The organism is Streptomyces sp. WMMB303 (genome assembly GCF_029351045.1).
Lineage (GTDB): Bacteria > Actinomycetota > Actinomycetes > Streptomycetales > Streptomycetaceae > Streptomyces.
Map to the genome: position 1 here is coordinate 5,115,001 of NZ_JARKIN010000001.1, position 230,686 is coordinate 5,345,686.

The 230,686-nt window shown below is 72.1% G+C and carries 192 protein-coding genes, 3 tRNA genes, 2 pseudogenes and 1 riboswitch (2 of these 198 running past the window's edge); of the genes and pseudogenes, 51 read left to right on the forward strand and 146 right to left on the reverse strand.

Translation table 11 applies throughout. The features are described from left to right. From P2424_RS22445 to thyX, 3 genes are all read right to left on the reverse strand, one after another. Positions 1–900: the 5' portion of a ribonuclease J gene (locus P2424_RS22445; protein WP_276477546.1), read on the reverse strand. It extends 786 nt beyond the left edge of the window; only the first 900 of its 1,686 coding nucleotides appear in the window; it begins with the start codon at positions 898–900; its stop codon lies off the left edge, out of view. A 180-nt stretch (positions 901–1,080) separates the two neighbouring features. Continuing rightward, entirely contained in the window at positions 1,081–1,980 is a 900-nt protein-coding gene (gene dapA, locus P2424_RS22450) for a 4-hydroxy-tetrahydrodipicolinate synthase (RefSeq protein WP_276477547.1), read from the reverse strand. 281 nt (positions 1,981–2,261) lie between these two features. After that, entirely contained in the window at positions 2,262–2,999 is a 738-nt protein-coding gene (thyX, locus tag P2424_RS22455; protein WP_276477548.1) for an FAD-dependent thymidylate synthase, read from the reverse strand. Positions 3,000–3,266: 267 nt separating this feature from the next. On the opposite strand from thyX, the gene P2424_RS22460 reads away from it, so the two are divergent. Both P2424_RS22460 and P2424_RS22465 read left to right on the forward strand, forming a co-directional pair. Next, positions 3,267–3,503 carry a hypothetical protein gene (locus P2424_RS22460; protein ID WP_276477549.1) on the forward strand — a complete coding sequence of 79 codons (237 nt, stop codon included), beginning with the start codon at positions 3,267–3,269 and terminating at the stop codon, positions 3,501–3,503. A gap of 135 nt (positions 3,504–3,638) precedes the next feature. Continuing rightward, on the forward strand, positions 3,639–4,211 hold the full coding sequence (locus P2424_RS22465; protein ID WP_276477550.1) for a hypothetical protein: 573 nt from the start codon (positions 3,639–3,641) through the stop codon (positions 4,209–4,211). Positions 4,212–4,251: 40 nt separating this feature from the next. Here the strand turns inward: P2424_RS22465 and P2424_RS22470 are convergent, their stop codons facing one another. The 6 genes from P2424_RS22470 to eccD form a co-directional block, all read right to left on the reverse strand. After that, a complete protein-coding gene (locus P2424_RS22470) occupies positions 4,252–4,701 on the reverse strand; it encodes a hypothetical protein (RefSeq protein ID WP_276477551.1) in 450 nt (149 codons plus the stop codon). Positions 4,702–4,723: 22 nt separating this feature from the next. After that, a complete protein-coding gene (dapB, locus tag P2424_RS22475; RefSeq protein WP_276477553.1) occupies positions 4,724–5,476 on the reverse strand; it encodes a 4-hydroxy-tetrahydrodipicolinate reductase in 753 nt (250 codons plus the stop codon). A gap of 71 nt (positions 5,477–5,547) precedes the next feature. Next, a complete protein-coding gene (locus P2424_RS22480; RefSeq protein ID WP_276477554.1) occupies positions 5,548–6,942 on the reverse strand; it encodes a pitrilysin family protein in 1,395 nt (464 codons plus the stop codon). After that, positions 6,939–9,173: a polyribonucleotide nucleotidyltransferase gene (locus P2424_RS22485; protein WP_276477555.1), complete on the reverse strand. Its 2,235-nt coding sequence runs from the start codon at positions 9,171–9,173 to the stop codon at positions 6,939–6,941. Before P2424_RS22485 ends, P2424_RS22480 begins: the two co-directional genes overlap by 4 nt. 333 nt (positions 9,174–9,506) lie before the next feature. Continuing rightward, positions 9,507–9,797 (reverse strand): 30S ribosomal protein S15, encoded by a 291-nt coding sequence (gene rpsO, locus P2424_RS22490; protein WP_016470189.1) that lies wholly within the window; start codon positions 9,795–9,797, stop codon positions 9,507–9,509. Between the two features lie 93 nt (positions 9,798–9,890). Beyond that, entirely contained in the window at positions 9,891–11,417 is a 1,527-nt protein-coding gene (gene eccD, locus P2424_RS22495) for a type VII secretion integral membrane protein EccD (RefSeq protein ID WP_276477556.1), read from the reverse strand. 279 nt (positions 11,418–11,696) lie between these two features. Here eccD and eccCa point away from each other — a divergent pair, with 279 nt between their 5' ends. Together eccCa and P2424_RS22505 are read left to right on the forward strand one after the other, a co-directional pair. Continuing rightward, complete coding sequence (gene eccCa, locus P2424_RS22500) at positions 11,697–15,671, forward strand: type VII secretion protein EccCa (protein WP_276477557.1); 3,975 nt, start codon at positions 11,697–11,699, stop codon at positions 15,669–15,671. Between the two features lie 112 nt (positions 15,672–15,783). Beyond that, the gene (locus P2424_RS22505) at positions 15,784–16,050 is read left to right on the forward strand and encodes a DUF397 domain-containing protein (protein ID WP_276477558.1); all 267 of its coding nucleotides are present in this window, start codon (positions 15,784–15,786) and stop codon (positions 16,048–16,050) included. A gap of 288 nt (positions 16,051–16,338) precedes the next feature. Here the strand turns inward: P2424_RS22505 and P2424_RS22510 are convergent, their stop codons facing one another. From P2424_RS22510 to eccB, 6 genes are all read right to left on the reverse strand, one after another. Beyond that, positions 16,339–16,659 carry a WXG100 family type VII secretion target gene (locus P2424_RS22510; protein WP_276477559.1) on the reverse strand — a complete coding sequence of 107 codons (321 nt, stop codon included), beginning with the start codon at positions 16,657–16,659 and terminating at the stop codon, positions 16,339–16,341. 111 nt (positions 16,660–16,770) lie between these two features. Beyond that, positions 16,771–17,163: a WXG100 family type VII secretion target gene (locus tag P2424_RS22515; RefSeq protein ID WP_276477560.1), complete on the reverse strand. Its 393-nt coding sequence runs from the start codon at positions 17,161–17,163 to the stop codon at positions 16,771–16,773. 72 nt (positions 17,164–17,235) lie between these two features. Beyond that, complete coding sequence (locus P2424_RS22520; RefSeq protein ID WP_276477561.1) at positions 17,236–18,474, reverse strand: S8 family serine peptidase; 1,239 nt, start codon at positions 18,472–18,474, stop codon at positions 17,236–17,238. Positions 18,475–20,404: 1,930 nt separating this feature from the next. Continuing rightward, positions 20,405–20,938 carry a hypothetical protein gene (locus P2424_RS22525; RefSeq protein ID WP_276477562.1) on the reverse strand — a complete coding sequence of 178 codons (534 nt, stop codon included), beginning with the start codon at positions 20,936–20,938 and terminating at the stop codon, positions 20,405–20,407. A gap of 242 nt (positions 20,939–21,180) precedes the next feature. After that, on the reverse strand, positions 21,181–22,518 hold the full coding sequence (mycP, locus tag P2424_RS22530; protein WP_276477563.1) for a type VII secretion-associated serine protease mycosin: 1,338 nt from the start codon (positions 22,516–22,518) through the stop codon (positions 21,181–21,183). A gap of 17 nt (positions 22,519–22,535) precedes the next feature. Then, positions 22,536–24,056: a type VII secretion protein EccB gene (gene eccB / locus P2424_RS22535; protein WP_276477564.1), complete on the reverse strand. Its 1,521-nt coding sequence runs from the start codon at positions 24,054–24,056 to the stop codon at positions 22,536–22,538. A gap of 248 nt (positions 24,057–24,304) precedes the next feature. Between eccB and eccE the strand changes: the two genes are divergently transcribed. From eccE to P2424_RS22550, 3 genes are all read left to right on the forward strand, one after another. Beyond that, positions 24,305–25,690, forward strand: coding sequence for a type VII secretion protein EccE (eccE, locus tag P2424_RS22540; RefSeq protein WP_276477565.1), 1,386 nt, complete (start codon positions 24,305–24,307; stop codon positions 25,688–25,690). After that, positions 25,690–26,394, forward strand: a complete 705-nt coding sequence (locus P2424_RS22545; protein WP_276477566.1) for a hypothetical protein — start codon at positions 25,690–25,692, stop codon at positions 26,392–26,394. The genes eccE and P2424_RS22545 overlap by 1 nt, the downstream gene beginning before the upstream one ends. A 113-nt stretch (positions 26,395–26,507) precedes the next feature. Beyond that, on the forward strand, positions 26,508–29,882 hold the full coding sequence (locus tag P2424_RS22550) for an SCO5717 family growth-regulating ATPase (RefSeq protein ID WP_276477567.1): 3,375 nt from the start codon (positions 26,508–26,510) through the stop codon (positions 29,880–29,882). A 157-nt stretch (positions 29,883–30,039) separates the two neighbouring features. Here P2424_RS22550 and P2424_RS22555 read toward each other — a convergent pair whose 3' ends face one another. From P2424_RS22555 to rimP, 8 genes are all read right to left on the reverse strand, one after another. Further along, positions 30,040–30,984, reverse strand: a complete 945-nt coding sequence (locus tag P2424_RS22555; protein WP_276477568.1) for a bifunctional riboflavin kinase/FAD synthetase — start codon at positions 30,982–30,984, stop codon at positions 30,040–30,042. A gap of 244 nt (positions 30,985–31,228) precedes the next feature. Then, positions 31,229–32,149: a tRNA pseudouridine(55) synthase TruB gene (truB, locus tag P2424_RS22560; protein ID WP_276477569.1), complete on the reverse strand. Its 921-nt coding sequence runs from the start codon at positions 32,147–32,149 to the stop codon at positions 31,229–31,231. A gap of 3 nt (positions 32,150–32,152) precedes the next feature. Beyond that, a complete protein-coding gene (rbfA, locus tag P2424_RS22565; protein ID WP_276477570.1) occupies positions 32,153–32,626 on the reverse strand; it encodes a 30S ribosome-binding factor RbfA in 474 nt (157 codons plus the stop codon). Between the two features lie 117 nt (positions 32,627–32,743). Beyond that, positions 32,744–33,037, reverse strand: coding sequence for a DUF503 domain-containing protein (locus P2424_RS22570; protein ID WP_075002555.1), 294 nt, complete (start codon positions 33,035–33,037; stop codon positions 32,744–32,746). Positions 33,038–33,234: 197 nt separating this feature from the next. After that, complete coding sequence (gene infB / locus P2424_RS22575; RefSeq protein WP_276477571.1) at positions 33,235–36,306, reverse strand: translation initiation factor IF-2; 3,072 nt, start codon at positions 36,304–36,306, stop codon at positions 33,235–33,237. 152 nt (positions 36,307–36,458) lie between these two features. Beyond that, positions 36,459–36,746, reverse strand: coding sequence for a YlxR family protein (locus P2424_RS22580; protein WP_276477572.1), 288 nt, complete (start codon positions 36,744–36,746; stop codon positions 36,459–36,461). 117 nt (positions 36,747–36,863) lie between these two features. Next, a complete protein-coding gene (gene nusA / locus P2424_RS22585; RefSeq protein WP_276477573.1) occupies positions 36,864–37,886 on the reverse strand; it encodes a transcription termination factor NusA in 1,023 nt (340 codons plus the stop codon). A 2-nt stretch (positions 37,887–37,888) separates the two neighbouring features. After that, positions 37,889–38,446 (reverse strand): ribosome maturation factor RimP, encoded by a 558-nt coding sequence (gene rimP, locus P2424_RS22590; RefSeq protein ID WP_276477574.1) that lies wholly within the window; start codon positions 38,444–38,446, stop codon positions 37,889–37,891. A 312-nt stretch (positions 38,447–38,758) separates the two neighbouring features. On the opposite strand from rimP, the gene P2424_RS22595 reads away from it, so the two are divergent. The 3 genes from P2424_RS22595 to P2424_RS22605 all read left to right on the forward strand — a co-directional run bounded on the left by P2424_RS22595 (position 38,759) and on the right by P2424_RS22605 (position 40,984). Continuing rightward, a complete protein-coding gene (locus tag P2424_RS22595) occupies positions 38,759–39,484 on the forward strand; it encodes a hypothetical protein (RefSeq protein WP_276477575.1) in 726 nt (241 codons plus the stop codon). Beyond that, positions 39,481–39,960, forward strand: a complete 480-nt coding sequence (locus tag P2424_RS22600) for a ferritin-like domain-containing protein (protein WP_276477576.1) — start codon at positions 39,481–39,483, stop codon at positions 39,958–39,960. The genes P2424_RS22595 and P2424_RS22600 overlap by 4 nt, the downstream gene beginning before the upstream one ends. 73 nt (positions 39,961–40,033) lie before the next feature. After that, positions 40,034–40,984: an aminoglycoside phosphotransferase family protein gene (locus P2424_RS22605; protein WP_276477577.1), complete on the forward strand. Its 951-nt coding sequence runs from the start codon at positions 40,034–40,036 to the stop codon at positions 40,982–40,984. 64 nt (positions 40,985–41,048) lie between these two features. Here P2424_RS22605 and P2424_RS22610 read toward each other — a convergent pair whose 3' ends face one another. The 16 genes from P2424_RS22610 to P2424_RS22685 form a co-directional block, all read right to left on the reverse strand. After that, complete coding sequence (locus P2424_RS22610; protein WP_276477578.1) at positions 41,049–42,758, reverse strand: proline--tRNA ligase; 1,710 nt, start codon at positions 42,756–42,758, stop codon at positions 41,049–41,051. Positions 42,759–42,880: 122 nt separating this feature from the next. Beyond that, positions 42,881–43,450: a GNAT family N-acetyltransferase gene (locus tag P2424_RS22615; RefSeq protein WP_276477579.1), complete on the reverse strand. Its 570-nt coding sequence runs from the start codon at positions 43,448–43,450 to the stop codon at positions 42,881–42,883. 72 nt (positions 43,451–43,522) lie between these two features. Further along, positions 43,523–44,368 carry a GNAT family N-acetyltransferase gene (locus P2424_RS22620; RefSeq protein WP_276477580.1) on the reverse strand — a complete coding sequence of 282 codons (846 nt, stop codon included), beginning with the start codon at positions 44,366–44,368 and terminating at the stop codon, positions 43,523–43,525. A 192-nt stretch (positions 44,369–44,560) separates the two neighbouring features. Next, entirely contained in the window at positions 44,561–45,718 is a 1,158-nt protein-coding gene (gene ispG, locus P2424_RS22625) for a flavodoxin-dependent (E)-4-hydroxy-3-methylbut-2-enyl-diphosphate synthase (RefSeq protein ID WP_276477581.1), read from the reverse strand. Positions 45,719–45,886: 168 nt separating this feature from the next. Then, a complete protein-coding gene (locus P2424_RS22630; protein WP_276477582.1) occupies positions 45,887–47,191 on the reverse strand; it encodes a site-2 protease family protein in 1,305 nt (434 codons plus the stop codon). Next, on the reverse strand, positions 47,188–48,474 hold the full coding sequence (gene dxr / locus P2424_RS22635) for a 1-deoxy-D-xylulose-5-phosphate reductoisomerase (protein ID WP_276477583.1): 1,287 nt from the start codon (positions 48,472–48,474) through the stop codon (positions 47,188–47,190). Before dxr ends, P2424_RS22630 begins: the two co-directional genes overlap by 4 nt. A 156-nt stretch (positions 48,475–48,630) precedes the next feature. After that, the gene (locus P2424_RS22640; protein WP_276479081.1) at positions 48,631–50,556 is read right to left on the reverse strand and encodes an acyl-CoA dehydrogenase family protein; all 1,926 of its coding nucleotides are present in this window, start codon (positions 50,554–50,556) and stop codon (positions 48,631–48,633) included. A 204-nt stretch (positions 50,557–50,760) separates the two neighbouring features. Further along, entirely contained in the window at positions 50,761–51,453 is a 693-nt protein-coding gene (locus P2424_RS22645; RefSeq protein ID WP_276477584.1) for a response regulator transcription factor, read from the reverse strand. A 21-nt stretch (positions 51,454–51,474) separates the two neighbouring features. Then, on the reverse strand, positions 51,475–52,731 hold the full coding sequence (locus P2424_RS22650; RefSeq protein WP_276477585.1) for a histidine kinase: 1,257 nt from the start codon (positions 52,729–52,731) through the stop codon (positions 51,475–51,477). 255 nt (positions 52,732–52,986) lie between these two features. Then, entirely contained in the window at positions 52,987–53,142 is a 156-nt protein-coding gene (locus tag P2424_RS22655; RefSeq protein WP_276477586.1) for a hypothetical protein, read from the reverse strand. 152 nt (positions 53,143–53,294) lie between these two features. After that, the gene (locus tag P2424_RS22660) at positions 53,295–54,059 is read right to left on the reverse strand and encodes a metallophosphoesterase (protein ID WP_276477587.1); all 765 of its coding nucleotides are present in this window, start codon (positions 54,057–54,059) and stop codon (positions 53,295–53,297) included. A 143-nt stretch (positions 54,060–54,202) separates the two neighbouring features. Further along, complete coding sequence (locus P2424_RS22665; protein ID WP_276477588.1) at positions 54,203–55,168, reverse strand: phosphotriesterase; 966 nt, start codon at positions 55,166–55,168, stop codon at positions 54,203–54,205. Beyond that, positions 55,165–55,770, reverse strand: a complete 606-nt coding sequence (locus tag P2424_RS22670; protein WP_276477589.1) for a TetR/AcrR family transcriptional regulator — start codon at positions 55,768–55,770, stop codon at positions 55,165–55,167. The genes P2424_RS22665 and P2424_RS22670 overlap by 4 nt, the downstream gene beginning before the upstream one ends. Before the next feature lie 139 nt (positions 55,771–55,909). Beyond that, positions 55,910–57,361, reverse strand: coding sequence for an aldehyde dehydrogenase family protein (locus P2424_RS22675; RefSeq protein ID WP_276477590.1), 1,452 nt, complete (start codon positions 57,359–57,361; stop codon positions 55,910–55,912). 325 nt (positions 57,362–57,686) lie between these two features. Continuing rightward, on the reverse strand, positions 57,687–59,714 hold the full coding sequence (locus P2424_RS22680; RefSeq protein WP_276477591.1) for a PucR family transcriptional regulator ligand-binding domain-containing protein: 2,028 nt from the start codon (positions 59,712–59,714) through the stop codon (positions 57,687–57,689). Between the two features lie 72 nt (positions 59,715–59,786). Next, positions 59,787–61,838, reverse strand: a complete 2,052-nt coding sequence (locus P2424_RS22685; RefSeq protein WP_276477592.1) for an ATP-binding protein — start codon at positions 61,836–61,838, stop codon at positions 59,787–59,789. 511 nt (positions 61,839–62,349) lie between these two features. Between P2424_RS22685 and gabT the strand changes: the two genes are divergently transcribed. After that, positions 62,350–63,708 (forward strand): 4-aminobutyrate--2-oxoglutarate transaminase, encoded by a 1,359-nt coding sequence (gene gabT, locus P2424_RS22690; RefSeq protein WP_276477593.1) that lies wholly within the window; start codon positions 62,350–62,352, stop codon positions 63,706–63,708. 517 nt (positions 63,709–64,225) lie between these two features. After that, entirely contained in the window at positions 64,226–64,909 is a 684-nt protein-coding gene (locus P2424_RS22695; RefSeq protein WP_276477594.1) for a phosphatase PAP2 family protein, read from the forward strand. Between the two features lie 46 nt (positions 64,910–64,955). On the opposite strand, the gene P2424_RS22700 is transcribed toward P2424_RS22695, so the two are convergent. The 7 genes from P2424_RS22700 to P2424_RS22730 form a co-directional block, all read right to left on the reverse strand. Then, positions 64,956–66,386, reverse strand: a complete 1,431-nt coding sequence (locus P2424_RS22700) for an FAD-dependent oxidoreductase (RefSeq protein ID WP_276477595.1) — start codon at positions 66,384–66,386, stop codon at positions 64,956–64,958. Between the two features lie 176 nt (positions 66,387–66,562). Next, positions 66,563–67,351 (reverse strand): ABC transporter permease, encoded by a 789-nt coding sequence (locus P2424_RS22705; protein ID WP_276479082.1) that lies wholly within the window; start codon positions 67,349–67,351, stop codon positions 66,563–66,565. Between the two features lie 71 nt (positions 67,352–67,422). Next, positions 67,423–68,391 carry an ABC transporter permease gene (locus P2424_RS22710; protein WP_276477596.1) on the reverse strand — a complete coding sequence of 323 codons (969 nt, stop codon included), beginning with the start codon at positions 68,389–68,391 and terminating at the stop codon, positions 67,423–67,425. After that, a complete protein-coding gene (locus P2424_RS22715) occupies positions 68,388–69,590 on the reverse strand; it encodes an ABC transporter ATP-binding protein (protein WP_276477597.1) in 1,203 nt (400 codons plus the stop codon). The genes P2424_RS22710 and P2424_RS22715 overlap by 4 nt, the downstream gene beginning before the upstream one ends. A 48-nt stretch (positions 69,591–69,638) precedes the next feature. After that, positions 69,639–70,880 carry a spermidine/putrescine ABC transporter substrate-binding protein gene (locus tag P2424_RS22720; protein WP_276477598.1) on the reverse strand — a complete coding sequence of 414 codons (1,242 nt, stop codon included), beginning with the start codon at positions 70,878–70,880 and terminating at the stop codon, positions 69,639–69,641. A 112-nt stretch (positions 70,881–70,992) separates the two neighbouring features. Next, positions 70,993–72,516: a gamma-aminobutyraldehyde dehydrogenase gene (locus P2424_RS22725; RefSeq protein WP_276477599.1), complete on the reverse strand. Its 1,524-nt coding sequence runs from the start codon at positions 72,514–72,516 to the stop codon at positions 70,993–70,995. A 320-nt stretch (positions 72,517–72,836) separates the two neighbouring features. Next, positions 72,837–73,496: a DUF4190 domain-containing protein gene (locus P2424_RS22730; RefSeq protein ID WP_276477600.1), complete on the reverse strand. Its 660-nt coding sequence runs from the start codon at positions 73,494–73,496 to the stop codon at positions 72,837–72,839. 118 nt (positions 73,497–73,614) lie between these two features. Between P2424_RS22730 and P2424_RS22735 the strand changes: the two genes are divergently transcribed. The 3 genes from P2424_RS22735 (at position 73,615) to P2424_RS22745 (ending at position 75,824) form a co-directional block, all read left to right on the forward strand. Continuing rightward, entirely contained in the window at positions 73,615–74,652 is a 1,038-nt protein-coding gene (locus P2424_RS22735; protein ID WP_276477601.1) for an adenosine deaminase, read from the forward strand. Beyond that, the gene (locus P2424_RS22740) at positions 74,649–75,401 is read left to right on the forward strand and encodes a glycerophosphodiester phosphodiesterase (RefSeq protein WP_276477602.1); all 753 of its coding nucleotides are present in this window, start codon (positions 74,649–74,651) and stop codon (positions 75,399–75,401) included. The genes P2424_RS22735 and P2424_RS22740 overlap by 4 nt, the downstream gene beginning before the upstream one ends. Positions 75,402–75,473: 72 nt before the next feature. Next, positions 75,474–75,824 (forward strand): zinc-ribbon domain-containing protein, encoded by a 351-nt coding sequence (locus P2424_RS22745; RefSeq protein WP_276477603.1) that lies wholly within the window; start codon positions 75,474–75,476, stop codon positions 75,822–75,824. A 135-nt stretch (positions 75,825–75,959) separates the two neighbouring features. Here the strand turns inward: P2424_RS22745 and P2424_RS22750 are convergent, their stop codons facing one another. Continuing rightward, on the reverse strand, positions 75,960–77,393 hold the full coding sequence (locus tag P2424_RS22750) for a gamma-aminobutyraldehyde dehydrogenase (protein WP_276477604.1): 1,434 nt from the start codon (positions 77,391–77,393) through the stop codon (positions 75,960–75,962). 171 nt (positions 77,394–77,564) lie between these two features. Here P2424_RS22750 and P2424_RS22755 point away from each other — a divergent pair, with 171 nt between their 5' ends. The 4 genes from P2424_RS22755 to P2424_RS22770 all read left to right on the forward strand — a co-directional run bounded on the left by P2424_RS22755 (position 77,565) and on the right by P2424_RS22770 (position 81,561). Continuing rightward, positions 77,565–78,053 (forward strand): Lrp/AsnC family transcriptional regulator, encoded by a 489-nt coding sequence (locus tag P2424_RS22755; protein WP_276477605.1) that lies wholly within the window; start codon positions 77,565–77,567, stop codon positions 78,051–78,053. 2 nt (positions 78,054–78,055) lie between these two features. Then, the gene (locus P2424_RS22760) at positions 78,056–79,417 is read left to right on the forward strand and encodes an aspartate aminotransferase family protein (protein WP_276477606.1); all 1,362 of its coding nucleotides are present in this window, start codon (positions 78,056–78,058) and stop codon (positions 79,415–79,417) included. Positions 79,418–79,561: 144 nt separating this feature from the next. Continuing rightward, on the forward strand, positions 79,562–80,341 hold the full coding sequence (locus tag P2424_RS22765) for an ATP-binding cassette domain-containing protein (RefSeq protein WP_276477607.1): 780 nt from the start codon (positions 79,562–79,564) through the stop codon (positions 80,339–80,341). Continuing rightward, positions 80,323–81,561 carry a hypothetical protein gene (locus P2424_RS22770; protein WP_276477608.1) on the forward strand — a complete coding sequence of 413 codons (1,239 nt, stop codon included), beginning with the start codon at positions 80,323–80,325 and terminating at the stop codon, positions 81,559–81,561. Before P2424_RS22765 ends, P2424_RS22770 begins: the two co-directional genes overlap by 19 nt. 9 nt (positions 81,562–81,570) lie before the next feature. Here the strand turns inward: P2424_RS22770 and P2424_RS22775 are convergent, their stop codons facing one another. The 9 genes from P2424_RS22775 to rpsB form a co-directional block, all read right to left on the reverse strand. Continuing rightward, the gene (locus P2424_RS22775) at positions 81,571–82,677 is read right to left on the reverse strand and encodes an ABC transporter ATP-binding protein (protein ID WP_276477609.1); all 1,107 of its coding nucleotides are present in this window, start codon (positions 82,675–82,677) and stop codon (positions 81,571–81,573) included. Then, on the reverse strand, positions 82,678–84,288 hold the full coding sequence (locus P2424_RS22780) for an iron ABC transporter permease (RefSeq protein WP_276479083.1): 1,611 nt from the start codon (positions 84,286–84,288) through the stop codon (positions 82,678–82,680). A gap of 149 nt (positions 84,289–84,437) precedes the next feature. Next, positions 84,438–85,514: a thiamine ABC transporter substrate-binding protein gene (locus P2424_RS22785; RefSeq protein WP_276477610.1), complete on the reverse strand. Its 1,077-nt coding sequence runs from the start codon at positions 85,512–85,514 to the stop codon at positions 84,438–84,440. After that, a riboswitch (TPP riboswitch) is annotated at positions 85,510–85,626 on the reverse strand. Its footprint overlaps the gene before it by 5 nt. 51 nt (positions 85,627–85,677) lie before the next feature. Next, entirely contained in the window at positions 85,678–86,784 is a 1,107-nt protein-coding gene (gene rlmN, locus P2424_RS22790; protein WP_276477611.1) for a 23S rRNA (adenine(2503)-C(2))-methyltransferase RlmN, read from the reverse strand. A gap of 130 nt (positions 86,785–86,914) precedes the next feature. Beyond that, positions 86,915–88,093, reverse strand: a complete 1,179-nt coding sequence (locus P2424_RS22795) for a phosphatidate cytidylyltransferase (protein WP_276477612.1) — start codon at positions 88,091–88,093, stop codon at positions 86,915–86,917. A gap of 39 nt (positions 88,094–88,132) precedes the next feature. Then, the gene (frr, locus tag P2424_RS22800; protein WP_276477613.1) at positions 88,133–88,690 is read right to left on the reverse strand and encodes a ribosome recycling factor; all 558 of its coding nucleotides are present in this window, start codon (positions 88,688–88,690) and stop codon (positions 88,133–88,135) included. 271 nt (positions 88,691–88,961) lie between these two features. Continuing rightward, a complete protein-coding gene (gene pyrH / locus P2424_RS22805) occupies positions 88,962–89,717 on the reverse strand; it encodes a UMP kinase (RefSeq protein ID WP_026004505.1) in 756 nt (251 codons plus the stop codon). Positions 89,718–89,916: 199 nt separating this feature from the next. Continuing rightward, on the reverse strand, positions 89,917–90,753 hold the full coding sequence (gene tsf, locus P2424_RS22810; RefSeq protein WP_276477614.1) for a translation elongation factor Ts: 837 nt from the start codon (positions 90,751–90,753) through the stop codon (positions 89,917–89,919). A gap of 147 nt (positions 90,754–90,900) precedes the next feature. Beyond that, positions 90,901–91,809: a 30S ribosomal protein S2 gene (gene rpsB / locus P2424_RS22815; protein WP_276477615.1), complete on the reverse strand. Its 909-nt coding sequence runs from the start codon at positions 91,807–91,809 to the stop codon at positions 90,901–90,903. A gap of 703 nt (positions 91,810–92,512) precedes the next feature. Here rpsB and P2424_RS22820 point away from each other — a divergent pair. Continuing rightward, positions 92,513–93,106 (forward strand): annotated as a pseudogene (locus tag P2424_RS22820) (M23 family metallopeptidase); the annotation flags it as partial. A gap of 250 nt (positions 93,107–93,356) precedes the next feature. On the opposite strand, the gene P2424_RS22825 reads toward P2424_RS22820, so the two are convergent. From P2424_RS22825 to P2424_RS22930, 22 genes are all read right to left on the reverse strand, one after another. Beyond that, positions 93,357–93,896 carry a TetR/AcrR family transcriptional regulator gene (locus P2424_RS22825; protein ID WP_276479084.1) on the reverse strand — a complete coding sequence of 180 codons (540 nt, stop codon included), beginning with the start codon at positions 93,894–93,896 and terminating at the stop codon, positions 93,357–93,359. Positions 93,897–93,996: 100 nt separating this feature from the next. After that, positions 93,997–94,851 carry an RNA polymerase sigma factor WhiG gene (gene whiG / locus P2424_RS22830; protein WP_276477616.1) on the reverse strand — a complete coding sequence of 285 codons (855 nt, stop codon included), beginning with the start codon at positions 94,849–94,851 and terminating at the stop codon, positions 93,997–93,999. Between the two features lie 295 nt (positions 94,852–95,146). Continuing rightward, on the reverse strand, positions 95,147–96,439 hold the full coding sequence (gene dprA, locus P2424_RS22835; RefSeq protein WP_276477617.1) for a DNA-processing protein DprA: 1,293 nt from the start codon (positions 96,437–96,439) through the stop codon (positions 95,147–95,149). Further along, positions 96,436–98,049 (reverse strand): YifB family Mg chelatase-like AAA ATPase, encoded by a 1,614-nt coding sequence (locus P2424_RS22840; protein ID WP_276477618.1) that lies wholly within the window; start codon positions 98,047–98,049, stop codon positions 96,436–96,438. The genes dprA and P2424_RS22840 overlap by 4 nt, the downstream gene beginning before the upstream one ends. Further along, the gene (locus tag P2424_RS22845) at positions 98,049–98,405 is read right to left on the reverse strand and encodes a YraN family protein (RefSeq protein WP_276479085.1); all 357 of its coding nucleotides are present in this window, start codon (positions 98,403–98,405) and stop codon (positions 98,049–98,051) included. The genes P2424_RS22840 and P2424_RS22845 overlap by 1 nt, the downstream gene beginning before the upstream one ends. A gap of 396 nt (positions 98,406–98,801) precedes the next feature. Continuing rightward, a complete protein-coding gene (locus P2424_RS22850) occupies positions 98,802–99,125 on the reverse strand; it encodes a DUF2469 domain-containing protein (RefSeq protein ID WP_019355837.1) in 324 nt (107 codons plus the stop codon). A 39-nt stretch (positions 99,126–99,164) separates the two neighbouring features. Further along, entirely contained in the window at positions 99,165–99,902 is a 738-nt protein-coding gene (gene lepB / locus P2424_RS22855) for a signal peptidase I (protein ID WP_276477619.1), read from the reverse strand. A gap of 85 nt (positions 99,903–99,987) precedes the next feature. Next, entirely contained in the window at positions 99,988–100,941 is a 954-nt protein-coding gene (lepB, locus tag P2424_RS22860) for a signal peptidase I (protein ID WP_276477620.1), read from the reverse strand. Between the two features lie 4 nt (positions 100,942–100,945). Next, positions 100,946–102,394: a signal peptidase I gene (lepB, locus tag P2424_RS22865; RefSeq protein WP_346660112.1), complete on the reverse strand. Its 1,449-nt coding sequence runs from the start codon at positions 102,392–102,394 to the stop codon at positions 100,946–100,948. After that, positions 102,387–103,103 carry a signal peptidase I gene (lepB, locus tag P2424_RS22870; RefSeq protein ID WP_276477621.1) on the reverse strand — a complete coding sequence of 239 codons (717 nt, stop codon included), beginning with the start codon at positions 103,101–103,103 and terminating at the stop codon, positions 102,387–102,389. Before lepB (P2424_RS22870) ends, lepB (P2424_RS22865) begins: the two co-directional genes overlap by 8 nt. Positions 103,104–103,147: 44 nt before the next feature. Next, positions 103,148–103,498, reverse strand: coding sequence for a 50S ribosomal protein L19 (gene rplS / locus P2424_RS22875; protein WP_075002508.1), 351 nt, complete (start codon positions 103,496–103,498; stop codon positions 103,148–103,150). A gap of 221 nt (positions 103,499–103,719) precedes the next feature. Further along, a complete protein-coding gene (trmD, locus tag P2424_RS22880; protein WP_276477622.1) occupies positions 103,720–104,619 on the reverse strand; it encodes a tRNA (guanosine(37)-N1)-methyltransferase TrmD in 900 nt (299 codons plus the stop codon). Continuing rightward, positions 104,616–105,239, reverse strand: a complete 624-nt coding sequence (rimM, locus tag P2424_RS22885) for a ribosome maturation factor RimM (protein WP_276477623.1) — start codon at positions 105,237–105,239, stop codon at positions 104,616–104,618. The genes trmD and rimM overlap by 4 nt, the downstream gene beginning before the upstream one ends. Before the next feature lie 142 nt (positions 105,240–105,381). Beyond that, positions 105,382–105,621 carry an RNA-binding protein gene (locus P2424_RS22890; RefSeq protein ID WP_276477624.1) on the reverse strand — a complete coding sequence of 80 codons (240 nt, stop codon included), beginning with the start codon at positions 105,619–105,621 and terminating at the stop codon, positions 105,382–105,384. 2 nt (positions 105,622–105,623) lie between these two features. Beyond that, positions 105,624–106,076, reverse strand: coding sequence for a 30S ribosomal protein S16 (gene rpsP / locus P2424_RS22895; protein WP_075002504.1), 453 nt, complete (start codon positions 106,074–106,076; stop codon positions 105,624–105,626). A 244-nt stretch (positions 106,077–106,320) separates the two neighbouring features. Then, on the reverse strand, positions 106,321–106,989 hold the full coding sequence (locus tag P2424_RS22900) for a hypothetical protein (protein WP_276477625.1): 669 nt from the start codon (positions 106,987–106,989) through the stop codon (positions 106,321–106,323). A gap of 174 nt (positions 106,990–107,163) precedes the next feature. Further along, positions 107,164–107,685 (reverse strand): GNAT family N-acetyltransferase, encoded by a 522-nt coding sequence (locus P2424_RS22905; protein WP_239502222.1) that lies wholly within the window; start codon positions 107,683–107,685, stop codon positions 107,164–107,166. Positions 107,686–107,717: 32 nt separating this feature from the next. Continuing rightward, on the reverse strand, positions 107,718–109,277 hold the full coding sequence (ffh, locus tag P2424_RS22910) for a signal recognition particle protein (protein ID WP_276477626.1): 1,560 nt from the start codon (positions 109,275–109,277) through the stop codon (positions 107,718–107,720). 124 nt (positions 109,278–109,401) lie between these two features. After that, complete coding sequence (locus tag P2424_RS22915; RefSeq protein WP_276477627.1) at positions 109,402–112,128, reverse strand: [protein-PII] uridylyltransferase; 2,727 nt, start codon at positions 112,126–112,128, stop codon at positions 109,402–109,404. Next, complete coding sequence (locus P2424_RS22920; RefSeq protein ID WP_276477628.1) at positions 112,125–112,463, reverse strand: P-II family nitrogen regulator; 339 nt, start codon at positions 112,461–112,463, stop codon at positions 112,125–112,127. Before P2424_RS22920 ends, P2424_RS22915 begins: the two co-directional genes overlap by 4 nt. Then, a complete protein-coding gene (locus P2424_RS22925) occupies positions 112,460–113,785 on the reverse strand; it encodes an ammonium transporter (RefSeq protein WP_276477629.1) in 1,326 nt (441 codons plus the stop codon). Before P2424_RS22925 ends, P2424_RS22920 begins: the two co-directional genes overlap by 4 nt. 259 nt (positions 113,786–114,044) lie before the next feature. Next, positions 114,045–115,607: a hypothetical protein gene (locus P2424_RS22930; RefSeq protein WP_276477630.1), complete on the reverse strand. Its 1,563-nt coding sequence runs from the start codon at positions 115,605–115,607 to the stop codon at positions 114,045–114,047. A gap of 382 nt (positions 115,608–115,989) precedes the next feature. Between P2424_RS22930 and P2424_RS22935 the strand changes: the two genes are divergently transcribed. Continuing rightward, positions 115,990–116,721 (forward strand): bifunctional DNA primase/polymerase, encoded by a 732-nt coding sequence (locus P2424_RS22935; RefSeq protein WP_276477631.1) that lies wholly within the window; start codon positions 115,990–115,992, stop codon positions 116,719–116,721. Positions 116,722–116,859: 138 nt separating this feature from the next. On the opposite strand, the gene ftsY is transcribed toward P2424_RS22935, so the two are convergent. From ftsY to P2424_RS22960, 5 genes are all read right to left on the reverse strand, one after another. Then, positions 116,860–118,089 carry a signal recognition particle-docking protein FtsY gene (ftsY, locus tag P2424_RS22940; protein ID WP_276477632.1) on the reverse strand — a complete coding sequence of 410 codons (1,230 nt, stop codon included), beginning with the start codon at positions 118,087–118,089 and terminating at the stop codon, positions 116,860–116,862. A gap of 398 nt (positions 118,090–118,487) precedes the next feature. Next, on the reverse strand, positions 118,488–119,927 hold the full coding sequence (locus P2424_RS22945; protein WP_276477633.1) for a sugar porter family MFS transporter: 1,440 nt from the start codon (positions 119,925–119,927) through the stop codon (positions 118,488–118,490). Positions 119,928–120,163: 236 nt separating this feature from the next. Then, positions 120,164–123,742: a chromosome segregation protein SMC gene (smc, locus tag P2424_RS22950; RefSeq protein WP_276477634.1), complete on the reverse strand. Its 3,579-nt coding sequence runs from the start codon at positions 123,740–123,742 to the stop codon at positions 120,164–120,166. Between the two features lie 253 nt (positions 123,743–123,995). After that, on the reverse strand, positions 123,996–124,202 hold the full coding sequence (locus P2424_RS22955; protein ID WP_019355816.1) for a hypothetical protein: 207 nt from the start codon (positions 124,200–124,202) through the stop codon (positions 123,996–123,998). 312 nt (positions 124,203–124,514) lie between these two features. Beyond that, positions 124,515–124,847 carry an acylphosphatase gene (locus P2424_RS22960; RefSeq protein ID WP_276479087.1) on the reverse strand — a complete coding sequence of 111 codons (333 nt, stop codon included), beginning with the start codon at positions 124,845–124,847 and terminating at the stop codon, positions 124,515–124,517. A 222-nt stretch (positions 124,848–125,069) separates the two neighbouring features. Here P2424_RS22960 and P2424_RS22965 point away from each other — a divergent pair, with 222 nt between their 5' ends. Continuing rightward, positions 125,070–125,954 carry a CAP domain-containing protein gene (locus P2424_RS22965; RefSeq protein WP_276477635.1) on the forward strand — a complete coding sequence of 295 codons (885 nt, stop codon included), beginning with the start codon at positions 125,070–125,072 and terminating at the stop codon, positions 125,952–125,954. A 69-nt stretch (positions 125,955–126,023) separates the two neighbouring features. Here the strand turns inward: P2424_RS22965 and mutM are convergent, their stop codons facing one another. The 9 genes from mutM to P2424_RS23010 form a co-directional block, all read right to left on the reverse strand. Next, a complete protein-coding gene (mutM, locus tag P2424_RS22970) occupies positions 126,024–126,911 on the reverse strand; it encodes a bifunctional DNA-formamidopyrimidine glycosylase/DNA-(apurinic or apyrimidinic site) lyase (RefSeq protein WP_276477636.1) in 888 nt (295 codons plus the stop codon). A gap of 99 nt (positions 126,912–127,010) precedes the next feature. After that, positions 127,011–127,898 carry a ribonuclease III gene (gene rnc / locus P2424_RS22975; RefSeq protein ID WP_276477637.1) on the reverse strand — a complete coding sequence of 296 codons (888 nt, stop codon included), beginning with the start codon at positions 127,896–127,898 and terminating at the stop codon, positions 127,011–127,013. 19 nt (positions 127,899–127,917) lie between these two features. Further along, positions 127,918–128,091 (reverse strand): 50S ribosomal protein L32, encoded by a 174-nt coding sequence (gene rpmF, locus P2424_RS22980; protein WP_016470089.1) that lies wholly within the window; start codon positions 128,089–128,091, stop codon positions 127,918–127,920. Positions 128,092–128,093: 2 nt separating this feature from the next. After that, positions 128,094–128,651: a DUF177 domain-containing protein gene (locus tag P2424_RS22985; protein ID WP_276477638.1), complete on the reverse strand. Its 558-nt coding sequence runs from the start codon at positions 128,649–128,651 to the stop codon at positions 128,094–128,096. A gap of 202 nt (positions 128,652–128,853) precedes the next feature. Further along, complete coding sequence (locus P2424_RS22990) at positions 128,854–129,942, reverse strand: cell division initiation protein (protein ID WP_276477639.1); 1,089 nt, start codon at positions 129,940–129,942, stop codon at positions 128,854–128,856. 145 nt (positions 129,943–130,087) lie between these two features. Continuing rightward, the gene (gene coaD / locus P2424_RS22995; protein ID WP_276477640.1) at positions 130,088–130,567 is read right to left on the reverse strand and encodes a pantetheine-phosphate adenylyltransferase; all 480 of its coding nucleotides are present in this window, start codon (positions 130,565–130,567) and stop codon (positions 130,088–130,090) included. Positions 130,568–130,620: 53 nt separating this feature from the next. Beyond that, complete coding sequence (gene rsmD / locus P2424_RS23000) at positions 130,621–131,220, reverse strand: 16S rRNA (guanine(966)-N(2))-methyltransferase RsmD (protein ID WP_276477641.1); 600 nt, start codon at positions 131,218–131,220, stop codon at positions 130,621–130,623. Between the two features lie 75 nt (positions 131,221–131,295). Then, the gene (gene recG / locus P2424_RS23005; RefSeq protein WP_276477642.1) at positions 131,296–133,581 is read right to left on the reverse strand and encodes an ATP-dependent DNA helicase RecG; all 2,286 of its coding nucleotides are present in this window, start codon (positions 133,579–133,581) and stop codon (positions 131,296–131,298) included. Between the two features lie 66 nt (positions 133,582–133,647). Then, positions 133,648–135,402, reverse strand: a complete 1,755-nt coding sequence (locus P2424_RS23010; RefSeq protein WP_276477643.1) for a DAK2 domain-containing protein — start codon at positions 135,400–135,402, stop codon at positions 133,648–133,650. A 303-nt stretch (positions 135,403–135,705) separates the two neighbouring features. Here P2424_RS23010 and rpmB point away from each other — a divergent pair, with 303 nt between their 5' ends. Further along, on the forward strand, positions 135,706–135,891 hold the full coding sequence (gene rpmB, locus P2424_RS23015; protein WP_016470082.1) for a 50S ribosomal protein L28: 186 nt from the start codon (positions 135,706–135,708) through the stop codon (positions 135,889–135,891). A 249-nt stretch (positions 135,892–136,140) separates the two neighbouring features. On the opposite strand, the gene thiD is transcribed toward rpmB, so the two are convergent. Both thiD and P2424_RS23025 read right to left on the reverse strand, forming a co-directional pair. Then, on the reverse strand, positions 136,141–136,959 hold the full coding sequence (thiD, locus tag P2424_RS23020) for a bifunctional hydroxymethylpyrimidine kinase/phosphomethylpyrimidine kinase (RefSeq protein WP_276477644.1): 819 nt from the start codon (positions 136,957–136,959) through the stop codon (positions 136,141–136,143). Between the two features lie 13 nt (positions 136,960–136,972). After that, positions 136,973–137,941, reverse strand: coding sequence for a thiamine-phosphate kinase (locus tag P2424_RS23025; protein WP_276479088.1), 969 nt, complete (start codon positions 137,939–137,941; stop codon positions 136,973–136,975). Between the two features lie 314 nt (positions 137,942–138,255). Between P2424_RS23025 and P2424_RS23030 the strand changes: the two genes are divergently transcribed. Both P2424_RS23030 and P2424_RS23035 read left to right on the forward strand, forming a co-directional pair. Beyond that, entirely contained in the window at positions 138,256–138,489 is a 234-nt protein-coding gene (locus P2424_RS23030; protein ID WP_019355801.1) for an Lrp/AsnC ligand binding domain-containing protein, read from the forward strand. Positions 138,490–138,513: 24 nt separating this feature from the next. Then, positions 138,514–139,044 (forward strand): DUF3515 domain-containing protein, encoded by a 531-nt coding sequence (locus P2424_RS23035; protein WP_276479089.1) that lies wholly within the window; start codon positions 138,514–138,516, stop codon positions 139,042–139,044. 127 nt (positions 139,045–139,171) lie between these two features. Here P2424_RS23035 and P2424_RS23040 read toward each other — a convergent pair whose 3' ends face one another. The 3 genes from P2424_RS23040 to P2424_RS23050 all read right to left on the reverse strand — a co-directional run bounded on the left by P2424_RS23040 (position 139,172) and on the right by P2424_RS23050 (position 142,287). Continuing rightward, positions 139,172–140,308 carry a D-alanine--D-alanine ligase family protein gene (locus tag P2424_RS23040; RefSeq protein ID WP_276477645.1) on the reverse strand — a complete coding sequence of 379 codons (1,137 nt, stop codon included), beginning with the start codon at positions 140,306–140,308 and terminating at the stop codon, positions 139,172–139,174. A 93-nt stretch (positions 140,309–140,401) separates the two neighbouring features. Next, positions 140,402–141,436, reverse strand: a complete 1,035-nt coding sequence (locus tag P2424_RS23045; RefSeq protein WP_276477646.1) for an NAD(P)H-dependent glycerol-3-phosphate dehydrogenase — start codon at positions 141,434–141,436, stop codon at positions 140,402–140,404. Next, the gene (locus tag P2424_RS23050; RefSeq protein WP_276477647.1) at positions 141,433–142,287 is read right to left on the reverse strand and encodes a lysophospholipid acyltransferase family protein; all 855 of its coding nucleotides are present in this window, start codon (positions 142,285–142,287) and stop codon (positions 141,433–141,435) included. Before P2424_RS23050 ends, P2424_RS23045 begins: the two co-directional genes overlap by 4 nt. 250 nt (positions 142,288–142,537) lie before the next feature. Between P2424_RS23050 and cofC the strand changes: the two genes are divergently transcribed. Together cofC and P2424_RS23060 are read left to right on the forward strand one after the other, a co-directional pair. Then, the gene (gene cofC, locus P2424_RS23055; RefSeq protein ID WP_276477648.1) at positions 142,538–143,209 is read left to right on the forward strand and encodes a 2-phospho-L-lactate guanylyltransferase; all 672 of its coding nucleotides are present in this window, start codon (positions 142,538–142,540) and stop codon (positions 143,207–143,209) included. 9 nt (positions 143,210–143,218) lie between these two features. After that, entirely contained in the window at positions 143,219–143,422 is a 204-nt protein-coding gene (locus tag P2424_RS23060; RefSeq protein ID WP_075002479.1) for a hypothetical protein, read from the forward strand. A 349-nt stretch (positions 143,423–143,771) separates the two neighbouring features. Here the strand turns inward: P2424_RS23060 and P2424_RS23065 are convergent, their stop codons facing one another. The 4 genes from P2424_RS23065 to leuC form a co-directional block, all read right to left on the reverse strand. Beyond that, positions 143,772–144,419, reverse strand: coding sequence for an HU family DNA-binding protein (locus P2424_RS23065; RefSeq protein ID WP_075002478.1), 648 nt, complete (start codon positions 144,417–144,419; stop codon positions 143,772–143,774). 124 nt (positions 144,420–144,543) lie between these two features. Continuing rightward, on the reverse strand, positions 144,544–144,798 hold the full coding sequence (locus tag P2424_RS23070; RefSeq protein ID WP_276477649.1) for a hypothetical protein: 255 nt from the start codon (positions 144,796–144,798) through the stop codon (positions 144,544–144,546). Between the two features lie 408 nt (positions 144,799–145,206). Next, entirely contained in the window at positions 145,207–145,800 is a 594-nt protein-coding gene (gene leuD, locus P2424_RS23075; RefSeq protein WP_276477650.1) for a 3-isopropylmalate dehydratase small subunit, read from the reverse strand. Between the two features lie 30 nt (positions 145,801–145,830). Beyond that, positions 145,831–147,255 carry a 3-isopropylmalate dehydratase large subunit gene (gene leuC, locus P2424_RS23080; protein ID WP_276477651.1) on the reverse strand — a complete coding sequence of 475 codons (1,425 nt, stop codon included), beginning with the start codon at positions 147,253–147,255 and terminating at the stop codon, positions 145,831–145,833. A gap of 166 nt (positions 147,256–147,421) precedes the next feature. On the opposite strand from leuC, the gene ndgR reads away from it, so the two are divergent. After that, positions 147,422–148,144, forward strand: a complete 723-nt coding sequence (ndgR, locus tag P2424_RS23085; protein WP_019355790.1) for an IclR family transcriptional regulator NdgR — start codon at positions 147,422–147,424, stop codon at positions 148,142–148,144. A gap of 240 nt (positions 148,145–148,384) precedes the next feature. Then, positions 148,385–148,789, forward strand: a complete 405-nt coding sequence (locus P2424_RS23090) for a hypothetical protein (protein ID WP_276477652.1) — start codon at positions 148,385–148,387, stop codon at positions 148,787–148,789. Between the two features lie 5 nt (positions 148,790–148,794). Here the strand turns inward: P2424_RS23090 and P2424_RS23095 are convergent. The 13 genes from P2424_RS23095 to P2424_RS23155 form a co-directional block, all read right to left on the reverse strand. Beyond that, a tRNA-Glu gene (locus tag P2424_RS23095) sits at positions 148,795–148,867 on the reverse strand. A gap of 46 nt (positions 148,868–148,913) precedes the next feature. Next, positions 148,914–148,986 (reverse strand) — tRNA-Glu (locus P2424_RS23100). A gap of 47 nt (positions 148,987–149,033) precedes the next feature. After that, positions 149,034–149,105, reverse strand: a tRNA-Gln gene (locus tag P2424_RS23105). 163 nt (positions 149,106–149,268) lie between these two features. Then, complete coding sequence (gene gltX / locus P2424_RS23110; RefSeq protein WP_276477653.1) at positions 149,269–150,756, reverse strand: glutamate--tRNA ligase; 1,488 nt, start codon at positions 150,754–150,756, stop codon at positions 149,269–149,271. Continuing rightward, positions 150,749–151,531, reverse strand: a complete 783-nt coding sequence (locus P2424_RS23115) for a fumarylacetoacetate hydrolase family protein (protein ID WP_276477654.1) — start codon at positions 151,529–151,531, stop codon at positions 150,749–150,751. Before P2424_RS23115 ends, gltX begins: the two co-directional genes overlap by 8 nt. Positions 151,532–151,748: 217 nt before the next feature. Further along, positions 151,749–152,345 (reverse strand): ATP/GTP-binding protein, encoded by a 597-nt coding sequence (locus tag P2424_RS23120; RefSeq protein ID WP_026004493.1) that lies wholly within the window; start codon positions 152,343–152,345, stop codon positions 151,749–151,751. Further along, positions 152,326–153,045 (reverse strand): DUF742 domain-containing protein, encoded by a 720-nt coding sequence (locus P2424_RS23125; RefSeq protein ID WP_276477655.1) that lies wholly within the window; start codon positions 153,043–153,045, stop codon positions 152,326–152,328. Before P2424_RS23125 ends, P2424_RS23120 begins: the two co-directional genes overlap by 20 nt. 94 nt (positions 153,046–153,139) lie before the next feature. Beyond that, complete coding sequence (locus P2424_RS23130) at positions 153,140–153,553, reverse strand: roadblock/LC7 domain-containing protein (RefSeq protein WP_180289953.1); 414 nt, start codon at positions 153,551–153,553, stop codon at positions 153,140–153,142. Positions 153,554–153,563: 10 nt separating this feature from the next. Then, positions 153,564–156,506 (reverse strand): nitrate- and nitrite sensing domain-containing protein, encoded by a 2,943-nt coding sequence (locus P2424_RS23135; RefSeq protein ID WP_276479090.1) that lies wholly within the window; start codon positions 156,504–156,506, stop codon positions 153,564–153,566. Between the two features lie 587 nt (positions 156,507–157,093). After that, on the reverse strand, positions 157,094–157,687 hold the full coding sequence (locus tag P2424_RS23140; protein WP_276477656.1) for an ATP/GTP-binding protein: 594 nt from the start codon (positions 157,685–157,687) through the stop codon (positions 157,094–157,096). Between the two features lie 58 nt (positions 157,688–157,745). Further along, entirely contained in the window at positions 157,746–158,159 is a 414-nt protein-coding gene (locus P2424_RS23145; RefSeq protein WP_019355780.1) for a DUF742 domain-containing protein, read from the reverse strand. Positions 158,160–158,226: 67 nt separating this feature from the next. Then, positions 158,227–158,640 carry a roadblock/LC7 domain-containing protein gene (locus P2424_RS23150; protein ID WP_026004490.1) on the reverse strand — a complete coding sequence of 138 codons (414 nt, stop codon included), beginning with the start codon at positions 158,638–158,640 and terminating at the stop codon, positions 158,227–158,229. 9 nt (positions 158,641–158,649) lie between these two features. After that, on the reverse strand, positions 158,650–162,621 hold the full coding sequence (locus tag P2424_RS23155) for a nitrate- and nitrite sensing domain-containing protein (RefSeq protein WP_276477657.1): 3,972 nt from the start codon (positions 162,619–162,621) through the stop codon (positions 158,650–158,652). Positions 162,622–163,186: 565 nt separating this feature from the next. On the opposite strand from P2424_RS23155, the gene P2424_RS23160 reads away from it, so the two are divergent. Continuing rightward, entirely contained in the window at positions 163,187–163,408 is a 222-nt protein-coding gene (locus tag P2424_RS23160; protein ID WP_276477658.1) for a hypothetical protein, read from the forward strand. A 138-nt stretch (positions 163,409–163,546) separates the two neighbouring features. Here P2424_RS23160 and P2424_RS23165 read toward each other — a convergent pair whose 3' ends face one another. The 3 genes from P2424_RS23165 to P2424_RS23175 form a co-directional block, all read right to left on the reverse strand. Then, a complete protein-coding gene (locus P2424_RS23165) occupies positions 163,547–163,801 on the reverse strand; it encodes an acyl-CoA carboxylase epsilon subunit (protein WP_019355778.1) in 255 nt (84 codons plus the stop codon). A gap of 74 nt (positions 163,802–163,875) precedes the next feature. After that, positions 163,876–165,498 (reverse strand): acyl-CoA carboxylase subunit beta, encoded by a 1,623-nt coding sequence (locus tag P2424_RS23170; RefSeq protein WP_276477659.1) that lies wholly within the window; start codon positions 165,496–165,498, stop codon positions 163,876–163,878. 238 nt (positions 165,499–165,736) lie between these two features. Continuing rightward, positions 165,737–167,215 carry a cytosine permease gene (locus P2424_RS23175; RefSeq protein WP_276477660.1) on the reverse strand — a complete coding sequence of 493 codons (1,479 nt, stop codon included), beginning with the start codon at positions 167,213–167,215 and terminating at the stop codon, positions 165,737–165,739. Positions 167,216–167,399: 184 nt separating this feature from the next. On the opposite strand from P2424_RS23175, the gene ureA reads away from it, so the two are divergent. From ureA to P2424_RS23195, 4 genes are all read left to right on the forward strand, one after another. Then, positions 167,400–168,194, forward strand: a complete 795-nt coding sequence (gene ureA / locus P2424_RS23180; RefSeq protein ID WP_276477661.1) for an urease subunit gamma — start codon at positions 167,400–167,402, stop codon at positions 168,192–168,194. Beyond that, on the forward strand, positions 168,191–169,912 hold the full coding sequence (locus tag P2424_RS23185) for an urease subunit alpha (RefSeq protein WP_276477662.1): 1,722 nt from the start codon (positions 168,191–168,193) through the stop codon (positions 169,910–169,912). The genes ureA and P2424_RS23185 overlap by 4 nt, the downstream gene beginning before the upstream one ends. Before the next feature lie 105 nt (positions 169,913–170,017). Then, positions 170,018–171,055 (forward strand): agmatine deiminase family protein, encoded by a 1,038-nt coding sequence (locus P2424_RS23190; protein WP_276477663.1) that lies wholly within the window; start codon positions 170,018–170,020, stop codon positions 171,053–171,055. Between the two features lie 133 nt (positions 171,056–171,188). Beyond that, complete coding sequence (locus tag P2424_RS23195) at positions 171,189–171,827, forward strand: TetR/AcrR family transcriptional regulator (RefSeq protein WP_276477664.1); 639 nt, start codon at positions 171,189–171,191, stop codon at positions 171,825–171,827. 15 nt (positions 171,828–171,842) lie between these two features. On the opposite strand, the gene cimA is transcribed toward P2424_RS23195, so the two are convergent. The 4 genes from cimA to P2424_RS23215 form a co-directional block, all read right to left on the reverse strand. Beyond that, a complete protein-coding gene (gene cimA, locus P2424_RS23200) occupies positions 171,843–173,501 on the reverse strand; it encodes a citramalate synthase (protein WP_276477665.1) in 1,659 nt (552 codons plus the stop codon). A gap of 330 nt (positions 173,502–173,831) precedes the next feature. Then, positions 173,832–175,478, reverse strand: coding sequence for an alkaline phosphatase D family protein (locus P2424_RS23205; RefSeq protein ID WP_276477666.1), 1,647 nt, complete (start codon positions 175,476–175,478; stop codon positions 173,832–173,834). 165 nt (positions 175,479–175,643) lie between these two features. Beyond that, the gene (locus P2424_RS23210) at positions 175,644–176,750 is read right to left on the reverse strand and encodes a branched-chain amino acid aminotransferase (RefSeq protein ID WP_276477667.1); all 1,107 of its coding nucleotides are present in this window, start codon (positions 176,748–176,750) and stop codon (positions 175,644–175,646) included. A gap of 352 nt (positions 176,751–177,102) precedes the next feature. Next, complete coding sequence (locus P2424_RS23215) at positions 177,103–178,170, reverse strand: 3-isopropylmalate dehydrogenase (RefSeq protein ID WP_276477668.1); 1,068 nt, start codon at positions 178,168–178,170, stop codon at positions 177,103–177,105. A gap of 150 nt (positions 178,171–178,320) precedes the next feature. On the opposite strand from P2424_RS23215, the gene P2424_RS23220 reads away from it, so the two are divergent. Next, on the forward strand, positions 178,321–179,946 hold the full coding sequence (locus P2424_RS23220) for a metallophosphoesterase family protein (protein WP_276477669.1): 1,626 nt from the start codon (positions 178,321–178,323) through the stop codon (positions 179,944–179,946). Between the two features lie 132 nt (positions 179,947–180,078). On the opposite strand, the gene P2424_RS23225 is transcribed toward P2424_RS23220, so the two are convergent. The 3 genes from P2424_RS23225 to P2424_RS23235 form a co-directional block, all read right to left on the reverse strand. Continuing rightward, a complete protein-coding gene (locus tag P2424_RS23225; RefSeq protein ID WP_019355765.1) occupies positions 180,079–180,207 on the reverse strand; it encodes a hypothetical protein in 129 nt (42 codons plus the stop codon). Positions 180,208–180,565: 358 nt separating this feature from the next. After that, entirely contained in the window at positions 180,566–182,197 is a 1,632-nt protein-coding gene (gene pruA, locus P2424_RS23230) for an L-glutamate gamma-semialdehyde dehydrogenase (RefSeq protein ID WP_276477670.1), read from the reverse strand. 68 nt (positions 182,198–182,265) lie between these two features. Next, entirely contained in the window at positions 182,266–183,192 is a 927-nt protein-coding gene (locus P2424_RS23235; RefSeq protein WP_276477671.1) for a proline dehydrogenase family protein, read from the reverse strand. 252 nt (positions 183,193–183,444) lie between these two features. On the opposite strand from P2424_RS23235, the gene P2424_RS23240 reads away from it, so the two are divergent. Continuing rightward, a complete protein-coding gene (locus P2424_RS23240) occupies positions 183,445–184,677 on the forward strand; it encodes a helix-turn-helix domain-containing protein (RefSeq protein WP_276477672.1) in 1,233 nt (410 codons plus the stop codon). 154 nt (positions 184,678–184,831) lie between these two features. On the opposite strand, the gene serA is transcribed toward P2424_RS23240, so the two are convergent. From serA to P2424_RS23270, 6 genes are all read right to left on the reverse strand, one after another. Then, positions 184,832–186,421: a phosphoglycerate dehydrogenase gene (serA, locus tag P2424_RS23245; RefSeq protein WP_276477673.1), complete on the reverse strand. Its 1,590-nt coding sequence runs from the start codon at positions 186,419–186,421 to the stop codon at positions 184,832–184,834. A gap of 395 nt (positions 186,422–186,816) precedes the next feature. Then, positions 186,817–187,815, reverse strand: a complete 999-nt coding sequence (ilvC, locus tag P2424_RS23250; protein ID WP_276477674.1) for a ketol-acid reductoisomerase — start codon at positions 187,813–187,815, stop codon at positions 186,817–186,819. A gap of 78 nt (positions 187,816–187,893) precedes the next feature. Beyond that, entirely contained in the window at positions 187,894–188,418 is a 525-nt protein-coding gene (gene ilvN, locus P2424_RS23255; RefSeq protein ID WP_019355759.1) for an acetolactate synthase small subunit, read from the reverse strand. A 27-nt stretch (positions 188,419–188,445) separates the two neighbouring features. Then, entirely contained in the window at positions 188,446–190,308 is a 1,863-nt protein-coding gene (locus P2424_RS23260) for an acetolactate synthase large subunit (RefSeq protein WP_276477675.1), read from the reverse strand. Positions 190,309–190,572: 264 nt separating this feature from the next. After that, on the reverse strand, positions 190,573–193,590 hold the full coding sequence (locus tag P2424_RS23265; protein ID WP_276479091.1) for an EAL domain-containing protein: 3,018 nt from the start codon (positions 193,588–193,590) through the stop codon (positions 190,573–190,575). Between the two features lie 633 nt (positions 193,591–194,223). Next, positions 194,224–195,201 carry a 2-hydroxyacid dehydrogenase gene (locus P2424_RS23270; RefSeq protein ID WP_276477676.1) on the reverse strand — a complete coding sequence of 326 codons (978 nt, stop codon included), beginning with the start codon at positions 195,199–195,201 and terminating at the stop codon, positions 194,224–194,226. 208 nt (positions 195,202–195,409) lie between these two features. Between P2424_RS23270 and P2424_RS23275 the strand changes: the two genes are divergently transcribed. The 3 genes and pseudogenes from P2424_RS23275 to P2424_RS31040 form a co-directional block, all read left to right on the forward strand. Beyond that, on the forward strand, positions 195,410–196,405 hold the full coding sequence (locus P2424_RS23275; protein WP_276477677.1) for an aldo/keto reductase: 996 nt from the start codon (positions 195,410–195,412) through the stop codon (positions 196,403–196,405). A 121-nt stretch (positions 196,406–196,526) separates the two neighbouring features. Next, positions 196,527–197,684 (forward strand): PQQ-dependent sugar dehydrogenase, encoded by a 1,158-nt coding sequence (locus P2424_RS23280; protein WP_276477678.1) that lies wholly within the window; start codon positions 196,527–196,529, stop codon positions 197,682–197,684. Positions 197,685–197,706: 22 nt separating this feature from the next. Next, positions 197,707–197,781 (forward strand): annotated as a pseudogene (locus P2424_RS31040) (hypothetical protein); the annotation flags it as partial. Between the two features lie 55 nt (positions 197,782–197,836). Here P2424_RS31040 and P2424_RS23290 read toward each other — a convergent pair. From P2424_RS23290 to P2424_RS23305, 4 genes are all read right to left on the reverse strand, one after another. Next, a complete protein-coding gene (locus tag P2424_RS23290; protein ID WP_276477679.1) occupies positions 197,837–201,082 on the reverse strand; it encodes a helix-turn-helix transcriptional regulator in 3,246 nt (1,081 codons plus the stop codon). Positions 201,083–201,200: 118 nt separating this feature from the next. Further along, the gene (locus tag P2424_RS23295) at positions 201,201–201,401 is read right to left on the reverse strand and encodes a hypothetical protein (RefSeq protein WP_276477680.1); all 201 of its coding nucleotides are present in this window, start codon (positions 201,399–201,401) and stop codon (positions 201,201–201,203) included. 297 nt (positions 201,402–201,698) lie between these two features. Continuing rightward, positions 201,699–202,499, reverse strand: a complete 801-nt coding sequence (locus tag P2424_RS23300; RefSeq protein ID WP_276477681.1) for a hypothetical protein — start codon at positions 202,497–202,499, stop codon at positions 201,699–201,701. Next, a complete protein-coding gene (locus tag P2424_RS23305; protein WP_276477682.1) occupies positions 202,456–204,744 on the reverse strand; it encodes an MMPL family transporter in 2,289 nt (762 codons plus the stop codon). The genes P2424_RS23300 and P2424_RS23305 overlap by 44 nt, the downstream gene beginning before the upstream one ends. Positions 204,745–205,320: 576 nt before the next feature. Here P2424_RS23305 and P2424_RS23310 point away from each other — a divergent pair. The 3 genes from P2424_RS23310 to P2424_RS23320 are packed head-to-tail and all read left to right on the forward strand — an operon-like array spanning position 205,321 to position 208,539. Further along, complete coding sequence (locus P2424_RS23310) at positions 205,321–207,069, forward strand: TerD family protein (protein ID WP_276477683.1); 1,749 nt, start codon at positions 205,321–205,323, stop codon at positions 207,067–207,069. A 12-nt stretch (positions 207,070–207,081) separates the two neighbouring features. Further along, positions 207,082–207,768, forward strand: coding sequence for an AIM24 family protein (locus tag P2424_RS23315; protein ID WP_276477684.1), 687 nt, complete (start codon positions 207,082–207,084; stop codon positions 207,766–207,768). Between the two features lie 18 nt (positions 207,769–207,786). Further along, positions 207,787–208,539 carry an AIM24 family protein gene (locus tag P2424_RS23320; protein WP_276477685.1) on the forward strand — a complete coding sequence of 251 codons (753 nt, stop codon included), beginning with the start codon at positions 207,787–207,789 and terminating at the stop codon, positions 208,537–208,539. Positions 208,540–208,693: 154 nt separating this feature from the next. On the opposite strand, the gene P2424_RS23325 is transcribed toward P2424_RS23320, so the two are convergent. Then, the gene (locus tag P2424_RS23325; protein WP_276477686.1) at positions 208,694–209,134 is read right to left on the reverse strand and encodes a DoxX family protein; all 441 of its coding nucleotides are present in this window, start codon (positions 209,132–209,134) and stop codon (positions 208,694–208,696) included. A 220-nt stretch (positions 209,135–209,354) separates the two neighbouring features. Here P2424_RS23325 and P2424_RS23330 point away from each other — a divergent pair, with 220 nt between their 5' ends. Next, positions 209,355–210,326 (forward strand): MBL fold metallo-hydrolase, encoded by a 972-nt coding sequence (locus P2424_RS23330; RefSeq protein WP_276477687.1) that lies wholly within the window; start codon positions 209,355–209,357, stop codon positions 210,324–210,326. A gap of 103 nt (positions 210,327–210,429) precedes the next feature. Here P2424_RS23330 and gatB read toward each other — a convergent pair whose 3' ends face one another. From gatB to gatC, 4 genes are read right to left on the reverse strand one after another with little or no spacing between them, the layout of a single operon-like run. Continuing rightward, positions 210,430–211,938, reverse strand: coding sequence for an Asp-tRNA(Asn)/Glu-tRNA(Gln) amidotransferase subunit GatB (gene gatB, locus P2424_RS23335; protein WP_276477688.1), 1,509 nt, complete (start codon positions 211,936–211,938; stop codon positions 210,430–210,432). Positions 211,939–211,963: 25 nt separating this feature from the next. Next, entirely contained in the window at positions 211,964–212,206 is a 243-nt protein-coding gene (locus tag P2424_RS23340) for a hypothetical protein (RefSeq protein WP_276477689.1), read from the reverse strand. After that, positions 212,203–213,699 carry an Asp-tRNA(Asn)/Glu-tRNA(Gln) amidotransferase subunit GatA gene (gene gatA, locus P2424_RS23345; protein ID WP_276477690.1) on the reverse strand — a complete coding sequence of 499 codons (1,497 nt, stop codon included), beginning with the start codon at positions 213,697–213,699 and terminating at the stop codon, positions 212,203–212,205. Before gatA ends, P2424_RS23340 begins: the two co-directional genes overlap by 4 nt. Positions 213,700–213,704: 5 nt before the next feature. Further along, positions 213,705–214,001, reverse strand: coding sequence for an Asp-tRNA(Asn)/Glu-tRNA(Gln) amidotransferase subunit GatC (gene gatC, locus P2424_RS23350; protein ID WP_019355978.1), 297 nt, complete (start codon positions 213,999–214,001; stop codon positions 213,705–213,707). A 238-nt stretch (positions 214,002–214,239) separates the two neighbouring features. On the opposite strand from gatC, the gene P2424_RS23355 reads away from it, so the two are divergent. Genes P2424_RS23355 through P2424_RS23375 form a run of 5 tightly spaced genes read left to right on the forward strand, consistent with a single transcriptional unit; the run spans position 214,240 to position 218,114 of the window. Continuing rightward, positions 214,240–214,425, forward strand: coding sequence for a hypothetical protein (locus P2424_RS23355; RefSeq protein ID WP_026004529.1), 186 nt, complete (start codon positions 214,240–214,242; stop codon positions 214,423–214,425). Positions 214,426–214,442: 17 nt separating this feature from the next. Beyond that, positions 214,443–215,147, forward strand: a complete 705-nt coding sequence (locus P2424_RS23360) for a hypothetical protein (RefSeq protein ID WP_276477691.1) — start codon at positions 214,443–214,445, stop codon at positions 215,145–215,147. After that, on the forward strand, positions 215,144–216,097 hold the full coding sequence (locus P2424_RS23365) for a hypothetical protein (RefSeq protein WP_276477692.1): 954 nt from the start codon (positions 215,144–215,146) through the stop codon (positions 216,095–216,097). The genes P2424_RS23360 and P2424_RS23365 overlap by 4 nt, the downstream gene beginning before the upstream one ends. Further along, the gene (locus P2424_RS23370; RefSeq protein WP_276477693.1) at positions 216,094–217,029 is read left to right on the forward strand and encodes a hypothetical protein; all 936 of its coding nucleotides are present in this window, start codon (positions 216,094–216,096) and stop codon (positions 217,027–217,029) included. The genes P2424_RS23365 and P2424_RS23370 overlap by 4 nt, the downstream gene beginning before the upstream one ends. After that, positions 217,026–218,114: a serine hydrolase domain-containing protein gene (locus P2424_RS23375; protein ID WP_276477694.1), complete on the forward strand. Its 1,089-nt coding sequence runs from the start codon at positions 217,026–217,028 to the stop codon at positions 218,112–218,114. The genes P2424_RS23370 and P2424_RS23375 overlap by 4 nt, the downstream gene beginning before the upstream one ends. 19 nt (positions 218,115–218,133) lie before the next feature. Here P2424_RS23375 and P2424_RS23380 read toward each other — a convergent pair whose 3' ends face one another. The 5 genes from P2424_RS23380 to P2424_RS23400 all read right to left on the reverse strand — a co-directional run bounded on the left by P2424_RS23380 (position 218,134) and on the right by P2424_RS23400 (position 225,777). Next, positions 218,134–220,371 (reverse strand): bifunctional diguanylate cyclase/phosphodiesterase, encoded by a 2,238-nt coding sequence (locus P2424_RS23380; protein ID WP_276477695.1) that lies wholly within the window; start codon positions 220,369–220,371, stop codon positions 218,134–218,136. A gap of 294 nt (positions 220,372–220,665) precedes the next feature. Beyond that, positions 220,666–222,873 (reverse strand): NAD-dependent DNA ligase LigA, encoded by a 2,208-nt coding sequence (gene ligA, locus P2424_RS23385; RefSeq protein WP_276477696.1) that lies wholly within the window; start codon positions 222,871–222,873, stop codon positions 220,666–220,668. Positions 222,874–222,887: 14 nt separating this feature from the next. Then, the gene (locus tag P2424_RS23390; protein WP_276479092.1) at positions 222,888–223,874 is read right to left on the reverse strand and encodes a methionine synthase; all 987 of its coding nucleotides are present in this window, start codon (positions 223,872–223,874) and stop codon (positions 222,888–222,890) included. A 76-nt stretch (positions 223,875–223,950) separates the two neighbouring features. Beyond that, on the reverse strand, positions 223,951–224,640 hold the full coding sequence (locus tag P2424_RS23395) for an SDR family oxidoreductase (protein WP_276477697.1): 690 nt from the start codon (positions 224,638–224,640) through the stop codon (positions 223,951–223,953). Between the two features lie 105 nt (positions 224,641–224,745). Next, the gene (locus P2424_RS23400; RefSeq protein WP_276477698.1) at positions 224,746–225,777 is read right to left on the reverse strand and encodes a rod shape-determining protein; all 1,032 of its coding nucleotides are present in this window, start codon (positions 225,775–225,777) and stop codon (positions 224,746–224,748) included. Positions 225,778–226,267: 490 nt separating this feature from the next. On the opposite strand from P2424_RS23400, the gene P2424_RS23405 reads away from it, so the two are divergent. After that, positions 226,268–227,779 carry a class I SAM-dependent methyltransferase gene (locus tag P2424_RS23405; protein WP_276479093.1) on the forward strand — a complete coding sequence of 504 codons (1,512 nt, stop codon included), beginning with the start codon at positions 226,268–226,270 and terminating at the stop codon, positions 227,777–227,779. 93 nt (positions 227,780–227,872) lie between these two features. Here P2424_RS23405 and P2424_RS23410 read toward each other — a convergent pair whose 3' ends face one another. Then, entirely contained in the window at positions 227,873–228,271 is a 399-nt protein-coding gene (locus P2424_RS23410; protein WP_276477699.1) for a hypothetical protein, read from the reverse strand. A 197-nt stretch (positions 228,272–228,468) separates the two neighbouring features. Here P2424_RS23410 and P2424_RS23415 point away from each other — a divergent pair, with 197 nt between their 5' ends. Next, complete coding sequence (locus P2424_RS23415; protein ID WP_276479094.1) at positions 228,469–228,993, forward strand: TIGR00730 family Rossman fold protein; 525 nt, start codon at positions 228,469–228,471, stop codon at positions 228,991–228,993. Between the two features lie 187 nt (positions 228,994–229,180). Here P2424_RS23415 and mnmA read toward each other — a convergent pair whose 3' ends face one another. Then, positions 229,181–230,323, reverse strand: coding sequence for a tRNA 2-thiouridine(34) synthase MnmA (gene mnmA / locus P2424_RS23420; RefSeq protein ID WP_276477700.1), 1,143 nt, complete (start codon positions 230,321–230,323; stop codon positions 229,181–229,183). 55 nt (positions 230,324–230,378) lie between these two features. Here mnmA and P2424_RS23425 point away from each other — a divergent pair, with 55 nt between their 5' ends. Next, positions 230,379–230,686, forward strand: the beginning of a protein-coding gene (locus P2424_RS23425) for a peptidoglycan recognition family protein (RefSeq protein ID WP_276477701.1). It continues 493 nt past the right edge of the window; 308 of the gene's 801 nt are visible here — the first part of the coding sequence; it begins with the start codon at positions 230,379–230,381; its stop codon lies beyond the right edge, outside the window.

Below are 230,686 nucleotides of genomic sequence, written 5' to 3' on the forward strand. Positions count from 1 at the left end.
GTCCGGCAGGTCGTCGAGGGTCTTGACGTCGACGACGAGGCCGGCGGGAACCCGCAGATAGCCCAGGTCCCTGGCGATGCCCATGTTGCGGACCATGGAACGGCCCACGAAGGCGACCCGGCGGCCGTGCTCGTGCGCGGCGTCCAGGATCTGCTGGATGCGGTGTACGTGGCTGGCGAAGCTGGCCACGATGATCCGCTTCTGGGCGCTGGAGAAGACCTGACGCAGCACCGAGGAGATGTCGCGCTCCGGCGGCACGAAGCCCGGAACCTCGGCGTTGGTCGAGTCGCTCAACAGCAGGTCGATGCCCTCTTCTCCGAGACGGGCGAAAGCCCGCAGATCGGTGAGGCGTCCGTCCATCGGCAGCTGGTCCATCTTGAAGTCGCCCGTGTGGACGACCATGCCCGCGGGGGTGCGGATCGCGACGGCCAGCGCATCCGGGATGGAGTGGTTGACCGGGAGGAACTCGCAGTCGAAGGGACCGACGCGCTCCCGGTGACCCTCCTCGACCTCGAGGGTGTAGGGCCGAATGCGGTGCTCCTGGAGCTTGGCCTCGATCAGGGCGAGGGTCAGCTTGGAGCCGATCAGCGGGATGTCCGCCTTCTCCCGCAAGAGGTAGGGGACGCCGCCGATGTGGTCCTCGTGGCCGTGGGTGAGGACGATGCCGTCGATGTCGTCGAGCCGGTCCCGCAGGGAGGTGAAATCCGGGAGGATCAGGTCGATACCCGGCTGCTCCTCCTCCGGGAAGAGGACGCCGCAGTCGACGACCAGGAGCCTGCCGCCGTACTCGAAGACGGTCATGTTGCGGCCGATCTCGCCGAGCCCACCCAATGGGGTGACGCGCAGGCCCCCCTTGGGGAGCTTCGGCGGTGGGCCCAGCTCAGGGTGCGGATGACTCAAAAGACTCTCCTTACCACGCGCGCCACGCACCCGCCTGGGTACGTGGCGCGCGATATTCATGATGCGCACGCAGCGGCACATGTCGTTCGTGCGTGTCGTGCTTGTTCGGTGAGGCTGCGGCACGGTCCGTCGTGCACGGCAGCCGGTGTCCGGCGATATGCAGTTGTTGAAGTCTGAGATCTACAGATGTACCCCGCCGTGGGCGAGATCGTGCTTGAGCTGCTCCAGCTCCTCCGGGGACAGCTCGACCAGCGGAAGGCGCAGCGGTCCGGCCGGGAGGCCCAGGCGGTCAAGCGCGGCCTTTGTCGTGATCACGCCCTGGGTGCGGAACATGCCGGTGAAGACGGGGAGCAGCTTCTGGTGGATCTCGGTGGCCTTGGCGACATCGCCGCTGAGGTGCGCCTCCAGCAGGGCACGCAGCTCCGGTGTGACGACGTGGCCGACCACGGAGACGAATCCGACAGCGCCCACGGACAGCAGCGGCAGGTTGAGCATGTCGTCCCCGCTGTACCAGGCCAGCCCGCTGGTGGCGACGGCCCAGCTCGCGCGGCCGAGGTCGCCCTTGGCGTCCTTGTTGGCCACGATGCGCGGGTGCTCGGCGAGCCGGACGATGGTCTCGGTGTTGATCGGCACACCGCTGCGGCCCGGGATGTCGTAGAGCATCACCGGGAGCTCCGTGGCGTCGGCGATCGCCGTGAAGTGCCGGTAGAGACCCTCCTGCGGAGGCTTGCTGTAGTAGGGCGTCACGGCCAGAAGGCCGTGTGCACCCGCCTTCTCGGCAGCGCGGGCCAGTTCGAGGCTGTGCGCCGTGTCGTTGGTGCCGGCTCCGGCGACCACGTGCGCGCGCTCCCCCACGGCCTCCACGACCGCCTGGACGAGCTGGGCTTTCTCCGCATCAGTGGTGGTCGGGGACTCTCCGGTGGTGCCGTTCACGACGAGGCCGTCGTTGCCGGCGTCCACCAGGTGGGCGGCGAGCTGCTGCGCGCCGTCGAGGTCGAGCGCGCCGTCCGCGGTGAACGGCGTGACCATCGCGGTCAGGACCCGCCCGAAGGGCGTCTGCGGTGTGGAGGTCGGAGCCATAGGGTCCACGCTACTCGCAGCGCACCCCGCGATGCTCCCTCGGGGCTGTCGAGGCGGCGGCAGTCCGGCGGGGAAACGGTGGGGGTCCGGCGCGGGTGGTGTGCGAAGAGGGGCCCCGGCACTGCCTGCTCGGGGGTTCAGGCAGTGCCGGGACCGCACAATCACCCTAGATGAACTTCTTCAAACGTCGCAATACGGACACTTTCCGGACCCCGCCGACCGGCGGTAGGCAGCCCGGGGCGGGGCCGCACCGGAAGACCCCGGGCAGGGCGTGGCCGGCGTCAGGGGGCGACTCGGCCGTTGGCGTTGAAGGCGGCGTGCGTCAGCGGCATCAGCTTGGCCCACTGCTCCTCCATCAGCTCACCCACCATCTCGATCTCACGCTGCGGGAAGCTGGGCACCTTGGCCTGTTCGTGCTGGGTGCGCAGACCGAGGAAGTGCATCAGGGACCGGGCGTTGCAGGTGGCGTACATCGACGAGTAGAGACCCACCGGCAGGACCGCGCGGGCGACCTCGCGGGCGACGCCGGCCGCCAGCATCTCCTCATAGGTCTCGTACGCCTTCCGGTAGACGTCCGCCATGGAGCGGCTCGTGAGCTCGTGCTGCTCCTCGGTCCCGGGGACGAACTCGTACTTCCCCGGACGGCCCTGCTGGACGAGCTTGCGGTCGGTGTCGGGGACGTAGAAGACCGGCTGGAGCCGGCGGTAGCGGCCGGATTCCTCGTTGTAGGACCAGCCGACGCGGTGCCGGTGGAACTCCCGGAAGACGAAGAGCGGGGCGCTGATGAAGAACGTCAGGGAGTTGTGCTCGAACGGGCTGCCGTGGCGGTCCCGCATCAGGAAGTTGATCAGCCCCTTGGAGCGCTCCGGGTCCTTGTTCAGCTCGTCCAGGGACTGCTCGCCCGCGGTGGAGACCCGGGCCGCCCAGAGCACATCGGTGTCGGACGCGCTGTGCTTCACCAGCTCTACCGTCATGTCGCTGCGGAAACTGGGGGCGGGCGGGGCGGGGGTTTCGGTCACCGGCTGGTCCTTCCACGTACGTATGCCAGAGCGGAGCCAGCCTAAGGGGAGGGACCGACAGCCGGGTCACGACGGATCCGGCTGTCCGCTTTGACCGCTATTAGCAGGACAAACGGCTCTCATACTGAAGAAACGCGATCACGGTGACATAACTCGCCGTGCCGGTTGATATCTTTCACATACGTCCCGCGGCGACGGGCACTTCCGAGCCCGCCGGGACGTTGTCCTCGTAACCGACCAGAACGATCACGCAGGGAGCACACCGTCATGTCCCGCCGCGGAGAGTCCGTCCCGTTCGCCTTCATAGCCGAGGCAGACCGGTTCCGCAGCAATGTCACTCCCCCGCCCGCAGCACGGCGCAGCTTCCGGGAGGTCGCCGGCAGCGCCCTGGTGGGGCTGACCGTCGTCGCCGGGCTCGTGGGCTCGGTTCTGCTCGGCCTTCCGGCCCTCAGCGAGGACCAGAGCCCCTCGAACGAGCCGCCGGCTGCGGCCGAGGGCCGCTGACCGCGGTGCGGTCACCTCCGGGAACGCCACCCGGGGGTGACCGCACCGACCGGGTCTCGCTAATGTCACCGCTCACACCACTGCGGCGAGCAGCCGCTGGACAACACCCTGTCGTGAGCGAGCGAGGACTGTGCCGTGCCCCTGCCCTTTGTGACAGCCGACCGCGAGGATCACCTTCTCGCGGCCCAGTCGGTGACCCTCGCCGAGGCCGACCGTGATCTGTGGCGGCGTCCCTACCGCCCCGGCCCCTATCGGGTCGGTGGCGGCGCGCTGCTGCTGCTGCTCGCCTCCTACGTGCTGTTCTCCGCCCTGATCATCTCCCTGGCCGAGGGGCTGCTGCCCAGCGGGGCGATATGCGCGGGCTGCGGTCTGCTGCTGGTCGTCCTCGCGGTGCGGCTGCTGCGCGCGGGCGTGTGGGTGAGCTCCTACGGGCTGCGCCATGTCGGTCTGCTGCGGACCACCACACTGCGCTGGTCGGAGGCTGGGAGGCTGCGCACGGTGCAGCGCCCCGTGCGGTGGCTGGGGATGCCGCGCACGGTACAGGGCGAGGCCCTGGTGCTGGCCCGCTCCCGCTCCTCCCGGTCCGTGGACGCGGCGCAGGACAACAGGACGCTGCTCACCAGCCATAACGCCGACTTCATCACCCGGCAGCGGGCCTTCATCCGGGCCGCCGACGTCATAGAGAGCTGGGCTGCCGAGTCCCGGTAGCACCCGGGTCGGCGCCCGCCGCCCGCAGGCCGGAACCCGCTCAGGCTCGGGGGGCTGCCTCGTGCAGAGCGATCGCGTGCTGCATCGCCTTGCGGGCGCGAGGGGTGTCCCGGGCGTCGTGGTAGGCGACGGCGAGCCGGAACCAGGAGCGCCAGTCGTCCGGCTGCTCCTCTGTCTCCGCCCGGCGCTTGGCGAAGACCTCGTCCGCCGAGGCGCGGTCGATCCGCCCCGAGGGCGTGCGCGCGAGTTCGTCGACCGGGAGGCCTCCCTCGGCCTCCAGCACCCGCGCCAGCCGTCCGGCACGCCGCGCGAAACGGGTGGTGTGCCACAGGAACCAGGCGCCGATGAAGGGCAGCACCAGGACCGCTGAACCGAAAGCGACGGTGACGGCAGTGCCCTGCTGGATCAGCAGCACACCCCGGCTGCCGACCAGGACGAAGTAGACGACCAGGACGGCGGCCAGGAGGAAATAGGTGATCTTCGCGCGCATGCTGCTGAGCTCCGTCGTCCGGTCAGTCCAGGTCGAGGAAATGCTCGAGCCCGAAGGTGAGCCCCGGGGAAGCGGGGACCTTGCGGACGCCCAGCAGCACGCCCGGCATGAAGGAGCTGCGGTGCAGGGAGTCGTGCCGGATGGTGAGGGTCTCGGCCTCGTCACCGAAGAGGACCTCTTGGTGCGCGACCAGGCCGCGCAGCCGCACCGCGTGCACGGGCACGCCGTCCACGTCGGCGCCGCGGGCTCCCTCCAGCGCGGTCGTGGTGGCGTCGGGCTGCGCCGGAAGTCCGGCGGCACCGCGGGCCTCGGCGACGAGTTGCGCGGTGCGCACGGCGGTGCCGCTGGGGGCGTCGGCCTTGCCGGGGTGGTGCAGTTCGACGACCTCGACGGACTCGAAGAAGCGGGCCGCCTGCTGTGCGAAGCGCATCGTCAGCACCGCCCCGATGCCGAAGTTCGGGGCGATGAGCACGCCGGTGCCGGCGGCGGCGGCGAGCTGGGCCCGTACCGTCGCCAGCCGGTCCTCCGTCCAGCCGGTGGTGCCGACGACGGCGTGGATGCCGTGGGCGAGGCAGAACTCCAGGTTGCCCATGACGGCGTCCGGACGGGTGAGGTCGACGGCGACCTCGGCGCCCGCGTCGGTCAGCGTCCGGAGCGGATCGCCGCTGCCCAGGGCCGCGACCAGCTCCATGTCCTCGGCGCCCTCGACAGCCCGTACGGCCTCGGAGCCCATCCGGCCCTTGGCGCCGAGGACAGCGACCCGCAGCTTGCTCATTGTGCTGGTTCCTTACGTGTGAAAGGGACGGTGGGACGGCCGGACCAGGCCTCAGGCCCGGCGGATCGGTCTCAGGCCACGGCCTCGTGCAGATGGGCTTCCTGGCGGTCGGTGAGCCGCCCGATGGCGGACACCGAGGGGCGGCGGTCCAGTACCTGGCGGGCGACCGCACGGATGTCGTCGGGGGTCACTGCGGTGATCTTGGCGAGCATCGCGTCGGTGGACATCTGTTCCCCCCAGCACAGCTCGCTCTTGCCGGCCCGGTGCATCAGGGCCCCGGTGTCCTCCAGCCCGAGCACCGTGGAGCCGGCGAGCTGCCCGACGGCGCGCCGCACCTCGTCGTCCTCCAGTCCGTGCCGGGCGACGTTCTCCAGCTCCTCGCGGCAGATCTTGAGCACGTCGGGCACCTGGCTGGGACGGCAGCCCACATAGACCCCGAAGAGGCCGCAGTCGGCGTATCCGGAGGTGTAGGCGTAGGTGCTGTAGGCCAGGCCCCTCCGCTCGCGGATCTCCTGGAAGAGGCGGGAGCTCATACCGCCGCCGAGCGCCGTGCTGAGCACCGCGAGCGGCCAGCGGCGCTCGTCGTGCCGGGAGACGCCGGGCATCCCGAGGACCAGGTGCGCCTGTTCGGTCGGCCGGTCCAAGAAGTCGACCCGGCCGCCGGCGCGCAGGGTGCGGGTGCCCGAGCGGGGCGCGACGGGGTCGGCGCCCTCGGTGCGCTGCAGCGCGCCCGCACGGTCGAACGCGGCCCGGACCCGGTTGACGACCTCGGTGTGCGAGAGGTTTCCGGCGGCGGCGACCACCAGCCGGGTGGGGTCGTAGTGCTTCTTGTAGAAGCGGGCCACCTGGTCCCTGGTGAGCGCATTGACGGTGTCCACGGTGCCCAGCACGGGACGGCCCAGCGGGGTGTCGCCGAACATGGTGTGCGCGAACAGGTCGTGGACGCAGTCACCCGCGTCGTCCTCGGTCATCGCGATCTCTTCGAGGATGACGCCGCGCTCGGCCTCGACCTCCGCCGAGTCGATGACGGAGCTGGTGAGCATGTCGGAGACGACGTCGATGGCCAGCGGCAGGTCCGCGTCCAGGACCCGCGCGTAGTAGCAGGTGAACTCCTTGGTGGTGAACGCGTTCATCTCACCGCCCACCTCGTCGACCGCCGCGGAGATCTCCAGTGCGCTGCGCCGCTCGGTCCCCTTGAAGAGCAGATGCTCCAGGTAGTGGGTGGCGCCGCTCAGCGTGGGCGTCTCGTCGCGGGAGCCGACATGCGCCCAGATGCCGAAGGTCGCGGAGCGTACCGTCGGCAGCGTCTCGGTGATCACCCGGAGTCCGCCGGGCAGCACGCTCCTGCGCACGGTGCCCGCACCGTTCTGCCCCGGGATCAGGGTCCGGGTGCGGGTCTTGGGACGGGCGACGGCCCGCCCTGCCGGAGCGGCGGGGCGGGCCGTCGTACGGAACGTACGCGTCACTTCGCGGTCTCGTCCTCGGAGCCAGCGGAGGCCTCGGACTCGCCGCTCTCCTCCTCGTCCAGGACGGGGATCAGGGACAGCTTGCCGCGCTGGTCGATCTCGGCGATCTCGACCTGGACCTTCTGGCCCACGCCGACGACGTCCTCGACGTTCTCCACCCGCTTGCCGCCGGCCAGCTTGCGGATCTGCGAGATGTGCAGCAGACCGTCCTTGCCGGGAAGCAGCGAGACGAAGGCACCGAAGGTTGTCGTCTTGACGACGGTGCCCAGGTAGCGCTCGCCGACCTCGGGCATCGTCGGGTTGGCGATGCCGTTGATGGTCGAGCGGGCCGCCTCGGCCGCGGGACCGTCGGCGGCACCGATGTAGATGGTGCCGTCGTCCTCGATGGTGATGTCGGCGCCGGTGTCCTCCTGGATCTGGTTGATCATCTTGCCCTTCGGGCCGATGACCTCACCGATCTTGTCCACCGGGATCTTCACGGTGATGATCCGCGGCGCGTTCGGGGACATCTCGTCCGGAACGTCGATCGCCTCGGTCATCACGTCGAGGATGTGCATCCGCGCGTCGCGGGCCTGCTTGAGCGCCGCGGCCAGCACGGACGCCGGGATGCCGTCCAGCTTGGTGTCGAGCTGGAGGGCGGTCACGAACTGCTTGGTGCCGGCGACCTTGAAGTCCATGTCACCGAAGGCGTCCTCGGCGCCGAGGATGTCGGTGAGGGTGACGTAGTGCGTCTCCCCCTCGACGTCCTGGGAGATCAGGCCCATGGCGATGCCGGCGACCGGGGCCTTGAGCGGCACACCGGCGTTCAGCAGCGACATCGTGGAGGCGCAGACCGAACCCATGGACGTCGAGCCGTTGGAGCCCAGCGCCTCGGAGACCTGCCGGATCGCGTACGGGAACTCCTCGCGGGTCGGCAGCACCGGCATCAGCGCACGCTCGGCGAGCGCGCCGTGGCCGATCTCGCGGCGCTTGGGGGAGCCGACACGGCCCGTCTCACCCGTGGAGTAGGGCGGGAAGTTGTAGTTGTGCATGTAGCGCTTGCGCGTCACCGGCGAGAGGGTGTCCAGCTGCTGCTCCATGCGGAGCATGTTCAGCGTGGTGACGCCCAGGATCTGCGTCTCGCCGCGCTCGAAGAGCGCCGAGCCGTGCACCCGCGGGATGGCCTCGACCTCGGCGGCCAGCGTACGGATGTCCGTGACGCCGCGGCCGTCGATGCGCTTCTTCTCCTTGATGACGCGCTCGCGCACCAGGGTCTTGGTCAGCGACCGGTAGGCCGCGGAGATCTCCTTCTCGCGGCCCTCGAACTGCGGGAGCAGCTTCTCGGCGGCCAGCGCCTTGACGCGGTCCAGCTCGCTCTCGCGCTCCTGCTTGCCCGCGATGGTCAGCGCCTGGGCGAGCTCGTCACGGACGGCCGCGGTGAGGGCCTCCAGGACGTCGTCCTGGTGGTCCAGGAAGATCGGGAACTCGCCGGTGGGCTTGGCGGCCTTCGCGGCGAGATCGGCCTGCGCCTTGCACAGCACCTTGATGAACGGCTTCGCGGCCTCCAGACCGGCGGCGACGACCTCCTCGGTCGGCGCCTCGGCACCGCCCTTGACCAGCTCGATGGTCTTCTCGGTGGCCTCGGCCTCGACCATCATCACGGCGACGTCGCCGTCGGGCAGCACCCGGCCTGCGACGACCATGTCGAAGACGGCGTCCTCCAGCTCGGAGTGGGTCGGGAAGGCGACCCACTGGCCGTTGATCAGGGCGACGCGGGTGCCGCCGATCGGGCCGGAGAAGGGGAGCCCCGCGAGCTGCGTGGAGCAGGAGGCGGCATTGATGGCGACCACGTCGTAGAGGTGCTCGGGGTTGAGCGCCATGATCGTCTCGACGATCTGGATCTCGTTGCGCAGGCCCTTCTTGAACGAGGGGCGCAGCGGGCGGTCGATCAGCCGGCAGGTGAGGATCGCGTCCTCGGACGGGCGGCCCTCACGGCGGAAGAAGGAGCCGGGGATCTTGCCGGCCGAGTACATCCGCTCCTCGACGTCGACCGTCAGAGGGAAGAAGTCGAGCTGGTCCTTGGGCTGCTTCGAGGCGGTGGTCGCCGACAGCACCATGGTGTCGTCGTCCAGGTAGGCCACGGCCGAGCCGGCGGCCTGCTTGGCCAGCCGGCCGGTCTCGAAACGGATCGTGCGGGTGCCGAAGGCGCCGTTGTCGATGACGGCCTCGGCGTAGTGGGTCTCGTTCTCCACCAGGAATATCTCCTCGTCTGCGTCCGCCGCTCGTCCGCGGCGGACTGTGTACTCAGGAGCGCTCCCGGTGCGGGCCGGTCTTCGATCGAAGCTCCCGGCGGTCCCGCGGGTTCGCCGCGGGTCCCGGGGGCCACTACCGAGGACCGGCGTCTCGGGTGCGCTCCTTGTCCATACTGTCAGTGATGTCTTTTCGGCTTCGTCTCGCTGTGGACAAGACTACAAAGCTTCCACGCTCCACGAGAGGCCGTCGTACTGCGTTACGGCGAGCTGCCGTACTGCGATACGGCGAAGGGAGCGGCCCCCGGGTCCGGGAACCGCTCCCTTCGTCATGTGCTAGCGGGCGCCCGCCGCGCCGCGGCGGATGCCGAGGCGCTCGACCAGCGCACGGAAGCGCTGGATGTCCTTCTTGGCCAGGTACTGCAGCAGGCGGCGACGCTGGCCGACGAGCAGCAGCAGACCACGGCGCGAGTGGTGGTCGTGCTTGTGGGTCTTCAGGTGCTCGGTCAGGTCGCTGATGCGACGGGAGAGCAGCGCCACCTGGACCTCGGGGGAGCCGGTGTCACCCTCCTTGGTGGCGAACTCGGAGATGATCTGCTTCTTCGTCGCGGCGTCGAGAGACGACACTCGTACTCCTCAGGATTCCAGCCGCCGAGCGCCCCTGGTCTGCTTCACAGGGGAGACTTCGATACTCGGGAGGCCGGTACAGGATACCAGTGGCTAGCTGGTGAGACTGCGGGCCGCCGAATAGACCTGCATCACGGCCAGGCACAGCGGGATCAGGGTGAGCAGGACGAACGTCTCCAGGATCTCCAGGAACCGGCCCCAGAACGGTGTCACACCCTTGCGGGGGACGGCGAGGCCGACGGCGACGGCCAGCACGGCCGTCATCGCGAGCGCGGCGCTCAGCCACACGGTGCGCAGCGCGTCGCCCTCGGTGGGGAAGTCTCCCGCCAGCCCGACGCCGAGCAGCAGCAGTGCCCCCAGTCCGGCCACCAGCGCACTGCTGACCTGGGAGGTGTAGCGGAAGAGACGGGCCCGCAGCAGCATCGCCAGGCCCGTCGCGAGGGCGAGGAGCTGCCCCCAGCCAGAGGCGGAGAAGCTGAGTACGGCGGTGGAGACGACGGCCACGGCGGCGCAGCCGCCGACCAGGCCGACCAGCAGTTCGTGGCCGCGCCGGGCCTGAGCCGCGATCCGCTCGCCGTCGATCGGGCCCTGGGTCTCGGGGGCGGCGTCCGGGTCGGCGTCGTAGTCGCTCATCCGGGTGCGGGTGGCCTCGAAGCCGATGGGCAGCCGGGCGAAACGGGTCGAGAGGCTCGGCAGGAAGGCGAGGACGCCGACGGCGACGGGTGCGCAGAGAGCGGCCGTCTCCGTCGGTGGCAGATCGGCGACGATCGCGATGAAGGTGATCAGGGTGCCGAGGGTCGCGGTGAAGGCGGCGGCGACGAACGGGCCGTCTCCATCTGGGGTGAGCGCGATCAGCAGGGTGGCGGCCAGCAGGACGCTCACACAGCCGAGGAGGAACTGCAGCTTGCCGATACCGATCCCGTCCTCCAGGGGCAGCAGGCCGCTGCCCGCCACCATGAGGTGCGGCATGGCCGTCAGTCCCAGGGTGATCGAGGTGGGCCGGTCCTCGTAGACGCGGGCGCGCACCGCGGACAGCGCCACCAGCAGCACTCCGGTGACGGCCGCCAGGACGCCGGCCAGCCCGTGCATGTCGTGGCCGACCGGGTCGGAGAACCACAGCACGACCGCCATCAGCGAGAGCAGCACCCCGGCGCCGATCAGACCGGCGGCGCGCATCATGTCGTCGCCCCACAGCCGCCGGTCGCGGGTGACGGCCGAGGCGACGGCGTCGGAGACGTCGTCGAAGACGGCGGGCGGCAGCGACTCCGCGAACGGGCGCAGGCTCAGCACCTCGCCGTCCAGGATGCGCTGGGCGGCGAACGACCGGGAGCTGTCCAGGACCGTCCCGTCGCGGCGCACCAGGTGGTAGCCGACGGGCGCGCCCGCGGCGGGGGTCTGGCCGGAGAGCCGCAGGATCTCGGGGTAGAGGTCGGCGACCGGGATGTCCTCGGGCAGTGCGACGTCGATCCGACTGTCGGGGGCGACGATGGTCACCCGGCTGAAACCGGTGTCCAGTGCCGATCCGGCCGCCCGGCCGGACGCACCGGCCGCACCTCGGGCACCGCCGGAACCCGGCTGCCCGCCGGAACCGGTGGCGGCGGCGGAAGCCGTCGTGCTCACCTGTGTGTCCCCCTCGAAGTTCCTGCCGGCCTGCTCGACAATGGGCTCTGCAACCGTCTGCCGGGCGTCGGCCGTACCATCCGCCGACCTGCCGTCTCGGCCGACGCGGCAGCGCGCGTCACCCTACCGCTCCCGGTCAACTCACTGTGCCACTAGGATCGCCAGCCGCGGAGGGGGACCGTCAGGAACGAGCGTCACCACGGGGTGCCGGCACCGTACCGCCCCTTCCGCACCAGGGATGCAGGAACGCAAGGGAACGCAAGGGAAATTGGTGCGCGAGTGACCCAGATCGTCGTCAAGCGACCGCCTCGGGCGTTGCCTCCCGATGTGCCCGCCGAGGAGCTGCAGCTGCAGCCGCCGCCGGAACTGCCCAAGAACAAGCAGGAGGGCATGTGGATGCAGCTCCTGCCCATGCTCGGCATGGGCGGGTCCAGCGTGTACTTCCTCATGCCCGGCATGAACTCGCACCCGATGATGAAGATCATGGGCGTCCTGATGCTGTTCTCGACGCTCACCATGGTCATCGCCATGGTGATCCGGATGCGCCGGGGCACGCAGGGTGAGATGGCGCAGACCCGCCGCGACTACCTCAAGTACCTGGCGCAGACGCGGCGCACGGTGCGCAGGACGGCGGTCAAGCAGCGGGACGCCCAGTTCTATCTGCACCCCGCACCCGACCAGTTGTGGTCCCTGGTGGCCGAGGGCAGCAGGGTGTGGGAGCGGCGCCCCTCGGATCTGGACTTCGGGCAGGTCCGCGTCGGACTGGGCGTGCAGCAACTGGCCACACCGCTGGTCAGTCCGGACACAGCGCCGGTGGACGAACTGGAGCCGCTGACGGCCGGTGCCATGCACCAGTTCATCAACACCCACGCCACCCTCGACGGGCTGCCGATGGCCATCTCGCTGCGGGCGTTCTACCACATGACCGTCAGCGGCGACCCCGATGCCGTGTACGCCTCGGCACGCGCCCTGCTCTGCTCGCTGTGCGCGATGCACTCCCCAGAGGACTTGGTGGTCGCAGTCGCGGCGGGCCGCGAGTCCTACGCCGGCTGGGACTGGGCGAAGTGGCTGCCCCACGCCCAGGCCAGGGGCGAGACCGACGGCGCGGGCTCCCGGCGGCTGATCGTGCGCGACACCCTCGAACTGGAGGAGCTCCTGGCCGCCCGGCTGGAGGGACGCCCCCGGTTCAACGGCGCAGCCGAACCGGCACCGGACCAGCCGCACCTCGTCGTCGTACTGGACGGCACCTCGGTACTGCCCAACTCGCTGCTGTCCGCGCCCGAGGGCCTGCAGGGCGTCACCATCGTCGAGATCGTCCCCGGCGACAGCGACATGTCCCGCGGCACGCTGTCCGTGGTGGTCGGCTCGCGCAGCCTGCGCCTGGAGTCCGGGCACGGCCTGGTCTACGAGGGGACGCCGGACGCCCTCTCCTACCCGGCCGCCGAGGCCGTGGCGCGGCAGCTCGCGCCGCTGCGGGTGGGCTCCGGCGACGACGGGGACGAGCCGCTGCTGGCCAAGCTGGAGTTCACCGACCTGCTCAACCTGGGCGACGCCGCGTCCGTCGACGTCTCCCGCACCTGGCGACCCCGCTCGCAGGCCGAACGGCTGCGGGTACCCATCGGCGTGGGCGAGGACGGCCAGCCGGTCATGCTCGACCTGAAGGAAGCAGCGCAGGACGGCATGGGCCCGCACGGGCTGTGCGTGGGCGCGACCGGTTCCGGCAAGTCGGAACTGCTGCGCACCCTGGTGCTCGGGCTGGCCGTCACACACTCCTCCGAGACCCTCAACTTCGTCCTCGCGGACTTCAAAGGCGGCGCCACCTTCGCCGGGATGGCGCACATGCCGCACGTAGCCGCCGTGATCACCAACCTCGCCGACGACCTGACCCTCGTCGACCGGATGGGCGACTCGATCCGCGGCGAACTCAACCGTCGCCAGGAGATGCTGCGCGACGCGGGGAACTACGCGAACATCCACGACTACGAGAAGGCCCGCGCGGCCGGCGCCCCGCTCTCCGCCATCCCCTCGCTGGTGCTGGTCATCGACGAGTTCAGCGAGCTGCTGACAGCGAAGCCGGACTTCATCGACATGTTCATCCAGATCGGCCGGATCGGCCGATCGCTGGGTGTGCACCTGCTGCTGGCCTCACAGCGCCTGGAGGAAGGCCGGCTGCGGGGGCTGGAGACCTACCTCTCCTACCGGATCGGCCTGCGGACCTTCTCCTCCGCCGAGTCCCGCGCCGCGCTCGGTGTCCCCGACGCCTACCATCTCCCCTCGGTGCCCGGCTCGGGCTATCTGAAGTTCGGCACCGACGAGATGACCCGCTTCAAGGCCGCCTACGTCTCCGGCGTCCACCGCACCGGAGGTGACGAGCTTCCCGCCGGTCCGCTGGCGCCGAACCGGAGGCCCGTCCTGTTCACCGCGGCCGAGGTCGCCGTGCAGCGCCCCGATCCGGACACCGTGCCGGTACCCGCGCAGCCCACCCCCGCCTCGACGGACGACGACGCGCTCGCCGACACCGTGCTGGACGTGGTCGTACGGCGCCTGGAAGGCCAGGGCACCCCGGCCCACCAGGTGTGGCTGCCGCCGCTGGACAACGCCTCGCCGCTGGACGAACTGCTGCCGCCGCTCGCCCCGGTGGAGGGGCGCGGACTGGCCGCCACCGACTATCCGCGGCAGGGCCAGCTCGTGGTACCGGTCGGTCTGGTCGACAAACCGTTCGAGCAGCGCCGCGACCCGCTGTATCTGGACTTCTCCGGAGCCGCCGGACACATGCTGGTCGTGGGCGGCCCCCAGTCCGGCAAGTCCACCCTGATGCGGACCCTGATCTCGTCGTTCGCGCTCACCCACACCCCCGCCGAAGTGCAGTTCTACGGACTCGACTTCGGTGGCGGCAGCATGTCGGCCGTCTCCGGCCTCCCGCACGTGGGCGGCACCGCCTCCCGCCTCGACCCCGAACGGGTACGCCGCACCGTCGCCGAGGTGTACGGCATCCTCAACCGCCGCGAGGAGTACTTCCGGGCCAACAGCATCGACTCCATCTCGACCTACCGCAGGCGCCGCGCGCGCGGCCAGATCACCGACCAGCCATGGGGCGACGTCTTCCTGGTCATCGACGGCTGGGGCAACTTCCGCAACGAGTACGAAGGCCTCACCGAAGTCGTCAACGACATCGCGGGCCGCGGTCTCGGCTACGGCGTCCACCTGGTCATCACCGCCTCCCGCAACATGGAGGTGCGGGCGGCCCTGAAGGACCTGCTGATGAACCGGCTGGAGCTGCGGCTCGGCGACACCATGGACTCCGAGTTCAACCGCAAGGTCGCCGCCAACGTCCCGCCCGGAGTCCCCGGCCGCGGCCAGACCATGGACGCGCTGCACTTCATGGCAGGTGTCCCCCGCATCGACGGCGTCGGCTCCGACGACGAACTCGCCGACGCCAGCGCCGGGATGTGCACCGCGGTCGCCTCCCAGTGGCCGGGCGAACCCGCACCGCAGGTACGACTGCTCCCCCGGGAGCTGCCGGCCGTCCGGCTGCCCGGCGGCGCGGAGCACCCCGAACGCGGCGTCGCCTTCGCCATCGACGAGAACAACCTGGAACCGGTCTTCGTCGACTTCGAGACGGACCCCTTCTTCCTCGTCTTCGGCGAGAGCGAGTCCGGCAAGACGGCGCTGCTGCGGCTGCTCGTCAAGCAGATCAGCGAACGGTACTCGGGCGACGAGGCGAAGATCGTCGTGGGCGACTACCGGCGCGCGCTGCTCGGCGCCATCCCGGACAGCCACCTGCTGGAGTACGCGCCGATGTCCAACACCATGGAGACGCACATGAACGCGCTCCGCGATCTGATGGACCGGCGCGCACCCTCCTCCGACGTCACCCCGCAGCAGTTGCGCGACCGGAGCTGGTGGACCGGCCCGCAGATCTTCATCGTGGTCGATGACTACGAACTGGTCGCCACCTCCAGCGGCAATCCGATGGCCGCCCTCACCGAGCACCTGCCCTTCTCCCGGGACGTCGGAGTCCGGTTCATCATCGCCCGCAGCGCCGCAGGCGCCTCCCGGTCGATGTTCGAGTCGTTCATGACCCGCATCAAGGAACTGGGCGCCCAGGGCGTCCTGCTCTCCGGCGATCCGAGCGAGGGCGACCTCCTGGGCAATGTCCGCCCCCGCCCGATGCCCCCCGGCCGCGGCTTCTTCGTCTCCCGCAAGCGGGGTACGCCGCTGGTGCAGCTGGGCTGGCTGCCGGACGAGACGTGAGCGCGCCCCCGCCTGTGGGACGCGGCTGACGGGCTGACGGGAAAGCGCTGTTGGCGGGCTCCGGCACACGTACGCTGGAGCCCGCACGCACGCCCCGAAGGGAGAGCCACAGGTGGGGACTCAGCAGGAGAAGGACGAGCTGTACGCGATGGACATCTCCGACGCCGTCTGGGAGAGCGCCCCGGGCAGTCCGGAGGAAGAGCGCGTGGAGATCGCCCACCTGGCCGGCGGCGCCGTCGCCATGCGCAACTCGAAAGAGCCGGACGTGGTACTGCGCTACACGGCAGCGGAGTGGGAGGCGTTCGTGCTGGGCGCTCGGGACGGGGAGTTCGATCTGGAGCCGGGTGGGCGCGAGGGCGGGGGGACGACGGGGGCTTAGCGGGCGAAGGCTCGCGGTGCGCGTCAGAAGGCAGACAGCGCCGGTCAGCTCGTCTCCGCGCAATACGGAGACGAGCCGACCGCAACCGTCAGTGCCCAACTTTCCCGCGGGGTCTGCTGCATTCGGAGCGCGTCATCTCACCGTCTCTCGTCGAGATATAAGTGGCAACAGTGACCCGCTGGAGGTGAGCACGATGTTCACCGGGTTGACATGACGATGCAGAAGGTGGGCGCCTCCCGCACGCGCCCACCTTCTGCTCGTTCAACAGCCCGGGTTCCGCTGAGACGGTTACCCGCGGCTGTTGAACTGGTCGAACATCGCCGCTGCTCGCTTGTCACCTGCGAGGTAGGTGCCACTGGCCTGACGGACTTCAGCCGCGATCGCCAGGAGTCGGTTCTGGATGTCGTCGGCCTTCTGGTCCCAGCCGTGCTGAGCCTGCTGGTAGGCCCGCTGTCCCTCGCCTTCCCAGATCTCGGAGACGGAGCGAACCTTCTGCTGCACCCGTTCCATGTCGGCGCGAAGCTGTTTCGCTTCCTTCATGATGGCCTCGGCGGCGGCGTCCAGACTGCTGTATGTGACCTTGAGGTGATCGCCGTTGTTGTACCCCATGTGATTCCCCTACATCTCGGCTCGCGGCCTGAAAGGAGCACGGCCGTGCTGCCGCGCTGCGCTGCTTGTATTACCTGGGCTCGCTTCTGAACGGACGTCGCGGCGCGACCGTCACATCTGGCTGAGCTTGGAGGAGTAGGCCCCGGCCAGGGAACCCTGCGTGGTGTCGGGCCCGGTCGCCGAGAAATGCTGAGGGTTCTCACCGCTCCCGAGCTTGTTCATGCTCTGGACGATGTCGTCCTCGTTCGAGTCCTTGATGCCGAGGTTCCCATGGATCGACCCGACGAAGCCTTCCATGATCCTGCGCTGGACCCGGAGGTCGTCGTTCATACCTCGCTGGACCCGGTCGAAGGCCCCCTTGGCGATACCCTGCCAAGCACCTTCGAGGTTGTCGATGAGCTGGTTCAGCCGCGTGACTCGCCCGGTGATGGCCCCCATCATTTCCTCGAGCTCATTCGCCAGCGACTTGAGAGTCTTGTCATCTACATTCTGCTTGTCACCCATTGCGCCTCCCTACGGATCGTTGCGCCTTCGGCGCATCGGTTGAACGGTGATGTGGTGGTTGGTCATAGTCGGTCATCCGCGGCTAGCCCGCCGGATCGCGAGAGCAGCTCCCCCGCCGATGACAAGCACCGCTGCGCCGGCCCCAACAGCCCACCAGAGCTGCGCGTTGCCACTGTCTTCGCGCTCTGAGTCTGCCACCTCGACCTTGTCGGGGGCAGCCCCTTTGTCCGAGTCTTCCTTGCCGGAGCCCTTGGCGTCCGAGTTCTGGCCGGAGTCCTTCGGCTTTGTGTGCAGCGTCCGCTCCCAGGTGAGCGGGCTGATATCTGGGTCGCCGGGATCGCCTTTGCCTTCAAGGAGGTTCATGCGAGGGCGCACCTCTCCAAAGCCCAGGTACTTGCTGGGTTCATCGCCTTTCAGGCCAGCGGTTTTGATCATGACCCGGAGTACCTGATTCGACGTCCAGTCCGGATGGTGGGACCAGATCAGGGCTGCGGAGGCCGAGACAATCGCGGTGGCAGAACTGGTACCCCCTCCGGGGCAGTAGCTCTGCTTCTTGCCGTCACACCATGCGGGAAGTCCTTCACTTGCCCCGGCTAGAATCGTGTGCCCACCGTAGTTGGAATAGTCGGCAACCTTACCCGCCTTGTTGGTCGCCGCCACGGCTGCTACGTCTCGATACTCCGCAGGCCAGTTCTCTTCATTGCCTTTCTGGGCGTCATTCCCGGTACTCGCGAACAGAAGCTTGCCCTTCTTAGCCGCATACTCCACCGCTTCCTGAATGGAAGGATGAGGAGCTCTCCCCCCAAGAGACATATTGATGATGCGGGCGTCGCTGTCGGCCGCCGCCCTGATGGCTTCCCCGAGGTGCTCTTTCTTTTTGTCAGCACCCTTCATGCCATTAAGGTTGGTGCGGATCGGAATGATCTTCGCGCCCGGGGCAAGCCCTTTCAGGGTTCCGCCCTTCCCGGAGCCTGCGATGAGTTCGGCCATCGTCGTGCCGTGGCCCACGTCATCCCGAGTTTCGTCACCGGGAGCACCGGAGACATCTCTGCCTGGAAGTACTCGGCCTTGGAGGGACTCCGTGGTCGGATCGACGCCGGTGTCGATGACGGCCACCTTGATCCCTTCACCGGTACTGACCTTCCATATCTTCTCGGCCTGCATCGCCTTGAGATGCCACTCCTGGGCCTGGACGTCCTCCGCGCCCGCATTCGTGGCGAGTCCGACGAAACAGGCCGTCCACGCCCCGACTGCGGCGACTCCGGCAAGGATGCGGCGCCTATTTCGATACTCTCGTGTTCCTGCTGCCATGAACGCTCTCACCGGGTCACTCGATTACCGGCGGCACGCTGCCACGCCGCTCGGTCGGCCTCTGCGGTTCCTCTCCCGTCGACGTGTCCGAGCGCCGCTTCTCCCGACGCCGCTCATTCTTCGACGACGGCTGCCCTGCTCCCATCACCAGACCAGCGCCTCCGGGCATGGCAACCCGCGCGTCCAGCGGCTGTCCGGAATCGTCGTCGCGGGGTTCCCCGACGACGCCCTCACGACCGGTCGCCTTCTTGCTGCCGGGCCCACTTCGCCCGCCGGTCGCGCCGGAGGCTCCGCCCGAGCCCACAGCGTTGACGGGCGGGGTCACCCCCATGGGCCGCCGCGCGGCCGGAGCCCCCTGCCCGTCGATGACTGTTCCACGCTGCCTCGACGAGCTTGCGGGAGTCCCACCGGTACCGGAGCGGCTCGGTGTACCGCCCACAACGCCGCCGCGCTGCGATGCGCGAGCGGAGCCGGAGTCCGTTCCACGGCCTCCTGCGTTCGGGCCCGCCGTGCCCGGCGGCACACCCATCGGTCCGGGACGTCCGAGCCCCCGGGGTCCCGTTCGGCCAGCGTCCCGATTTGTGGGTGCTGAAGTGCCCGGACTCACAGGCCCTGGCCGCATCGGAGCCTGGCGTCCGGGAGCAGTGGGGCTCGTCTGCCCGGACCGTCCGGCGTTGGTCGGCGGCGGCACGTAGGGGCGTTGCGGTCCCGAGGTGCCGGGGCCCACTCGGCCAGGAGACTGAGGTGTCACCCGGCCGGTCGGCGGAACCATCCGCCCCACACGCGGCGGGCTACCTGGCGGAACGACAGGGCCGGGGCTCGGAGGCCCACTGGGCGGGACATTGGGCTGGCCGGTAGTCGGAGGCAGGTGGGGCGGAGTGCCAGGCTCCATCGGCTTCGCGATGGGCGCGGGAGGGGCGCTGTCGATGTCCGTCGCGACAGACATCCCAGGGTGGGCGGGCTCTTCGGGACGGTAGTGGGGAGTAAAAGGGGCGATCCTGCTGATTCCCTCGTCGCCGTGAGGCACAAATGCCGCCGCCGCGTGATCCGACGTGCCCGGAGAGCTTCCGGCATGATAAGGGGCCGCTGCTACTGCCCCTGGCCCGCCTCCCCCACCAGGACCGCCCGTGTGGTCTGGGTCAAAGCCCGGAGGCGTCGGCACTCCCACCTTAGGCATCGCGAATGTCGGCTTGCTCTTTTCCGCAGCCTTGATGCTCGTGAGCGCCACCGTGTAGTAGGAACTCAGCTTGTTCGCCAACTGGATGGCCTCTTGGCGGTTCTTCTCCCGCTCGCGCAGCTCAGGCGTGGACTTGCCGGTGATCTTGGGAGGGACGTAGGGCCCGAAGATCTTGTCCTCCTTCGGGTCCCGGTCCGGCATGGACGACTGGACCATGGACAGTCCGAAGCCGGCCGCCTTGAGCTGCGTACCGGCAGCACCCGCGTACTCGCTGAGCTTGAGGGTGTCCCGGTGAAGCCTCGTGGCCCACGGAGAGAATTGATCCTTCGCCTCCCCCTTCCACCCGGAATCCACTCCGTCGAAGTAGGTCTTCAGCTCCTCCGCGGCCTTCCTGATGGCGCGGGCAGCGTCCCAGAGAGCGTCGCCGACATTCTCCAGCTCCTCGGGGGCGGCGTCCTGGACGAGGTCCACGATCTGGTTGAGGCGGTAGGGCTCGAAGTCCGTGCCTCCACCCGATCCGACAGCCGGTGGAGCCAAGGGGCCGGCGCCAGGAGCACGGAAGAGCTCAGGCTTCTGCGTGGTCGGCGGCTTCCGCATGGTCGGCGGGTTGAGGAAAGGGCTGAATTCCGCCGGGAGTACCGGGTCCTCCGGCATCTCATCGGCCGTGTACCCCTTCCCTGTGAAAGGGTCGACCGATTCGTTGTTCCCCTTGCCGCCCATGCATCCTCCTGTTCCCGGGCGTAAGCCTGCCGATCACCGTTCGGCGTCGTCGGCGTCTCCTTCGAACTTCTTGTCCGCAGGCGCCTCGCCGCCCTTGTCCCGCCCTTCTTCGCCCCGGTCCCCCTCACCGTCCGGATGCTTCAGCTTCTTCTCCGCGGCCTGCGCCCGGGCCTGGATCTGCCAGAAGCGATGCTTCTCCTCCTCGTCCAGGGCGTCGAAGCCTTGGTCACAGCCCTTGATGGCGATACCCGTCGCGTCGATCTGCTCCCGGAGAGTGGAGGAGAGGAGCGTGAGGGTTTCGTGTACCTCGCCGCACTTGGCGAAGAGGTCGTTGGCTTCGACGTAGTGGATGCTCTCTCCGCTGAGCGATTCCCGGGTGACGCGCATGCTGGAGACTTTGTGCTTCGCGGCGGGTGAGGTGTCCAACTCCGCGATGACGCCATCGATCCGCTTCTTCAGCTTCTTCAGCGCTTCAGCGCGTCGTTCCAGCTCCTGGCCCCCCTGTGAGGGAGACGGCGCCTTCACCGGCGGCGGCCTCTCCTTGCCGTCCGGACCCAACTCCCCCATGGCTCCCCCCTTCTGCCAGGTCCTCTGCACGTTCTCGGCGGTTCGGCTCGGCGCCCCGCGGAGAACAGCGTTCACATCACTGTAGTAGGCGAGTCCAGCACATTCCAACTGCAAACAGGATGCCAGCAGTTGGTGTAGCAGGACCGTGACGTGTGGCACGCGAGCGGCACACTGCTCACATTCTCTCAGCCACCTCCGACAGTGACGGGTCGACCGGTCGCCCGGCGCATGCGGGCCGGCGGTCAGCGGCCCGCCGAGGCGCCCTTGCGGCGCCGGTCGCGGAGTACGACCGAAGTGCCCGCGACCACCGCGACGAGGGTGCCGCCGCCGACAAGGACGTAGGTTCCCAGCCTCTCGTTCCGTTCCTGCTCGGTTTCGCCGAGCTGGAGCTTGGCGGGTGTCGGCTTCTTGCCGGTTTCGACGCCCTCTTCGGCTTGGGGGCGCTCAAGGCGCTTGCTGTCCTCGGTCAGGGCGGCCACCGGGTCGACGACGCCCCAGCCGACGAGGCGGTCGTGGCCCGGGATGGAGCGCTCCGCGGTCTGCTCGATCTGCGCGACGATGTTCTGCTGGGACCACTTGTCGGCGCCCTTGTCGTGCTTCGCGCGCAGCAGTGCGGCGACGCCGGCCACGTAGGGCGCGGAGAAGCTGGTGCCGTTGTCGACGCAGTGGCCGCCCTTGGGGACGGTCGAGACCATGTCGACGCCGGGGGCCGCCACGTCCACGAAGTCGCCGGCCTGCGAGAAGGGTGCGCGCTCGTTGTTGCGGTCCGAGGAGGCGACGGCGAGGACGCCGGGATAGGAGGCCGGGTAGGTCGCCTTGTTCTTGCCGCCCAGTCCGTCGTTGCCCGCGGAGGCCACGACGACGATGTCCGCGCGGACGGCGCGCTGCACGGCGCGCTCGAGCGAGGAGTCCGGCTTCAGGGCCTCGGCGGTGTCCTGGGAGATGTTGATGACGTCGGCACCGGCCTTCACCGCGTAGTCGATCGAGTCGGCGAGGGAGAGCGCGGTGCCGCTGCCGTTGGCGTCGTTCTGTTTGATCGGGATGATCGTCGCCTTGGGCGCGAGGCCGACGAAGCCGGTGTCGTCGTCCGGGCGCGCGGCGATGATTCCCGCGACCTTGGTGCCGTGGCCGACCTCGTCCGAGGTGCCGTCGGCCTTGCCGCGCGGGGTGGCGCGTCCGGTTTCCTTGTCCTTCTTCGGCTTCTTGGGGAGCAGGTTCTTCCCCGCATCGGCGTCGACAGCATCTGTGAGCTGCTTGTTCTCGATGTCGACGCCCGTGTCGATGACCGCGACCCGGACGCCCGCGCCCTTGTCGGTGTCCCGCCACAGCTCGTTGAGGAGGACCCGCTGCAGCGACCAGGGACGGCCCTTGAACGGCTTCGCGGGGAAGGTGCACTGAGTGCTGACGTCCGCCGCGGCGGGAGGCGCGGCGGTGACCACCAGTGTGGAGGCCGTGACCGCCGTGGCAGCCGCTGTCGCCGCCGCTCGGCGCAGGGCACGCCGGGTGCGCTGCCGCAGCAGTGGCGGGCGGACACCGCGCCGGGCGTCCGGGGCCGGGGGTGTCGTCTCGCTGCTGTGCATCGTCCTCGTCACCCCGCTCAGGAGCCCTGCGGCTGTTGTGCGTCACCTGTGGACAGGCGCGGGCCCATGGGCAGGAAGGCGGCCCATTCGGCGGGCACGGGCGCGGGCTTGACCTTCTCGTATCCGAGCCTGCGCTGCGCGTTCTGGCTCTCTGCCTGCTGCTTCTTCTGCTTGGACTTCCTGCTGTCCTCACCGATGCCCGACTCGCCCTGCTCGCTGTCGGTGTTGCTCTGCATCGCATAGCGCAGCCCGGTGTCGGTGACCAGGAAGATCCCGCCGACACCCGGACTGCGGCCCTTGAACTGCCGCAGCAGCTGGCCGGTTCCGGGCGTGACATAGGCGCTGGAGGTACCGGTGGGGAGCTGCTCGGGGAACTCCTTGCCGAGCCAGGTGGAGAGCGTGGTGGCGCCGCTCTTGCCGTCGACCTTGCGCAGCACGTTGCAGGCCACGTTGCGGCTGCCGGAACGGGTGCTGGCGGAGTTGACCGCGTAGCTCTTCTCCTCGGGCCAGCGGAGCTTGTCGCCGTAGCTGCCGGAGGGCGAGAAGGCGCTGGCGCTGACCGTGGTGGCCTCGCCGTTCTGTTTGAGGGGCAGCAGCTGCTCGGAGGCGAGCAGGAGCTGCGCCATGAAGTCGCTGATCTTCAGAACTTTGCCGGACAGCACGAGGTACTGCTGCATGTGGTTGCCGGAGGTCGACCGGATGACGGTGCCCACCCGATTGGTGTTCGGGTCGAGGCCGGAGACGCCGGCCTCCTCGCCCACCTGGCCGCGGATCTGGGGGAAGGAGATGTTGTCGCCGGTGTGCAGCGTGGCCAGCCACTCCCGGGAGACGCGCTGGGGACGGCGGTCTCCGACAAGGACGCGCAGCAGGGTCTCGTCGCGCGCGACGCGGTATTTGTTGCCGGACCGGTCCACGACGTAGAGCCGGTCGTCCGGTCCCTGGACGTAGATGAGCTCCCCGCCGTGCAGCCGGTCGGCGCCCTCGACCGCGTCCTTGTCGCGGTCGGCGAGGACGAAGGCCGCTTTCTGTACGGCCCGCTCCCCCTGGCTGGGCCGCTCGCAGACCGCCCAGCGCTTCTTCTCACCGGCCTCCTTGCCCTCGGGGAGCCGGTCGGGTGCGTAGGGGATGCCGAGAGTGGCGCCATGCGGGATGTCGCCCTTGTCGAGGACTTTCTCGTCGACCTTGACGACTTCGCCCTTGCCCGGGTCGAGCAGCAGTTTGGCCGATGCCAGATTGAGCACCGGATGGAGCTGCGCCTTGCCGTCGGTCTCGAGGACGACGTAGCGGGTGGTCGACTCCGAGCCGATGATGACTTTCTCCTTCGGAGTGTCCCAGCCCTCGGGTGCCTTCGGCTTGAACATCCCCCAGGCGCCGAATCCGGCGAGGATCAGGGCGCCGACGACGACTCCGGGCAGGATCCCGCGCAGCGGGCGGGGGGCACCTTCCTCGGTGCCTGTCGGTGACGGTTGGAGGAACGCCGCCACCAACCGCTTTTTCGCGAAGGTGTAGGCATTGAGCTCGTCGCGCCGTGATGCCATGAGTGAAAGACGCTCCCCTGAAGTCCCTGCTGTCCCCCGCAGCCGCCGGGCCCGGGGCCCGGGCGGCGGTGGCCGGTCCGGAACGGTACCGCCCACCGGCCCGGTCGGCGCCCGCGGGCGCTGCCGATTGTCGGGCCGGGCCCCTACTATGCCGGTTGGGGATTGCCTTGTGCCGCTCCGGTATCGTGATCGCCCGCCCAACACCCCGGACGAGGGGGGCGAATTCGGACATGAGGGGGCCTTCTCGGATGGGATCTGCGACGCGGGCGCGGGGTGCGGCAGGCACCGCGAGCCGCTCGGGGCCGGGCGCCCCCCGGCGCCCGGAGGGCACCGCGTCCGCTTCCCGGACGCCCCGGCCCGGATCCCGGGTGCCCGTGCCCGCCTCGACGACCCTGCGCACCGAGTCGCGCACCCGTCGGCTCGGACCGTTTCAGTTGCAACAACTTGTGCTGGTGGAGCTGGCCGTGGCGGTGCTGCTGATCGCGGCGGCGGTGGATCGCCTGCTGCTGGTCCCGGCCGTGGTGGTCGCCGCCGTACTGGTGGCGCTGGCGGTGATGCGCAGGCATCAGCGCTCGGTCCACGACTGGATCGGCACCCTGCTGGCGTTGCGAGCCCGACGGCGGGCGGCGGCGCAGCCGCTGACGCCCGCGATGGTGCTCGACGAGGAGGGCGAGCGGATCGACGCCAGCCTGCTGCCTCTGGTGGAGTGTGCTCCGGCACTGCGCACATACGCGTACGTCGACAAGAAGCGCCGCACCACAGGCATGCTGGGCGACGGGACGTTCCTCACCGCGCTGGTACGGATCGAGGCCGCACCCAGTGCGCTGCGTCCGGCCTTCGGGGCCCGCGCCCTGCCACTGGAGCTGATGCAGGACGCGCTCGAGGTGGACGGGATCGCCCTGGAGTCCGTGCAGATCGTGCAGCACGTCCAGCCGGCGCCCGCCCCCCATCTGCCGGAGCAGTCGGTCGCCCGGCGCAGCTACGGGCCGCTGCAGGAGCAGACGGGCTCGCCCGCGATGCGGCTGACCTGGGTGGCGCTGAAGTTCGATCCGGAGCTGTGCCCCGACGCGGTCGAGGCTCGCGGCGGCGGGCTGGAGGGCGCTCAGCGCTGCCTGATACGCGCCGCCGACCACTTGGCCAGCCGGGTGACGGGGGCCGGTTTCGTCGCCACGGTGCTCAACGAGCAGGATCTGACGGCCGCGGTGGCGACCTCCGCGTGTGTGAGCCCGGCGGCGACGGCCAGGGCGAGTCGGCCCGATGCGGCCCCCGCCCGGCGCACCAGCGAGTCGACGCGAGCCTGGCGGTGCGACGACCGGTGGCACACCACCTACGGGATCGGCCGCTGGCCCGAGTTGGGCCGGGCCGCCACTCCGCTCCCCCGGCTGGTCGCGCTGCTGACCTCGGCGCCGACACTGACGACGACCTTCAGCCTGACGCTGAGCCGCTCGACGCGCCGTGGCACGGTCACGGTGAGCGGGCACGTGCGGGTGACTGCCCGTTCGGACAACGAGCTGGCCGCTGCCCGGCAGCATCTGGAGCGCGGCGCGCGGTCGGCGCGAGTCGGCCTGGTGCGGCTGGACCGGGAGCAGCTCCCGGGTGCCTTCGCGACGCTGCCGCTGGGAGGTGTGCACTGATGGCCGACCGCTGGACGCGCGGGCTGATGGGTCCGCGCCGCACGGAGCACGGGGTGCCCGCGGAGCAGTTGGCCGCGCTGTCCCTCCCCATCGGGGACGACGGCGTGGTGGTCGGCAACGACGCGGAAGGGCGGCCCCAAGTGGTCGGCTTCCACCACCCGTCTCCTTACGACGTGGTGCTCATCGGTGGTCTGTGGACGGCTCAGGTGCTGGCGCTGCGGCTGGCAGGTGCGGGCGCGCGGGTCGCGGTGGAGACGGGCCGCGCGCCGGTGTGGACGAACCTGGTGCAGGCAGCGGGCGCCGGCCAGGAGTGCATCTCGCTCTACGACGTGGGGCGGGTGCCACCCATGGGGCCCACGGTGAGCAGCCCCGTACTGGTCGTCCGGGACTGCGGGATGCGGCCTCCGCGCGGGCGGGTGGCGTCGATGCCGTGGCAGTCGGTGCTGACGCTGCTGCCCTATCTGAGCCCGGTGGCACCCCGGTTGCTGCGGGGCGCGTCGCTGGTCGGAGTCCAGCGGGTCTCGCCGGATGAGGCACAGCAGATCGGGCGCATCATGCAACTGCCGCCGCAGGAAGCGCAGGCGCTCTCCACGCTGGGCGACGGCGTCACCCTGTGGTGCACGCGACGGGAGAGGCAGTACGCGCTGACGCAGCCGACCGACGCGGAGTCGGGGCTGCTGGGATCTCCGCGCCGACTGGACTGACGCAGGGCACACGACCGCGGTGCCCGAACGACAGTTGCGATGATTAGGCTGGACTTACGCGCGTGGGCGGACGCGCGGCAAAACCGGGGTGAATGACCACAGCAGGAGGCATTGTGAGCAGCGACCGGGACGAGATCCGCGTCCGCGGGACCATGCCCGGCTCCGACCAGCTCGACGCGGAAGCGGATGCCGAGGGCGAAACGGAGTCGACGGGCCAGTTCACCATCGACTACACGCCGCCTGCCTGGTACACGCAGGACGCGGCCAGCAGGCCGGAGCCCCCGCAGGCGGCGCCCGCCGCACCGCCCGCTCCGCCGTCCGGTACGCCCGGTGCGGTCGGGCCGGGCCACGGCGGTGCACGGTACGACGGTGACTGGTGGGCGGGTTCGCCGGACGTCACGGCCCCGGCCCCACCGGAGGCCCCGCCGCAGGCGGACCACCAGGACCCGGGTGACACCACCGCCCCCGAAGGGGCCGGGGAGGCCACCGGTCCGTACGGCGGTTCCGCTGCCGAACCCGCGGCGGACTTGCCCGCCTTCCCCTCGCTGACGCCATTGAGCGAGCAGGGGGCCGGTGCGGCGACGCCCCCGGCCGAGGCGGAACCGGGCGCCGCGGAACCCGAACACGCCCCGCAGGAGCGCCCCGAGCAGCACTCGGCGCCCGCTCCGACCGGCGAGGGCGATCCGGACAGCGGGACGGACCCCGCGATCGCCGGACCGGACGCGGCCGCCGAGTCCCAGGACATGGCTGAAGCAGCTGACGCGCTCGGGCCCGATTCCTTCGGCGCCGAGGCCGACCGGGCGGAGCAGGACACGGGGGACGCGTCGCGGGACACCGCCACGCCGAGCTGGCGCGCGCCCTCCACGGCCGCGTCCGTGCCGGACACCGCGCCGGAGCCCGGTCAGCTGACCGAGGCCGGTCTCGGGTCCGAGCCGGAGGCAGCACCCGAGTCCGCGCCCGAGCCGGAGGCAGCACAGCAGGCACCGGTCGCCTCGGCGGCAGCGGAGGTCCCCGGCGCGATCGAGGACGGCGCCACCATGCGCTTCTCCGCCACGGCGCTGCGACGCGAGATCGCCGCACGCGCCGAGCAGGAGCACGCCGACGACGTCTCCGGCACCGAATCACCGCAGGGCGGCGACGGCACGACGGGCCACCCGGCGCGCCTGGGGGCCGATGCGGCGGATGCCGAGCACAGCGGAACCGCTCCGGTACCGGAGGCCGGGGCCGACGACTATCCGGCCGACGATGCAGGAGCGGCGGAGCCGGAGGACTCGATCCCGGCCTCGTACGACTTCGCTCTGGAGGCGCCCTCCAGCGAGCGGTTCGTGGACGCCCCGCCTCCGCGGGTGACACCGCGGCCGCAGGGCGACGAGCCGCAGGACGCGATGCCACCGCACCCGCTGCGGCGGGAGAACGGCCCGCCCGCCGAAGGCAGCGGCAGCACGATGGGGGACGGGCAGGGACTGCCTCCGCTGCCGCCGGACTTCCAGCCCGCCGCGGCCGCACCGGCTGCCGGCAGCGGTTGGCCGGACGGCGGCGCCGGAGCACCCGCGGCAGGCGTGCCGCAGGATGACAACGCCGGCATCGCGCCGGAGGGTTGGCGCCCGGGCGAAGCACCCTCCGTACCCTCGCAGCAGACCGGTGACGCGCCGGGCCCTGATCCAGCGCTCGGCACACCTCAGGGGCAGGCTTCGTGGGTCCCGGACCCGCAGGCACCGCCCGGCACACCGCAGGCAGCGGCGCCGCCGCATGCTCCGCCGAATCCGCAACTCCCGCAGCAGCCACAGCAGGTACCGGGGCAGCAGCAGGGGAGCCACTACGGCTACCCGCAGGCAGAGCAGCAGCAGGCCGGGCCTCCGGTTCCGGGGCAGATGCAGCCTGGCCAGCCGTACCCACCCGGGCCGGGCGGACCTGTGCCGCCGGAGAGCCCTCAGCAGCCCGGCCAGATCCAGCCGGGCCAGGCACATCCCGGTCAACGCCTGCCCGGTCAGGAGCAGTTCCCGGCACAGCCGGAGGCCGGCCCGCCAGGCGCGGCCGGCCATACACCCGGGTACCCGCCCGCCACGGCGGCTCAGGCACCCACCCCGCAGCAGGCACCGCACCCGCAGCCCGCACCGGGCCAGCAGCCGCCCGCGCAGGCTCCGCACCCGCAGGCACCGCATCCCGGTCACGCTCAACCGCCGGGGCAGGGGCAGCCGCCCGCGCAGGCTCCGCACCCCGGTCAAGCCCAGCCGGCCGCGCAGGGGCAGCCGCCGCTCCAGCCGCATCCCGGCGCCGTCGACCCGCGCCGGGTGGACCAGTCCGGCTCGCCGCTGGGCTACACGGCGGCGGTCGAGCTGTCCTCGGACCGGCTGATCAACAACAAGAAGAAGCCGCGCCCCCAGTCGGGCAACAAGAGTTCGCGGTTCAAGTTGGGCGGCAAGAAGGAGGAAGCGGAGCGGCGGCGCAAGCTGGACGTGATCCGTACGCCCGTGCTGTCCTGCTATCGGATCGCCGTGATCAGTCTCAAGGGCGGTGTCGGGAAGACGACCACCACCACGGCGCTGGGCTCGACACTGGCCACCGAGCGCCAGGACAAGGTGATCGCCATCGACGCCAATCCGGACGCGGGCACGCTCGGCCGCCGGGTGCGGCGCGAGACCGGTGCCACCATCCGCGACCTGGTCACCGCGATCCCGTATCTGAACAGCTACATGGACATCCGCCGGTTCACCTCCCAGGCATCGTCCGGGCTGGAGATCCTGGCCAACGACGTCGACCCGGCCATCTCGACCACGTTCAACGACGACGACTACCGTCGCGTCATCGACGTGCTGGGCAGGCAGTACCCGATCATCCTGACCGACTCGGGCACGGGCCTGCTGTACTCCGCCATGCGGGGCGTACTCGACCTGGCCGATCAGCTCATCATCATCTCCACGCCGTCGGTGGACGGCGCGAGCAGCGCCAGCACGACGCTCGACTGGCTGGCCGCGCACGGCTACTCGGAGTTGGTGCAGCGAAGCATCACCGTCATCTCCGGGGTCCGCGAGGTGGGGAAGATGATCCGGGTCGAGGACATCGTGGCGCACTTCGAGACCCGGTGCCGCGGTGTGATCACCGTCCCCTTCGACGAGCATCTCTCCGCCGGAGCCGAACTGAACCTCGACATGATGCGGCCGAGGACACGCGAGGCGTACTTCAACCTGTCCGCCATGGTGGCCGAGGACTTCGCCCGGGCCCAGCAGCAGCAGGGGCTGTGGACGGCGGACGGGAACCCGCCGCCGCAGCTGGCTCCTCCGATGCCGGGCCAGGGCGGGGTACCGGGGCAAGCCGCTCAGCCGGGGCACCCGGGCGGCGTGCCCGGCGGTCCGCCGCCCGCGCAGCAGCCGCCGTACGGGGCGGACGGCAGCGGCTACGGCTATCCGGGGCCCGCGCAGCAGCAGGGCCACCCGGGCGGTCCCGGACAGCCGGGGCAGCCTCAGCCCGGCAGCGGCTGGCAGCAGTAGCGGCAGCGGAGGCTTCGGGGCACGGCAGCGCCCCGTGGCCACCGCTCTCCGGAAGCGGGAAAGCAGCGAGGGGCGGTCGGACCACGTCCGACCGCCCCTCGCTGCTGCCACCCGATCCGGGCCGGGCCCCCTGCCGGGCCGGTGTCCCGGGCGCGGCTCAGTCCTCCGCCGCGGCCACCAGCCGGCGGGACTCCTCGACGTCCTGGGCCATCCGGGCCTTCAGCGCCTCGAGTGTCTCGAACTTCTCCTGGCCCCGGATGTACTCCAGGAAGTCCACCGCCGCGTGCAGCTCATAGAGGTCAAGGTCCACCCGGTCGATGGCGTACGCCTCCACCGTGCGCTCGACGCCGTCGAACTGGGGATTCGTGCCGACCGAGAGCGCCGCGGGCATCGCCTCGCCGTTCACCGTCAGCCAGCCGGCGTACACACCGTCGGCCGGGATGGCCGTGTGCGGAAGGGTCTCCACGTTCGCCGTGGGATAGCCGAGTTCGCGGCCCCGCTGCGCACCGCGCACCACCACGCCCTCGACGCGGTGCGGACGGCCCAGCACCTGGGCGGCGCCGCGCACGTCGCCCTCGGCCACCAGCCGGCGCGCCATCGTGGAGGAGAACGCCTCGCCGCCGTCCGTACGCTCGAAGAGGTCTACGACGATCACGTCGTAGTCGTAGGTTCCGCCGAGTTCGGCCAGGGATGTGACGGTGCCGGCCGCCTTGTGTCCGAAGCGGAAGTTCGGGCCCTCCACGACGCTGCGCGCGTGCAGCTTGTCCACGAGAACCTTGACCACGAAGTCGGCGGGCGACAGCTGGGAGAACGCGGAGGTGAAGGGGAGCACGAGGACGGCGTCCACCCCCAGTTCACCCATGAGTTCCGCCCGCCGGTGATGCGGTGCGAGCAGCGGGGGGTGGCTGCCCGGTCGGACGACCTCGCTGGGGTGCGGGTCGAACGTGACGACGACGGCGGGGACGCCCAGTTCCCCGGCACGCTCCACGGTCCTGCCGATGATGAGCTGGTGCCCCCGGTGCACCCCGTCGTACGAGCCGATGGTGACGACGCTGCGCCCCCAGCCCTCGGGGATGTCCTCCAAGCCACGCCAGCGCTGCACGTCTGCTCCTCGTCGCTACCTAGTTCGCCAGTGCCTGTGCCGTTGGTGATGACGGCGGGTTCCGCCGCCGATCCAAGGGTGCCATGCCGCACCGGCGCGCCCCGCAGGGACCCACCTCGGGACGGGCCCGATGGCGAGGCAGGCGCCCGCGCCGGACTCCGGGCGCCGGGCCCTGCCCGGCCTGTTCCCGCCCTGCGTGTCGCGGCCGCCGCACGGGCATGTGCCCGGCCGACGCGGGTGGGCCTCAGACGAAGACGGCCAGACTCTTGGCCCGGCCCTCGCGCTCCTCCACCAGTGCGACGAACTGCCCGCCGGGGCCGAACACCGCGACGGGGCCCGGTCCGCTGCGGGGCATCCGCAACTGCACGCCGTTACCGATACGGCGCGCCTGCTCCTCGTCGATGTCCCAGCGTGCGAACGCCGCCGCCGCCGCGTCACCCAGCGGCAGCACGGGCAGCGGCTCCTCGGCGTCCACGAACTGCTGCAGCTGCTCCATGGTGTGCGCGCCGTCCAAGCCGTAGGGGCCGACCCGAGTACGCCGCAGCGCCGTCAGATGGCCGCCCGTGCCCAGTTCCGCGCCCACGTCGCGGGCGAGCGCACGCACATAGGTGCCGGAGGAGCACACGACCGACACCAGTACGTCCGTGACAGGTGTGCCGTCCTCGGCGGTGTCCGCGCTCACATCGTGCACCCGGAACGAGGAGACGGTGACCGGGCGGGCGGCCAACTCCACCTCCTCGCCCTCCCGGACCCGGGCGTAGGCGCGCTTGCCGTCCACCTTCACCGCGCTGACCGCGGAGGGCACCTGTGAGATGGGGCCGGTCTGGGCGCCGACAGCGGCCTCCAGCCGCTGCCGGTCGACGGTCTCGGCGCCGCGCGCGGCGGTGATCTCCCCTTCGGCGTCCTCCGTCACGGTCTCCTGCCCGAGCCGGAGGGTCGCCACGTACTCCTTCTGCGTCAGGGCGAGATGGCCGAGCAGCCGGGTGGCCCGCTCGGTGCCGATGACCAGCACGCCGGTGGCCATCGGGTCGAGTGTTCCCGCGTGGCCGACTCGCCGGGTGCGAGCCATACCGCGCACCTTGGCCACGATGTCGTGCGAGGTGAACCCGGCCGGCTTGTCGACGACGAGCAGCCCGCCGGGGCCGTTGTCTCTCCTGCGTGCCATGGATCAGGCGCTCTCGTCCTCGCCGCTCTCGCCGTCCCCGCCGGCCAGGTCGGACTCGCCCGGCTTGCGGTAGGGGTCGGCCTCACCGGCATAGGAGGCGCCGGAGGACGCCTTGCGGACCTCCTCGTCGGCGGCCCGTGCGCGGGCGAGGGCCTCGTCGATCGTCTTGGCGTTCTCCGGGAGCGCGTCCGCGACGAACGTCAGACTCGGGGTGTGCTTGATGCCCGCCGCCGAGCCGACGGCGGAGCGGAGCACGCCCTTGGCGCTCTCCAGCCCGGCCGCGGCCGCCTTGCGGTCCTCCTCGTCGCCGTACACGGTGTAGAAGACCGTCGCCTCCCTCAGGTCGCCGGTGACCCGGGTGTCCGTGACGGTCACCTGGGTACCGAGCCGGGGGTCTTTGATCCCGCGGTGCAGCTTCTCGGCGACCACCTCACGGATGAGGTCCGCCAGCCTCTTCGCCCGCGCATTGTCGGCCACTGATCCGTCTCCTTGCTCTGCGCAGCGCGCTCACGCGCTGCTGCGTTCTCTCTGCGTCTGCTGCATCTGCTGACGTGCTGCGTTCCCGCCGCGACGGCTGCCGCGGCGGGCGTGGTGCTAGGCGTCGTCGCCGTGGAACTGCCGCCGCACGGAGAGCAGTTCCACCTCGGGGCGCCCGGCGACCAGCCGCTCGCAGCGGTCCAGCAGGTCGCTGAGGTGCCCCGCGTCGCCGGACACCGCCGCCAGTCCGATGTGGGCTCTGCGGTAGAGGTCCTGCTCACCCGTCTCGGCGACGCTGACCGCGTACTTGCGCTGCAGTTCGGCGACGATGGGGCGGACGACGGAGCGCTTCTCCTTGAGCGACCGCACGTCGCCGAGAAGCAGGTCGAAGGACAGCGTCCCTACGTACATACAGTCCGGGTCAAGCCACCCGTGGGGCCTTTGGGGTGCCACCCAGCGGTGGCTGGGGGCGTGGAATGCACTGGCACCGTACACGCAACGGCCGGGGCCGATCGACGGAAATACTCCGCCGGTCGGCCCCGGTCCCGTACATCGCCCGATCACCACTCGCGGTGAACGGTGCTCCGCACGGGTTGCCTCCGTCGGGATCAGCCGCGCGGCTTCTCCCGCATCTCGTACGTCGCGATGACGTCGTCGATCTTGATGTCGTTGAAGTTCCCGAGGTTGATACCGCCCTCGAAGCCTTCCCGGATCTCGGTGACATCGTCCTTGAAGCGGCGCAGGCCCTCGATGTTGAGGTTCTCCGCCACGACCTTGCCGTCCCGGATGACGCGGGCCTTGGTGTTCCTGCGCACCTCGCCGGAGCGGATGAGAACACCGGCGATGTTGCCCAGCTTGGACGAACGGAAGATCTCGCGGATCTCCGCCGTGCCCAGCTCGACCTCTTCGTACTCGGGCTTGAGCATGCCCTTGAGCGCCGCCTCGATCTCCTCGATGACCTGGTAGATCACCGAGTAGTAGCGGACGTCCACACCCTCGCGCTCGGCCAGCTGGGTCGCACGCCCCTCGGCGCGGACGTTGAAGCCGATCACGATGGCGTCGGAGCCGGTCGCCAGGTCGATGTCGGTCTCGGTGACCGCACCCACCCCGCGGTGCAGGATGCGCAGGTCCACCTCTTCGCCGACGTCGAGCTGGAGCAGCGAGGACTCCAGGGCCTCCACCGAACCGGACGCGTCGCCCTTGATGATGAGGTTGAGCTGCTGCACCTCGCCCGCCTTGAGCACCTTGTCCAGGTCCTCCAGGGAGACGCGGCGGGTCCGCTTGGCGAAGGCCGCGTTACGCTCGCGCGCCGCGCGCTTCTCGGCGATCTGCCGTGCCGTGCGGTCCTCGTCCACCACCAGGAAGTTGTCGCCGGCGCCCGGGACGTTGGTGAGACCGAGCACCAGGACGGGGGTCGAGGGACCCGCTTCCTTGATGTTCTCGCCCTTGTCGTCGAGCATCGCGCGCACCCGGCCGTAGGCGTCGCCCACGACCATGGTGTCGCCGACCCGCAGCGTGCCGCGCTGGACCAGGACGGTCGCCACGGCACCGCGGCCGCGGTCGAGGTGGGCCTCGATGGCGATACCCTGCGCGTCCTGTTCGGGGTTGGCCCGCAGGTCGAGCGAGGCGTCCGCGGTCAGGACCACGGCCTCGAGGAGCTCCTCGATGTTCAGTCCCTGGCGCGCGGAGATGTCGACGAACATCGTGTCGCCGCCGTACTCCTCGGCCACCAGCCCGTACTCGGTCAGCTGGCCGCGGACCTTGGTGGGGTCGGCGCCCTCGACGTCGATCTTGTTGACCGCGACGACGATCGGCACCTCGGCCGCCTTGGCGTGGTTGAGCGCCTCGATCGTCTGCGGCATCACGCCGTCGTTGGCCGCGACCACGAGGATCGCGATGTCGGTCGACTTGGCACCGCGGGCACGCATGGCGGTGAACGCCTCGTGACCGGGGGTGTCGATGAAGGTGATCTTGCGTTCTTCGTCGTTCACCTCGGTCGACGCCTGGTAGGCACCGATGTGCTGGGTGATGCCGCCGGCTTCGCCCTCGATGACGTTGGTCTTCCGGATCGCGTCCAGCAGCCTCGTCTTACCGTGGTCGACGTGACCCATGACGGTCACCACCGGCGGACGGGGCATCAGCGCCGTCTCACCACCCTCGTCCTCGCCGAACTCGATGTCGAAGGACTCGAGAAGCTCGCGGTCCTCCTCCTCCGGGCTGACGATCTGGACGACGTAGTTCATCTCCTCGCCGAGGAGGTTCAGCGTCTCGTCGGAGACGGACTGGGTCGCGGTGACCATCTCGCCCAGATTGAACATCACCTGGACCAGCGACGCCGGGTTGGCGTTGATCTTCTCCGCGAAGTCCGTGAGCGAGGCACCGCGCGACAGCCGGACGATCTCGCCCTTGCCGCGCGGCAGCATCACGCCGCCGACCGACGGCGCCTGCATCTGCTCGTACTCCTGGCGCCGCTGACGCTTCGACTTGCGGCCGCGACGGGCCGGGCCGCCGGGGCGGCCGAACGCGCCCTGGGTGCCACCGCGGCCCCCGGGGCCACCGGGTCGGCCACCGAAACCAGGACGGCCACCGCCACCACCGGGACGGCCGGCGAAACCGCCGCCGCCACCCGGACGGCCACCGCCACCACCGGGACGGCCGGCGAAACCGCCGCCACCGCCCGGACGGCCACCGCCACCACCCGGACGGCCACCGCCGCCGGGGCCGCCGCGGCCGGGGCCGGGACGCGGACCGGCAGCGGGACGCTGCGGCATCATGCCCGGGTTCGGACGGTTGCCGCCGGCGCCGCCGGGACGCGGGCCGCCGCCCTGCGGGGCCTGCGGACGCGGCATGTTGCCCGGGGTGGCGCGACCGCCACCCGGAGCCTGCGGACGCGGGCCGGACTGGCCGGCTCCACCCTGGCCCTGGCCCTGGCCGGGCTTGGGGGCACCGGGCTTCGGAGCGCCCGGCTTGGGGGCACCGCCGGAGCGCGGCGACTGGGGACGCGCCATACCGGTGGAGCCACCGGAGGTGAAGGGATTGTTGCCCGGACGCGGCCCGGAGGAGCGTCCGCCCGGCTTGGGAGCCTGGCCCGGCTTCGGTGCCTGACCACCCTGCGGACGGCCCTGGCCGCCCGGCTTGGGTGCCTGACCCGGCTTGGGGGCCTGGCCCGGCTTCGGCGCCTGACCCGGCTTGGGGGCTCCCGGCGCGGCCGGCGGCGCCTGGAAGTCCGGCTTCGCGGGCGCGGCGGGCTGTGCGGGACCCGGCTTGGGCGCACCGGGCTTCGGGGCGCCGGGCTTGGGTGCCTCGGCAGCCTCCGTCTCACCCTGTGCGGGGCTCGGGGCAGGAGTCACCGGAGCCGCGGGGCCCGGCTTGGGGGCGCCGGGCTTCGGCGCGCCCGGCTTGGGTGCGCCCGGCTTGGGTGCGCCCGGCTTGGGTGCGCCCGGCTTGGGCGCGGGGGTCGGGGCGGCGGCCTTCTTCGGCGCCGCAGGCTTCGCCGCGGACTTCTTGGCACCTGAGCCAGAGCCCGCGTCGAACGCGTCTGTCAATTTGCGGACTACCGGCGCCTCGATCGTCGAGGACGCCGAACGGACGAATTCACCGAGTTCCTGGAGCTTGGCCATGACGACCTTGCTCTCGACTCCAAGTTCCTTGGCGAGTTCGTATACCCGGACCTTAGCCACTTCGCTCCTTACGGCCCGGGGGGTCGTCCGCCGGACCTTCGCTACTGATGCATGGGCGTACTCATCGCGTACTCATCGAGTGCTCATCGCAATCTCGACCTACTTCCCACTCGCGAGGTACCTCTCCCGGTACGGAGGTTCCGTACGGGTTCCTACGGTGCTTGCTGTGCTTTCCGCTCCACGTGCTCCCGCAGATCTGCGAGGTCGAACGGACCCGGACCCCGGAAGGCCCGGTTGAATGCCCGGCGCCGGACCGCCTGCTCGAGACAGGACGGCACAGAGTGCACATACGCACCCCGACCGGGCAGCCTACCGCGAAGATCGGGGATCAGGCTGCCCCCGATCAGCACCACCCGCAGCAGACCTTGCTTGTCGGTGCGCTCCCGGCAACCCACACAGGTCCGCTGAGGGCACGCCCGACCACGCGTCCGGCCAGACACTGGTTAAGTCTACCTCCCCGATGCCCCGGAACCCGCTGGGGGGTAAGGGCGCCGTTACTCGTCCGCCACCCGTTCCGCATCCACCCGACCGCGCGGGGTGACCGGAGCGGTCCTGGTTCAGCCGTGCTCGGCGGAACGCTCCGGAGCCGGTTCGCCCCCTGCCGCGTCGGCGGTGTCCGGGCGGATGTCGATGCGCCAGCCCGTGAGGCGCGCGGCGAGCCGGGCGTTCTGCCCTTCCTTGCCGATCGCCAGCGAGAGCTGGTAGTCGGGCACGGTGACGCGCGCTGACCGCGCCGCCAGATCGAGGATCTCGACCTTGCTCACCCGCGCCGGGGAGAGGGCGTTGGCCACCAGTTCGGCCGGGTCCTCGGACCAGTCCACGATGTCGATCTTCTCACCGTGCAGCTCCGCCATCACGTTGCGCACCCGGCCGCCCATCGGGCCGATGCAGGCGCCCTTGGCGTTGAGCCCGGAGCGGGCCGACCGCACGGCGATCTTGGTTCGGTGGCCCGCCTCGCGGGCGATGGCCGAGATCTCCACCGAGCCGTCCGCGATCTCCGGGACCTCCAGCTCGAAGAGCTTCTTGACCAGGTTGGGGTGGGTACGCGACAACGTCACGGAGGGGCCGCGCACGCCCTTGACCACCCGGACCACGTAGGTCCGCAGCCGGGTGCCGTGCCCGTACTCCTCACCGGGCACCTGCTCCTGCGGCGGCAGGATGGCCTCCAGCTTGCCGATGTCCACCAGCACGCTCTTGGGGTCCTTGCCCTGCTGGACGACGCCCGCCACGACGTCGCCCTCGCGACCGGCGTACTCGCCGAAGGTGACCTCCTCCTCGGCGTCCCGCAGTCGCTGCAGGATGACCTGCTTGGCCGTCGTCGCGGCGATCCGGCCGAACCCGGTGGGAGTGTCGTCGAACTCCCGCGGTTCCGCGCCCTCTTCGAGTTCCTCGGCGCTCTCCTTGGCCCACACCGTGACGTGGCCCGTCTTGCGGTTCAGCTCGACGCGTGCGTCGCGCCTGCTGCCCTCCGTGCGGTGGTACGCGATGAGGAGGGCCGACTCGATCGCCTCGACCAGCAGGTCCAGCGAGATCTCCTTCTCCCGGACCAGCCCGCGCAGGGCACTCATGTCGATGTCCACGGCTACGCCTCCTCCTCGTTCTCGTTCCCGGCGGCTTCGGCGTCGCCGTCCGCGGACATGCGCCGCTGCTGCGCGGCCTTGGGGTTGAACTCGATCTCGACCCGCGCCTTGGCGAGCTCGTCGAAGGCGAGTCTGCGGGCGGTGGGCTTGCGTCCCTTGACTCCGGGCACCTCCAGGTCGAGGCCCTCGTCGTCGACAGCGGTGAGGCGGGCGGTCAGCTCCCCGCCGCCGGCGGCCTCGGTGAGCTGCGCCTTGATCAGCCGCCCGACGGCGCGGCGGTAGTGCCGCAGCTCGCTCAGCGGCCGGTCGGCCCCGGGAGAGGTGACCTCCAGCACGTACGGGGCGCCGCCCATCGCGTCGCTCTCGTCGAGCACTTCGGAGCAGGCGCGGCTCAGTTCCGCACAGGTGTCGAGCTGGACCCCGTCGTCAGCGTCCACCACGACACGCAGGACGCGCCGCTTTCCGGCCGGGGTCACCTCGATCTCTTCGAGATCCAACCCCCTCTTGCTGACGAGCGGTTCCAGCAGTCCGCGCAGCCTCTCGCTCTGGGTGGTGCTCATCCGGGTGACTCCTCGGCCGCGTGTGCTGTTGTAGGGGGGCCTTGTGACAAGGGCGTGTCGCCGCCCAAGCCTATCGTCTGTGGCGCGCTGCGCCGACCCGGTGCACAAAGCACGGCTGTGCGCAGCCTCACCGCCCCGCGCCGTGTGCGGCGTCCGGGTACTGCCCCCGCCCGGCAGGGGTGGCCGCGGACAGCCGCGGGAAGGACCCCGGGTACCCTCGCGGGGCGTGACCGGCGCCCCACCCCGGTCACGGGCCCGGGCGAGGCCCGCAGTCCGTCTGGCCGTCCGTTCGCCCACATCCAGGGAGTGCACATGTCGCTGATGCCGTCGCCGGCGGCGCGACCGCGCCGCAGAGCGTTGCTGACCGGCGCCCTGGGCGCCACCGGAGCGGCGTTCGGCCTGCCGCTCGTCGCGGCCTGCACGGGCGGGGAGGCGGCGGGAGACGCCGACGGGGCTGGTACCGACGCGGCACGGCGGCTGCGCAGCGGCACGGCACGCGACAGCGAACACCTGCTGGCCCGCTACGACGGCACGGCCAAGGTGCACCCGGCACTGGCCGCACCGCTGCGCCCGCTGCGCGAGGAGATCGTCCGCCACGTGCGGGTACTGCGCGGCGGAGAGTCCGCCACCCGGTCTCCCTCCCCCGGCGCGCGCGGCTCGCGCAGCCCCTCCGGCGCGCCCGGAAACGACCGCTCCGCGCAGCCCGGCGAGCGGGGGAGCACCTCCGAAGGTCCGCCCAGCCCGGACACCGCCTCCGTACCGGAGAGCCCCGCAGCGGCGCTCGCGGCGCTGGCCCGGGCGGAGCGGAAGCTGGCCGGCACCCGCACCGAGGCGCTGGCCGGCGCGCCACCCGAGCTGGCCCGGCTGCTCGCCTCGGTGGCCGCCTGCGGCTCGGCACACGGGTACCTCCTCGACCAGCAGGGCAAGGACGCCGGCAGCGCCGACGACGGGAAGAGCACCGCAGACGACGGCGGGAGCGCGGCCGACGGCATGGCCGACGAGGCCGGTCCGCGCCGGGAGGGGGCGGCCGAAGAATGACGGAACTGGCCGCTGTGCAAGCGGCGTTGCGCGCCGAACACGCCGCCGTATACGGCTACGGCGTCGTCGGCGGCCGGATCGACGAGGACCGCGAGGGCGAGGCCCGGGAGTGCTACGAGGCACACCGGGCGCGCCGGGACGCGCTGCGCCGGACCGTCCGGGCGCTGGGCGGCGAACCGGAACCGGCCGCCGCCGCCTACGCGCTGCCCTTCGCCGTGCCCGACGGCGCGGCGGCCGTGCGGCTCGCCGCCCAGTTGGAGGACCGGGTGGCCGGGGTGTACGCGGACCTGGTGCGGGCAAGCGAGGGGGCACGGCGGCGCACGGCTGCCGACGCACTGCGCGAGGCGGCGGTCCGCTCGGTCCGCTGGAAGGGCGGCGGGGTGGCCTTCCCGGGCCTGACCGAACTGGGCGCCGGCGATTCGCCGGCCTCCCCCTCGGGGGCACCGGACCGCTCCGCCGTGCCCGGCGCGCTGTGATCCCGCCGTGCGCGCGGCCCGTGCGCGCTCCCCGAGAATGCTCCCGAGAGTCCTGACGAAAGGCCCGTCCGGAATGGCTTCCGTGCTGCCCCTCGAACCCCCCCAGCGGCTGTCGCGCGCGCTGGCCGCCCAGCAGGGCGCGTCGGCGGCGGCCGCGGCGGACTGGCTGCGGGAGCTGCCCGCGCTGCTGGAGCGGTGGCTCCGGGAGTGGGAGCTGGAGGCCGTCCGGGTGGTGACCCCGGGCGGGCGCAGCAGCGTGGTGGTGCTGGTGCGGCAGGCCGACGGCACCCCGGCGGCCCTCAAGCTGCCCGCGCCCGACGGTGCGCCCGCACAGGTGCGGACCGCGCGCGAGTACGCGGCACTGACCGCGTGGCACGGGCTCGGTGCCGTGAAGGTGCTGCGGGCCGCGCCGGAGGAGGGCGTGCTGCTGCTGGAGCGGCTGCGCTGCGAAGTGTCGCTGCGGTCGCTGGCGGAGGCCAAGGCGACGCTGGAGGCGGTCTCGGTGGTGCGGCGGCTGTGGGTGCCGCCGGCCGCGGGGCACGTGCTGGAGACGGTCGCCGAGCACACCGCGCAGGAGGCGGCACAGATGCGCTCCTCGGTGCCCCCGGACGCCGAACCGCTGGTGGCCGCCGCGCTGGAGGCCCGCGCGGCGATGCTGTCCGACCCCGCCGACGGCGAGCAGGTGCTGCTGCACGGGGACTTCCGCCAGGGCGCGGTGCTGGCCTCCTCCGGCTCCGGCGAGCGGGCGCGCTGGCTGACCGTGGGCCCCGATCCCCTGGTCGGCGAGCCCGCCTACGACCTGGCGCGGCTGGTGCGCGACCGGCTGCACGACCTGATGGCCTCCAGCGGGGCCCCGGCCGCCACCCGGCGCCGGGTCAACAAGCTCGCCGACTCGCTGGACGTGCCCCGCGAACGGGTACGCAACTGGACGCTCTACCGCGCGGTCGAGTCCGCGTGCCGGCAGTACGCGGCCGGCAACGCAACGGACGCGGAGATACTGCTGGAGTTCGCGGCCTGGCTGTGACGCGTCCGGTCCGGTGCGGGGATCCCGCACCGGACCGGACCCGGTCGATGCCCGCGGAGCGCGGTCAGCCCTGGGTGAGCCGCGCGAGGGCCTCTTCGACGGGAAGCTCCTCGCGTTCGCCGGTGCGCCGGTCCTTGAGCTCGACACGGCCGTCCTTGATGCCCCGCCCGGCGATCAGGATGGTCGGCACCCCGATCAGCTCCGCGTCGGTGAACTTCACCCCCGGGGAGACGCTCGTGCGGTCGTCCACCAGCACCCGCACGCCCGCGGCGCCGAGCCGGTCGGCGATCTCCAGCGCGGCCTCGGTCTGCTGGGCCTTGCCCGCCGCGACCACGTGCACATCGGCGGGCGCCACCTCGCGCGGCCAGTACAGGCCGTGCTCGTCGGCGTGCTGCTCGGCCAGTGCGGCCACAGCCCGCGAGACGCCGATGCCGTAGGAACCCATCGTGACGCGGACCGGCTTGCCGTCCTGGCCGAGCACGTCGAGTTCGAACGCGTCGGCGTACTTGCGGCCGAGCTGGAAGATGTGGCCGATCTCGATGGCGCGGTCCAGTTCGATGCCGGCGCCGCAGTTCGGGCAGGGGTCGCCCGGCTCGACCACGACGACGTCGAGGTACTGGTCGACCTCGAAGTCCCGTCCGCAGACCACGTTGCGGGCGTGCTTGCCCTCCTCGTTGGCACCCGTGACCCAGGAGGTGCCGGGGGCCACCCGCGGATCGGCGAGGTAGCGGAACGCCTTGCCGGCCATGCCGCCCTGCGGTCCCACGTAGCCGCGGACCAGGTCCTGGCGGCCCTCGAAGTCCTCCGCGGTGACCAGCTCGACGGTGGCGGGTGCGAGCTGCTCGCCGAGCTTGCCCAGATCCACCTCGCGGTCGCCGGGGACACCGACCGCGGTGATCTCGCCGTCCACCTTGACCAGCAGGTTCTTCAGCGTCGCCGAGGCGGGCACGCCCAGGTGCTCGGCGAGCGTCTCGATGGTGGGCGTGTCGGGGGTGTCCAGCTTCTCGACCGGGCCGTGGCCCTCGGTCGAGGAGGGCTGCTGCGTGACCGAGACGGCCTCGGTGTTGGCCGCGTAGCCGCATTGCGGGCACTGCACGAAGGTGTCCTCACCGGCCGCGGCCGGCGCCAGGAACTCCTCCGAGGCGGAACCGCCCATGGCCCCGGAGACGGCCGAGACGATGCGGTAGTCCAGGCCCAGGCGTTCGAAGATGCGCCGGTAGGCGACGCGGTGGGCGGCGTAGGACTCGGCCAGGCCCTCGTCGGAGACGTCGAAGGAGTAGGAGTCCTTCATGGTGAACTCGCGCCCGCGCAGGATGCCGGAGCGGGGGCGGGCCTCGTCGCGGTACTTGGTCTGGATCTGGTAGACCGTGACCGGCAGGTCCTTGTACGAGGTGCACTGGTCCTTGACGACCTGGGTGAAGATCTCCTCGTGCGTCGGGCCGAGCAGATAGTCGCCGCCCTTCCGGTCCTTGAGACGGAAGAGCAGATCGCCGTACTCCTCGTACCGGCCGGAGACCTCGTAGGGCTCCTTGGGCAGCAGCGCCGGGAGCAGCACCTCCTGGCCGCCGATGGCGTCCATCTCCTCCCGTACGACGCGGGTGACGTTCTCCAGCACCTGCTTGCCCAGCGGGAGCCACGTCCAGATCCCGGCTGCGGTGCGGCGCACGAATCCGGCGCGGACCAGCAGCTTGTGGCTGAGTGTCTCCGCGTCGGCCGGGTCGTCACGCAGCGTCTTCAGCATCGACCTGGACAAACGCTGGACACGGGCTGCCATGGGGACTCCTGCTCGGGGCTGTACTCGCGATGAGTGACGGAACACGTCGATGCGGAGCCTATCGGCCCGGACGGGCAGCACGGAAACGAGATGCCGCGACGGCGGCCGCCCGGCCGGTCCGTTCAGTCCCGTGCCAGCGGCAGCCACGCGCCCATGACCGCGTAGGGCTGCGGGGCGCTGGGGAACTGCACCCGGCGGGCCAGGTCGCGGTACCCCAGGCTGCGGTAGAGGGCGCGGGCCGGACTGTCGAGATCGAGGGCCGACAGCAGGGACCGCGGTTCGGTGGCGGCGTCGGTGAGCCGGGTGATCAGCTCGCGTCCGATGCCGCGGTGCTGGAAGGCCGGGTGCACATGCAGTTCCGTGATCACGAAGGTGTCGTCCAGCCAGTCCTGGCAGCCGTGCTGGGCCAGGTAGGGCTCCACCACCGTCGACCACCACTGGGAGCGGTCGTTCGGCATCCCGTAGACGAAGCCGACCAGCCGGCCTTCCTCGGTGGCGGCGCCCAGCGCCCGCGCACCCGGCGAGGTCATGTGCCGCAGCACGATGTGTCTGCGGACGCCGATCTCGTCGTCGGTCAGTCCGAAGGCGACGGCCTGGACGGCCAGCGCCTCGTCGACGCGGACGGCGAGGTCGAGCGGGCCGGTGACCACGCTCCGGGGGTCCGGGAGCGATCTCCCGGCTGTGTGCGGCATGGCCGGGAGGCTACTTCCTCGGCCGGGCCCGCGCGAAGAGGCCGCGCAGCGCGGCCGCACCGGGGCGCGGGCTCAGAACAGGATGCTCATGAACGCGCCGACCTCGCGGAAGCCGACGCGGCGGTAGGCGGCGCGGGCGGGCGTGTTGAAGTCGTTGACGTAGAGGCTCACGAGCGGGGAGACGTCGCGCAGCGCGTGGTCGACGACGGCGGCCATGCCGGTCTCCGAGAGGCCCTCGCCGCGCCGGTCCGGTGCCACCCAGACGCCCTGGATCTGGCAGGCGTAGGGGGTGACGGCGCCGATCTCGGCCTTGAAGACGACCCGGCCGTCCTCGATACGGGCGAAGGAGCGCCCGGTGCCGACGAGCTCGGCGACCCGTGCCTGGTAGACGAGTCCTCCGTCGCCGGCGAGCGGGGAGACGCCGACCTCCTCGGTGAACATGGCCACGCAGGCGGGCAGCACGAGGTCCATCTCGTCCTTGGCGACGCGGCGCACCAGCGGATCGGGCGGGATGTCGGGCGGCACCCGGTCGGTGACCAGCAGCGGCTGGTGGGCCCGCACCTCGCGGGCCGGGCCCCAGTGCGGCTCCAGCCAGGACCACAGGGCGGCGGTCGGGCCGGCGGGGCCGACGATGGACGAGCAGCGGCGGCCCTGGCGGCGCGCCCGCTCGGCGAACGCGCGGACGGCTTCGGGGCCGGCGCACAGCGGAACCAGGTTGGCGCCGTTGTAGCAGAGGGCCTCCAGGGTGCCGTCCCGGTACCAGCCCCACATCTCACCGCCCAGCCGCCAGGGGTCGAGCCCGGCGGCCTGCACGCGGGCGGTGACGAACGCGTTGTTGACCGGCTCCCGGCGCAGGACGGCGAGCGCGTCCTGCAGTTCGGCCGGTTCGACGACCTTGGTGGAGGTGGTGGTCAACAACGGTCTCGGTGCCTCACCGTGCGGCCCGCAGGCGTGAAGGACGATCTGCTGGCACTGTACCCGGGCGCTCAGCGCCGCGCCGCCGCACGGCTGTGTCCGGCCGCGCGGCGCCTGCGACGCTGTGGTGGCGGGTTGCGACGCTGCGTGCGGCAAGGGTCCGGGGCCCGTCGGCGGAGGGCCCCGGGGCCGGGGTCAGCCCGCCGTGGTGACCACGGGCTCGCCGGAGGTGATGCCGTCCTTCTCCATCTGCTCGGCGATCTTCATGGCCTCGTCGATGAGCGTCTCGACGATCTTGGACTCGGGGACGGTCTTGATGACCTCGCCCTTGACGAAGATCTGCCCCTTGCCGTTGCCGGAGGCGACGCCGAGGTCGGCCTCCCGGGCCTCGCCGGGGCCGTTGACGACGCAGCCCATGACGGCGACGCGCAGCGGCACGTCCATGCCCTCGAGGCCCGCGGTGACCTCGTCGGCGAGCTTGTAGACGTCCACCTGGGCGCGGCCGCAGGAGGGGCAGGAGACGATCTCCAGGCCGCGCTGGCGCAGCCCGAGGGACTCCAGGATCTGGATGCCGACCTTGACCTCCTCGGCGGGCGGCGCCGAGAGGGAGACCCGGATCGTGTCGCCGATGCCCTCGCTGAGCAGGGCGCCGAAGGCCACGGCCGACTTGATGGTGCCCTGGAAAGCGGGGCCGGCCTCGGTGACGCCGAGGTGCAGCGGGTAGTCGCAGCGCTGCGCCAGCAGCCGGTAGGCGTTGACCATCACGACCGGGTCGTTGTGCTTGACCGAGATCTTGATGTCGCGGAAGCCGTGCTCCTCGAAGAGCGAGCACTCCCACAGCGCGGACTCGACCAGGGCCTCGGGGGTGGCCTTGCCGTACTTCTCCAGCTGCCGCTTGTCCAGGGAGCCCGCGTTGACACCGATCCGGATGGGGGTGCCCGCGGCGGAGGCGGCGGTGGCGATCTCCTTGACCTTGTCGTCGAACTGCTTGATGTTGCCGGGGTTCACCCGGACGGCCGCGCAGCCGGCGTCGATGGCCTGGAAGACGTACTTCGGCTGGAAGTGGATGTCGGCGATGACCGGGATCTGCGACTTGCGGGCGATCGTGGCGAGCGCGTCGGCGTCGTCCTGGGTGGGGCACGCCACTCGGACGATCTGGCAGCCGGACGCCGTCAGCTCCGCGATCTGCTGCAGCGTCGGGCCGATGTCCGCGGTGCGGGTCGTGGTCATGGACTGCACGGACACGGGCGCGTCCCCACCCACCGCGACCGGTCCTACCTGGATCTTCCGGCTCACCCTGCGGTCGGCGAGCTTGGCCGGGACGTCCGGCATTCCGAGCGAAATCGCTGTCATCAGCGTGCAACCCCAACGGTGTCGTTCAAGTCCCGGGTTCAGCGGGCTCCGGCCCCCCGAGATTACGGCACTGCCGTCGCACCGGGCACATCGTCGGGGAAAAATGCCGCATTCCATGACGCCCATGCAGGAATCGCATGGGCGTCCGCGTGTCGGACCGGGGTCCGGTCAGCCGGTGAGTCTGACCGGATTGACCACATCCGCCACCAGCACCAGCAGGGTGAAGCACAGGAAGATCCCGGCCACCACGTAGGCGATGGGCATCAGCTTGGCGACGTCGAAGGGGCCGGGGTCGGGCCGCCGGAAGACCTTGGCCAGATTCCGCCGGAGCGACTCCCACACAGCCCCCGCGATGTGTCCGCCGTCCAGCGGCAGCAGCGGCAGCATGTTGAACAGGAACAGGCTCAGATTGAACCCGGCCACCAGGAAGAGCATCGTCGCGACCCGCTGGCTCGGCGGGATGTCGAGCGAGAAGACCTCACCGCCGACCCGCGCCGCGCCCACCACGCCCATCGGTGAGTCCTGCTTGCGCTCGGCACCGTCGAAGGCCGCGTTCCACAGGTCGGGCACCTTGCCCGGCAGAGCGACCAGCGCTTCCACGCCGTTGACCATCATGTCGCCCATCCGGTCCGTGGCCTGCGGGAACGACTGCTGCACGATGCCGCTGGCCGGGGTGAAGCCGAGGAACCCGGCGGAGACGTACTCGTCGGGCACGTAGCTGCCGTGGCCGTCGGACTTGGCGACCTTGTTCTCGATCAGGTCGGCGTGCAGCGTCCGCCGTGCGCCGTCCCGCTCGACGGTCAGGGTCGCGGGACCGGTGGTGTCGCGGATGCTCCGCTGGAGTGCGCCCCAGTCCTCGACGCGCTTCCCGTCGAAGGAGACGATCTTGTCACCCGGCTGCAGTCCGGCGGCCTTGGCCGGGGAGTCCTCGGCGCCCTCGGGACACTTGTCGGTCTGCGCCGAGGCGGGGATCACGCACTCCGAGACCGTGGAGACAGTGGTGGTCTGGGTGTTGACGCCGAAGGTCATCAGCACCAGCAGGAAGATCACCACGGCCAGCACCAGGTTCATGAACGGCCCGGCGAACATCACGACGACGCGCTTCCACGGCTTGCGGGTGTAGAGCATCCGGTGCTCGTCCCCCGGCTTGAGCTCCTCGTACGCAGCCGAACGGGCGTCCTCGATCATGCCGCGGAACGGCGAGGAGGAGCGCTGCCGCACGGCCCCGTCGTCCCCCGGCGGGAACATGCCGATCATGCGGATGTAGCCGCCGAGCGGCACGGCCTTGATCCCGTACTCGGTCTCGCCCTTGTGCTTGGACCACAGGGTGGGGCCGAAGCCGACCATGAACTGCGGCACCCGGACGCCGAACATCTTGGCCGTGGAGAAGTGGCCCAACTCGTGCCAGGCGATGGAGAACAGCAGGCCGACGACGAAGACGACTATGCCGAGGATGGTCATGAGCGCCGTCATGCGCGGGCCTCCGCTGTTGCTGTGGCGGAACGTGCCGCCAGGTCACGGGCGCGGGCACGCGCCCACTTCTCTGCGGCGAGGACATCGGAAAGGGTCAGCCCGGTTCCGTCCGGCGTGCCGTGCTCCTCGACCACAGCGGCCACCGTATCCACGATGCCCGTGAACGGCAGCCTTCCGGCCAGAAACGCCTCGACGCACTCCTCGTTCGCGGCGTTGAAGACCGCGGGGGCCGTTCCGCCCAGCGCGCCCACCCGGCACGCCAGCGGCACGGCGGGGAACGCTTCCTCGTCCAGCGGGTAGAAGTCCCAGGACATCGCCTCGGTCCAGGAGAAGACCGGCCCGGCGTCCGGCACCCGCTCGGGCCAGCCGAGGCCGAGCGCGATCGGCAGCCGCATGTCGGGAGGTCCGCACTGGGCGAGGGTGGAGCCGTCCGTGAACTCCACCATCGAGTGGACCGCGGACTGCGGATGGACCACCACCTGGATGCGCTCGAACGGGATGTCGTACAGCAGGTGGGCCTCGATCACCTCCAGACCCTTGTTGACCAGGGTGGCCGAGTTGACGGTGATGACCGGGCCCATCTCCCAGGTCGGGTGGGCCATCGCCTCGCTGGGGGTCACCTCGGCCAGCTCGGACCTGCTGCGCCCCCGGAACGGCCCGCCCGAGGCGGTGACCAGGAGCTTCCGCACCTCGGCACGGGTACCACCGAGCAGCGCCTGGAACAGCGCGGAGTGCTCCGAGTCGACGGGCACGATCTGGCCCGGCCGCGCCAGCGCCCTGACCAGCGGTCCGCCGACGATGAGGGATTCCTTGTTGGCCAGCGCCAGCACCCGGCCGGCCTCCAGCGCCGCCAGAGTGGGCGCCAGGCCGATGGAACCGGTGATGCCGTTGAGCACCGTGTGGCACGGCGAGCCGGCCAGCTCCGTCGCCGCGTCCGGCCCCGCCAGCACCTCGGGCAGCGGCTCTCCGCTGCCGTAGGCCGCGCGCAGGGCCGTACGCAGGTCGGGAACCGCCTCCGTACGGGCCACGGCGACCGTGCCCACCCGCAGCAGCCGCGCCTGCTCGGCGAGCAGGTCCACGCGGCCGCCCGAGGCCGCCAGCGCGGTCACCCGGAACCGGCCGGGGTTCTTCAGCACGACGTCGACGGCCTGCGTGCCGATCGAGCCCGTCGAGCCGAGGATCACGATGTCGCGCGGTGCGCCCGCCGGTGACGCTGCCGTGCCGTTGCCGGACGGCTCGGTGCCGGGATGGCGCAGATGCGGGTCAGCGAGGGAGTCGGTCATGCCCCTATTGTGTCCGCTCCCCGGACGGGACCGGACAGCGCACCGGGGCGGAGCCGGGTGCGCGCCGGAATCCGGTACGCGCGCGGGGACGCGCGGCGCCCCGGGACGGCCGGACTCGACCGCTCCGGGGGCCCGGGGCGCCCGGAAGGCGACAGGTCACGGGACGCGGCGGTGCACGTTCTCCTTCTCCGCGGGCCCGGGCGCGGCGTCGGCGATCCAGGGCCCCTCGGTGGACGCGTCGACGACGCCTTCCTCCAGCCAGGCGTAGGCCCCGTCCAGGACCTGGCGGACGACCGTGCCGTCCAGATCGTCGGTGTTGTTCCACAGGCGTCCGAAGAGCTCCTCGACCCGGAGGCGGGACTGTCGGCAGAACGCGTCGGCCAGTTGGTGCGCGGCCTGCCCGTCGGTGCCGTCGCGCCGCAGCTTCTCGGCCCGTACGCAGGCGGCGCTCATCGCGAACAGTTCGGCGCCGATGTCGACGACGCGGCCGAGGAACCCCTGCTTCGTCTCCATCCGGCCCTGCCACCTGGACATGGCGTAGAAGGTGCAGCGGGCCAGCTTGCGGGCGGCGCGCTCGACGTAGCGCAGATGCCCCGCCAGGACGGCGAACTCGCCGTAGGCGCCCGGCATCCGGCCGGGCCCGGCGACCAGCCCGGGCAGCCATTTCGCGTAGAACGCGCCCGCGCCGACCGCCGCCCTGCCCTTGTCGGCGAGTGTCTTGTCCGGGTCGATCAGGTCCCCGGCCACGGACAGATGCGCGTCCACGGCCTCCCGCGCGATCAGCAGGTGCATGATCTCGGTCGAGCCCTCGAAGATCCGGTTGATCCGCAGATCGCGCAACAACTGCTCGGCCGGGACGCCGCGTTCGCCGCGGGCTGCCAGCGACTCGGCGGTCTCGTAGCCCCGACCGCCGCGGATCTGCACCAGTTCGTCCGCCATCCGCCAGGCCATCTCACTGCCGTAGAGCTTGGCGAGGGCGGCCTCGATCCGGATGTCGTTGCGGTCCTCGTCGGCCATCTGCGAGGACAGGTCCAGGACCGCCTCCAGGGCGAAAGTCGTCGCCGCGATGAAGGAGATCTTGCTGCCGACGGCCTCGTGCTCGGCGACCGGCCTGCCCCACTGGACGCGTTCCCGGGACCACTCGCGGGCGATTTTCAGACACCATTTCCCGCTGCCCGCGCAGGTGGCGGGCAGCGACAGCCGGCCCGTGTTCAGGGTGGTCAGCGCGATTTTGAGCCCGGCACCCTCGGGGCCGATCCGGTTGGCGGCCGGCACCCGCACCCGATGAAAGCGGGTGACGCCGTTCTCGATGCCGCGCAGCCCCATGAAGGCGTTGCGGTTCTCCACGGTGATGCCCTCGGAGCCGGCCTCGACGACGAAGGCCGAGATGCCGCCCCGGTGTCCTTCGGCGCGCCGCGGATCGTCGGCGTCCGGTTCGGGGACCCGGGCCATGACCACCAGCAGGTCGGCGACCACCCCGTTGGTCGTCCACAGCTTCACGCCGTCGAGGACGTAGTCGTCCCCGTCCGGGACGGCCGTCGTCGCCAGCCGGGCCGGGTCGGAGCCCACGTCGGGCTCGGTCAGCAGGAAGGCGGAGATGTCGGTGCGCGCGCAGCGCGGCAGGTAGGCGTCCTTCTGCTGCCGGTTGCCGAACAGCTTGACCGGCTGCGGCACGCCGATGGACTGGTGCGCGGAGAGCAGGGCCCCGACCGCGGGACTGGCGGAGCTGACCAGCGCGAGCGCCTTGTTGTAGTACACCTGGGTGAGTCCCAGGCCCCCGTACTCGGTGCCGATCTTCATGCCGAGCGCACCGAGTTCCTTGAGTCCGCCGAGCACCTCGTCCGGGATCCGGGACTCGCGCTCGATCAGCGCCCCGTCGATCTTCGTGGTGGCGAACTCGCGCAGCCGTGCCAGGAATTCCTCACCCCTTGCGGCGTCCTCGGCCGCCGGTTCCGGGTGCGGGTGGATGAGGTCGAGGCGGAAGCGGCCGAGGAACAACTCCTTGGCGAAGCTGGGCTTGCGCCAGTCCTTCTCCCGGGCTGCCTCGGCGACTTCGCGTGCTTCACGCTCGGAGACGGTCATCTCGCTCACCTCGAAACGGTGTGGAGGCGGACACGCGGTGCGGGACGGTACCGACGGGAGCCGGCCGCACTGCCGGAACCGCCCGGACCACCGCGGGGTGCTACTCGGTCGTATGTACCCGATTCGCCCCGGGCCCACCAGACGCCGCGCAGGAGAAGCTCCTCCGCACCGCCCGACGGGCGGTCCGCCGAGCGGACAGGCGCACTATCCGTCGCCCGGCTCCCGCAGCCCGCCACCGCCCGGGACGACCAGCCCGGTCTCGTAGGCGAGCACGACGGCCTGGGCGCGGGAGCCGATGCCCAGCTTGGCCATCGTCCGGTTGAGGTGTGTCTTGACGGTCGACTCGCTGATCACCAGCGCCTGGGCGATCCCGGGGTTGGACAGTCCCCCCGCCACCAGGCGGAGGACGTCCAGCTCCCGCCCGGTGAGCTGATCGAGTCTCCCGGCGGGCGCGGCCGGCCGTTCCGCCCGCGGCGCGTATGCCTCGACGAGCCGCCGGGTGACGCTCGGTGCGAAGAGGGTGTCGCCCTCCGCGACGGCGGCGACGGCGGCCAGCAGCCGCTGCGGCCCGGTGTCCTTGAGCAGGAAGCCGCTGGCTCCCGCGCGCAGCGCCGCGTAGACGTATTCGTCCAGGTCGAAGGTGGTCAGCACCAGGATGCGGGGGCGCGGCTCGGTGCTATGGGCGAGGATCCGCTCGGTCGCGGTGATGCCGCTGGTGCCGGGCATCCGGATGTCCATGAGGACGACGTCGGGCCGCTGCTGCGCGGTGAGCCGGACCGCCTCGTCGCCGTCCTGCGCCTCGCCGACCACCTCCGTGCCCGGTGCGGCGCGCAGCAGCGCGGCGACCCCGGCCCTGATGAGCACCTGATCGTCGACGACGAGCACTCTGGTCGCCACCGCCTGTGTCCCTTCGCCCCGTCAGGCGGGGAGGATCAGCCGCACCTCGAATCCGCCGCTCGCCCGTGGCCCGGCGTACAGCCGGCCCCCGTAGATCCTGGCGCGCTCGCGCATCCCGATCAAGCCGTGCCCGCCCGGTTGGCGGGAGCCCCCCGCAGGCGGAAGCGAAATCCGGCCATCCTCCGCGCCCGCGCTCCCCGGGCCGTCGTCGACGACCGCCACGGTGAGCTGCCGGGGCCCGTAGGCGAGGGTGACATCGACGCGGGCGGTACCGGCGTGCTTGAGCACGTTCGTCAGCGCCTCCTGGACCACGCGGTAGGCGCACTGCCCCGCGCCGGGCGCCGGCGAGCGCGGCTCGCCGGTGACGGTGAACCGCACGGGCACACCCGCACCGCGTACCCGCTCGACCAGGTCCGGCAGCCGGCCGAGGCCGGGGGCCGGGCCGAACTCCGGCCGGTCGTCGTCTCCCCCGCCGACGCACCGACCACCGTCCTCCGGCCGGCCGCGGTCCTCCACACGCAACACGGCCAGCAGCCGACGGAGTTCGGCCAGTGCCTCACCGGAGGTGTCGGCTATGGTGCCCAGCGCACCGCGCGCCGTGCGCGGATCGCTGTCGAAGACATAGCCCGCCAGGCCCGCCTGCACGGATATCACCGACATATGGTGCGCGACGACATCGTGCAGATCGCGGGCGATGTGGACCCGCTCCTCGGCGACGGCACGCCGCTCGGCCCCCGCCCGCTCGCTCCACAACTGGTCGGTCAGCCGGTCCAGTTCCACGTTGCGCCGGGCCGCGTTGCGGGCGAGGTGACCGAATCCGCACAGGACAGCGGGGTAGAGCACGCTCTGCCCCAGGACGGTGGCCCAGGAGCTCTCCGCGCCCGTCGTACCGGCGAGGTTCCACACCGCCGCGAGGAGCAGGGCGCACGGCACCGCCTGGCGCATCGGGCGCAGGGCCGCGACGGTGTAGAGCGCGAGGAGCGGCCCCAGGGAGTTGACGACCGGCCAGTAGTCCAGCGCCACGTACACCGACCAGCAGGCCAGGACCAGCAGGCACAGCGTGCTCGGAAACCGGCGGCGGGCGGCGAGCGGCAGGTTCACCGCGCAGGTCAGCGCGACGCCCGGCGGATCGAGGCCCGACCAGCCCTCCGGGACGCGGTCGTTGCCCAGCAGCAGGCTGACCGCCGTGATGGCGAGGGCGATCACCCCGTCGTACACCCCCGCCGGCACCCGCTCAGCCCCGAGACGCACCCGGGCCCAGACCGTCGCACTCCGCATCGCCGCAGCGTAGCGACACCCCGGCAGGGTGCTCATCCACCGGGCGCGCCGCCCGTGGCAGTCGCGCACTACCGCCCTGGTACGAGGCCGGGCCCCGGCTACCGCAGCGGGCCGACCTTCCCCCATCCGCGATTACCGCCGAACGGTGACGACCGGCACCGGCACCCGGCGTACCGTCGGAGGCCAGGGAGAGCGCCACGCCACGGGCACGGGGGACGGGCCACGGGCCGGGGGAATCCGCGGCCACCGAGGGCCTCAGGGCGTGGCGCTGCTCCCGCTGCTCCCGGCGGCCGGATGGCCGCCGAGCGTCAGTACGACGGTGACGATCAGCAGCAGCAGCGCCACAGCCGCCACGGCGACGGTCAGGACGCGGCAGATCCGCCGGCGCCGCCACTCCTTGCCCGAACGCATGGCCCCCACCCCTCCTGCGGACTCCCGACTCCGCACCTCGCACACGAGTGTCCCGGAATCACGTTCCCCGGAGCACTGTAGTGCGGCCGGCCGACGTGCAGCGGCGGGTTGCGGCAGCCGCCCGCCCTCCCGGTCCCGGGACCGGCCGCGGCTCAGGGCACGACCCGGAAGTGAGTGGTCAGCCTGCCCTCGTCGTCGAGGACGTGGAAGGCGATCACCGGGGGCAGCGTGTAGTCGACCGGCCCACCCTCCTCGCCCTCCCAGGGCATCTTCAGCGTGGAGACCACACCGGGTGCGGCGACCAGTGGCACCCCCGCGAAGGTGGTCACGGCCGGGGTGTGGCTGTGCCCGCACAGCAGCCCCGCCACGGTGCCGTGCCTTCCGACGACCTCGGCCAGCCGTTCCTCCCCGAACTGCCGGATCGGATCGACGTACTGGCCGTACAGCGGTACGGGCGGATGGTGGAAGCACACGAACGCGGGCACGTCCGGGGTCCCGGCGAGTTCCCGGTCGAGCCAGTCGAGCGTGGCGTCGTCGAGGCGGCCGTGTCCCTTCCCGGGCACGCTGGAGTCGCACATCAGAAAGGTGGCTCCGGGCAGCCGGTGCACCTCGTCGACGGGCGAGGCGTCGGCGGCTTCGCCGTGCAGCAGCACCGCGCGGTAGGCGCCGCGCGCATCGTGGTTGCCGGGGCAGATCAGCGGCTGCACGCCGTGGTCGGCGAACAGCTTCGCCGCCAGCGTGTACTCGTCCTCCCGACCGTGGTCGGCGATGTCCCCCGTGAGCAGGACGGCGTCGAGCCCGTCGAGCACCCCCGAGAGGCAGGCCAGCACGCGCTCGGTGCGTTCGCGGGCGCGTGCGCCGCCGTCGCCCCGGTCCTGGCCGAGATGGATGTCGCTGAACTGCGCGAAGGTGAACATGAGTGGATCCTCGCTCGGCTCGGTCCAGGTTGCGTACTGGCCTCGGTTCAGACCGGATTCGGTTCGGGTCGGGTCGCACTCGGCTCGGTTCGGGCTCGGTTCGGGCTCGGTGCTTGCCTTCGGGTCGTGCCGGGTACGGCTGCTCAGCCCTTCCAACGGACGGCGAAAGCACGCCGAGGGTTGACCTCGAAGATCTGCCGCGCAGCGGCGGCGCCCAACTCGTCGGCGACACGGGGACGCAGTGTGCGCGCCACATACGGCACCCCCGTCTCCGCGCGGGCCGTCGCCGTGACGGTGTCCCCGCCCATCAGCAGCCGGTCTCCGTACCCGCGCTCCAGCAGCTCGGCGAGGCTGTCGAAGAGGCGCCAGTCCGTCGCGTGATGGGTGCGCGACGGCGCGTCGAAGACCAGCCAGGCACCGGAGGCGGCGGCCGCCCGCTGCATGCGCCGGTCCGGGCACCGCCCCAAGTGGCCCAACAACACGCCGGAGGGCGGCACCCCGTGCTGCCCGCACAGGTGGTCCAGCACCTCGGCTGCGCCGGTGCCCAGCTCGAGGTGCACCGCGATCGGCGCCCCCGTCACCCGGTGCGCCTCGGCCGCGGCCGCCATTGTCCACCGTGCGTACCGGCCGAGCCCGTGGAAGTCGCCGGCGACCTTGATCAGACCGGCGCGCGGCGCTTCGCCGCACACCCCGCCGCGCATCCCGCGGGTCAACTCCTGCACGAACAGGGCCGCCGGATCGGGCGGCAGCTCCCCGGTGTAGTGCTGGGCCTGATGCAGTCCGGTCGCGGCGACGAGCCGCACTCCGGTGCGCCGGGCGAGGTCGGCCAGCGCACCGGAGTGACGGCCCATCCCGTGCGGCGTCCACTGCACGAGGCTGCGGCCACCGTGCTCGGCGAAGGCGCGCAACTGCCGCTCCGCGGCGTCCGGATCGGCCAGCTCCTGCCCCGGCAGCCGCGGGCTGCGCAGGAAGAGGTGGTCGTGGGCGTCGCAGACGCCCAGCTCCGCTCCGGGGAGATCGCCTTCGACGGTGCGGACCGCCGGACCGGGCCCGGGCGGGCCGCTCGCGGCGTGCGGTGCGGCCGCGGCCCTGGTCTCCTCGCCGGTCACGAGCGGGCGTCCGGCTCGGCGGTGTGTGCCTCCAGGAGCCGCAGCAGACCGTCGACAGCCTCGTGGAACGGTCCGGGGTGCCCTGCCGAACGGGCGAGCACAAAGCCTCCCTGGACGACGGCGACGGCGGTGGCCGCCGTGCCCGCCGGGTCGAGATCCGGCCGGAACTCCCCGTCGGCACGGCCTTCTTCGAGCACTTCCGCCAGGCGTACGCGGAGCCGGTCGAAGGTCTCCTGCACCGGGACCCGCAGTCCGGGGTCGGCGACCACGTCCGGGTCCTGGGCGAGTCCGCCGATCCGGCAGCCGCGCAGCACCGCGCGCTCGCGGGTGAGGTAGGTACGCACTCGCTCCAGCGCGCCGCCCGCGCCGGAGAGGTCCGCCTCGGCCCGGGTCCGCACCTCCTCCGCGCTCCTGTGCACCGCGGCCCGGGCCAGATCGGGCTTGCCGCCGAAGTGGTGGTACATGCTGCCCTGTCCCGCTCCGGCACGCCGCTGGATGGCGCGCGGGCTCGTGCCCACGTATCCGCGCTCCCACAGGAGTTCCTGGGTGGCCCCGATCAGCCTGTCCGCCGTGTTCTCACCGTCCACACCCGCAGTGTACATACCAGTAGGTACAGAGAGGTACAGAGATCGGCGGCCTCTGGCACCACGGACAGCGGCGCCCGCCCCGACGCACCGCTGCCGGGCGCCACCGCGCTTCCGCGGCAGCGCCCGGCAGCATGCGACGCCGGGAAGGGACGGCTCAGAGGTCGAGACCGGTGAGCACCATGACGCGCTCGTAGGTGTAGTCCTCCATCGCGAACCGCACACCCTCGCGGCCCACGCCGGAATCCTTGACGCCGCCGTAGGGCATCTGGTCGGCCCGGTAGGACGGCACGTCGCCGACGACGACCCCGCCGACCTCCAGCGCGCGGTGCGCGCGGAAGGCGGCCTGCACGTCGTGGGTGAACAGACCTGCCTGCAGGCCGTACTTGGAGTCGTTGACGGTCTCGAACGCCTCCTGCTCGCCGTCCACCTTCACGAACGACATGACGGGCCCGAAGACCTCTTCGCAGCCGATCTGCGTGTCGGCGGGCACGTTCTCCAGCACCGTCGGCTCCACGGACGCACCGTCCCGCTTTCCGCCCGTGAGCACCTTGGCGCCACGCGAGACGGCCTCGCCGATCCACGACTCGACCCGGCGTGCGGCATCCTCGCTCACCAGCGGGCCCACGTCGGTCGCCTCGTCCGAGGGGTCACCGGTGGTGAGCGCCTCGACGGCCGCCACGACCTTGGGGACCAGCCGGTCGTAGACCGAGGCGTCGGCGACGACCCGCTGGACCGAGATGCAGGACTGGCCCGCCTGATAGTTGGAGAACGTCGCGATGCGCTGGGCCGCCCAGTCCAGGTCCGCCTCGGAGGCGTAGTCGGCCAGCACGACCGCCGCACCGTTGCCACCCAGCTCCAGGGTGACCCGCTTGCGCGGTGCGGAGTCCAGGATCGACCAGCCGACCGGCGCCGAACCCGTGAAGGAGATGATCGGCAGCCGCTCGTCCTGCACCAGGCCCGGCATCTGGTCGTTCGGCACCGGCAGCACCGACCAGGAACCCGCGGGCAGGTCCGTCTCGGCCAGCAGCTCGCCGAGGATCAGCCCGGACAGCGGGGTGGCGGGCGCCGGCTTGAGGATGATCGGGGTGCCGACGGCGAGCGCCGGGGCGACCTTGTGGGCGCACAGGTTGAGGGGAAAGTTGAACGGAGCGATCCCCAGGACCGGGCCGTAGGGGAAGCGGCGGGTGAAGGCCAGCCGGCCCGTACCGCCCGCGTCCGAGTCCAGGCGCTGGGCCTCGCCCCCGTTGAAGCGGCGCGCCTCCTCCGCCGCCCAGCGGAAGACGGAGATGCAGCGGCCCACCTCGCCGCGCGCCCACTTCATCGGCTTGCCGTTCTCCGCGGAGATCAGCTCGGCGATCTCGTCCGTGCGCTCCACGAGGCGGCGGGTGATGTGGTCCAGCGCGGCGGCGCGGACATGCGCGGGGGTGGCGGAGAACTCACCGGCCACCGCGGCGGCGGCGGCCACGGCCTCCTCCACCTGCGCGGAGGTGGGGATGCTGACAGTGCCGACGTGCCTGCCGTCCCAGGGCGAGGTGACATCGAGCGTGGTGTCGCCGGTGGCCTTGCGGCCGGCGAGCCAGAATGCGTGAGGAGAAGTCGCTGTCACTGCGGATCGCCTTCCGGATGCGGGAGAGTGCCTCGGTTCCAGCGTCCACGGTAGGGCGTCGCAGCCCGTCCGCTTCTTCGCCGGGGTGGAGTACTTCGGCGGTGCCGTCATACGGATTGGCACTGTACGCGGCGCGCTCCGGTCCGGGCGGGTTGTCCCCGTACGCCCCGGTACCCGACGCGAACCCCCGGACGGCGACCGCCGGCGGCCCCACCGGTCGGCTCCGCGGCAGCCGCACCGGCGGCGGGACCGGCGACGCACCCGCAGACGTGCCCGCCGGACGTCACGTCGGCGTCGCGCCGGGCGGAGCAGCCGATGCCCGGAGTCAGCCGGTGGCCTTGAGAGCCAGCCAGAGCTCCATGCGGACGTCCGGGTCGTCGAGGGAACGGCCCAGGATCTCCTCCACCCGGCGCATGCGGTACCGCAGCGTGTGGCGGTGCACCCCGAGTTCGGCGGCCGCGGCGTCCCACTGCCCGTGCCGGGACAGCCAGGCGCGCAGCGACGCCACCAGATCGCCCCTGCCGTTCGCGTCATGTTCCCGCAGCGCGCGCAGCAGCCCGTCGGCGAAGGCGCGGACGGCGTCGTCGGCCAGCAGCGGCAGCACCGACCCCGCCGCGACGTCCTCGTGCTCCACCAGCGCCACCCCGCGCCGCCGCGCGACCGACAGCGCCTGATCGGCCTGCTTGAAGGCGACCGCGGCCGCGGCCAGACCGACCGGGGCCGAGACGCCGATGGCCAGCCCCTCCTCGCCGCCCCCGCCGGACCGCCCTCCGGGCTGCGCGGCGGACGCCGTCCCGGCGAACTCCGCGCACCCGGCCACCGCGGCGCCGCCGTCCGACGCCAGCACGACCAGTCGCGCCCCGTCCGGCACCACCAGCACCGCCTCCCCGTTGCGCGCCGCCGCGGTCTCGACCGCGTCCGCGAGCTCCTCGAGCGGCCAGACGATGCGGCTCAGCCGCCCCGTGTCCGACGGGTCGGCCTGCGGGCCGCCCGTGCCGACCACCACACCGGAGGCGGCGGAAACCCCCGTCCCGGCGGCCGCGCCTGCCGAGCCGCCCCGCCCACCGGTGACCGGCGGCTTCCCGGCGGCCTGCTTCGAAGCAGTCGACGGCGTCGACGGCCGGGCGGCGGACGACTGCGCGGACTGCTTGGCGGACGCCCTGGCGGACGCCTTCACGCCGCCGGGCCGCGCCACCTCCGACGCGGCAGGCACCACCCTGGGGGTGCCGGCCGCGGCCGCCAGGTCGGTCAGCCCGCACAGCTCACCCGCCCGCGCCAGATATCCGGCAGGCGCGGGAGACGACGGCCGGACCGCAGACGCGGTGGGCACCGGAGGCGGCCCGGCGGACTGGGCCGACTGCACCGCCGCGATGCCCTCCTGCGCGAACCGCGCGGCAGCGGCCGATGCCGGCTCCGCGACGATCACCCGCATCGGGGCGTCCAGCAGACCACCGTAGAGCTGCCCGGCCACCGCACGGGCATGCTCGCCCTCGCCGACGAGCAGCATCTTGAGCACCGCGGCACCCAGCCGCTGCTCCGCCTCCTGCAGCGCCCGGGACCGCTCCATGGTCAGGGTCAGCAGCGCGATGGCCGAGTTCACGGCGTAGCGCTCGGCTGTCCCCAGCGGCGCCGCCGTCCCGACGGCCAGTACCGCCTTGGCACGGCGCCCGCTGCCGATCGACTGGAGTTCGACCCGGTCATCCCCGCCGTCCCCCTCGCTGACCACCGCACTGGCGGGCGCGGGACGGTCCCGCAGCCGCTCGGCGTCGCCGACGAAGCGGGTCGCCCGGCGCACCGCCCAGGCCGGAGCCGTCGCGACGACCGACCCGGAGGCGTCGTAGAGCGCCGCCCAGCCGTCGACCTGCGAAGCCAGCCGCGCGAGCAGCGCGGAGGGACCCTCCCGGGAGAGCGCGGCGCGGGTCATCTCCCGCTGCGCGTCGAACCCGGCGCTCACCGCACGGTACTGCTCGGCCGCGATGTCCGCCGACACCGCTTTGCTGATCGCGATGAACGGGGTACGCCTGGGCACCTCGAGCAGCGGAAGGTCCGCGCCGCGGCAGGCGTCGACCAAGGCCTGCGGCACCCCCTCGTAGTTGACACCCGCCGCGAAACCGAGCCCGACCACACCCTTGCCGACCAGCTTGTCGACGTAGGCGCGCATCGCACCGCGATCGTCCGCGTCGAGCTTGAGCCCCGTGAAGAGGATGAGCTCCCCGCCGTCCATGTACGGGGTCGGATCGGCCAGCTCACTGGAGTGCGCCCACCGCACGGTGGCGTCCAACCCACTGTGCCCCGCGAGCACGGAGAGGCGGAGCGCGGAGTTCTGGACGAGCGCGGCAAGAGTCGGTGGCATAACGCACTTCACCGTACAGCCGCCGGCCCCCATTCGGTCCCCCCGATGTACGGCCCGGGGACGGGACGCGCGTCACTCCCCCAGCTTCGTCAGGATCGGTGGCGTACGTTCCCCGCGGACCGTGGTCACGGAGAGCACGGCGTGCTCCGGCTGCAACTCGTTGGCCAGGTCGGAGGCGGACCAGCGCTCCCGCTGCTCACTGCGCACGGTGACCGACTCGGCCGTCACGTGCTTGCCGGTCGCCAGCCGCCGCACCGCGTGCAGGACCCGGGTGACGGGCTCGTCCGAGACCAGCTGCCGATTGGTGACCGTACGGGTCTGCACCCACTCGGTACCCCACACCTCGGCGAACCGCTCGGCATCCCACGGCGTGACTCCCGCACACACCATCCGGCACCCCACGGCACCGAGCAGCGGCCCGCGGAGCGGTTCGGGCACATCGTCCAGCGCCCGCAGCGTCAGCAGGACGCCCGCGTGCACCGAGCGCAGCCGCTGCAGACCCCGCAGCGCCTGCGGGGTGACGGTCTGCGCCGCGTCGTCCAGCACCAGGCAGGCGAAGAGCGACTGGTCGCCGCGCGCCACCGCGCACTCGGTGAACTGCGCCAGGAGCAGCCGGGCCAGGATCCGCGACGCCTCCGCGTGCCCCCGCTCGGGCAGATCCACCCGGACCCGCAGCGGATGCTCCAGCGCACGCAGTGAGAACGGGCGCCGGCCCGCCGCCTGCGGGCTGCCCTCGGGCAGGAAGAAGTCGGCGAAGGCGGGCCGGTCCAGCAGCGCGATCCGGTCCGCCAGCAGCGCGGCGATGTCCCCCGCCCGCCCGGACTGCCGCTCGAAGGCATCCAGCTCCCGAAGCTGCCCGCCCTGCCCCTCGGCCCGCAGCGCCTCCCGCAGCGCTTCGAGCGCGCCCGGCCCGCCGTCCAGCAGTTCACGCAGCTCGGGGACGGTGGGAAACCGGCCGTGCACCGCCGCGAACGGACCGATGAGCTGGGCCAGGGAGGTCGCGGCACGGCGGCTGTCGCCCCCCGGCAGCGAGGCAGCCAGATCCCCCACCAGCCCCTCGGCGAGCATTCCCGCGGCCTCGTCCGGATCCGTGGCCCCGCCGTACAGGTCCAGGTCGTGCGTCGAGCCCGGGTGCCCGAGCCGGATGACGAGGTCGAACGCGTCGTCGCGCACGAACTGCGAACCCGCCGGACTCACCGCGATCACCGCCGCCTGCCCGGCCAGCGCCTGCAGACAGAGCGACTCCACCACCGGGCGGGCCAGCCTGCTCGTCTTGCCGGTACCGGGCGGGCCGACGGCCAGCGCCGACGTGCCCAGCAGCGAGGGGTCCAGCGCGATGCCGGCCCCGCGGTACTCGTGCGGATTGCGCTCGGAGTCGGCGGCCCGCCCGATGCGGACCTGGCGCAGCGACAGATCGTGCCGGGCCGCCCGCACCGACAGGTCCCGGGCCCCCGACGGGTGCGCGCACGCCTCCGCGCCCCGCGCGAGCACACTCTCGACGAACGCCTCGAGCCGCTGCGGCCGCGCCCGTACGGTCTGCCACGCGCGCTCCAGCCGGGCATGGTCGACATCCGTCATCCGGCCGGCGTCCAGCTCCCCGGCCAGCACCTCCGCCGCCCGCCCGGCCCCCCCGGCCCGCAGCTCCGGCCACTGGGCGGGGTCGAGGTGCGGTGGGGGGGCGGGGGCGTGTTCCGTCCGGCCGTCCGGCACGACGCCTCCCGGGCCGGGTCCGTGTCGGCCCTTCAGCCGGGTCAAGCTCCGGCGGGCCAGCTCGTCCCAGCGACCGATACGGCCGAAGAAGAAGAGGAGAGCGACAGCGACCAGCGCGTAGTAGCTGTAGGCGAGGAACTTACGCCCCGATCCGACGGCGTCGGGCGTCATGGCGAAGAGAGGCCAGAGCCAGAATTTCCCCAGATACCCGTTCCACAGCAGCGACCACAGCAGCCACCCCATGAGGAAGGAGATGAGGGCGCCGCTGACGAGCTGGCGGGCGGGGGTGCGGTCGGGGTCTTCCGGTGGGCGCTGTTCGTAGCCGCAGCGCCATACGCCCGGGGCCGCCTCCGGGCGGGGCAGGCGCAGCCAGTCGGCGAGCGGGGGGCCGCCCTGGGGGGCGCCGGAGGGCATGGGCGGGGGGCCCGCTTCCACGCCCGAGGTCGGGGGGGCGGCGCTCGTGTCGGAGTGCGCGGGGGGCGGCGCGGACGGTTGGGGCGGGACCGCGGGGTGTCCGGTGGGGGTGGGGGCAGTGTGGTGCGTGCTGCCTGTGCCCTGCTTCCGGTGGGGAAGCCCCATGTCCATGTGCTGCCTCAGCTCCCTGACGACCCCGACGCGCCGGTCCGCTACGCGGCCGGCGCCCTCATGCCCCCCAATCTAGCGGCTGACCATGTCAGTTGGCCCGGACCCGTCGGGGGGATCGCCGGGGTCGCGGCGCACACGCGCACGCGGGCGGCCGGGCGGGGGTGGACACGGCGCCCTCGCGGAGGCGGAGAACGCGGCCGGCGCGGCCCGCAGCCTGCGCACCTATGTCCGTCGTGGCCAACACGCGGTCCGCACTTCTCCGGAGCGGTGCATGTGTCCTCCGTCCGCGTGCCCCTAGCCTGCGAAGTGCCAGACACCCGTTCCTCCCGAGGAGTGCGCTATGACCGGAAAGACGGAACTGTCCGGAGGGCCTTCCCTCCCCCAGGAGCGGCGTGTGGTCACCGCTGTCCCCGGGCCTGTGTCGCAGGAGCTGATGGCCCGCAAGCAGGCCTCGGTCGCCAACGGCATCGGGACGGTGCTGCCGGTCTTCGCGCGCCGCGCCGGCGGCGGCGTCCTGGAGGACGTGGACGGCAACTCCTTCATCGACTTCGGCTCCGGTATCGCCGTGACCTCGGTCGGCAACAGCGCGGAAGCGGTCGTGCGCCGGGCGACGGAGCAGCTCAACGACTTCACCCACACCTGTGCGATGGTCGTTCCCTACGAGCCCTACGTGCGGGTCTGCGAGGAACTGGCCGCGGTCACCCCGGGCGACCACGCCAAGAAGAGCGCGCTGTTCAACTCCGGCGCCGAGGCGGTGGAGAACGCCGTCAAGATCGCCCGTGCGCACACCGGCCGCCAGGCCGTCGTGGTGTTCGACCACGGCTACCACGGCCGTACCAATCTGACGATGGCGCTCACCTCGAAGAACATGCCGTACAAGCACAGCTTCGGCCCGTTCGCGCCCGAGGTCTACCGCGTTCCGGTCGCCTACCCCTACCGCTGGCTGACCGGCCCGGAGAACTGCGCCGAGGAGGCCGCCGCCCAGGCGATCGACCAGATCACCAAGCAGATCGGCCCGGACAACGTCGCGGCGATCATCATCGAACCGGTGCTGGGCGAGGGCGGCTTCATCGTCCCGGCCAAGGGCTTCCTGCCGCGCATCCAGCAGTTCGCACGGGACAACGGCATCGTCTTCGTCGCGGACGAGATCCAGTCCGGCTTCTGCCGCACCGGCCAGTGGTTCGCCTGCGAGGACGAGGGCCTCGTGCCGGACCTGATCACCACCGCGAAGGGCATCGCGGGCGGTATGCCGCTCGCCGCGGTCACCGGTCGGGCCGACATCATGGACGCCGCGCACAGCGGCGGTCTGGGCGGCACCTACGGCGGCAACCCGGTGGCGTGCGCGGCCGCGCTCGGGTCCATCGAGACGATGCGCGAGCTCGACCTTCCCGCCAAGGCCCGGCGCATCGAGGAGATCATGAAGCCGCGGCTGGAGAAGCTGGCGGAGAGCTCCGAGATCATCGGCGATGTCCGCGGCCGGGGTGCCATGCTCGCCCTCGAACTGGTGAAGCCGGGCGGCAAGGAGCCCAACCCGGAGGCCACCGCCGCGCTGGCGAAGGCATGCCACCAGCAGGGCCTGCTCGTGCTGACGACCGGCACCTACGGCAACGTCGTGCGCTTCCTGCCGCCGCTGGTCATCGGCGAGGACCTGCTCAACGAGGGCCTGGACGTCCTGGAGGAGGCAGTCGCCGGCCTGTGAGGGCCCGAGGGTTCCCGGAGTCCTCCTGAGCGAGCCGTCGGCCGGTTCTTCCCCCCGGCCGACGGCTCGCGGCGTTTCGGCCGGCCTCCCCGCGGTCGCGTTCGGGGGCCGGTAACGTGGTGCGGTACGCGCGCGTTCCGGCGCCGCGTACCACCGCAGCGGGCGGTGACCAGCAGGGGAGCAGCACCGGTGAAGAATGTGTGCGGGGCCGATGTCCGGTGCGTAATGCGCCTGTCGGGGCCCGAGCCGCTGCCGTACCGTTTCTGGAGTCGCCGGGAGGCGCGGAGGGCCACCTCCGGGTTCCCGGTCCGAGCCGGTCGCTTCCCAAGACAGGCCCGGTCGTGCCCTCGCGCACGTTCCTCACCGATCGGACAGCCGTTTGTCCCACACCCCCCGGGACCGGCGGGAACCCGGTCGACACGGCCGCCCTGGAACTGTCCCCCCGGTTCCCGGGCGGCCGGCCACGCCCACACCCGCTCCGGGCCGCGGAGCCCCGCTCCGCCGTCGTCCGCTGCCGGTGTCGGCCTGCGGCCTGTGCGCGCTCCTGCTGCTCCTGGGCACCTGGCAGGTGCTGGTGGAGGGTGCGCTGGCCCGCCGGGACGAGGAGCTGGGCGCGGCCGTGCGCCGGATGGCCCCGCCGGAGATGCCGGCCGAGGCGCTCTCGGACCTGGGCAACCTGGAGGTGGCGCTGCCGCTGCTCGCCGTCGCGATGACGCTGTCGCTGCTGCGTCCGGGAGGCCGCCGCTGGTGGCCGGTGGCCTGCTACGGGGCGGCCGTGGTGCTGATGGTTCCCCTTGTGCTGGGCTTGAAGGTGTGGACGGATCGCGCCGGCCCGTCCGGCGGTGCCGGCTTCTATCCCTCCGGACACGCCGCCACCACGGCGGCGGTGCTCGGCGGCGCGCTGCTCCTGCTGAGCGGCGGGCTCTCCCGGACCGCGCGCCGCGCGGCGCGCGCTCTGGTCGTCATCCTGGTGGTCGGTAACGGGCTCGGGCTGGTGTGGCGGGGGTACCACTGGCCGCTGGATGTGCTGGCCGGCTGGTGTCTGAGCGTGCTGCTGCTGTGTGCGGCCTTCGCGGCCGCGCGCCACCGGGGCCCCGGCGCCCGCCTGCCGCGCACCGACCGGATCCGGCCACACGACGGCCGGATGCCGGCCGACCCGGATCCGCCGCGCACCCGCCGTACGCCGTCGGCCGGGAGCTGAGGCACGGCGGTCGCGAGCCCTTCCGTAGGAGACGGGGGCGGTGCCGTCAGCTGTCGAATCCCATACCCACCTTGTCCATGGCCTTCAGCCACAGGTTGCGCCGTCCGGCCTGTGCGTCTGAGCGGGCCAGCGACCACTGGGTGAGGCCGATCCCGGCCCAGCGCACCGGCTCGGGCGGAAACGGGAGCGGTTTCCTGCGCACCATCCGCAGCGCGGTGCGCTCGGTGCGCTCGCCCGCGAGCAGGTCGAGCATGACCTCGGCACCGAAGCGGGTGGCACCGACGCCGAGCCCCGTGAAGCCCGCGGCGTAGCCGACGCGGCCGTCGGCGGCGGTGCCGAAGAACGGGGAGAAGCGCGAGCAGGTGTCGATGACGCCGCCCCAGCTGTGCGTGAAGCGCAGCCCCTCGAGCTGCGGGAAGCAGCGGAAGAAATGCCGGGCGAGTTTGGCGAAGGTCTCGGGACGCTGGTGGTAGTCGCGGGAGATCCGGCTGCCGTAGTGGTAGAGGACGTCGTAGCCGCCCCACAGGATGCGGTTGTCCGTGGTGATGCGGAAGTAGTGGAAGTGGTTGGCGCTGTCGCTGAGGCCCTGGCGGTTGTGCCAGTTGATCGCCGCCCGCTGTTCCCGGTCGAGCGGTTCGGTCATCAGCGCGTAGTCGTAGACAGGAGCGATGTAGGGCCGCACCCGGCGCAGCAGGGAGGGGAAGGCGTTGGTGCCCAGGGCGACGCTGCGGGCGTGCACCCGGCCGTAGGGAGTGCCGACGACGAGCTCGGCGCCGCGGGTGTCCAGCCGGGTCGCGGGGGTGTGCTCGTGGATACGGACCCCGGCCTGTTCGCAGGCGCGTTTGAGTCCCCAGGCGAGCCGCGCGGGGTTGACCATGGCGACTCCGGTGCGGTCCCAGAGTCCGGCCAGGAAGGTCGGCGAGTCGGCCTCGGCGCGCACCGCGTCCCGGTCGAGCAGGGTCAGACCGTCGCCCACGCCGAGTGCCTCGGCCTGCTGCGCCCATTCCTGCAGTTCGGCGACCTGGTAGGGCTCGGTGGCCAGGGCGATTTCACCGGTGCGTTCGAAGTCGCAGTCGATGGCGTAGCGCAGGACGGCTTCCTCGATGGCGTCCAGGTTGCGCCGCCCCAGCCGTTCGAGCTCGGCGATCTCCTCGGGCCAGCGGGCGAGGCCGTTGCCGAAACCGTGGGTGAGCGAGGCGGCGCAGAAGCCGCCGTTGCGTCCGGAGGCGGCCCAGCCGACCTCCTCGCCCTCGACGAGCACCACGTCGCGGGCGGGGTCCCGCTCCTTGGCGAGCAGTGCGGTCCACAGGCCGCTGTAGCCGCCTCCGACCACCAGCAGATCGCAGTGCTCGTCGCCGACGAGTGCCGGGCGGCGCTCGGGGCGGTGGGCCGGGTCGTCCAGCCAGAAGGGGGTGGGTCGGGCGTCGGCGAGGGAGCGGAGGGCAGCAGGAGAGGCTGCATCGTCACTCACGGTCATCGACTCCTCGTCGTACGCAGGTGTGCGGTCCCGGTGTCGTTCATGGTCGTCCTTCTTCCTGGGTGCTCGGCGCGGCGCGCGGCCGGGGCGGCGCCGCGGCGTATGTCCGGCGCGGCCGGACAGGGTGCTGTTCGGGGGCCGGCGCCGGGGCGCGGGAGGTTCACCGGGGGCGACGGTCAGGGCTTTCCGCGGCGGCCGGTCACGAGCTGTCCTGCCAGGACGATCACCAGCGCCAGCCCGAACATCGCCGAGCCGATCACGTTGACCTGTACCGGGACTCCGCGCTGTGCCGCGCCCCAGACGAACATGGGGAAGGTGACCGTCGAGGGACCCGCGTTGAACTGGGTGATGATGAAGTCGTCGAAGGACAGGGCGAAGCTGAGCATCGCGCCGGAGGCGATTCCGGGTGCGGCGAGCGGCAGGGTGACGCGCCAGAAAGTCTGGAAGGGGCCCGCGTAGAGGTCGCGGGCGGCCTCCTCCAGGCGGGGGTCCATGCTCATCACCCGGGCCTTGACGGCGACCACGACGAAGCTCAGGCAGAACATGACATGCGCGATCAGAATCGTCATGAACCCGAACTCGACGCGGGTGTTGAGGAAGAGGGTGCCGAGAGAGGCACCCATCACGACTTCGGGCATGGCCATCGGCAGGAAGATCAGCGCGTTGGTGGTGCTCTTGCCCCGGAAGCGGTAACGCGCCAGCGCGAAGGCGGCGAATGTGCCGAAGGCCGTGGCGATCAGCGTGGCCAGCGCCGCGATCCGCAGGCTGAGCCCGAGCGCGTTGCACATCCCGGCGACGCTGCAGGGGTCGGTCCACGCGTCGGTGGAAAAGGTACGCCAGGTGTAGTTGAAGCGGCCGGCCGGCTTGTTGAAGGAGAACAGCAGGACGACCAGGTTGGGCACCAGCAGATAGGCCAGCGCCGCGCATCCCACCAGGACGACGGCGTTCCGGCGCAGCAGCCGCAGTGCGGTGGCGAGCGGCCCGGGTCGGGCGGCCGCGGCACGCGGTGCGGGGGCCGAAACAGGGGTCGGGGGCATCAGACCAGTTCCTCCGTTCCCGCCTTGCGCAGGTAGCCGCTGACCATGATCAGGATGAGGGCCATCAGGAGGAAGGACATCGCTGCCGCCGTCGGGTAGTCGAGAACGTTCAGGAACTGCTTCTGGATCGCGTTGCCGACCATCTGCTCGTTGGGCGATCCCAGGAGCTGGGCGTTGATGTAGTCGCCGGATGCCGGGATGAAGGTGAGCAGCGTGCCCGCGACCACACCCGGGAGGGAGAGGGGGAAGGTCACCTTCCGGAAGGTCGTCGCCGGTGTGGCGTACAGGTCCCGGGCCGCTTCGAGCAGCGAGGTGTCCATCCGCTCCAGGGAGCTGTAGAGCGGCAGGATCATGAACGGCAGGAAGTTGTACGTCAGCCCGCAGACCACGGCGAGCGGGGTGGCCAGGACGCGGTCGTCACCGGTCAGCCCCAGCCAACCGGTCACATCCAGGATGTGCAGGGAGCTCAGGGCGGCCACGACCGGGCCGCCGTCGGAGAGGATCGTCTTCCAGGCCAGGGTGCGGATGAGGAAGCTGGTGAAGAACGGCGCGATCACCAGGACCAGGAGCAGATTGCGCCAGCGCCCGGCCCGGACGGCGATCATGTACGCCAGCGGATAGCCGATGAGCAGGCACAGTGCCGTCGCGACGGCCGCGTAGCCGAACGAGCGGAGGAAGTGCTCGCCATAGGTGCCCAGCGCGTCGGTGTAGTTCGAGAACTGCCAGGTGACGCGGAAGCCTTCTTCCAGCGAGCCGCTCTGCACCGAGGTGGACGCCTGGTAGAAGAGCGGGGCGACGAAGAAGACCGCGAGCCAGAGCCCGGCGGGCAGCAGCAGCCAGTACGGGGTCAGCCCGCGCCGCGACCGCCGGCCGCCGCTCTCGGAGCCGGCGGTGCCGGGCTCCCGGCCGGTGTCCGGCGGCGCATCTGACGCGGGGCCGCCGGGCGGAGGTGCGGCCACGGCGGTCACAGGGCCTCCTCTCCCGCGCGCACGTCCTGGTCCGCGTCCAGCGCGAAGGTGTGCGCGGGCCGCCAGTGCAGTACGACGTGCGCGCCCGGCGCGAGCCGGCTGTCGCGCTCCACGTTCTGCTCGTAGACGGTGAGTTCGCAGGTCGGGGTCTCGACGAGGTACTGCCAGGAGACGCCCAGGTAGCTCGCTTCCCGGATCCGGCCGGTGAGCCGGTTGCGGTCGTCGGGAACCTCCGGCGGGACCGTGCCCGCCTCGTCGGTGCGGGCGAGGGAGATCTTCTCCGGCCGCACACCGACCAGCACCCTGCCGCCAGGGTGCAGACCCTCGGCCGAACAGCGGGCCGCCGGCAGCCGGAGCGGGTCGCCGGTGTCCACCACCTTGACCCGCACCTCGGCGCCGTCTCCGGCCCCGTCCGGGGAACCGTTCCCGGCTTTCGCCGCCGGCCGCTCGTCGGCGGGCGCGGCGGCGCCGGAGAGCAGTTCGGCCTCGATCAGGTTGGAGGTGCCCAGGAAGTTGGCGACGAAGGTGGAGCGTGGGTTCTCGTACAGCTCGGCGGGCGGTCCGAGTTGGACGACGCGTCCGCCGTGCATCACGGCCACGCCGTCGGCCATGGTCATGGCCTCTTCCTGGTCGTGGGTGACGTGCACGAAGGTGATGCCGACCTCGGTCTGGATGCGCTTGAGCTCGAGTTGCATCTGGCGGCGCAGCTTCAGGTCCAGGGCGCCCAGCGGCTCGTCCAGGAGCAGGACCTGAGGGCGGTTGATCAGGGCCCGGGCGAGGGCGACGCGCTGCTGCTGTCCACCGGAGAGCTGCCGGGGTCTGCGGCGGGCCATGCCACCGAGCTGGACGAGGTCGAGCATCTCGGCGACCTGTTTGCGTACCGACTTCACTCCGCGGCGGCGCAGTCCGAAGGCGATGTTCTCGGCGACGTCCAGGTGCGGGAAAAGCGCGTAGTTCTGGAAGACGGTGTTGACGGGGCGCTTGTGGGGTGGGAGACGGGTGATGTCCTCCTCGCCCAGCAGGATGCTGCCGGAAGTCGGCTCCTCCAGGCCCGCGATCATGCGCAGTGTGGTGGTCTTGCCGCAGCCGGAGGCGCCCAGCAGGGCGAAGAACGTCCCCTCCGGAACGGTGAGGTCGAGCGGCTGGACGGCGGTGACGTCGCCGAAGGTCTTGCTGATACCGGAAAGGGTGATGGTCATGGCCGGTCCTCGGGGATGCGGGCTGGCGCGGGCAGGGACGCGGGCGGTTCAGGCCCCGATGAGCTTGGAGAACTTCTCCTCGTAGCGGGCTTCTTCCTTGGCGCTCATCGGGCGGAAGTTCTTGCCCTTGGCGATCATTCGCGCGTCGGGGAAGATCAGCGGAGCGTCGGCCAGCTCTTTGTCGATCTTCTCCATCTCGGCCTGGGCGCCGGTGACCGGACAGATGTAGTTGACCCAGGCGGCCAGCTCGGCGGCCTCCCTGGGCTGGTAGTAGTAGTCGATCAGTGCCTCGGCGTTGCTGCGGTGCCGGGCCTTGGCAGGAACGAGCAGGTCGTCCGTGCCGAAGAGGTATCCCTTGTCGGGGACGGCGAACTCCACGTCCGGGTTGTCGAGCTGGAGCTGCACGATGTCGCCGGCCCACGCCAGGCAGGCGGCGATGTCACCGGAGTTGAGTTCGTCCATGTAGTCGTTGCCGCTGAAGCGCCGCAGCTGTCTGCGGTCGACGGCCTTCTGGATGCGGGCGACGGCGGCGTCGAAGTCGTCCGCCGAGAAGTGCTCGGAGTCGACACCCATGTCGAGCATGGTCAGCCCGATGGTGTCGGTCATCTCCGTCAGCATGGATATCCGGCCCTTGAGGGAATCGTCCTCCAGCAGTTGGGTGACGCTGGTGACCTTCTTCCCCTTGGTGGCCTTCTTGTTGTACGCGACGACGCAGGCCGTGCCCGCCCACGGGTAGCTGTACTGCCGCCCGGGGTCGTGGGCGGCCGCGCGGAAACGATCCTCCAGGTTGGTGACGGCATGCGGCAGGTTCGCCGGGTCCAGGCGCTGCGCCCAGCCCTGCCGGATGATGCGGCCGGCCATCCAGTCGGTGAGGCACACCAGGTCGCGGCCGGTGTCCTGGCCCGCCGCGAGCTGCGGCTTGATCTTGCCGTAGAACTCGTTGTTGTCGTTGATGTCCTCGATGTACTTCACCTTGATCCCGCTCTCGCGCTCGAAGCGGTCGAGGGTGGGACGCCTCTTCTTGTTCTTCTCGTCGACATCGATGTACAGGGGCCAGTTGGCGAAGTTGAGGACCTTCTCCTCGCGGGAGTGGTCGGGGGCGTCCCCGGCCGCGTTGCCGCTCTTGTTGCCCGCCGCGGGCGGGATTCCGCACGCGGCGAGGGTGGAGCCGGCCGCGGCGAGCGAGGCGGCGCGCAACAGGCGGCGCCGGGACATCGCTGCGCGGCCACTGGTCAGACTGCGTTCCCACGCCTTGGCGACGGGCTCCGGCAGTCCTTCGAACAGGTCCATGGGGGAGCGCCTTCCTGGGAGGGGGCGGGGCGGGATCGGGGCGGGCGCCGGGGGCGGCGGGGCGCTCCGGGGGCGGGGGCGCCCGGGGGCGCTGTCCGCACATCGTCGTTCGTCAGCGGTCGCCGAAGACCGTACGGTGCCAGTCTTTGCGCACGGTGCCGGTCGTCTCGGCCATCACGTGCTTGATCTGGGTGTACTCCTCGAACGAGAAGGCGGACATGTCCTTGCCGTAGCCGGACGCCTTGTAGCCGCCGTGCGGCATCTCGCTGATGATCGGAATGTGGTCGTTGAGCCACACGCAGCCGGCCTGGAGCTCTCGCGCGGCGCGCCCGGTGCGGAAGACCGAGCGGCTCCAGGCGGAGGCGGCGAGCCCGTAGGGGGTGTCGTTGGCCAACGCGATCCCCTCGTCGTCGGTGTCGAAGGGCAGCACCACGAGCACCGGGCCGAAGATCTCCTGCTGGACGGCCTCGCTGTCCTGCGGCGCGTCGGTAAGGAGCGTCGGACGGTAGTAGGCGCCCCGGGCGAGCTCTCCGCCCGGCGCCTCGCCCCCGGTGACGACAGTGGCGTAGGAGCGGGCCCGGTCCACGAAACCGGCCACCCGGTCGCGTTGCGCATGGGAGATCAGCGGGCCCAGGTCCGTGCCCGCCGCGAACGGATCGCCGACGCGCACCTCGTTCATCAGTTCCGCGACAGCACCCACGAAGGCGTCGTAGAGCGGGCGCTGGACATAGGCGCGGGTTGCCGCCGTGCAGTCCTGCCCGCTGTTGATCAGGGCGCCCGCGACCGCGCCCTGCGCCGCCGCGGCCAGGTCGGCGTCGTCGAACACCAGGAACGGCGCCTTGCCGCCGAGCTCGAGGTGCAGGCGCTTGGCGGGACGGGAGGCCGTGGTGGCGATCTCAGCCACCCGTCGGCCGACGGCGGTGGAGCCGGTGAAGGAGGTCATGGCCACCCCGGGGTGGGCGACGAGCGCCTCGCCCGCGTCCGGCCCGGCGCCGGTGACGATGTTGATCACCCCGGCCGGGACCCCCGCCTCTTCCGCTGCCTGCGCGAACATCACGGAGGTGAGCGGGGTGAGCTCGGAGGGCTTGAGGACGACGGTGTTGCCCGCCGCGACAGCCGGGGGGATCTTCCAGGCCGCCATCTGCAGCGGGTAGTTCCACGGAGCGATGGAGCCGATGACGCCCAACGGTTCCCGCCGCACGGAGGAGGTGTGCTCCCCGCTGTACTCGGCGGCCGCCGCACCGGTGAGGTGGCGGGCGGCGCCCGCGAAGAAGGCGACGTTGTCGAAGGAGCCCGGGACGTCGAACTCGGCGGAGAGCTTGAGCGGTTTGCCGCACTGCAGCGACTCGGCGTACACGAACTCGTCGGTCAGTTCGGCGAGCCGGGCCGCCCAGCGGTGCATGGCCTCCGAGCGCTCGGCGGGAGTGGCGCCCGACCAGCCTGGCAGGGCCGCGCGGGCGGCGCGGACCGCCGCGTCGATGTCGGCCACACCGGCCAGTTCGAACCTGTGGACCTCCTCGCCGGTCGCCGGGTCCACGAGGGCGTGCGAGCGGCCCGAAGAGCCGGGGCGGAGCCTTCCGGCGACGTACTGGGCGCCCGCGGCGAACCGCTCGGACACATCGAAGCGCTGGACCATCGGGACTCCTGACCACTGCGGGGTGCGGCGTGCTCCGGGGGCTCCTCGGCACGGTTCGCATGATGCGGCACCGTGGCCCAGGCCGCCGTTGGCAGCCGATCCTGGCAGGGCTTCGAGTATCCAACAAGGGATTCCGTAGTTATCTTTTGATTACGCCACGGAATCGATACTCCCGCCCGACCTCACACTCTCGCTGAGGCGCCACGCGACCACCCGGCACCGCACGGCGGTGCCGGGCAGGACAGGCCAGGACAGGACAGGGGGCGGCCTTCCGCACCCCGCGGAAGGCCGCCCCCTGTCCTGCTGCTCGGGAAGTCCGCTCAGCGCACCGCCGCGACCGGCGCACGGGCGCCCCGCGCGTCGAAGGAGTCGCCGTCGCCACCCCCCGGCCCGCCACCGAAATCGTCCGACCAGACCGTCAGACCGAGGATCAGGAACGTGCTGACGATCACCGCCAGCGCCAGTCCGACGATACCGAGGACGAACCCGGCCGTCGCCTGCCCGCTTCCGCCCTGTTCCCCCCGGGCCACCGCGCGCCGCGCGCTGACGCCCAGGACGAGCGCGACCGGGGAGGAGAGGACGGCGAGGAAACTGCCCCAGCAGGTGAGGACCAGCACCACGCTGCCGATACCGACCACCATGGCGGCCACGGACTTGCCGACCGGCGGCGGCGGTCCGTACCAGCCGTACGGTGCGTACGTTCCTGAGCCGTAGCCGGCGCCGGGCTGAGCTCCGTAGCCCGGATATCCGCCCGCCGCGCCGTACCCCGGTGCCCCGCCGCCGTAGCCGCCCTGCGGCCCCGGCGCCGCGGGCCCGCCCTGTGGGTACCCCGCCGCGGGCGGTACGCCGTAGGAGCGGCCCGGACCGTCCGGCGCCGGGGGAATCGGAGGCGGCTTCCCGCTCCCCTGACCGTCGTCATTCCCCCCGCTCGGCTGCCCGGGCGCTCCGGCAGGCGGCAGCGGCCCCGCCCCCTTGTCCATCGCGTCCCCCCTCCTTCCACATGGTCCCTTCACCTCATGCTATGCGGCAGCTCGGACACCACGTCCGGCACCGGGGCGCCTACGATGACCGGACCCGCAACGGAGCCGGAGGCACCCCTTGTCCGAATCCTCAGATCTGGCCGCCTTCATCGCAGGGCTGCCCAAGGCAGAGCTGCATGTGCACCATGTCGGCTCCGCCTCGCCGCGGATCGTGGCCGAACTCGCGGCCCGTCATCCGGAGGCGGGCGTGCCGGTGGACCCCGAGGCCCTCGCCGACTACTTCACGTTCACCGACTTCGCGCACTTCATCCAGGTCTACCTCTCGGTCGTGGACCTGGTCCGGGACGCCGAGGACGTACGCCTGCTGACCTACGAGATCGCCCGCGACATGGCACGGCAGTCGATCCGGTACGCGGAGCTGACCGTGACGCCCTACAGCTCCGTGAGCCGCGGCATCCCCGACGGCGCCTTCCTCGAGGCCATCGAGGACGCCCGCCGCTCCGCCGAGCGGGAACTGGGCGTGGTGCTGCGCTGGACCTTCGACATCCCGGGCGAGGCGGGCCTGGAGGCGGCCGAGGAGACGGCACGGATCGCCACCGCGATGGCCCCGGACGGGCTGGTCTCCTTCGGGCTCGGCGGTCCGGAGATCGGCGTGCCCCGCCCGCAGTTCAAGCCCTACTTCGACCGGGCACTGGCCACCGGGCTGCACAGCGTCCCGCACGCGGGCGAGACGACGGGCCCGGGCACGATCTGGGACGCGCTCACCTCGCTGCGGGCCGAACGCATCGGCCACGGCACCAGCGCCGTCCAGGACCCCCGGCTGCTGGAGCACCTGGCCGAGCGCGGCATTCCGCTGGAGGTCTGTCCGACCTCGAACATCGCGACCCGCGCGGTGGAGTCCCTGGCCGACCACCCTCTCGCGGAGATGGTCAAGGCCGGCGTACTGGTCACGATCAACAGTGACGACCCCCCGATGTTCGGCACCGACCTCAACACCGAGTACGGCATCGCGGCGAAGCTGCTGGGCCTGGACGCGGCGGGAGTGGCCGCGCTGGCCAGGAACGCGGTGCGGGTCTCCTTCCTGGACGAGGGCGGCAAGGCCCGGCTGCACGAGGAGATCGACGCCCACCTGGCAGCCTGGCAGCGTTCGGGGTGACCGGAGAGCCGGCCGGAGCGGACCGGCCCGCGGCCCCTTCCGGCCGCCGGCCGGCCGCGGTGGCACACCGGGGCGCGCCCTGGGCTGCGCGGGAGAACACCCTGCCGTCCTTTCGCGCCGCCGTTGCCGCAGGGGCCGACGCCGTGGAGCTGGACGTGCGGCTCACCCGGGACGGGGTGCCCGTGGTGCTGCACGACCGCACCCTGGAGCGACTGTGGGGGCTCGACGCCGCCGTGGCCGCGGCCACCCGCGAACGGCTGACAACGGTGGCTCCCGGCGTCCCTTCGCTCACCGACGCGCTCGCCGTCACCCGCGGGGTCCGCACCCTGGTCGATCTGCCCGACCCGGGCGCGGCGGCGGCCGCTGTCGCGGCTGTGCGGGCCGCGGACGCAGCGGACCGGGTCTACTACTGCGGTGGCCCGGAGGCGATGCGTCGGGTGCGCTCCGTGTCGCCGGGCGCCGAGCTGGCGCTCACCTGGGAGCGCGCGGCGCCGGTGCGGCCGACGCTGCTCGCGGAGCTGCGGCCGCGCTGGCTCAACTACCGCTTCGGGCTGCTCTCCCCGGAACTGGTCGCCCGCGCGCATGCGGACGGGCGGCTGGTCTCCGCGTGGACGGCCGACCGGGTACGCACCATGCGCCGGCTCGCCGCGCTGGGGGTCGACGGGATCACCACCAACCACGTCGCGCGGCTGGTGCGCGCGTTGGACAGCCCGCGGCGCGCACGGAGTTGGCGCACGCCTGTTACATGAACCGGCTTCCGGTGGGTGTCGGCGGGTGATTGGCTCATAACCGCTCGCTACGCACTCGTGAATGGAACCACCGTGATCATCTTCGGTACCAGCAGCAAGCTGATGCAGCTCGCCATGCTCAATCTGCTCTGCGGGTTCTGCGGCAACCCGGCCGCGCATGCGCTGCGCAAGCGGGTGACGAAGTTCTCGCTCTTCTTCATCCCGCTGTTCCCGATCGCACCGGCGAAGCACTCCCTCCAGTGCACCTTCTGCGGCGCGCACACCGAGATCTCCAAGGAGAGCGCCGAGCAGATGCTGGGCCAGGCCCAGGGCGCGGCTCCGGCCGCGGCTCCGCAGGCCGGGGCCGGTGTGCCGCCGCAGCCGGGCGGGCAGGGCCAGAACCCTTTCGCGGACCGCGGGCCGCAGAACCCGTACCAGTCCTGAAGCCCTGACTCCCGGGCCCGCTCGGCACCGCGGAGTCCGCAGGCGGCAGGCCCGCACCCCGGCCGGGGTGCGGGCCTGCCGCGGGTGCGCTCGCGGCTCGCGGCAGCGCGGGCTGCCTGCCCCCGCGGGGTCAGCTCACAGCGCCGTCATGACGTGCTTGACCCGCGTGTAGTCCTCCAGACCGTACATGGACAGGTCCTTGCCGTAGCCGGACTTCTTGAAGCCGCCGTGCGGCATCTCGGCGACGAGCGGGATGTGGGTGTTGATCCACACGCAGCCGAAGTCCAGGACCCGGGACATCCGCATGGCGGTGCCGTGGTCGGTGGTCCACACCGACGACGCAAGCGCGTACTCCACATCGTTGGCCCACTGGACCGCCTGCGCCTCGTCGGTGAACTTCTGGACGGTGATCACCGGTCCGAAGACCTCGTTCTGGATGATCTCGTCGTCCTGCTTGAGGCCGGAGACGACGGTGGGGGCGTAGAAGTAGCCCCTGTCGCCGACTCGCTCGCCGCCCGCCTCGACTTTGGCGTGCGCGGGGAGGCGGTCGATGAAGCCCGCCACCTTCTCCAGGTGGGTCGGGTTGTTCAGCGGGCCGTAGAAGCAGTCCTCGTCGCTCAGGTCGCCGGTCTTCACCTCGGCGGCGGCCTTGGCCAGCGCCTGCACGAACTCGTCGTGGACGCCTTCCTGGACGAGCACTCGCGTGGCCGCGGTGCAGTCCTGGCCGGCGTTGAAGAAACCGCCGTCCCGGATGCCCTCGACGGCCGCCGGGATGTCCGCGTCGTCGAAGACGACGCAGGGTGCCTTGCCGCCCAGCTCCAGGTGGACGCGCTTGAGGTCCTTCGCGCCGCTGGCGGCGACCTCCATGCCCGCCCGCACCGAGCCGGTGATGGAGGCCATCGCCGGTGTCCTGTGCTCGACCAGCAGTCGTCCGGTGTCCCGGTCGCCGCACACGACGTTGAAGACGCCCTTGGGCAGGATGGCGCCCATCACCTCGGCCAGGAAGACCGTCGAGGCCGGGGTGGTGTCCGAGGGCTTGAGCACGACCGTGTTGCCCGCCGCGAGAGCCGGGGCGAACTTCCACACGGCCATCATCGCGGGGTAGTTCCACGGGGCGACCTGGGCGCACACGCCGATCGGCTCGCGCCGCACGAACGAGGTCAGGCCCTCCATGTACTCGCCTGCGGCCTTGCCGTCGAGCATCCGGGCCGCGCCCGCGAAGAAGCGGATCTGGTCGAGCATCATCGGCAGCTCCTCCTGCCGGGTCAGCTCCAGCGGTTTGCCGCAGTTCTCGCACTCGACGGCGAGGAACTCGTCGGCGCGCGCCTCCAGCGCGTCGGCGATCTTGAGGATGGCCTGCTGGCGGGTGCCGGGTGTGGCGTCCCGCCAGGTGGGGAAGGCGGCCTCGGCAGCGGCCACCGCGGCGTCGACGTCGGCGGCGCCGGACAGCGGCGCCGTGGCGTACGCCTCACCCGTCGCCGGGTTGACCACCTCGGTGGTCCGGCCGTCCGCGGCGTCTCTGAACTCCCCGTCGATGTAGTTGCGCAGTCGACGCAGCTCGGTGGTCACTTCGCACCCCTCCTGCTCCGTTGTCCAATGGGTGAGACCGCCACCCTAACCGGCCGGGCAACGTTTTCGATACGCCCACCGTCGCTGAACAACGGAATCAGTGTTCAGTCAGTCGATTGGCTGCGGATTACATCGCTCAAGGGTTGCGGGACGGCGGATGTCTCATGCACAGTGGCACCCGTGGCTCGCGACTCGAAGAAGACAGCAGGCTCCTCGTCCCTGGATGCCGTGTCCCTGGCAATCATCGAACAGCTCCAGGAGGACGGACGGCGCCCGTACGCCGCCATCGGCAAAGCCGTCGGGCTTTCCGAGGCGGCCGTGCGGCAGCGCGTCCAGAAGCTCCAGGAGCAGGGCGTCATGCAGATCGTCGCCGTGACCGATCCGCTCACCGTCGGCTTCATGCGCCAGGCGATGCTGGGCGTCACGGTCGACGGGGACGTCGAACCGGTCGCCGACGCCCTCGCCGGGATCGACGAAGTCGACTACGTCGTGATCGCGGCGGGCTCGTTCGACCTGCTCGTCGAGATCGTGTGCCACGACGACGACCATCTCCTCGAACTGATCAACAAACGCATCCGGACCCTGCCGGGCGTGCGGTCGACGGAGAGCTTCGTCTACCTCAAGCTGCGCAAGCAGACCTACACCTGGGGAACGCGATAACAGTGAGCAAGGACCTCTCCCGCACCGCCAACGACCACCTGTGGATGCACTTCACCCGCATGTCGTCGTACCAGAACGCGCCGGTTCCGACGATCGCCCGCGGCGAGGGCGTCTACATCTACGACACCGACGGCAAGCGCTACCTCGACGGCTTGGCGGGCCTGTTCGTCGTCCAGGCGGGGCACGGCCGCACCGAGCTGGCCGAGGCCGCCACCAAGCAGGCCCAGGACCTCGCCTTCTTCCCGATCTGGTCCTATGCGCACCCCAAGGCCGTCGAACTGGCCGAGCGCCTCGCGCAGCACGCCCCGGGCGACCTGAACAAGGTCTTCTTCACCACCGGCGGCGGCGAAGCCGTCGAGACGGCGTGGAAGCTGGCCAAGCAGTACCACAAGCTGACCGGCAACCCGCTCAAGCACAAGGTCATCTCCCGCGCCGTCGCCTACCACGGCACCCCGCAGGGCGCCCTCGCCATCACCGGGCTGCCCGCGCTCAAGGCCCCCTACGAGCCGCTGGTCCCCGGCGCGCACAAGGTCCCCAACACCAACATCTACCGGGCCCCCATCCACGGCGACGACCCCGAGGCGTTCGGCCGCTGGGCCGCCGACCAGATCGAGCAGCAGATCCTCTTCGAGGGCCCGGAGACCGTGGCCGCGGTCTTCCTGGAGCCGGTGCAGAACGCGGGCGGCTGCTTCCCGCCGCCGCCCGGATACTTCCAGCGGGTCCGGGAGATCTGCGACCAGTACGACGTGCTGCTCGTCTCGGACGAGGTGATCTGCGCCTTCGGACGACTGGGCACCGTCTTCGCCTGCGACAAGTTCGGCTATGTGCCCGACATCATCACCTGCGCCAAGGGCATGACCTCCGGCTACTCGCCGATAGGGGCCGCGGTCATCTCCAACCGCATCGCCGAGCCCTTCTACCGAGGCGACAGCACGTTCCTGCACGGGTACACCTTCGGCGGCCACCCCGTCTCGGCCGCCGTCGCGCTGGCCAACCTCGACATCTTCGAGCGCGAAGGCCTCAACCAGCACGTGCTCGACAACGAGGCCGGCTTCTTCAGCACCCTGCAGAAGCTGCACGACCTGCCCATAGTCGGCGACGTGCGCGGCAACGGGTTCTTCTACGGCATCGAACTCGTCAAGGACAAGGCCACCAAGGAGACGTTCACCGAGGAGGAGTCCGAGCGCGTCCTGTACGGCTTCCTGTCCAAGGCGCTGTTCGAGAACGGCCTCTACTGCCGCGCCGACGACCGGGGCGACCCGGTCGTCCAACTCGCCCCGCCGCTGATCTCCGACCAGAAGGTCTTCGACGAGGCGGAGCAGATCCTCCGCACCGTCCTCACGGAGGCGTGGACGAAACTCTGATCCGCACCGCGGCACAGCCACCTGCGGGAGCACCGCACAGGGCCGCACGAGGGGCGGGGGCATCGATCCAGTGACCGATGCCCCCGCCCCTCGTTTCACCCTCCAGAGGGAATGACGGCTCGCGATGTTGAGTGGAGGTGCCCCATGGCCGCCCCGCCGGACGACGTGCTCTGGGCGCGAGGACTGCACTACGCCTACGACGGCTCACCCGCGCTGCAGGGCGTCTCGCTCGGCGTCCGGGAAGGCGAGATCCTCGCCGTCACAGGGCCCCGGGGCAGCGGCAAGACCACACTGCTGCGCTGCATGTCCGGGCAGGTGCTGCCGGACCAGGGCGAGGTGTGGTTCAACAGCGCCCCCGTCCACACCCTCGGCCGGGCAGCGCGCGAACGGCTGCGGCTGCACCGCTTCGGCTGGATCGACAGCACCCCGCGCCTCGTCCCCGAACTGACCGCATGGGAGAACGCCGCGCTCCCTCTCCTGCTGCAGGGCGACGGATACCGCACGGCCCGCCGCACGGCATGCTCCTGGCTGGAGCGGCTGGACGTCGGGGACTGCGCCGGAACGCGGCCGCCCGCACTCCGGCAGGCCCAGCGCCAGCGCATCGCCGTGGCCCGGGCCCTGGTCCACTCCCCCACCGTGCTCTTCGCCGACGAGCCCACGGCACCGCTGCACCAGACCGACCGCGCCCAGGTGCTGCGGGCGCTCAGCGCCGCGGCCCGCTCGCAGGGCATCACGGTCCTCCTCGCCGGACACGACTTCGCACTCGACCAGGCGGCACGCACCGCGGAGGCGACCGGTGCCGCGCTCGCCGACCGCATCGTCGACCTCACCGACGGCCGCCGGACCCGCACCCCCGCGCCCGGCAGTCCGGCCGCGGTGTCCGCAGGACCGGAAGGCGCGGCAGCGTGCTCACTCTCCGTCTGACACTCACGGCGACACCTGCGGCGCTGCTGCTCCGCCTGCTGCTGCTGTGCGCCTCCGCCGGCGGCGGCCTGCTGCTGCTCGCCGCCCTCTCCTACGCCCTGGAACACCCCGGCCACCGGGCGGCCGTCCTGGTGCGGCTGCTGTGGTGCCTGGTCCCGCTCGCCGCCACCGCACACCTGGCCGCGGTCCTCGGGCGCACCGAGCCGCGGGCCGAGACCCGGCTCGGCCTGCACGCGGCCGGGCTGGGGCCCGCCCGGCTGCCGCTGCTGGCCGCACGCACCGCGGCGGTACCCGGTCTGATGGGCAGCGCGCTGACGCTGCTGCTGACCGTACGGGGAGGCGTCGAGAGCGCGGGCGGCTCGCTGTCGGTCCTGAACCTGCCCCGCCCGTCGGCCGTGCTGACGTTGCAGGGCCCCCCGCTCCCCGTCCCGGCCGCCGTGACGCTGCTGAGCGCGCTCCCGGCGGTGGCCGCCCTCGCGGCCGCCCGGGGTGCCCGGTCCGGCGCCACAGCACCGGCGCCGCGGGCCTCCTGGCGCCTGGCGGACAGCCGCCGGACGGTGGACTCCCGGCGGCGGGACGGTACGGAGATCCCGCGCCACGCCGCGCTGCGGAGCGCCCTACGGGCGGCCTCCGGCCTGCTGACCGGAACGGCGGGCCTGCTGCTGGAGGCGCATGCGGCGCACAGCACCGGCCGCGGCGCCTGGAAGCCGGCGGAACACCCCGGGGACGTGGCGGGCTCGCAGTTCGCCGCCGGGTGGACGCTCATCGGAGTGGGCCTGGTGGTGGCCGGGCCCGGACTGGTGGCGCTGAGCGGACATCTGCTGGGCGCCGCACGACCGGGCCCGGTGCGGCTGCTGGCCGGGCGCTCACTCGTCCGCGAAGCGTCCTCCCTCGGGCGTCCGCTGGGCGCGCTGAGTGCGATGGCCGCGGCGCTGCTGTCGGTCTTCCGGGCCCACCTGACCGGGGCGTGGGGGCCCGCGCCGAGTCCACTGGTGGGACTCGCCGCAGCTCTGACCGGATGCTGCGCGGCCGCCGCCGCGCTGGCGGCACTCGCCCGGGTCCGGCGCGCCCGTACCCCCGTGCGGGACCTGCTGGACCGCCTGGGGGCGCCGCGGCAACTGGGCCGGGGCGTGGCGCTGCTGCGGGCCGCTGCCACCGCGGCAGTGTGCACGTCGCTCGCGGCGGCTGCCGGTCTGTTCACGGCGCTGCCTTCGGGCTGACTCCTGCGGCTACCGGGCCCGGTCCGAGCCGGACGAAGGGCCCTGGCCGACTCCGGCCTTCCGAGGTGCGGGAGCATGGGGTGCCTCCGGTGCACCCAGCACGACCACCTCCCGCGGGTCGAAGGCGACCCCCACCTCGGCTCCCTCCTGCGGTGCGTCCCGCAAGGTGCAGGCCGCCTGCAGGGGCGGTCCCGCGTCCGGGCGCAGCAGCACAGTGACCGTGGAGGCGTCCCCGCCGCGGAACGTGCGTGCCTCCACCGTGCAGCGCAGCCCCTCCCGAGCCTCCCGCAGCTGCACGCCGCCGGGGCGCACGAGCAGGTGGCCGCCGCCCTGCGGGGTGCTGTCCGGCACGGGCAGCTTCCCCCAGGCCGTGTCCGCGGTCGTGCCCTCGACGGTGGCCGGGGTGATGTTGTCGAACCCCAGGAAGCGGGCGACGAACTCGGAGGCGGGGCGCTGCCAGACCTCCAGCGGGGTGCCCGCCTGGGCGATGCGTCCGCGCTCCATCACCACGACCCGGTCGGCGAGCGCGAACGCCTCCCCATGGTCGTGGGTGACGGCGAGCACCGTCGTACCCAGCCTCCGGAACAGGCCGCGCAGTTCGACGACGAGGCGCTCGCGCAGTCCGCGGTCGAGCTGGCCCAGCGGCTCGTCCAGCATCAGCAGTCTCGGCTCCGGGGCCAGCGCGCGGGCCAGCGCGACACGCTGCTGCTCGCCGCCGGACAGCGCGGTCACCGCCCGCCGCCCCGCGCCCGGCAGCCCCACCAGGTCCAGCAGCTCGGCGACCCGGCGGTCGGTCTCGGCGCGGCCCATGCGGTGCATTCGCGGCCCGAAGCCGACGTTCCCGGCGACGTCGCGCTGCGGGAAGAGCTGGTGGTCCTGGAACATCAGGCCGACGCCCCGGCGGTGCGGCGGCACACCGGTCTGGTCCTGCCCCGACAGCAGCACCCGGCCGCTGCGGACCTCCTGCAGCCCTGCGACGACGCGCAGGAGGGTGGATTTGCCGCTTCCGCTGGGCCCCAGGACGCAGACCGTCTCGTGCGCGGCCACCTCCAGGTCGACCGCGTCCAGCGCGGTCCGCTCGCCGAAGCTCACGGTCACTTCGTCCAGCCGCAGCATCTACAACTCCCTCCGGCCGTCGGTTCGCACCCGCTCCAGCGCGAGCAGTACCCCCGCACAGACGAGCATGAGAAGAGTGCTCAGGGCCATGGCCTGCCCGTAGTGCGCTTCCCCGGCCCGTCCCAGCATCCGGGCCACCGCGACCGGCAGGGTGGGTGCGTCGGGCCGGGCGATGAACACGGTCGCGCCGAACTCGCCCAGCGAGACGGTGAAGGCGAACCCGGCGGCCACCAGCAGCGCGCGGCGCACCAGCGGGAAGTCGACTTCCCGCCAGGCCCGCAGCGGGGAGGCGCCCAGCACGGCCGCGGTCTCCCGCAGCCTCACGTCCACGGCACGCAGCACCGGCAGCATGGTGCGGATGACGAACGGGACGCCGACCAGCGCCTGGGCCAGCGGCACCAGGATCCAGCTCGACCGCAGATCCAGCGGTGGCTCGTCCAGCGCGACGAGGAAGCCGAAGCCGACGGTAACGGCCGAGGTGCCCAGCGGGAGCATCAGCAGCGCGTCGAATCCCCGGACCAGCCGCCCGGCCCGACGGGTGAGGGCGGCCGCGGCCAGCCCGCCCACCACCAGGGCGATGGCCGTCGCCACGGCGGCGTAGGCCAGTGAGTTGCCGATGGCCTCGATGGGCGCGACGACGAAGGTCGCACTGTCGGAGCGGGCACCCAGCGCGCGGAAGAAGGCGAGACCGTATCCGTCCGGTCCCTCCAGTGCCCGCAGGACCAGCACGAGGAGCGGGACGACCGTCAGCACGAGCATCACGCCCAGCACGGTGCCCACCGTCGTCCACTGGCCGGGCCCTGCCGGGCGGCGGGCGGCGTGGTCCGCGGGTACCAGGCTGAGTGCGCTCTCCCGCTTGCGCAGTGCCCAGGCGTGCACGACGAGCAGTGCGGCGACGGCGGCGAGTTGGGTGAGCGTCAGCACGGCGGCGGTCGGCAGGTCCAGCAGGGTGGCCGTCTGCCGGTAGATCTCGACCTCCAGCGTGGCGTACCTCGGCCCGCCCAGGACCTGGATGACGCCGAAGCTGGTGAAGGTGAACAGGAAGACGATCAGCGCGGCGGCCGCCACGGACGGCGCCAGCGCGGGCAGAGTGACCCGCCGCCAGGCGGCGAACCGGCCGGCGCCCAGGACGCGTGCGGCTTCCTCCTGGCGCGGATCGAGCTGGGACCACAGGCTGCCGACGGTGCGCACGACAACCGCGTAGTTGAAGAAGACGTGCGCCAGCAGGATCGCCCACACGCTGGTGTCCAGTCGTACCCCGAACCAGACGTCCAGCGCTCCCTCACGCCCGGCCAGCGCGAGGAAGGCCGAGCCGACGACGACTGTCGGCAGCACGAACGGCACCGTCACCACGGCGCGCAGCAGCCGCTTGCCCGGAAAGTCGAACCTGGCGAACACGTAGGCGCCGGGAAGGGCCAACGCGAGAGTGAGCGCGGTGGAGGCCGCGGCCTGCCACAGCGTGAACCAGAGCACCTGGAGGATGTCGGGATCGCCGAGCACCCGGGCGGTCCGGCCGAAGTGCCAATCGCCGCCCTCGTGCAGCCCCCGGAAGACGATCGCGGCCACCGGGTAGCCGAAGAAGAGCGCGAAGAACGCCGCCGGGACGGCCATCAGCGCGAGCCGCACGCCGGTGCCACCGCCGCCGCGGCGGTCCGCGGCGGCGGACGGTCGCGCGGGCGCGGCGGGGCCGTCCGGGACGCCGGGCGGCACCGGCCCTTCCGGAGAGTCCGGCAGGTCCCGGGCCGCGGCGTCGCGGGCGACTACTTCACGGCGAGCGACGTCCACGTCTTGATCCACTGCTCACGGTGTTCCGCGATCTTCCGCGGGGCGACGGTGGCGGGGTCGTCCACGGTCTCGCCGTACTTGGTGAACAGCTCCGGCAGCCGGGCGTCCTCGCGGACCGGGTTGACGAACATCTTCAGCGGCAGGTCCTCCTGGAACCGCTTGCTGAGCAGGAAGTCCAGCAGCGCCTGCCCGCCCTCGGTGTTCTTCGCGCCGCGGAGCAGCCCGGCGTACTCGGTCTGCCGGAAGCAGGTTCCCTCGGCCACGCCGGTCGGCGCCTGCTCGGGCGGGTTCTTCTCGCCCATGACCTCGGCAGGCGGGCTGGAGGCGTAGGAGACGACCAGCGGTTTGTCGCCCTTGCCCTTGCCCTCGCGGGAGCCGCTGAAGCGGTCGTTGTAGGCCTGCTCCCAGCTTCCTGCGACCTCGGCCCCGTTGGCGCGCAGCTTCTTCCAGTAGTCCTGCCAGCCGTCCTCGCCGAACTCGGCGACGCTCGCCAGCAGGAACGCCAGGCCGGGAGAGGAGGTGGCGGCGTCCTCGGTCACCAGCAGGTCCTTGTAGCGGGGCTTCGCCAAGTCCTGCAGAGTACGCGGCGGGTCGAGCTTCTTGTCGGCGAACCACCGGCGGTCGTAGTTGACGCACACGTCGCCCGTGTCCACCGGGGTGACCCGGTGCTTCTCCGGGTCCGCCTGCAGCCGCTCCGGCACCTTCGCCAGGCCCTCGGCCTCGTAGGGGGCGAAGACGTCCTTGTCCAGCGGGCGGGAGAGGAGCGTGTTGTCGACGCCGAAGAAGACGTCGCCCTGCGGGTTGCCCTTGTTGAGGACCGCCTGGTTCACGGCGGCACCCGCGTCGCCGCCGCGCAGCACCTCGACCTGGTAGCCGCTGCGCTTCTCGAAGTCCTCGAGCACGGACTTCGAGACGGCGAACGAGTCGTGGGTGACGAGGGTGACGGTCTTGGAATCGGCGTTGTCGTCCGCGCCTCCGCAGGCGGTGGCCAGCAGTGCGAGGCTGAGGACAGCGGTGGTTGCGGCGGCAGCCCGCCGCGCGTGCTTCTTCATCAGTGCATCGACTTCCTACCCGGCATGACCCGGGCGAGGTTCGAGGGTCTGCGGCACGTACGGGCGTACGGGCCACACTCTCAGCGCTGTGAGCGCTCCCCTGTCGGCTGTTCGGTTGTACGGGCCGCACCGGGCGGCCCGTTCGAACACTACCAGTCAGGCGTCAGCGTTCGGTCGCCGCGAGCTGGCCGCACGCACCGTCGATCTCCTGACCCCGGGTGTCCCGTACGGTCACGGGCACACCGTGCGACTCCAGCGTCCGCACGAATGCGGCCTCGTCCTCGGGACGGGAAGCGGTCCACTTGGAACCGGGCGTCGGATTGAGCGGGATGAGGTTGACGTGCACCCGCTTGCCCTTGAGCAGCCGGCCCAGCAGATCGGCACGCCACGCCTGGTCGTTGATGTCCTTGATCAACGCGTACTCGATGGAGACCCGGCGTCCGGACCTGGCCGCGTACTCCCATGCGGCGTCGAGCACCTCCCGCACCTTCCACCGGGTGTTGACCGGCACCAGGGTGTCCCGCAGTTCGTCGTCGGGCGCGTGCAGGGAGAGCGCCAGCCGGCATTTGAAGCCCTCGTCGGAGAAGCGCAGCATCGCGGGTACGAGACCGACCGTGGAGACGGTGATGCCGCGCTGGGACAGCCCGAGACCGTCCGGCTCGGGATCGGTCAGCCTCCGGATGGCGCCGACCACCCGCTTGTAGTTGGCCAGCGGCTCGCCCATCCCCATGAAGACGATGTTCGACAGCCGTGCCGGCCCGCCGGGCACCTCGCCGTCCCGCAGGGCGCGCATCTCGTCGACGATCTGGTGGACGATCTCCGCGGTGCTCAGGTTCCGGTCCAGGCCGGCCTGGCCCGTGGCGCAGAACGGACAGTTCATCCCGCAGCCGGCCTGCGAGCTGATGCACATGGTGACCCGGTCCGGGTACCGCATCAGGACGGACTCCACGAGCGTCCCGTCGTGCAGCCGCCACAGCGTTTTGCGCGTGGCGTCGTCGTCGCAGCTGATGTGCCGCACCACGCTCATCAGGTCGGGCAGCAGCCCGGACGCCAGCTTCTCGCGGGCGGCGGCAGGGATGTCGGTCCACTGTTGCGGGTCGTGCGCCAGCCGCGCGAAGTAGTGCTGCGAGAGCTGCTTGGCGCGGAAGGGCTTCTCGCCGAGCTCCGCGACCGCCGCACGGCGGTCCTCGGGAGCGAGATCGGCAAGGTGGCGGGGCGGCTTCTTGGCGCCGCGCGGGGCGACGAACGTGAGTTCTCCGGGTGCAGGCATAGCCGTACCAGTGTCGCAGATCATTTTGGCGGGCCGCTGGTCAGCGGGGCAGGGCGGCAGTCCCCGGTCAATCGGCCCCGCCGGGCCCCGGGGCCCTGCCGTCGCGCGGTCCTGATCGGTCGAGGCGGGCTCAGCCCGCGCCGACGAAGACGACCAGCAGCAGCCAGACAACCGGCGCGGTCGGCAGCAGCGAGTCGAGCCGGTCCATGATGCCGCCGTGCCCGGGCAGCAGGGTCCCCATGTCCTTGATGCCCAGGTCCCGCTTCATCATCGACTCGCCCAGATCGCCCAGGGTGGCGCTGACCGCTACCGCGAGGCCCAGCAGCAGGCCCTGCCACCAGCGACCGTCGTCGATCAGGAACTGCGTGCACAGGGCGCCCGCCGCCATGGCGAAGGCCACCGCGCCGACCAGCCCCTCCCGGGTCTTGCCGGGGCTGATCCGGGGGGCCAGCTTGTGTCGCCCGAACCGCCAGCCCACCGCGTAGGCGCCGGTGTCGCTGACCACGGTGAGGATCAGGAACGTCAGTACCCGCCAGGGTCCGTCGTCCGCCGCCAGCATCAGGGCGACGAAGGTGGCGAGGAAGGGCACGTAGAAGGCGGCGAAGAGGGCCGCCGTCACATCCCGCAGGTAGTCGGCCGCAGGCTGCGTCATGCGCCAGGCCAGCACCGTCAGAGCTGTGAGCGCCATGGCGATCCAGGCACCCTCCGCGCCCCGCAGATAGCCGGCGATCGTCATGGCCGCGCCGCCGAGCGCCAGCGGCACCAGCGGGACCTGGATCCCCTTGCGCTCCCGCAGCCGCGAGGTCAGTTCCCAGAGCCCGACGACGACCGCCAGCACGATGACGCCGAGAAAGGCCGGCTTGTAGAAGAACAGCGCAGCCAGGATGACGACGCCGAGGCCCAGACCGACCCCTATCGCCGCGGGCAGGTCCCGCCCGGCGCGCTTCCTGCCCCCCTCTGCAGCTGCGGTCGTTTCGGGCTGCCGAGGGGTGTGGGGCGGTTCCGGTCCGTCCTGGCCGTGCCGCGCGCCGGAGGGACCGGCGGGATCTGTGGGGCCGGGGCCGTCGGGGCCGCGCCGGCGGGCACGGCCGTCTTCAGCGTCACCGGGGCTCCCGGGGTCGGGTGCAATGGGCATACGCCGAGTCTGCGACGCGTCGCCGCCCACATCGTGCACGGGGACGCTCACGTCGTGGGCGGACACCGGACCATCGCCCGGGCGGGGCATCGCCGCGGGTGCGGCGGAGCCCTGCTCGGGAGGGCCCCAGTAGCCCGCGTCCGGTTGCGGCGCTCCCCAGGAAGAGTCGTTCACAGATAGCAGCCTTCGACCTCGGACCTTGGGACGGTGGGCTCAGACTTCGAGCAGCTCGGACTCCTTGTGCTTGAGCAGCTCGTCCACCTGTGCGACGTACTTGGAGGTGGTGTCGTCGAGTTCCTTCTCGCCCCTGCGGCCCTCGTCCTCACCGACCTCGCCGTCCTTGATGGCCTTGTCCATGGTCTCCTTGGCCTTGCGCCGAATGCTCCGGATGGAGATCTTGGCGTCCTCGCCCTTGGCCTTGGCGACCTTGATGTACTCCCGGCGGCGTTCCTCGGTCAGCTCGGGGAACGTCACCCGGATGATATGGCCGTCGTTCGACGGGTTGACGCCCAGATCCGAGTCGCGGATGGCCTGTTCGATGTTGCGCAGCGAGCTCTTGTCGAACGGGGTGACCACCGCCATCCGGGGCTCCGGTACGGAGAACGACGCGAGCTGGTTGATCGGCGTCATCGTGCCGTAGTACTCGGCCACGATCTTGTTGAACATCGCCGGGTGCGCACGGCCGGTGCGGATAGCGGCGAAGTCCTCCTTGGCGACGACGACCGCCTTCTCCATCTTTTCCTCGGCTTCGAGGAGGGTCTCTTCGATCACCACGTGCTCCTGGTTCGATGAATGAGCCTGACTGCTTCATCCGGGGCTGTGAGCTGACGGCCGCCCCGCGGGCCGCCCCGGCCCCCGCGATGCCCTGCTGCCTGCACGGTGTCCGACCGGCAGGCTGTTGTCCATCCCCGTACCGGGCCGTTCCGGCGCCACGGTGTTGCCGTCGGCGCCTGCCGACCGGTGGCCGGCAGCCCGGCCGGATCCGCGGATCCGCCGACCGGGCCGCTGCCGGGTCCGGGTTCGGAGCCGGATTGGGGGCCGGTCAGGGCCGGGTGCCCTGGTTGCTGACCAGGGTGCCGATCTTCTCACCCTTGACGGCGCGGCCGATATTGCCCTCGGCCAGCAGCTCGAAGACGAGAATCGGCAACTTGTTGTCCCTGCAGAGCGTGATCGCGGTCATGTCGGCGACCTTGAGATCGCGGGTGATGACCTCGCCGTACTCGAGCGCGTCGAACTTCACCGCCGCGGGGTTGCGCGCCGGGTCGGAGTCGTAGACGCCGTCCACACCGTTCTTGCCCATGAGCATCACCTCGGCGTTGATCTCCAGAGCACGCTGGGCGGCCGTGGTGTCGGTGGAGAAATAGGGCATCCCCATACCCGCACCGAAGATGACGACGCGGCCCTTCTCCAGGTGGCGGATCGCACGGAGCGGGATGTACGGCTCGGCGACCTGCCCCATCGTGATGGCGGTCTGCACTCGCGAGTCGATGCCCTCCTTCTCCAGGAAGTCCTGGAGTGCCAGGCAGTTCATCACGGTGCCGAGCATGCCCATGTAGTCCGAGCGCGCGCGGTCCATACCGCGCTGCTGGAGCTCGGCCCCCCGGAAGAAGTTGCCGCCGCCGATGACGACAGCCATCTCGGCCCCGTCCTGGACGACCGAGGCGATCTCCCGGGCCATCTTGTGCACGACGTCGGGGTCGACACCGAGTCCGCCGCCACCGGCGAACGCCTCGCCGGAGAGCTTCAGCAGGAAGCGCCGTCGGCCGTCGCTGTCGTTGTCGGTGTCATTGCTGCTCATGGAGATCTCCTCGTGCACATACGAAAGAGGCCATTGCCGTCGGATCCTCGCGGTTCCCTCTGCGGCAATGGCCTCCTCGTCACAACTGCCCTGTGCCCGACCTTATCGGGCCCGGGCCGGTTCCGGGCGCGCTACCCGGTGTGCTCCACCTCCGAGCGAGCGGAACCGGCCTGCGCGGGATGCGTCGGGAACGGGGTCCTCAGGCACCGACGCGGAAGCGGGCGAAGCGCTTCAGCGACACACCGGCCTCGTCCAGGACCTTCTGCACGGACTTCTTGTTGTCCTTGGCGAAGGGCTGGTCCAGGAGGGTGTTCTCCTTGAAGAAGCCGTTGACCCGGCCCTCGATGATCTTCGGCAGGGCGGCCTCGGGCTTGCCCTCCTCGCGGGCCGTCTCCTCGGCGATGCGGCGCTCGTTGGCGACCGTCTCCTCCGGGATGTCCTCGCGGGTCAGGTACGCCGGGGCGAAGGCGGCGATGTGCTGCGCGACGTCCTTGGCGATCTCCTCGTTCGCGGCGTCCAGCTCGACGAGCACACCGACCTGCGGGGGCAGGTCCGGGCTGGTGCGGTGCAGGTAGGAGCCCACGAAGGCGCCGGAGAACTGCGCGAAGCGGTCCAGCACGATCTTCTCGCCGAGGCTGGCGTTGGCCTCGTCGACGTACGCCTGCACGGTCTTGCCGGACTCGATCTCGGAAGCGAGCAGCGCGTCGATGTCGGCCGGCGAGGTGGCCTCGATGTGCGCCGCGATGGCCTCGGCGGCGGCGAGGAACTTCTCACCCTTGGCGACGAAGTCCGTCTCGCACTTGAGCTCGACCAGCACACCGGTGGCGTTGTCGGCGGCGATGCGGGTGATGACCGCGCCGTTCTCGGCGGTGCGGCTCTCGCGCTTGGCCACGCCCTTCTGGCCCTTGACGCGCAGGACCTCGACGGCCTTGTCGACGTTGCCCTCGGCCTCGTCCAGCGCCTTCTTGCAGTCCATCATGCCGGCGCCGGTCAGCTCCCGGAGCTTCTTGACGTCGGCGGCGGTGTAGTTCGCCATGGTCTGTGAATCTCTTCTCGGAAAGTCGGTGAGGTTGGTTCGGAGTCACACGGGACCGGCTCAGCTCACGGCTGGACGGCGGGGGCACCCGGCCCCCGCCGTCCCACCGCGGACCTGTGGGCCCACGTGATCCACGTGACCCGTGGGTCAGCCCTGCTGCTCGGCGGGGGCCGCCGCCTGCTCGTCCTCGGCAGCGGTACCGGCGGCCTCAGCGGCGGGCTGAGCCTCGGCCTCGGCCTCGGCGGGCTTCTCCGCCTCGGCAGCCGGCTTCTCGGCGGCCTTCTCGCCCTCGAGGAGGTCACGCTCCCACTCGGCCAGCGGCTCACCGGCGGCCTTCTCGCCCTTGCTCTCGCCGGAGCCCCCGGACGAACGGGCGATGAGGCCCTCCGCCACGGCGTCCGCGATCACGCGGGTCAGCAGAGTGACGGAGCGGATCGCGTCGTCGTTGCCCGGGATCTTGTAGTCGACCTCGTCGGGGTCGCAGTTGGTGTCGAGGATCGCCACCACCGGGATGTTGAGCTTGCGCGCCTCGCCGACGGCGATGTGCTCCTTCTTGGTGTCCACGATCCAGACGGCGCTGGGCACCTTCTGCATCTCGCGGATACCACCGAGGGTCTTCTCCAGCTTGGCCTTCTCGCGGGAGAGGACCAGCAGCTCCTTCTTGGTGAGGCCGGAGGCGGCCACGTCCTCGAAGTCGATCTGCTCCAGCTCCTTGAGGCGCTGCAGCCGCTTGTAGACCGTCGAGAAGTTGGTGAGCATGCCGCCGAGCCAGCGCTGGTTCACGTAGGGCATACCCACGCGGGTGGCCTGCTCGGCGATGGCCTCCTGGGCCTGCTTCTTGGTGCCGACGAACATGATGGAGCCGCCGTGGGCGACGGTCTCCTTGACGAACTCGTAGGCGCGGTCGATGTACGACAGCGACTGGAGCAGGTCGATGATGTAGATGCCGTTGCGCTCGGTGAAGATGAAGCGCTTCATCTTCGGGTTCCAGCGACGGGTCTGGTGCCCGAAGTGGACGCCGCTCTCCAGCAGCTCCCGCATCGTGACGACGGCCATGGCCGTTCTCCTTGGTGTACTCGGTTGTCGTCAGCGGAGGCCGGACGCCCCCGCTTGCCTGACGCCCCGACGCGCCGCCCGGAGGGTTCCGGCGTGGAGACCGGGACCGTTCCTGGGACCGAGATGCGCGGCCACCGGGTGAGGGTGGCGGGGCGTGCGAAGTCAGCCCGGTCACCCGGGCCGCACCAGCAGTGTACGGGACCGCGGAGGGGCGCCGCGCCCGCCGGGGGCCGGGCGCCGTACCGCGGGCGTCGGGCACCGAAGGTCCGCGGGGGACCGGGGCGCGGAGTCGGTTCCGGGGCCGGACGCCGCCCGGCGCGGGCCCCTCGCACGGATGACGAGCGCGGAAGGCCAGCAGCCGCTCCCCGTGCCGCCCGGCGCCCTCACCTCCGGCGCCACACCCCGATCCCCTCATCGGGGTGACGGAGCTGTCCACAATCGGCCGGTTGTCCACAGCCCCGGACCATGATCCCCGCGCAACGGCGAACCGGGTCACCGTTCTGCCATGGAACAGCCTCCCTTCCCCGGCGACGACTCGGGCCGCGCCCTCCCGGTCTCGCGGCCTTCCCGTTCCCGCGCTCCGCACCGACGGGGAGCGCGACGGGGAGCGGCCCGCGCCGCCGGGCACGCGGCGCGGGCCGTTCTCCTGCTGGGGCTGCTGGGGCTGCTGGTCCTGCTGAGCTCCCTTCCCGATGTGAGCACGATGACCGCACCCGCCGCGGCCCGCGCGGTGGAGCCGTCCGCCGCCACGGATGCCCGCGAGGCCGTGAGAGCGGGGGGCGGGCCGAGCCACGCGTCCGGAGACCGCGATCCCCCGGGCCGGGAAGCGGACCTCCCGGTGGCCGGGCGGGCCTGGCCGGTCCGGGGAAGAGGCGGTGCCGGGAGGCCGCTGGTGCTGCGCGGCTGGGATCCACCGCCCGAACCGTGGTCGGCGGGCCACCGCGGGGTCGACCTCGCCTCCGGCGCCGGGCAGCCCGTACGCGCGGTGGCGGCGGGCCGGGTCTCGTTCGCCGGACGGGTCGCGGGGCGGTGGGCGGTCTCCATCGAGCTCAGCGGCTCGGGACGGCCTCCGCTGCGGACGACGTACCAGCCGGTGCGGCCCTCCGTGCACAAGGGCGAGCAGGTGCGGGCCGGTCAGCGGGTGGGCACACTCCTGCGCGGCACTCACTGTCCGCGCACGTGCCTGCACTGGGGGCTGCTGCGGGGCAAGCGCTATCTCGACCCGCTCTCCCTGCTGCCCGCCGCGCTCCTTGGCGGACCCTCCCGGCTGCTGCCCGTCCGCGGAGTGCCGGTACCGGACGAGGGCAGCGCCCCGGGGCGGCGGGAATCGGCGGACAGCGGACCGGGCCGGGTGCCGCAGGCCGCTGCCACCGACAGAGACAGCCCGGCCGCCGGCCTGGGCGCCTCGGCTCTCGCGCTGGGCGCGCTGTGGGCGCACCGGCGGCTGAACGGCAGGTCCGGGGCAAGGCCGCGGGCCGCGGGCGGTGGCCGATCGGCCGGATGCCGGGAGGCGGAAGGACCGCCTCCCACCGACCGCCTGTCCGCGGTCAGCCGCGGACGCCGTTCAGCGCCATGGAGACGGCGGCCTCGGCGATCTGCTCCGGGTCCTCGGCGGCTCCCAGCTCGATACGACGCACCCCCGCGTCCACGACGCCCTGCAGCAGCACGGCGACGAGACGGGGCCGGGCGTGGCCGAGCTCGCCGAGCGCCTCGACGACCATCGAGATCAGCCCGCCATGTGCGGCGCGGATCCGCTCGCGCGCCCCTCCATCCAGTTCACCCGCGGAGATCGCGACGACGGCGCGGTGGCGGCGGTCCCCGACCAGGGCCAACTGCCTGCGGACGTATGCCTCGACCTTGCCCCCGGGTGTCGGTGCGGCCCGCATGGCCGACTCGACCTCGGCTGCCCACACCGGGAAGTCGGCAGCGCACAGCTCTTCGACGACCGCGGCACGGGAGCGGAAGTACTCGTAGACGGAGGAGCGCGCCAAGCCGGTGCGCTGCGCGAGGGCGGGGAAGGTCAGGGCTTCCGTACCGCCCTCGGACAGCAGTGACCTGGCGGCGTCCAGCAGGGCCGCGCGCTGCATCGTCCGGTGCTCGGCCACGGAGGCCGCTCGAATCCTGGGCACGACCCCAGCTTAAGGAGGGACGGTCGAAAGTTGCACGGGTCCCGTGCGACCGGCTGGGTCAGCGTCCCGCGTCGGCGAGCTTGGCCCGCAGTTGCAGAACCGATTTGGTGTGGATCTGGCTGACCCTGCTCTCCGTGACCCCGAGCACCTGACCGATCTCGGCGAGGGTGAGACCTTCGTAGTAGTAGAGGGTGACCACCGTCTTCTCCCGTTCGGGGAGGGTGTTGATGGCCCGTGCCAGCAGCCGCCGCAGCTCCCGGTCCTCGGCAACCTCGACGGGGTTGTCGGCTGCGGTGTCCTCCAGCGTGTCCACCAGAGACAGCCGGTCGCCGCCGTCCCCTCCGACGTGCAGCAGTTCCTCCAGAGCCACCACGTTGGCCAGGGACAACTGGCTGAAGACGCCGTGCAGTTCCTCCGTCTCGATGCCCATCTCCTCGGCGACTTCCGACTCGGAGGGGCTCCGCCTGAGCCGGGCCTCGAGGGTGGCGTAGGCACGCTCCACGGCGCGGGCCTTCTGCCGTACCGACCGGGGGATCCAGTCCAGCGCCCGCAGTTCGTCGATCATCGCGCCCCGGATGCGGGTGATGGCGTAGGTCTCGAACTTGATGGAGCGGGAGGGGTCGAACTTCTCGATGGCGTCGATGAGTCCGAAGATCCCCGAGGAGACGAAGTCGGCCTGCTCGACATTGGACGGCAGGCCGACGCTCACCCGGCCCGCGACGTACTTGACCAGCGGCGAATAGTGCAGGATGAGCTGTTCGCGCAGCCCGCTGTCCGCTGTGGCCTTGTAGGACCGCCAGAGTTCATCCAGCGAGCTGGGCGCAGTCCTGGGCGTATCGTCGTCGACCACGAGGCGCGCGGCTGCGGCGGCCGCTGCGGCGGTGCGGTCGGGCCCGGAGATGTGCTGAGGCATACGTCGCCTTGAGCCGTTCTGCTGGGTAGTGGTGGTCTGTCGGTGCGGAAGCGTGAGTCTGATTGCGAGATGGTGTGAGCGTAGCGTGACCGCGACGTCGCGGTAAGCGACGTCCTGGTTCCTTCCCGGCGTCGGCATGCTCCTTTCCGCGGTTGTTCGGCGGCACGGGAGGCGGACGCGGCGCGGATGACCGGGCACGGGGCCGGGGTGACCTGCCCCGCGGGACCCGCGCCGCCCCGGTGAGCGCGCACGGCTCACCCTTTCACCCGATAGCCCCAGGTCAAGGACCGCCTCATCACCCGATGGGGTGCCCCTTGCCCAGTGCGGTCAACTGCCATCCCTCACCGTCGCGTTCGACGAAGCCGAGCGCCCGCAGTTCGTGGAGGCGTGCGAGGACTTCGCGCGGCGGCACACCCGCGGAAGACGCGATGCGGGAGAGCTCGCCCGTTCCCCGGCCGGGGAGCGCTTCCAGTACCCGCGTCGCACCGGGGCTCAACGCGTCCCTCGGCACCGCCGGTGCCCGGCGCTCGGGAGCCAGCTCACCGACCATCCCCACCTGTTCGATCACTTCGTCGGCATCGGTGACCACTGTGGCCTCGCCCCGCAGGAGTTCGTGGACACCCTGGGAGAGTCCGGAGGTGACCGGACCGGGCAGGCCCATCAGTTGCCGCCCCAGCGCCAGGGCGCGGCGCGCCGTGACCAGCGCTCCGCTGCGCAGGGCCGCCTCCACCACGACCGTTCCCCGGGTGAGCGCGGCGATCACCCGGTTCCGCAGCACGAATCTGCTGCGGGTGGGGTGGTCACCGGGCGGCAGCTCCGCGATCAGCAGGCCGCGCTCTCCCATCGCTCGGATCAGCTCCTGGTTGCCCGGTGGATAGGCGACGTCGGCACCGCAGGCCAGAACCCCCGCGGTCGGCCCCCGGACGGCCAGAGCCCCGCGATGGGCAGCGGCGTCGATGCCGTAGGCGGCGCCCGACACCACGGTCCATCCGCGTTCGGCGAGCCCCGCACCGAGCGCGGCGGCGGAGTGCGCACCGTACTCGGTACACGCGCGGGCGCCGACGACGGCCACCGAGCGCAGCGCCCACAACCGGAGGGAGGGCTCACCCTTCAACCACAGCCCGAACGGTGCGGCGTGGCCCAAGTCGTCCAGCTGACGGGGCCATTCGGAGTCCCCCGGGCAGACGAAACGGCCGCCGCTCGCGGCGATGGCTTCCAGGTCCGCATGCGGCCGCGCCCGTGCGGCCCGCAGCTTCAGTCCCGCCCACCGCCGCTCTCTCCTGCCGCTGAGCGGTCGACCACTCCCGCTCAGCGCCGCCACCACCGCGCATGCGCCGTGCGCGGCCAGCCACCTTCCGACGAGTTCGTCGCCCGGCTCCGCGATACGGGTGAGGGCCGCCCGTGCGAGGCGCTCGGACTCCTCGGGAGCCTGCCCCGGCCGGACCGGGCCCGGCAGCCCGGCGGCCGTGGGGGGCGCCGCTCGGGCACCCGGCTCCGCAGCGGGCGGCCCGTGCTCCGGGGCGGCCGGGGGCGGGGAGGTATCGGGGCCGGCACGCTCTGCCCCCGGCCGCGGGTGCCCGGCGGTCATACGGGAACCTCCGCGGTCGGGGAGCCCCGGCGAATGCCGGTCCTCAACTCCAGGGCGGCGTGGACGTCGTCACGGGTGGGCCGAGGGTGTCCCGCCAGGTCGGCGACGGTCCAGGCGACCCGCAGCACCCGGTCGAGGCCGCGCGCGGTGAGCAGTCCGCGCTCCAGGTCTTCCTCGGCGTCGGCGAGCGCTCCGGGGACCGCTGGATGGCGGGTGCGCAGTTCGTGCCCGGGGACCTCGCTGTTGGTCTCCCACGGCGTCTCGGCGTACCGCACCGCGGCGCGCTCCCGCGCCTCCTGGACCCGGGCGGCCACCACACGGGTGGACTCCACGCGGCCGTCCACCGCGGCCAGCTCGGAGCGGGCCGGCGGCGCCACGGTGACCCGCAGGTCGACACGGTCCAGCAGGGGCCCGGAGAGCCGCGCCCGGTAGCGGCGTACCGCGGAGGGCCTGCACTCGCACCCGCCACCGACGCTGCCGTGCCGTCCGCAGGGACACGGGTTGGCGGCCAGCGCCAGCAGGAAGCGGGCCGGCATCCGCATCATTCCGGCGGCCCGCGCCACCAGGACGTGCCCCGACTCCAGCGGCTGCCGCAGCGCGTCCAGGACCTGCGCACCACATTCGGCTGCTTCGTCCAGAAAGAGCACTCCATTATGGGCCAGGGAGACCGCGCCGGGGCGGGGCAGGCCGGAGCCGCCGCCGACGAGTGCGGCCATGGTGGCCGAGTGGTGCGGGGCGCAGTAGGGCGGCCTGGCGACCAGCGGCTGTCCGCCGGGCAGGGCGCCCGCAACCGAGTGCACGGCGGTGGCCTCGAGCGACTCTTTTCTGCTGAGCGGGGGCAGCAGCCCGGGCAGTCGTTCTGCCAGCATCGTCTTACCCGCGCCGGGTGGCCCCTTGAAGTAGAGGTGATGCCGACCCGCGGCGGAGATCTCCAGGGCGTGCCGGGCGCTGTGCTGCCCCGCCACGTCGGCGAGGTCCACGGGACGCTCTTCGCCGAGCAGGCCGGTGAGACCCGGTGCCGCGGGGGGCCCGGTGAGCCCGGCGCGGGCGGCGCCGGGCAGTACTCCGTCGGTGCCCTCGGGTTCCTCGGGAACCGGTTCGTCGGCCAGCACGGCGATGAGTCGGCGCAGGCTGCGCACCCCGAGCACGGAGACGTCGGGGACCAGCGCGGCCTCCGCCGCGTTCTGCTCGGCGACGACCACCTGCCGGTATCCCGCGTCGGCTGCGGCCAGCACGGCGGGGAGGACTCCGCGGACCGGCAGCACCCGGCCGTCAAGACCCAGCTCCCCGATCATCACCACCTCGGCGGTCTGCCGCGGGTCGAGGCGTTCGGCCGCGGCGAGGACGGCGCAGGCGACGGCGATGTCGAAGCCGCTGCCGCCCTTGGGCACCGAGGCGGGGCTGAGGCCGACGGTGAGCTTCTTCTGCGGCCAGGGCACTCCGGAGTTCACCACCGCGGCCCGGACCCGGTCCCGGCTCTCGGTGAGGCTCTTGTCGGGCAGCCCCACCAGGGTGAAGGCCGCGACACCCGGTTCCAGGTCGGCCTGGACCTCGACCAGCACGCCTTCGACCCCGACGAGTGCGACGGCGCAGGTGCGGGCGAAGGCCATCAGCCGATCCCCCGGACATGCTCCACGACGGGCGCGCCTCGGCCGGGCAGGACGATGCCGACCAGGTCGATGCGCACTCCACCGGTGGGCGGGCGGCCGTAGCGCGCGATCCAGCGCTCGGAGAGCCAGCGCCCCGCCAGCCGCCGCAGCCGGGCCGTCCGCGCCGGCGGCAGGCTGCCCATAGGGGTCTGGAACGGTACGGCCCTGCGGGTCTTGACCTCGCAGATCACAATCGCATCGGCGTCCCGCGCGACGATGTCGATCTCGCCCTCGGCGCAGCGCCAGTTGCGTTCCAGGACCGCCATGCCCGCTTCGCGCAACCGGCGCGCCGCCAGGTCCTCTCCGTACCGGCCCAGGGCGCCCCTCGCGCAGGCGGGCCTGCGCCGGTCCTCACGCCGACCCGGGTCCGGGCCGCCCCGCGGGCTCCGGCCGCCCGGGCGTTCCCCTGCCGGCTGCGGGGTGCGGGGACGTGCGGTGTCAGCTCCGTTGTGTGTTTCGCCGGTGTTCATCACGGCACCACCTCCGGACACCGACTGTGACGGCGCCTGAGGCAGTTCGGGGATCTTGCTCGTTTTCTGTGGAGAACCCGGCAAATGTGGATATCCCCGTCACCTTCACGAGTGAGTGCTCAGCGGAGCCCTCAGCAAAGCGTCCCCGTGGCACCGGACCCGTTGCCGGGTCGCGTGCCACGGGGACGCCATGGGACGCGGGGACGCGTCGCCGGGCCGGATGCCGCAAGGGCACGGAGCGGTTCAGCTCTTGAACCCGGAGTCCTCCGGCAGATCGAGTTCGCTCTTGTTGAGCTCCTCGATGTTGACGTCCTTGAACGTCAGGACGCGTACCTGCTTGACGAAGCGGGCCGGTCTGTACATGTCCCAGACCCAGGCGTCCGCCATCGACACCTCGAAGAAGACCTCCCCCTGCACCGAGTGGACCTGCATCTCGTAGTCGTTGGTGAGGTAGAAGCGCCGGTCGGTCTCGATCACGTATTTGAACAGTCCGACGACGTCTCTGTACTCCCTGTAGAGCTTGAGCTCCATCTCGGTCTCGTACTTCTCGAGGTCCTCGGCGCTCATGGCATGTTCCCCTTCAGCCGTGCGTCCCCCCATTGTGCGTCACCCCGAGCGGCGTCGGGCCGAAGTCGCGCGGCGCCGCGCAAGTGGTCCGTACGCCGCCCCGCCCAGCACCAGGACGGCCCCCACAAGCACGGCGGTCAGTGCCAGCGGAAGCGGACCACGATCGGAGGTGCCCCCGGGCATGTCGGCGAAGCCGCTCGGCTCCGGAAGCATTCCGGCCGCGCTCCCGGGCCAGGCTATGGCGGCGACCCGGGCCTGGACGGCGGAGCGTGGCACGGCACCGTGGTCGGCGTCCTCAAGGTGCACCCGCGAGTCGAGGGATGCCTGCCTGTTGTCCCCCAGCAGGAAGAGTTTTCCCTCAGGCACCCGGGTGGGTTCGAACGCCCGCTGGGAGTCGTCACCCCGGGTATGCAGATACGACTCGTCGACGGGCCGGCCGTTGACGGTGAGCCGGCCCTCCCGGTCGCAGCACGCGACCTTGTCCCCGCCGACGCCCACGACGCGCTTGACCATGGGCACCGTGCCCCAGACCGAGTCCTGGAAGACGACGACGTCCCCCCGCCGCACCTCGTCGCCGTCCACCCGCTCGGCGAGCACCCGGGCACCGGCCTGCACCGTGGGGTCCATGGAGTCGGTGGGCACCGTGTAGGGCTTGTAGAGGACGGCGCCCCAGACGAAGCCGCCGAGGAAGAGCACACACCCGAGGGCCACAGCCGCTCCGGAGATTCGGTCACCCAGGCGGCCGCGGCCCTCGTCGGCACGTTCTGCCTTGCTCACTTCCGTACTCCCGGCTCTTGCGCAACGGACCCGACAGCCTGCATCGGCGCAGACCGCTGACCCTACCGGGCGGTACTCGAGGTCGTCAGCCCTCGCGGGATGCGGACTGCGCGACAGGGCGCGCATGCCGCAGTTGCGTCCGCCGACGCCGCCAGAGCACCAGCGGAACAGCGCCCGCGAGGCCGACAGCGCCCGGCGCGGCGCTCAGCGCGCGCGACTGCACGCCCTTCTGGTCGTAGGTCTCGGGGACCGGCAGCGTGCCCCAGCGGTTGATCGGCCACGCCTTGACGATGGCCCGTCCCACCACCTGCTTCTCGGGGACGAAGCCGTCTCCTGGCTGGTTCTGGTGGTAGCGGGAGTCGAGGGAGTCCTGGCGGTGGTCGCCCATCACCCACAGCTTGCCCTTCGGGACCTTCAGCGGCCCGAACGGCTTGTCGTCGCACGGGGTGTTGCCCGGGTAGACGTACGAGGACTCGTCCAGCGCCGTGCCGTTGACCCGGATCTTGCCGCCCTTCTTGCACTCCACCGTGTCCCCGCCGACCGCGATGACCCGCTTGATCAGGTCCTTCTCGTTGGCCGAGGGCATCAGGCCGATGAAGCTGAGCGCGGTCTGCAGGAAGTTCTCCTCGACGTGCGCCTCGGGGAGCCAGCCGCCCGGGTCGTGGAAGACGACGACCTCGCCGCGCTCCGGGGTCGCTCCGAACCACGGCGTCAGCTTGTCCACCAGCACCCGGTCACCGCGCTGAAGCGTGTCCTGCATCGAGTCGGAGGGGATGGAGAACGCTTGGACCAGGAATGTCTTGATGATCAGGGCGAGGATGAGCGCGATACCGATGAGCATCGGCAGCTCTTTCCAGAACGGGCGCTGCTTCTTCGCGGCCTTCTTGTCGTCCGGCTCCCCGGCTTCTCCGGACGGGTCCGCCGCCTCGGCCGTTCCGTCCGGGTCCGGTGCCTCGTGCTGCGGCTTCGCCCCGGAGGTCCACGGGCCGTCCCCGTCCGCCCCTGAGCCGGCCGCCGTCCCGTCGGTCTCCGCCGTCACGCTGTCACTCCCTCTTTCCACGGCCGGTGCTTCTGCGTCGCCCGTCCTGCCGTCCGCACCCGGACCTCCGTCCTCCGGGTACCCGGATCCGGACCGCGTACCGACCGCCAAATCCCCCACATCCACTCCTCACGCCGCGCATTCGCCTGTCCCGCCAGCGGTACAGGCCCACCATTCCCATAACGAGCGGAAGTTCCGCGGAGAACGGCAGTTGCGCCACCCGATTGTCCCGGTTCATCTGCAGGGAGACGGCTCCGCCACCGGGGTCGGGGACGGAGGCGTACACTCCGGGCTCTTCCAACCGTCTCCAGTGGTCGAACGGCCACGCGATGACGACAGCCTTACCAACGATTCGGTCTTCTCCGATCGTTCCTCGATTCGAATCCTTCAGGTGATAACGCGAGTCGGCGGAGTTGGCGCGATGGTCACCCATCACGAAGACACGTCCTGCGGGGACGTTGACCGTGAACTTCATCCGGGAGGGCTTGTTGCCCGGGTGAAGATAGGGCTCGTTCAGCGGCGTGCCGTTGACGGTGACGCGCCCCTGCTTGTCGCAGCAACGCACCGTGTCCCCACCGACGGCGACGACCCGTTTGATCAGATCCTGCTCGTCGTCCGAGGGCAGCAGTCCGATGAACGTGAGCAGTTCCTTGCCCTGCTTGATCCCGACTGGCGCGCCATCCGGCTTCTTCTTCTCGTTCTCCAGCCAGCCGCCCGGGTCCTGGAACACGACCACGTCCCCACGGTGCGGCTCGGCACCGAACCACGGTGTGAACTTGTCCACCAGCACCCGGTCCCCGATCCGGATGGTCTGCTCCATGGAACCCGACGGGATCACGAACGCCTGCACGAGAAAGGTCTTCAGCACCCACGCGATCAGCAGCGCGACGCAGACGAGGAGCGGGAATTCCTTGGTCGCGGAGAGCCTGCGCCGACGCTGGATGCGCTTGGCGGCGCGCCTGCGATCGGCCCTGCCCTGACCGGGGCGGCGTAGCGGCGGCGCCTCGGAGGCCGGATCCGCCGGCTCGGCGGCGTGAGCGGGCTCTTCGCGGAGTGTGGCGTCAGCGAGTCCCTCGGCATCGGCGGCCCCGGCGTTCCGGGGCCCGGGCGCCGGTTCACCGGGCAGGCCCTGACCGGCCGGGGGCGGGGGCGGGGCGGGGCCCGGGGCGCCGAACGGCTGGGAGCGGCCCCAGGGCTCCGCCCGGGCGTCGGGGCCCGTGTAGTCGTAGGGCTCCGTGTACGGGTAGTCGGCGCCGGGCGGCGACGCGCCGCCGATGGCACCGGGCCCCGGGCCGTGCGGTCGGCCGGGCCTCCCGCCGGGTCCGCCGTACGCACCGTGACCGGCGGGCGCGCCATGGCCGCCGTGCTGGTCGCAGGCCCCGTCGGCGCCACGCGCTCCGGCGCCCGGCGCACCGAATCCGGCGTCGCCCGGGGAGCCCTCGGGATCAGTCATGGCCACTGCCCGTGCCGGACGGCACCGATCCGATGCGGCTCGGCGGCCAGCCGAGCCAGTCGGCCCGCCCGATCACGCGCTCGACCGGAACCGTGCCGCCACCGGGTTCGCCGAGGTGGTCGCGGGAGTCGCTGGAGCGGGAACGGTAGTCCCCCATCACCCACAGGCGCCCCTCGGGCACCCGGATGTCGAAGGGTACGGCGGAAGGGGCGTTTCCGGAGTGCAGATACTCCTCGTCCACGGGCCGGCCGTTCACCTCGATCCTCCCCCGCCTGTCGCAGCAGCGCACCCGATCGCCGCCGACCCCGATCACCCGCTTCACGTAGTCCGTCTCGGCGGGCCGTGCCAGTCCGGTCGCAGCGCCCGCCTCGCGCAGTGCGGCCACCACCGGGTTCGCGTCGGGATCGGCCTCCCTCGAGAAGGAGCCGGTGCCGTCGAAGACCACGACGTCCCCGCGTCGTGGACCGTCTCCGAAACGATAGACCAGCTTGTTCACCAGTACCCGGTCCCCGACGCGCAGGGTCGGATCCATCGAGGAACTCGGGATCAGAAAAGGTTGCACGATGAATGCACTTGTCAGCAAGAGCACCGCCGGCACCGATGCCGCGGCCAGGCCCAGACGCACGGAGCGCGACCTGCCCTTCGTCCCCTGCTCGGGAACCGAAGAGCGGCCGCGCTCCGGTGGTTCGTGCTGTTCCTCGGTCTCCATCGAGCGGAAGCCTAACCGGCCCGCCGGGCGCCGAGGACGCGCGCTCAGCTCGCGCGCTTCTCCTTGATCTTGGCGGCCTTGCCGCGCAGCTCGCGCAGGTAGTACAGCTTGGCGCGGCGGACGTCACCGCGGGTCACGACCTCGATCTTCTCGACGATCGGGGTGTGCACCGGGAAGGTGCGCTCGACGCCGACACTGAAGCTGACCTTGCGGACGGTGAAGGTCTCCCGCACGCCCGAGCCCTGGCGGCGGATGCAGACGCCCTTGAACTGCTGGACACGGGAGCGGTTGCCCTCGATGACGCGGACGTGCACGTTGACCGTGTCGCCGGGGCGGAAGGCCGGTACGTCCGTACGCAGGGAGGCGGAGTCGACGCTGTCGAGGAGGTGGGACATGTCCGTCTGCTTTCTTCGCCGATGCCACAGGTCATCAGCGGAATCGTGGTGATGGTCCGAAGGCCGCGTCCTCGGCGGGCGTCGGTCCCCCTGTGGCAGGGTCGCGCGCCGGAGACGAAGCGGGAGATCCCAGCCCGAGGCCGGGGTCGGCCCATTCTTCCACGGGCTCCCCACCCGGCCCAAATCGGCGCCCGCTCCGCACCCGGCGGCTACGGCCCGGGCTACGACCCGGTCCCGTCCTGCTCGAGGCCGTGCTGCCGGTCGGGGGCCACTTGCTCCTCGGCGCCGCGCTGCCCGACTCCGTCGTGCGGCGCCGCCCCGGGGCCCGGCCGCCAGTGGCCGTCCGCGCCCGGCTCCCAGCCCAGAGCCGCCAGGGCGGCTCTGTCGTGCTTGTCGAGAGCTTCGGGGGCGCAGCGTTCGACCAGGTCGGGGCGGTTGCCGACCGTCCGTTCGAAGGCCTGGTCGCGGCGCCAGCGCGCGATCCTGCCGTGGTGACCGCTCAGCAGCACCTCCGGAATGCCCCGTCCGCGCCACTCGGGCGGCTTGGTGTAGACGGGTCCCTCCAGCAGATTCGCCATCGTGCCGGGTGCGAAGGAGTCGTCCTGGTGGGAGGCGGCGTTGCCGAGCACACCGGGCAGCAGCCGCGCGACCGCTTCGACCATGACGAGGACGGGTGCCTCGCCACCGGCGAGGACGTAGTCCCCGATGGAGACCTCGCGCACGTCGAACCGTTCCGCGTACTCCTCGATGACGCGGCGGTCGATGCCCTCGTACCGCGCGGGCGTGAAGACGAGCCAGGGCTTGCCCGCCAGCTCGACCGCCAGCTCCTGGGTGAACGGCTGCCCGCTGGGGGTGGGGACGACGAGCACCGGGGAGTCCTGGTCCGGCCGGCCTGTGGCCAGCACCTCGTCCAGTGCCTCGCCCCAGGGCTCGGGCTTCATGACCATGCCGGGGCCGCCGCCGTACGGGGTGTCGTCGACGGTGTGGTGCCGGTCGTGCGTCCAGGCGCGCAGGTCGTGGACGCGCACGTCCAGCACTCCGCGCGCCCGCGCCTTGCCGACCAGGGAGACGTTCAGCGGCTCCAGGTACTCGGGGAAGATCGTGACGACGTCGAGCCTCACCGGGTGCTCCCCTGGCCGGGGTCCTCGGCGTCCGGCGCCGAGGGGGTGGCCGGACCCCCGGACGGCTCCCCGGACGCGGGTTCCCCCTTCTCCGGCTCCGCGTCCGCGGGCTCCTCGCCGAGCAGCCCGGGAGGCGGGTCGACGAGCGCGCGCTGGGCCTCCAGGTCGATCTCCGGGACGATCTCGGAGACGAACGGGATCAGGGCCTCACCGCCGTCCGCGCGCCGCACCACGAGCAGGTCCTGGGCCGGCAGATGCGCGACGCTCTCGATCCGCCCGACGACCGTCCCGTCCCCGGTGACGACCTCCAGGTCGACCAACTGGTGGTCGTAGAACTCCTCCGGGTCCTCGGGGGTCTCGTCCGGGTCGACCTCGGCGACGAGCAGCGTGTTGCGCAGGGCCTCGGCGGCGGTGCGGTCCCCCACGCCCTCGAAGCGCAGCAGCAGCCGTCCGCTGTGCACCCGCCCGGTGGCCACGGTGAGCGGCCCGACGGCGGCCGGTTCGGTGGCCAGCACCGCGCCGGGGCCGAGCCGCAGTTCCGGCTCGTCGGTCCTGACCTCGACCGTGACCTCGCCCTTGATGCCGTGGGCGCGGCCGATCCGCGCGACGACTAGCTGCACTGTGCTTCTCCGTGCTCGGTTCGGTACTCGGTGGGTGTCCGCGGTCCCGGGGCGGTGTGTGGACCGGGGGTCCGGGCGCGACAACGGGCCGGGGACGGCTTGGCTGCCGTCCCCGGCCCGTGCCGGTGCTGCATGCTGCGCTTCAGTGGACCTGGTCCACGTCGACGAGGTCGACGCGGATGCCCCGGCCGCCGAGCGCTCCCACGACGGTGCGCAGAGCACGCGCGGTGCGGCCGTTGCGGCCGATCACCTTGCCGAGATCGTCGGGGTGCACCCGGACCTCGAGCACACGTCCGCGACGGAGGTTGCGGGACGCGATCTGCACCTCGTCGGGGTGGTCGACGATGCCCTTCACCAGGTGCTCGAGGGCCTCCTCGAGCATCCTCAGGCCTCGGTCGACTCGGTGGCGGTGGCCGAAGCGTCGGCCCCGTCCGCCTTCTTGTCGGCCTTGTCAGCCTTCTTGGCCTTGGGGGTGATGGCCTCACCCTTGGGCTCGTCGGCGGACTCCTTGGCGGCGGCCTCGAACAGGGCGCGCTTGTCGGCCTTGGGCTCGGCGACCTTCATCGGCTCCGGGGCGGGCAGCCCCTTGAACTTCTGCCAGTCGCCGGTGACCTTGAGGATGGCCTCGACGGGCTCGGTCGGCTGGGCGCCGACGCTGAGCCAGTACTGCGCACGCTCCGAGTCGACCTCGATGCGCGAGGGGTTCTGCACCGGGTGGTACAGGCCGATCTCCTCGATGGCCCGGCCGTCGCGGCGGGTGCGGGAGTCGGCGACGATGATGCGGTAGTGAGGCGAACGGATCTTGCCCAGACGCTTCAGCTTGATCTTGACTGCCACGGGTGTGGTGTCTCCTGGTCTTGACGTGGGTGGACACGGCGGACTGCCACGTGGGGTTGTAGCGCCGGGTGCCCGAATGGACGCGTCAGCCGGAGGAGAGAGGGGTCCTGTGCGACTGTCGAGTTCAGCCGACCATGATGCCACACCGCGGAGCCCGGCAGAAACCGCCCCCTTCCCGGCCGCGGCCCGCCCCCTGGGCCCGCGGCCGGGAAGGGGGCGGTGTGGCGCGCGGCACCGCGGGCGGTCAGCCCACGGCCGCCATCGGTTCCGGCTCCGGGACCGGGGCCGTATCGACGGGGATGCGGAACTGCTTGCCGCAGGCCCCGCACATGATCGGGGCCTGCGCCAGCACGGAGGGGACGACCCGGACGTTGCGCCCGCAGTCACAGACGGCCTTGACACGGACCCCGCCTCCGGAGGAGCCGTGCCGGGCCGCCGGGCCGCGGAAGCTGCGCCCGGTGTCCGTCTCGGTGGCCGCGCTGTACGCCTTCAGTGCCCGCTGCAGGCGGTCGGCGGTGGGGCGGTAGCGCCGTCGTGTCTCGGGCGTGAGTACCACGAGGGAGAAGCCGCTGCTGGGATGCGGTTCCTCGGGGTGGTCGAGACCGAGCTCCACGGCGATCGCCAGGAAGCGGCGGTTGTGGTAGCGGCCGGCCCGCGAGGTGTCCCGGACACCGCGGGCCGCCGCGATGCCGTGGACCGCCTCGTGGAGCAGCCGTTCGAAGGAGAGCCCGGTACCGCAGGCGGACGAGGACTCTCCGATGAGTGATTCGGGCGCGGCCAGATCCGGCAGCTCGGGGTGGTGCCGTTGAATGTCGGCCCAGGCGGCTGCCAGTTCGGCGGCGAGAACTGGTGGTGTCGTGCTCACGTCGTGCCCAACGAGCGGGAGTGCCCCGGTGTTCCGATTACGGGGCATCGCAAATATTTTGCACGTACCAGTCAGTTCTCGGTGATGCCCGGGGAGATGGGTGCGGGTGCGCAGATGTACCCCCAAGCCGCACACCCCCCGCAAGCCGGACGTATCACCGGCGATCCGCGTGCGACCGCCGCCCGCCCGGGTCGTCCCGGTGGGGGCGCTCCCGCGGCGGGCTCAGCCCTCCAGGCCGGGCCACTCCTCGACGGTGAGCGCGAAGCGCTCGTGGTCCCGCCAGGCGTCGTCGATGTAGAGCATCCGCGGCGAGAAGCCCTCGTGCCGGAAGCCGAGCCGCTTGGCCAGGGCCAGGGAGCGGTCGTTCTCCGGCTGGACGTTGATCTCCAGCCGGTGCAGCCCGAGCCCGTCGGGACCCGACTGGAAGCAGCGGTCCACGACCAGCCGCATGCCCTCGGTCATCCGGCCGGTACCCGCGTAGGGGACGTAACTGTCGTAGCCGAGGGAGCCGTTGCGGAAGCGCGCGCGGACGATGTTGGCCACGTTCACCCGGCCGACGAGCCCCTCGTCCTCGCGGTCGAGGATGAGGAAGGTGCGCAGCGCGGGCCCCTGGCGGCGGAGCAGATCGGGGAAGCCGTCCGGCTCGACGGGATTCCACGGGTGGAGGTGGTCTGCCGAGCGGACGACGGCCTCGCTGTAGAGCTGCTCGTCGGCGGGCCGCGGGGGGCGGATGTATACGCGCATGGACGACATCATCCGCCTTTGCCGCGGCACCCTCACTTCGGGGGCAGCATGTCCTTGAACTCCTGCGGGAGCTCGAAGTCGCCGGGGTCCTGGCCGGGGCCCGGGATGCCGAGGGCGTCGCCCTGGCCGCCCTGGGCCCGGCGCGCGGCGGCGGCCTGCTCCTCCTGCCGGCGCTTCATCGGGTTGCCCGACTGACGCTTGCCCTTGGCCTTCTTCTGCTTGCCCTTCTTCTTGCTCCCGCCGCCACCGGGCATGCCCGGCATACCCGGCATCCCGGGCATGCCGCCGCCCTGGGCCATGCGGGACATCATCTTGCGAGCGTCGAAGAAGCGCTCCACCAGGCCCTTGACCGCGCTGACGTCCACTCCGGAGCCGCGTGCGATACGGGCACGCCGCGAGCCGTTGATGATCGTCGGCTCGGCCCGCTCCGCCGGGGTCATCGACTTGATGATGGCGGCGGTGCGGTCCACCTCGCGCTCGTCCAGGTTGTTGATCTGGTCCTTCATCTGGCCCATGCCCGGCATCATGCCGAGCAGCTTGGAGATCGAGCCCATCTTGCGGACCTGTTCCATCTGGGCCAGGAAGTCGTCGAGCGTGAACTCCTTGGGCCCCTTCGCCAGCTTGGCGGCCATCTTCTCGGCCTCTTGCTGGCTGAAGGTCTGCTCCGCCTTCTCGATCAGCGTGAGCATGTCGCCCATGCCGAGGATGCGGGAGGCCATCCGGTCGGGATGGAAGGCGTCGAAGTCGTCGAGCTTCTCGCCGTTCGAGGCGAACATGATCTGTTTGCCGGTGACCTGGGCGACCGAGAGGGCCGCACCGCCGCGCGCGTCGCCGTCGAGCTTGGAGAGCACGACGCCGTCGAAGCCGACACCCTCCTGGAACGCCTCCGCCGTGGTGACCGCGTCCTGACCGATCATGGCGTCGACGACGAAGAGGACCTCGTCCGGGCTGACCGCGTCCCGGATGTCGGCCGCCTGCTGCATCAGTTCCTGGTCGATGCCCAGGCGTCCGGCGGTGTCCACGATGACCACGTCGTGCTGCTTGTCACGCGCGTAGGTGATCGAGTCGTCGGCGACCTTGACCGGGTCCCCGACGCCGTTGCCCGGCTCGGGCGCGAAGACGGCCACGCCCGCGCGTTCGGCGACGACGGAGAGCTGGTTGACCGCGTTGGGGCGCTGGAGGTCGGCCGCGACGAGCATCGGCGTGTGCCCCTGCTGCTGCAGCCAGCGGCCCAGCTTGCCCGCCAGGGTGGTCTTGCCCGCGCCCTGGAGACCGGCGAGCATGATGACGGTCGGTGGATTCTTGGCGAACCTGAGCCGACGCGTCTCGCCGCCGAGGATGCCGATCAGCTCCTCGTTGACGATCTTGATGACCTGCTGGGCGGGATTCAGCGCCTGGGAGACCTCGGCCCCCAGCGCGCGCTCCTTGACCTGCTTGATGAAGGCGCGCACCACGGTGAGCGCGACATCCGCCTCGAGCAGGGCGATACGGATCTCGCGGGCGGTGGCGTCGATGTCCGCCTCGCTGAGGCGCCCTTTGCCCCGGAGGTTCTTGAACGTCGCACTCAGGCGGTCGGAAAGAGTATCGAACACAGCGCTCGTCGGTCCTCGGGTCGGTGGCGGAGGCAATCTCTGCCAAGGGTAGCCGCCTCGCGGGCGGGACCGGCCCGCCTGTCCGGATCCGGGACTCCTCCCGGCCCGCGCCGGGCACTCGGGCTCAGCGCAGCTCGGCCTCCAGCCGCCGGGCGAGCCGGGCGGCCGCGACCTCGGAGAGCGGGGATCCGGCGGCGTCCGTCACATAGAACGCGTCGACGGCATTGGCGCCCAGGGTGCTCACATGGGCGCTGCGGACCAGCACCCCGGCATCCTCCAATGCCCTGCCGATGCGGTGCAACAGGCCGGGGGCGTCCTGGGCCCGCACCTCCAGGACGGTCGCGGCCGCGGAGTCGGCCGGGGCGACAGTGGCGCGCGGCGGGGGCTGCACGGCGGCGCTGCGGCGCGGCAGGTAGGCGGCCTCCCGCTCGGCCAGCCGGGCGGCCAGCCGCAGAGAGCCGCCGAGCGCGCGCACCAGATCCTCGCGCAGCCTGGCCGGCTGCGGCAGCGAGCCGTACTGCACGGCGACGCGCCAGGTGAGCAGCAGCACCCGCGGGGTCTCCCCGGATGCCGTCCCACCGGCCGGGGCCGTCCCGCCACCCCCGTCCGGGCCGTCGCCTCCTCGGCCCGGGTCTTCCGGGGCGTCACCGCCCGGACCGTCCGCGCGGCCGTCCGGTGCGCTCCCGGCCAGGGCCGCCAGCTCCACCAGCCGCAGATCGGCGGCCCGGACGGTCAGCTTGTGCAGCGCCAGCACCCCGGCGACCGCGGGCAGCACCCCGGGCTGCTCGGGCAGCGCCACACGCAGCTCCACGCCGACGGGTTCGGGTCCGGCGCCGGCGGACGCCGCTTCCCCGTCCGTACGGGATTCCGCCGCCGCCCGGCCGCCGCCGGGGCCGGCCCCCTGCTGGGGCCGCAGGGCGAGGACGGGACCGCCGGTGCGCCAGGCCTCCATCGCCAGGCGCTCCCCCTCCGCCGTCAGCTCCTGCCCGCCGGTCTGTTCGGCGACGGCGGCGCCGGAGAGCACCGCCGCCACCCGGGAGACCAGGTCGTCGACGAGCGCAGCGCGCCAGGCCGACCAGGCGGCCGGGCCGCTGGCCAGCGCGTCGGCCTCCGTCAGGGCGCGCAGCAGCTCCAGGGTGCCGTGGGAGCCCACCGCGTCGGCGACGGACCGGATGGTGGCGGGGTCGTCCAGGTTGCGCCGGGTCGCCGTCTCGACCAGCAGCAGGTGGTGGCGTACCAGGTCGGCCAGCGTCCGGGCGTCGGCGGCGTCGAAGCCGATGCGGGCCGCCAGGTCGCGGGTGATGGTCTCGCCGGTGAGCGAGTGGTCACCGGGCCATCCCTTGCCGATGTCGTGCAGCAGCGCACCGGTCAGCAGCAGGTCGGGGCGGTGCACGCGGCGGGTGAGCGCCGCCGCCCGTACGGCGGTCTCGACCAGATGCCGGTCGACCGTGTAGCGGTGCACGGGATTGCGCTGGGGGCGGCAGCGGACCCGCTCCCAGTCGGGCAGCAGGCGGGCGATCAGACCGGCCGCGTCCATGGCCTCCCACACCGGAACGGTGGCCCCCCCGGCGCCGAGCAGGGTGACGAACGCCTCGCGGGCCTCGGCGGGCCACGGCACGGGAAGGTCCGGTGCGGTGCGCGCGAGCTTGCGGACGGCGGGCAGCGCCAGCGGGAGACCGGCCTGGGCTGCCGCCGCGGCGGCGCGCAGCGGCAGCACGGGGTCGCGGTCGGGCCGGGCGTGCAGGGCCAGTGCCGCCTCGCCCTCGTGCTCCACGACGCCCTCGGCCAGCGGGGTCCGCTCCGGCGCGGGTTGACCCGAGGGGCGCACCGCGGAGCGCCTGCCGCCGCCCAGCAGGCCGCGCAGCCGCGCACCGCGCGGGGCCGCGGTGCGCGGCCGCAGGACGCGCTCGACCTCGCGCCAGGTGACGTCGCCGGCGTAGGAGACCGCGCCGGCCGCCTCGTAGACGCGGCGCAGCAGCGTGTCGGCGTCCAGCAGGCCGAGCGCGTCGGCCACCTGGTCCTGGTCCTGGAGCGCGAGCCGGTCGGTGGCGCGCCCGGTGGTCAGATGCAGCGCGTCGCGCGCGTCGAGGAGGGTGTCCCGGGCCTGCTGGAGCCCCTCCCGAGGGGCGTCGGCGAGCCAGGAGGCGGCCACGGCGCGCAGTGCGGTCAGGTCGCGCAGTCCGCCGCGGGCCTCCTTCAGGTCGGGCTCCAGCAGGAATCGCAGCTCGCCGTGGCGCCGGGCCCGCTCGGTGGCGTAGTCACGCAGCTCCGGCAGCCTGGTGCGGGCCTGGGCACGCCACCTGCCGAGCGCGGCGGTGCGCAACTGCGCCGTGAGGTCCGCGTCCCCGGCCAGGTGGCGGGCCTCCAGCAGTCCGAGCTGCACCTTGAGGTCGTCGGCCGCGGCGGTGCGCGCCTGATCCGGGGTGCGGACGGAGTGGTCGAGGGCGAGGCCGAGGTCCCAGACGGGGTACCAGAGGCGGTCGGCGAGGGCGGCCAGGGCGGCGGCGTCGGTGCTGCCGTCGTGCAGCAGGAGCAGATCGAGGTCGCTGCGCGGGGAGAGTTCGCCGTGCCCGTATCCGCCGACGGCCACCAGTGAGGTCCCGGCGGGCGCGTCGGAGCCGAAGAGCTCGGCGAGCCACTGGTCGGTCAGTGCGGACAGGGCGCGGCGCCGCTCGGGGCCGGAGAGTTCGGTGTCCTGCAGGAGCCGCACCCGGGCTGCCGCGTAGCCCTCGTCCGCGTCGCGGGGGTCCGCTCCCGGGCACGCGCGCGTGCCCGGGAGGCCGCCCCCCGCGGACCGTCCGGTGCCGTCCGGTACCGGTGCTCCCGCAGGGGCCGTCGCCGCGTCCCTCACAGCGCGTCCGGTCCCCGCTCGCCCGTGCGCACCCGGACGGCGGTCTCGACGGGGACGGTCCACACCTTCCCGTCGCCGATCTTTCCGGTGCGTGCGGCCTTGACGACGAGCTCCAGGAGCTGTTCGGCGTCCTCGTCCTCGGCCAGCACCTCGATGCGGATCTTGGGGACGAGGTCGACGGTGTACTCGGCGCCCCGGTAGACCTCGGTGTGCCCGCGCTGCCGCCCGTAGCCGCTGGCCTCGGTGACGGTGAGGCCCTGGACGCCGAAGGCCCGCAGCGCCTCCTTCACCTCGTCGAGCTGGTAGGGCTTGATCACGGCGGTGATGAGCTTCATGCGTCCACCTTGCTGTCGTGGCTGTCGTGACGGGCGCTGTCCGCCCGCGGGCCCTGCGCGGCCGTGGTCCCACCGGCGGCGGATCCGGCGGCCGCGGGGCCGCTCCGGTCGCGGACCGAGGAGCCGCCGACGGCGCTGAAGTCGTACGCCGTCTCGGCGTGGAACGCCTGGTCGACCCCGGCCGCCTCGTCGTCCGGGTCGGCGCGGAAGCCCATCGTGGCGTGCACGAGCTTGGCCAGCAGCCAGGAGACCACGAAGGAGAAGGCCATCACCGAGCCGGCGCCGAGCGCCTGCTTGCCGAACTGGGTGAGGCCGCCCACGCCGTCCACGGCCAGGAAGCCGACCAGCAGGGTGCCGATGACGCCGCCGACCAGGTGCACGCCGACCACGTCCAGCGAGTCGTCGAAGCCGAGCTTGTACTTGAGGCTGACCGCCCACGAGCAGACCGCGCCCGCGACGACGCCGATCAGCAGCGCGCCCATGGCGTTGACCGCGGCGCCGGAGGGGGTGATCGCCACCAGCCCGGCCACGGCACCGGAGGCGGCGCCCAGCGTGGTGAACGCGCCGTGCTTCACCCGCTCGTAGACCAGCCAGCCGAGCATGGCGGCCGCGGTGGCGAGCTGGGTGTTGAGCGCCATGTTGGCGGCGGTGCCGTCGGCGGCGAGCTCCGAACCGGCGTTGAAGCCGAACCAGCCGAACCACAGCAGTGCGGCACCGAGCATCACCAGGGGCAGGCTGTGCGGACGCATCGGGTCCTTCTTGAAGCCGATGCGCCTGCCGACGACGAGCACGGCGGCCAGCGCGCCGACACCGGCGTTGATGTGCACGGCGGTACCGCCCGCGAAGTCGATGACCTCGAGGTCGTAGAGCCAGCCGCCCTCGGCCCACACCCAGTGCGCGACGGGGAAGTAGACGACCGTCACCCAGAGGGTGAGGAACACCGCCCAGGCGCTGAATTTCACCCGATCGGCGAGGGCACCGCTCATCAGTGCGGGCGTGATGATCGCGAACATCATCTGGAAGAGGACGAAGGCGAAGACAGGAATGCCGCCTTTCCCGGTGAGGGAGTCGGCTGAGATGCCCTTGAGGCCGACGAAGTCCAGATTGCCGACGACTCCGCCGGTGTCCGGGCCGAAAGCCAGCGAATAGCCGTAGAGCACCCACAGCACGCTGACGATCGCCAGCGAGATGAAGGACATCATCAGCATGTTCAGGGCGCTTTTCACCCGGACCATGCCGCCGTAGAAGAAGGCGAGGCCAGGCGTCATGACCATCACCAAGAACGCACTGACCAAGACGAAAGTGGTATCCGCGCCGTTCACTGTGGGCGTCTCCTCGGGGTCGCGGTCCTGCCGGGGGCCGGATCGTAGGGGCGCCTCCCGGCCGAAGAAGGAGGGAGGGCGGACTGAATGCCAGGTTTCCGAAGCCCGGTTTCCGCCGTCGCCCCCGAGTGTTTCCAGGCCGTGAAAACCGGCCCGCCGCTGTTACGAGGAGATGAAGCGCGGCTTTCCGCGCGGGAACGCGTCTACGCTGCGCTGCCCGATGGCTGTCCGCCGTGGATGCTGTCGCCGCTCGGGAGGGTCAGCCCGCGGCGGCCTCGCTCTCTGCCAGCTCCGCCTGGAGCCGCTCGCTGAGCTGTACCACGTCCGCGAGTTCCCCGAACTCCCGGACGGCCCCGGCCGTGGTGCGGCGCAACCGGTTGTTGACCCGCTCGGAGCGCAGCCGCTTGGCGACGCCGAGGGCCTCACTGGCCCGGGCCACACACCCTTCGGGCTCCCGCTGGAGCAGGTGCACGCTGGCCATGCCGATCAGGTTGAGCGCGAAGGAGCGCCGGTGGCCGCCGCCCTGCGTCTCCCGGGCCTCCCTGGCGAACAGCTCGACGGCCCGCTCCATCGCGGGGCGTGCGAGCGAGGCGTAGGTGGGGCTGCGGCCGGAGGAGTAGGCCAGATCCCGGAAGGAGTGCGCGGTCTCCGCACACAACTCGGCCTCGGAGAAGAACCGGATCCAGTCGGGGTCCGGGTCCGAGCGGTCGATGTCCGTGAACGTTTCTTCCGCCATCCGGACCGCGCGCTTGCACTTCCCGGGCTGCCCCATGTTCGCGTAGGCGCGGGCCTCCATGGCGTGCAGCATGGCCTGGGTGCGTGCAGTGGCACCCTCCCGGCTGCCGTACTGCGCGAGGTGCACCAGCTCCAGGGCGTCCGCGGGGCGGCCCAGATGGATCATCTGGCGGCTCATCTTGCTCAGGACATACGACCCCAGGGGCCGGTCGCCGGCCTCCTTGGCCGCGTGCAGCGCCAGCACGAAGTACTTCTGCGCGGTGGGCTGGAGCCCGACGTCGTAGCTCATCCAGCCGGCGAGCTCGGAGAGTTCGGCGGTGACCCGGAAGAGCCGGCGGCGGACGGGTTCGGAGTGCCGCTCCTGGAGCAGGTCGGTGACCTCGTGGAGCTGGCCGACGACGGCCTTGCGGCGCAGCCCTCCTCCGCACTGGGCGTCCCAGCCGCGGAACATCTCGGTCGTCTGCTCCAGCAGCTCCAGTTCGGGTGCGGACAGCTGCGGCCCGCGTCGCGTGCCGTCCTCGCCGTCGTCGGCCCGGCGGCGCTGCCCGTCGCGGGGCGCGGGGACGGTGAGCCCGGGGACCGTCGGCTCCCCCGGCGGTCCGGCCTCGGCTCCGGTGCCCGGCACCAGCCAGCGCTGCATGGGCTCGATCAGCGCGGGGCCCGCGGACACGGAGAGTGAGGCACCGAGGAAGCCGCGGTGGGCCAGCATCAGGTCGCTGCGGGTGAAGTCGCTGATCAGCGCCACGGTCTGCGGTCCGGCCCAGGGCAGGTCCACGCCGGAGGCGGCGGGGGACTGCCGGGCGGGGCGCAGCCCGAGGTCCTCGATGGCGACGACGCAGCCGAACCGCTCGGAGAACAGTTCGGAGAGGATGCGGGGGATGGGCTCCCGGGGCTGCTCGCCGTCCAGCCACCGGCGCACCCGTGAGGTGTCGGTGCTGATGTGGTGCGCGCCCATCCGCCGTGCGCGGCGGTTGACCTGCCGTGCCAGTTCGCCCTTGGACCAGCCACTGCGCATGAACCACGAGCCCAGCCGCTCGTTCGGGCTCTTGCCCGTCTGGCCTCGCTCAGCCACTGGTAACGCCCCCATCCCGCTTCGGTGACGCGCTCCCGACCGGACCGGTCCGCGCTCCTCCGCACCCGCCGCGCCCTCGGCCCCCGATGCCTCCGGCATAGTCGGTCGCCGCGCTCGCTCTCCACTGTGTGTACCGAAAGTAATCCTACGATCACGAACGAGGCGAGTGTAATTGCAGAATCGCCACCATTCGCCACCCCTTCGAATGAACCCGGAGGCGCACGGAGGCGCTTGACTTGACACCGGGGAAACAACTCCACGGGGAAGCCGCCCCCACCGCGCCCTGCTCTCACCCCTGAAGACCCCCAGGAGCCCCACAGGAGCTTCACAGGAGTTCCACCATCACTGTACGCAGTGAACTCGTAACCATAAGCATTCAGGATCCGTTGGAGTGAGCATGGGCTTCACGATCGGTGCCATCAGCGGTCTCAGCGGCATCCGCGAGATCCGCGAACTGCGGCCCGGCGCACGCAGGCGTGAACGCGCCCAGGTGTGCACCCGTGTCGCGGAGTACACGAGCCTGTGGGGCTGGGACCTGGTCCCCGGCGCCCGCGCCACCCGCTCGGGCGGCCGGGTCGCCTGTTCCTGCGGCGCGCGGGCCTGCCCCTCCCCAGGCGACCATCCGCTCGACGCCTCGCTGGAGGTACCGGCGGGCGCCACCGTGGAGGAGGCGTCCCGCGCCTGGGCGGCGGTTCCGGGCGCCGCCATGCTGCTGCCGACGGGCCGTTCCTTCGACGTGATCGAGGTCGCCGAGCATGCCGCGCTGTGCGCACTGGCGCGGCTGGAGCGGATGGGCGTCCCGCTGGGTCCGGTGGCCGCGACCCCGGCCGGACGTGCCTGGTTCCTGGTCGCGCCGGGCGCGGCTGCCGAACTGCCCGAACTCCTCTACCGGATGGGCTGGGACGACGCCGATCTCGACCTGCGCGGCAGAGGGGAGGGCCAGCACATCACGGCACCGCCCTCCGATCTGGCCGGCCGCGGCCCCGTCCGCTGGCTCCGGCCGCCCACGCTGGAACGCGCCGGCCGCCCGCCGCAGGCGCGTCTGCTGCTGGGCACGCTCGCCTACGTCTGCCACCGCTCATCCGTGGTGCGGCCGCGCACCCCGGACGGGGCCGCGGCAGTGCGGTAGCCCCCTCCGCTCGCGACGCACCACCGCGGCGCACGGCGCCCGATCGTCCCCCGGGATGCGAGCGGCTCCGCCGCGACGCCTCGGGGGACGCCGCGGCGGAGCCGCTCGGTCGACGGTACGCACGCTGATACCGGCCCGTCAGCCCTCCTGGACCAGGGCGTCCACGAACGCCTCCGGCTCGAAGGGCGCCAGGTCGTCGGCGCCCTCACCGAGGCCGACGAGCTTGACCGGGACGCCGAGCTCGCGCTGGACGGCCACCACGATGCCGCCCTTGGCCGTACCGTCCAGCTTGGTGAGGACGATGCCGGTGATGTCCACGACCTCGGCGAACACCCGCGCCTGTACCAGGCCGTTCTGGCCCGTCGTGGCGTCCAGCACCAGCAGCACCTCGTCCACCGGGGCCTGCTTCTCCACGACGCGCTTGACCTTGCCGAGTTCGTCCATGAGCCCGGTCTTGGTGTGCAGTCGGCCCGCCGTGTCGATCAGCACCACATCGGCGCTCGCCTCGGTGCCCTGCTTGACCGCGTCGAACGCGACCGAGGCGGGATCGCCGCTCTCCGGGCCCCGGACGGTACGGGCACCCACCCGGGTGCCCCAGGTCTCGAGCTGGTCGGCCGCGGCGGCGCGGAAGGTGTCGGCCGCGCCGAGCACAACGGACTTGCCGTCCGCCACCAGCACCCGGGCGAGCTTGCCGGTGGTGGTGGTCTTGCCGGTGCCGTTGACGCCGACGACGAGCACCACGCCCGGGCGGTCGACGGCGCCCTCCACCTCCGTGTGCACCGTGCGGTCCAGGTCGGTGCCGACCAGCGTGAGGAGCTCCTCACGCAGCAGGCCGCGCAGTTCCTCGGGGGTGCGGGTGCCGAGCACCTTGACGCGTTCCCGCAGCCGCTCCACCAGCTCCTGGGTGGGGCCGACCCCGACATCGGCGGTCAGCAGGGTGTCCTCGACCTCCTCCCAGGTGTCCTCGTCCAGATGCTCCCGGGACAGCAGGGTCAGCAGCCCCTTGCCGAGGGAGTTCTGGGAGCGGGAGAGCCGGTCGCGCAGCCGCACCAGCCGTCCGGCCGTCGGGGCCGGGGTCTCGACCTCGAGCGGAGCGGCGGCCTCCGCGGCGGTGGCGGGCGCCTCGGCCGCCTCCTCGGCCTCGGGAAGACCGACCTCTTCGACGGTGCGGCGGGCGCCTTCGGGCGGGGCCTCCGCCTCCTCTCCGACCTTGGGTTCGGCTGTGCGGGCGGGGGTCCGGGTGGTGCTCCCGGCGGTGTCGGGCTGCTGGGCCTCGGCCGCCTTCTTCTTCCGGCCGCTGACCACGAGCCCGCTGACCGCGGCGAGCGCGACCACGGCGATGACTACTACAAGGATGACGATTTCCATAGCGGCTCCAGTATCGACCACCGGCAAGGCTGCACGGCCATTCCCTCTTCGCGCGTGCTCCACCACGGTCCAGCACGCGCATCGCCGTCCACCGGGTGGGGGTACCCCGTGGTCGTCGGGGAGCACCACGGCTCGCGGCGGCCGGCTCCCGGTGCCCTTCTCCCCCGGCGGGCGCGCTATCGGCGCTGACACGGCACCCGCTGGTGACGGCCTGCGCGATTCCGGCGCCGCTGTACGACCCGCTGCGGCTACTGGTGGCAGAGGTCATGCCCCGGCTGCCGGAGAGCGGGAGCTGAGGGTCTGCCGGGGTGGCGGGCAGCGGCCCCGGACAGCCCGCTGCCCCGGCTCCTGGCGAAGGAACCGGGGCAGCGCCGTGCGAGGAGTGGGCGGCGGGGGGGCTAGCCCATCTCCTCCAACGCCTTGCCCTTCGGCTCCGGCACCCACTTGAGGATGAACGGGATCGAGAGCAGGGCGAAGACCGTGTAGCCGACGTAGGTGGCGGACAGGTTCCACTCCGAGAGGCTCGGGAAGCTCGCGGTGATGGCCCAGTTGGCCACCCACTGCGCGGACGCTGCGATACCGAGCCCGGCGGCGCGGATCTTGTTCGGGAAGATCTCGCCGAGCAGCACCCAGACGACCACGCCCCAGGAGAGGGCGAAGAACAGCGTGAAGGTGTGTGCGCCGACCAGCGCGACGACGCCCTGCGCGTCCGGCAGCGAGACGTTGTCACCGGAGCCGGTCTTGGCGGAGAACGCCCAGGCGACCGAGCCCAGCGAGAGGGCCATGCCGACGGAGCCGATCAGCGCGAGCGGCTTCCGGCCGATCCGGTCGACGAAGACCATGGCGATGGCGGTGCCGACGATGTTCACGATCGAGGTCGTGAAGGAGTAGAAGAACGAGCTCTCCGGGTTGATGCCGACCGACTGCCACAGCGTCGAGGAGTAGTAGAAGACGACATTGATGCCGACGAGCTGCTGGAAGACGGAGAGTCCGATACCGACCCAGACGATGGGCAGCAGGCCGAAGCGCCCGCCGAGCAGGTCCCGGAAGGTGGACTTGTGCTCGCTGCGCATCGCGGTCTCGATCTCGCCGATCCGGGTGTCGAGGCTGCCGTGCTCGCCCTCGACGCCGGCCAGCACCTCACGGGCCTTGTCCCGGCGGCCGACGGAGATCAGGAAGCGCGGGGACTCCGGGATGGCGAAGGAGAGCAGGAAGTAGCCGACGGCGGGGATCACCATGATGCCGAGCATCCACTGCCAGGCTTCCAGCCCGGCGACGTCCCCGCGCTGCTTGCCGTCGGCGAGGTTGAGGATGCCCCAGTTGACGAGCTGCGACACGGCGATGCCGAGCACGATCGCGCCCTGCTGGAAGGAGGCGAGGCGGCCGCGGTAGGCGGGCGGGGAGACCTCGGCGATGTAGGCCGGGCCGATGACGGAGGCCATACCGATGGCGATACCGCCCAGCACCCGCCACATGGCCAGGTCCCACAGGGCGAAGGGCAGCGCCGAGCCGACGGCGCTGACGACGAAGAGGACGGCGGCCAGCCGCATGACCTTGATGCGGCCTATTCGGTCGGCGGTCCGTCCGGCGACGGCGGCGCCGATCGCGCTGCCGATCAGGGCGGCGGCGATGACCTGCGCGAGCATCGCGGAGCCGACGTCGAAGCGGCCGCGGATCGCCTCCACCGCCCCGTTGATCACTGAGCTGTCGTAGCCGAAGAGGAAGCCGCCCATGGCGGCTGCTGCGGTGATGAAGACGACACGGCCGAGGGGCGCGGTGTGCGCTCCGGTGCCTGGCCGCGGCTGTGGCGTCTGCGCTTCCTGCGCTGTGCTGGTCACGTTCTTCTCCTGAGGTTCCCCGGCGCCGGTGCCGGGTGGGGATGCCACCGTGCAAGGAACGAAGACGGGCCTGCGCGGGGGATCGCGCCGGCCTCCGGCTAACGGCGGCTTCTCAGACTGTAAATGTTCAATTCATGAAGTCAATAGGTCAGCTTCTGCGAATCAGAGCACACGAAGCGAGATCATCGTTCGACTTATGAAGAGAAGAAGTCGCCTCCGATCAGCTCAGCGTCCGCTCAGGACAGCCGCTGACTGATCACCTTGGAGACGCCGTCACCCTGCATGGAAACCCCGTAGAGCGCGTCGGCGACCTCCATCGTGCGCTTCTGATGGGTGATCACGATCAGCTGGGAGCTGTCCTTGAGCTCTTCCATGATCCGGATCAGCCGCTGCAGATTGGTGTCGTCCAGCGCCGCCTCGACCTCGTCCATCACATAGAACGGGCTGGGCCGGGCCTTGAAGATCGAGACCAGCAGCGCGACCGCCGTCAGGGACCGCTCGCCACCCGAGAGCAGCGAGAGCCGCTTGACCTTCTTGCCCGGCGGCCGGGCCTCCACGTCCACGCCCGTGGACAGCATGTCGCCCGGGTCGGTGAGCACCAGCCGGCCCTCGCCGCCGGGAAACAGCCGCGCGAAGACACCCTCGAACTCGCGCGCGGTGTCATGGTAAGCCTCCGTGAAGACCTGCTCGACCCGCTCGTCCACCTCCTTGACGACCTGCAGCAGGTCGGCGCGGGTCTTCTTCAGGTCCTCCAGCTGCTCACTCAGAAACTGGTGCCGCTCCTCGAGCGCCGCGAACTCCTCCAGCGCCAGCGGGTTGACCTTCCCCAGCTTCTGGTAGGCCCGCTCGGCCGCCTTGAGCCGCTTCTCCTGCTCGGCCCGGACGAACGGCACCGGCGTGTTCCGCGGATGCTCCGGGTCCTCGGGCAGCTCCTCGCCCTCCGCGGGCGGGGAGGGCGGCACCGGCTGGTCGGGGCCGTAGTCGCGGACCAGCCCCGCAGGCTCGACGCCCAGCTCCTCCAGCGCCTTGGTCTCCAACTGCTCGATGCGCATCCGCTTCTCGGCGCCGAGCACCTCGCCGCGGTGCACCGAGTCGGTGAGCTTGTCCAGCTCCTCCTTGAGCCCCCGGCCCCGGCCCCGCTCATCGGCCAGCGTACGTTCGCGCTCCGCCTTGGTCCGCTCGACGTCCTCGCGCTCCTGTCCGGCCCGCTCCAGCGACGCCTCGACATGGGCGAGCAACTGCCGGGCGCCGTCCGCGACGGCCCGTGCGACCTCCGCCTCGTGGCGCAGCCGCGCCCGACGCTCCTCGGCCCGGGCCCGGGCCTCACGTTCGGCGCGGGCGCCCCGGTCCAGGGAGTCGGCCCGGCCGGCGATCGCCTTGACCCGCTCCTCGTGTGTACGGACCTGGAGCCGGGCCTCCATCTCGGTCTGCCGCGCGTTGGCGCCGTCGGCCGCGAGCCGGTCGCGGACCGAGGTGTCGGGGTCCTCGGCGCCCTCCGCCTCCTGCGCCTCCTCGGCCGAGGCCAGGCTCTCGGCCAGTTCCTCGGCCTCCTGCCGGGCCGCGGCCAGCGCCTCCTGCGCCTTGGCCACCGCGGCCGCGGCGCGCTCGGCCTCGCCCTGAGCCGCCCTGGCCTGCCCCGCGAGGGTGCCCACCCGGCCGGCGACCCGCGCCTTCTCCCGCTCCGCGCTGCTCCTGCGCGCTGCGATCTCCTCCAGTTCCGCCGCGCGCCTCCGGCGCTCCACGGCAGCCCTGTCCTGCTCTTGGGCGAGCCGCTCGCAGCGCTCCTCGAGCTCGGTGAGCTGTGCGGCCGCCTCGTCCACCGCGGCCTGGGCCTCCAGCAGGGAGGGCGCTCCCTCCGATCCGCCGCCGGCGCGGTGGGCGGAGAGGAGGTCTCCCTGCGCGGTGACGGCGGTGTGGTCCGGGTGCGCTCTGACGACCGCCTCCGCCGCCTCCAGGGTGTCGACCACGACGGTGCGGTCGAGGAGTCGCTCCACGGCCGGGCGGAGCCGCTCCGGTGCCGTCACCAGGGAGACGGCCGGGATGCCCACGGAGCGGGTGCCGGGATGTCCCCGGGTGCCGTCGGTGCCCGGCGCCCGGTCGTCGGCCACCAGCAGCGACGCGCGTCCGGCGTCCTCCTTGCGCAGCAGCCGCAAGGCCTCGGCCGCCGTCGACACGTCCGCCACGGCCACGGCGTCGGCGGCCGCGCCGAGGGCGGCCGCTATGGGCAACTCGTGACCCGCGGTCACGGCCAGCAGCTCGGCCGCCGGACCCAGCAGGCCGGTGAGCCGGTCCTTGGCGGCCAGGAGCGCCGCGGTGCCGTCCTTGCGGCGCAGATTCAGCGCGAGCGTGTCGTGGCGGGCGGCGGTCGCCGCGCGTTCGCGCTCCGCCGTGGTCAGCGCGTCGCGGGCCGCGCCGAGGGCCCGCTCGGCCTCGGCCAGCGCGCGCTTGGCCTCCTCGTGCCGGTCCGTCAGCTGCACGTCACCCTCATCGAGGCCGTCGGCCTCGCCACGCAGCTCCTCGTACTCGGTCCGGGCCTGCTCGGCGCGGTGGAGGGCCTCGTCGCGCGCGGCGGCCAGGCGCTCGATCTCGGACTCGGCCGAGGCGGCGCGGCTGCGCGCGGCCCCCGCCTTCCCGCGCAGCCGCTCAAGGCTCTCCCGGCGGTCGGCGAGCGCGCGTGCCGCGTCCCGGAGTCGACGCTCCTCCTGCTCCAGCCGCCGCTCCAACTCGGCGCGGTGCGAGACCGTGTCCTCCAGCGCGGTGCTCGCGGCCTCCAACGCGGCCTCCAGTTCGGCCTCCTGCTCCCGGATCCGGGCCGCCTCGCGCTCCATCTCCTCCGGATCCCGGCCCCTGCGCTCCTCCGCCTGGGGCGCGGCCGCGTGCTGGACGCGCTGATCGGCCAGACCGATGGTGCCCCGCACCCGCTCGGCCAGCCGGGAGAGTTCGTACCAGGTCTGCTGGGCCCGCTCCAACCGGGGCGCCAGGGTGCGGACCTGCTGCTCCAGGTCGGCCTCGCGGCGCTGGGCCTCCCTCAGCTCGGCCTCCGCGGCCTGCTTGCGCTGCTTGAGCTCGGCCTCGTCGGCGACCTCCGTCCGCAGCGCCTCGCGCAGTGCGACCAGGTCGTCGGCCAGCAGCCGCAGCCGTGCGTCGCGCAGATCAGCCTGGATGACCTGGGCTCTGCGGGCCACGGCCGCCTGCCGCCCGAGCGGCTTGAGCTGGCGGCGCAGCTCGTCGGTGAGGTCCTGGACGCGGGAGAGGTTCGCCTGCATGGCGTCCAGCTTCCGCAGCGCCTTCTCCTTGCGCTTGCGGTGCTTGAGGACGCCGGCCGCTTCCTCGATGAAGGCGCGCCGCCCGGTCGGGTCGGCGTGCAGCACCCCGTCGAGCTGGCCCTGGCCGACGATGACGTGCATCTCGCGGCCGATGCCGGAGTCGGAGAGCAGCTCCTGCATGTCCAGAAGCCGGCAGGTGTCGCCGTTGATCTGGTACTCGCTGCCCCCGTTGCGGAACATGATCCGGGTGAGGGTGACTTCGGAGTAGTCGATGGGCAGCGCGCCGTCGGCGTTGTCGATGGTCAGCGAGACCTCGGCGCGGCCCAGCGGTGGGCGGCCCGTGGTCCCGGCGAAGATGACGTCCTCCATCTTGCCGCCGCGCAGCGACTTGGCGCCCTGCTCCCCCATCACCCAGGAGAGGGCGTCGACCACGTTGGACTTGCCCGAGCCGTTCGGGCCGACGACGCAGGTGATGCCGGGCTCGAAGCGCAGCGTCGTGGCGGAGGCGAAGGACTTGAATCCCCGCAGTGTCAGGCTCTTGAGGTGCACGCGTCCGGACACTACCGAGGGAGGCCGGGAGATGTCGCGCCGACGGCGCCGAAGCGGCGGGAAGGGTTTCGCGCGGGGGTTTCGCCTGGAGGAGGCGGGGGCAGATCAGACGTAACGCATCGCGCCACGATGAGCACACATCCCACACCCCAGCGGATCACCAGGAGACAAAAACTAAGGGACGCCGAAGCGTCCCTTGAGAATTTCCGACTACGGCTGTCCTGCTCAGCCCGTCCTGCCCGGCGGGCGAGGATCAGGTCAGCGCAGGCTCGGCCGTCTTCACGTCGAGGTCTTCGAACACCGAGTCGTGGTGCCGAGCGGCGGCGGACAGAGCGTCGTTCTCAGCCTGCATCCGGACAAGCTCGGATTCCAGGTCCTGGACACGCTGCTGCAGCCGTCGCATCTCGGCGAGCACCCGGGGGTCGTAGCCGCCGACGTGACCGAGAAGCGCCTTTGCCATGATGGATGGTCCTCCACACTGAGTGACCGACCGTGGATGTGGTGGGTCGTGAGGGAATCGCACCGTTGAGGGTCTGCTCTGGACTTTTACTAAAGGTTCTCTGGATCAAACAGCTCAGGTGCGCGGGGTCTCAGGATCTCACCAAATGGTTTGACGGTCAACACGATCACACGTAGCTACCCCCGGGCCTGCTTCGGCTCGACGGCGTCCGGCGCCGGAGGCGGCTGTCCCGCGGGGGCGGATGGAAGATCCACGTCGCTCACTCGTTGCGGCAGCTTTGCATGGTGAAGCGCGATTGGCAACTGTTGTGGATCACCGGATCGCGAAGCCGCGGTACCCCCCGCGTGGTGTGTCCCAGATCTCGGTGACCCCGTCGACGCGCCCGGGCGTGTCCCCGCTCCGCAGCCACTCCAGCAGGTGTCCGCAGTCGGCGCGGGTGCCCTCCGCGACGATCTGGACCCGGCCGTCACCGAGGTTCAGCGCGAAACCGACGAGCCGGCCGATCCGCAGCGCCGCCGCGCGGGTGAACCAGCGGAAGCCGACGCCCTGCACCTCCCCGCGCACCCAGGCGGTCAGCCGCGCGGGCTCCTCGGGCCGTACCTTCTCGGGTTCTTCGGCGAACTGCTCGGCGAACTGCTCGCTCATCTGTTCACTCAGCTGTTCGCGCGGCGTTCCGTCCGCGTCGTCGGTCGGATTGATGGCAGCCATGGGGTGCACGCTATCCGGACAATTCCCGAGCGGATACATCAGCCCCCGTGGGGATGCCGTACATTGCCCGGCAACTCTCTTCACTCTCCACTCACACCTGGGAGCAAAGAGAGACGGAACCTTGACGCCGTATCGCCGAGCAATGTGAGGACAGCACAGATGGGCCGCCATCGACGCGCTACCCCCACTCCAGCCGTCCCGCCGGAGTCCTCCGAGCCGCCGGCCGTACGCCCCCACCGGGGCGGCAGGCGCCGCAGACGCGCGGGCACCCCCGTCCGGACCGGGGTGCTGGGTGCCTCGGCCGCGCTCGCGATGGGCACCGTCGCCGTGGCCTCCGGGCTGATACCCGCACCCGGCGGGCTCGGCGGGCCGCGGGACAGCCGGGTGCAGGCCGACGGCACCGGCCCCGCGGCCCCACCGGTCTCCGCCACCCCCTCCGACCACGACTCCACCACGGCGCCCCCCGGCGACGGGGACAAGAGCCCCAGCCCCACTCCCACCCCCTCGCGGAAGAGCGAGCGCCCCACCGAGAAGCCGGACGCCTCCCCCTCGAAGCAGGCGTCGAAGACACCCCGGCCCACCCGCGAGGAGGAGCACGGCTCCCGCGGCAGCTCCAGGCCGGACCCCGGAGGGGCGGGCGGCGGCAGCACCGCCGCAGCCGACCAGGAGTCCGCCGCGGAGAGCGAGATCCTCACACTCGTCAACCAGGAGCGGGCCAAGGCGGGCTGCAAGCCGCTGACGGCGGACGCCAAGCTGGCCGCACTGGCCGGGGACTACAGCGCGGACATGGCGCGCCGCGGGTTCTTCTCGCACACCTCGCCCGACGGCAGGAGCCCCTGGGACCGGGCCGAGGCCGCCGGGGTCAGCGACCTGGGCGGCGAGAACATCGCCCGCGGCCAGGCCAACGCCCGCTCGGTGATGGACTCCTGGATGAACAGCCCCGGCCACCGGGCCAACATCCTCAACTGCGACTACCGCACCCTGGGCGTCGGCGCGCACTTCGCCGAGGGCGGCCCCTGGTGGACCCAGGACTTCGGCTTCTGACACCTGCCGCCGCGCGGGCCCATGCCCGGGACGCGGAACACCAGCGCGACACCCGCGCCAACGGCAGGGCTAGGCCCCGGCCGGACGCGGGCGGCCGGCGGCGCGCGGGCGCGGGGGGCGCTGGCAGCGGGGGCAGAAGTAGCTGGAGCGGTTCATCCAGGCACTGCGCCGCATCGGGGTGCCGCAGCGGCGGCAGGGCTCGTCCTCGCGGCCATAGGCGTCCAGCGAGCGGTCGAAGTAGCCGGACTCGCCGTTGACATTCACATAGAGGCTGTCGAAGCTGGTGCCGCCCTGGGCCAGCGCGGCCGTCATCACCTCCCGCACATGTCCGATCAGCTCGGCGGTCTGCGCCCGGGTCAGGGTGGCCGTGGGGCGGTCGTAGTGCAGCCGGGAGCGCCACAGCGCCTCGTCGGCGTAGATGTTGCCGACGCCGCTGATCAGCGACTGGTCCAGCAGGGCGCGCTTGACGGTGGTACGGCGCCGGCGCAGGGCCGTGTGCAGGGCCGTCTCGTCGAAGGCGGGGTCCAGCGGGTCGCGGGCGATGTGCGCGATGACGTCGGGCAGCCCGTCCTCGGCGGTTGCGTGGAGCGAGAGCCCGCCGAAAGTGCGCTGGTCGACGAAGCGCAGCTCACCGGCCGCGGCGTCGGTGAAGGTGAGGCGAACGCGCAGATGTCGCTCGTCGGGGATGTCCGGCGGCTGGATGAGGAGCTGGCCGCTCATCCCCAGGTGGGCAAGGAGCGCGTGGGAACCGTCGTCGACAGGCAGCCACAGGTACTTGCCCCGGCGCTGCGCCGGTCCGAGACGCCGGCCGGCCAGCCGCGCGGTGAAGTCCGGGGCACCGGCCGGGTGGCGCCGGACGGCCCGCGGGTGCAGCACTTCGGTGGTGCTGATGGTGCGGCCGCCCGTCCAGCGTTCCAGGCCGCGGCGGACGACCTCGACTTCCGGCAGCTCGGGCACGGGACTCCTCAGAGGACAGGGCCCCGCCTGCTCGGGGCCGGAAACGCCACGGCCGCCCCGAGCGGGGCGGCCGTGGCGGACGGTGCGGTGTGCGCGGGATCAGCGCGACGCGGCACTGTCCGTGGGTTCGGTGGGATCGTTGCGCTGCCCGTCCGGGACGGACGGCGCCGCGGTGCCCTTGCCGACGGCTGCGGCCTTGCCGGCCCGCGGGCCGTCGCCTTCCGCGGCGGCCTCGGCGCGGGCCGAGATGGCGCGCCAGGCAGCCTCGGCGGCCTGCTGCTCGGCCTCCTTCTTGCTGCGTCCTGTGCCGGTGCCGTACGCGACACCACCGACGCGGGCAGCAGCCGTGAAGGTCTTCTCGTGGTCGGGGCCCGTCTCGGAGACCAGGTACTCCGGGACGCCGAGTCCCTCGGCGGCCGTCAGCTCCTGCAGGCTGGTCTTCCAGTCGAGCCCGGCGCCCAGATTGGAGGACCGCTCGATGAGCGGGTCGAAGAGGCGGTGCACCAGTTCGGAGGCCGCTTCCAGCTCCTGGTCGAGGTAGACGGCGCCGATGACCGCTTCCAACGTGTCCGCGAGGATCGACGCCTTGTCCCGGCCCCCGGTGCCCTCCTCGCCCCTGCCGAGGCGGATGAAAGCGCCCAGGTCGAGTCCGCGGGCGACCCCCGCGAGGGCACGCGAGTTGACCACCGCGGCCCGCAGCTTGGCGAGCTGGCCCTCCGGAAGGTCCGGATGCATGCGGTAGAGGGTGTCGGTGACCACGAGTCCGAGGACGGAGTCACCGAGGAATTCCAAGCGCTCGTTGGTGGGCAGCCCGCCGTTCTCGTAGGCGTAGCTGCGGTGCGTCAGCGCACGCACCAGAAGGGCGGACTCCAGTCGGTAACCGAGCCGCCCTTCCAGAATCGCGTGCGACGAGGCCGAGTCCACCAGCTCCGCGGAGTCTCCCCCCTTCCCGGGGACGGGACTCTGCGGAGTTCCGGCGTCGGACATGGAGCCTGTCACCCGCCGATCAGACCTCGAGGACCTGACGCTTGTTGTAGGTGCCGCAGCTCGGGCACGCGATGTGCTGCTGCTTGGGCTCGCGGCAGCGCTCGCACTTCACCAGGGTGGGGACCGCAGCCTTCCACTGCGACCGGCGGTGGCGCGTGTTGCTGCGCGACATCTTCCGCTTCGGAACAGCCACGGCTACTTCTCCTGTGAGTCATCCCCGTCGGTGCGGGGCTCGTTGTCCTTCTCGCCGTCCGGCATGGTCTCGGCGAGTTCCTGCAGTGCCGCCCACCTGATGTCGACGGCTTCTTCGTGCCCGTGGTCGGGGTCGTCCGCCAGCCGGGCCCCGCACTCGGGGCACAGGCCGGGGCAGTCCTCGCGGCACACCGGCTGCAGCGGCAGTGCGAGCACCACCGCGTCCCGCAGCACGGGTTCGAGGTCGAACAGATCGCCCTCGAGAAAGAGTGTGTCCTCGTTCTCCTCGTCCTCGCCGGGCTCCGCAACGGGGCGGCCCCGGTCGTCGGCGTCGGGATAGGAGAACATCTCCTGGAAGTCCGCTTCGACCCGTTGGTCGAGCGGCTCCAGACACTTTACGCACTCCCCCGTCAGCGGCGCACGGGCGGTACCCGTGACGAGTACCCCCTCCATGACCGACTCCAGGCGGAGGTCCAGCTCGATCGTCGCCCCGTCGGGAACCTTGATGAACTCGACACCCAGATCACCGGGGGACTCCACCTCGCGGGAGAGCCGCTTCATCGCACCAGGTCGCCGCCCCAGCTCGCGTGTGTCGAACACGAGGGGCGCGCGGTGGTCGAGGGGGGAGTTCAGGGCTTCCTGCTTTCTACGGGTGGAGCTGGGGCCGCGCACGTACTCACGGCCGAAGAGACAGGATACCTGCCGGGTCCCCCATGACCCAATCCGCATCCCGGTGGCGCCGGGTTCCGCGGGCCGCCCGGGATCAGCCTCCGTGACCGTGCCGCTGCTCGTAGGCCCGGAGCTGATCGATGTCGATCATACTGGTGTCGAAGAGACTGGTCTCGTCGAGTTGCTGTTGCGGCTGCTGGTAGTGCTGCTGCTGGGGCTGCTGGTAGTAGCCGTTCTGCTGCTGACCGTAGCCGTAGGGATCGTGCTGCTGCGCGTAGTAGGGATCCTGCGGCGCCTGCTGCGCGTAGGCGTAGGGGTCGTGCTGCTGTCCGCCGTCGTAGGGCATCTGCTGCGGCGCGTAGTACGGGTCCTGCGGCTGCCCCGGGCTGTAGGGGGGCTGCGGCGGCTGCGCGGGCGGCTGCTGCTGGGGCTGCTCGTCCTGCGCCGCCGGGTCGGTGTGCGCGAGCCCGGCCAGGTAGTCGGCGTCGCTGGTGTGCTGCGCGAAGCCCTCGGCCCCGTCCTGCGCCGCCATGTGCGCCGCCAGCTCGTCGATGGGCTCGTGGCCGTGCAGCTTGAGCCGGCCGCGCCCCACGGCCTCCAGCGTCTTGGTGAGCACCGCCGAGACCGAACCGAGCCGCGCCTCCACATAGCTGTCCGCCCGGCGCTGCAGCTCGCGGGGGTCGCCGGTGCGCTCGGGCGCCTCGTGCGCGTACTCCTCGTGCCACTCCTCGGCGCCGGGCCCGCTGCCCAGCAGCTTCTCCCGGCCCCGGTCGACGGAGCCGATGGTCTTGGAGAGCACGGCTTCGAAGTTGGCGAGCTTGCTGTCGACGTAGTCGTCGGCCTCGATCCGGATCTCGCCCGCCTCGCGGCGGGCCTCGGCCAGGATGCGGTCGGCCTCCTCCTGCGCTCGCCGGGCCACTTCCGTACCGGCGACCAGCGCCGCGCGCTCGCCCTGGGCCGCCTCGATGACGCGCTGGGCCTCCTGATGGGCCTCGGCCACCACCTGTTCGCGTCCGCCGATCACCTCGCGCGCCTCGGCCAGGGAGCCGGGCAGCGCCTGGCGCACTTCCTCGAGCATGGCGAGCAACTCGGCCCGGTTGACCACGCAGGAGGCGGACATGGGCATCGAGCGCGCGCCGTCGACGGTCGCCACGATCTCGTCGAGTTTCTGCTGTACGTCCACGCAGGTGACTGTACGACCCGTGGACGCGGGCCTGTTACTCCTTCCCGGAAGCCGGCCGATCCGGGCAGGTCAGCGCCGTCCGCCCGGGACCGGCCCGCCCTCGCCGGGCGGCCGGGCCGCGACCCGGGGGCCGCGGTCGGGATCGTCAGGGCTTGGTGAGGCGTTCGGCCAGCGCCCGGCCGACGGCCTCGGGGACCAGGTGGGAGACGTCGCCGCCCCAGGTGGCGACCTCCTTGACGAGACTGGAGGAGAGGAAGCTGTAGGTGGGGTTGGTCGGGACGAACAGCGTCTCGACCCCGGAGAGGCCGTTGTTCATCTGGGCCATCTGCAGCTCGTAGTCGAAGTCGCTGACCGCGCGCAGCCCCTTGACGATGGCCGGGATGTCCCGCTCCTTGCAGAAGTCGACCAGCAGCCCGTGGAACGCCTCGACCTCGACATTCCCGAAGCCTTCGGTGACCTGGCGGATCAGGTCGATACGCTCGTCGACCGCGAAGAGCCCCTTCTTGGACTTGTTGATCATCACGGCGACGTGCACCGTGTCGTACAGCCGGGAAGCGCGCTCGATGATGTCGAGGTGGCCATTGGTGATGGGATCGAACGACCCCGGGCAGACTGCGCGGCGCACTGGCACTTCCTCGCTCTCCTCACGGCGGGCGCGCGGCCCTGCCTCAGGTGATCTCAGCATGACGCGGGAGTAACTTCCCGCGCAGCGGCGCGACCGTACCAAAGCGTTCCCTCGCCGTAGCGACGGGACCTGAGTCCCTCGAAACCCTCCGGCCAGCGGAAATCGCCGCCCCTGGTGCTGCGCTCCACGGTGGCCAGCGCGGCGGGCGCCAGCCAGCCCCTGACCCGGAGTGTGAGGAGTGTCTCCCGCAGCTCGTCATCGGCCATCGCATACGGCGGATCGAGAAAGACCAGGTCGAACGGGGTCGAAGGCGGTTCACCGGCGAGCACCTGGGCTGCCTTGCCGGAGCGCACCTCCGCTCCGGCCAGCCCCAGCGCCCGCACGTTCTCCCGGACGGTGCGTACGGCACGCGGATCCGCCTCGACGAGCAGCACCTGCCCGGCGCCCCGGGACAGCGCCTCCAAGCCGACGGCACCGGAGCCGGCGAACAGGTCCAGCACCCGCAGGCCCCGCCAGCCCGCGGCGCCCCCGAGCTGGGATTCCCAACTGGAGAACAGGCCCTCGCGGGCCCGGTCGGAGGTGGGGCGGGTGCCGGTGCCCGGCGGGACGGCCAGCCGTCGCCCGCCTGCGGCTCCGGCGATGACGCGGGTCATGGGTGCGGATCCTCTGTGTGGGGTGCGTGCTCGGCATCAGGATCCCATGCGGGGTCCGGCACCGCGTGGCCTCGGTCAGCCCTTGTCGAGGTACTCCTCGCGCTCCTCGTCCAGCAGCGCGTCCAGCGCTGTGCGCAGCTCGGGGTGGTGTTCCAGCTCGGGGTCGGCCGCGACCAGCGCGCCGGCCTCGTCGCGGGCCGCGGCGATGATGTCCTCGTCGTCGATGACGGCGAGCATCCGCAGCGAGGAGCGCACGCCGGACTGCGCCTGGCCCAGGACGTCGCCCTCGCGGCGCTGTTCGAGGTCGATGCGGGAGAGCTCGAAGCCGTCGAGGGTGGCCGCGACGGCCTCCAGCCGGGTCCGTGCGGGGGACTCCTGCGGCATGTCCGTCACCAGCAGGCACAGCCCCGGCGCGCTGCCCCGGCCGACCCGGCCGCGCAACTGGTGCAGTTGTGAGACGCCGAACCGGTCGGCGTCCATGACCACCATGCCGGTCGCGTTGGGCACGTTGACCCCGACCTCGATGACGGTGGTGGCGACCAGCACGTCGACCTCGCCTGCGGCGAACCGCCGCATCACCTCGTCCTTGGCCTCCGGCTGCATCCGCCCGTGCAGGGCCGCCACCCGGAGTCCGGCCAGCGGGCCGGAGGCGAGCTGTCCGGCGACGTCCAGGACGGCCAGCGGCGGGCGTTTCTCCTCGCTGCCGACGCCCTCGTCCTCCGCGGGGCCGTCCGGCTCCTCCTCGTCGGCGGCCCGCCTGCGGCCGCCGCCCTTGCCTCCCGCGTCCTCGTCGTCGCCGATCCGGGGGCAGACCACATAGGTCTGGTGACCCGCCTCCGCCTCCTCGCGCACCCGTTCCCAGGCCCGGGCGAGGAAGTGCGGCTTGTCCCGGACCGGGACGACGTGGGTGGCGATCGGGGACCGCCCGGCGGGGAGTTGGTCCAGTACGGAGGTCTCCAGGTCGCCGAAGACGGTCATGGCGACGGTCCGGGGGATGGGGGTCGCCGTCATGACCAGCAGATGCGGAGTGCGCTTCTCCCCCTGGAAGTGGCCGCCCTTGGAGCGCAGCGCGTCCCGCTGCTCGACGCCGAAGCGGTGCTGTTCGTCCACCACCACCAGCCCCAGATCGTGGAAGGCGACCTTGTCCTCGATCAGTGCGTGGGTGCCCACCACAATGCCCGCCTCGCCGGTCGTCAGGTCCAGCAGGGCCCGGCGCCGGGCCGCGGCCCCCATCGAGCCGGTCAGCAGCACCACCTTGGTGCCCTGCTCGGCGCCGCCGAGCAGGCCGCCCTCCGCGAGTTCTCCCATCATCCCGGTGATGGACCGATGGTGCTGCTGGGCCAGCACCTCGGTGGGCGCCAGCATCGCCGCCTGGCCGCCCGCGTCGACGGTGGCGAGCATCGCCCGCAGCGCCACCAGCGTCTTGCCGGAGCCGACCTCGCCCTGCAGGAGCCGGTGCATGGGATGCGCGGTGGCCAGATCGGCGAAGATCTCCCGGCTGACCTCGTGCTGTCCGTCGGTGAGCGTGAACGGCAGCCGCGCGTCGAAGGCGTCCAGCAGCCCGCCGGCGGCCGGCCGGCGCGGCACGGCGGGCAGTTCGGTCTCCTTGGCGCGGCGCCGGGCGAGGGCGACCTGCAGGACGAACGCCTCGTCCCACTTGAGCCGGGAGCGGGCCTCGGCGATGTCCGTCCGGCCTTGCGGCCGGTGGATCTTCTCCAGCGCCTCGGCCAGCGGGAGGAGGCCGCGCTGCGCCCGCAGCGGCTCGGGCAGCGGGTCGGCGAGGCCCTGCCAGGCGGTGGCCTCCAACGCGTCGAGCACGGTGCCGACGGACTGCTCGATGTTCCAGGAGGACAGCTGCTTGCACGCCGGATACAGCGGCAGCACGGCGCCCGCGAACTGCGCGACGGTCTGCTCGTCGCTCTCCTCGTCCAGGAGCTTGTAGTCCGGGTGGGAGAGCTGGAGCTTGCCGTTGAAGACCCCGACCTTCCCGGCGAACAGGCCGCGCTTGCCGGGCAGCAGCTGCCGCTGATGGTAGTGGACCGAGCGGCCGAAGAAGACGAGCTGGAGCCGGCCGCTGCCGTCGGTCAGCGTGACCTCCAGTCGCTGGCCCCGGCCGTGGTTGAACTTGTGCACGCGCGCGTCGTGGATCCGGGCGACGACGGTGACGTGCTCGTCCAGCGGCAGCTCGGACAGCCGCGTCAGCTCACCGCGCTCGGCGTACCGGCGGGGGTAGTGGTGCAGCAGGTCGCCGACGGTGCGCAGTCCGAGGTGCTCGGACATCGCCTTCGCGGTGTTTCCGCCGAGCAGCGCCTTCAGCGGCTCCTGGAGGGGTTCGCTTCGCCTGGTTTCTGTCGAGGGCACGGCTCCATCCTGCCGGACGGGGGTGACAGGGCCGGTGCCACGCGCCAGGAGCGTGGCCGGCGGGGGTCATTCGACCCCGATCAGCAGCTGCGCCTCGTGCTGCCGGCCCTCGTGGACGACCGTGTCGACGGCCAGGTGACGCTCGCGTACCCGGCGCTCCAGCGCCGCGGCGAGTCCCGCGGGGGCGTCCGCACCGAGCACGAGGGTGACCAGTTCGCCGCCCGCCGCCAGCATCCGCTCGAGCACCTCGGTGGCGACCTGCCCGGTCCCGCTCCCGATCAGCGCGACATCGCCGTCCACCAGGCCGAGCACGTCGCCCTGCTGGCAGATCCCGGCGCTGGTCCACGAGCGCCGTTCGGCGACGGTCACCTCCCCGTACCGGGTGGCCCCGGCCGCCGACGTCATGGTGACGACGTCCTCGTCGAAGCGGCGGTCCGGCTGGTGCACGGCCAGCGCCGCCAGCCCCTGGACGGCGGCACGGGTGGGGATGACGGCGCACCGGATGCCGGCCGCCCGTACAGCGTCGGCGGCCCGGGCGGCCACGGGGTGCAGTCCGCTGTCGTTGGGCAGCAGGGCGACCTCGTCGGCTCCGGTCGCCCGCACCGCCGCCACCAGCGCGCCCTCGTCGAGGCCGGCAACGGCTTCGGCGTCGTCCTCGGCGGCGGACAGCACCACGGCGCCGGCCTGCCGGCAGAGCGTGGCCAGCCCCTCACCCGGCACGACGGCGACGACGGCGCGTGCCCCGGGGCCGGGCGGCTGCCCGGGCCCGTCCGCAGCGCACCGGGGACCGCCGGGCGCGGCGTCCCCCGCCGCGTCCCCGGCCGTCGGCAGATGGGTGATCCGGATGCGGTGCGGGCGCCCCGCGGCCAGGCCCGCCTCCACGGCGGCACCGGCGTCGGCGACATGGACGTGGACGCTCCACAGCCCCTCCCCGCCGCCGACGACCAGCGAGTCGCCGAGCGGGGCCAGCCGGGCACGGAGCGCGTCGACGGCCGCGGGGTCCTCGGCTGCCAGCAGGTACATCACCTCGAACTCGGGGCGGAAGGGCGCCTGCGGTGAACCGTCGGCCGGAAGGGCCGCGGGGGCCGGTGGGGCGACCGGGGAGGCCGCTGGAGCCGCCGGTCCCGCAGCGGCAGCGGACGCCGCTCCGGTGGTGGACACCGCTCCGGTGGCGGCGGCAGGTCCCTCTTCGGGTATCCGTTCGCCCAGTGCCGCCCACAGCGCGGTCAGCAGCACGGTCAGCCCGAGTCCGCCCGCGTCCACCACACCGGCCCGGGCCAGCGCCGCCAGCCGGTCGGGGGTGGCGTCCAGCGTGCGCCGTGCCGCGGCCACGGGGTCGTCCCCGGCCTCCGCCGCCGCGGCGGCGGCCTCCGCCACCGTCAGCATCGTCCCCTCCACGGGGTGTGCGACGGCGGCGTACGCGGCGTACGCACCGCCCCGGAGCGCCGCGGGCAGCCGCTGGGCGGGGTCACCGTCACCGGCCGCCTCCGCGAGTCCCTGGGCCATGCCGCGCAGATACTCGGCGAGAATCGCCCCGGAGTTGCCCCTGGCCGCCAGGAGTGCGGCCCGCGCCACGGCACGCAGCACCGCCCCGGCGCTCGTGCCGCCGTCCGCCGTCTCGTCCGCTCCCCCGGCCGTCGCGTCGCGGGCCGGGAGCGCCTCGCAGGCCGCTTCGAAGGTGAGGCACAGGTTGGTGCCGGTGTCGCCGTCCGCGACCGGGAAGACGTTGATGGCGTCCATCCGCGCGCAGTGGGCGCGCAGCGCCTCCCGGCCCAGGGCGCACCAGCGGCGTACCGCGGCGGCGTCGAGCGGTTGCGGCACGTGCGGGTCCTCCTCCAGAGTGCTGCGGCCGGAATGCCGCGCCCGGGGCCGGCGGCCGGTGTCCGGCCGGTCGGTCCGCCGGGGGCGGCGCTGCCGGAAGGCTAGTGGGAGTCCGGACGGAATCCCAGGTCGGGACCGGGGCGGGGGCCTTGGTTTCGCTGTTCGAGACCGGTCGTTGTATGCTGCTCCGGTTGCCTGGTCCGGACGTTTCCGGCGGGCGACGATCCCCCTGGCACAGCCGGTCATCTTGGTCTGCGTCGCCGGGATTCACCGTACGTGCATCTGAAGTCTTTGGAGTGACCCGTGGCTGCGAACTGCGACGTCTGCGGCAAGGGGCCGGAGTTCGGCAACAACATCTCCCACTCGCACCGCCGCACCCGCCGTCGCTGGAACCCGAACATCCAGCGCGTGCGTGCCGTGGTCGGCGGGACGCCGAAGCGCCTCAACGCCTGCACCTCGTGCATCAAGGCCGGCAAGGTGTCGCGCTGACGTCCTCGACGTAACGCAGCGCGGCTCACGCCGACAGCCGAACAGGGGAACCGGCCCGCCTCGTGCGGGCCGGTTCCTTTTGCGTTTCTTCTGCGTTCCTTCTGACTTGCGGTTGGTTCCGGGCGTCCCGTCCGGTCCGGGTTCCGGCATGGGCTCCGGAACGTGATTCCGCATGGGCTCCCGGGCCCCGGCGGCGCGCCGGAGGCCCGGCGATGCGCACGAGGGCGGGGCGCCGGGCGGGGCCTCGGCTCAGCCCCGCCCGCGCAGCCGCCACCCGTGGTCCACCGGTCCCAGTCCGGCGCCCAGCGCGAAACCCGCCGCGATGGCGCCGGTCGTGTACTCCTTGGCCGCCCGTGCGGCTGCCGGCACCGGCAGTCCCCGGGCCAGATACGAGGCGAGCGCACTGGCCAGGGTGCAGCCGGTGCCGTGCGTGTGCCGGTTGTCGTATCGGGGGGCGCGCAGCCAGTGCTCCTCGGTGCCGTCGGTCAGCAGGTCGACGGCTTCGCCCGGCAGATGGCCGCCCTTGATCAGGGCCCAGCGCGGCCCGTGCTCCAGCAGCGCGGCCGCGGCGTCGCGCAGCTCCGCCTCGCCGGTGACCTCGACGCCCGTCAGCTGCGCGACCTCGTCCAGGTTGGGGGTGACGACGGTGGCGACGGGCAGCAGCCTGCCGCGCAGTGCGCCCACCGCGTCCGCGGCCAGCAGCGGGTCCCCGTGCTTGGAGACACCCACCGGGTCGACGACCACCGGCGCCGCGGTGCCGGCCAGCAACTCGGCGACGGTCTCCACGAGGGGTGCCGAGGCCAGCATGCCGGTCTTGACCGCCTGCACCCCGATGTCGTCGGCCACGCTGCGGTACTGGGCCCGCACCGCCTCCAGCGGCAGCTCCCAACTTCCCTGCACGCCGAGCGAGTTCTGCGCGGTGACAGCGGCGATCACACTCATGCCGTGGGTGCCGAGCGCCAGCATGGTCTTCAGGTCGGCCTGGATGCCGGCGCCGCCGCCGGAGTCCGACCCGGCGACGGTCAGCACCCGGGGCGGCGCGACACCGGTGGGGTTCACATCGTCCATGGTGCGACGGTACTCAGCCGTCCGCGTCGGGCGAGAAGTGGTCCCAGCCGCCCGCCTTCGCCCAGGGGGCGCCGTCCACGGTGACCCTGGGCCGTGCCGAGGCGCCCTGTACCGCGCCGATGACCCGCCAGCGTGCGGGGAGTTTCTGGTCGCGCGGGAAGGTCGCGACGATGGCGTGGTCCTCTCCTCCGGTGAGCACCCACTGGAGCGGATCGACCCCCACGGCCTGCCCGATGTCGGCCATCTGCGCGGGGACGTCCAGGTCGGCCGAGCGGATGTCGATGCGCACCTTGCTGGCCTCGGCGATGTGCCCGAGATCGGCCACCAGCCCGTCGCTGACGTCGGTCATCGCGGTCGCGCCGAGTCCGGCGGCCGCGGGCCCCGCGTGGTAGGGCGGCTCGGGCCTGCGGTGCGCCTCCACGAAGGCCCGGGGCGAACGGAAGCCCCGGGAGAGCACGGCGTGCCCGGCGGCGGACCAGCCCAGCCAGCCGGTGACGGCGACGACGTCCCCGGCCCGGGCTCCGGAGCGGGTGACCGGCTCCCGGTTGCGCAGGTCGCCCAGCGCGGTGATGGAGACGGCGATGCTGTCGCCGCGCACCACGTCGCCGCCGACCACGGCGGAGGCGGCGACCTGGGCTTCGTCGCGGATGCCGTCCATCAGTTCGGTGGGCCAGTTGGCCGGAAGGTCCACGGGGACGATCAGCCCGAGCAGCAGTGCGGTGGGAACGGCGCCCATGGCGGCGATGTCGGCGAGATTCTGCGCGGCGGCCTTGCGGCCCACGTCGTAGGCGGTCGACCAGTCGCGCCGGAAGTGCCGCCCCTCCAGCAGGATGTCGGTGCTGGCCACGACCCGCCGGTCCGGCGCGGCCACCACGGCGGCGTCGTCCCCGGGGCCGATCCGGACGGCGGGGGTGGTGGTCAGCCGGGAGGTCAGCTCCCGGATCAGCCCGAACTCCCCCAGCGCGCCCACGGTGCCCGGCATCCGCCCTCGCGCGGGGCCATGGGGGACCTCCACCGCGGGTGTGGGTTCCGACGCGGTACTGCCGTTCACATCCCGCATTGTTCTGCCCCTTCGCTCACATCGCTCATCGTGCACTCCCGTGCCTCGCCCACCCGCCCGGGGTGCGTGTCTCCTGGTGCGCCGCGGCCATCCCCCGGCCTCCGCTGTTCCCCGCCGGTACCCGGGTGCCCGGCGCCACGAGGGCGGCCCGGTGGTCTCCCGGCGGGGCAGGTGACGCGGTACGGTGGCGTTTCTCTCTCGCCCCGCATGATCCTCGCAGCCCCCGAGGAGGTTCCGTGGTACAGGCGTACGTCTTGATCCAGACCGAGGTCGGCAAGGCTTCGACCGTCGCAGAGATCGTCTCCAAGATCCCGGGCGTGATCCAGGCCGAGGATGTAACGGGTCCGTACGACGTGATCGTGCGGGCCCGCGCGGAGACGATGGACGATCTCGGACGCATGGTGGTCGCGAAGGTCCAGCAGGTTGAGGGCATCACCCGCACCCTGACCTGCCCCATCGTCCATCTTTAGCCCCCGTATGCTCGCCCGGTGAGTATGCGACGCCGGACTGCTTCCTCTCGTTCCGTCTCCACCGCCCCGCTCGCGGTGGTGGCCGCGCTGGCCGCCCTGGTCACGGCAGCCTGTTCGGTCACCGGCGAGGCGGGCCCCACCCCGCCCAGCCCGTCGGGCAGGGCGGCCGAGGTGTGCCGGTCACTGCACGGCGCGCTCCCGGAAAGGGTTCACGACCAGCGACGTGGCCGGGCCGACCAGGTCTCCGACTTCACAGCCGTCTGGGGGGACCCGGCCATCGCACTGCGCTGCGGAGTACCCGAACCCCCCGTGCTCACCCCCGGCACCGAACAGTACAACCCCATCGCCGAAGTGGCCGAGGTGAACGGGGTCTCCTGGCTGATGGAGAAACGGGACGACGGTTACCGCTTCGTCACGACGGGCCGCGTCGCCTACGTCGAGTTGACGGTGCCCGGCGACTACGGGCCCGAGGTCGAGGTCCTCCCCGATCTCGGGGACGCCGTCAAGCGGACGGTGCCCGCGGAGCGGGACTCGGAGAACGACACCGGCAACTGACCGGCCGGCCCCCCGGGCCCCGGGTGCCTCTCCTGCGGGCCCGCCGGGTACGCGGCTCCCGGCGCCGCCCGGCGGGCGCCGCACCCCGCCGCGGCCCCGGCGGGGGCCGTACGGGTGCTCCCGACGGCTAGCGCAGGCCGGTGGGGCGGTTCAGGGCTCCCTGGATGAGGCGGTCGACCAGCTCGGGATAGCTGACCCCGGCCTCCTGCCACATGCGGGGGTACATCGAGATGGGGGTGAAGCCCGGCATGGTGTTGATCTCGTTGATGACGAACTCGCCGTCCTCGCACAGGAAGAAGTCGGCCCGCACCAGACCCTCGCAGGAGGCGGCCTCGAAGGCCTGGACGGCCAGCTCCCGCACCCGCTCGGTCTCCTCCGCACTCAGCGGGGCGGGGACGATACCGGAGGCGGAGTCGATGTACTTGGCCTCGAAGTCGTAGAAGTCGTGGTTGCTGACCGGCGGGATCTCGGCCGGGACACTGGCCCGCGGACCGTCCTCGAACTCCAGGACGCCGCACTCGATCTCGCGGCCGCGCAGCAGCGACTCCACGATGATCTTCGGGTCGTGGCGCCGGGCGGTCTCCACGGCCTCGTCCAGTCCTCCCAGGTCGGCGACCTTGGTGATGCCCATGGACGAGCCGGCCCGCGCGGGCTTGACGAACACCGGCCAGCCCTGTTCGGAGGCGAAGTCGACGATCTTCTTGCGGGCCGCGGCGGGGTCGCGCTCCCATTCCCGGGGCCGGACGGTGACGTAGGGGCCCACCGGCAGCCCGAATGAGGCGAAGATCCGCTTCATGTAGTCCTTGTCCATGCCGACGGCGGAGGACAGCACGCCCGAGCCGACATAGGGCACTCCCGCGAGCTCCAGCATCCCCTGCAGGGTGCCGTCCTCGCCGTAGGGGCCGTGCAGGACCGGGAAGACGACGTCGATCTCGCCCAGGGCCTTGGGCACCTGGCCGGGCTCGGTGTGGACGACCTCCCGGCTGCCGGGCGAGACCGGCAGCAGCACGGCACCGGTGTCCGAGTCGGCGACCCGCTCCACGGTGGGCAGCTCGCTGCCCTCGAGGGCCATCCGGGCCGGGTCGTCAGCCGCCAGGGCCCAGCGGCCGTCCGCGGTGATGCCGATGGGCAGCACCTCGTACTTGTCGCGGTCGATGGCGTCGAGCACCGCGCCGGCCGTGAGGACGGAGATCTGGTGCTCTGAGTTGCGTCCGCCGAAGACGACGGCGACTCGGGGCTTGGGGGCGGGGCTCTGGCTGCTCATCGCTGGGACTTTACCGCGTCGTACCCCCGGCGCCGAGGTGGACGCCCCCGTGGCGCCGGAGGCCGGGCACGCGTGCCCGGGACCGCCGGGCGGTCAGCTCCGTTCGGCCTTGGCACTGCGGGACATCAGCTCCTTGAGCGCCACATGCGGGGGCTTGCCCTCGTGGACGATCTCCACGACCGTCTCGGTGATCGGCATCTCCACCCCGTGCCGCCGGGCGAGGTCCAGCACGGACTGGCAGGACTTGACGCCTTCCGCGGTCTGCTCGGTGACGGCGATGGTCTCCTCGAGGGTCATTCCGCGGCCGAGGTTGGTGCCGAAGGTGTGGTTGCGCGACAGCGGCGAGGAGCAGGTGGCCACCAGGTCGCCCATGCCCGCGAGGCCGGCGAAGGTGTGCGCCTCGGCGCCCATCGCCAGGCCGAGCCGGGTCGTCTCGGCCAGGCCCCGGGTGATCAGCGACGCCTTGGAGTTGTCCCCCAGACCCATCCCGTCTGCGATGCCCACGGCCAGCGCGATGACGTTCTTGACGGCCCCGCCCAGTTCGCAGCCGACCACGTCGGTGCTGGTGTAGGGCCGGAAGTACGGGGTGTGGCAGGCGCTCTGCAGGGCCCGCGCCGCCTCCTCGTCCGCGCAGGCCGCGACGGCGGCCGCCGGCTGCCGGGCGGCGATCTCCCGGGCGAGGTTGGGGCCGGTGAGCACGGCGACCCGTTCGGCGGGGACGCCGGCGACCTCCTGGACGACCTCGCTCATCCGCTTGGCGGTGCCGAGTTCGACGCCCTTCATCAGGGAGACGAGCACCGTGCCGGGGTGCAGCAGCTCCCGCCAGGTCTCCAGGTTGGAGCGGAGCGTCTGGGCGGGGACGGACAGGACGGTGAACTCCGCGTCCCGGGCGGCCTCGGCCGGGTCGGTGGTGGCCCGCACCCCGGCGGGAAGTTCCGTCTCGGGGTGGTACCCGGGATTGCGGCGCGTGCTGTTGATCGCCTCGACGACCTCGGCCCGGCGGCCCCACAGGGTCACCTCGACCCCGGCGTCGGCGAGCACCATCGCGAAGGCGGTCCCCCAGGAGCCGGTGCCGAACACGGCGGCCTTCCTCCGGCGTTCCTGCTGCCGCCCCTCGTGCCGGCTCACGCGTTCGTCTCTCCCTCTGCCGCCTCGGCCGCGGCCGGTGTCCCACCGGCCGGCTCGTGCTGTCCGTCCATGGTGCGGGCCTGCGGCCCGTCCTCCCGGACGGCGCGCTGCTCCCGCCTGCGGGCCGCCGCCTTGCGCATGTCGTACCGCTCGGCGGGCGCCGGCTCGCCGCGGACGACGGCGAGCTGCTCGCTGACGGCGTCCATCATGACGTCGGTGACCTCGCGGAGCACTTCGGCGGTGGGCTCCCGGTCATAGAACGCCGAGAGGTCCAGCGGCGGGCCCGCCTGCACGGTGAGCGTCTTGCGGGGGAAGAGCCGGAGCTTCTTCTCCTTGGCGTACGGCGGCATCGCGAGATTGGCGCCCCACTGCGCGACGGGGACGACGGGCGCCCTGGTCAGCAGCGCGACCCGGGCGGCACCGGTCTTGCCGGCCATCGGCCACATCTCCGGGTCGCGGGTGAGGGTGCCCTCGGGGTAGAAGGCGACGCACTCGCCCTTCTCGATGGCGTCCACGGCGGCCCGGAAGGCGCCCACCGCGTCCGCGGACTCCCGGTAGACGGGAATCTGCCCGGTTCCGCGCATCACGGCGCCCACGAAGCCGCCCTTGAACAGGCCCACCTTGGCCAGGAACCGGGGGACCCGGCCGGTGTTGTACTGGTAATGCGCGTAGGAGAGCGGGTCGAGATACGAGTTGTGGTTGACGACGGTGATGAAGCCGCCGTCCCGCGGAATGTGCTCCATTCCGCGCCAGTCCCGTTTGAAGAGCAGGATGAGCGGCGGTTTTGCCAGAACCGCGGCCAGGCGGTACCAGAAGCCGATCTTCCTGGGTTTGCCGTCACTCCCCGGCACTGCGCGCCCCCTTCGGCCCGGCCTCTCCGGCAGGTGGTCGCGGGGTCGCTCCCGGCGCGGACACGGTTTGGCGGGACACCCGGACACCATCTCCTTAGGGGGCTCCTTGTGGGGCCCTTCCTGTGGGGGCACATCGACAACCGCACAAGTGTCGCCGCGGACTGCCTCGCTGTCGAGCACACTGTCCGTGCCCGACCGCAGGGCACACGGTAACCCCGCCCGCTCCGAGCCGCTCGGGCAGCAGGTGAGAATGGGGTCGATGAAGCCACATGTGACACCCGTGACGTGGACGCTCGTGGTGCCGCTGAAGCCTCTCCCCCGGGCCAAGAGCCGGCTGGCGGGCGTCCGGGGCGGCCCGGCCCTGCCCGCACTCGCGCTGGCGTTCGCGCAGGACACGGTCACCGCAGCGCTCGCCTGCCGGGCGGTGAGCGGTGTGGTGGTTGTCACGGACGATCCACTGGCCGCCGGCGAACTGCGCACCCTGGGCGCCAGCCCGGTGCCGGACCCGCCGGGCGGAGGGCTCAACGCCGCGCTCGCACACGGAGCGTCCGCGGCGCGCGCCGCGGACCCCGGCTCGGCCGTCGCCGCGCTCAACGCCGATCTTCCGGCACTGCGACCCGCGGAATTGGAGCGGGCCCTGAATACGGCCGCCGGATTTTCACGCGCTTTTCTCCCCGACGCCGCGGAAATCGGGACCACGCTGCTGACCGCTCTCCCCCGGACCCCGCTTTCCCCGGCTTTCGGCGGCCTCTCCAGGGCCCGGCACCGGGCTTCGGGGGCGGCGGAACTGCCGGTGGCGGGGGTGCCCAGCGTGCGTCAGGACGTGGACACACCCGCGGACCTGGCCGCGGCGAGCGCCTTGGGGATGGGCGGTTTCACCGCCGCGCTGCTCGCCGGGCCCGTACCGGACGCGGGCCGCTAGGCTGCGGGTATGCAGGCCACCGCGTACACCTACGATCCGGCGTCCCGGTCCGGCAGTGTGTTGCTGGACGACGGCACACCCCTCCCCTTCGAGGCCCCCGCGTTCGACGCGGGCGGGCTGCTGCTGCTCCGCCCCGGACAGCGGGTGCGGATCGAGACCGAGGGCGAGGGCGACGCACGCCGGATCACCGTGGTGACCCTGCAGACCCTGTAGCCGGCGCTGCCCGGCGGTGGAACGCCCGGAGGGCCGCGCGGAGCGGTTCCGGGGACAGACGGGCCGAGAGCCCGCTTCCCGGGGCCCTGGGCCCGAGCCGACGGGCGGGGCCGGGGCCCGGAGACCGGCGGGCCCCGGGCCGGCGCCGGGAACGGGCGGGGCCAGGGGTACCGGGCCGGACATGCCGCGGGCCGGGCTCCCCCGAGGGAGCCCGGCCCGGCGCTGGCGTCGCGGCGCGGTGCCGCGTGGTCCGCTCGCCGCTGGTGGCGTGCGCCGCCGGCGGGAGGGATCGTTTCCCCCGCTCAACCGCGGGGGGCGAGTCGCGTACGGACGAACCGCGGTACGCGACTCACCGCCGACGCGAGGTGGTCTTCTTGGCCGTGGTCTTGCGGGCGGCGGTCTTGCGCGCGGGAGCCTTCTTGGCGGTGCTCTTGCGCGCCGGGGCCTTCTTGGCCGTGGTGGCCTTGGCCGGGGCCTTCTTGGCGGTGGTCTTCTTGGCTGCGGCGGTCTTCGCCGGCGCCTTCTTCGCCGCCGTCTTCTTGGCGGTGGCCTTCTTCGCCGGTGCCGCCTTCTTCGCCGGCGTGGCCTTCTTGGCCGTGGTCTTCTTCGCCGCCGCCTTCTTGGCGCCCGCCTTCTTGGCCGTGGCCTTCTTGGTGGCCGTGCCGCCGGAGAGGCTGCCCTTGGGAGCCTTCTTGACCGCGACATCGTTCTTGGGGAGCTTCTTCGCGCCGCTCACCAGGTCCTTGAATCCGGCACCGGCGCGGAAGCGCGGCACGGAGGTCTTCTTCACCCGGACACGTTCACCGGTCTGCGGGTTGCGGGCGTACCGGGCCGGGCGGTCGACCTTCTCGAAAGAGCCGAAGCCGGTGACCGAAACTCGCTCACCGGCGACGACCGCACGAACGATCGCGTCCAGGACCACATCGACCGCGTCCGCGGCCTGCTGGCGTCCACCGAGGTCATCTTGGATAGCTTCAACGAGCTGCGCCTTGTTCACGTCTTCCCCTTCGGAGACATTGCCGGAACGAATGTGTTCAGCTTTTTCGCACGCTAGGCAGATATATACCGCAAATCAAACACGAAACGGGCGAATCACCCTTGTGCCGCAACGAACTCGCCCGTCACGGAGTTCCGTCCGTGCGTACGTCCCCTGCCGCGGCGCTGAACCGCCCCTCGTCGATGTCGGCCATCAAGCGCTCCAGACGCCGTTCGGCACCGGCGAGATCGTGCTTGGCAGCCGCGGTGATGACGAGCAGCTTCCGGGCCAGCGGCACCCGTGCGCCCTGCGGGATGCGCGGGGAGCGCACCCGCGAGTGCGCCTCCTTCAGTCGGGCGGCGAGTCGGTCGTAGAGCTCCAGTTGACCGTCGCGTTCCATGCGGTGATTGTGCCATTGGGGATGAGTTGTCGCTTCCAGCGGGTCAGCGTACGGCGGGGACGTAGCAGGTGTGGGCCCCAACTCCACCGGGAAGGAGCCGTGTTGGCACCTCCCGGCGAAACGTGCGGGCGAGTCGCGAACAGCACTGTGTCTCAGTGCGACAGGAGCCTGCGTCAAGACTAATTCACGTCATTCGTCAGCGCACGTGTGTGCGCACACGTGGCGCACGGCGGCGGCGCCGTTCCGGGGTGGCCGCACCACCCGCCGGGGCCGTCGGCCCCTTCCCTTCGCATCCGCCGCACGCCCCACGGCACAACAGCAGCGCGCCCCCGCCGGGTGCGGCGGGGGCGCGAAGAGCGCTTTTTGAGGGGTGCTCAGCCCTGCGGCGCCGGAGCGGGCGCGGGCAGGTCAGGCAGCCGTCGTGCGCGGCTTGAAGGCGGCCCGGGAGCTCTCGAACTCCGCGATGGCCTCCTCGTTCTTCAGAGTGAGGCTGATGTCGTCCAGCCCCTCCAGCAGGCGCCAGCGGGCGTTCTCGTCCAGTTCGAAGTCCGCGTCGACGCCGGGCGCCAGCACCTTGCGCCGGACCAGGTCCACGGTCACCTCGGTGGCCGGATCGCCCTCCGCCAGCCGCCACAGCTCCTCCACCGTCTCCTGCGGCAGCACCACCGTGAGCAGGCCGTTCTTGAGCGAGTTGCCCCGGAAGATGTCGGCGAACCGGGAGGAGACGACGGCCTTGAAGCCGTAGTTCTGCAGCGCCCAGACCGCGTGCTCCCGGGAGGAGCCGGTACCGAAGTCGGGACCGGCGACGAGTACCGTGCCCCCTTGGTGAGCCGACTGGTTGAGGACGAACTCCGGGTCCTTGCGCCAGGCCTCGAAGAGGCCGTCCTCGAAGCCGTCGCGGGTGACCTTCTTGAGCCAGTGGGCCGGGATGATCTGGTCGGTGTCGACATTGCTGCGGCGCAGCGGGACGGCCCGGCCGGTGTGGGTGGTGAAGGCTTCCATCAGTGCGTCTCCCTTGAGCTTCCCGGACCGTCAGACCGCGGCCGGCTCGCGTACATCGGCCAGGTCGGCGGGCGAGGCCAGGTGGCCCAGTACCGCCGTCGCCGCCGCCACCTGGGGTGAGACCAGATGGGTGCGTCCGCCCTTGCCCTGGCGGCCCTCGAAGTTGCGGTTCGAGGTGGAGGCGGCCCGCTCACCGGGCTGGAGCTGGTCGGGGTTCATCCCCAGGCACATCGAGCAGCCCGCGTGCCGCCACTCGGCTCCGGCGGCGGTGAACACCGCGTCCAGCCCCTCCTCGACGGCCTGCAGCGCGACCCGCACGGAGCCGGGCACGACCAGCATCCGGACTCCGTCGGCCACCGTGCGCCCCTCCAGCACCGCGGCGGCCGAACGCAGGTCCTCGATCCGGCCGTTGGTGCACGAGCCGACGAAGACGGTGTCGACGGCGACCTCGCGCAGCGGCTGCCCGGCGCTCAGCCCCATGTAGTCCAGGGCCTTCTCCGCCGCGTACCGCTCGCTGGCGTCCTCGAAGGAGGCCGGGTCCGGCACCGCGTGCGACAGCGGCGCGCCCTGTCCGGGGTTGGTGCCCCAGGTGACGAATGGCGCGAGCTCGGACGCCTCGATGACCACCTCGTGGTCGAAGACCGCGTCCTGGTCGGTGCGCAGCGTCTTCCAGTAGGCGACCGCCTCGTCCCACTCCGCGCCGGCGGGGGCGTGGTCGCGGCCCTGGACGTAGGCGAAGGTGGTCTCGTCCGGGGCGATCATCCCGGCCCGGGCGCCGGCCTCGATGGACATGTTGCAGATGGTCATGCGGGCTTCCATCGACAGCTTCTCGATGGCCTCGCCCCGGTACTCGATCACATACCCCTGTCCGCCGCCGGTGCCGATCCTGGCGATGACGGCCAGGATCAGGTCCTTGGCGGTGACGTCCTCGGGCAGCTCGCCGTTCACGGTGACCGCCATGGTGCGGAACGGCGCCATGGGCAGCGTCTGGGTCGCGAGCACGTGCTCGACCTGGGAGGTGCCGATACCGAAGGCCAGCGCACCGAACGCGCCGTGGGTGGAGGTGTGGCTGTCCCCGCAGACCACGGTCGTGCCGGGCTGGGTCAGCCCCAGCTGCGGCCCGACCACGTGCACGACACCCTGTTCGACGTCGCCCAGCGGGTGCAGCCGCACCCCGAAGTCCGCGCAGTTCTTCCGCAGGGTCTCCAACTGGATGCGGGAGACCGGATCGGCGATCGGCTTGTCGATGTCGAGCGTGGGGGTGTTGTGGTCCTCGGTCGCGATGGTCAGATCCGTCCGCCGCACGGCACGGCCCGCCTTGCGGAGTCCGTCGAAGGCCTGCGGGCTGGTCACCTCGTGGAGCAGGTGCAGATCGATGAAGAGAAGGTCCGGCTCGCCTTCCGCTCGCCTGACGACATGGTCGTCCCAGACCTTCTCCGCGAGTGTGCGTCCCATCGCATTCCCTCCGGTCGGCAGCGCCGCCGACCACATGTCGAGATCAGTACCTCCCCCGGCCTGCGGCCGGGGGACCCCCGCGCAGCGGCGGCCCGTCCCTCAAGATTGGCGGTTCGCCGGGAAAATTGAACTTGCGTTTCACAGTTTGAGACGTGAGTATCGACGCATGGACAACTCTAGCGGCGTCGGCGTTCTCGACAAGGCAGCTCTGGTACTGAGCGCTCTGGAGTCCGGTCCGGCCACCCTCGCCGGGCTGGTCTCCGCGACCGGTCTCGCGCGCCCCACGGCGCACCGGCTCGCGGTGGCTCTCGAGCACCACCGCATGGTGGCCCGTGACATGCAGGGCCGGTTCATCCTCGGTCCCCGGCTGGGCGAGCTGGCCGCGGCGGCGGGCGAGGACCGGCTTCTGGCGGCGGCGGGCCCGGTCCTCACCCACCTGCGCGATGTGACCGGCGAGAGCGCGCAGCTCTACCGCCGCCAAGGCGACATGCGCATCTGCGTGGCCGCGGCGGAACGCCTCTCCGGGCTGCGGGACACCGTGCCGGTCGGCTCCACCCTGCCCATGAAGGCGGGCTCGGCCGCGCAGATCCTGATGGCCTGGGAGGAGCCCGAGCGGCTGCACCGCGGGCTGCAGGGCGCCCGCTTCACCGCCACCGCGCTCTCCGGCGTGCGGCGCCGGGGCTGGGCCCAGTCGATCGGCGAGCGGGAGCCGGGCGTGGCGTCCGTCTCGGCCCCCGTGCGCGGCCCGTCGAACCGGGTGGTGGCAGCGGTCTCCGTCTCCGGGCCCATCGAGCGGCTCACCCGGCACCCCGGCCGGATGCACGCCCAGGCCATCGTGGACGCGGCGACCCGGCTCAGCGAGTCGTTGCGGCGGCCGGGCGCGATCTGACCCCGGGACCGGCGCACGGCATCCCCGTCCGCCGCTGCACGCCCGGCCTGCGACAGGTTCAGGCCGCACCGGAGGCAGCCGCCCGCGAGGTGCTGGACGCCGTGGACGAGGCGTCGCTCTCCCCGCACGAACGGCTGGGCACGGCCGCCTGGGCGCGCTCCCCCGCCCGGTACCGCCGCGCAGGCCGGCACCGGCACCGAGGACGCCGAGAGCGAGGACGCCGACAGCGCACGGCGCGAGGTGAGCGCGCTGTTCGACGGGCTCGGCCGGCAGCAGGACGGCCCCGACTCCCCGCCCGGACGGGCGCTGACCGAGGCCGTCGCCGCGCTCACCCGGCCCGGCTACCCCTGTGACGCGGCGCATCTGACGCTGTTCGCGCGGGCCGCCGAACGCACGGCCGTGGGCGAACTGGACCTGCTGGGGAGCTTTCCCGACCAGGCGGCCCGGGTGGAGGCCGGCGTGGCGCTGACGGTGCTGTACGAACCCGTGCTGCTGAGCCTGCGGCGGCTCGCACACGTGGAGGAGTCGGCGCGCCGGTTCGGGGCCCAGACTGACGAACCACGGAGGGAGCGCGGGGAGCGGGAGGCGAAGCGGACGGGTGGCGGCACGACGAAGGCCCCGCACCTGAGTGCGGGGCCTTCGTGATCGAGTACCCCCGACCGGATTCGAACCGGCGCTACCGCCTTGAGAGGGCGGCGTGCTAGGCCGCTACACAACGGGGGCCCTATCTGTGATCCCACCCGGGTCTGCCGACTCCGGACGGAATCCGTACCCCCGACCGGATTCGAACCGGCGCTACCGCCTTGAGAGGGCGGCGTGCTAGGCCGCTACACAACGGGGGCCTCGATCTCGCAGAACGTGAACGCTTTCGAACAGAACGCGGATCTTGCTGGGCTACCAGGACTCGAACCTAGACTAACTGAACCAGAATCAGTCGTGCTGCCAATTACACCATAGCCCACCGAAACGCAACCCCCTGGGGGATTTTGTCTGGGTGGCCGCCTTCGGTTCCGGCCTTCTCGGCCTGCCCCGTTCGGCGACAGACAGAACATTACCTGATCGAGGACGGTGCTCCAAAACGAGTTCCCGGCGCCCGCTCCGGGGCACCGTCCCCACCTCGGCGGCTACGAACCGAGCTTGGCCAGGGCCGCGTCGATGCGCTCCAGGGTGCGGTCCTTGCCGAGTACCTGGAGGGATTCGAACAGTGGCAAACCGACGGTACGGCCGGTGACGGCCACCCGCACCGGGGCCTGGGCCTTGCCCAGTTTCAGCCCGTGCTCCTCCCCCGCCGCCAGGACGGCCTCCTTGAGCGAGTCGGCGGACCGCCAGTCGGCGGTGTCCAGCCGGGCGCGGGCCGTGCGCAGCAGGTCGGCCGAGCCGTCCTTCATCGCCTTCTGCCAGGACTTCTCGTCCTCGACCGGCCGCTCCAGGAAGAGGAAGTCGACGTTGTCGGTGATGTCCGAGAGGACCGTCAGCCGGGTCTGGGCCAGCGGCGCCAGCTCCTCGAACGCCTGCCGGGAGAAGTCCGCCTCGTCCCACGGCGCGTACGGTGCCTTCAGCCACGGCTCACAGGCCGCGATGAAGTCCTTCAGCGGCATCTCCCGCAGGTGCGTGGCGTTGATGGCCTCGCACTTCTTCAGGTCGAAGCGCGCCGGGTTGGCGTTGACGTCGCGGATGTCGAAGGCGGCGACCATCTCCTCCATCGAGAAGATGTCCCGGTCCTCGGAGATCGACCAGCCTAGGAGGGAGAGGTAGTTGAGCAGGCCCTCGCGCAGAAACCCGCGCTCGCGGTAGAGGTTGAGGGAGGACTGCGGGTCGCGCTTGGAGAGCTTCTTGTTGCCCTCGCCCATCACGTACGGCAGGTGCCCGAATTCCGGGACGCGCCGCGCGACGCCCAACTCGGTCAGGGCCCGGTAGAGCGCGATCTGCCGCGGCGTGGAGGAGAGCAGGTCCTCGCCGCGCAGCACGTGCGTGATGTCCATCAGGGCGTCGTCGACCGGGTTGACCAGCGTGTACAGCGGGGCGCCGTTGGTGCGCAGGATGCCGTAGTCGGTGACGTTCTCCGGCTGGAAGGTGATCTCGCCGCGGACCAGGTCCGTGAAGGTGATCGGCTCGTCCGGCATCCGGAAACGGACGACGTGGCTGCGTCCCTCGGTCTCGTAGTCGGCGATCTGCTCACCGGTCAGCTCACGGCAGCGGCCGTCGTACCCGGAGGGGCGCCCGTCCTTGCGGGCCTGCTCGCGGCGTTGCTCGAGCTCCTCCGCCGTGCAGTAGCACGGGTAGGCGTAGCCGCCCTCCAGCAGCTTGCGCGCGATGTCCGCGTAGCGCTCCGTCCGCTGGGACTGCCGGTAGGGGCCGTGCGGACCGCCGACCTCCGGGCCCTCGTCCCAGTCGAGGCCCAGCCAGCGCATCGCGTCCAGCAGCTGCTCGTAGGATTCCTCGGAGTCCCGCGCCGCGTCGGTGTCCTCGATGCGGAAGACCAGGGTGCCGCCGGTGTGCCGGGCGTACGCCCAGTTGAACAGGGCGGTACGGACCAGACCCACGTGGGGGTTACCGGTCGGTGAGGGACAGAAACGTACGCGGACGTCCGAGCCCGCGGTCGCGTTAGTCACGCTTGATCACCTTATTGGTGAGAGTGCCGATTCCTTCGATGGTGACGGCGACCTCGTCGCCGACGTTCACGGGGCCGACCCCCGCCGGGGTGCCGGTGAGGATGACATCGCCCGGCAGCAGGGTCATGGCCTGGGTGATGTGGACGATCAAGTCCTCGACGGGCCTGATCATCTCGCTGGTGCGGCCCAGCTGGCGCTGCTCGCCGTTGACGGTGCACATGATGCCGACGTCGGCGGCGTCCAGTTCGGTCTCCGTCCAGGGGCCCAGCGGGCAGGAGCCGTCGAAACCCTTGGCGCGGGCCCACTGGTTCTCCGTGCGCTGCACATCACGCGCGGTGATGTCGTTGGCGCAGGTGTAGCCGAGGATGACGTCCTTGGCACGTTCGCGCGGCACGTCCTTGCACAGCCGGCCGATGACCACCGCCAGCTCCGCCTCGTGGTGCACCTCGTTCGAGAAGGACGGGTAGCCGATGGGGTCGTTCGGGCCGATCACCGATGTGGACGGCTTGAGGAAGGTGACCGGGGCCTCGGGGACCTCGTTGCCCAGTTCCTTCGCGTGCTCGGCGTAGTTCCTGCCGATCGCGACGACCTTGTTGGGCAGGGTCGGCGGCAGAATCCGGACCTTGCTCAGGGGCAGCTTCTGGCCCGTGCGCTCGAACTCGGCGAAGGGGTGGCCCTTGATGATGTCCAGGGCGGGGCCCTCCGGGCTGGAGGGCTCGCCCTCGACGACGCCGAACCCTACGGTTCCGTCCAGGGAGAATCTTGCGATGCGCACAGAGGTCCTTCGCTGCGGGTCCGATGGCTGAGACCCCCCAGCGTATTGCACCGGTCGCAGGACCCGGGGACGGGTTCTCCCGGCTCCCGGCCGCTCTCGGTTCCGGCCCCGCGCGGGGCCGCCGCTCCCGGCGCCGGAGACGGCTCCGCCTGGAGGGACCGGCCCGCGGGACGCCGTCGCGTCCCGCCGGGCTTGAGCCCGCCGCGGAGCGCGGTGCTCAGCGCAGCCGCGCCATCAGGGCATGCTCCACCAGGGTGATCAGCGCGCTCTTGGCGTCCGCGCGGTGCCGCGCGTCGGTGGTGATGATGGGCGCGTCGGGGCCGATCTGGAGGGCTTCGCGGACCTCCTCGGGCGCGTAGGGCTGGTGCCCGTCGAACCCGTTGAGCGCGATCACGAAGGGCAGCCCGCTGTTCTCGAAGTAGTCCACCGCCGGGAAACAGTCCGCCAGCCGGCGGGTGTCCACCAGCACCACCGCACCGATCGCCCCCCGCACCAGGTCGTCCCACATGAACCAGAACCGGTCCTGCCCCGGCGTACCGAACAGGTAGAGGATCAGGTCCTGGTCCAGGGTGATCCGGCCGAAGTCCATCGCCACCGTGGTGGTGGTCTTGTCCGCCGTGTGGGTCAGATCGTCGATACCGGCCGAGGCGGAGGTCATCACAGCCTCGGTGCGCAGCGGGTTGATCTCCGAGACCGCACCGACGAAGGTCGTCTTGCCCACGCCGAAACCGCCGGCCACCACGATCTTCGCGGAGGTCGTCGAGCGGGCTGTCGTACCCCCGACGGGCCCGGCGCTAGAGCTTCCGAAGTCCACTGAGCACCCTTTCGAGCAGTGTCACGTCTGGTTGACCGTCGGCGGTGGTCTCGTCACCGCCCGGCTGGTGAATGGCGACGAGTCCGGCCTCGGCCAGGTCGGCGACGAGAATCCGGGCGACGCCGAGCGGAATGGTCAGAAGTGCTGAGATCTCGGCGACCGACTTGATCTCGTAGCACAGGCGGCAGATCCGCTGGTGCTCCGGGAGCTGGCCCTGGAGCTGAGCGTTCTCCGCCGTGGTGTGCACCAGTGCCTCGATGGCGAGCTGGTAGCGGGGACGGGTCCGGCCCCCCGTCATCGCGTAGGGGCGCACCAGCGGCTGCTGCGGCGGCGGGGGCTGGTCGGCGGCGCGCTGGGTGCCGGCCGTCCTGTCCGCGTGACCGGGCTGCACCGGCTGGATGCGGGTCTGCGGGTTCTGCTGCTGCGGTTCCTGCGGCTGCGGGTGCCGCTGCGGAGGCTGCGCACCGTACGGCGACTGTCCCGCGTGCTGCGGCGGCCGGCCGTGCTGCGGCGGCTGCCCCCCTGGGGTCGGCTGCTGCCCGCCGGCCGGCCGCTGGACGTTCTCGCTGGGCGCGGAGGGAAAGTTGAAACGGTTGAGGAAGGGCGCGTCCCCACCCGGGGCCGCGGCCGATCGGACGTCCTCCGGCTGGCCGGAACGACCACTGCCGTACGACGACGGACCTCCTGGGGGCGTTGCCACGATTCCTCCTCCGACTCACGGACATACGACCGTTGCGCTCACGGCACCTTATGGCGCCCGGCGGCGTTCCGCACTGCCGTGGGCCAGTTGTGCCCTAGTTGAGAAGACTGCCCTGCAGCTCCGCGCGCAGGTCCGGGGTGAGAACCCCGCCCGCGCGGTCGACCAGCAGGGCCATCTCGTACCCCACCAGACCGATGTCGGCCTCGGGGTGGGCGAGGACGGCCAGCGAGGAACCGTCGGAGATGGACATGATGAACAGGAATCCCCGCTCCATCTCCACAACAGTCTGGTTGACCCCACCGCCCTCGAAGATCCGGGACGCGCCCGCGGTCAGCGAGGTGAGCCCCGATGCGACCGCCGCCAACTGGTCGGCGCGATCGCGCGGGAAGCCCTCGGACATCGCGAGGAGGAGTCCGTCGGCGGAGACCACCACCGTGTGGGACACCCCGGGGGTGTTCTCCACGAAGTTGGTGATCAACCAGTTCAGGTTCTGCGCCGCCTGGCTCATCGGGCTCACACTAACGCTCCTGATCGTAGGTGCTTCCGGGGCCGAAGCCCTGTCGGTCATTCTGGTTGCCGTCGCCCGCTGTGCGTCCCTGACGGACGCCGCGGTGCAGGTTGCTCAGTCTTCCGCGGACATCCTCGGGCGCCCGGGAGACCGCGGGAGTACCCTGCGAGTTCTCCTCCGCCGCGCCCGCGACCAGGTTGGCCCTGGGCACCCTGCGCGGCAGTCCGGACGAGGTGACGCCGCCGGACTGCGGGGCGCGCAACTGGCCCGCCCTGCTCCAGTGTTCGTCGTTCTCGCTCCACCGGTGGGTTCCGGACTCCTCCTGCGACGGCTGCCCGGCCGGGGCTTCCCAGCCCTGGGCGGGAGCCTGCTGCCGGGCCGCCGGCGCTCCGTCCTGCTGCCGCCCCGCGTCCCGGCGCGGGAGGCCCGCGTCGGTCGTGGTGCTCCAGTCGTCGGGGAGGGAACCCGGACGGTCGAAACCTACACGGTCAACATCCCCGTGGGGAACGCCAGGTGCGGATTCCGCTTCTGAACGACGGGGGAGGTACTGACCGCCGTGGCCTGGCTGTTGGGCCGGAAGCTGCGGCTCCGCGTAGGCTCCGGTGCCGTCTCCGGCGGACTCGTGGGGGCGCCCGGCGGCAGGCGGCGCGTAGGGCTGCCCGTAACCCTGGTCGTGCGCCTCCGGGTAGCCGCCGGTGTACTGCTGAGCGGCGATCTCGCCGGTCTGCTCGTACCCGGGCTGATACGGGGCACCGCCCTGCTGCTGATACGGGTCGTACTGCCCGTGGCCACCGGGCGGCGGTCCCTGCGGATAGGCGTCCTGCCGGGGCTGCTGCGGCGCCTCGATGGCCGACCGGCGCTCCTCGGGGAGCCCGGGCCGGTCGTCCGCGCCCGGCAGCCGGCCCTGGTTCCCGGAGCCGTAGCGCGAATCGTCGAAGCCGAGTTCGGCAGCCGAACGGGCGCCCTCCACGCCGTTCGGGCCACGCGAGTGCTCGGGAACGATCCGGGAGACGGTGAAGTCCTCCTCGGGGTTCTCCTCCCCACCGCCGCCGTGGGTGATGGCGTCGGGAAGCATCACCAGCGAGGTGGTGCCCGCCTGCTCGCCGGAGGGGCGCAGCTGGACGCGGATACCGTGCCGGTCCGCGAGGCGGCCGACCACGAACAGGCCCATGCGCTGGGAGACGGCGGCGTCGACCGTGGGCGGGTTGGCCAGCTTGTGGTTGAGGTCCGCGAAGTCCTCCGCGGTCAGACCGATGCCCTTGTCATGGATCTCGATCATCATCCGGCCGTCCGGCAGCCGGGTGGCCGTCACCCGGACCTTGCTCTGCGGTGAGGAGAACGACGCGGCGTTCTCCAGCAGCTCGGCGAGCAGGTGGACCAAGTCGTTGACGACCTGTCCGTGGATCTCCGTCTCCGGAATGCCGCTGATCTCGATGCGTTCGTAGTGCTCCACCTCGGAGGAGGCGGCACGCAGGATGTCGACCAGCGGCACCGGCTCCGTCCACCGGCGGCCGGGCTCCTCGCCCGCGAGGACCAGCAGGTTCTCGCCGTTGCGCCGCATTCGGGTGGACAGGTGGTCCATCCGGAACAGCTTCTCGAGCTGGTCCGGGTCCGCCTCGCTGTTCTCCATCTCCGTCACCAGCTCGAGCTGGCGTTCGATGAGGCCCTGGTTGCGGCGGGAGAGGTTGGTGAAGATCGCGTTGACGTTGCCGCGCAGCAGCGCCTGCTCGGCGGCGAGCCGCACCGCCTCCCGGTGCACCTGGTCGAAGGCGCGGGCCACCTCGCCGATCTCGTCACGGCTGGTGATCGGAATCGGCTGCACCCGGGTGTCCACGCGGCCCGGCTCGGTACGCGAGAGCTGGTCGACCAGCATCGGCAGCCGCTGCTGGGCCACGCCGAAGGCGGCTGTGCGCAGCGTGCGCATGCTCTGGCTCATCGAGCGGGCCATCCGCCCCGCGATGATGAACGCGAACAGGAGCGCGACCAGCACGATCACGGAGTTCACCAGCGCGTTCCGGCGGGCGTCGGAAGCGATCTCCTCGGTGTCGGCGACCGCGTCGCGGGTCAGCTTCGACTCGACGGCGCGGTAGGCGTCGAAGGTACCGGTGGCTGTCTCGAAATAGCTTTCGGTGGTGATGCCCTTGGCGCGCAGTTCGCGCGCACCGGCGCCGGAGCCGATGGCCTTGACCATCTTGGCCATGGAGGGCGGGGCCACGAACTTCTCGCCCTGGGCCGCTGCGTGTTCGCGCGCCGCCTCCACCTGCCTGCGGCCCGCCTTCTCGGCCTTGGCGGACTCCTGCTCGAGCAGCTTCACGTCCTCCGGACGGCCACCGGAGGTGTACTCGCCCAGCGCGATGCGCTCCAGGTAGTGGTACGAGGCCAGCGCGGTCCTCTGGGCCTCCTTGTCCGCGCGGGTGGGCCCGGGCTTGACCATCAGGTGGGTGCCCAGGCCGCGCTGCAGCGACTCGGCGGCCTTGGCCAGCGAGATGGCGTAGACCGTCCGGCCGAAGGAGGTGACGTTGCCGGTGCCCAGCCCCAGTTCGTTGGCGAACTCCATCAGGGGGTGCTGGATGGTGACGTAGCCCTCTTCGGTCTCCACGCCGCTCATGTCCTCGGAGTACGCGGACTCGCGCAGCACCGGCAGCCGCGGCTCCACCTTCTCGAACGCGGCGAGCCGGCGCTTCAGACCTGGGTTGTCCGGGAGGTGGGAGGCCGCCTTCTTGAACTCCTCGGCGGCCCGGTCGGTCGCGGCACGGGCCTTGCGGACCGCAGGGTCGTCCCTCTCACCCCGCAGCAGCGGCTCGGCGGTGCGGTCCCGCTCGTCGATGAGGGCGTTGCCGTAATTCGCCGCCGCCTCCACCAGTTCCGCCGTACGCTGGGCTTCCTTGGCGTCCTGCCAGGCGGAGATGTCGGATTCGACCTTGAAACCGCCGAAGACGAGCGCCACGAGCACGGGTATCAGCAGGATCGCGTTCAGCCGGGTGGGAACGCGCCAGTTCCGCGCCTGCCATCTGCTGCCGCCCCCGGTGGCGGGCGGCGGCTGGGAGGCCGAGGCATCCGGGCCGCGCAACGTGGCGGAGCGCTGCGGCGGGGTGAAGTTACCCCGCGATTCCGCAGTGCCCTGCCGTGCGGAACCCTGTGCCGGTCCCGACGTACCCCTGGTCGTTCGCCTCACTCGACTTCTCACCTCTCGGTGCGCGGCGCCCCCTGACAGCCTGCGCCTGCGCTACTGCTGAGTTCAGGGAATTCCAGCACGTCACGACCGCTCCCTCCAAACAGTTGGCGCATTACGGAGGGCAAGGGAAGACGAGGATTCCAGCCCGCGGAAAAACGGGCATTGGGGCCGTGGAGCGCCAAATGGCCCGGGATTCATACGCAGAGTGAGACGCTCCGCGCGCCCGGCGTGTTCACACGGCCGTAATTCTCTGTCGAAACGTTATGAACGTGAAGCCGTCACGGCTCCCGGGCATGGCGAAAAACACAGCCTCCCCGGGACACCGATCGTACGATGCCCCACTCCGCTCCGGCGGACGCGGCGCGCTACTTGAGCCGGGCGAGCAGCGCGTGCTCCACCAGGGTGATCAACCCGCTCTTCGCCTCGGCCCGGTGCCGGGCGTCGGTGGTGATGATCGGGGTGTCGGGGCCGATCTGGAGGGCTTCGCGGACCTCTTCGGGCGCGTAGGGCTGGTGCCCGTCGAACCCGTTGAGCGCGATCACGAAGGGCAGCCCGCTGTTCTCGAAGTAGTCCACCGCCGGGAAACAGTCCGCCAGTCGACGGGTGTCCACCAGCACCACCGCACCGATCGCCCCCCGCACCAGGTCGTCCCACATGAACCAGAACCGGTCCTGCCCCGGCGTACCGAACAGGTAGAGGATCAGGTCGTCGTCGAGGGTGATCCGGCCGAAGTCCATCGCCACCGTGGTGGTGGTCTTGCCCCCGGTGTGGGTCAGATCGTCGATACCGGCCGAGGCGGAGGTCATCACAGCCTCGGTGCGCAGCGGGTTGATCTCCGAGACCGCACCGACGAAGGTCGTCTTGCCCACGCCGAAACCGCCGGCCACCACGATCTTCGCGGAGGTCGTCGAACGCCCGGAGGCGGGAGTCCCGTACCCCTGCTGGCCGGCCTGTCCCATGGAGCCCATCGGCCCGACCGGCGGGGCCGGCTGCCGCCCGGCGGGGTCCATCTGCGGGCTAGAGCTTACGAAGTCCACTGAGCACCCTTTCCAGCAACGTCACATCGGGGGCACCGCCCGGGTCCGAGGAGCTGCCGGGCTGGTGGATGGCCACCATCCCGGCCTCGGCGAGGTCGGCGACGAGAATGCGGGCCACCCCCAGCGGGATGGCGAGCAGCGCGGAGATCTCCGCGACCGATTTGACCTCCCGGCACAGGTGGCAGATCCGCTGGTGCTCGGGGAGCAGCCCCTGCAGTTGCATCGGATCCGCGGTGCTGCTCACCAGCGCCTCGATGGCGAGCTGGTAGCGCGGCCGGGTACGGCCGCCCGTCATGGCGTACGGACGCACCAGTGGCTGGTCGCCCTCTCCTCCGTACGGCGCATGCGCGTTGTGCGCACCGTACGGATCGTGCGAAGCGGGCGGCGGGGTCATGGCTCCTCCGAGCGAGGCATGGGGTCGGCGAACGGACTGTGGTGCTCAGGTGGGGGGAGCGTGATGATCAGTTGAGAATGCTTCCCTGGAGTTCCGCGCGCACGTCTGGAGTGAGTACGCTTCCAGCACGGTCCACCAAGAGAGCCATCTCGTAGCCGATGAGGCCGATGTCCGCCTCCGGGTGGGCGAGGACGGCCAGTGAAGAGCCGTCGGAGATGGACATGATGAAGAGGAAACCCTTCTCCATCTCCACCACCGTCTGGTTGACGCTGCCGCCCTCGAAGATGCGCGAGGCACCTGCCGTCAGCGAGGTGAGCCCCGACGCGACCGCCGCCAACTGATCGGCGCGATCCCGCGGGAAGCCCTCCGACATGGCCAGAAGCAGGCCGTCGGCGGAGACCACCACCGTGTGCGACACCCCGGGGGTGTTCTCCACGAAGTTGGTGATCAACCAGTTCAGATTCTGCGCAGCCTGGCTCATCGGACTCAACTAACGCTCCTGCTGATAGGTGGGACCTGCGCCGCGGGTGTCCGTGCCGGCCTGTCGGCCCTGCTGGATACCGCGGCGGAGATTGGTCAGCCGACCGCGCACATCGTCCGGCGCGCGGGAGACCTGGGGGCCGGCCTGTGCGGAGGACTGCTCCTGCGCGGTGCCCGCCACCAGGTTGGCGCGGGGCACCCGACGCGGCAGACCCGAGGTGGTGACCCCGCCGGCTGCGGGCTGGCGGAGCTGTTCGGCGCGCCGCCAGCGCTCGTCGTTGGGTGAGGCACCCCAGCTTTCGTCGGCGGCCGGACTGCTCTGGCCCGCGCCTCCGCCGGGGGCGGCCTGGCGCTCGGGCAGCGGGGATTCCGGCGGGACGGGCTGCCCGGGGTGCTGCGGCTGGGCCGGCCACTGGCCGGGGCCACCGCTCTCCGGGCCGGTGCCGGGCGTCTGCTGGGGCATCGGCTGCTGTGGTGCGGACTGGCCGGGGCCGCGGAACCAGTTGGACTCCATGGACGCGAAGATCGGCGTCGGGGCGTCCGCAGGGGCCGGGGGACCGGAGGGTATGCCGTCGCCGGGCCCGGCTCCCGGCTGCCCGTGGGGGACGCCGCCCGGGCCCGGAGCGGCTCCGGGATATCCGGGGCGGGCGTACTCGCCGGTGCCCTCGGGCTCGTCGTGGCCGCGCGGGGTGTCCTCGTCGCCGGGCCCCTGCTCGGGCCGGGCCCAGCTCGGGCGGTTCTGCTCGCCGTCCGCGGGGCGCTCACCCGGGGCGTTCCCCAAGGGCGGCTGCGGGAACGCGGCCGGACCAGCGGGGCCGCCGCCTGCCTGGGGGCGGGCGAACTGGCCGGTGTGGCCGGGGCCGTCGGGGCTGCCCGGCTGGGGGAACTGGCCGGTGTCGGCCGGGCCCTCCGGCGTGATCCGCGGGATCTCGCTCGTGCTCCCCGGACCGTCCTGCGGACCGCCCGGACGCGCGAACCCACCCGTGTCGGCGGGATCACCCGACTGCGGCAGCGCGAACTGCCCGGTACCCGAACCCTGCGCGGACGGCGACTGCGGGAACTGGCCGGAACCGCCTCGGCTGCCCTGGCCGATCTGCGGGAACTGCCCCGTGCTGCCCGGACCCGCCTGGGGGCCGCCCGGCTGGGGGAACTGGCCGGTATCGGCCGGGCCCTCCGGCGTGATCCGCGGGATCTCACTCGTGCTCCCCGGACCGTCCTGCGGACCGCCCGGACGCGCGAACCCACCCGTGTCGGCGGGATCACCCGACTGCGGCAGCGCGAACTGCCCGGTACCCGAACCGTGCGCGGACGGCGACTGCGGGAACTGGCCGGAACCGCCGGGGAGTTCGGCGGCGGGGCCGCCCTGGCCGCGCCGGGGCGCGGACGGGGCGGCGCTGTCCGGGCCGCCGGGGGCCTGCCCGGGGCGGCCCGGTGCGGGCGTGGCGCCGAAGAAGTCGACGGCGCTGCCGCCGGAACCGGGCTGCGGACGGTTGGTGTCCCGCGCGGGGAGCGCAGGCCGGGCACCGCCGGTGTCCTGACCGCGTGGCGGCAGCGCGTCCATCCGCGCCGGCTCACCGGCGCCGAGGGCCGGGCCGGGGCCTTGTCCGATCCCGGGGGCGCCTGGGCCGCCGGGGGTGCCGCTCTGCGGTCCGCGCTGGAGCGCCGCCGCGAGGTTGCCGCCCTTGCTGCCGCCCCGGGTCTGCGGGGGCGGCGGGCCTCCCTGGCCGCCGGGCGTGCCGGCTCCCGGGCGGCCCTTGGCGCCCTGGCCGCCGCCCTGCGCGACGTCGACGGGGAGCATGACCAGCGCGGTCGTGCCCCCGGAGTCGGAGGGCCGGAGCTGGATGCGGATGCCGTGCCGCAGGGACAGCCGGCCGACCACGAACAGTCCCATCCGGCGGGAGACGGAGACGTCCACCGTCGGCGGGTTGGCCAGCCGCTCGTTGATCGCGGACAGATCCTCGGGCGACAGCCCGATACCGGTGTCGTGGATCTCGACGAGGACGCGGCCGTCGGGCAGTGCGTGACCGGTGACCTTGACCTTGGTCTGCGGGGAGGAGAACGAGGTGGCGTTCTCCAGCAGCTCGGCGAGCAGGTGGACGAGGTCGTTGACGACCCGGCCGGCGACCTCGGTGGCGGGCACCGCGTTCAGCTCGATGCGTTCGTACTGCTCCACCTCCGAGGCGGCCGCGCGGAGCACGTCGACCAGCGGCACGGGCCGGGTCCAGCGGCGGCCCGGTTCCTCGCCGGCGAGCACCAGCAGGTTCTCGCCGTTGCGTCGCATGCGGGTGGCGAGGTGGTCGAGCTTGAAGAGCGAGGAGAGCTGGTCCGGGTCGGCCTCGCGGGACTCCAGTTCGGAGATGAGCGAGAGCTGACGCTGGATCAGGCTCTGGCTGCGCCGCGAGAGGTTGGTGAACATCGCGTTGACGTTTCCCCGCAGCAGCGCCTGCTCACCGGCGAGGCGGACGGCCTCCCGGTGGACGTCGTCGAAGGCCGCGGCCACCTTGCCGATCTCGTCCCGGCTGTGCACACCGACGGACTCGACGGAGGTGTCCACGTCCTGCGGCTCGGCCTCGGACATCTGCTTGACCAGCTCGGGCAGCCGCTTGCGGGCCACGTCCTGGGCGGTGTCCTGGAGGCGGCGCAGCGAGCGGACCATGGAGCGGGCGACGACGAATGCGCCGACCAGCGAGATACCCAGCACGAGCAGGATGAGCGCACCGCTGATGAACGCCTCACGCTGGGCTTCGGAGCGCAGCTCGCGCGCCTGCTGCTCCATCTTCTCCAGCAGCGTGCGTTCGATCTTCTCCATGCTGATGATCTTGGAAGCGTCCTGGTCCATCCAGTCGACGTAGGTGCGCTTCTGCTTCCTGATCGCGTCCGGACTGTGCAGCATCCGGTCGCGGTAGTTGTCGGCCAGCCGGACGTTGACGTCACCGCCGCTGATCGGCTTGAGGAGAGTGTCGGCTGCCTTGTCCCCGTAGACCTTGCCGAAGCTGTCCAGCTCGGCGTCCTCACTGTCGGTCGCGGTCCGGGCGTAGAGCCGGTCGTTCTCGGAGAGCTTGGGGCTGGGCTGGTGGGCCAGTCCGGCGGAGATGATCGCGCGCTGCATGGAGGCGTACTCCTTGGCGCTGGAGAAGGCGGCCAGCGCGCGGGTGCTGCGGATCATCTCCGAGTTGCTCGTCGCCTGCGCCATGTCCTGCGAGAGGGAGAGCAGCGAGTCGATCACCTGGTTGTAGGCGTTGACCGTCTGGGAGACGTTGTCGGGATTCTCGTAGGCGCGTTCGCGGATCGTGTTGATCGCCTGGAGCTGGCGGACGATGTCCAGGACGGTGGACTGGATGCCCGCCATCGCCTCGTCGCTGCCGTCGATGTCGGCAGTGGCTTTCTGGAAGGAGCGGAACGCCTTGTCGGTCTGCTCGCGGGGGGCGACGACGTTGTCGTCCTTCTCGTCCCCGGTGCTCACCAACGGACCCGCGGACTTGTCGCGCTCGTCCTGGAGTTTCGCCGCCAGGTTGGTGGCCTGCTCCGTCATCTCGGTGAGGAGCTTCATGTTGTCGAGCTGGTCGACGTTCTGCAGCGAGCTGGAGATCCGCATTCCGCCGAGCGTGGTGGCGGCGATGACGGGCAGCGCGAGGAGGGAGACCAGGCGGGTGCTGATGCGCCAGTTGCGCAGGGCGACCCGGGGACCGAGATCGGGAGCGGCCTCGACGGTGCCCTGGGCGCTGCTCTCGGAGTCTCCGATGTTTCCGACGTTTCCCGCGTCGCCCTTGGCCGACTTGCCGCCCTTGGGCGCCTTGCCGGCCTTCCCCTTCTTCCCGGCCTTCCCGGCCCCCTTGACGGTGCTCACCTGCCCGCCGGGCGCGCTCTGCTCACCGCCCGCGGCGCCGCCCTCGGCGCGCTGCGTCCGGGACCCGTGGTCGGCCGAGCCGTGCGCCTCCGGGGCTCCCTCAGCGCTGCCATCCCTCTTGAAACGTCCCTGCACTAGCGTCGCAACCTCTGGACCAGGCGTCCCCCCGCTCGCGACGGGCGGGACGGTATCGAGTCGTGGGGGTCCGAGGCCCCCATGGCGGTCGTGATGACCGGCGCGTCCCCTCATCACCGTCGCGCGGCGCCGCTCGCGTGTGCGCCCGACGCGCTCCGGTCTGTTTCGTCCTACGGCGGTCCGTGGAATTCCAGCACAGTGCAGGATCTCCAACAAGGTCTGTGGATAACCCTTGAGTGTCGATTACGGCGCGCGTTCGACCGGGCACCGATCGTGATATTCGCGCCGTGAAATGCCGGTTTTACGTGGATCCAACCTGCCGGTTCCGGTGCGAGCGCGACACGCCCGTGCGCTCGCACCTACGGGCACATTGCCCCCTTGGCCCGCCTGTGTCCGATTACGCATCGCGATTCAACGACCACTTATGTCTGTTTTGGTAACGGGTTCGTGAGGAAACTCACAGGCTGGACGTTGCCTAGATCACGTTCCAGTGGGGAATAGCGAGCCTACCCTCGGCGTTTACATACCACGTTGAAGTGACAAGCCGAGCGAGGTAAGGGCCCCAGTGAAGTCCACAGCGACCATGCGGAACATAGCGAACCCGCGGCGCACCACCCTGGCACACCTGAAGGACGCCGACCCCGTCGGCAACGTCGACGACGCAGACACCCCCGGCGGCTCGGTGAGCGGACTCGCCGAGACCTCGGAGGCGACGGAGGGGGCTGCGCTGCCGGAGCGGACCGCCAACCCCCGCCGCACCACCCTGGTGGACGCCCCGGCGAGTTGATCCGCCGCGCTGCGCACCCGCACGAAGAGCTGAGCACTCACACGAAGGCGCGTGCCGGAATCCTGTCCCTGGATTCCGGCACGCGCCTTCGTCGTCCCCGCGTGGCGGCTCCTCACGGAGCAGCGCGCGAAGCGGTGACTAGCCCTGCCAGCTGTGCGGTGCGCGGAAGCCGTGCTGGCGCTCCAGCCGACGCCATCCCGCCTTGCTCGGGCGGCCGCGGCGGGCGGCGGGCTGCGGCTCCCCGGCGCGGGTCGAGGCGGCGCGGGCGAGCAGCAGCGCCGTGACCGCGGCCAGTTCCTCCGCGTTGGCCCGCCCCTTCTCCACGCGTACGACGCTGTTCGCCTCGGCGGTCAGCGGACCCGTACTGCCAGGCTCCTTCGGGCTCTCGTTCATCTGTGCTCCCATCACTGCCGGGTTGCTGTGCGGTTTCCGGGGCGCCGCTGAGCTGTGCGCCGGCGCCCGCCGTGTCACTGCGGGGGGTTGCCGTGCTTGCGCGACGGCAGGTCTGCGTGCTTGCTGCGCAGCATCGCCAGGGACCGCACGAGCACCTCGCGGGTCTCGACCGGGTCGATGACGTCGTCCACCAGACCGCGCTCGGCGGCGTAGTAGGGGTGCATCAACTCGGCCTTGTACTCCTTGACCATGCGGGTGCGCATGGCCTCGGGGTCGTCGGCCGCGGCGATCTGCTTGCGGAAGATGACGTTGGCGGCACCCTCGGCGCCCATCACCGCGATCTCGTTGGTCGGCCAGGCGAACGTCAGATCCGCGCCGATGGACTGGCTGTCCATCACGATGTAGGCCCCGCCGTACGCCTTGCGCAGGACGACGGAGATGCGCGGCACGGTGGCGTTGCAGTAGGCGTACAGCAGTTTGGCCCCGTGCCGGATGATGCCGCCGTGTTCCTGGTCGACGCCGGGGAGGAAGCCGGGGACGTCCAGCAGGGTGAGGATCGGGATGTTGAAGGCGTCGCACATCTGCACGAAGCGGGCCGCCTTCTCACTGGCCTCGATGTCCAGCACACCGGCGAGCGACTGCGGCTGGTTGGCGACGATACCGACGACCTCGCCGTCCATCCGGGCCAGAGTGCAGATGATGTTGGTCGCCCAGCGCTCGTGCACCTCCAGGAAGTCGCCGTCGTCGACGAGCTCCTCGATCACCTTGCGCATGTCGTAGGGGCGGTTGCCGTCGGCGGGCACCAGGTCCAGCAGGGCTTCACCGCGCCGGTCGGCCGGGTCGTCCGTGGGCTCGGCGGGCGGGTTCTCGCGGTTGTTCTGCGGCAGCAGCGAGAGGAGGTAGCGCACCTCCTCCAGGCAGGTCTCCTCGTCGTCGTAGGCGAAGTGCGCCACACCGGAGGTCGCCGCGTGCACATCGGCGCCGCCCAGACCGTCCTGGCTCACCTCGGCCCCGGTCACCGCCTGCACCACGTCGGGCCCGGTGATGAACATCTGCGAGGTGTCGCGGACCATGAAGACGAAGTCGGTCAGCGCCGGGCTGTAGGCGGCGCCGCCCGCACACGGGCCGAGCATCACGCTGATCTGCGGGATGACCCCGGACGCCTTGGTGTTGCGCTGGAAGATGCCGCCGTAGCCGGCCAGCGCCGCGACGCCCTCCTGGATGCGGGCGCCGGCGCCGTCGTTGAGGGAGACCAGCGGGGCACCTGCCGCGATGGCCTTGTCCATCAGCTTGTGGATCTTGGTGGCGTGGGCCTCGCCCAGCGCGCCGCCGAAGATCCGGAAGTCGTGCGCGTAGACGAAGACGGTCCGGCCGTGCACGGTGCCCCAGCCGGTGATCACACCGTCGGTGTGGGGCTTCTTCTCCTCCAGGCCGAAGCCTGTGGCACGGTGCCGGCGCAGCGGCTCGATCTCGCGGAAGCTGCCCTCGTCCAGAAGCAGTTCGATCCGCTCACGGGCGGTCAGCTTGCCCTTCGCGTGCTGAGCCTCGGTCGCCCGCTCGCTGGGGCCTCGGTGCGCCTGCGCACGGATCGCGTGCAGCTCGGCGACACGGCCGCGCGTGTCCTGCGCCGGAACGGAGCCGGGCGAACCGGGCGGGGCCTGTTCGGCCTGGGGCGACGGCTGGGACAGATCGGTCATGTATAGACCCTACGAAACCCGGGTGCCGATCACCGTCGTCAGATTCGTACAGTCTCCGTGGCGTTTTCATGGCAGCGCTGGACAGAACCTTGCCGAAGCGCGGCCGGTGAGCAGCGAACTCTCCCACGCCCGGCGTGGCGGGCTGTGGAGTCCCCACAGCTTCCCGACCGGCGGTTCTACGCCTTCCCGCCGTCGTCGGGCGCCCCGTCGCAGCCCGGCGGCGCGCCCGACGACGGCGTCAGGGCCGCGGCGCGGCCGCTTCCGGTCCCCGGCCGCGCGCCGTCGCTCCCGGTGCTTCCGCCGTGGACGGTTCCCGGGCGGCGGCGCTGGGACCGGCCGTCGGCCGCCCTACCGCCAGCAGGAGGAAGGCGGTCGCCGCGACGGCGGCCGAGAGGAGGAAGCTGAGGTCGAACCCGCCCAGGTGCGGGACGAGCGGGCCGGTGTAAAGGGGTGTGTCGACGGCCAGCAGTCCGACGGCGGACCCGACGGCCCAGGCCAGCGTGGCACGCAGGTGCCAGCCCGCGGTGTACCAGTAGCGGCCGCCCGCCGAGCGCCGGTTGAGGACCTGCAGCGCCTCCGCGTCGTACCATCCCCGGCAGCGCGCGTGCCCGATCAGGACGATCACCGCCCAGGGGGTCCCCACGGCGGTCAGCAGCAGCACGAACGAGGTCATCGCGTCCTGCGCGTCCCAGACGAAGTGGCCGAGGAAGACGAGCGCGGTCGCCAGGGCCGCCACGGTGTAGGTGGCCCGGGTGCGGGTGGTGCGGGGGACGATGGCGTCCAGGTCGAGCCCCATCGAGTAGAGCATCAGTCCGGCGTTGCCGATCGAGCCGAACGAGGCCGCGAGCAGCAGCGGCACCAGGAACCAGAACGGCGCCTCCCGCACGAGCGGGCCCGCGTAGTCGGTGGCCGCACCGACGGCGACCGCGGTGAAGGTGCCGAAGAGCTGTGGGATCAGCAGTCCGGCGACCAGCCCGACGCAGGTGGTGAGGTAGACCCGGCGGGAGGAGTGCCGGGCCGGTGACATGTAGCGGGTGTAGTCGCCCAGCAGGGTGATGAAGGCGATCGGACCGCTGAGTCCGGCCGCCACGACCGACAGCAGCCAGGTCGTCCAGAAGTCGCCGAGCAGGTACGAGGTCCCGGCGGGTGCCTGGGTGGTGAAGTGCGGCGCGTAGGCGAACGCTCCGATGACCAGCAGCGCGGTCATCCCGAGGGCGAGGACGCGGCTCAGCCGCAGCAGCAGTTTGTAGCCGTAGACGGCGCACCCGGCGGTGCACACGGCGAGCACGGCGTAGACGAGCGCGTAGCCGGCCGCGGAGTCGGGCAGGCCGAAGAGCCGGGCGAGTGAACCGACCATCGCGTCGCCGCCGACCCACAGGGTGAGCGCGGTGTAGCCGAGCGAGAGCAGCAGCCCGATCGCCGAGCCCAGCAGCCTGCCGCGCACCCCGAACTGGGCACCGCTGCTGGTCGAGAGGTTGGTCGCGGTGCGCAGCGAGACCAGCGCGAGCGGGGCGACCAGCACCGTGCCGACCAGGGTTCCGGCCACCAGAGAGGTGACGGCGGGCCAGAAGCCGAGCCCGAAGGAGACCGGAAGCCAGCCGAAGATGACGACGCCGAGCGCCAGATTGGATCCGATGAGGAAGCTCACGATGTCGCGGGGCCTGCTGGTGCGTTCCGCTTCGGGGATGACATCGACGCCGTGCTGCTCGATCTGCATGGTGCTCCCTGGAGGGTCCTGGCATTGGTTTGAGCAGCGCTCAATCTGATGCATCCCTAACCGCGCGGTCAATAGTCGATGCTAAGACTTGACTATTTGAGCGTTGCTCTAAATGCTGGCCGGACACCCGTGACGCCCTGCACCACGACCGGCGTCATGACCACGACCGGAAGGTGGGGAGAGCGTGCGGCTGGGTCCGACCGAACGAGACCGCCTGCTGATCTTCGGCACGGCCGAGCTGGCGCGGGCCAGAAGGGCCCGAGGGCTGCGGCTGAACGTGCCGGAGGCCACGGCGCTGATCGCCGACACCGTCTGCGAGGCGGCCCGCGACGGGCTCCGGCTCGCCGAGGCCATCGCAGCCGGCCGCGCCGCGCTGGCCCCCGATGACGTGCTGCCCGGGGTGGCCGACGTACTCACCGAGATCCAGGTGGAAGCCGTCTTCGAGGACGGCTCCCGGCTGGCCGTGCTCCCCTTCCCGCTCCGCTCCCCCGACTTCCCGCTCCACTCCCCCGACCCCACCGCCGACGGCGTCGCCCCCGGGAGCCCGGAGGGCGCGCGGCACACCGCTCCCGGCGCGGTGCTGCCCGCCGGGCCGGAGGAGGACACCGACGCGGCCTACGCGCCGCGAGCGGCCGCGCTGTCGCTGCCCGTGCGCAACACCGCGGCGGTGCCGGTCAGTGTGACCTCGCACTTCCACTTCTTCGAAGCCAACCCCCGGCTGGAGTTCGACCGTGCCGCCGCCTACGGCATGCGGCTTGCGGTCCCGGCCGGCTCCTCGGTGCGCTTCGATCCGGACGGCACCCGCACGGTGGGACTGGTGCCGCTGGGCGGCGACCGGACCGCCATCGGATTCGCCGGTCTGGTGGACGGGCCGCTGGACGCACCCGGGGCCCGCACGGAGGCGCTTCGGCGCGCGGCGGCCTGCGGATATCTGGGCGCGGCCGGCTCGGACGCGCACCGCGAGGAGGGAGAGGCATGAGCGGGGACGCACACGAGTACGCGGCGGTGCACGGGCCGCGGAAGGGCGACCGGGTGCGACTGGGTGACACCGGGCTCGTCGTCCGCGTCGAGTCCGACTCGCAGCAGCCGGGGGACGAGTTCCTGGCCGGGTTCGGCAAGACGGCCAGGGACGGGCTGCATCTCAAGGCGGCCGCCGTCCGCGAGACCTGCGACGTGGTGATCAGCAATGTGGTGGTGATCGACGCCGTGCAGGGCGTCCGCAAGGTGTCGATCGGGATCCGCGAAGGCCGGATCCACGCGATCGGAAGGGCGGGCAACCCGGACACCGTCGACGGTGTGGACGTCGTCGTGGGCACCGGCACCTCGATCGTCTCCGGCGAGGGGCTGATCGCCACGGCGGGTGCCGTGGACACCCACGTCCATCTGCTCTCCCCGCGCATCATGGAGGCGTCCCTGTCCTCCGGCACCACGACGATCATCGGCCAGGAGTTCGGCCCGGTGTGGGGTGTGGGGGTCAACTCGCCCTGGGCACTGCGGCACGCCTTCTCCGCGTTCGACGCCTGGCCGGTCAACATCGGCTTCCTGGGCCGCGGCTCCTCCTCGCATCCCGCGCCACTGGTGGAGGCGCTGGCCGAGGGCGGCGCCTGCGGCTTCAAGGTGCACGAGGACATGGGTGCGCACCACCGGGCGCTGGACACCGCGCTGCGGGTGGCCGAGGAGTACGACGTCCAGGTCGCGCTGCACAGCGACGGGCTGAACGAGGCGCTGGCCGTCGAGGACACCCTCGCCGTGCTGGAGGGGCGCACCATCCACGCGTTCCACATCGAGGGCTGCGGCGGCGGCCATGTCCCGAACGTGCTGCGGATGGCGGGCGTGCCCAACGTCATCGGCTCCTCGACCAATCCCACACTGCCCTTCGGCCGGGACGCGGTCGCCGAGCACTACGGCATGATCGTCTCGGTGCACGACCTGAAGACCGACCTGCCCGGCGACGCGGCCATGGCCCGCGACCGGATCCGTGCGGGCACCATGGGCGCCGAGGACGTCCTGCACGACCTGGGCGCCATCGGCATCACCTCCTCCGACGCGCAGGGCATGGGCCGCGCGGGCGAGACCGTGCGGCGCACCTTCCAGATGGCGGCGAAGCTCAAGGCGGAACGCGGGCCGCTGGCGGACCGCGGGGCGCTCCTCGGCGCCGGGGGCCGAGGCACCGACGACGCCGACGACAACGCGCGGGTGCTGCGCTACATCGCCAAGCTCACCCTCAATCCGGCCCTGGCGCACGGCCTCGCACATGAGATCGGTTCGCTGGAGCCGGGCAAGATGGCCGACATCGTGCTGTGGCACCCGGCCTACTTCGGCGCCAAGCCACAGCTCGTCCTCAAGTCCGGCTTCCCCGCCTGGGGAGTCACCGGCGATCCGAACGCGGCGACCGACACCAGCGAACCGCTGGTGCTGGGACCGCAGTTCGGGGCGCACGGCGCGGCGCCCGCCGAGCTGTCCGTCGCCTTCGTCTCCGCTGCCGCGGCCGAGCACGGCGCGGACACCCTGCCGACCCGCCGCCGCCGCGTCGCCGTGCGGGGCACCCGCGGGATCGGTCCGGCCGACCTGGTGCACAACGCACGGCTGGGCTCGGTCGAGGTCGACCAGCACAGCGGGCTGGTGACGCTGGACGGGGAGCCGCTGCGCTCCGACCCGGCCGAGCACGTCTCGCTCAACCGCCTCTACTTCCTCTGACCCTCCCGCCGCATCTCCCCCTGATTCTTCGACCGCCTCTCCCCGTTCGCGCCCGGCCGACCGGCCGCACGACCGACCGCCGACCACCGCAAGGAAGCTGCCTCGATGAGCACCCCCACGTCCGCCGCCGCCCCTGTCATGCCGCCCGAGTGGGCGCCGCACGAGCGCACCTGGATGGCCTGGCCGGGCGCCAACCCGACCTTCGAGGACCCGGCGGTGCTGGCCGAGGCACGCACCGCCTGGGCGTCGGTGGCCCGCGCCGTGCGCCGCTTCGAGCCGGTCACGATGGTCGCCTCACCCGCCGACGCGGCAGCGGCACGGCGGCAGCTCGGCCCGGACATCGAGGTGGTCGCCGAGCCGCTGGACGACGCGTGGATGCGGGACATCGGGCCGACGTTCGTCACCGGGGGCGGCCGACTGGCCGCCGTGGACTGGACGTTCAACGGCTGGGGTGCCCAGTCCTGGGCCCGGTGGGACCGGGACGCGCTGATCGGCGCGGCCGTGGCCGGACGCGCGGGCGCCGCGGTGCACACCTCGCGGCTGGTGAACGAGGGCGGCGGCATCCATGTGGACGGCGAGGGGACGGTGCTGCTCACCGAGACCGTGCAGCTGGGTCCGGAACGCAATCCGGGCTGGACGCACGAGGAGGTCGAGGCGGAGGTGCACGCGCTGCTGGGCACCCGCAAGGCGGTCTGGCTGCCCCGCGGGCTGACCGCCGACTACGGCACCTACGGCACCCGCGGGCATGTCGACCTGGTGGCAGCCTTCGCCGCGCCGGGCGTGGTGGTGGCCCACACCCAGCCCGACCCCGCGCATCCCGACCACGAACTGTGCGCCGAGACGGTCAAGCTGCTGCGATCGGCCACCGACGCGCGGGGCAGGCGGCTGGAGGTCGTCGAGCTGCCCGCGCCGACGGTCACGCACACCGCGGACGGCGAACCGGTCGACTACAGCTACGTCAACCACTACCTGTGCAACGGCGGGGTCGTGCTGTGCGGTTTCGGTGATCCGCGCGACGAGCTCGCCGCCGGCATCTTCCGTCGCCTGTTCCCGCGGCGCACGGTCACGCTGGTGGACGCGCGCACCGTTTTCGCCGCGGGGGGCGGCGTCCACTGCATCACCCAGCAGCAGCCGCGGGTCTGAACCGGCCGCGCGGCGGCAGGGGTGCCGGCCCGGGCGCCGCACGGTCGGGCCCGGCTAGGCTGAACGACCGGCAGCCGAGGGCGCCGACGGCCGGCGTCCCGCCGGGCGCACAGTCCCAGGGAGGAGCACGGCGGTGGTCGCACGGACCGGAGGCAACCGCGAACGCCCCGACGGGGGCAGGCGGCGGGCTGCCCAGCCCCGGGAGCAGCTGCTGGCCACCGCCATGGAGATGATCGCCGAACGCGGCCTGGACCGGCTGACGATGGCCGCGCTCGGCCGCGAGGTCGGTATGAGCAGCGGTCATCTCGTCTATTACTTCAAGACCAAGGACGAGTTGCTGCTGCAGACCCTGCAGTGGAGCGAGGAGCAGCTGGGCTCGGCGCGGCGGACCGCTCTCGCCCGCCGGGTGCCCGCGCGCGAGCGGCTGGACGCGCTGGTGGCGCTCTATCTGCCGCAGGGCCACCGCGATCCGCACTGGGCGCTGTGGCTGGAGGTGTGGAACCGGTCCCAGTCCGGCGACGACGAGATGCGCGCCCGCCAGCTCGAACTGGAGCTGAGCTGGCATCGGGACCTGGTGGCGCTGCTGGTGGAGGGCACGAGCCGGGGCGAGTTCGCCGCGGTCGACGCGGACCGCTTCGCCACCCGCACCCGGGCCCTGCTCGACGGCTTCGGCACCCATCTGGTGGTGGGCCTGCCGGGGGTGGACAGGGAGCTGGTCCTGGGCCACGTCCGCGACCACTTCGACCAGGCCCTGGTCCCCGCGGCGGGCTGACGACGCCGGGCGCGGTCAGTCGTGCGCCTCGGCGCCGGCGCGCAGCAGCCCGTAGGTGTAGCCGTCGTCCAGGGCCTGCCAGGAGGCGGCGATGACGTTGTCTCCGACGCCGACCGTCGTCCACTCCCCGCTGCCGTCGCTCATCGACAGCAGCACCCGGGTGGTGGAGGAGGTGCCGTGCGCGCCCTCCAGGATGCGGACCTTGTAGTCGACCAGGTTCAGCCGGGCCAGTGCGGGGTGGATGCGCTCCAGTCCGGCCCGCAGAGCCCGGTCCAGCGCGTCGACGGGACCGTTGCCCTCCCCGGTGACGACGATGCGCTCGCCCTTGGCCCACAGCTTCACCGTCGCCTCGTTGACCTGCATGCCGTCCGGCCGCTGCTCGACGATGGCGCGCCAGGACTCGGCCCGGAAGAACCGCGGCGCGGTGCCCGCGGCGCCACCGTGCACCTCGTCCCTGAGCAGCAGTTCGAAGGAGGCGTCGGCGGCTTCGTAGGTGTAGCCCTTGAGTTCCTGCTCCTTGACCCGCTCGACCACCCGGCCGACCAGTTCGCGGTCGCCGCTCAGGTCGTAGCCCAGCTCCTTGCCCTTGAGCTCGACAGAGGCGCGCCCGGCCATGTCGGAGACGAGCATCCGCATGGTGTTGCCGACGAGCTCGGGGTCGATGTGCTGGTAGAGGTCCGGATCGATCTTGATCGCGGAGGCGTGCAGTCCGCCCTTGTGGGCGAAGGCGGAGGTGCCGACGTAGGGCTGGTGGGTGGAGGGGGTGAGGTTGACGACCTCGGCGATGGCGTGTGAGACGCGGGTGGTCTCGGCGAGCGCGCCCTGGGGCAGCACGCGCCTGCCGTATTTGAGTTCCAACGCGGCGACGACAGGGAAGAGGTTGGCGTTTCCGACGCGTTCGCCGTAGCCGTTGGCGGTGCACTGCACGTGGGTGGCACCGCCGTCGACGGCGGCCAGGGTGTTGGCGACCGCGCAGCCGGTGTCGTCCTGCGCGTGGATGCCCAGCCGGGCCCCGGTGTCGGCCGCCACGGTGCGGACGACGGCCTGGATCTGCGCGGGGATCATGCCGCCGTTGGTGTCGCAGAGGACGACCACCTCGGCGCCCGCCTCATACGCGGTGCGTACGACCTGCTCGGCGTAGCGGGGGTTGGCCTGGTAGCCGTCGAAGAAGTGCTCGCAGTCGACGAAGACGCGGCGGCCGTGTTCCCGCAGATGGCCGACCGTCTCGGCGATCATCGACAGGTTCTCCTCGAGCGTGGTGCGCAGCGCCAGCTCCACATGGCGGTCGTGCGCCTTGGCGACGAGCGTGACCACCGGCGCCTTCGCGTCCAGCAGCGCCTGGACCTGCGGGTCGATCTGCGCGGGGACACCGGCCCTGCGGGTGGAGCCGAAGGCGACGAGCTGTGCGTGCCGGAAGTCGATCTCCTGGGGGGCGCGGGCGAAGAACTCGGTGTCGCGCGGGTTGGCGCCCGGCCAGCCGCCCTCGATGAAGCCGACCCCGTACTCGTCGAGGTGGCGGGCGATGGTCAGCTTGTCGGCGACGGTGAGGTTGATGCCCTCGCGCTGCGCGCCGTCGCGCAGAGTGGTGTCGAAGACGTGGAAACCGTCGTCCGGGGCCTGCGGTCCTGTCGGGTTGCCGGTGGCTGCTGCGGCGCCTGCCGCGTCGGAGGTCATGGCTGGTGGCTCCTGGGCTGGGTTCAGTGGTTCCGGAAGGAAGCGCTCCACTTGCCCCCATCATCCCTCGCGCCGTCCGCTCCGGCTGAGGTGGGCCGGAAAACGAAAAAACCCCTCGCGGGTGCGAGAGGTCTGCGCGCGGGTCTGGGGCACGGTGTCCGCTGCCGTACGGGTCGTTCCACGGCAGTCGGTCACTGCGGACCGGCGCGCCTGCTGCCAATAATCATGACGAACGAGGGCACGGAGGAAGTCTCGCACAACCCGACCCCTGCGCCCCATTCCGTCTCACGATGCGAAAACCCGCCGCTCAGACGGTCGGCCCCGGCCCGCTCACACCTCGTGCAGGCCCTGCTCGCCGACCCGGGTGGCGAAGGACGCGGCGGTGCGCACCGGTGCTCCCGGCTCGGTGACGACCGCGACCGTGCGGAAGTCCGCCCGCGCCTGCCGCTTGTCCAGCCGCACGGTCACATACCCCCGGTGCCCGTTGTAGAACTTCATGTGCGGGTTGGCCGCCAGATAGGTCTCCCAGTTGGCCGGCCGGTCCTCGCCGTCCTTGCCGCTGGTGACGGAAGTGGCGACGATCTCGGTCCCCACCGTGCGGGAGTCCTGGTCGCCGAAGTCCCGCTTGATGTCGTACGCGTACCCCTTGTGCACGTCCCCGGTGAGCACCATCAGGTTCTCCACCCCGGCAGCCTCGGCACCCGCCAGCAGCCGGTCCCGGGAGGCCGGGGCGCCGTCCCAGGCGTCCATGCTGACCTTGTAGGCGGACGTGCCGTCGCTGCGCCGCTCGGAGAAGGTGACCTGCTGCGGAACGAGGTTCCAGAGGGTCTCCGAGCTGCGCCACCCGTCGATCAGCCAGCGCTCCTGCGTGGCGCCGACCATGGTGCGGGCCGGATCCGTCGACTCCGGGCCCGGGTGGTGCCAGCCGTCGCCGTACGCCTGGTCCGAGCGGTACTGCCGGGTGTCGAGGATGTCGAACTGCGCCAGCCTGCCGAACCGCAGCCTGCGGTAGAGGCGCATGTCCGGGCCCCTGGGCCGCTGGGGCCGGCGCAGCGGCAGGTTCTCCCAGTACGCGCGGTAGGCGGCTGCGCGGCGCACCAGGAAGTCCTCCGGGGAGCCGCCGTCCTCGGGGACGTCGTCCGCGTAGTTGTTCTCCGTCTCATGGTCGTCCCAGGTGACCAGGAACGGGTGCGCCGCGTGCGCCGCCTGCAGATCGGGGTCCGACTTGTAGAGCGCGTACCGCAGCCGGTACTCCTCCAGCGAGACCGTCTCCCGGTCGAAGCGGGCGGGCAGCGCCCGGTCGGTGTACCCGCGGGCGCCGCCGTGCGCGTCGACGGCGTACTCGTACAGGTAGTCGCCGAGGTGGAAGACCAGGTCCACGTCCTCCTCGGCGAGGTGCCGGTGGGCGGTGAAGTAGCCGTGGTGGTACGCCTGGCAGGAGACGGCGGCCAGCCGGAGCTCGCCGATGTCGGCGCCGGGAGCCGGCGCCGTGCGGGTGCGGCCCACCGGGCTGAGCCACTTCCCCGCCCGGAAGCGGTAGTAGTACACGCGGTCGGCGCCCAGCCCTTCGGCCTCCACATGCACGGCATGGTTCAGCTCGGGATGTGCGAGGGCCGTACCGCGACGCACGACACGGCGGAAGCGGCGGTCGTGGGACAGCTCCCAGCGGACGGGGATCCGCGCCTTGGGCAGGCCGCTGCCGGGCTCGTAGGGCTCGGGCGCGAGGCGCGTCCACAGCACGACGGAGCCCGGCTGCGGGTCACCGGAGGCGACGCCGAGGGTGAAGGGGTCGGCGCGGACAGCGGTCCGCGCGTCCGCCTCGGCCGCCTGTGCGCTGCCGGGCAGGTCGGTGGTGAAGGCGAGCACCGCGGCGGCGCCCGTGACGGTCAGCAAGCGGCGGCGGCCCAGCGCCGCCGCCGCTCGTCTGATCTCCTGCTGGCTGTCCTGATCCTGCTGGGTCGTGAGGGGACGCGGCATCTGGGATCTCGGCCCTCCGGGAGGCGGTCGATGACATCGTCATCACAGCGCCGCCAAAAGGCCCTTCAGCTACGGAAGTTCGACCCCTGCATGTCAGGTACATGTACGTCAGGTCGGTTCCGGGCCTACCGTGACACGCCCATGATGTCCGCGAGGGTCTACCCCTCAGCAACCGAGGGTGTGCATCCAGCCGTGCGTGTCCTCCGCCTGGCCGGTCTGGACCGCCAGCAGCGCCTCGCGGAGCCGCATCGTGATCCGACCGGCGCCCCCGTCGCCGACCTTCCACTCGCCGCGCGCCGACTTCACCCGGCCGACGGGCGTGATCACCGCGGCGGTCCCGCAGGCGAACACCTCACTGATCGAGCCGTCCGCGTTGCCCGCGCGCCACTCGTCGGTCGTCAGGCGCACCTCCCCCGTGGCGTATCCGAGGTCGGCGGCGATCTGCAGCAGCGAGTCCCGGGTGATGCCCGGGAGCAGCGTCCCGGTCAGCTCCGGGGTCACGATCCGCGCGTCGTCGCCGGAGCCCTGGACGAAGTAGAGGTTCATGCCGCCCATCTCCTCGATGTAACGGCGCTCCACCGCGTCCAGCCAGACCACCTGGTCGCAGCCGTGCTCGGCGGCCTCCGCCTGGGCGACCAGCGAGGCGGCGTAGTTGCCCGCGCACTTGGCCTCGCCCGTCCCGCCCGGCGCGGCGCGCACGTACTCCTCGGAGAGCCACACCGAGACGGGCTCGACGCCGCCGGGGAAGTAGGCGCCCGCCGGGGACGCGATGACCATGAACGTGTACCGGTTCGCGGGCCGCACCCCCAGCCCGACCTCGGTGGCGAACAGGAACGGCCGCAGGTAGAGGGACGCCTCGCCCCCGCCGGGCACCCACGCGCTGTCCTGCCCCACCAGCAGGTCGCACGCCTCCACGAAGGTCTCCACGGGCAGCTGGGGCATCGCCAGCCGGCGGGCACTGCGCTGGAAGCGGCGGGCATTGGCGTCCGGCCGGAAGACCTTCACCGAGCCGTCGGGCTGTCGGTACGCCTTCAGCCCCTCGAAGATCGACTGCGCGTAGTGCAGCGTCATGTTCGCCGGGTCGATCTCCAGCGGAGCGTAGGGCTGCAGGCGCGCGTCGTGCCAGCCGCGGTCCTCGGTCCACTGGATGGTCACCATGTGGTCGGTGAAATACCGCCCGAAACCGGGGTTCGCCAGCACCGCCTCCCGCTCGGCGGTACCGAGCGGCTCGGCGGTCGGTTCGAGGTCGAATGCGATACGGGGGGTCGTCATGTCCGCGTCCTTAGCTCGTGTCGTTGCGGACCCAGCGGCCGGGCTCCCCACAGGTACGGGCTCCGGTGCGGCCGCCCTCGCGGCGCAGTCGCTCCGAGCGCGCTGCCGCCCCGGCACCACCGCGTTCGCTGCGCCGGGCCCGGGAGCAGCCTCCCGGCGCTGTCCACACTCCGATTATCGCGCGCCGGTCGAACACTTTCGGACAGGGGTGCGAGAACCGTGACAGGGCGGCCCGTCCCGCCGCGACGGCGGGGACGGGCCGGATCCCGGCGACCCGGGCAGCGCGCGCCCGGACCGGGGAAACGACGGTGCCGGCTACTCCTCGGCGCCCGCGGACGACTCGGCGGACGGTTCAGCCGGCCACGCGGGCCGCGAGCGCGTCGCCGATCTCGTCGGTGGTGCGGACCGGAGCGGCGTCCCGCTCGGCGAGATCCGCGGTGACGGCCGCCTCGACGCGGGCGGCCTCGGCCTCGTGGCCGAGATGGCGCAGCAGCAGGGCGACGGACAGGACGGTGGCGGTCGGGTCGGCCTTCCCGCTCCCCGCGATGTCGGGCGCGGACCCGTGCACCGGCTCGAACATGGACGGGAACTGCCGGGTGGGATTGATGTTCCCCGAGGCCGCGAGCCCGATCCCGCCGCTGACGGCGGCGGCCAGGTCGGTGATGATGTCGCCGAAGAGGTTGTCGGTGACGATCACGTCGAACCGCGCCGGATCGGTCACGAGGAAGATCGTGGCCGCGTCGACGTGCAGGTAGTCGGTCGTGACTTCGGGGTACTCGCGTCCGACCCGGTCGAAGGTGTCCTTCCACAGGTGACCGGCGTGCACCAGCACATTGTTCTTGTGCACCAGGGTCAGCTTCTTCCGCGGGCGCGCCTGCGCCCGGGCGTACGCGTCGCGCACGACCCGCTCCACACCGAACGCGGTGTTGACGCTGACCTCGTTGGCGACCTCCTGCGGGGTGCCCTTGCGGATGCTGCCCCCGTTGCCCACATAGGGCCCCTCGGTTCCCTCGCGGACGACGACGAAGTCGATCTCCGGACGGCCCGCCAGCGGGGACTCGGTGTTCGGGAAGAGCGTGGAGGGGCGCAGGTTGACGAAGTGGTCGAAGGCGAAGCGCAGTTTGAGCAACAGGCCGCGCTCCAGCACCCCGGAGGGGACACCGGGGTCGCCGATGGCACCGAGCAGGATCGCGTCGTGTCCCGCGAGCCGCTCCAGTTCGCCGTCGGTGAGGGTCTCCCCGGTGGCGTGCCAGCGTTTGGCGCCGAGATCGTACTCGTGCGTCTCCAGCTCGACGTCCGGCAGGAGGACGGCGGTGAGGACCTTGAGGCCCTGGGCGACGACCTCGGGACCGATTCCGTCTCCGGAGATCACTGCGAGGTCGATGGTGCGGTCCGTGCGGGAGGCCGTTCCTGAAGACATGCGCCAGACACTACTCCCCGTCCCAGGCTCTGACATAAGGCTGTCCGCATGACGGACGACATCCGCGGTTGCACCGGCTGACGCACGCTGTTCAGCAGACGTATCCGCCGCTGTCGCCCGCCAGTTGGCCCCCGTGGGGACCTTGGCACCATGGCCGCGAACGACCTGCCCGACCTGGGCGTGCCCGCTCGGCTCGCCGCGCGCATGAGCATGCCGGAGCAGCACGCCTACCTGCGCGAGAAGCTCGGCCGCCGCACCCGTCCCGTCCTGCCGGACGGACCGAGCAGGCGCGGGATGCTGCGCGGCGGCGGACTGCTGGCAGCGGGGGCGGCGGGCGCCGCGGGGCTGCGCGCGGACACCGCGGTCCCGCGCGGCGTCGGGAATGCTCCAGACGGCAGCGCGGCGCTGCTGCCCCGGGCCGCCGTGGACGGCGAGCTGGTCGCCCCGTTCGGCCGCCACCTCGCCTTCGGCGCCGACCCGGCGTCGCAGATGCGGATCTCCTGGCAGGTGGCGCTCCCGGTCCGGCGCCCCTACCTGCGGGTGGGCACCACGCCGTGGGACCTGGGCGGCAAGGTGGCGGCGGAGGTACGCGCGCTGCACACCCCCGCGCTGAACAGTGCGCTGCCGCGTGTCGAGCAGCTCTATCTGCACGTCGGCCTGGAGGGGCTGCGCCCGGGCACGACGTACTACTACGGCGTCGGGCACGACGGCTCCGACCCCGCGGCGCCCGAGCGGTCACACACCGTGGACTCCTTCACCACAGCGCCCGCCGACGGCACCCGACCCTTCGTCTTCACCGCCTTCGGCGATCAGGGCGTCAGCCCCGAAGCGCGCACCGCCGGCCGGCTCCTGCTCGGCCGGGACCCGGCCTTCCATCTGCATGCGGGCGACATCTGCTACGCCGACGGGACCGGGCACGGCGAGGGCTCCGACCGCTACGACGCGCGGATGTGGGACCGGTTCCTCGCCCAGATCGAGCCGGTGGCCCGCCGGGTGCCGTGGATGGTGACCACCGGCAACCACGACATGGAGGCCTGGTACTCGCCCGACGGCTACGGCGGCCAGACCGCGCGCTGGTCGCTGCCCGGCGACGGGCCCGACCCCGAGCGGGCGCCCGGGATCTACTCGTTCGTGTACGGGAACGTCGGCGTGGTGGCCCTGGACGCGAACGACGTCTCCTATGAGATCCCGGCCAACCGCGGCTGCACCGGCGGAGCGCAGACCCGGTGGCTGGAGCGGACGCTGGTGCGGCTGCGTGCCCGCCGGGGCGTCGACTTCGTGGTCGTCTTCTTCCACCACTGCGCGTACTCGACCGCCCGCCACGGCTCGGACGGCGGGGTACGGGAGAGGTGGGTGGCGCTGTTCGAGCGGCACCACGTCGACCTCGTGGTCAACGGGCACAATCACGTCTACGAGCGCACCGACCCGCTGCGCGGCGGCAGACCCACCCGCGCGCTGCGGAGCGGCGAGACGACCGACCCGGTGGCGGACGGGACCGTCTACGTCACGGCGGGCGGAGGCGGGCGCCAGCTGTACGACTTCCGGGCGCCCGACAGCTTCGAGGGGCACGTCCGGGAGCGGGACAGCGTCCCGGGAATCCGCTGGGCCGAGGAGCGGACCGCCGAGCAGGACCACGTGGAGTGGTCCCGGGTCCGCTACACCGGGTTCTCCTTCTTGGCGGTGGAGTCCCGCCCCGGGCCTCGGCCGGCACTCTCGGTGACGGCGTTGGCGCAGTCGGGGCGGCGCGTCGACCACTTCGCGGTGCGCCGCCGCTGAGGCTCGCCGGCGGCCGGGAGCCGCCCCCACGGAGGACCGCGGAGCTCGGACCCGACCGGTGAGCCCGCAGCGGCCTCTCGGCCCGTGCCGCTCGCGGCGCTCACTCGTCGGCGCTCGCTCAGCGGCGGCTGCTCAGCGGCGGTCGAAGGCGCGCTGGAGGGCTTCGGCCGCCTTGCGGCGGTCCTCCTCACGGAGGCGGGCGGCGGCGCGGGAGCGGCGGACGCGGGAGGCGGGGACGTGGGTGGCTGTAGGCGTGGCCATAGGAATGCAACTCCTTCTGCACGGCGTGGAACGCAAGACGCGAGGAGAGATCTGCCGGACAGCCAACGGCGCGGGGACAACCGGTGCGGCAGGGATCACCTGCCGGAGACGCACGGTGTCGCACCCGCGAAGCGCTCGGTCGAGCGGGACGATCGGCTTCCTACAACGATAGGAGCCGGAGCCCGTGATGTCTCGCCAAATAGTTGGGCTTCCTACTATCTGAGACGAGACCCACACCCGGCCCGTCGCTGCGGGCCGGAGGGAAGACCGGGAAAGAGCGGAAAAGAGCCGGGCCCGGCCCCCTCCGTACGGGCGGAGAAGGGGGCCGGGCCCTCATCGCACAGGGGCCACGGGGGCGTCAGCCCATGTGCGGGTACCGGTAGTCGGTCGGCGCGACCTGGGTCTCCTTGATCGCGCGCGGCGAGGACCAGCGGATCAGGTTGAACTTCGAGCCGGCCTTGTCGTTGGTGCCCGAGGCCCGCGCACCGCCGAAGGGCTGCTGGCCGACGATGGACCCGGTGGGACGGTCGTTGAGGTAGAAGTTGCCCGCGGCGAACCGCAGCTTCTCCGAGGCGGCGGCCAGCACCGCGCGGTCCTTGGCCAGGACGGCGCCGGTCAGCGCGTACGCCGAGGCCGACTCCATCTGGTCCAGCATCGCGTCCCAGTTCTCGTCCTCGTAGACGTGGATCGCGATGATCGGGCCGAAGTACTCGGCCTTGAAGACCTCGTTCTCCGGGTCGGAGCAGACGATGACGGTCGGCGAGACGAAGTAGCCGGTGCTGTCGTCGCAGGTGCCGCCGACCAGGATCTCGCAGGACGGATCGGCCGCGGCGCGGTCGATGGCGGCCTTGTTCTTGGCGAAGGCCCGGTCGTCGATGACGGCGCCGATGAAGTGCGACAGGTCCGTCACATCGCCCATGGACAGCCCACGCACCTCGGTGGCCAGGTCGTCCTTGAAGCCGCTCTCCCACAGGGAGCGGGGCAGGTAGGCGCGGGAGGCGGCGGAGCACTTCTGGCCCTGGTACTCGAAGGCGCCCCGGGTGATGGCGGTCTTGAGCACGGCCGGGTCGGCCGAGGAGTGGGCGACGATGAAGTCCTTGCCGCCGGTCTCACCCACGATGCGCGGGTAGGACTTGTAGTTCGTGATGTTCTCGCCCACGGACTTCCACAGGTGCTGGAAGGTGGCGGTCGATCCGGTGAAGTGGACGCCGGCCAGGTCCGGGTGCGGCAGTGCGACCTCGGACACCTCCTTGCCGTCGCCGGTCACCAGGTTGATCACGCCCTTGGGCAGCCCGGCCTCCTCCAGCAGCTCCATGAGCAGCACGGCGGAGTGCGTCTGGGTGGGGGACGGCTTCCAGACGACCACGTTGCCCATCAGCGCCGGGGCCGTGGGCAGGTTGCCCGCGATGGCGGTGAAGTTGAACGGCGTGATCGCGTAGACGAAGCCCTCCAGCGGGCGGTGGTCCATGCGGTTCCAGATCCCGTTGGGCTGGACCAGCGGCTGCTCGGTCATCAGCTCACGGGCGAAGTGCACGTTGAAGCGCCAGAAGTCGATCAGCTCGCAGGGCGCGTCGATCTCGGCCTGCTGCGCGGTCTTGGACTGGCCCAGCATGGTGGAGGCGGCGATCGTCTCGCGCCAGGGGCCGGAGAGCAGCTCGGCGGCCTTGAGGATGATCGCGGCCCGGTCGTCGAAGGACAGCGCGCGCCAGGCCGGGGCCGCGGCGAGCGCCGCGTCGACGGCGTCCTGTGCGTCCTGCCGGGTGGCGGTCGCGTAGGTGCCCAGGACCTTCCGGTGGTTGTGCGGCTGGACGACGTCGACACGCTCGCCGCCGCCCATCCGCTTGACGCCGTCGATCGTCATCGGCAGCTCGCGGGGGCTGTCGCCCAGCTCCTTGAGTCTGGCCTCCAGGCGCGCACGCTCGGGGCTGCCGGGCGCGTAGGTGTGCACCGGCTCGTTGTACGGGGCGGGGACCTGGGTCACAGCGTCCACGGTTGCTCCTCGGGTCGTGGTTCGGACGGTCGGTGGGGGCGCCGATCGGGTGCCCGGATGCGGTGTTCTCAGTTGCGGGTGACGAGTGAGCGCAGGAAGAAGCCCATGTTCGCGGGGCGCTCCGCCAGCCGCCGCATGAAGTATCCGTACCAGTCGGTGCCGTACGGAACGTAGACGCGCATCCGGTACCCGTCCGCGACCAGCCGCTCCTGCTCGGCCGCGCGGATGCCGTAGAGCATCTGGAACTCGTACTCGTCCCGCTTTCGACCGTAACGCTCGGCCAAGTTCTGGGCGATGGCCACCATGCGGGGATCGTGGGATCCCACCATCGGGTAGCCCTCACCGGCCATCAGGATCTTCAGACAGCGCACGTACGCCCGGTCGACCTCGTGCTTGTCCTGGTAGGCGACCTCGGCGGGCTCCTTGTAGGCGCCCTTGACCAGCCGGACCCGGGAGCCCTCGCCGGCGAGCGCGTGACAGTCCTCCTCGGTACGGAAGAGGTACGACTGGACCACGGCACCCGTACCGGGGAAGCGCTCGCGCAACTGCGAGAGGATCGCCAGCGTCGAGTCGACGGTGGTGTGGTCCTCCATGTCGAGGGTGACCGTCGTCCCAGCGGCGGCAGCGGCCTCGACGACGGGCAGCACGTTGTCGTGCGCCAGGTCGTGCCCGCCCGGGAGCGCCTGGCCGAAGGCGGAGAGTTTGACCGACATCTCGGCCTGCTCGGCGAGCCCGGCAGCGGCCAGCGCGTCGGTCAGCGCGAGGTAGGCGTCGCGGTTACGGAGAGCTTCCGACCGGTCGGTGATGTCCTCGCCCAGGTGGTCGATGGTCACCTGCATGCCGCGCGCGGCCAGCGCCGCGACGGAGTCCAGACACGGATCGAGCCGCTCGCCCGCCACGAACCGGTCCACCATCGGGCGGGTCACCGGAGCGGCCGAGACGAGGCGGCGGATGCTGTCGCTGCGCGCGGCGGCGAGGAGCACGGGTCCCAGCACGGGGCACCTCCACGGAGTCTTCTTGCGGGTGGCTCGATGGCGCACGCGCAGCGGAGGCGTGACGCGGAAGCCACCTAGAAGTTAAGGATCGCTCCACCACGGGGGCCATCGACAGGTGTCACGCGTCCGTGGCCCGGCTCTCAGACAGATGTATGAGAATAGATCGACGGGACACGCGAACCGCTGCGGCAGCGCGGTACGGCACGGCAGCGCGTGACAGACGGCACGGCGCGAGGCACAGGAGGCCACGGCATGCGCGAGGACTACCAGGCGCTGATCGACGAGGTCTCGCAGTTGCTGGGCACCCCGGCCACGCTGGAGAGCCGGGACTTCTCGCTGATCGCCTTCGGGGCGCACGAGGGCGGTGCCGACGGCGACGAGGGGCAGGACGGTGGCCCCGCGCTGGACCCGGTGCGCACCCGCACCATCCTCCAACGCCGCTCCACCCCCGCCGTGCGCGCCTTCTTCGAGAGCTACGGCATCGCCCGGGCGAGCGGCCCGGTGCGCATCCCTCCGCCGGTTTCCGGCCAGGAGGTGCCGCCGGACCCGGCAGCGGGCCTGGTGCACGGACGGATCTGCCTGCCGGTGCGCGACCGGGGCGTCGTGCACGGCTACATCTGGCTGCTGGACGACGGGACACTGGAGCTCACCGACCCGCGGCTGGCCGCGGCGATGGCGGTCGCCGACCGCACCGGCGCCCAGCTGGCCGCCGACTCCCGTGCCGAGGAGCACACCGGGGAACTGCTGCACGCAGCCCTGGCCGAGCACGGCGGAGCCGCACGGGACGAGGCGGTCGCCGGGCTGCGGACGGCACTGGGCGAGACCGCGTACGGGCCGCTGGCGCTGGTGGCGGTGCTGCCCTGGCCGGAAGAGGACGCGACCGCGGTCCGCGGCCCGCTCCCCGCCGCCCTCCCCCGGCTCGCGGCCCAGTGCGTGCGGGACGGGGCGCTGGCCGCGCTCGTGCGGCTGCGCACCCCGCACGGCCTGGAGGCGGCCCGGTCGGCGGCCGACCGGCTGCTGCGCGCGCCGGGCCGGGCCGGGAGCGCGGACCCGGCGACCGGGGCTCCGGCTCCGACCGCCGGACTGAGCAGCCCCCGCAGCGGACTGTCGGACCTGTCGACGGCCTGGTACGAGGCCCGCGCCGCGGCCCGGGCCGCGGCGGCCGAACCCCGGCCGGGTGCACTGGCCGAATGGGACGCCATCGGGCCCTACCGGATGCTCACCGGCATCCCCCGCACCGCGGGCACCGGGCCCGATCCCGCTGTGCAGGACCTCCTCCGCGCCACCCATCACGAGCTGGCCCGCACCGCCGAGGTCTACCTCGACTGCGCGGGCCAGGCGGGCCGCGCCGCCGCCGCACTCGGCATCCACCGGCAGACCCTCTACTACCGCCTCTCCCGGGTCGAGCGCCTCACCGGCCTGGACCTGAACGAGGGCGAGGACCGCCTGCTGCTGCACATGGCGCTCAAGGCCGCCCGGCTGTGAACACCCTGCGGCGGCGTGCCGCCGCGGGGCCGGGCGAGGCGACCGGGCCCGCCGGGCACCGGTACGGGGTGCGCCCCAGAACGGCGGAGGGCCGCACGCGGTCTCCGTGCGGCTCCTTCCGTTCTGCTTGCGTGGGCCCTCACGGGCCCTCGCGTCACTCGGTCAGGTTGACCGCCCGGGCGTGGGTGGCGCCCACCTCGTCGGCGATCTCGGAGAGCGCCGCGGCGCCGATGGTGCCGTCGACGGTCAGCGCGACGAGCGCCTCGCCGCCCTCCTCGGCCCGGGAGACCTGCATGCCCGCGATGTTGACCCCCGCCTCGCCCAGCACACGGCCGACGGTGCCGACGACACCGGGCCGGTCGCTGTAGCGCAGGAACGCCATGTGGTCGGCGACCGCGAGGTCCACACCGTGCTCGTTGATGGCCACGAGTTTCTGCAGGTGCTTGGGACCGGAGAGGGTGCCGGACGCCGAGACCTCCTCGCCCCCGGCGAGGGTGCCCCGCACGGTCACCACGTTGCGGTGCTCGGCGGACTCGCTGGAGGTGGTCAGCCGCACCTCGACCCCGCGCTCCTGGGCGAACAGGGGCGCGTTGACGTAGCTGACCGTGTCGTCCACCACGTCTTCGAACACGCCCTTGAGCGCCGACAGTTCCAGCACCTTGACATCGTGCTGGGTGATCTCGCCGTAGACCTCGACATCCAGCCGGACGGCGACCTCACCGGCCAGCGCGGTGAAGATCCGGCCCAGGTTCTCGGCGAGCGGCAGCGCCGGGCGCACATCCTCGGCGATCACCCCGCCCTGCACGTTGACCGCGTCGGGCACCAGCTCACCCGCCAGGGCCAGCCGCACCGACTTGGCGACCGCGATACCGGCCTTCTCCTGCGCCTCACCGGTGGAGGCTCCCAGGTGCGGGGTGCACACCACCTGGTCGAAGGCGAAGAGCGGCGAGTCGGTGCACGGCTCGGAGGCGTACACGTCCAGGCCCGCGCCCGCGACCCGGCCCTCCTTGATGGCCGCCGCCAGCGCCTCCTCGTCGACGATGCCGCCGCGCGCCGCGTTGACCACGCGCACGTTCGGCTTGACCTTGTGCAGCGCCTCGTCCCCGATGAGCCCGAGGGTCTCCGGGGTCTTGGGCAGGTGGACGGTGATGAAGTCCGAGACGGCCAGCAGCTCGTCCAGCGAGAGCAGCTTGACGCCCATCTGCGCGGCCCGGGCCGGCTGCACGAACGGGTCGTAGGCGACGACCTTCATCCCGAACGCCGACATCCGCTGGGCCACCAGCACACCGATCCGGCCCAGGCCGACCACGCCGAGCGTCTTCTCGCTCAGCTCCACACCGGTGTACTTGCTGCGCTTCCACTCGCCGTTCTTGAGCGCCGTGTTGGCCTGCGGAATGTTCCGGGCCGTCGCGATGAGCAGGCCGCAGGCCAGCTCGGCCGCGGTGACGATGTTGGAGGTGGGGGCGTTGACCACCATCACGCCCGCCTTGGTGGCGGCGGGCACGTCCACGTTGTCGAGTCCGACTCCGGCGCGGGCGACCACCTTGAGCTTGTGCGCCGCGGCCACGGCCTCGGCGTCGATCTTGGTGGCGGAGCGGACGAGAACGGCGTCCACATCGGCGAGAGCGGGGAGGAGTTCGCTCCGGTCTGCGCCGTCACACTGCCGGATCTCGAAATCCGGCCCCAGCGCTTCGACGGTCGCGGGCGACAGCTCTTCGGCGATGAGTACTACGGGCTTGCTCACGTGGTCTCCAAATTCTTGGGACGGCGCGTTTCCCTGCGGGGCGGGAGGAGCAGACGCACGACGCTGTGAGCCTGTGGACCCGCAGTCTATCGAGGGCACCGCCCCGATGTGGCCGATCGGTCCACACCGCCTGCGGGGCGGGCCTCCGCCCCTGATCGTGCCCTCGGGGCCGGGGGACGGAACACCCGGAGCGGGGGGCGGGACGGGTTCGGGCGGCTTCCGGCGGATTCCGGTCCGGGCGGGCCCACCCGGCACCTGCCCGTCGCACCTCACGTCCGCGCCCGGGTTCCGTACGGACCCCCGGGCGCGGACGTGCCCGTCCCCGGCCGCGGGTGCGCTCCGGTTCCGCGGAGGCGCGGACGCGGCCGGGACGGCAGCTCACCGCCGGACGAGGGTCACTTCTCCTCGTCGACCCAGCTCATCAGGGAGCGCAGGTTCTTGCCCGTGGTGGCCAGCAGGCTGTCCTCGTCGGCCTTCTTGTACTCGTTGTACCGGGGCAGACCGGCGTTGTACTCGGCCATCCAGTTCTTCGCGAAGGAGCCGTCCTGGATGTCGCCGAGGATCTTCTTCATCTCGGCCCGCGTCTGGTCGTTGATCACCCGCGGACCCGAGACGTAGTCCCCCCACTCGGCGGTCTCGGAGACGGACCAGCGCATCTTCTCCAGGCCGCCCTCGTACATGAGGTCCACGATCAGCTTCAGCTCGTGGAGGCACTCGAAGTAGGCGATCTCCGGCTGGTAGCCGGCCTCGACCAGAGTGTCGAAGCCCGCCTTGACCAGCGCGGCCGTACCGCCGCAGAGCACGGCCTGCTCGCCGAAGAGGTCGGTCTCGGTCTCCTCGGTGAAGGTGGTCTTGATGACGCCCGCGCGGGTGCCGCCGATGGCCTTGGCGTAGGACAGCGCCAGCGCGAAGGCGCCGCCGCTCGCGTCCTGCTCCACGGCCGCGATGCACGGCACACCGCGGCCCTCCTCGTACTGGCGGCGGACCAGGTGGCCCGGGCCCTTCGGGGCGACCATGCAGACATCCACCGAGGCCGGGGGCTTGATGAAGTCGTAGCGGATGTTCAGGCCGTGGCCGAAGAAGAGCGCGTCGCCGTCCTCGAGGTGGGGGGCGATGGACTCCTCGTAGACCTTGGCCTGGAGCGGGTCCGGGACCAGGACCATGACCACGTTCGCTTCCCGGACCGCCTCGTCCGGGGTGGTCACCCGCAGGCCCTGCTCCTCGGCCCTGACACGCGACTTCGAGCCCTCGTGCAGGCCGACCCGGACGTCGACGCCCGAGTCGCGCAGGGACAGCGCGTGGGCATGGCCCTGGCTGCCGTATCCGAGGACCGCGACCTTGCGGCCCTGGATGATGGACAGATCGGCGTCGTCGTCGTAGAACAGCTCGGCCACTTGGGGTTTCTCCTTGTGCTGATGATGGGTGCTGCCCAACCTATGACGGCCGGGCGGGCGGAGGGATCGGGGGCGAGGTCAGGCCGTGCGCTCCAGCGCACGCAGGCTCCGGTCGGTGATGGACCGGGCGCCGCGCCCTATGGCGATGGTGCCGGACTGCACCAGTTCCTTGATGCCGTACGGCTCCAGCATCCTCAGCATCGCCTCCAGCTTGTCGGCGCTGCCGGTGGCCTCGATGGTGACGGCTTCCGGGGAGACGTCGACGGTCTTGGCGCGGAACAGCTGGACGATCTCCACGATCTGGGAGCGGGTCTCGCCCTCCGCGCGGACCTTCACCAGGACGAGTTCACGCTGCACCGCGGAGGCCGGTTCCAGCTCGACGATCTTGAGGACGTTGACCAGCTTGTTGAGCTGCTTGGTGACCTGCTCCAGCGGCAGGTCCTCGACGTTCACCACGATGGTGATGCGCGAGATGTCGGGGTGCTCGGTGACGCCCACCGCGAGCGAGTCGATGTTGAAGCCGCGGCGGGAGAAGAGCGAGGCGATCCTGGCCAGGATGCCGGGGGTGTTCTCCACCAGCACGGAGAGCGTGTGCTTGGACATCGTTCGGTGCCTTCCGTTCTTTCCCGGTCAGTCGTCGCTGTCGCCGAAGTCGGGACGGACCCCGCGGGCCGCCATGACCTCGTCGTTGGAGGTGCCCGCCGCCACCATCGGCCAGACCATGGCGTCCTCGTGGACGATGAAGTCCACCACGACGGGCCGGTCGTTGACGGCGTTGGCCTTCTCGATGACCGCGTCGAGCTGCGCGGGGTCCTCGCAGCGGATACCGACACAGCCCATGGCCTCGGCGAGCTTGACGAAGTCGGGCACGCGGGTGCCCCGGCCGGGCTCGCCCTCCTCGCCGCTGTGCAGGACGGTGTTGGAGTACCGCTGGTTGTAGAAGAGGGTCTGCCACTGGCGGACCATGCCAAGCGCTCCGTTGTTGATGATCGCGACCTTGATCGGTGCGCCGTTGAGGGCGGCGGTGACCAGCTCCTGGTTGGTCATCTGGAAGCAGCCGTCGCCGTCGATCGCCCACACCGCGCGGTCGGGCATCCCGACCTTGGCGCCCAGCGCCGCCGGGACCGCGTAGCCCATAGTGCCCAGGCCGCCCGAGTTGAGCCAGGTGGCGGGCTGGTCGTAGGTGACGAAGTGGGCCGCCCACATCTGATGCTGGCCGACGCCCGCGGCGAAGATGGTGCCCTCGGGTGCCAGTTCCCCGATCCGCTGGATGACCTGCTGCGGAGCCAGCGAACCGTCCTCCGGCAGGTCGTAGCCCAGCGGGTAGGTCGTGCGCCAGCGGTCCAGCAGAGTCCACCATTCGGCATAGCGGTCGCTGTGCCGGTCGGGGTGCTCGGCCGCCTCGACCTGGAGGGCGACGACGAGGTCGGCCAGCACTTCGCGGGCGTCCCCGACGATCGGCACGTCCGCCGCGCGGTTCTTGCCGATCTCGGCGGGGTCGATGTCGGCGTGGACGATCTTGGCGTGCGGGGCGAAGGAGTCCAGCTTGCCGGTGACCCGGTCGTCGAAGCGGGCTCCGAGCGCGATGATCAGGTCGGCCTTCTGCAGCGCGGTGACCGCCGCGACGGTGCCGTGCATCCCCGGCATCCCCAGGTGCTGGGGGTGGCTGTCGGGAAAGGCGCCGATGCCCATCAGCGTGGTGGTCACCGGGGTGCCGGTGAGCTCGGCGAGCACCTTCAGCTCCGCCGTGGCGCCGGCCTTCAGGACGCCGCCGCCGACGTAGAGCACCGGGCGGCGGGCCTCGGCCAGCAGCTTGGCGGCCTCCCGGATCTGCTTGCCGTGCGGCTTGGTGACCGGGCGGTAGCCGGGCAGCTCGGTGGTGGGCGGCCACTGGAAGGCGGTCTCCCCCTGGAGCGCGTCCTTGGCGATGTCGACCAGCACCGGGCCCGGGCGGCCGGTGGAGGCGATGTGGAACGCCTCGGCGATCGTCCTGGGAATGTCGTCGGGGTCCTTGACCAGGAAGTTGTGCTTGGTCACCGGCATCGAGATGCCGCAGATGTCGGCCTCCTGGAAGCCGTCCGTACCGATCAGGGAGGTGGCGACCTGCCCCGTGATGGCGACCAGCGGCACGGAGTCCATGTGGGCGTCGGCGAGCGGAGTGACCAGATTGGTGGCTCCGGGCCCCGAGGTGGCCATGCAGACGCCGACCTTGCCGGTGGCCTGCGCGTAACCCGTGGCCGCGTGGCCGGCCCCCTGCTCGTGGCGGACCAGGACGTGCTGGACCCGGGAGGAGTCCATCATCGGGTCGTAGGCGGGCAGGATGGCGCCGCCGGGGATGCCGAATACGGTGTCGGCGCCGACTTCCTCGAGAGCACGGATGAGGGACTGGGCGCCCGTGATGCGGGGGGCTGCCTGGGCCGGCACGGAGTTGGACTGTCCGCTGTTGCGGGCCCGCGGCTGCGGTTTCGGGGCCCCGGTGGCCTGATCGGTCATCGGCTTATCTCTTCTCGGAGAGTGAGGGTTGACGCTCGTTTTGGGCGGTTTCTTCGGTTCACCGCTGGTTCGTGCTCAGGTGCTGGTGCAACAAAAAACCCCCCGTGCCGTGAGGCAAGCGAGGGGAGCGCGCCGCTGGTGGACGCGGGATCGGATGGGTCCCGCGGTCAGCCGACGCGCTGTCCAAGTACGAGAATTCGGGTGCGCATGGCACTGACCCTCTCCCCGTCAAGCCCCGAGTGTCAAGTGAGTGGGACGGCCGTCTCAGCATTTGGGCGAGGCGGGCGAGTGCGTCAGCGGCTCCGCCGCACCCTCCTGCCCCACCGGCAGTGCCCCCGCGCCGCGTGCCAGGGGCACCGTCGCCGGCACGGTCACGGCCGCGTCCCGGCCCTCCGGGTGCTCCTCGCCGTACCCGGAGGCCCCGCCGCTGCGGGAGGACTCGGGCACCGCGTAGACCCCGCGGGCCAGCGCGGTACGCAGCCGGTGCTCGTCCAGCGGACCGGAGAAGACCGCCCCCTGCCCGTGGGTGCAGCCCATCTCACGCAGCAGCGTGGCCTGCTCCGGCAGGTCGACCGCCTCCGCGACGGTGGTCAGCCCCAGGTCACCGGCGATCCGCAGCAGTCCGGAGGTGATCTTGCGCTGCCGGGTGGACTCCAGGATCCCGTCCGTCAGCCCCCGGTCCAGCCGCAGGATGTCCACCGGCAGCCTGCGCAGCGCGGAGATCGCCGCATAGCCGCTGCCGAAGCCGTCCAGCGAGATCAGCACCCCGAGCCGGCGCAGCGCCGTCAGTCGCCGCTCGAGCTCGTCCAGCGGGATCCGCGGATCGCTGTCCGACAGCTCCAGGATCAGCGCACCCGGCGCACCCGGCACCCCCGCATTGGCCGCGGGTGCACCCAGGGCGGTACCGCCGGTCGGGCCCGGCGCCGCCGCGAGCCCGTGCCGGGCCAGCAGGGCGCCGATGCTGCGCGGCTCCATACCCGGCTCGGTCAGCCGCCGCGCGGGCAGCCGCACGGTCACCGGGGCGCCGTACCCGGCGCGCTGGCGGGCGGCGGCCTGCTGCACCGCCTCCTCCAGCAGCCACCGGCTCACCTCGGCGGCCCGCTCACCACCGGCCCCGCGCGCCTCCCGGGCCGAGGCGCCCTCGGTGCGCAGGAACTCCGCCGGCGTGAACAGGATCCCCTGGGCCGACCGCCAGCGGGCCTCTGCCGCGATGGCGGTGATCTTGCCGCTGGCCAGCTCGACGATCGGCTGGTGCAGCAGCGCGAACTCGCCGTCGTGCAGTGCGCTGCGCAGTCGCGCCGCCAGCTCGGCCCGCTTGACCACCTCGGCCTGCATCTGCGGCGCGTACAGCTCCACCCGGCCCTTGCCCGCCTGCTTGGCGCGGTACATCGCCAGGTCCGCGTTCCGCATCAGGGAGCCCGGCGTGATGCCGGGTTCGGCGAAGGCGATGCCGATGGACGCGGCGACCCGCAGCTCGGTGCCCTCGACGCGGTACGGGTCGGAGAGCGTGACCCGCAGCCGGTCGGCGATGTCGTGGATGCGCAGCTCGCGTTCGGCGTCCGGCATCCGCCCCGGCTCGCCGTCGCCACGGATGAGGACGGCGAACTCGTCACCGCCCAGCCGGGCCGCGGTGTCGCCGGAGCGCACGGAGTCGTGCAACCGCCGTGCCGCCTGCACCAGCAGTTCGTCGCCCGCCTGGTGGCCGACGGTGTCGTTGACCGCCTTGAAGCCGTCCAGGTCGATGAAGAGCACGGCGGTACCGCAGTCGCCCCCGCGGCGACCGCCGATGGCCTGCCGGACCCGCTCGGTGAACAGCGCCCGGTTGGGCAGGTCGGTGAGGGCGTCGTGGGAGGCGTTGTGCTGCAACTGAGCCTGTAGCCGCACCCGCTCGGTGACGTCCCGGCTGTTGAAGATCAGTCCGCCCTGGTAGCGGTTGACCGTGGACTCGACATTCAGCCAGTGCCCGTCCCCGTGCCGGAACCGGCACTCGACGCGGGTGCTGGACTCCCGGTCCGCTGAGGTCGCCAGGAAGCGGCGCAGCTCATGGTTGACCTGGCCCAGGTCCTCGGGGTGCACCAGGGAGGAGAGCTCGCAGCCCACCATGTCCTCGGCGCTGCGCCCGTAGACCCCGGCCGCGGCGGGTGAGACGTAGCGGAGCGTGCCCGCCGCCGCGGTGATCATGATGACGTCGCTGGAGCCCTGGACCAGAGAGCGGAAGTGGTTCTCCTTCTGTGCCAGTTCCCTGGTCAGGGTGATGTTGTCCAGCAGCATGATGCCCTGGCGCAGGACCAGCGCGAGGACGACCGTGCAACCGGTGTAGAGGACGACGCGGTCGATGTCCCGGCCGTCCACCGAGTTGTAGAGGATGCCCAGGGTGCAGACGGCCGCCGCCAGGTAGGGGGTCAGCGCACTGAGCGAGCCCGAGATGGGGCGGCTGGGGTTGGTGGCCCGGGCCTCGGCCTGCCGGTCGGTGGCGGCCAGGGGCTGCTGAGCGGCGGCGGAGGCCGCCTCGCCGACGCTCCTGCGGGCCCGGCCGACCCAGGGCGCGTAGGCCAGCAGCAGCGAGCCCGCGAACCACCCGGCGTCCAGCAGTTGCCCCGACGAGTAGTGCTCACGCAGCATCGGGGAGGTGAACAGCGCGTCGCACAGCACCGTGAGGGCGAGCGCGCCGATGGCGGTGTTGATGGCGCTGCGGTGCGCCGAGGAGCGCCGGAAGTGCAGCGCCAGCACCATGCTGACCAGCACGATGTCGAGCAGCGGATAGGCCAGGTTGAGCGCTGCCCTGGCGACCGAGTCCCCCTCCCAGTAGGCCGTGTGGGCCAGAGCGAGCGACCAGGAGAGGGTGAGCAGCGAACCGCCGATGAGCCAGGCGTCGAGGCTGAGGCAGACCCAGCCGGCTCGGGTCACCGGGCGCTTGGCGAGCACCAGCAGCCCGACGATGGCCGGCGGGGCGAACAGCAGGAAGCAGAAGTCGGCGAGCGAGGGGCGCGGCACCGCCTGGTGCAGCACCAGTTCGTACCAGCCCCATACGGCGTTGCCGAACCCCGCCATCAGCGAGGAGACGCCGAAGAGCACCCAGGCCGGGCGGCTGGCCTCCAGGCGGGTGCGGGCGGGGGCCGACAGACGGCCGGCCGCCGCCCGCCGCTGGATGCGCGCATACCACAAACACGAGCCGCCGGCCAGCAGCGCGGCGGCGCTGAGTCCGAAGTCGCCCATGACGATGGCGACCGTCTCGGACCCCCAGCCGAAGGCCGCGCCCACGGCGTAGGCGGCGCAGACCATGATGAGGGCCAGTTGCGGCAGCAGTGTGCCGCGTCCGCCGCTGTCGGAGCCTCCTGCTCCGCGCGGCCGGGCGGCGGGCGGCAGTGCCGGTGTCGCAGCCCGGGTCCGTGGCACGGCCTGCGACGGGCGGGCCGGCGCTGCCGGCCGGGTGTGCCGCCGCTGCCGCGGGTGCGGGGGACACGCCGGGTGCGGCGTGGGCGGCGGTGCCTCGCTCCGGGCGATGCCGTTGGGGCGGGCGGTCTGGGTGCCGGTCCAGCACGGGCCCCGCCTGGGGGCCGCTTCGTGGGTGGTCATCGCGCCACCCGTGGAGACGGGGGTCGCGTTGCCGCGCCCGTCCGGCCGTTCCGGGACACCTGCGCCGGAGCCCCGCAACGCGGGCGTTCCGCTGGAGAGTTGGAATGTTCGCGGGCGCCGTCCCCGCGGCCCGCACGGCAGTTCGTCCGTTGATCGTACATTCGCCCGTCGCCCCCCTCGTGTCCGGGTTTCGCCCCCCGATCGGGACGATACACCAGGTTCGTCACTCAGGGACATAGTCCCAATACAGACCGTAACCATAAGAGGGAAGCTCGGTACAGGGTGCAGTCGTACGGATCCGTAGCGTTGCCTCTCGCGGCCTCGGGGGGTTTACGGGCCCTACGCCACGGCCACCGTGTTCGCCAGCTCCTCACCGGCCGCCCAGCGCCTCAGTTGCGCCGCGAGGAGTCTTCTGGCGCGGGGATAGTAGGCGGATGTCGGCCCTCCGAGGTGCGGTGTGATCAGCACACCGGGCGCTCGCCACAGGGGGTGGTCCTGCGGGAGGGGCTCCGGATCGGTCACGTCCAGCGCCGCCCGCAGCCGCCCCGGAACACCGTCCTCCGCGCCCGGGGCCGAGGCCGGGGTCCCGGTCTCGGCGAGCAGCGCCGCGGTGTCCACCACGGCCCCGCGGGCGACGTTGACCAGCAGCGCCCCGTCCTTCATCCGGGCGAGGAAGTCCGCGTCCACCAGGCCGCGGGTCTGCTCGGTGAGCGGGGTCGCCAATATCACGACATCCGCCTGCGGCAGCAGTTCGCCGATCTCGCTCAGCGGTCGCACCGGTCCCAGCGGCGCCTGCCGCGCGGAGCGGGCGACCCGGTGCACGGCGGCGACCTCGAAGGGCAGCAGCCGCCGCTCGACGGCCTCGCCCACCGCGCCGTATCCGACGATCAGCACCGTGCGGTCCGCGAGCGCCGGGTGGAAGGCGGACCGCCAGACGCCGCGGTCCTGGGCGCGGACGGATCCGGGCAGGTCGCGCAGGGCTCCCAGGGTGAGCGCGAGGGCCAACTCGGCGGTGCTCGCGTCGTGCACGCCGCGGGCGTTGCACACCCGCGTCCCGGTGGGGAGGCGCGGGATGGCGGGCGCGATGTGGTCGATCCCCGCGGTGAGGGTCTGGACGACCCGCACCCCCGTCATCCGCGCGAGCGGCCGTACGGCGACCTCGGCATGCACGGCATAGGGGACGACGTAGAAGGCGCAGTCGGCAGGGTCCGCCGGGTACTCCTGCTCCCCGGTCCAGTACCGGTACGTCAGGTTGTCCGGGAGGCCCTCGACGCTCTCCGGCGGGAGCGCGAGCCAGATCTCCTTCGCATCGACCATGGGGAGAGACTAGTCGGACCGCGTCGGCGGATCCGGGGCACCTCCCGTCCGGAGCCCGGGGAATGCCGAAAGACGCCGGGGAATGCCTGGGGGCTCGGGGGCGGGCGGGAACGGACGGAGCTCGGGGGAGGCTGTGGTGGGAGCGAACGTGTGTGGCGCCGGGGGCAACCGTTACGTTGGGGGCCGTCCGGGAGGGAGCGGATACCAGGTGGAGCGCAGGACAATCGGTGCGGCAGCGCTCGGCGTGGGCGCCGTCGGCCTCGGCTGCATGCCGATGAGCTGGGCCTATTCCACTTCCGAGCAGCGCGGCGACAGCTCGCTGCGCGCGGTGCACACCGCGCTGGACGCAGGGATGTCGCTGCTGGACACGGCCGACATGTACGGCCCCTTCACCAACGAGCTGCTGATCGGGCGCGCGCTGAAGGAGCGGCGCGCGGAGGCGTTCGTCTCCACCAAGTGCGGGCTGCTCGTGGGCGAGCAGCACATCGTCGCCAACGGCCGTCCCGGTTACGTGCGGCGCGCCTGCGACGCCTCGCTGCGCAGGCTGCAGACCGACGTGATCGACCTCTACCAGCTGCACCGCGCGGATCCCGAGGTACCGATCGAGGAGACCTGGGGTGCGATGGCCGAGCTGGTGACGGCGGGCAAGGTACGCGCGCTGGGCTTCTGCGCCGTGGGCGCCCGCGCGGACAGACGCTCGGGCGCCGGTATCCACGACGCGACCATACGGCAGCTCGAACGCGTCCAGCAGGTGTTCCCGGTGAGCGGGGTGCAGGCCGAGCTGTCGGTCTGGTCCCGCGAGGCGCTGGAGACCCTGCTGCCCTGGTGCGAGGCGCGCGGTGTCGGGTTCCTCGCCGCCATGCCGCTGGGCAACGGCTATCTGAGCGGCGCGCTCACCACCGGCGGCGGCTTCGAGCCGGACGACGTGCGCGCCCGGCACCCCCGCTTCACCGCCGAGATGATGGCCGCCAACCAGCCCATCGTGGCCGGACTGCGCCGGGTGGCCCGGCGCCACGGCAACGCCACCCCGGCGCAGGTGGCCCTGGCCTGGGTGCTCGCCCAGGGCCGGCACGTGATCCCCGTACCGGGCACCAAGAAGGCGCACTGGGCCGCCGAGAACGCCCGCGCGGCCGGACTGGCACTGACCGCCGAGGACCTGGCCGAGGTGAACGGACTCCCCGCCGCGCAGGGCTCCTGGGACTGACTCGTCGGGCCGCTCCGGCGCCCGGCGGAGAATCCGGCGGGACGACCGCGCCTCGGCGGCGCGGCCGGGAGAGGATGTGGTCCCCTGGGGAGTCCGCCGGTCGAGGACGAGGAGCCGAAACGTGCGACGTACGGCAGGTTTGCGCATCGTTGCGGTCTGCGCGCTGGCGCTGAGCGCGGGATGTTCCGGCGGTGGCGGCGGTGGCGGCGAGCCCTCGGGCACGCGGAGCAGTTCCGCCGCAGCGCCCTCGCCGAGCGCCGCCCCCGCCAAGGGGTCCGTGAAAGTGGTCAGAACGCTCACGACGGGGCTCGAATCGCCCTGGGGCCTGGCCCCGCTGTCCGGCGGAGATCTGCTCGTCTCCTCGCGGGACACCGGCAAGATCCTGCGAATCGACGGCGACAGCGGCAAGAAGACCGAGGTGGGCACCGTTCCCGGGGTGGAGCCGGGCGGCGAGGGCGGGCTGCTGGGACTGGCCGTCCCACCGGACGGGGCGGAAGCCGGGAAGATGGTCTACGCCTACTTCACCTCCGCGTCCGACAACCGCATCGTGCGGATGCTCTACGACCCCGCGAAGGAGCCCGGGGACCAGCTCGGGGCGCCGGACACCATCCTCAAGGGCATCCCCAAGGGACGGATCCACAACGGCGGGCGGATCGCGTTCGGCCCGGACAAGATGCTCTACGCCGGAACCGGCGAGTCCGGCGACGGCGGACTCGCCCAGGACAAGGAGTCGCTGGGCGGCAAGATCCTGCGGATGACGCCCGAGGGCGAACCAGCGGGGCACGGCAGCCCCGACCCGGACTCGGTCGTCTACTCCTGGGGGCACCGCAATGTGCAGGGCCTGGACTGGGACCGCGGCAAGCGGCTGTGGGCCTCCGAGTTCGGGCAGGACACCTGGGACGAACTCAACCTGATCGAGCCGGGCGGGAACTACGGCTGGCCGGACGCCGAGGGCAGGAGCGACGACAAGAGGTTCGAGAACCCCGTCGAGCAGTGGCGCACGGACGAGGCGTCCCCCAGCGGACTGGCCGTCGCGGCGGGGTCGGTGTGGATGGCGGGGCTGCGCGGGGAGCGGCTGTGGCGGATCCCGCTCAGGGGCGGGGAACCCGCCGCCGCCCCCCAGGCGTTCCTGAAGGGGAAGTACGGACGGCTCCGGACGGTCGTGGCGGACCGCAGCGGTGGCGGCGGCGACGGGCTCTGGCTGGTCACGAGCGAGACGGACGGACGCGGCTCGCCGGAGAAGGGGGACGACCGCATCCTGCGACTCGAGGTGCATTGAGGATGGTCAGATGTTCAACCTGATGCAGGAACTGTTCACACCGGGCAGCAAGCACGCGGACGACGAGCAGCGGCGACTGGAGCACACCCGGATTCAGGAGGGCGTCGGCGACCCCGGTAAGGGGCCGATCGACCTGTCCTCCGGCAAGGCGCTCATCCGTCCACCCGAGCAACGGGTCGAGCGGCGGCCGGAGCCGTCGGGGACACTTCGGCGCCCGGAGCAGCCGCCGTCCGCGGCGCGTCCGCCGTGGCGGCCCCGTCCGGAGCCGCCACGGAGCTGAGCCCCTTCGGACTCACCAGCCGCAGCCGGAACGCCATGGCCGCCGCCTCGCCGCGAGTGGCCACGCCCAGCTTGGCGAGAATGTTGGAGACGTGCACGCTCGCCGTCTTCGGGGCGATGTAGAGGCGTTCGGCTATCTGCCGGTTGCTGCGGCCCTCGGCGACGAGTTCCAGCACGCCGCGCTCGCGCCGGGTGAGCCCGAACGCCTCCGCCGGGTCCGCGGGCGCGGATGCCGGCCGGTCGGCGCCCGGGCGCTCGGCGTCCGCGTCACCACCGAGCACGATCCGGGCGCGGGCCGCGAGCTGTTCGACCTCGGCCCGCAGCGGCGCGGCGCCCAGCCCTACGGCGGCGGAGTGCGTCTGCCCCAGCAGCTCCCGTGCAGCCGGGCAGTCGCCGCGCCGCGGGTTCGCGTCCGCCAGCAGCGCCTCGGCCCAGCGCAGCCGGGCACGGGCCAGCAGCCCGGGACGGTCAACCGGCTCCAGCGCCCGCACCGCCGCCTCCCAGGCCCGCGGGTCCCCTTCCCCCGCCGCCCGCTTCAACTCGGCCTCCAGCAGCAGCGCGTGCGCCTCCCACACCGGGGCCGGCCGGGCCAGCCTGCGGGCCGCGCGGCGCAGTTCGGCCAGCACCCGGCCCCGCCCCGGCTCGGCATCCGGCAGGCCGCGCAGCTCCGCCTCGTACGACGCGGCCGCGTACAGCAGCGCCCACGCATAGGGGTGGGTGCCCGGTGGGAAGCCCTCCTGCAGGGCGGTCGCCAGCTCGCGGCGGGCCGCGGCGACCTCGCCGCGCTCGGCCGCCAGCGCCATCGTGTGCAGCCGGAGCGCCACCATCCGCTGCGGCTCGCCCGCCGGGGACGACCCCATGGCGGCCGCGGCCTCCTCGACGGCCGACTCCAGCCCCGGGAGGTCTCCCCGGTCCCGGGCCAGCCGGGCACGGAGGAGCGCCACCCAGGCGCGTACGTCGGCCACGCGGGCCGCCGCGGCGGCCCGTTCGAGCAGCTCCTCCGCCCGCCGCCAGTCCCCCGTCGAGAGCAGCGCCTCGGCCTGTCCCGCGAGGGCTCCCGCGTAGGAGTTGGGGCGCCCGCGTTTCCGGGCGACGCGGGCTGCTCGGGCGGCCTCCTCGGCGGCCTCCGCCGAGCGGCCCACCGCCTCCAGTTCCACGGCGATGTTGATGGCGGCGCAGGTCATCACACTGGTGACACCGGCCGCGTCCGCCTCGTCCCGCGCCCGGGCCAGCTCGGCGAGCCCCTCCTCCAGGTCGCCCGACTCTGCGAGCAGGGTGCCGAGGGTGACCCTGGCGTCCAACTCGATGGTGGTCGCGCCCACCACCCGGGCCAGTTCGACCGCGCGCACGGCGGTCGCCAGTGCCTCCCGCCCGGGGCGGTGGATCATGCCCCAGCTCGCGGCGCTGGAGAGCACCTCCGCGTGCACCGCCGACGGCGGCAGCCCGCGGACCAGTTCCTGGGCCTTGGCGATCTGTGCCCAGCCGTCGCCCTTGCCCATGTCCTCCAGCAGCAGCCCGCTCTTGAGCTGGAACCAGGCGGCCGTCAGGGGGTCCTTCGTCTCGTCCAGCCGGGCCAGCGCGCGGCGGGCGAGCACCTTGGCCCGCGCCACGTCACCACTGACCCGGGCGGCGACGAGCGCTTCGGCCAGCACTTCGAGGAAGCCGGGCGGCCGGAAGGCGGGGGCCCGGTGGGCGTCGGGGTCCTCGGGGACGTCCGCGCCGGGGAAGGTGCGCGGGATGCGCAGCGCGGGCAGGGCGGCCCGGTCCTCCTCGGGCACCTCGTCCCACAGTTCGATGACTCGCTCCAGCAGGCCGTGCTCCTCGGCGTACGCGTGCCGGTTCCGGGCCTCGCAGGCGGCGGACAGCGCCGCGGGCAGCGCCTTGGCCGCGTCCCGGCCGCGGTGCCAGTAGTGCGCGAGGCGCGCCAGTCGCTCCTCGGCGCAGACCAGGGACGGGTCGCCCTCCAGCGTCTCGGCGTAGCGGCGGCTGATCCGGGCCAGTTCGCCGGGGAGCAGGTCCTCCCGCACCGCCTCGCGCAGCAGGGCGTGCCGGAACAGGTAGCCGGAGCCGTCGGCTGTGGGGCGCAGCACGTTGGCGCCGACCGCCGAGCGCAGTGCCTCCAGCAGCGCGTCCTCGCCGAGCCCCGCGACCGCCGCCAGCAGGGCGTGCTCCACGGCGGAGCCGCCGCCCGCCGCCAGCCGCACCACCCGCTGGGCCGGTTCGGGAAGTGCTTCTACCCGGACGAGCAGCAGGTCGCGCAGGGAGTTGCTGATGGCGCAGGCGGCCTCGGTGGCCGTCAGCTCCTCGACGAAGAAGGGGATCCCCTCGGAGCGGCGGAAGATCTCCTCGGCCAGCTCCCCCGCGGGCTCGGTGCCCTTGATACCGGTGATCTGGTCGCGCACCTCGCTGCGGGTCAGCCGGGGCAGCTCCAGATGCAGCACGGTCCGCAGCCGGTCCTGCTCGGCGAGGAAGGGGCGCAGCGGGTGACGGCGGTGGATGTCGTCCGTCCGGTAGGTGGCCAGCAGCACCAGCCGGCAGGTGCGGACGGAGCGGAAGAGGTAGCCGAGCAGTTCCCGGGTGGAGCGGTCGGCCCACTGGAGGTCTTCGAGGGCGACGACGAGAGTGCGGTCGGCGGCCAGCCGTTCCAGCAGTTGGGCCGTGGCCTCGAAGAGCCGGGCGCGGCCGCCGTCGGCGCCGTCGTCGTACTCCTCGCGCTGCAAGGCCGGTGGTCCGGGCACCGCCAGGTCCGGCAGCAGCCGGGCCAGCTCGGTCTCGCGGCCCTCGGCGGCGGCGGCCAGCGCGCCGGGCGGCACGGTGCCGCGCAGCCCGCGCAGCGCGGTGGTGAAGGGCGCGAAGGGGAGGCCGTCCGCGCCCAGTTCCAGGCAGCCGCCGAGGGTGGTGACCCCGTCGGCCGCGCGGACCCGGGCGAGGAATTCCTCCAGCAGCCGGGTCTTGCCCACGCCCGCCTCGCCGCCGAGGAGAAGCGCTTGGGGCGCGCCCGTACCGGCGCGGGTGAGAGCAGTGGTGAGTGCGGTCAGTTCGGCGGTACGGCCGACGAACACGGGACTGACACCGGTTTGCAGGGGCACGTCACTCAGCATCGCATCCGGCACCGTCATAAGGCACCTGCCTTATGCGCGGCCGCTCCGGGCGCGCCCGCGCGGGGCAGGGCCGCGCTGTGCCCGGCCGCCGGTCCGCCGCCTGCGGCGCCCCGGCCGCAGGCGGCCCGCGACACGCTCACGCGGCCGGGACCCACACCTGTTCGCCTTCGCCCCGGTCCCGGCTCCTGCGGCCGAGCCAGGAGCGCACGCCGGCGCGGCCCTGTTCGCGGCGTGCCGCCTTGGCCGCGCGGACCAGGCGCTCGTGCTCGGCCTCGCGGCGCAGGTCGTCCATCCGGCTCTGGTGGTACGTGTGGTCGAGGTCGTACAGCATCTTCATGGCCCCCTCGGGGAGTGGTTGCGAACTGTGCTTCCACAGTCCTCCCTGAGGGTGTTGCGGCGCATCGGGCAACTGCCCGGTCCTGGCGGTCCGGGTGCCTTAGGACCCCGGACACCGTCGGCCCGAATGCCTTAGGGCCCCGGTCCCGCACGCCCGAGGGCCTGAGATGGAGGTACCGCGCCCCGCGGGCGGCAGTGCGCACGGGGCGGGGCCGGAGCCCGGCCCCGGCCGGGAGCTCGGGGACACCGGGGGGGATGCCGCGTGCTCACCGGCCGGGGGGGCGCGGGGCCCGGGTGCTCACTGACCGGGCGCAGCGGGGACCTCGGGCTGCGCGGCGAACAGGTCGAAGTACATGCCTCCGGCCACGAGGAGCCCGACCAGGCCGAGCAGTACCCCGCCCAGGGCCACGGCCTTGACCCAACCGCGCGCCCGGCTCCGGCCGGTGAGCGCTGCCAGCAGCAGCGCGCCGACCACGACGGCCAGGGCGGCGAAGATCCCGTTGACCACGGCCGCCGCGTGCCAGGGCGCCCCGTAGAGGGAGTTGACCTGGTCGGCCGCGGAACCGCCGGATCCCTGGGCGCTGCTCTCGATCTGGCCGATGAGGCTCTTGCGCTCGCGCAGCATGTCGCTGAAGGAGGTCCCGGTCAGCGAGGCGAGGCCGAGCCCGGCGCTGAGGACGGCCACCGCGCCGCCTGCCCAGTCCTGGCGCCGGCCGGACGCGGAGTCCGCGGCCTGCGGGCCGTCGCCTTCGTCGCCTTCGTCGCCTTCGTCGCGGCCGAGCTCCCCTCCGTCGCTGTCGCTGTCGCTGTCGCTGTCGCTGTCGCTGTCGCTGTCGCTGTCGCTGTCGCTGTCGCTGTCGCTGTCGCTGTCGGGAGCATCCGCGGTGCCGGCGGCGTCCTTCCCGTCCTCGGCCGCGGTGGACGGGCGTGCCGCGTCCTCCTCCGGCTCCTTGCCGGCGCGCTGCGTCGTGCCGCGCCCGGCCTTCTCCTCGGCCGCCGGACTGCGCCGCTGCGCTGCTGCGGCCGCTTCGTCGGCCGGTTCCTCGTCCGGGGATTCAATGGTCGTGTTCTGCGTGGTCCTGGTGCTTTCGGTAGCCATGGGCGGCCACCGTAGGGGCGGTTTCTGAGAGACCGATGAGAGCGCCGGGACGCTGCCCGACCACCGGTACGGGGGTGGTCACCGGCACCTCCGGCTCACCGCTGTTCTCCGGCTCGATGCTCAGCCGCGGCAGCCGCCGGTCCAGCCACCCGGGCAGCCACCAGTTGGCGCCGCCGAGCATGTGCATCAGCGCCGGTACCAGCAGTGTGCGCAGCACGAAGGCGTCCAGGGCCACCGCCGCGGCCAGCGCGATGCCGAACATGGCGATGAGCCGGTCGCCGCTGAGCACGAATCCGCCGAAGACCGAGATCATGATCACGGCCGCGGAGTTGATCACCTTGCTGGTCTCCGAGAGGCCGACCCGCACCGCGCGCCGGTTGTCGCCGGTCAGCCGCCATTCCTCGTACATCCGGCTGACGAGGAAGACCTGGTAGTCCATGGACAGCCCGAACAGCACGGAGATCATGATGACCGGGAGGAAGGGCTCGATGGGCCCCGCGCTGCCCAGCCCGAGCAGTTCGCTGCCCCAGCCCCACTGGAAGACGGCGACCACCACGCCGAAAGCTCCGGCGACCGCGGCGATGTTCATCACCGCCGCCTTGAGCGGGATACCGATGCTCCGGAAGGCCACCAGCAGCAGCAGCGAGCCGAGGCCGATGACCACGCCGCCGAACAGCGGGAGCTTGCCGACGATGATGTCGGCGAAGTCGTCGTGGCCCGCGGTGGACCCGCCGACCAGGACCTCCATCGTCGACCCCTCCTCGGCCCTCGGCAGGACGTCCGCGCGCAGCCGGTCCACCAGGTCGGAGGTGGACCGGGACTGCGGGGAGCTGTCGGGCACCACCGTGATCACGCCGGTGTCGCCGCTGCCGTTGAACTCGGGCCCGCTGACCTGGGCGACCCCGGGGGTGTGCTGGATGTCGCCGCGCAGATGGTCGAAGGCCAGTTTGTCGCCGGCCCCGTCCAGCTCGCCGACCAGCGTCAGCGGACCGTTGGTGCCCGGCCCGAATCCGTCCGCGAGCATGTCGTAGGCCTTGCGTGTGGTGCTGGCCGCCGGGTCGTTGCCCTGGTCCGAGGTGCCCAGGTGCAGTCCGAGCGCGGGCAGCGCCAGCACGGCCATCAGCAGGGCCGCGATCCCGCCCAGCAGCTTGGGCCGCCGCTCGACGAAGGCGGACCAGCGCATGGCGAAGCCCGTGGGGCGGTCGGGACGCGGGCCGTGCTCGATGAGCCGGCGGCGCTCCCGGCGGCTGAGGGCACGCATGCCGATGAAGCCGAGCAGGGCGGGGAGCAGGGTGACGGACGCGGCCACGCTCAGCAGCACGGTCAGACAGGCGGCTATCGCCACTCCGTTGAGGAAGCCGAGCCGCAGGATGAACATGCCCAGCAGCGCGATACAGACCGTGGCCCCCGCGAAGACCACCGCGCGTCCCGACACCGTCACGGCCCGGCGTGCGGCCTCGACCACCGGCAGCCCGGCACGCAGCCCGCGCCGGTGCCGCGTGACGATGAACAGTGCGTAGTCGATGCCGACACCCAGGCCGATGAGCATGCCCAGCATGGGCGCGAAGTCGGCGACGGTCATCAGCCGGCTGAGCAGCCCGGTACCGGCCGTCGCGGTGCCCACGGCGACGACCGCGGTGATCAGCGGCAGCGCCGTGGCGGCGAGCGAGCCGAAGGCCAGGAAGAGGACGACGGCCGCCGCCGCCAGTCCGATGGCCTCGGCGAGGTGGGCCGTGGGGGCCTCGGCGGCCGCCACGCCCGAGCCGCCCGCCTCGACCTGCAGGTCGTCACCGGATGCGCCCTGGACGGTGTCCAGGACGCGCTGCACGGTCTGCCCGCCCAGTTCGTCGGTGGGCCCCTCGAAGGTGAGAGCGGCGTAGGCGGTGTGTCCGTCGGGGCTGATCGCGCCACCGCCCCCGGCGCCGTAGGGCGACTCCACGGACTCCACGCCGGGCAGGCCCTCGACCTCGTGCAGCGCCTCGGTCATCCGCTCCTGGACCGCCGTGGCGCGCACCGTGCCCTGCTCCGAGTGCCACACGATCGTGTCACTGGCACCGGCCCGGTCGGGGAACGCGCTCGCCATACGCTCCGCCGCCCGGCCGGACTCGGTGCCCTGGGCACCGTAGTCGTCGGAGTAGGCGCTGCCGAGCAGCGAGGAGGCCGTCACGGCACCGGCCAGCGCGGCGAGCCAGAGCAGCAGGACGAGGAGGCGGCGCCTCAGGCACCAGCGGGCAAGAGCGGTCACGGGCGGTCGCCTGCTCCCGGGTGTCGTACGGGCGGGGAACGGGGTGCGTAGACCTTGTCCGCCGCATCGGGCCTCCCGGCCGTCGGCCGGGAGCGGCGGTCCGAGGCGGCAGCACACCTCACCTCAAGGACCGTGCTGTGCAGCGTGCCATCCCGGAGAGATCGATTGCGGCGTTTGTGGCGATACCCACAGCGGGCCCGGTTCGGTGTCTCAGCCCGTAGCCGCGTCCTCACCGCTCGAGCGGGCCCCCGCCGCGGCGCTCCGGAGCCGAGGTGCGGTGCCCGGTCCGGAACGCGGCTCCGGGAGGGCGTCCGGAAGACGCCGGGTCGCCGAGCGGGAGCCGCACGGCCGGGGCGTGCGGCTCCGCTCCGGTATCGCGAGCCCGGCGCGAATCCACGCAAGCCCGGCGTGCGCCGCGCGCCGGGAACGCCGGGGGAACACGGCCGGTACCGCCGTCGCCGGTACCCATTAGCCTGTGGGAGCCGTCCGGCGATCCCCTCGCGGAGGTCGGGCGGTCCGCAGGAGGCCGGAAGGCCCGGCGCACGCACCACACGGGATGGGGGACGGTCGTTACGTATGTCCAGGGAATTCCAACGCGGCCACAAGGCCAGGATCAGTGACCTGACGGCCGGCACGGATCTGTACGTAGGAGTGCAGATCGCCGGAGCCGGACTCTCCTTCGACATCAGCTGCTTCGGGCTGGACGGGCAGGAGCGGCTCTCGGACGACCGCTACTTCGTCTTCTTCAACCAGCCCGCCTCGCCCGAGGAGTCCTTGCAGCTCCTGGGTGCGCAGGCCGGGGACACCGAGTCCTTCCGGGTGACGCTGGAGCGGGTTCCCGCGCAGGTGCAGCGGCTGTCGTTCACGGCCTCCCTCGACGGGGCCGGGCAGATGTCCGGGATCGGCCCGGGCTACATCCGCCTGGTGGCGGGCGGCGAGGAGGTGGCCCGCTACCCCTTCGACGGCTCGGAGTTCAGCACCGAGCGCGCCGTGATGCTGGGCGACATCTACCGGAAGGACGACGTCTGGCGGTTCGCCGCGATCGGCCAGGGGTTCGACGGCGGGCTGGACGCGCTGCTCAAGCACTTCGGCGGCGAGGTGCTTGAGGAGAAGCAGGAGGAGCAGAGCGCTCCCGGTGCCGGGGCGGTGCCGGGCTTCGCGCCGCCGGGCGGAGGCGTTCCGCCGCAGCAGCCCGCGCCGGCGTTCGCCCCTCCGGCGGGCCCGGCTCCCGAACCGGCGCCCGCGGCAGCGCAGGCTCCGCAGCCTCAAGCGGCGCCACAGCAGCCGCAGATGCCGCAGCCGCAGGCACCGCAGATGCCGCAACAACCGCAGACACCACAGCAGCCACAACCCCCTCAGGCGCCTCAGCCACCTCAGCAACCCCAGTCACCCCCGCCGTCCGCTCCGGACCTTCACGGTGCTCCGACCGTGGTGGGTCCGCTCCAGCCGCAGCACGGCGGCCCCCCGCCGCCCCCGCCGCAGGGGCCGCCCGGCGGAGCGCAGTCCGCCCCCGGTGGAATGCCTCAGGCACCTCAGCCCTACCAGCAGCACCAGCCGCCGCCCCCGCAGCAGCCGGGGCCGCCCGGCGGGCAGCCGCTCTCCAACCCGTTCGCGCAGCAGCAGCCCGGCGGCTACGGCACACCTCAGGTCCCGCAGGGCCCGGCCGCGGGCATCGGTGCGGTGCTGCAGAAGTTCCACGAAGTGCCCAACGGCCAGCGCTGGACGCTGCAGAATCCCTCCCTCGTCCGCGCGGACATCGGCGTCGACGGCCGACCGGTGCTCGCCAAACAAGGCAGCATGGTGCTCTACCAGGGGAAGGTCGACTTCTCCTACAAGGGCGCCGGCTTCACCGGGCGCGTGGTCGGCAACGCGACCGGTCAGGAGATGCAGCTCATGCGCTGCACCGGCCGCGGGCAGGTCTTCTTCGCCGAGGACGCGGCGCACGTCCACCCCGTCGAACTGCAGGGCGACGGACTGTGCGTCTCGGCCGAGAACGTGCTCGCCTTCGACGAGTCGCTGCAGCACGAAGTGCGCCGGATCGAGGGCCACGGCATCCCCGGAGGCGCACTGTTCACGATGCAGTTCAGCGGAACCGGCACCGTGGTCGTCAAGACCCGGGGCACCCCCGTCGTCCTTCCCGTCACCCCCACCACCTTCGCCGACGCGCAGGCGGTCGTGGCGTGGTCGGCGGCGGCACAGGTCATCGTCACCAGCCAGGTGCGGCTGCACCGCAACGCCTATCCCGGGCACAGCGGAGAGACCGTGAACCTCCAGTTCCGCGGGGCACCCGGCAACTTCATCGTCGTCCAGCCGTACGAGGTCTAGGGGGAGCCCGTCATGAACCAGTCAGCACCGCTCGCGGGCTTCGCGCCCGCTCCCGTGGCAGCACGCATGGAGAACCACGGCTCGCACATGGTCAAGGTGGCCATGCAGTCGGGCCAGGACCTGTTCGCGCGGCCGGGCTCGATGGTCGCCTACGAGGGCTTCGTGCAGTACGAGGCCAATCCGCCCGCCGTCCGCCAGATGGCCTCCCAGTGGCTGACCGGCGAGCAGAACCCGCTGATGCTCTGCCGGGGCGACGGCCTGCTCTATCTGGCCGACTACGGCGCCGACGTGGTCTGCGTCAACCTCGCAGAGGAGGCGCTGTCGATCAACGGCACCAATCTGCTCGCCTTCGACGCGCACCTCCAGTGGGGCGTCGAGCGGGTCAAGGGCCTCGCCAAGTTCGCCGGTCAGGGGCTGTTCAACGTCTCCGTCCGCGGCACCGGCTGGGCGGCCCTGACCTCGCGCGGCACCCCCGTGGTCGTGGACTGCGGACGCGGCGAGGACGAGACCTACGTGGACCCGGACGCACTGGTGGCCTGGTCCAGCGGACTGAAGATGAAGAGCAAGCGCAGCATGAAGGCCGGAGCGCTCATCGGCCGGGGCAGCGGCGAGGCGTACCAGATCGCCTTCTCCGGACAGGGCTTCGTGGTGGTCCAGCCGAGCGAGGACAGCACCGACCGCATCCGGGTCCGGGGCTGAGGGGGAAGGAGAACAGCCGTGCAGAGTTCGCTCTTCGGATACGCCGAGGTCGCCACCGAGGACCGCTACGCGGTCCAGAACCCGCAGTTGCTGCGGGTGCAACTGGGGGGCCACGACGACGTGCTGGCCCGCAAGGGCGCCATGGTCGCCTACCAGGGGCTGCTGGAGTTCGACGCCGAGTACCAGGCACGCGGCGGGCGCCGGGGCTCGTTCCACGAGCAGGTGCCGCTGATGCGCTGCTCCGGCCAGGGGACGGTCTTCCTGGCCAACCTGGCGCAGTACGTTCATGTGGTGGACGTCGACCGGGACGGGCTGACCGTGGACGCGACCTACGTCCTGGCCATGGACTCCACGCTGCACCACGAGGTGATCTCGGTGGACAGCCAGTTCGGTATCTCCGGCACCGGGGCCTACAACCTCAACATCACCGGGCAGGGCAAGGTGGCGCTGATGACCTCCGGTCAGCCGCTGCTGCTGAACGTCACCCCGGACACCTACGTCAACGCCGACTCCGACGCGGTCGTCGCCTGGTCCAGCGGGCTGCGCGTGCAGATGCAGGCCCAGACCTCCTCACAGGGCGTCTGGCGCCGGCGCGGCAGCACCGGTGAGGGCTGGGAGCTCTCCTTCATGGGCCAGGGTTACGCCCTCGTCCAGCCCAGTGAGCTGCTCCCGCCGCAGCACGCACAGCTCGGCGGCGGGCTGCGCGCCCAGTACGGCATGGGTGCACAGGGGGCCCGCGGCCAGAACCAGGGCAACATCTTCACCAACTGAGCCGGTGAGCGTGCGGGCTGCCCCTCGGGCACGGACCGGGCGCCCACCGGGCACAGCCGGAAACAGCCGGGAACCGGCCCCGCCCCGTCCCGGAGGACGCGCGCGCAGGCCGTTCCCGAGCCCGGCCGCCAAGGCCGGCCGCACAGCGGCGCCCTCACGGGCGGCCGAGGTGGAGGCGGCGCAGCAGCCATGCCGTCGCGCCACGCCGGGCTCTGGCGACGAAGCCGCACAGGGCGGCCACGACGACGGTGGTGATCACGGCCTCGGGCGCGTCGAGCACGGTCAGGTTGAAGACGGTGGCGCCGGTCATCAGGCCGATGAAGGCCAGCGCCGCCGCTCCGGACAGGATCGGGATCAGCAGCGCGACGGCGCCCAGCACCTCCAGCGCGCCGACGGTGTAAAGGAACCAGTCGCCCCAGCCGATCCGGTCGAAGATGTCGACGGCCGCCTCGGCACGAAACAGCTTGGGCGCGCCGCTGGCCGCTCCGAGGAAGAGGGCGAGCAGCACGGTGAGGATCTTCGCGGCGAGCTCCTCGCGGCGGCCGGCCGCATCCTGGCGGTCGGCGGCGGACGGGGCGCTGACGGTCTGGGACATCGGGTCTCCTCGGGAAGGTGCGAACGGGCAACTCTCGAAAGGGCAGACCGTGCCGACCGCCGGAACTCATCGCCGGCGGTGGAACTCGTCGCAGCCGCCCGGCTGCTGCCCCCACCCGTCACCCCGCACCGCTGTCCCGGCCCGCCGCTCACCTCCCGCGCCCTCCGGGGCCCGGCCCCGGCAACGGTCCGCAGCGGTGGTCCACGGCAGAATCGGGCCCATGTCACTCTCCCCTTCGGCCCTGCTGCCCCTCGCTGACGATCTGTACCTCTGGAAGCCACCGCGGCGCGGCTGGGGGCTCGCCAATTGCGGACTGCTGGCGACCTCGCAGGAGGCCCTGTGGATCGACACCCCGTACGACCGGCCCCTGGCCGAGGCGTTCCTGGCGGAGTCGCAGCGAATACTCGGCGGGCGGGGAATAGCCCGGATCGTCGTCACCCACGCCAACGGCGACCACCTGTGGGGCGCCGACGTGGTGCCGGGTGCCGAGGTGATCGCCACCCGGGAGGCCCGGCACCACCTCGAACTGGAGCCGCGCCCGGAGGAGTTGCGCCGGATGATCGAATCGTCGGGCGAGGGGTCCCCGGTCGGCAGCTATCTGGCGGAGCACTTCGGGCACTTCGACTGGTCCGGTACCCGGGTCGTGGCGCCCACCACCGTCTTCGAGGGCGAGCTGGAACTGACGGTCGGCGGCCACCCCGTCCTGCTGACCAGCCTGCCACCCGCGCACACCACCGGGGACCTGCTGGTGCACCTGCCGGACCACGGCACCGTCTTCACCGGCGACGTCGTCTTCGGTTCGACGCCGGAGGAGCCCGGCGACCACCCGGTGCACTGGGCGGGGCCGCTGGAGAACGTCATCGGGGCCTGCGAGCGGGTACTGGAGACCGGAGCCGAGATCATCGTCCCCGGCCACGGGCCGGTGCTCGACGCCGCCGGGCTGCGCTCCCACATCGGCCATCTGGACCGGCTGCGGGAGCGCGCGCACGCGCTGCACGCCCGCGGGGTGCCGGCGCTCGAGGCGGCCCGCACCATCGCCGGGGAGGGGCTCGGGCCGGAGCTCGGCCTGGTGGAGCGGCTGGTGGTGACCGTCGGAACCGAGTACCGGCACCTGGACGGCACCGAGCCGGGCCCGCTCGCCGAGGTGCTGCCCGAGATGATCGCCTTCGCCGCCGAGCAGCCCGGCCGCTGAGGGTGTCGACCTGACGCGGCGGCAGCGCGGGGAACCGAAACGGCGAGGGGTGGGGCACCGGCTGCGATGCCCCACCCCTCGCCGTACGGCCGGTCGGCCCGGCTCAGCCCTCGACGCCCAGCTTCTCCAGGATCATCTCGCGGGCACGGCCCGCGTCGGCCTGGCCCCGGGTGGCCTTCATGACGGCGCCGACCAGGGCACCGGCGGCCTGGATCTTGCCGCCGCGCACCTTCTCGGCGATGTCCGGGTTCCCGGCGATGGCCTCGTCGACGGCGGTACCCAGCGCGCCCTCGTCCGAGACGACCTTGAGGCCGCGCTTCTCGACCACCTCGTCCGGGCCGCCTTCACCGGCCAGCACGCCCTCGATGGTCTGCCGGGCGAGCTTGTCGTTCAGCGAGCCCTCGGCGACCAGCGCGCAGAGCCGGGCGACCTGCTCGGGGGTGATGGGCAGCGCGGTCAGCTCGGCGCCGTCCTCGTTGGCGCGGCGGGCCAGCTCTCCCATCCACCACTTGCGGGCCTGGTCGGCGGGGGCGCCGGCGTCCACGGTGGCGACGATCGGGTCGACGGCTCCGGCGTTGAGCACCGACTGCATCTCGTGCTCGGAGATGCCCCACTCCTCGCGCAGCCGCATCCGCCGCACCCGGGGCAGCTCCGGCAGGGTGCCGCGCAGCTCCTCGACCCACTCGCGGGCCGGGGCGACGGGCACCAGGTCGGGCTCGGGGAAGTAGCGGTAGTCCTCCGCCTCCTCCTTGACCCGGCCGGAGGTGGTGGACCCGTCCTCCTCGTGGAAGTGCCGGGTCTCCTGGATGATGGTGCCGCCGGAGGAGAGCACGGCGGCGTGCCGCTGGATCTCGAACCGGGCGGCACGCTCGACGCTGCGCAGCGAGTTGACGTTCTTCGTCTCGCTGCGGGTGCCGAACTTCTCGGTGCCCTTGGGCCGGAGCGAGAGGTTGACGTCGCAGCGCATCTGGCCCATCTCCATCCGGGCCTCGGAGACGCCGAGCGCCTTGATGAGCTCGCGCAGCTCGGCGACGTACGCCTTGGCCACCTCCGGCGCGCGCTCGCCCGCGCCCTGGATGGGCTTGGTGACGATCTCGATCAGCGGGATGCCGGCGCGGTTGTAGTCCAGCAGCGAGTGCGAGGCGCCGTGGATGCGTCCGGTGGCACCGCCCACGTGGGTGGACTTGCCGGTGTCCTCCTCCATGTGGGCGCGCTCGATCTCCACACGGAAGACCTCGCCGTCCTCCAGCTGGACGTCCAGATAGCCGTCGAAGGCGATCGGCTCGTCGTACTGGGAGGTCTGGAAGTTCTTCGGCATGTCCGGATAGAAGTAGTTCTTCCGGGCGAAGCGGCACCAGTCGGCGATCCGGCAGTTCAGCGCGAGGCCGATCCGGACGGCGGACTCCACGCCCGCCTTGTTGACGACGGGCAGCGCGCCGGGCAGTCCCAGGCAGGTCGGGCAGACCTGGCTGTTCGCCTCGGCTCCCAGCTCGGTCGAGCAGCCGCAGAACATCTTGGTCCTGGTGCCGAGCTCGACGTGGACCTCGAGGCCCATGACGGGGTCGTAGGAGGCCAGCGCCTCGTCGTACGACACCAGTTCGGTGACGGTCACGGAAAACGTACCTTTCTCTCCCGCGTCAGTCGTCGAGGATGTCGTCGACGTCGAGCCGGCGCAGCTCGCGCACCAGCAGCACGACGCCGGTGACGATGCCGGCCGCGGAGACCGCCACATCGACGAGCTGCAGCATGTCCCCCTCCTTCTTCGCCTCCTTGGCGCGCTTGACGGTGCCGGGGACACCGATCAGCGACGTGGCGATGGAGAAGTACAGCCCGGTCCTGGACTTCTTGAAACCTTTGGCCTTCTGCAGCTTCGAACTCACAGCGACGGTGCCTCCTCTAGCAGCGGGTGCCCCCAACGTGCCTGGAAGGCGGCCTCCAGGGCCGCACCGACACGGTAGAGCCTGTCATCGGCCATGGCGGGGGCGATGATCTGCAGCCCCACCGGGAGCCCGTCCTCCGGCGCGAGACCGCACGGGATGGACATGGCTGAGTTGCCCGCCAGGTTGGACGGGAGTGTGCAGACGTCGGCGAGGTACATCGCCATCGGGTCGTCGACGCGTTCGCCGATCGGCCAGGCGGTGGTGGGGGATGTCGGCGAGACCACCACGTCCACCTGCTCGAACGCCTTCTCGAAATCACGGGTGATCAGGGTGCGGACCTTCTGCGCCGAGCCGTAGTAGGCGTCGTAGTAGCCGGAGCTGAGCGCATAGGTGCCGAGCATGACGCGGCGCTTGACCTCGTCGCCGAAGCCCTCCTCCCGGGTCAGCGCCGTGACCTCCTCCGCCGAGTGGCTGCCGTCGTCACCGCTGCGCAGGCCGTAGCGCATGGCGTCGAACCGGGCCAGGTTGGAGGAGCACTCGGACGGGGCGATCAGGTAGTAGGCCGCCAGGGCCTTGGTGAACGAGGGGCAGGACAGCTCCACGACCTCCGCGCCCAGCTCGCGCAGCAGTTCGACGGACTCGTCGAAGCGCTGCATCACCCCGTCCTGGTAGCCCTCGCCGCGGAACTCCTTGACGACGCCGACGCGCATCCCGCTCGCCGAGCCGTTGCGGGCCGCCGCCACGATGTCCGGGACCGGCTGCGCGATGGAGGTGGAGTCCCGCTCGTCGTGGCCCGCGATGACGCTGTGCAGCAGCGCCGCGTCCAGCACCGTACGGGCGCAGGGGCCGCCCTGGTCCAGCGACGAGGAGAAGGCGATCATCCCGTACCGGGAGACCCCGCCGTAGGTGGGCTTGACGCCGACCGTGCCGGTCACGGCGGCGGGCTGGCGGATCGAGCCGCCGGTGTCCGTGCCGATGGCCAGCGGCGCCATGTGCGCGGCGAGCGAGGCGGCCGAGCCGCCGCCGGAGCCGCCCGGGATCCGGGTGAGGTCCCAGGGGTTGGCGGTCGGGCCGTAGGCGCTGCTCTCGGTGGAGGACCCCATGGCGAACTCGTCCATGTTGGTCTTGCCGAGGATGACGACGTCGGCGTCCTTCAGCCGCTTGGTGACCGTCGCGTCGTAGGGCGGGATCCAGCCCTCCAGGATCTTCGACCCCGCGGTGGTCGGCACCCCCTCGGTGGTGAACAGGTCCTTCAGCGCCAGCGGGACGCCGGCCAGCGGGCCCAGCTTCTCGCCGCGCTCCCGCTTGGCGTCCACCTCGCGGGCCTGGGCGAGCGCGCCCTCGCAGTCCACGTGCAGGAAGGCGTTGACCTTCTCGTCCACCGCGCCGATCCGGGCCAGATGGGCCTCGGTCGCCTCGACGGCGGTGACCTCGCCGCTCGCGATCCGCGCCGCCAGCTCGGCGGCGGTCAGCGTGATCAGTTCCTCCGGCATCCCGGTCACTCCTCCCCCAGGATCTGCGGCACCTTGAAGCGCTGCTGCTCCTGCGCGGGGGCTCCGGAGAGCGCCTGCTGCGGGGTCAGCGACGGACGGACCTCGTCCGGCCGCATGACGTTGGTGAGCGGGAGCGGGTGGGAGGTCGGTGGTACGGCCTCGTCGGCGACATCGGAGACGGCGGCCACCGCGCCGATGATGTCGTCGAGCTGTCCGGCGAAGTGGTCGAGCTCTTCGTCCTTCAGCTCCAGGCGCGCCAGCTTCGCGAGGTGGGCGACCTCCTCGCGCGAGATGCCAGGCATGCAGCGGTCCTCTGGGTGAGTGTCGGATTGTCCGCCCCAATCCTATGGGGCGCCCCCGACTGCCGGGGAACGGCTTTCCCGCTCGGGTCCTCCGGCGGTGGGGGTACGGCCGTTCGTGCGGCGCGGGGCGCGTCACCCCTGGTCAGAGATTCAGAAGTATGTACTGTTTACCCGAATTGCGTACCTATGAGGCACAGGTCACCATAGAAGCCGTCCCCGACGAAAAAGGAGTGATCGTATGCCTATGGATCGCACCGCCCAGCCCGAGACCGCGGCGCTCGCCGCCGAAGTGGAAGGCCTGATGAGCGCCCCCGAGCCGGACGGCGTCTTCCGTGACACGCGGGAGTGCGGTGGTGGACTGCTCCTCGCCGCGCTGCTGCTGATCTCTCCCCCGACCCCCCGTCCCAAGACGGAGACCAAGTAGCCACGTAAGGGGTCACCTTGACGGAACAGGCACAGGGAGCAGCCGCGTTGCACGCGGTCATCGCTGATGCCGCATCCGGGATCGCCCTCGCCCTCCGCGGCGAGGGCGATCCGTATGCGCTCACCAGAACCCTGCCCCAGGAGGACGCGCTCTCGCCCGCGGCGGTCCGGGTGCTGGGGGCCGACGCCCTCGCCCCGTACGCGCTGGACGGCGGCCGCGGAGCCGACGGTGCGGGGAGCGCGGACGCGGCCATGGTGCGGCAGGCGCTGGCCGCCTTCCCGCCCGGCGACGACCCCGCGGCCGTCTCCACCTGGAGCTACCGCGGACTGGTCGAGGCCACCCGCGCGCTGCTGCCCGCCCATGCGGCACAGCTGCCGCCCGCGCCCGATCCGGCGGACGGCTGGCTGGACACCGAACCCTGGCCCCGGCTCTCGCACCGGGTCTCCCAGCTCGCCTCGCTCGCACTGCCAGGTCTCGCCGGCGCCCTCACCGACCGGCTGTCCGGCCGGACCGAGGACCTGGCGCGCGGGTTCGTGCGCGCGGTGCGCCGCCGCGACTGGCAGCAGGCCGCCGGGCTCGGCCGATGGCTGTCCAGACTGCCGCAGACCCCGCCGTCGCTCGGGCTGGACAGCGGACTGCGCTTCGTGCAGCAGATGAGCGGCGATCCACGGGCCGCCGTGCACCTCACCGCCGCGCGGGCCTTCTTCGGACAGGGCCGGTGACCACCGCCCGCGCGGCTCCCGCGGAGCCGCGCGCCCACCCCGGCGCGGAACTCCTCGACGCCCTGGTCGCCGAGGGCCTGGACTGGATCGAGCGGCACCGCGCGCACTTCCGGCTGCCGCCGGACGTGGCGACCACCGCCGATCCCAATCTGACCCTCAAACCGCTCGGTGAACTCGCCGAGCTCGCGGCCCTGATCGCGGAGCTCCATCCACTGCCGGACCTCCGCGACCAGGCGCGGCGGCTGCTCGCGCACGCCTGGCAGGAGGCCCGGCAGGGCGAGCTGTTCGCCGAACTCGTACACGGCGAGCCGCAGGCGACCTACCCGGTGGAGCTGTACGGCAGCTTCGCCCGGGCCGGGCTGCGCGACGCCGCCGTGGACGAGCTGGTGCGGACCACGACCCGGCTGCGCGGCTGGCAACTGGCCCGTGAGGACCACACCCGCACCCTGGCCGTGCTCAACGCCGAGGCCCGGATCGGGGTGCCGCAGCACACGGACTTCGCCGCCACGCTGGCCCACACCTGGCTGGGGCGGCTGCCCGAGCCCTGGTTCCTGGAGTGCCGGACGGCCTACGGCCTCACCCACGACGTCTTCCACCTGACCGACTGGGGCCGCGCCCCCTCCCGGCTCTCCCCCGCCGCGGCCGAGTATCTGCGGCTGTGGCTCCCGGCGTGGCTGGGCGGCTGGCTGGAGGAGCGGCTGTGGGACCTGGCCGGAGAGCTCCTCGCCGTCGGTGCCTGCCTGCCCGGCGCCGCGTTCGACGCGGCGGCCTGGCAGCGGCTGGCCGCGGCACGCACCGCCGACGGCGCCCTGCCCGAGCGGGACGACCCGCCGCCGCCCGGCACCGACCCTGCCGAGTGCTTCACCGCCTGCTACCACTCCACGCTCGTGCTGGCGTTCGCCGGCACCCTGACCCGGACCGCGACCCTGGACAGCGAGGCTCCCGGATGACCACGACCGCCCCCGCACCCGCCCCTCCCGCCCTGCTGCACGGCGTCGGCGACCGCGCGCTGGCCTGGCTCGACGCCAACCGCGACCACTTCCGGCTCACGGAGGCGGACCGGGCGCGCGGCGAAGCGCTGATGGAGCGCCTCAAGCCGATCGGTGAGCTGGCCATCAACATGCGGATGCTCTCCCGGGAGGGGGTGGCGGGCGGCCGCCAGCGGGAGCGTGCCACCTCGCTGCTGGACTTCTCCTGGCGGGATCTGCTGGACGGCGGCAACGTCCTGGCCGCGCTCCAGCACGACGAACCCTTCTCTCCGGTGCCGCTGGAGATCTACGCCGTCTTCCACGAACTGGGCCACCGGCACCCCGGCCTGGAGGCCGCGCTGCGCGCCCCGCGCGCCACCCGTGCCTGGCAGGCCCTGGAAATGGTCCCGAACCGGCGGCTCGGCGTCCTGAACGCGGAACGCCGGATGGGGCTGGAACCGAGCGGCGACTTCGCCGAGACCCTCGCGACCACCGTGCTGGGGCGGCAGCCGGAGCCGTGGGCCGTGCAGCTGCACATCGCCTACGACATCACCCACACCGTCTTCCACCTGACCAACTGGGGCGAACAACCCGAGGGCATCCCCGAGGAGCTGGCCCGCTATCTGGAGCTGTATCTGCCCGCCTGGGCGGCGGACTGGGCCGAGCTGGAGCACTGGGACCTGCTGGGCGAGCTCTTCATCGTCGACGCCTGCCTGCCACGCGCCGCGCTGGACGGGGCGCTGTGGGAGCGGTACGCGGCGGCGCAGTCGCCGACGGGCGCGATGCCGGTGTGCGGTGCGATGCCGGAGGGCGATCCTTCCGACGTCTTCGACCTGGTGCACCACCCCACGCTGGTGTCCGCGTTCGCCTCCGCGATGGCCACCTCCCGCTCCCTGTCGGGCGGCGGCGCGTGAGCCCGGGCGGCTCCCGGACCGCACTCGCCGAGCCGCGGGTGAACACCTGCGGCTCCGAGGCCGCGCTCACCGACCGGCTGGCCCGCGAAGCGGCCCGCGTGGACGCCCCGGACGTGGTATTCGGCGTCACCCGGCACGGCCGGCGCACCGTGGTGACCGGTGGTCGGGCACAGCCGCCGGCCACTCCGCGGGAGGCGCTGCGCTACGAACTGGGCTCGCTCTCCAAGACCTACACCGTGCTGCTGCTGGCGACGCTGGCCGACGAGGCCGTACTGCACCAGGACGATCCGCTCACAGTCCACCTGCCGCCCACGGCCCGGCCCGCGCACCGCTCGGCCCACCGCATCACGCTGCGCCACCTGGCCACGCACACCTCCGGGCTGCCCCGCATCCCGCACGCACTCGTCCCGGCCGCGCTGCTGCGGCCGCACTCCAACGGCTACGCCGGCTTCGGCACCGAGCGGCTGCTGCGCAGCTTCGCCGCCACCCGGCCACGGCATCCGGCGGGCCGCCGGTGGATCTACTCCAACTTCGGGATCGCCCTGCTGGGCCCCGCCCTCTCCCATGCGGGCGGCGAGAGCTTCCCCGCGCTGCTGGGCACCCGGGTGCTGCGGCCCCTCGGGCTGACCGGCACCACGCTGGGGCCGGGGCCCGCCGGCGCGGACGCGGTCGGGCACCGGAGAGACGGCCGCACCCCCGTCCCCGCCGCCGACATGGGCGGGTTCGGTGCGGCGGGCGCCGTCCGGGCCACCCCGCACGATCTGCTCGGTTTCCTGGAGGCCCACCTGAACCCCGCGGACACTCCGCTGAGCGGCCCGCTGCGCGCAGTGCAGCGGGCCCAGTTGCACCGGGGCGGTGAACGCGGTGAGACCCACACCCTGACCTGGTTCCAGCACCCCGCGCCGGGCGGGCCGCTCCTCTTCCACGCCGGTGCGACCTTCGGGCAGCAGGCGTTCTGCGGCTTCCACCCGGCCTCCGGCACCGGCCTGACCGCCGTGGCCACCCGCCGCTACCGCGGCTGCCGACTGGTACCGACCGCCTACGACCTGCTGTACGCGCTGGTGGAGGAGGCCGCGGCGGGGTGACCCGAGGCCGCGGGCTCCGTCACGGAGTGCGCGCGGGCGGCCCGGAGGGAAGGGAGTGCGCGGCCGGGACCTCCCGGGCCCGCAGCCAGGCGGTGGTCTCACCGGGGGGCATGGCGGCGGCCACCAGCCACCCCTGCACCGCGTCGCAGCCCAGGTCCCGCAGTCGCTCCCAGGTCTCGTCGTCCTCCACGCCCTCGGCCACCACCAGCAACCCCAGGGAGTGCGCCAGATCGACGGTGCACCGCACGATCTCCGCGTCCTCGGTGTCCACGGCCAGCCGGGCCACGAACGAGCGGTCGATTTTCAGCTCGCTCACCGGCAGCCGCCGCAGATGCACCAGCGAGGAGTAGCCGGTCCCGAAGTCGTCCAGGGACATCTTCACGCCGTGCCCGGTCAGCCCCGCCAGCGTGTCGGCCGCCTGCTGCGGGTCCTCCAGCAGCACATGCTCGGTGATCTCCAACTGCAACGCGCCGGGCGGCACCCCGTGCCGGGCCAGCCGGGCCGCGACGGCCCCGGCGAAGCCCGGCGAGTGCACGTCGCGCGGCGAGACGTTGACCGCCACCGGCACCGTCAGCCCACCCCTGCGCCAGGTCGCCGCCTGGGCGAGCGCGGTCTCCAGCACGTACTCGGTCAGTCGCGGCATCAGACCCGAGGTCTCGGCGATGGCGATGAACTCGTCCGGAGGAACCCGGCCCCGCTCCGGGTGCACCCATCGCACCAGTGCCTCCAGTCCGGAGACGGTGCCGTCGAACCCGACCTTGGGCTGGTAGTGCAGTTCCACCTCGCCCGCGTCCAGTGCGCGCCGCAGATCGGCCAGCAGGCCGAGCCGGTCGGGGGTGTTGCCGTCCCGGGTGGCCTCGTAGACCTCCACGGCGGTGCGGTCGCGTTTGGCCTCGTACATCGCCACGTCCGCGCGGCGCAGCAACCCCTCCGCCTCGGTGGCGTGTTCGGGGAAGACGGCGACACCGGCGCTGGCCTCCAGCACCAGCGTGAGCCCGTCCAGGTCGAGCGGGGAGCTGAGCGCGGAGACCAGGCCACGGGCGATCCGCTGGGCACTGGTGGTGGAGTCGGCGACGGGCAGCAGGACGGCGAACTCGTCCCCGCCCAGCCGGGCCGCCTCGGCACCGCGCGGCAGAGCGGCGCGCAGCCGCTCGGCGATCTGCAGCAGCAGCCGGTCGCCCGCGAGATGGCCGAGGGTGTCGTTGACGGAGCGGAAGCGGTCGAGGTCGATGAGGACCAGCGCGGCGCGTTCGGCGGTGCGTTCGGCCTCGTCGAGGGCGGCCCAGGCACGCTCCAGCAGCCACAGCCGGTTCGGCAGTCCGGTCAGCGGGTCGCGCAACTGCTCCTCGGCGCGGGCCCGGGCGATCCGCAGGGTGGAGTCGAGTGCGATCAGCGGCACGGCGAACAGCGGCAGGAGCGGCGACTTGTGCACCGCGACGACGACGATGAGCGGCGCGATGCCCAGCAGCGCGACGGCGATCAGGCCCTGCCGCACCACGGCGGTGCGCAGCGCCGAGGGCAGTCCGCGGGTGCGCGGGGCGAAGCAGAACCACTGCAGTCCCCGGGTGGTCAGCAGATACCCGGCGGCCGCCAGCGGGATCACGCCCCCGGCGGCCGGTGACCAGTCGTCGGGCTGCCAAGGGTCCTCGACCGAGGGATGCACCCCGCACAGGGCGAGGGCGAGCCCTGCGGCGGCGATGCCGAGGATGTCGATGGCCCCGTGTACGAACGCCTGCCGCCAGCGGTGCCGCCGCGCCCCGCCGACGAGGACCACGACCGCGAGGCTGACCAGCAGCGCGGGCACCCAGCCGTACAGCAGCAGGACGGCGAGGGTCAGCGCCGGGCCCGAGCCGGTGCCGCTCCACCAGCGGTCCCTGCTCATGGTGACCAGGTGCGCCACCACACAGCCGGTGAGGACCGCGAACGACCAACCGGGCGTGCCGTCCGGGAAGAGCATGCCGCCCCGCCACAGTACCCGGGCGGCGCCCGCGGCCAGTGCGAGCGCCGCGGCGGCCACCGCCAGCGCGGGCAGCAGCGGTGGGCGAAGCGCCACGAGCCGCTGGAGCCACGGCACTTCCTCCCCGCCACCCGCTCCGGCTTCCGGTCCACCGCCCGCACCGCCGCGGGCTGCCGCGTCCCGGTTCTCCGTCACGCCCCCGGACCTGCCCGCCCCGGCGTCTCGCCCCGCCCTGCCTCGGGTGCCGGCCGAGGGCAGGCGGGAGAACGGGGGCCTGGATCCCCCGGAGAAATCCAGCATCCTGGTCCCTCTCGCAGCCGTCCACGCCTGCCCCTCGCCACGGCAAGCGTCTGTGTCAACAGTAGGCCGCTGCCTGGGAAGAGGGGCAGCGATCGGCCGCTCTTGCCCTGAATGCGTCTACGCGGTGCGTGCCCGAGCGGAGCGCGTTCCGCGGCCGCAGGGGCGGACAGCGGACTTCCACCGCGCGTGAGGGGCGGGGCGGAGGTGGCCGGATGTGACCTGTGCGTGAACGGCGGGCCAGGGGTGGTGCGTTGGGGAATGTCCCGGACTCACCCCTGGTGGCCCGCTCCGCCGTCAGACGTCCGCTTCCTCCTCCTCCCCAGTCGCCAGCGCCGCCGCACGGGCCGCTTCCGGCCCCTCGGCCAACAGGACGGCGAGCCCGTCGTCGTCCAGAATCGGCACCTTCGCCTGCACTGCCTTGTCGTATTTCGAGCCAGGGTTCTCGCCCACGATGACGAAGTCCGTCTTCTTCGAGACCGATCCGGTGACCTTGGCGCCCTGTTCCTGGAGTGCGGCCTTGGCCCCGTCCCGGGTGTAGGAGGCCAGGGTGCCGGTGACGACGGTGGTCAGCCCCACCAGCGGACGCGGGCCCTCCTCCCCCGCGTCCTCCGCCTCCATCCGGACTCCGGCGGCTCTCCACCGCTCCACCATCCGGCGGTGCCAGTCCTCGGCGAACCACGCCTTGAGTGAGGCGGCGATGGTGGGGCCCACACCCTCGGTGGCGGCCAACTCCTCCTCCTCGGCCGCGGCGATCCGGTCCAGCGAGCGGAACTCGCGGGCCAGAGCCTCGGCGGCGACGGGGCCGACGTGCCGGATGGAGAGACCGGTGATGATCCGGGCGAGCGGGCGCTCCTTGGCCGCCCGGATGTTCTCCAGCATCGCCAGGGTGTTCTTGCGCGGCTCGCCCTGCTTGTTGGCGAACAGGGTGACCGTCTTGTCCTCGCCGGTCGCCGGGTCCCGTTTGGGCAGCCCGCTGTCCGGGTCGAGGACGTAGGCCACGATGGGCAGCAGATCCTCCACCGTCAGGTCGAAGAGTCCGCCCTCGTCGCGCAGCGGCGGCTGCGCCGGCTCCAGCGGCTGGGTCAGCGCGCTGGCGACCACATAGCCGAAGTGCTCGATGTCCAGCGCCTTGCGGCCCGCCAGATAGAACAGCCGCTCGCGCAACTGGGCCGGGCAGGAGCGGGCGTTGGGGCAGCGCAGGTCGACATCGCCCTCCTTCATGGGCTGGAGCGTCCATCCGCACTCGGGGCACTCGGCGGGCATCACGAACTCCCGCTCGGTACCGTCGCGCAGGTCGGCGACCGGGCCCAGGATCTCGGGGATCACATCGCCCGCCTTGCGGAGCACGACCGTGTCGCCGATGAGTACGCCCTTGGCCTTGACCACGTCCTGGTTGTGCAGCGTGGCGAACTCCACCTCGGAACCGGCCACCGTGATCGGCTCCACCACCGCGTAGGGCGTGACCCGGCCGGTGCGGCCCACACCGACGCGGATGTCGACCAGCTGGGTGTTGACCTCCTCGGGCGCGTACTTCCACGCGATGGCCCAGCGCGGCGCCCGCGAGGTGGCCCCCAGCCGCCCCTGGAGGCGGATCTCGTCCAGCTTGACGACGACGCCGTCGATCTCGTGCTCCACCGAGTGCCGGTGTTCGCCGTAGTGGGTGATGAACCGGCGTACGCCCGCCAGCCCGTCCACCACCTCGGCGTGTGCCGAGGTCGGCAGGCCCCATTCGCGCAGCAGGTGGTAGACGTTCGAGAGGCGGGCGAAGTCCTCCTTGTCGAAGCCCTCCAGGGCGCCGATCCCGTGTACCACCATGTGCAGCGGGCGGGTGGCCGTCACCCGCGGGTCCTTCTGGCGCAGCGAGCCGGCCGCCGCGTTGCGCGGGTTCGCGAAGGGCTTCTCACCCGCCTCGACCAGCCGGGCGTTCAACTCCTCGAAGCGCTCCATGGGGAAGAACACCTCACCGCGCACCTCGACCAGCTCCGGCAGCCCCTCGCCGGTCAGCCGCTCGGGGATGTCGGAGATCGTCCGCACGTTGGGGGTGATGTCCTCACCCGTGCGGCCGTCGCCGCGGGTCGCCGCGCGGACCAGCCGACCGTGCTCGTAGGTGAGGTTCACCGCGAGGCCGTCGACCTTCAACTCGCACAGGAAGTGGTAGTCCACCCCCTCCAGCTCCCGGGCCACGCGGTCGGCCCACTCGCCCAGCTCCTCGTCGTCGAAGGCGTTGTCCAGCGAGAGCATCCGCTCCCGGTGGGCGACCTCCGTGAACTCCGTCTCGTACCGCCCGGAGACCTGCTGGGTCGGGGACTGCGGGGTGCGCAGCGCGGGGTGCTCCTCCTCCAGCGCCTCCAGTCGCCGCAGCAGCCGGTCGAACTCGGCGTCGCTGACGACCGGAGCGTCCTTGACGTAGTACCGGAAGCGGTGCTCCTCGACCTGTTCCGCGAGGCGCTGGTGCTCCTCCCGCTGCTGCGCGGGGACCGTTCCGTCCTCTTCGCCCGCCACCGTGGGTCCTCCCGTCACTGAGGGTTGTCAGCGAGTGCTCGTGCCGCCCGGACGCAGTAGGCGAGCGCCTGCCGCGCGTACGCGGGCGAGGCCCCCGCCAGCCCGCAGGTGGGGGTGACCACGACGGACTCGGCCAGCAGCCCCGGGGACAGCCCGAGCCTGCGCCACAACGACCTGACACCCCCGACGCTACCGGCCGGGTCTGACAATGCCCCGCCGTCCGGCTCGGTGGCCGGTACGACACCCGCGAAGAGCCGCAGTCCGCCCTCCACGGCCGCACCGACCATCTCGTCGTCACGCTCGGTGAGCAAGGAGAGGTCCAACGAGACGGCGTCAGCGCCCGCCCGGTGCAGCAGCCCGAGCGGCACACCCGGCGCGCACGAGTGCACGACCGTGGGGCCGTCGTGCACCGCGAGCAGCTCGCGGAGCACCCCTTCGACGACCGCCCGGTCCACGGCCGGGTGGGTGCGGTACCCGCTGGCCGTGCGCACGCTGCCGCGCAGCACGGCGGTGAGGGAGGGTTCGTCCAGCTGCAGCACGGGCACGGCATCCGGCACCCTGCGCCGCACGTCCGCCAGATGCGCCGCCAGTCCCTCGGCCAGCGAGGCGGCCAGGTCCCGGACGGCTCCGCTGTCGCCCAGCATGGCCTCGCCGTTGCGCCGCTCCAGTCCGGCGGCCAGCGTCCAGGGCCCCACGGCCGACACCTTCAGCCCCCGCCGGGCTCCCCCTTCGCCGTACCCCTGGGTGAACTCCTCCAGCGCGTCGAGGTCTTCGCCCAGCCAGGCGCGGGCCCGCCGGGTGTCCCGGCCCGGCCGGTCGCTGATCCGCCAGCCGCTGGGCTCCAGATGGACGTACATCTCGGCCAGCAGGCCCGCGGTACGGCCCAGCATGTCGGCGCCCGGCCCCCTGGCCGGCAGCTCCGGCAGGTGAGGCAGATGCTGCGGCGCCTCGAACGCGCCGGTGACCGTCCTGGCCGCCTCGCGGGCGTCCGTGCCGGGCATGGACCCGATGCCACCGGCTGCCGCGGGGCCCCACGGGAGGACGCCGCCGCCGGTCTGCGTGCTCTCGCTCACCGGGTCAGCCTCCGGGCTTCACGGACAGGTCCGTGATCTCCGCGCCCCTGGGCAGGTCCAGGGCCGTCAGGATGCTGGTGGCCACGGCCCGGGCGGGGATCCAGTGCTCGGGGTCGTACTCCTTGCCCTCCTGCCGGTGCACCTTCTCCTGCATGGGGGTGGCGGTGCGCCCGGGGTAGACGGAGCTGACGCGCACCCCGTTGCCGCTCTCCTCGCCGCGCAGCGCGTCCGCCAGCGCCTTGAGGCCGTGCTTGCTCGCCGCGTAGGCGCCCCACTCGGGGTTGGCCCGCAGGCCGGCGCCCGAGTTGACGAAGACGACGTGGCCGCGGGAGCGGCGGAGCTGCGGCAGCAGCAGCCGGGTCAGCTCGGCCGGCGCCGTCAGGTTGGCGGCGAGCGTGGCCTGCCACAGCTTGGGGGTGCTCTCGCCGACGGTCCCCAGTTCGACGACCCCGGCGACGTGGAGCAGCGAGTCGACCTCCTCGGGGAGCGTCTGGTGCTCGAACGCCCAGGACAGGCGCCCCGGTTCGGCCAGGTCGCCGACCAGCGTGCGGGCGCCCTGGAACCGGGCGGCGAGTTCCTTGGCCCGGCCCGCGTTCCGGGCGAGCAGGTAGAGGGTGTCGCCGCGGTCCAGGAGGCGGCGGGCCACCTCGGCCCCGATCCCGGAGCCCGCGCCTGTGATCACATGTGTTGCCATGCCCCCATGATCCCGCACCCCGGTGCTCCGGCCGCCAGGCGGCTCACCGGAGGGCGGGCCGGCGCGCGGCCTGGGCCCGGGGCCGGCCCGGGACGGCGCGCGCCCTCAGGCCGCGAAGATCGACTCCAGTTTGTCGTACTCCTCCAGGCAGCGCCCGGTCCCCAGGGCCACGCAGCCCAGCGGTTCGTCGGCGATGGTCACCGGCATCCCGGTCTCCTTGATCAGCCGCTCGTCCAGGCCGTGCAGCAGGGCGCCGCCGCCGGTCAGGACGAGGCCGCGCTCCATGATGTCGCCGTACAGCTCCGGCGGGCACTCCTCGAACGCCGCCTGGACGGCGGCCACGATGGAGCGCACCGGGCGCTCGACGGCCTCCACGATCTCCCCGGGCGAGAGTTGGACCACCTTGGGCATTCCGGTGTGTTTGTCCCGCCCGCGCACCGGGACGAACTCGCCGCTCCCGAGGGACATCTTGATCTCCTCGGAGGTCCGCTCACCGACGGCGATGGTGTACTCCCGCTCGATCCAGGAGGCGATGGCCGCGTCCAGCGCGTCGCCCGCGACCCGGGCCGACCGGGAGACGACCATCCCGCCCAGCGAGATGATGGCGATCTCCGTGCTGCCGCCGCCGATGTCCACGACCATCGAGCCGCGCGCCTCGTGCACCGGCAGCCCGGCGCCGATCGCCGCAGCTATGGGTTCCTCGATCAGCCGCACGGACCGGGCGCCCGCGCGGCTGGCGGTCTGCAGCACGGCACGCCGCTCGACTCCGGTGACCCCGCTGGGTACGCACACCACGACCCGGGGCGACCTGCCGCGGCCCCGGCCGTCGCGGGCGGCGCGGATGAAGTACCGCAGCATTCCCTCCGTCGCCTCGAAATCGGTGATCACTCCGCCCTTGAGCGGGCGGGTCGCGGTGATCGTTCCGGGAGTTCGCCCCACGGCCTGGCGCGCCTGGGCGCCGACCGCCAGCACTTTTCCGGTGCGGGTGTCGATGGCGACGACGGAGGGCTCGTCGAGGACCACTCCGCGCCCGCGTTCGTACACCAGCGTGTTGGCCGTTCCGAGGTCTATACCGATGTCGCGGCCACGGAACGAGGAAGAGGCGGAGGAGAGGGCGGAGGAGGTGCGGTTGGCCATGTGTGCTCACCCAAGCTCGGTGCGGTGTTGTACGAGGATGCCACGAGTCGTCTGAATTGTGGTGCTGCCAGCCGCAGCATACCCAACTGTCCTGTTTACTGCGGCAGGTGGGCCCCACCGGCCCGCCGAAAATCTGGAATCGGAAAGATGCTGGTCGGAGCGCGTTTTCCGGACAATCGCACACATGCATCAGCCAGTTGGTGGCATAGATCTCCGGGGGTTGGATAGCTATGCACCGGAGACCACGCGCGGTTCACCGAGCCCGAAGCCTGGTGCGTCCTCGGGGACCGCGCCTTGGGCCACCGTCTCTACCACTGGAGGTTTCGTCATTTCCGCGCGACCGGCTCAGGAATTCGGAGACAACCCCGTCGAGGTCCGGGAAACCGGACACTATACAGAGGAATACGTCCCCAGCTTCGTGGAGAAGTGGGATTCTCTCATAGATTGGGAGAAGCGAGCGGAGAGCGAGGGAAATTTCTTCATCGACCTGCTGCGAAAGCGAGGAGTGCGGAGCGTCCTCGACGTCGCGACAGGGACCGGGTTTCACTCGGTACGGCTGTTGGAGGCCGGATTCGAAACCGTGAGCGCGGACGGAAGTGCCGACATGCTCGCGATGGCGTTCGAAAACGGAATGAAGCACGGCGACCACATCCTACGGGTCGTCCAGGCCGACTGGCGCTGGCTCAACCGGGACGTTCACGGTGAGTACGACGCTATCGTGTGCCTCGGCAACTCCTTCACGCATCTCTTCTCGGAACGCGACCGTCGGAAGGCGCTGGCCGAGTTCTACGCGATGCTGAAGCACGACGGAATCCTCATCCTGGATCAGCGCAACTACGACGCGATTCTGGACCGCGGGTACTCCAGCAAGCACACGTACTACTACTGCGGCGAAGACGTCGCGGTCGAGCCGGAATACATGGACGAGGGGCTGTGCCGCATGCGGTACCGCTTCGCCGGCAGCGCCGACTACCACCTCAACATGTTCCCGCTCCGCAAGGACTACACGCGGCGCCTCATGTCGGAGGTCGGATTCCAGCGCATCGACACGTACGGCGACTTCCAGCACACGTACCGGGACGAGCAGCCCGACTTCTTTGTGCATGTCGCGGAAAAGGAATATCACCCGGAGAATGAAGGAGAAGGCGCTTACGGTGGCGCCGTCGGTACGGCGCGGAGTTATTACAACTCCCCCGACGCCGACACCTTCTATTCGTCCGTGTGGGGTGGCGAGGATATACATGTCGGCATCTACTCCGATGCCGAGCAGCCCATCGCGGAAGCGAGTCGGCACACCGTCGAGCGCATGGCTTCCGGGCTCGGCCTCGACCGCGATTCCCGCGTCCTCGACCTCGGTTCCGGCTTCGGGGGCTCGGCCCGCTACCTCGCCGAGACCTTCGGCTGCACGGTCCAGGCCCTCAACCTCAGCGAGGTGGAGAACCAGCGGCACAAGGAACTGAACGCGGCCCGCGGCCTCACCGACCGGATCGAGGTCGTGGACGGCTCCTTCGAAAGCGTGCCGTTCCCCGACTCCAGCGTGGACGTGGTCTGGTCGCAGGACGCGTTCCTGCACAGCGGGGACAGGCTGCGGGTGCTGGAGGAGATCCGCCGGGTCCTGAAGCCGGGCGGACAGCTGGTCTTCACCGACCCGATGGCCGCCGACGACACCGACTTCAGCGCCATCCAGCCCATCCTGGACCGCATCCACCTCGACGACATGGGCTCCCCCGGCTTCTACAAGCGGGAGCTCACCCGGCTCGGCTTCACCCCGACCGAGCACGAGGACTCGGACGCCGGGTTCGAGGATCTGCGGGAGCAACTCGTGCGGCACTACGGACGGGTGCTGCAGGAGACCGAGCGGCAGGAGGCCGACGGGCTCGCCTCGAAGATCAGCAGCGACTATCTGAGCCAGATGAAGAAGGGGCTCGCGCACTGGGTCGAAGGGGGCGAGAAGCGCCGCCTGACCTGGGGTATCTTCCGCTTCACCCTGACGAAGGGCTGAGCGGGCGCGCCGCCTCGGCGCCGCGGTGACCCGCATCGCACGGCCGCCCGCCCTCCCCGGTCCGCACCGGGGAGGGCGGGCGCGTGCCCGCGGTCAGCGCCCCGTTGCGGGGTCGGGCGCGGGCTGCCGCTCGCGGGGCCGGACGTCCGCATGGTGGCCGTCGCCGGGCACCGGTTCGGGCCGGATCGTCACCGAGTCCCGGAACCCACCTTCCGGGGGGATCAGCCGGATCGACGGCCGGAGTTCGCCGGACCGCTCGCTCTCCTCGGGCTGCGGGGTGACCGGCACGCTGCCGTGCATGGGGTTGCCCGAGACGTCACCGTCCCCGCCGTCGCCGGAGCCCGGACCGTCCTCCGCGTCGTGCCAGCCCGACTCGCCCCCGCCGGAGGCGGACTCCTGCTGCCAGCTCACCGTCAGCAGGCCCCCGGTCGCCACGAGCACCGCCCAGATCCCGGTCAGCCAGGCCCACCGTCGCCGCTGCCGTGCGTCCAACTCCGCTCCCCCGCCCCTGCATCAGCCGTGCATCGGTGTGCCGCCCGCCGAGCGCCGCGTCGCGTGCGCCGGGAGCGTGCCACAGCGTACGCACTCCGCCACCCGGAGCGCAGCTCACCGCCGGCCGACGGTCGCCTCTCTCCCCGGCCCGGGCCGGCCGGCTCTAAGCTGGGGCCATGGCCTCCTCCTCGCTCCCCATGAACATCTGTGTCTTCTGCTCGGCCGCCGAGCTGGACAGCGTCTACACCGAAGCGGCACGCGAGTTCGCCGAACTGCTCGGCAAGCGGGGCCACAGCCTCGTGTGGGGCGGCTCGGACTCGGGGCTGATGAAGGTCGTGGCGGATGGCGTGCAGGGTGCGGGCGGGCGGCTGATCGGCGTCTCGGTGGAGTTCCTGCGCGATGTGGCACGGCCGGACACCGACGAGATGGTCGTGGCCGCCGACCTGGCCGAGCGCAAGGCGCTCCTGCTGGACCGCGCGGACGCCGTGGTGGTGCTGGTGGGCGGCACCGGCACGCTGGACGAGGCGACCGAGATCCTGGAACTGCGCAAGCACGGCATGCACAGCAAGCCGGTCGTGGTGCTCAACACCGCGGGCTTCTACAACGGCCTACAGCAGCAGATGGCGCGGATGGAGGCGGAGGGTTTCCTGCCCGTCCCGCTGGCGGACCTGGTCAGCTTCGCCGACGACGGCCCGCAGGCACTGGAGTTGCTCGGCGCCTGAGGCCGCGGTGGCCGGGCTGGGCGGCCGCGGGTGCCGAGCGGGCGCCGGCCGGCGGCCGGCCGGACACGACGTTGCCCGCCCCGCCCCCGTGTGCTCGCCCGGGGCCGCCCCGGCTCCGGGCAGCCCGGACAGTCCGGGAGCGGGCCCGTCCCGGCGGCTCGGGCCCGGGGGCGGCGCGCTCCGCGGCTCAGGCCGCCGGGACGGCGCGCTCCGTCCGGTCGATCGTCGCCGAGCCGACCACCCGGGTGCCGTCGTAGAGCACGATCGCCTGCCCCGGTGCCACACCGCGCTCCGGAGCGGTGAACCGCACCCGCAGCTCGCCGTCGACCAGCTCCGCCTCCACCGGTGTCTCGGCACCGTGCGCCCGCAGCTGCGCCGTGTACGGGCGGGGGCCCTCCGCCGGGGGCGCACCGCACCAGCGGGGGCGGACCGCGGTGAGGGCGGCGACGTCGAGGGAGGCCGCCGGGCCGACGGTGACCGTGTTGTCGACCGGGGAGATGTCCAGCACGTAGCGCGGCTTGCCGTCCGGGGCCGGGTGCCCCAGCCGCAGGCCCTTGCGCTGGCCGACGGTGAATCCGTAGGCGCCGTCGTGGCTGCCCACTTTAGCGCCGGACTCGTCGACCACGTCGCCCTCGGCCCGGCCGAGCCGGGAGGCGAGGAATCCCTGGGTGTCGCCGTCGGCGATGAAGCAGATGTCGTGGCTGTCGGGCTTCTTCGCCACGGCCAGACCGCGGCGCGCGGCCTCGGCGCGGATCTCCTCCTTGGTGGTGAGGGTGTCGCCCAGCGGGAACAGTGCGTGGCTCAGCTGCCGCTCGTCCAGCACTCCCAGCACATAGCTCTGGTCCTTGGCCTGGTCACTCGCCCGGTGGAGTTCCCGGTGCCCGTCCTCACGCGTCACCACAGTGGCGTAGTGGCCGGTGCAGACGGCGTCGAATCCCAGCGCCAGCGCCTTGTCCAGCAGCGCGGCGAACTTGATCTTCTCGTTGCAGCGCAGGCAGGGGTTGGGCGTGCGGCCCGCCTCGTACTCGGCGACGAAGTCCTCCACCACGTCCTCGCGGAAGCGCTCGGCCAGGTCCCACACGTAGAAGGGGATGCCGATGACGTCGGCGGCGCGGCGTGCGTCGTTCGAGTCCTCGATGGTGCAGCAGCCGCGCGCACCCGTGCGGAACGACTTAGGGTTGGCGGACAGAGCCAGATGCACGCCCGTGACGTCGTGTCCGGCCTCGACGGCACGGGCCGCAGCGACGGCGGAGTCGACCCCGCCGGACATGGCGGCCAGCACACGGACCGGGCGCGCGGAGGCTGTGCCCCGCGAGGATGCAGTAGTCATAGCGCCCTCCAGGGTAGACGGAACCTCCCGGCCACCCGAACGCGTTAGGGAGCGCATGGGACCAGCGGCGGATGACGGACACGAGGACGGCCCGGCCAACGGCGCCGGGTCCGGGCCCGGCGAGGGCAGGGACGTCGGGCCCGGCGGCCCGGACGAGGCGGGCGGCACCCCCGGCGGAAGCCGCCGGGAGGGCGCGCGCGGGCGCGGGGTCGCCCGGCGGCGGCTGCTGATCGGCGGCAGCACCGTCGTGGGCCTCGGCGTGCTCGGAGTGGCCACCCAGCAGGAGCTCAAGCGCTGGTGGTGGCGGATGCCGGGGAACGACAAGCCGCGGCTGGAGGGCGCGGTGGACGACACCCGAGCCCG

Bases quoted from the DNA above. Each gene is read 5' to 3' on its own strand.
- dapA (WP_276477547.1), bottom strand. From the start codon at position 1,980: ATGGCTCCGACCTCCACACCGCAGACGCCCTTCGGGCGGGTCCTGACC.
- P2424_RS22460 (WP_276477549.1), top strand. From the start codon at position 3,267: ATGTCCCGCCGCGGAGAGTCCGTCCCGTTCGCCTTCATAGCCGAGGCA.
- P2424_RS22470 (WP_276477551.1), bottom strand. From the start codon at position 4,701: ATGCGCGCGAAGATCACCTATTTCCTCCTGGCCGCCGTCCTGGTCGTC.
- dapB (WP_276477553.1), bottom strand. From the start codon at position 5,476: ATGAGCAAGCTGCGGGTCGCTGTCCTCGGCGCCAAGGGCCGGATGGGC.
- P2424_RS22510 (WP_276477559.1), bottom strand. From the start codon at position 16,659: ATGGGGTACAACAACGGCGATCACCTCAAGGTCACATACAGCAGTCTG.
- P2424_RS22515 (WP_276477560.1), bottom strand. From the start codon at position 17,163: ATGGGTGACAAGCAGAATGTAGATGACAAGACTCTCAAGTCGCTGGCG.
- P2424_RS22520 (WP_276477561.1), bottom strand. From the start codon at position 18,474: ATGGCAGCAGGAACACGAGAGTATCGAAATAGGCGCCGCATCCTTGCC.
- P2424_RS22525 (WP_276477562.1), bottom strand. From the start codon at position 20,938: ATGGGGGAGTTGGGTCCGGACGGCAAGGAGAGGCCGCCGCCGGTGAAG.
- mycP (WP_276477563.1), bottom strand. From the start codon at position 22,518: ATGCACAGCAGCGAGACGACACCCCCGGCCCCGGACGCCCGGCGCGGT.
- eccB (WP_276477564.1), bottom strand. From the start codon at position 24,056: ATGGCATCACGGCGCGACGAGCTCAATGCCTACACCTTCGCGAAAAAG.
- eccE (WP_276477565.1), top strand. From the start codon at position 24,305: ATGGGATCTGCGACGCGGGCGCGGGGTGCGGCAGGCACCGCGAGCCGC.
- P2424_RS22545 (WP_276477566.1), top strand. From the start codon at position 25,690: ATGGCCGACCGCTGGACGCGCGGGCTGATGGGTCCGCGCCGCACGGAG.
- truB (WP_276477569.1), bottom strand. From the start codon at position 32,149: ATGGCACGCAGGAGAGACAACGGCCCCGGCGGGCTGCTCGTCGTCGAC.
- P2424_RS22570 (WP_075002555.1), bottom strand. From the start codon at position 33,037: ATGTACGTAGGGACGCTGTCCTTCGACCTGCTTCTCGGCGACGTGCGG.
- rimP (WP_276477574.1), bottom strand. From the start codon at position 38,446: ATGAGCACCACCCAGAGCGAGAGGCTGCGCGGACTGCTGGAACCGCTC.
- P2424_RS22595 (WP_276477575.1), top strand. From the start codon at position 38,759: ATGTCGCTGATGCCGTCGCCGGCGGCGCGACCGCGCCGCAGAGCGTTG.
- P2424_RS22600 (WP_276477576.1), top strand. From the start codon at position 39,481: ATGACGGAACTGGCCGCTGTGCAAGCGGCGTTGCGCGCCGAACACGCC.
- P2424_RS22605 (WP_276477577.1), top strand. From the start codon at position 40,034: ATGGCTTCCGTGCTGCCCCTCGAACCCCCCCAGCGGCTGTCGCGCGCG.
- P2424_RS22610 (WP_276477578.1), bottom strand. From the start codon at position 42,758: ATGGCAGCCCGTGTCCAGCGTTTGTCCAGGTCGATGCTGAAGACGCTG.
- P2424_RS22615 (WP_276477579.1), bottom strand. From the start codon at position 43,450: ATGCCGCACACAGCCGGGAGATCGCTCCCGGACCCCCGGAGCGTGGTC.
- ispG (WP_276477581.1), bottom strand. From the start codon at position 45,718: ATGACAGCGATTTCGCTCGGAATGCCGGACGTCCCGGCCAAGCTCGCC.
- P2424_RS22630 (WP_276477582.1), bottom strand. From the start codon at position 47,191: ATGACGGCGCTCATGACCATCCTCGGCATAGTCGTCTTCGTCGTCGGC.
- dxr (WP_276477583.1), bottom strand. From the start codon at position 48,474: ATGACCGACTCCCTCGCTGACCCGCATCTGCGCCATCCCGGCACCGAG.
- P2424_RS22640 (WP_276479081.1), bottom strand. From the start codon at position 50,556: ATGACCGTCTCCGAGCGTGAAGCACGCGAAGTCGCCGAGGCAGCCCGG.
- P2424_RS22650 (WP_276477585.1), bottom strand. From the start codon at position 52,731: ATGCGGAGTGCGACGGTCTGGGCCCGGGTGCGTCTCGGGGCTGAGCGG.
- P2424_RS22655 (WP_276477586.1), bottom strand. From the start codon at position 53,142: ATGCGTTCGGGCAAGGAGTGGCGGCGCCGGCGGATCTGCCGCGTCCTG.
- P2424_RS22660 (WP_276477587.1), bottom strand. From the start codon at position 54,059: ATGTTCACCTTCGCGCAGTTCAGCGACATCCATCTCGGCCAGGACCGG.
- P2424_RS22670 (WP_276477589.1), bottom strand. From the start codon at position 55,770: ATGTACACTGCGGGTGTGGACGGTGAGAACACGGCGGACAGGCTGATC.
- P2424_RS22680 (WP_276477591.1), bottom strand. From the start codon at position 59,714: ATGCCACCGACTCTTGCCGCGCTCGTCCAGAACTCCGCGCTCCGCCTC.
- P2424_RS22685 (WP_276477592.1), bottom strand. From the start codon at position 61,838: ATGCCCTCCGGCGCCCCCCAGGGCGGCCCCCCGCTCGCCGACTGGCTG.
- gabT (WP_276477593.1), top strand. From the start codon at position 62,350: ATGACCGGAAAGACGGAACTGTCCGGAGGGCCTTCCCTCCCCCAGGAG.
- P2424_RS22700 (WP_276477595.1), bottom strand. From the start codon at position 66,386: ATGACCGTGAGTGACGATGCAGCCTCTCCTGCTGCCCTCCGCTCCCTC.
- P2424_RS22715 (WP_276477597.1), bottom strand. From the start codon at position 69,590: ATGACCATCACCCTTTCCGGTATCAGCAAGACCTTCGGCGACGTCACC.
- P2424_RS22720 (WP_276477598.1), bottom strand. From the start codon at position 70,880: ATGGACCTGTTCGAAGGACTGCCGGAGCCCGTCGCCAAGGCGTGGGAA.
- P2424_RS22725 (WP_276477599.1), bottom strand. From the start codon at position 72,516: ATGGTCCAGCGCTTCGATGTGTCCGAGCGGTTCGCCGCGGGCGCCCAG.
- P2424_RS22730 (WP_276477600.1), bottom strand. From the start codon at position 73,496: ATGGACAAGGGGGCGGGGCCGCTGCCGCCTGCCGGAGCGCCCGGGCAG.
- P2424_RS22765 (WP_276477607.1), top strand. From the start codon at position 79,562: ATGGCCGCCCCGCCGGACGACGTGCTCTGGGCGCGAGGACTGCACTAC.
- P2424_RS22775 (WP_276477609.1), bottom strand. From the start codon at position 82,677: ATGCTGCGGCTGGACGAAGTGACCGTGAGCTTCGGCGAGCGGACCGCG.
- P2424_RS22780 (WP_276479083.1), bottom strand. From the start codon at position 84,288: ATGGCCGTCCCGGCGGCGTTCTTCGCGCTCTTCTTCGGCTACCCGGTG.
- P2424_RS22785 (WP_276477610.1), bottom strand. From the start codon at position 85,514: ATGAAGAAGCACGCGCGGCGGGCTGCCGCCGCAACCACCGCTGTCCTC.
- rlmN (WP_276477611.1), bottom strand. From the start codon at position 86,784: ATGCCTGCACCCGGAGAACTCACGTTCGTCGCCCCGCGCGGCGCCAAG.
- pyrH (WP_026004505.1), bottom strand. From the start codon at position 89,717: ATGAGCAGCAATGACACCGACAACGACAGCGACGGCCGACGGCGCTTC.
- tsf (WP_276477614.1), bottom strand. From the start codon at position 90,753: ATGGCGAACTACACCGCCGCCGACGTCAAGAAGCTCCGGGAGCTGACC.
- rpsB (WP_276477615.1), bottom strand. From the start codon at position 91,809: ATGGCCGTCGTCACGATGCGGGAGCTGCTGGAGAGCGGCGTCCACTTC.
- P2424_RS22825 (WP_276479084.1), bottom strand. From the start codon at position 93,896: ATGCAGCGCGCGGCCCTGCTGGACGCCGCCAGGTCACTGCTGTCCGAG.
- whiG (WP_276477616.1), bottom strand. From the start codon at position 94,851: ATGCCTCAGCACATCTCCGGGCCCGACCGCACCGCCGCAGCGGCCGCC.
- dprA (WP_276477617.1), bottom strand. From the start codon at position 96,439: ATGACCGCCGGGCACCCGCGGCCGGGGGCAGAGCGTGCCGGCCCCGAT.
- P2424_RS22840 (WP_276477618.1), bottom strand. From the start codon at position 98,049: ATGGCCTTCGCCCGCACCTGCGCCGTCGCACTCGTCGGGGTCGAAGGC.
- P2424_RS22850 (WP_019355837.1), bottom strand. From the start codon at position 99,125: ATGAGCGCCGAGGACCTCGAGAAGTACGAGACCGAGATGGAGCTCAAG.
- lepB (WP_346660112.1), bottom strand. From the start codon at position 102,394: ATGACTGATCCCGAGGGCTCCCCGGGCGACGCCGGATTCGGTGCGCCG.
- lepB (WP_276477621.1), bottom strand. From the start codon at position 103,103: ATGGAGACCGAGGAACAGCACGAACCACCGGAGCGCGGCCGCTCTTCG.
- rplS (WP_075002508.1), bottom strand. From the start codon at position 103,498: ATGTCCCACCTCCTCGACAGCGTCGACTCCGCCTCCCTGCGTACGGAC.
- P2424_RS22890 (WP_276477624.1), bottom strand. From the start codon at position 105,621: ATGCTCGAGGAGGCCCTCGAGCACCTGGTGAAGGGCATCGTCGACCAC.
- P2424_RS22900 (WP_276477625.1), bottom strand. From the start codon at position 106,989: ATGCCCCGTAATCGGAACACCGGGGCACTCCCGCTCGTTGGGCACGAC.
- P2424_RS22905 (WP_239502222.1), bottom strand. From the start codon at position 107,685: ATGCGCGTATACATCCGCCCCCCGCGGCCCGCCGACGAGCAGCTCTAC.
- P2424_RS22920 (WP_276477628.1), bottom strand. From the start codon at position 112,463: ATGAAGCTCATCACCGCCGTGATCAAGCCCTACCAGCTCGACGAGGTG.
- P2424_RS22930 (WP_276477630.1), bottom strand. From the start codon at position 115,607: ATGGGGGCGTTACCAGTGGCTGAGCGAGGCCAGACGGGCAAGAGCCCG.
- P2424_RS22935 (WP_276477631.1), top strand. From the start codon at position 115,990: ATGGGCTTCACGATCGGTGCCATCAGCGGTCTCAGCGGCATCCGCGAG.
- ftsY (WP_276477632.1), bottom strand. From the start codon at position 118,089: ATGGAAATCGTCATCCTTGTAGTAGTCATCGCCGTGGTCGCGCTCGCC.
- P2424_RS22955 (WP_019355816.1), bottom strand. From the start codon at position 124,202: ATGGCAAAGGCGCTTCTCGGTCACGTCGGCGGCTACGACCCCCGGGTG.
- P2424_RS22960 (WP_276479087.1), bottom strand. From the start codon at position 124,847: ATGAGCGAGCAGTTCGCCGAGCAGTTCGCCGAAGAACCCGAGAAGGTA.
- P2424_RS22965 (WP_276477635.1), top strand. From the start codon at position 125,070: ATGGGCCGCCATCGACGCGCTACCCCCACTCCAGCCGTCCCGCCGGAG.
- rnc (WP_276477637.1), bottom strand. From the start codon at position 127,898: ATGTCCGACGCCGGAACTCCGCAGAGTCCCGTCCCCGGGAAGGGGGGA.
- P2424_RS22985 (WP_276477638.1), bottom strand. From the start codon at position 128,651: ATGAAGCGGCTCTCCCGCGAGGTGGAGTCCCCCGGTGATCTGGGTGTC.
- rsmD (WP_276477641.1), bottom strand. From the start codon at position 131,220: ATGACCCGCGTCATCGCCGGAGCCGCAGGCGGGCGACGGCTGGCCGTC.
- thiD (WP_276477644.1), bottom strand. From the start codon at position 136,959: ATGGACGATGTGAACCCCACCGGTGTCGCGCCGCCCCGGGTGCTGACC.
- P2424_RS23025 (WP_276479088.1), bottom strand. From the start codon at position 137,941: ATGCCGGGCACCGTGGGCGCGCTGGGGGAGTTCGGGCTGATCCGGGAG.
- P2424_RS23035 (WP_276479089.1), top strand. From the start codon at position 138,514: ATGCGACGCCGGACTGCTTCCTCTCGTTCCGTCTCCACCGCCCCGCTC.
- P2424_RS23040 (WP_276477645.1), bottom strand. From the start codon at position 140,308: ATGAGCAGCCAGAGCCCCGCCCCCAAGCCCCGAGTCGCCGTCGTCTTC.
- cofC (WP_276477648.1), top strand. From the start codon at position 142,538: ATGGGGTCGATGAAGCCACATGTGACACCCGTGACGTGGACGCTCGTG.
- P2424_RS23060 (WP_075002479.1), top strand. From the start codon at position 143,219: ATGCAGGCCACCGCGTACACCTACGATCCGGCGTCCCGGTCCGGCAGT.
- P2424_RS23070 (WP_276477649.1), bottom strand. From the start codon at position 144,798: ATGGAACGCGACGGTCAACTGGAGCTCTACGACCGACTCGCCGCCCGA.
- leuD (WP_276477650.1), bottom strand. From the start codon at position 145,800: ATGGAAGCCTTCACCACCCACACCGGCCGGGCCGTCCCGCTGCGCCGC.
- leuC (WP_276477651.1), bottom strand. From the start codon at position 147,255: ATGGGACGCACACTCGCGGAGAAGGTCTGGGACGACCATGTCGTCAGG.
- ndgR (WP_019355790.1), top strand. From the start codon at position 147,422: ATGGACAACTCTAGCGGCGTCGGCGTTCTCGACAAGGCAGCTCTGGTA.
- P2424_RS23130 (WP_180289953.1), bottom strand. From the start codon at position 153,553: ATGAGCCAGGCGGCGCAGAACCTGAACTGGTTGATCACCAACTTCGTG.
- P2424_RS23140 (WP_276477656.1), bottom strand. From the start codon at position 157,687: ATGGGACAGGCCGGCCAGCAGGGGTACGGGACTCCCGCCTCCGGGCGT.
- P2424_RS23145 (WP_019355780.1), bottom strand. From the start codon at position 158,159: ATGACCCCGCCGCCCGCTTCGCACGATCCGTACGGTGCGCACAACGCG.
- P2424_RS23150 (WP_026004490.1), bottom strand. From the start codon at position 158,640: ATGAGCCAGGCTGCGCAGAATCTGAACTGGTTGATCACCAACTTCGTG.
- P2424_RS23165 (WP_019355778.1), bottom strand. From the start codon at position 163,801: ATGAACGAGAGCCCGAAGGAGCCTGGCAGTACGGGTCCGCTGACCGCC.
- P2424_RS23170 (WP_276477659.1), bottom strand. From the start codon at position 165,498: ATGACCGATCTGTCCCAGCCGTCGCCCCAGGCCGAACAGGCCCCGCCC.
- P2424_RS23175 (WP_276477660.1), bottom strand. From the start codon at position 167,215: ATGCAGATCGAGCAGCACGGCGTCGATGTCATCCCCGAAGCGGAACGC.
- P2424_RS23185 (WP_276477662.1), top strand. From the start codon at position 168,191: ATGAGCGGGGACGCACACGAGTACGCGGCGGTGCACGGGCCGCGGAAG.
- P2424_RS23190 (WP_276477663.1), top strand. From the start codon at position 170,018: ATGAGCACCCCCACGTCCGCCGCCGCCCCTGTCATGCCGCCCGAGTGG.
- cimA (WP_276477665.1), bottom strand. From the start codon at position 173,501: ATGACCTCCGACGCGGCAGGCGCCGCAGCAGCCACCGGCAACCCGACA.
- P2424_RS23205 (WP_276477666.1), bottom strand. From the start codon at position 175,478: ATGCCGCGTCCCCTCACGACCCAGCAGGATCAGGACAGCCAGCAGGAG.
- P2424_RS23210 (WP_276477667.1), bottom strand. From the start codon at position 176,750: ATGACGACCCCCCGTATCGCATTCGACCTCGAACCGACCGCCGAGCCG.
- P2424_RS23215 (WP_276477668.1), bottom strand. From the start codon at position 178,170: ATGTCTTCAGGAACGGCCTCCCGCACGGACCGCACCATCGACCTCGCA.
- P2424_RS23220 (WP_276477669.1), top strand. From the start codon at position 178,321: ATGGCCGCGAACGACCTGCCCGACCTGGGCGTGCCCGCTCGGCTCGCC.
- P2424_RS23225 (WP_019355765.1), bottom strand. From the start codon at position 180,207: ATGGCCACGCCTACAGCCACCCACGTCCCCGCCTCCCGCGTCCGCCGC.
- P2424_RS23240 (WP_276477672.1), top strand. From the start codon at position 183,445: ATGCGCGAGGACTACCAGGCGCTGATCGACGAGGTCTCGCAGTTGCTG.
- ilvN (WP_019355759.1), bottom strand. From the start codon at position 188,418: ATGTCCAAGCACACGCTCTCCGTGCTGGTGGAGAACACCCCCGGCATC.
- P2424_RS23260 (WP_276477675.1), bottom strand. From the start codon at position 190,308: ATGACCGATCAGGCCACCGGGGCCCCGAAACCGCAGCCGCGGGCCCGC.
- P2424_RS23265 (WP_276479091.1), bottom strand. From the start codon at position 193,590: ATGGTCTGCGCCGCCTACGCCGTGGGCGCGGCCTTCGGCTGGGGGTCC.
- P2424_RS23270 (WP_276477676.1), bottom strand. From the start codon at position 195,201: ATGGTCGATGCGAAGGAGATCTGGCTCGCGCTCCCGCCGGAGAGCGTC.
- P2424_RS23290 (WP_276477679.1), bottom strand. From the start codon at position 201,082: ATGACGGTGCCGGATGCGATGCTGAGTGACGTGCCCCTGCAAACCGGT.
- P2424_RS23295 (WP_276477680.1), bottom strand. From the start codon at position 201,401: ATGAAGATGCTGTACGACCTCGACCACACGTACCACCAGAGCCGGATG.
- P2424_RS23300 (WP_276477681.1), bottom strand. From the start codon at position 202,499: ATGGCTACCGAAAGCACCAGGACCACGCAGAACACGACCATTGAATCC.
- P2424_RS23310 (WP_276477683.1), top strand. From the start codon at position 205,321: ATGTCCAGGGAATTCCAACGCGGCCACAAGGCCAGGATCAGTGACCTG.
- P2424_RS23315 (WP_276477684.1), top strand. From the start codon at position 207,082: ATGAACCAGTCAGCACCGCTCGCGGGCTTCGCGCCCGCTCCCGTGGCA.
- P2424_RS23325 (WP_276477686.1), bottom strand. From the start codon at position 209,134: ATGTCCCAGACCGTCAGCGCCCCGTCCGCCGCCGACCGCCAGGATGCG.
- P2424_RS23330 (WP_276477687.1), top strand. From the start codon at position 209,355: ATGTCACTCTCCCCTTCGGCCCTGCTGCCCCTCGCTGACGATCTGTAC.
- gatA (WP_276477690.1), bottom strand. From the start codon at position 213,699: ATGCCGGAGGAACTGATCACGCTGACCGCCGCCGAGCTGGCGGCGCGG.
- gatC (WP_019355978.1), bottom strand. From the start codon at position 214,001: ATGCCTGGCATCTCGCGCGAGGAGGTCGCCCACCTCGCGAAGCTGGCG.
- P2424_RS23355 (WP_026004529.1), top strand. From the start codon at position 214,240: ATGCCTATGGATCGCACCGCCCAGCCCGAGACCGCGGCGCTCGCCGCC.
- P2424_RS23370 (WP_276477693.1), top strand. From the start codon at position 216,094: ATGACCACGACCGCCCCCGCACCCGCCCCTCCCGCCCTGCTGCACGGC.
- P2424_RS23380 (WP_276477695.1), bottom strand. From the start codon at position 220,371: ATGCTGGATTTCTCCGGGGGATCCAGGCCCCCGTTCTCCCGCCTGCCC.
- P2424_RS23390 (WP_276479092.1), bottom strand. From the start codon at position 223,874: ATGCCCGGCACGGACGCCCGCGAGGCGGCCAGGACGGTCACCGGCGCG.
- P2424_RS23395 (WP_276477697.1), bottom strand. From the start codon at position 224,640: ATGGCAACACATGTGATCACAGGCGCGGGCTCCGGGATCGGGGCCGAG.
- P2424_RS23400 (WP_276477698.1), bottom strand. From the start codon at position 225,777: ATGGCCAACCGCACCTCCTCCGCCCTCTCCTCCGCCTCTTCCTCGTTC.
- P2424_RS23415 (WP_276479094.1), top strand. From the start codon at position 228,469: ATGAACATCTGTGTCTTCTGCTCGGCCGCCGAGCTGGACAGCGTCTAC.
- mnmA (WP_276477700.1), bottom strand. From the start codon at position 230,323: ATGACTACTGCATCCTCGCGGGGCACAGCCTCCGCGCGCCCGGTCCGT.